Origin of the sequence: Variovorax sp. YR266, assembly GCF_900107295.1 — a bacterium.
In the GTDB taxonomy this organism is placed as follows: Bacteria; Pseudomonadota; Gammaproteobacteria; order Burkholderiales; family Burkholderiaceae_C; genus Variovorax.
On the sequence record NZ_FNPM01000009.1, the window covers coordinates 56,615 to 278,349 of the forward strand.

Here is a 221,735-nt window from a genome sequence, read left to right on the forward strand (position 1 = left end):
CGCGCACGAACCCATCGACAGCACCCAGCGCGGCTCGGGCATCTGGTCGTAGACCTTGCGCAAGGCCGGAGCCATCTTGTTGCACAGCGTGCCGGCCACGATCATCAGATCGGACTGACGTGGGCTGGGGCGAAACAGCATGCCGAAACGATCGATGTCGTAGCGGGCGGCACCCGCGTGCATCATTTCCACCGCACAGCATGCGAGGCCGAAGGTCATCGGCCAGAGAGATCCGGTCTTCGCCCAATTCACCACCGAGTCGTAGGTGGTGGTGACGAAACCTTCTTTGAGAACGCCTTCAATGGCCATCGTGATTCCTTGTCATTCCCAGTCGAGCGCGCCTTTTTTCCACTCGTAGGCGAAGCCCACGACGAGGATGGCGAGAAAGATCATCATGGCCCAGAAGCCGACAGCACCGATCTCCTTGAGCGCAATGGCCCACGGAAAGAGAAAGGCAATTTCGAGGTCGAACAGGATGAAGAGAATCGCAACGAGGTAGTAGCGCACGTCGAACTTCATGCGTGCGTCCTCGAAGGCTTCAAAGCCACACTCGTAGGGAGCGTTCTTTGCGGCGTCGGGCCTGTTGGGGCCGAGAATGTATCCGATGACCTGAGGGGCGACGCCTACGCCGACTCCGACCAGAATGAACAAAAGGACGGGGAGGTAGGAGTCGAGATTCATCGAGAGTTTTTCACCGCTTGCCACCGGCAAGAGAAGCCTCTGGATGAGGCTTTCTGCCGATGAGATTTGGTGCGGTCGGCGAGACTCGAACTCGCACAGCTTTCGCCACTACCCCCTCAAGATAGCGTGTCTACCAATTTCACCACGACCGCGGTTTTTGCTGTTCGGATGGCATGAGGTACCTGCAAGAGGCATTTGGCTTTCCGAACAGATTTAGAGTTTACCCTGAAATGAAGCCATTTCTCACAGGCAACTCATGAAAACGAGTTGATTACTTGCTCGGAATCTGACCCGCGCCCGAAACCGGGGCAGCAGGAGCCGAAGCAGGCGCACTGGGAGCCGCCGCACCAGGAATTTCACTCGCTGCACCAGAAGCCGGCGTGGCCGGTGCACCCACTGCAGCGCGCTCCAGAAGACTACCGCCACCTGCGGGACGTGCGTGGCTGAAATAGGCCAGCAGCAGCGTGCATGCGAAGAACACCGCCGCAAGCACGGCCGTGGTGCGCGAGAGGAAGTTGGCACTGCCGCTGGCACCGAACAGGCTGCCAGCACTTCCGCTGCCGAAGGCCGCACCCATGTCGGCGCCCTTGCCGTGCTGGATCAGGATCAGGCCGATCATTGCGAGGGCCGTCAGCATCTGCACACCGACCAGTAGATTGAGGACCAGGTTCATTCGTTCTTACTCCTAAGTGATACAGCCGTTGCGCGTTCAGCGCGCAGCGGCGGAAATGATCTGCAGAAAATCGGGCGCCTTGAGCGAAGCGCCACCGATGAGGCCGCCATCGATGTCGGCCTGCGCCAGCAGTTCTGCGGCGTTGGCGGCATTCATGCTGCCGCCATAAAGAATCTGGATGCCGGCAGCATGCTCGCTCGCTGCGTGATGCAACTGCGCGCGCAGCACCGCGTGCACCGCTTGCGCCTGCTCCGGCGTGGCCGTCTTGCCCGTACCGATGGCCCAGACAGGCTCGTACGCCACGACGATCTCGCTGATGCAATGGCCGTTCACATGAATGATCGCAGCCAACTGACGCTTGACGACTTCTTCGGTCTGCCCTGCTTCGCGCTGTGCCAGCGTTTCGCCGACACAGACGATCGGCGTGATTCCATTGGCCAGCGCTGCCGCCGTCTTGGCCGCGACCGCTTCATCGGTCTCGCCGTGGTATTGCCGACGCTCGGAGTGACCGACGATGGCATAGCGCACACCGAAGTCCTTCAGCATCGCCGCCGATTGCTCACCGGTGAAGGCGCCTTGCGGATGAGCCGAAATGTCCTGCGCGCCCAACGCCAGTGCCGGCGAACCCGCCAGCAGCGACTGCAGTTGCGCGAAGTACGGCGCGGGCGCGCACAGCGCCACATCGCAAGCCGCCGGACTTGCGGCCAGGCCTTGTTGCAAGGCCTTCACCAGCGCCTCGTTGGCAGCCAGGCTGCCGTTCATCTTCCAGTTGCCAGCGATCAGTTTCTTCTTGGTCGTCATCGCGTTCGTCTTCTCGTCACTCACCATGTCAGCACGATCTTGCCGATGTGCTGGTTCGATTCCATCAGCGCGTGAGCCTGGGCTGCGCCGCTGGGCTCGCCCACCGCCGCAAAGATGCTGTGGATCACGGGCTTGATTGCGCCGCTTTCCAGCAGCGGCCACACCTTCTCGCGCAGGGCCTTGGCAATGGCGCCCTTGAACGCCACTGGCCGCGGACGCAGCGTCGAGCCGGTGATCGTGAGCCGCCTGCGCAGCACGAGGCCCGCATTGATCTCGCTCTTCACGCCGCCCTGCACCGCGATGATCACGAGCCGGCCATCTTCGGCCAGGCACTCGATCTCGCGCGCCACGTAGTCGCCGGCAACCATGTCGAGCACCACGTCCACACCCTTGCCGCCGGTGAGCTTCTTCGCCTCTTCGACAAAATCGCTCGTGCGGTAGTTGATGGCATGGTCGGCGCCGAGCTTCAGGCAGGCTTCGCACTTGTCGTCGCTGCCGGCCGTGACGATCACGGTCGCACCGAGCGCCTTGGCGATCTGGATCGCCGTGACGCCGATGCCGCTCGAGCCGCCCTGGATCAGCAGCGTCTCGCCCTTTTGCAGGCGGCCGCGGTCAAACACATTGCTCCAGACGGTGAAGAAGGTTTCGGGCAGCGAAGCTGCATCGATATCGCTCCACCCCTTGGGCACCGGCAGGCATTGCGCCACGGGCGCCACGCACAGCTCGGCATAGCCGCCACCGGCGATCAGCGCACAGACACGGTCACCAACCTTGAAGCCCGCCTCGGCCAGCGCCGCAGCGTCACCCGAGACGATCTCGCCGGCCACTTCGAGGCCCGGCAGATCGGAAGCGCCCGGCGGCACGGGGTAGTGCCCCTTGCGCTGCAGCACGTCCGGGCGATTGACGCCACTTGCCGCCACACGGATCAGCAGTTCGCCCGCACCCGCTACCGGGTCGGGACGCTGCGCAACGCGCAGCACCTCGGGGGCACCGTACGAAGTGATTTCAATGGCTTTCATGGTCTTTCGGCCTCCAACGCCCGCAGATGGGGCGAAGCTTGATGTTCAAAAGATAGCAACGGCAGCCGGAGGACCGCCGTTGCGCCCTTCTTACTCCTGAGGCTCGCGCGGGGCTTGTTGCTGCTGCTCGCCGGCCGGAGCCTGCGGCTGCTCGTTGCGCGGCTGCTGTTGCTCGTTGTTGAAGCGCGGTGCGCGCTCGCCACGGTCACCACCGCGGTCGCCGCGATCGCCACGGTCACGGCGCTCGCCACGATCACCACGGTCTTCGCGCGGCGGGCGCTCGCTGTATTCCATGCCGGCCGGACGCTCGGTCAGGGCCTTCATGGACAGCTTGACGCGGCCCTTCTCGTCCGTTTCCAGAACCTTGACCTTGACGATCTGGCCTTCGCTCAGATAGTCGGTCACCTTCTCGACGCGTTCGTGCGCAATCTGGCTGATGTGCAGCAGGCCGTCCTTGCCGGGCAGCAGGTTGATGAGCGCGCCGAAGTCCAGGATCTTGGTGACCGGGCCTTCGTAGACCTTGCCGATTTCGACTTCGGCCGTGATCTGCTCGATGCGCTTCTTGGCCAGCTCGGCCTTTTCCGGATCGGTCGAAGCGATGGTGATGGTGCCGTCTTCGTCGATGTTGATCGTCGTGCCGGTTTCTTCCTGCAGGCCACGGATGACCGAGCCGCCCTTGCCGATCACGTCGCGGATCTTCTCGGGGTTGATCTTCAGCGTGGTCAGGCGCGGTGCGAAGCTGGAGACTTCGGCCTTGGCCTCGCCCATGGCTTCCTGCATCTTGCCCAGGATGTGCATGCGCGCTTCCTTGGCCTGTGCCAGTGCAACCTGCATGATTTCCTTGGTGATGCCCTGGATCTTGATGTCCATCTGCAGCGCGGTGATGCCGTTGGTGGTACCCGCAACCTTGAAGTCCATGTCGCCCAGGTGATCTTCGTCGCCCAGGATGTCGGTCAGCACCGCGAAGCGGTTGTCTTCCTTGATCAGGCCCATGGCGATGCCGGCCACGTGCGCCTTCATGGGCACGCCGGCGTCCATCATCGAGAGGCAGCCGCCGCAGACCGAAGCCATCGACGACGAGCCGTTCGACTCGGTGATTTCCGACACCACGCGAACCGTGTACGGGAATTCTTCCTTGTTCGGCAACACGGCGACGAGCGCGCGCTTGGCCAGGCGGCCGTGGCCGATTTCGCGGCGCTTGGTCGAGCCCATGCGGCCCACTTCGCCAGTGGCAAAGGGAGGCATGTTGTAGTGGAACAGGAAGCGGTCTTCGTATTCGCCGGCCAGCGCATCGATGCGCTGTGCGTCGCGTTCGGTGCCGAGCGTGGTGATGACCAGCGCCTGGGTTTCGCCGCGCGTGAACAGCGCCGAACCGTGGGTGCGGGGCAGCACCGAGTTGCGGATTTCGATGGGACGCACGGTGCGCGTGTCGCGGCCGTCGATGCGGGGCTCGCCCGACAGGATCTGGCTGCGCACGATCTTCGATTCGATGGCGAACAGCAGGTCACTGACCTTGCCGGAGTCGAACTCGGCGCCTTCGGCCTTCAGTGCCTCGAGCACGCTGGCGTTGGCTTCGCGCAGGGCTTGCGTACGGGCTTGCTTGCTGCGAATTTGATAGACGGCGCGCAGCTTGTCTTCGGCCAGGCCCTTGACCTTGGCGACGAAGGCTTCGTCTTCGGCGGGGGCCTTCCAGTCCCACACCGGCTTGCCGGCGTCGCGCACGAGTTCATGGATCGCGTTGATGGCGATATTGGCTTGCTCGTGGCCGAACACCACGCCGCCCAACATGATTTCTTCGCTGAGCTGCAGGGCTTCGGATTCGACCATCAGCACGGCGGATTGCGTGCCGGCAACGACGAGGTCCATCTGCGAATCCTTGCGAGCCGTCTGGCCCGGATTCAGCACGTACTGGCCGTTGATGTAGCCCACGCGGGCTGCACCGATCGGGCCGTTGAACGGCACGCCGGAGATCGACAGCGCAGCGCTCACGCCGATCATGGCGGCGATGTCGGCATCGACTTCGGGGTTGAGCGACACGGTGTGGATGACCACATGCACTTCGTTCAGGAAGCCTTCGGGGAACAGCGGGCGGATCGGGCGGTCGATCAGGCGGCTGGTCAGCGTTTCGTGTTCGCTGGGCTTGGCTTCGCGCTTGAAGAAGCTGCCGGGGATCTTGCCCGCGGCGTAGGTCTTCTCGATGTAGTCGACGGTCAGCGGGAAGAAGTCCTGGCCGGCCTTGGCCGACTTGGAGGCAACCACGGTCGCGAGGATGACGGTGCCGTCGATGTCGACGAGCACGGCACCGCTGGCCTGGCGGGCGATTTCACCCGTTTCCATGACGACGGTCTTGTCGCCCCATTGGAACGACTTGGTGACTTTGTTGAAGAGGCTCATGTTTTGCTCCTGTTTTGATAGCGGACTACACAGAGTCCGCAAGAGACGGAGGCTTCTCAGAACACGATGCCATTCCAGCGAAGCTCGGGGCGAACTTCATTGGAATGACACAGCTTCGCTCTGTTTGGGCACTCCGAAAGTGGATCGCGAAGTAAAAAACGCCTGAGCTAGCGGACTAACCCAGGCGTTTTTTCATGCGATTCGATTTACTTGCGCAGACCCAGCTTGGCGATCAGCGCGGTGTAACGGTCGGCGTCCTTGGACTTGAGGTAGTCGAGGAGCTTGCGGCGGCGGCTCACCATGCGCAGCAGGCCGCGACGGCCGTGGTGGTCCTTGGCGTGCGTCTTGAAGTGGGGGGTGAGCTCGTTGATGCGGGCGGTCAGCAGTGCGACTTGCACTTCGGGGCTGCCGGTGTCGTTGGCGGCGCGGGCGTTGTCCTTGACAACTTCTGCCTTGATGGAGGCTGCGATCATGTTGATTTCCTTGTTCCGGGATGTTTGACTTGCGGTGTGCGCTGGAACTGCACCCACCGTGCGCCTTGCGGCATGCAAAGCCTTGGAATTATAGCCCGACCGTCCTGATCGGGCTTTCAGGCCTTTTTTGGGGGCCTTCCATCGAGCGAAGCCAGCCCCACGGCGCCCAGCACGCAGGCTGCCCCGCCGATCTGCGCCAGGCTGATGCTTTCGCCCAGCCAGAGCGCGGCCAGCGCCAGCGCCGAGACCGGCAGAACGGCGGTAAAAAGCGCTGCTTCAGCCCCGCGCAGCCGGGAAGATCCGGCAAACCACAGCACGAAGCCCAGCACCGTTGGCACCAACGCGTAGTAGGCGACACCAGCCAGCGCCTCCGCCGGCAAGGGGTGCTCCCAGGCTCGCTCGAACAGCGCCGGCACCAACGACAGGAGCAACCCGAAGGCCGTCATCAGCGTCGACAGCGCCAGCGGACGCACCGGCACCCGCAGGCGCTTGTTGAGCAGGATGAACATCGCCTCGCAAACCACCGCGCCCAAAACCAGCAGGTTGCCGATCAGCGCCGCCGGGGATTTTGAGTCCCCCGCCGAAGCCTGGCCCGCCCCGGGCCAGCTGATCGCCAGCACCCCCGCCGTCGCCAGCACGATGCTGCCCACCAGAAACCGCCCCGGCCGCTCGCGCAGCGCAATCACCGCCACCAGCGCCGCCACAGCAGGCAGGGTGCCCGCCACCACGCCCGCACTGGCCGCCGGTGCCCAGCGCACGCCAAGGATCAGCAGCACGGTGTAGCCCACGCTCCCCAGCCCCGCCTGGCACACCAGCAGCGCCAGATCCCGCCGGCCGGGCCGCGGCCACGGCGTGCGGGTCAGCCGCAGCAGCACCAGGAACACCGGCAGCGCCATCGCGAACCGCAGCGCGGTCGCGGTGAACGGCGGCAGCCCGCCCGCGATGACCTTGCTGGCCACCACCGTGCTGCCGACCGTAACCATCGCCAGCGCGCACAGCGCCATCCCCTTCAACCGTTGCGACAACATGCCGGACCTTTCGCTTTCGAGAAAAGCCCGAGCTTCGCGGCCCCGGCGCGCCGCGTATTGAACGAAATTGCAGCCGGCTCAGCCCTTGCCGGGTTGTTGTTCCGCGAGCCAGTTGCGCAACCGCTCCACGCCCTTCACCAGCCGCTGCGGGTCTTTCGACGCAAAGCACCAGCGCAGCCAGCCCTGCGCTTCAGGTGCGAAGGCGTTGCCCGGCGCGAGCCCCAGGCCCGCCTCTGCCACCAGCCGCTTGGCCACTTCGAGCGAATCGCCGAAGCCTTCGAGCCGGAAGAAGGCGTACATGCCGCCCTTGGCCGAGGCCACCTGCACGCCCGGCAGCGCCGCCAGCAGCGGCACCAGCGTGTCGCGGCATTGCTTCAGGTGCACCACCACGCGCGGCGTGATCTCGCTCGTGTGCTCGATGGCGGTGATGGCGGCGCGCTGAGTGAACACGCTGGCGCATGAGGTGTTGAACTCGATCAGCTTGCCGATGCCGTCCACCATCGAAGGCGGCAGCACCAGCCAGCCGAGGCGCCAGCCCGTCATCAGGAAGCTCTTCGAGAAGCTGTGCGTGACGACGAGGCGGTCGTCAGGCTTCGAGATGTCGAGGAAGCTCGGCGCGCAGCCATTGGGCGTCGGCTCGTAGTACAGCCGCTCGTACACCTCGTCGGCAAGGATCCACGTGCCGGTCTTGCGGCAATGGTCGAGCACGGCCTGCTGCTCGTCGCGCGTCATGGTCCAGCCCGTGGGGTTGTTCGGCGCGTTGACGATCAGCAGCTTCGTCTTCGACGTGACCGCTGCGCGCAACGCGGGCAGGTCGAGCGTCCATTGGCCGTTCACCGGCACCAGCGGGAGCGTGCGCACGTGCGCGCCCATGATCGCGGGCTGCGCCGTCAGGTTGGGCCACACCGGCGTCACGGCGACCACTTCGTCGCCCGCGTCGACCAGCGCCTGCACCGCGAGCATCAGCGCGCTCACGCCGCCCGAGGTGACGGCGATGCGCGAGGCATCGACCGCCGGATGCAGCCCGCTGGTGTAGCGCGCGATGGCTTCGCGCAGTTCGGGCAGGCCGAGGTTGTGGGCGTAGAAGGTTTCGCCCCGCTGCAGCGACTCGATGGCCGACTGGCGGATCACCTCGGGTGTGACTTCGTCGCTTTCGCCGAACCAGAAGGCCAGCACGTCGTCGCGGCCCATGCCGGCATTGGCGACTTCGCGGATCTTCGACGCTTCGAGGTTGTGGATGGCTTCACGCATGTCTGGTTGTCCTGTTCATCATCGTCATCAAGGTCTCTTCATCTTGCACGAGGTCGGCAGCTCGGCGCGCTCGGGGGCGATGGTCTTGACCACCCGAAAGCCGTAGCCGGAGCCTTCGACGTCGAACTGCACGCCCGGCCTGCCCTGCCTGTCCATCACGCCGACCACGAGCTGCTGCTGGAACTGGTGGTCCGCAGCGCGCATGCGCCCGCGCTGGCCGTACAGGCTCACGTCGGCCTGCTCCAGCGCGCGTGCCACAGGCACCGCGTCGACACTGCCCGCGCGTTCGACGGCCTGTACGAGCGCTTCGATCATCAGCGCCAGCCGCATGTGCACATAGTCTTCGGCCGGCTTCGGAAAGCGCGCGCGGAAGGCGCGGTAGAAGGCTTCGGACTGCGTCGTCTGCACGTTGGGCAGCCAGTCGGCCACCGCGATCACGCGCCCGATGCCCGCATCGCCGATGGCTGCGGGCGCACCGAGCGCATTGCCGTAGAAGGTATAGAAGGTGCCGTTGAAGCCCGCTTCGCGGGTCGCCTTCACCAGCAGCGTGAGGTCGTTGCCCCAGTTGCCCGTGACCACGGCCTGCGCACCGCTCGCGATGATCTTGGTGGCATAGGGCGCAAAGTCTTTCACCTTGCCCATCGGGTGCAGTTCGTCGCCGACGATCTCCACGTCGGGCCGCTGTGCGCCAAGCTGCCGGCGCGCCTCGCGCAGCACGGCCTGGCCGAAGCTGTAGTCCTGTCCGATCAGGTAGACGCGCTTGAGCGCTGCGTCGTCCTTCACCACGTCCATCAGCGCTGCCACGCGCATGTCGGCATGGGCGTCGAAGCGAAAGTGCCAGAAGCTGCAGCGCTCGTTCGTGAGCACCGGGTCGACCGCCGCGTAGTTGAGGAAGATCACGCGCCGCGACGGGTCGCGCTCGTTGTTCTTGTCGATGGCATCGACCAGCGCCGCGGCCGTGGCCGACGAGTTGCCCTGCAGCACGATGCGCGCGCCGTCGTCCATCGCGGCGCGCAGCGCGGAGAGCGCTTCTTCGTTCTGTCCCTTGCTGTCGTAGCGGTCGAGCTGCAGGGGCCGCGCGCCGCCGGGCAGCTTGATGCCGCCACGCGCATTCACGCGCTCCACCGCCCACAACAGATTGCGGAACACGGCCTCGCCGGTGTTGGCGAAGGGGCCGCTCATGCTTTCGATGAGTGCCAGGCGAATGGGCGCAGGTGGCGATGAAACCGATGCTTGTGCCAGCGCGGCGAAGGGCCTCGCGCATAGCGCCAGCGCCGCGAATTTCAAGGCCTCGCGACGCCAAATAAAGGGGGGATTCATTGTCTTGAAACGCGTGCCGCGGGGCCTAGATGAGGTCTCAAGCGGCACTCACGATTGAACGGCCGCGCAGTGTAAGGGACACACATTCCTTGTCCCCATTGTGTTGATTCAGGAGTTCTTCATCATGTTTTTCGCCCCCACCCTTCGCACCGCCCGCTTCGCTCCCCGCGCCTATGACCGCTCGTTCGAACGCTTCGTGAACGATGCCTTCGCCGGTGCCCGCCACTCGCCGCTGGTCGAGCAGGACGACAAGAGCTGGACCCTCTCGCTCGACGTGCCGGGTTTCACGCGCGAAGACCTCGCGATCAGCATCGAAGGCGCCGTGCTGCGCATCGACAGCAAGGCCGAAGCCAAGCGCCAGTTCAAGGCGGCCTACGAGCTGCCGCAGGACATCGACGTGGCCACCAGCGAAGCAAAGCTCGAGAACGGCGTGCTCACGCTGAAGCTCGGCAAGCTGGTCCCCGTGAGCCAGGCCACTCAGTTACAAATCAACTAATTTGGCCTATGCCCACAAGAGGAAAATGTTAGTTAAGGCCTCGTTTTGACTTTAAACGAGCACCTTATTCACAATAGCGCTAGATAACGTCACATGATGTGACGTTTTCTTAGAACTTTCTTCTTCGTGGGCGTCTCGTAAACGCACCGAACTCGCTACGGTGCGGTTCGGGTGCCCCAAAGGCACCATGAAAACGCACCTTCAATCCGCCAACCCCAACGAACAATCCGACACGCTCCTGGTGTTCCTGCCCGGGGCGTACCTGAAGCCCGACGAGTTCGAGCGCGAAGGGTTCATCGCAGCCGTGCGCGAACGCCATCTGGCGGCCGACTCCCTGCTGGTGGACGCGGATGTTTCCTACTACTACGAACAGACGCTGAGCGATCGCCTCCACACCGAGGTCATCGAGCCGCAGCGCGCCAAGGGCTACAAGTCGATCTGGCTCGTGGGCATTTCCATCGGCGGCTTCGGCGCGCTCATTCACGAACTGGCGCGGCCGGGCTCGGTGGACGGCATCGTGGCGCTCGCGCCCTACCTGGGACGCCGGGTGCTCGGCGCGGAGATCAAGAAGGCCGGCGGCCTGCGCACCTGGCAGGCGCCTACCGGGCCGCAGCCCGACGAAGAGCCCGACCGCAAGCTCTGGCCCTTCTTCCAGCAGTACCTGGAAGCCCAGCCGTCGCAGAACCTGCCGCCGCTGTACCTGGGCTTCGGGCTCGACGACCGCTTTGCCAGCAACCACAAGCTGCTGGCCGACGCCCTGCCGCCGGGACGCGTCTTCACGACCGAGGGGGGCCACGACTGGCCGCAGTGGCGCCAGCTGTGGCGCAACGTGCTCGACGTGCTGCCGCTGCCGGCAATCGGCCGATCAAAGCAACTGCTTACGCAGTCTCCGGTAGCGAAGCCATGGGCCATCGCGGCCTGACGTCGAAGGCATAGCGCTCGCTCGCCTGCGACAGCCCTGACTGCAGCCGCATTGCCGCAGCCATGGCGATCATCGCGCCGTTGTCGGTGCACAGGTGCAGCTCCGGGTAGTGCACGCGCACCTTGCGCTTCGCGCACGCAGCGTTCAGCTGTTCGCGCAGATTCCTGTTGGCTCCCACTCCTCCCGCCACCACCAGGCGCTTGAGCCCGGTCTGGTCGAGCGCGGCAAGCGACTTCTTCAGCAGCACCTCGACGATGGCCGCCTGCGTGGACGCTGCCAAGTCGGCCTTGTTCGCTTCGAGCTGGTCGCCGAGCTTCTTGGCCTGCGTGAGCACGGCCGTCTTCAGGCCGGCAAATGAAAAATCGAGATCGCCGCTGTGCAGCAACGGTCGCGGCAGCTTGAAGGCCGTGGCATTGCCGCCTTCGGCCAGCTTCGCGAGCCACGGCCCGCCGGGATACGGCAGGCCCATGAGCTTGGCGCTCTTGTCGAAGGCCTCGCCGGCTGCGTCGTCGATGGTCTCGCCGAGCAGCTCGTAGCGGCCCACGCCGTCCACCCGCATCAGCTGGGTGTGGCCGCCCGACACGAGCAGCGCGACGAACGGAAACTCCGGCGGATCGGCGCTCAGGAACGGCGACAGCAGATGCCCTTCAAGGTGATGCACGCCCAGCACCGGCTTGCCCAGCGCCACGCCCAGCGCACAGGCCACGCCGGCGCCCACCAGCAGCGCACCCGCCAGGCCCGGCCCGCGCGTGTAGGCCACCACGTCGATCTCGCCCAGCGTGCGGCCGGCTTCGGCCATGACGGCTTCGGTCAGCGGCAGCACGCGGCGAATGTGGTCGCGGCTGGCCAGTTCGGGCACCACGCCGCCGTAGGCCTGGTGCATGGCGATCTGGCTGTGCAGCGCGTGCGAAAGCAGCAGCGGCAGCGCGTCGCCGTGCGACTCGACCAGCGCCACGCCGGTTTCATCGCAAGATGATTCGATTCCCAACAAGAGCATGCCGCCGAGTGTAGGCGGCGCCCTCCCCCGGCACCCGCGAAGGGGCAAACGGCGGCGCGCGCCACTCCCCGAGGCACGGATGTTGCGTTGACCATGCCAGAGCCCCGCGCCCTCCCACCATGAAATCCGGACTGAGTTTTCTGATCGCTGCCCGTCGCTGCGAAATCGACGAGCTGGATCAGCTCGCCCGCACCAGCGAACTGGTGAGCCTGATCGGCCGCCTCGTCCACGCGCTGCAGCGCGAGCGGGGCATGTCGAACATGTTCCTCACCTCTCGCGGCGCCCGCTTCGCCGACCAGCGCGGCCCGCAGATCGCCGAATGCATCGCGCTGGAGCAAGAGGTGCGCGCCGGCTTCGACCAGCTTGAGGCCGACAACCACCGAGGCGCGGGCACCGGCAACAGCGCGCGCCTGTTCAGCCGCATCGCATGGGTGCTCCCAGGGCTGGACGCGTTGCCCGGCCTGCGCCGCCGCATCGATGCGCTCGAGCTGAAGCCGGCGCAATCCACCGCCGCGTTCGCCAAGCTCGTCGCCGGCCTGCTGTCGGTGGTGTTCGAGGCGGCCGACGGCGCCACCGACCCCGAGATCTCGCGCCTGCTGGTCGCGATGTTCAACTTCATGCAGGGCAAGGAATTCGCCGGCCAGGAGCGCGCCTTCGGCTCCGCCGCGCTGGCGCTGGGCCGCAGCGACGAAGCGCAGCGCCTGCAGTGGCTGCACCTGATCGAATCGCAGGAACGCTGCTTCCAGGTGTTCACCGATTTCTCCGGTGAGGCGGTGCTCGCGCTGTGGCGCAACAGCCAGCCCGATGCCGAAGTGGCCGAGCTCGAACGCATCCGCCGGCGCGGCGCCGCCTCCACGCCGGCTGACGTGCCGCTCAGCCAGGCCTGGTTCGACTGCTGCACCCGCCGCATCGACGCCATGAAGATCGTCGAGGACCGCCTGGCCGCCGACCTGCGCGCGCTGTGCGAGCGAAAAACCGTGCAGGCGCGCAGCGAGCTGCAGGAATACCGGCAGCTGCTCGACACGCTGGCCCCGCAGGCTGGCGCCCTGTTCTTCGACGACGCCGACGCGCAGTCAGCCGCGCCCGCCCAGTTCGGCCGCCATCTCGAACGCTCGGTGCTCGACATGGTCCAGGAACAGTCGCACCGCCTGCAGGCCATGAGCGACGAGCTCGAAACCGTGCGCGCCTCGCTCAACGAACGCAAGATCGTCGAACGCGCCAAGGGCCTGCTGATGGCGCACCGCCGACTCAGCGAAGAAGACGCGCACAAGATGCTGCGCCAGACCGCCATGAACCAGAAACGGCGGCTGGTCGACGTGGCCGAGTCGATGCTGGCAATGGCCGACTACCTGCCCATGCTCGACCGCGCGCCGCCGCGTTGAAGCGGTCCGGACCGTTCAACTTGGTGCAGTGCACAACAACCGTGCCATCCGGCGCTTCCCGGCCTGATCGGGCCCTCTCCCATGCTGTGCGGCCGCACCCCGCTACTTTCTTGATAGCAGCTCATGGCACCCGAAGGCTGGCACACCGCTTGCAAGCAATAAGTTCGTAGGCCCCTCAATGGGTCTTCAGGCAGGCGGCACCCAACGGCGGGTGTCTCCCACCGAACCGGACAAAGGCGTCCCCATCCCGCAAGGGCTCGTTTTCGAGCAGCCCCTGCGCGGTGCGGACGCCTTTTCGTTTTTGTATTTCTTGTTTGTTGTTTGTCTTCAACCGGAGCCCCGCCCTATGACCGACCTGCTCAAAACCCGCCTCAGCCGACGCCGCGTATTGCAAGCCGCTGCCATCGGCGCCGTCGGCATCGACCCGGCGCTGCGCGCCGCCGTCTGGGCCCAGGGCTCGGACAAGCCCGAGAAGGAAGAAGTGAAGATCGGCTTCATCCCGCTGACCGACTGCGCCAGCGTGGTGATGGCCTCGGTGCTCGGCATCGACAAGAAGTACGGCGTGAAGATCGTCCCCAGCAAGGAAGCCAGCTGGGCCGGCGTGCGCGACAAGCTGGTCAACGGCGAGCTCGACATGGCGCACGTGCTCTACGGCCTCGTCTACGGCGTGCACCTCGGCGTGAGCGGCCCCAAGAAGGACATGGCCGTGCTCATGACCCTCAACAACAACGGCCAGGCCATCACGCTGTCGAAGAAGCTCTCGGACAAGGGCGCGGTCGATGCGGCCTCGCTCGCCAAGCTCATCGCCAGCGAGAAGCGCGAATACACCTTCGCGCAGACCTTCCCCACCGGCACGCACGCCATGTGGCTCTACTACTGGCTCGCCTCCGCCGGCATCGACCCGTTCAAGGACGTGAAGAACATCACCGTGCCGCCCCCGCAGATGGTGGCCAACATGCGCGTGGGCAACATGGACGGCTACTGCGTGGGCGAACCCTGGGGCCAGCGCGCGATCATGGACGGCATCGGCATCACGGCCATCACCACGCAGGACATCTGGAAGGACCACCCCGAGAAGGTGCTCGGCACCACGGCCGAGTTCACCAAGAAATACCCGAACACCGCGCGCGCCGTGACCGCCGCCATCCTCGAGGCCGGCAAGTGGATCGACACCGGCCTGCAGAACAAGAACAAGATGGCCGAGACCATCGCCGACAAGAGCTACGTCAACACCAGCGTGGACGCCATCAACCAGCGCATCCTGGGCCGCTACACCAACGGCCTGGGCAAGAGCTGGGACGACCCCAACCACATGAAGTTCTACAACGGCGGCGCCGTGAACTTCCCGTACCTGTCGGACGGCATGTGGTTCCTCACGCAGCACAAGCGCTGGGGCCTGCTGAAGGAACACCCCGACTACCTGAAGGTGGCCACCGAGATCAACCGCATCGACATCTACAAGCAGGCCGCCGCAGCCACGCAGACGCCAGTGCCCAAGGAAACGATGCGCACCAGCAAGCTGTTCGACGGCTCGGTCTGGGACGGCAAAGACCCGAAGAAATACGCCGAGTCCTTCAAGCTTCATGCATAGGGAGAACAACATGGTCAGCGCAGTCTTTCACTCGCCGCTCGAAGCGACCACCGCGCAGGTAACGCAAGTGGCCCCTTCCGTCGCCGCCAGGCCGGCAGCCCCCAAGCCCGCACCCGCCCCGGCGCCCGAGCCCCGGGTGCGCACGCCCATCGACCTGCGCGCCTTCTGGATGCGCGTGCTGCCGCCGCTGACGGGCTTCGGCCTGCTGCTGCTGATCTGGGAAGTGGTGGCCATGAAAAGCACCACCGGCTTCCCCACGCCCGCAGCCACCTGGCAGCAGGCCGTGACGGTGTTCAGCGATCCGTTCTACAGCAAGGGCCCGAACGACCAGGGCGTGGGCTGGAACGTGCTCTCGTCGCTGCAGCGCGTGGCGCTGGGCTTCGGGCTGGCGGCGCTGGTCGGCATTCCGGCGGGCTTTGCCATCGGGCGCTTCGAATTTCTCGCGCGCATGTTCAACCCGCTGATCAGCCTGCTGCGCCCGGTGTCGCCGCTGGCCTGGCTGCCCATCGGCCTCTTGGTGTTCAAGGGCGCCAACCCGGCGGCCATCTGGACCATCTTCATCTGCTCGATCTGGCCGATGGTCATCAACACGGCCGTGGGCGTGCAGCGCGTGCCGAGCGACTACATGAACGTGGCCAAGGTGCTGAACCTCAGCGAATGGAAGATCCTCACCAAGATCCTGTTCCCCGCCGTGCTGCCCTACATGCTGACCGGCGTGCGCCTGGCCGTGGGCACTGCGTGGCTGGTGATCGTGGCGGCCGAGATGCTCACCGGCGGCGTCGGCATCGGCTTCTGGGTGTGGGACGAGTGGAACAACCTCAACGTCGCCAACATCATCATCGCGATCTTCGTGATCGGCATCGTCGGCCTGGTGCTGGAGTTCGCGCTCATCAAGCTCGCAACGGCGTTCACGTTCGAAGAGGTGAAGTCATGATCGACGACAGCAAGTACATCGAGATCCACGGGGTCGAGCAGGCGTTCAAGGCGCCCAAGGGCCGCTTCGTCGCGCTGCGCGACGTGAACCTGAACGTGGCCAAGGGCGAGTTCATCACGCTCATCGGCCACTCGGGCTGCGGCAAGTCGACGCTGCTGAACCTGATTGCGGGGCTCACCACGCCCACCGAAGGCTCGCTGCTGTGCGCCAACAAGGAAATCAGGGGCCCCGGCCCCGAGCGCGCGGTGGTGTTCCAGAACCACTCTCTGCTGCCCTGGCTCACCTGCTTCGAGAACGTGTACCTCGCGGTCGAGCGCGTGTTCGCAGCCACCGAAAACAAGGCGCAGCTGCGCGCGCGCACCGATGCGGCGCTGGCGCTGGTGGGCCTCACGCCCGCCGCGCAGAAGCGGCCCGGCGAAATCTCCGGCGGCATGAAGCAGCGCGTGGGCATTGCGCGCGCTCTGTCGATGGAGCCCAAGGTGCTGCTGATGGACGAGCCCTTCGGCGCGCTCGACGCCCTCACCCGCGCCAAGCTGCAGGACGAGCTTCTGGCCATCGTGCAGAAGACGCACAGCACCGTCGTCATGGTGACGCACGACGTCGACGAGGCCGTGCTGCTGAGCGACCGCATCGTGATGCTGACCAACGGCCCTGCCGCCACCATCGGCGACGTACTCGCAGTGAACCTTCCGCGCCCGCGCAACCGCGTCGAACTGGCCGAAGACCCGGCCTATGTGCACGCGCGCAAGGCGGTGATCGATTTCCTCTACACGCGCCAGGCGCACGTGGAGAAGGTCGCGGCCTGACGCTGCGCCCGCGCCAGCACAACCGGCGTCAGGACATGATCACTTGCAGGCTGTGCTCGTACGACGCCGTGAGGCGCTCGAAGGTGTCGACCAGCGCGTCGCTGGAACGCACCAGCGTGGCGCGGCCGTCGGCGCTGTCGAGCGTGCGCACGCCGCCGACCAGCCGCAGCCATTCGTCGCGGGCGCTGGCCAGCGCGGCGCGGATCTCGGTGGTGCTGAGCGGCGCGTGCTCCAGCTCGAGCAATGCGGCCTCGAACTCGGCCATGGTCGGCACCAGCCGCGCGTTCGCGGCCTTCTCTTTCAGCGCGGCGGCCAGCAGCGCGTCCTTGGCCAGCCGCTGCGCACGCATGCGCTGCCGCCCGCAGATGTTGACGATGCGCAGCGCGCGCCGCGCGCCCGAGGTTTCGAGCGCCTCAGTCAAGGCCTCGGCGGCGCAGAGCAGCACTTCCGCGCGCTGGTCGATATCGGCCAGCCCCGCGGCCGTCGGCCGCGCGGTCAGGGCAGTGGTCAGCCCGCTCCACGCGGCTTGCGCATCCCCCAGCGCCTGCGCACCAGCCGCACCGAGCCCGAGGGCCGCCAGATGATCGAGGTTCTGCTGCACTCGCTCGGCCGACTGCGTGCGCAGCACCCGCGCCCGCTGGGCGTCGATGTTGCCCAGCAGCTGCGCCGCCACGCGTACCAGCCGCTGCGAAAGCATGCGCAGTTGCCCGGCGCGGTTGATCGCGTCGGCCCACTGCGCCGCCTCGATGACCGAGCGCGACACCTCGCCCAGACGCAGGTTGGCATGCATCGCAGCGCCGCGCAGCAGGCCGAAGGCCTCGTCCTCGCCGATGCCGCGCGCGGACATCAGCAGGCCCTTGGCACGGTCGACCCACTTGCGCTCGTCCATGCGGGTGCGCAGGCTCTCCAGTTCGGTGCGGAAAGTGGCCTCGCGCTGCCAGCGCGACTGGGCGCGGGCGGTCAATGCGGCGAGCGATTCGGCATCGACGGCATCGGCCTGCATCCACGCGTGCACGCCGAGTGCGACCAGTTCTTCATGCTGAGCACCGTTCAACGGCGCACTGACCAGGCTCAGCGCACACGGCGGCAGGCCGGCCCACATGCGCAATTCGTCGAGCAGCGCGGGCGTGGGCAAAGGCAGGCAGATCAAGGCCTGCCGGGGGGCCAGCGCCTCGACCTGCCGCGCGAAGCTGCCGCAATCCGCGCAGCCGAGCACGTCGAGACCGGCGCCGGACAGCGCCCGCGCAAGCGCCTCGGGCAACACGAGGCCGGCGGGTTCATCGGGCAGGACTACGAGAAGGGACATCTTGGGGAAGCGGTGTGGGAACGCACCGCGAGCATAGGCCACGCCCGCGCGAACTCGCAGGCACGCCTCTTGCATGAAACGGAGCGCGGTGTAACGACGCACCGCTTTGGTGATGAGGCTGCAGGCTCCTGCAGCCGGCCCGGCAATTCACACGCCGTGCACACCCCCACGCCGACAGCGTCCGCTGCCGGCACTCCGACCCCAACCCCGTCCGTCGACACGACCTCTCCAGGGTCGCGCCGCGGCTTTTCGCATCTTTGAACGCCATGTCCAGCTTCAGGAATTTCTTGCAATCAGGCCACAGCCCGACACTGTTCGCGGCCTTCCTGTACTTCTCGTTTTCCTGCTGCATCTGGGTGCTCAACGGCGCCATGGCGCCCTTCATCGGCGAAACCTTCAATCTCTCGCCCGCCCAGAAGGGCCTGATGCTGTCGGTGCCGATCATCGCCGGCGCGCTGATGCGCTTTCCGCTGGGCATCCTCTCGCAGTACATCGGCCGCAAGAAGGCAACGCTGGTCGAGATGGCGCTGATCGCGGTGGCGATGCTGTTCGGTTTCTTCTTCGTCAAGAGCTTCAACGACCTGCTCGCCATGGGTGTGCTGCTGGGCATTGCGGGTGCGAGCTTCGGCGTGGCGCTGTCGCTTGGCTCGGGCTGGTTCCCGCCGCAGCACAAGGGCCTGGCCATGGGCCTTGTGGGCGCGGGCAACGTGGGCACGGCGGTGTCGGTGCTGGTGGCGCCGCCCCTGGCGAACTGGCTGGGCTGGCAGGCGGTGTACGGCGTGGCCGCCGTCGCCATCCTCATTCCGATGGTCGTGATGGTGGTGTTCGCCAAGGAGCCGCCGGACGTGAACGCCCATTCGAGCTTCCGCGAGCACATTGCCTGCCTGTTCGAGAAAGACGGCTGGGTGTTCAGCCTGATCTACGGCGTGACCTTCGGCGGCTTCATCGGCCTCACGACCTTCCTGCCCTCGTACTACTACGACCAGTTCGGCGTGAGCAAGGTGCAGGCCGGCCAGCTGACCATGCTCGCGGCCTTCATGGGCGCGGCGGTGCGCGTCGTGGGCGGCTGGATCTCCGATCGTTGGGGCGGCGTGAACACGCTGACGGTGGTGCTGCTGGTGGTGGCCGTGAGCCTTGTGCTGGTGGGCTTCTCTTCAGGCTCGCTGGCTGTCACCACGCTGGTGCTGATCGTCTGCTTCGCCGCACTGGGCGCGGGCAACGGCGCGCTGTTCCAGCTGGTGCCGCTGCGCTGGCCTACGAGCACGGCGGTGGCCGGCTCGATGATCGGCGAGATCGGCGCACTGGGCGGTGGCCTCGTGCCCAACGCCATGGGCCTGTCGAAGCAATACCTGGGCAGCTATATCTGGGGCTTCGTGTTCTTCGCGGCGCTCTCGCTGGTGATGCTGGGCGTGATGCGCGTGATGCAGATCCGCTGGACGCGCACCTGGGCCGAAAAGGGGGGCCGTGCACGCGTCACGACGCCGCACGCAGCTGCCCCCCACATTCGAAAGACGGCACGCTCATGACACGCCCCGCCGTCTTCCGCTCAACGTGGCAAGAACAGCAGCCACACGATGAGCAGCACGTTGAACAGCACCGACACGCCGAGCGCGAGCTGGTAGAGCGCGAGCGGGTCGCGGCGGATCAGCGGCGTGGCGGCGGGCGCGTTCACGGGGCGCGAAGCGCCGCGCTCCAACGCGAGCAGCAGTTCCTCGGCGGTTTCGAAGCGCTCGCGCGGATCGCGGGCAACGGCCTTGCGCACCAGATGGTCGAGCCAGATCGGCACGTCGGGGCGGATGCGCGAGAGCGCGACCGGATCGCGCCGGTAGCGCGCCACCTGGTAGGGCTCGATTTCGCCGTAGGGCAGATGGCCGGTGAGCCACTGGTACAGCGTGACGCCGAGCGCGAACAGGTCGCTGGCCGCGTCGGCGGTGCCGCCCTCCTCCCACTGCTCGGGGTTGATGTAGCTGGGCGTGCCGGCATGCAGCTCGCGCTGGGCAGCGCCTTCTCTTCCGGACAGGGCTACGCCGAGGTCGAGGATGCGCCAGCGCCCGTCGTCGCCCAGGTGCAGGTTGCCGGGCTTGATATCGCGATGGATCACGCCCTGCCGGTGCAGCCGGCCGAGCGCGCGGCTCAGCTCGACGCCGGCGGCCACCACCTCGGCCACCGCGCCGCGCGCGTTCGCCTTGCGCAGCTGCTCCAGCGTGCGCCCGCCATGCCAGTCGAACACGATGTACAGCGCGCTCGCGTTCTCGGCGCGCTCGTGCACGCGGACGAAACCGCTGCCGCCAATACCTCCGACGCGCAGCCCCAGCCATGCCTCGTGCGCCAGCATCGCGCGTTCCTGCGGATCGCCGGCACGCGAGGGATGCAGCGTCTTCAGCGCGACCAGCTCGCGCGTCTGCGGATGCCGCGCCTGGTACAGCAGGTGCACGCCAGTGTCGGCCACCAGCGCGGTGATGGCGTAGCCATCGAGCACGTCGCCCACCTTCAGCGCGGGCGGCGGTGCGAGCCGGCGACCGTCGCCGAGCTCGTCGTCGAGCTGGCGCGCATCGAGCCCCACCACGCGGATGACCAGCGCGGTCGCGTTGTCGCGCGAGCCGGCGTCGAGCGCCGCATGCACCAGCGCCTCGCTGGCCGCTTCGGCATCGCCCTGCAGGGCCAGCGCGGCCACCTGCTGCGGCTTGAGCACGCCGTGGACGCCGTCGGAGCTCAGCACGAAGCAGTCGCCCACGCGCACGTCGCCCTGGGCGTAGTCGACGCGCACCTGGTCGTCGAGGCCGATGGCGCGCGTGAGCCGGCTGCGCATGTCGGGGTGATCGAAGGCGTGGTCCTGCGTGAGCGGCACGGCCGGCCCGCCGCCGGCGCGCACGCGCCAGGCGCGCGTATCGCCCACGTGCGCCAGCGTGTAGCTCTGGCCGTGCAGCACCAGTGCGGTGAGCGTGGTGAGCGCCGTGCCGCCGTCCTGCTTGCTCTGGCGCCGGCGGTTGTGGTCGGCCAGCCAGCCGTTCTGCGCGCCGATCAGGCGGTCGAGCGCGGCGGTCGGCTCCCAGGTGGCGGGCGTAGCGAAGTAGTCGGCCAGCAGGCCCATCACCGTGGTCTGCGCCGCTTCGCGGCCGTGCCCGCCGCTCGACACCCCATCGGCAATGGCCGCAATGAGGCCGCGGGCCTCGTCGCCCGGCGGCGCATGCACCGCACCGGCGAAGTCTTCGTTCAGCTCGCGCGGTCCGCGCTGGCTGCTGTAGCCGATGTCCACTTCAAAGCTCATGGCGCGATTCTGAACGCGCGCCGCGGGCGCTCCTTTGCTTGATTTCCCTGAAAGGCCCAGCCCCATGAAGAAAATGAAACTCGTGATGGTCGGCAACGGCATGGCCGGCGTGCGCACACTCGAAGAGCTGCTGAAGATCGCGCCCGAGCTGTACGACATCACCGTCTTCGGCGCGGAGCCGCATCCCAACTACAACCGCATCCTGCTGTCGCCGGTGCTGGCGGGCGAGCAGACGGTCGACGAGATCGTGCTCAACAGCTGGGAGTGGTACACGGACAACAACATCACGCTGCACGCCGGCAAGAAGGTGGTGGAAGTCGACCGCGTCAAGCGCGTCGTGCGCGCCGTGGATTCGCAAGGCGATGTCACCGAGGCCGCCTACGACCGCCTGCTGATGTGCACCGGCTCCAACCCCTTCATGCTGCCGGTGCCCGGCAAGGACCTGAAGGGCGTGATCGCCTACCGCGACATCGCCGACACCGACTACATGATCGAGACCGCGCGCACGCACAAGAACGCGGTGGTCATCGGCGGTGGCCTGCTGGGCCTGGAAGCCGCCAACGGCCTGATGCTGCGCGGCATGAACGTGACGGTGGTGCACGTGATGCCCTGGCTGATGGAGCGCCAGCTCGACGACGTGGCGGGCAAGCTGCTGCAGAAGTCGCTGGAAGACCGGGGCCTGAAGTTCCGGATCGGTGCGCAGACGCAAGACCTCGTCGGCGACAGCGACGACGGCAAGGGCGGCCGCGTCAAGACCATCCGCTTCAAGGACGGCACCGAGGTGGCGGCCGACCTGGTGGTGATGGCCGTGGGCATCCGCCCCAACGTGGAGCTGGCCGAGAAGATGCGCCTGCACTGCAACCGCGGCATCGTCGTCACCGACACCATGCAGACGGTGACTGACGCGCGCATCTACTCGGTCGGCGAATGCGCGGCTCACCGCGGCATTGCCTACGGCCTGGTCGCGCCGCTGTTCGAGCAGGCCAAGGTGGCGGCCAACCATCTGGCGCAGTTCGGCATCGGCCGCTACCTGGGCTCGCTCACCTCCACCAAGCTGAAGGTGACGGGTATCGACCTGTTCTCGGCCGGCGAGTTCATGGGCGGCGAAGGCACTGAAGAGATCGTCATGAGCGACCCCTTCGGTGGCGTCTACAAGAAGCTGGTGATCAAGGACGACAAGCTGGTGGGCGCCTGCCTCTACGGCGACACGGTGGACGGCAGCTGGTACTTCAAGCTGCTGCGCGACGGCCGCAGCGTGCACGACATCCGCGACAAGCTCATGTTCGGCGAATCGAACATCGGCGACACCGGCCACGAGGGCCACAACAAGGCCGCGACCATGCCCGACGACGCCGAGGTCTGCGGCTGCAACGGCGTGAGCAAGGGCACCATCTGCAAGGCCATCAAGGAAAAGGGCCTGTTCACGCTCGACGAGGTGAAGAAGCACACCAAGGCCAGTGCCAGCTGCGGCTCGTGCACCGGGCTGGTCGAGCAGATTTTGATGTTCACCGCCGGCGGCGACTACTCGGCCACGCCGAAGAAGAAGGCCGTGTGCGGCTGCACCGACGCGAGCCACCAGGACGTGCGCGACGCGATCCGCAAGGAGCACTACCTGACGCACGACGAGGTGTATCGCAACCTCGGCTGGCGCACGCCCAACGGCTGCGCCACCTGCCGCCCGGCCATCAACTACTACCTGATCAGCACCTGGCCGAAGGAGGCCAAGGACGATCCGCAGAGCCGCTTCATCAACGAGCGCAGCCACGCCAACATCCAGAAGGACGGCACCTACTCCGTCATTCCGCGCATGTGGGGCGGCCACACCACGCCCGACGAACTGCGCCGCATTGCCGACGCGGCCGACAAGTACAAGATTCCGACCGTCAAGGTCACGGGCGGCCAGCGCATCGACCTGCTGGGCGTGAAGAAGGAAGACCTGGAAAACGTCTGGAAAGACATCGGCATGCCCAGCGGCTTTGCCTATGCCAAGTCGCTGCGCACGGTGAAGACCTGCGTGGGCAGCGAGTGGTGCCGCTTCGGCACGCAAGACTCCACGCAGATGGGCAAGGACCTGGAGCGCGCGCTGTGGGCGATGTACTCGCCGCACAAGGTCAAGCTGGCGGTGTCGGGCTGCCCGCGCAACTGTGCGGAGGCCGGCATCAAGGACGTGGGCGTGATCGGCGTCGACTCGGGCTGGGAACTCTACGTGGGCGGCAACGGCGGCATCAAGACCGAGGTCGCGCAGTTCCTTGTGAAGGTGAAGACGGCCGAGGAAGTGATGGAGTACTCGGGCGCCTTCCTGCAGCTCTACCGCGAAGAGGGCTGGTACCTGGAGCGCACGGTGCACTACATCGGCCGCGTGGGCCTGGACTACGTGAAGAAGAAGATCCTCGACGACGCCGAAGGCCGCAAGGCGCTGTGGGAACGCCTGCAATTCGCGCTCGACGGCGAGCCCGATCCGTGGTTCGAATCGGCGCAGGCCTCGGTCGATGTGCGGCAGTTCACGCCGCTGACGGCGCCGATCGACACCCACCAGACCGCCTGAAAGGAGACACCATGAGCGATTGGAAAGTCATCTGCCGCATCGACGACATCCCCGTGCTCGGCGCCCGCCGCGTGGCGCGGCCTGCCGGCGTGGACGTTGCCGTGTTCCGCAACGCCGAGAACGAGGTGTTCGCGCTGCTCGACCGCTGCCCGCACAAGGGTGGCCCGCTGAGCCAGGGCATCGTGTTCGGCACCAGCGTGGCCTGCCCGCTGCACAACTGGGCCATCGGACTGGACGACGGCTGCGCCAGGTCGCCCGACGAAGGCTGTACGCCGAAGTTCGCCGTGAAGGTGGAAGACGGCGTGGTGCACCTGGACGCGGGCGAACTGGCCACGCACGCCATCGAACTGGAGCGCCCGGTCGCCGGCCCGAAGCCGTTCGCGGTGCTGACGGTTCTGCCGCTGGAATAACCCATGACGCTTGAGACCCGCTCCACCTGCCCCTACTGCGGCGTCGGTTGCGGCGTCATCATCGAATCGCAGGGCAGCGAAATCACCGGCGTGCGTGGCGACCCTGACCACCCGGCGAACTTCGGCCGGCTGTGCACCAAGGGCTCGACGCTGCACCTCACGGCCAGCGCCACGGTCACGCGGCAGACGCGGCTGCTGCAGCCCATGCAACGCCTCGTGCGCGCAGAAGCACCCACCGCGGTGACGTGGGACACCGCGCTCGACAACGCCGCCGGCAAGTTCGCGCAGGTGATCCGCGACCACGGCCCGGACTCGGTTGGCTTCTACGTGTCGGGCCAGTTGCTCACCGAGGACTACTACGTCTTCAACAAGCTCGCCAAGGGCCTGATCGGCACCAACAACGTCGACACCAACTCGCGCCTGTGCATGAGCAGCGCCGTGGCCGGCTACAAGCAGACGCTGGGCGCCGACGCGCCGCCGGCCTGCTACGACGACCTGAAGCACGCCGACTGCCTGTTCATCGTGGGCAGCAACACGGCGTGGGCGCACCCCATTCTTTTTCGCCGCATCGAGGACGCGAAGGCCGCGAACCCGGCGCTGAAGATCGTGGTGGCCGACCCGCGCCGCACCGACACGGTCGAGATCGCCGACCTGTTCCTGCCCATCCAGCCCGGCACCGACGTGATGCTGTTCAACGGCATGCTGCACCTGATGCTGTGGGAAGGCTGGATCGACGCGAAGTACATCGCGGCGCACACCAACGGCTTCGACGCATTGAAGGCAACGGTGCGCGAATGCACGCCGGACAAGGTCGCGCAGGTGTGCGGCATCCCGAAGGAAGACCTGCTCGAGGCGGCGCGGCTGTTCGCCACATCGCCCGCCACGCTGAGCCTGTACTGCCAGGGCCTGAACCAGTCGTCGAGCGGCACGGCGAAGAACGCGGCGCTCATCAACCTGCACCTGGCGACCGCGCAGATCGGCCGCGCCGGCGCGGGCCCGTTCTCGCTGACCGGCCAGCCCAATGCGATGGGCGGGCGCGAAGTCGGCGGCCTCGCCAACCTGCTGAGCGCGCACCGCGACCTGGCGAACCCCGATCACCGCGCCGAAGTGGCCGCGCTGTGGGGCGTGCCCTCGGTGCCCGAGAAGCCGGGCAAGACCGCCGTCGAGATGTTCCAGGCTGCGGCCGACGGCGAGATCCGTGCGCTGTGGATCGCCTGCACCAACCCGGCGCAGTCGATGCCCGACCAGGCCACGGTGCGCCGCGCGCTGGAACGCGCCGAGTTCGTCGTGGTGCAGGAAGCCTTTGCCACCACCGCCACCTGCGCCTTTGCCGACCTGCTGCTGCCCGCCACCACCTGGGGCGAGAAGGAAGGCACCGTGACCAACAGCGAGCGCCGCATCTCGCGCGTGCGCCCGGCCGTGCCGGCGCCCGGCGAGGCGCGCAACGACTGGTCGATAGCCGTGGCCTTCGCGCACCGGCTCGAAAGGCAGTTGGGCCGCGCGTTCACGCTGTTTCCGTACGAGACGGCCGAATCGGTCTGGAACGAGCATCGCGAGTCCACGCGCGGGCGCGACCTCGACATCACCGGCCTGAGCTACGCGATGCTGGAAACCGCCGGCCCGCAGCAATGGCCGCTGAAGGAAGGCGAAAGCACCGGCCGCGTGCGCCTCTACGAAGACGGCGTGTTCCCCACGCCCGATGGCCGCGCCCGCTTCGTCGACACGGTCTACAAGCCGGTGGCCGAAGCCCGCGAGGCCCGCTACCCTTTCTCGCTGAACACCGGCCGCCTGCGCGACCAGTGGCACGGCATGAGTCGCACCGGCACCGTCGGCCGCCTGTTCGGCCATGTGTCGGAGCCGGTGGTGCAGATGAACGCGCAGGACATGGCGCGCCGCCAGATCCGCGAAGGCGACCTGGTGCACCTGACGTCGAAGCGCGGCTCGATCATGCTGCCCGCGCGCGCCAGCGCCGAGGTGGGGCTGAGCCAAGCCTTTGTGGCCATGCACTGGGGCGAGGAGTACCTGAGCGGCTGCTCGTCGAACGGCACGCGGCTCGCGGGCATCAACGCGCTGACCACGCCGGCCTACTGCCCGACCTCGAAGCAGCCCGAGCTGAAGCACACGCCGGTGAAGATCCTCAAGGCCGAGCTGCCGTGGTCGCTGCTGGCCATGGCCTGGCTGCCCGATGGCGACGCGCTGGCCGCGCACCGCGCGCTGCAGCCGATGATGGCGCTGTTTCCTTTTGCGACCTGCGTGCCGTTTGCCGGCAACACGCAGGGCGCCGAACGCAGCGGCCTCCTCTTTCGCGCCGCTGCGCACGACGCGCCCGACGACGCGCTGGTCGAGAAGATCGAAGCCCTGCTCGGCCTGCAGACCGCCGACACCCTGCGCTACGCCGACCGCCGCCGGGGCCAGCGCCGCTCGGCCCGGCTGGTGCGCCGTGCCGACGGCAGCGCGGGCCTCGAAGCCTTCCTGCTGGGCGGCGACACCAGCGCCGAAACCTGGATCTCCACGCTGCTGCGCGAGGAACTACCGGCGCAGAGCTACGGCCGCCTGCTGCTGTCGCCGGGCTCGAAAGCGCCGGTGGCGGTGCAGTCGCGCGGCAAGACGGTGTGCACCTGCTTCAACGTGGCGGACGTGGCGATCCAGACCGAACTGGGCCGCTGCACCGGCACCGCCGACGAGCGGCTGGCCAAGCTGCAGGGCGCGCTGAAGTGCGGCACCAACTGCGGCTCGTGCATTCCGGAGCTCAGGCGCATGGTGCGGGCTACGCCAGCCGAAGCGATGGTGGAAGCCCCATGACAGCCCTGTGCATAAGCCGAATGACATTCCGGCATAAGCGTTGCAGGACAATCCGCCTACCCATGGGAATCAGCCAATACATCAAGGAAATCGGCCGCGGCGCGCGAGGCGCCAAGCCGCTCACGCGTGAACAGGCCACCGACCTGTTCGGCCAGGTGCTGGACGGCACCGTCACCGACCTCGAAATCGGCGGCTTCTGCCTGGCCATGCGCATCAAGGGCGAAACGCCCGAGGAAATGGCCGGCTTTCTCGATGCCACCCATGCGCGGCTGAACCGCATTCCGGCGGGCGACCGGGCGCTGGTCGTGCTGCCCAGCTACAACGGCGCGCGCAAGCTGCCGGTGCTCACGCCGCTGCTGGCGCTGCTGCTGGCGCGCGAAGGCCTGCCGGTGCTGGTGCACGGCAGTGCGAGCGAAACTTCGCGCGTGCTGGCGTCGAACGTGCTCTCGGCGCTCGATGTTCCGCCCATGACCGCCATCCGCCCCATCGCCAACGGCGAAGCGGCCTTTGCGCCCACCGAACTGCTGAACCCCGCGCTCAAGCGCCTGCTCGATGTGCGCCGCGTGGTCGGCCTGCGCAACCCGGGCCACAGCGTGGTGAAGCTGATGCAGCCCACCGCCGGCCCCTGCGTGGTGGTGGCCAGCTACACGCACCCCGAATACGCCCGCACCATGGGCGAGACCTTCGAACTCACGGGCATGACCGCCCTGCTCTCGCGCGGCCTCGAAGGCGAAGTGGTGTCCGACCCGCGCCGCACCGCGCAGATCGACGGCTTCGTGCGCGGCGTGCGCACCGAACTGCAGGCGCAGCAGGCCGGCACCACCGCCGAAGTGCCGGGCCTGCCGAAGGAAATCGACGTCGCCACCACCGCCGGCTACACGCGCCGCGTGCTGGCCGGCGAGCTTCCCGTGCCCGAAGCCATTGCGGCGCAAGTCAGGCACATCACGCAACTGGCATCCCACGCATGAACAACGACACCCCCACCTCCCTCATCACCGGCCGCTGCACGCTGGTGGGCGCCGGCCCCGGCGACCCGGAGCTGCTGACCGTCAAGGCCGTGAAGGCAATCCAGGCCGCGACGGTGCTGCTGGTCGACGACCTCGTGAACGACGAGATCGTGCAGGCCTACGCCCGCCCCGGAGCGCGCATCGTGCACGTGGGCAAGCGCGGCGGCTGCAAGAGCACGCCGCAGGCATTCATCGAGCGGCTGATGATCACCGCGGTGCGCGAAGGCGAGACGGTAGTGCGCCTCAAGGGCGGCGACCCGTTCATCTTCGGCCGCGGTGGCGAAGAAGTGGAGCACCTGCGCGAAGCCGGCATCGAATGCACCGTGGTCAACGGCATCACCGCCGGCCTGGCGGCCGTGACCGCGCTGGGCGTGCCGCTCACGCACCGCGACCATGCGCAGGGCGTGGTGTTCGTCACCGGCCATGCCAAGACAGGGGCCGGTGCAGCCGAGGACCCGACCGACTGGCGCGCGCTGGCCGCGACGGCGTACAACGCGCGGCTCACGCTCGTTATCTACATGGGCGTGTCGGGCGCCGGGCACATCGAACGCGAACTGCTGCAAGGCCTGCCGGGCGACACGCCGGTGGCCGTCATCCAGCATGCGAGCCTGCCGCACCAGCGGCACATCGCGACCACGCTGGGCAACCTGCAGAACGGCATCGCCGAGGCCGGCCTGGCCAGCCCGGCTGTGATCGTGGTGGGCGACGTGCTGCGCGGACTGGCAGCCGCCGAGGTACCGGTGGACGCGGACAAGTTCGGTACCTGATCGGCACCTGACCAGGGCGAGGACGGCACGAGCGGCACGGGCGCCGCGCACCACAACGTGGCATGGATCGTGCTGAGCCATCGGCAATGAATGCCGTCGCCACGCCCGAACCCGCCGCAGTCGAGATCGTCGCGCTCACCAAGCGCTATGCCCCCGGCACACCGGCTGCCGTCGACCAGATAGACCTGCGCATCGCCAGCGGCAGCTACTGCTGCCTGCTCGGCCCTTCGGGTTGCGGCAAGAGCACCACGCTGCGCATGATCGCGGGCCACGAGTCCGTCACCAGCGGCGACATCCTGCTGGACAACCGCAACATCACCGACCTGCCCGCGGCCGCGCGCGGCACGGCGATGATGTTCCAGAGCTTCGCCCTCTTCCCGCACCTCTCGGCCACCGACAACGTGGCCTTCAGCCTCAAGATGAAAGGCGTCGGCAAGGCCGAGCGCCACAAGCGTGCCAACGACCTGCTCGAACGCGTGGCGATGGGTCACCTGGCCAACCGCAAGCCCGGTGAGCTTTCCGGCGGCCAGCAGCAGCGCGTGGCGCTGGCGCGAGCACTCATCACCGAGCCGCGCGTGCTGCTGCTCGACGAGCCGCTGTCGGCGCTCGACCCCTTCCTGCGCATCCAGATGCGCGCCGAGTTGCGGCGCTGGCAGAAGGAACTGGGCCTGACCTTCGTGCACGTCACGCACTCGCAAGAAGAGGCAATGGCGCTGGCCGACACCATGGTGGTGATGAACCACGGAGTGATCGAGCAGGTCGGCTCGCCGCACGCGGTCTACAACCACCCGGCGAGCGAGTTCGTGGCGCGCTTCATGGGCGGCCACAACGTGTTCGACACGCCGGCCGGCCCGATCGCGGTGCGCAACGACCGCATGCGGATTGCCGCGGCTTCGGAGGGCGACGCGGCTGGCACTGCCCTTGCCGCCACCGTTACCGACGTCGAATACCAGGGCACCTACGTGCTGCTCGGCCTGGCGCTCGAAGGCGCTGCCGCCGGGCGCCAGAACGTCTCTGTGCTGCTCGGCGAAGCCGCTTTCCTCGCGCGCCCCTATGCGCACGGCGAGGCGGTGCGCCTCTCATGGGCCGAAGCCGACGCGCGCGTGCTCGGCCCCGGCGTCAAGCCACCGGGCGAGCGGGCTTCGGCGCCCGCCAACGCCGGGGCTCGCCAGCGCGACGACACGGCCGCGCTCGCCATGACCCTGTGAGCGCATCCGCAACCTGCTTCTCTTTTTCCTGCGTTCGTTTCTTTCCACTTTTTTCTCTGGAGACTCAGCCATGACCGATTCCATCGACTCGTCCAACGGCGTCAAGCGCCGCACCCTCCTGCAAGGCACGGCCGGCATCCTGGCCACGGGCATCGCGCCCTTCGTGCATGCGCAGGAAAAGATCGTGCTGCGCTACCTCGGCACCGCGGTGAACCAGGACAAGGCGATTGCCGAAAAATTCAAGGCCGACACCGGCATCGAGATCCAGTACGTGGCCGTGACCACCGACGACGTGACCAAGCGAGCCGTGACCGCGCCCAACAGCTTCGACCTGATCGACACCGAGTTCTTCTCGCTCAAGAAGATCGTGCCGACCGGCAACCTGAAGGGCATCGACACCAAGCGCGTGAAGAACGCCGACAAGATCACCTCGCTCTTCACCAAGGGCGAAGTTGCGGGCAAGAAGGTCGGCAGCCAGGGCACGGCGCCGGTCAAGGTGATCTATCTCGAAGGCGAGAAGAGCAAGGTCTTCGCGAAGTCGGCCACGCAGTTCATGTCGCTGATCCCGACCACCTACAACGCCGACACCCTGGGCATCCGGCCCGACCTGATCAAGCGCCCGATCTCTTCGTGGGCCGAGCTGCTGAACCCCGAGTTCAAGGGCAAGACCGCGATCCTGAACATTCCGTCGATCGGCATCATGGACGCCGCGATGGTGGTGGAGGCCAAGGGCATCCACAAGTACGCCGACAAGGGCAACATGACCAAGGCCGAGATCGACCTGACGATCAAGACCCTGATCGAAGCCAAGAAGGCCGGCCAGTTCCGCGCGCTGTGGAAAGACTTCAACGAGTCGGTGAACCTCATGGCCTCGGGCGAGGTTGTGATCCAGTCGATGTGGTCGCCCGCCGTCACGGCCGTGCGCAGCAAGGGCATCGACTGCACCTTCCAGCCGCTGAAGGAAGGCTATCGCGCCTGGGCCTCGGGCTTCGGCCTGCCGGCCACGCTCTCGGGCAAGAAGCTCGACGGCGCCTATGAGTTCATCAACTGGTTCCTCGACGGCTGGGCCGGTGCGTACCTCAACCGCCAGGGCTACTACAGCGCCGTGCTCGACACCGCCAAGACCAAGATGGAAGCCTACGAGTGGGCCTACTGGATGGAAGGCAAGCCCGCCGCGCAGGACATCAAGAGCCCGCAGGGCGACGTGATCGCCAAGGCAGGCTCGGTGCGCGACGGCGGCAGCTACGAACAGCGCATGGGCGGCATCGCCTGCTGGAACGCCGTGATGGACGAGAACGAGTACATGGTCCGCAAGTGGAACGAGTTCGTCGCGGCCTGACCTTCGACCTGAGCCTGTGAGCGCTCCTTCGACCAGCGCGTCCGTCGCCACCACGCCCATCCATGCTGTGAAAGCATGGTGGCAGGCGGCGCCGTTCGCGCTGGTGTTCCTGCTGTTCTTCCTGGTTCCGCTGGCGCTGGTCGCGATGGTCAGCCTGTGGAACTTCAACGAATACGAGCTGATCCCTGCGGTCACGCTGCGCAACTACCTGAGCCTGTTCGAGGGTTGCTCGCGCCTCACCGACAACGGCGACCTGTGCGTCACGCTCAACACCTACCTGAGCACGTTCAAGTTCTGCGTGCTGGTGTGGGGCATCACTCTGCTGATCGGTTTTTCGGTTGCGTACTTCCTGGCGTTCCACGTGCGCTCGTCGACCATGCAGACGGTGCTGTTCGTGCTGTGCACGGTGCCCTTCTGGACTTCGAACGTGATCCGCATGATCTCGTGGGTGCCGCTCTTGGGACGCAACGGGCTGGTCAACCAGGCGCTCATGGGCCTGGGCCTCGTGAACCAGCCTGTGGAGTGGCTGCTGTTCTCCGATTTCTCGGTGGTGCTGGCCTTCGTGCACCTCTATACGATGTTCATGATCGTGCCGATCTTCAACAGCATGATGCGCATCGACCGCTCGTTGCTCGAAGCAGCCAGCGATGCGGGCGCCTCGGGCTGGCAGACGCTGTGGAACGTGGTGGTGCCGCTGTCGCGCACGGGCATCCTGATCGGGTCGATCTTCGTCATCACCATCGTGATGGGCGACTTCGTCACCATCGGCGTGATGGGCGGCCAGCAGATCGCCTCTATCGGCAAGATCATCCAGGTGCAGACCTCGTACCTGCAGTTTCCGCTGGCTGCGGCCAACGCGATGATCCTGCTGGCTGTCGTGCTGATGATCATCTGGGGGCTGACGCGGCTGGTCGACATTCGAAAGGAGCTCTAGGGTGAACCTGGATTCTTCCGTTCTGTTTGGGGTGCGTCGTTCGGGGCGCGCTCACGCCCTGAAGGAAAAATACAAATGAGCCAACGCATAGGCGAACAACGCAGCCCCGGCTTCTGGCCTCTCGCCACGGTCTTCGCCCTGTTCGTGCTGTTCCTCTACGGCCCGATGATCACGATCTTCGTGCTCAGCTTCCAGGGCCCCGAGGGCGGTCTCACCTTCCCGTTGCGCGGCGTCTCGCTGCACTGGTTCTACAAGCTGGCTGAAGGGCTGGGCACAGTGGACATCGGCGCGGCCTTCAGGCGCTCGCTCGCGCTGGGCGCGGTGGTGATGGCCTTCACTGTCGTGCTGTCGGTGCTGGCAGGCCTGGCGTTCCGCAAGAAGCTCGCGGGCAGCAACGCCCTGTTCTTCGTCACGGTGGCCAGCCTCATCATGCCGTCGATCATCATCTCGCTCGGCATCGGCCTGCAGTTCCGGCTGATCGACACGGGCATCAAGAGCGTGCTGACGGCGATGGACGCGACCACGCTGCTCGAAGGCTACGGCACCGCGCTGGGCCTGTTCAGTTCCGCCCTCGGCGCGCACCTGACCTGGACGCTGCCCTTCGGCCTGCTCATCATGTTCGCGGTGTTCAATCGCTTCAACCCCGCCTACGAAGAAGCCGCGCGCGACCTCGGCGCCACGCCGTGGCAGACCTTTCGCTTCGTGGTGCTGCCGCTGATCGGCCCGTCGATCGTGGGCATCGGCATGTTCGGCTTCACGCTGTCGTGGGACGAGATCGCCCGCACCTCGCAGGCCATCGGCGACGTCAACACGCTGCCGCTCGAGCTGCAGGGCCTGACGTCGACCGTCACCACGCCGTCGATCTATGCGCTGGGCACGGTGACCACCGTCGTGTCGTTGCTCGTGATGGCCGTGGCGCTGGGCTCGGCCGCGCTGCTGCGCCGCAGGGCTGTGCGGCCCAGGTGAGATTTTTCCTACAGCCGCCTCTAAAATCGCGCTCCAACACAAAGTACAAGCGAGAGAGGCGGGCATGCTGGACATCGACAAACTCAACGAATTCACCCATAACCACGGCGAACTGCGCCGTGGCCAAGGGCTGGTCACAGGCACCATCGCGCTGAGCCTGGCCATCCTGTGCTTCCTCGGCGTACTGGCCTTCCACTTTCCGCAGTACCTCACCACGCCCGAACTGCGCAAGAGCTACAACGTCGACGTGATGCGCTACATCCTGCTGGCGGCGCTGGTCATCGCGGGTGGGCTGTCGCTGGTCAACATCATCTTCAACCGCTCGCGCTGGCTCTCGTCGGCGGCGTTCCTGCTGGTGGTGGCGTCGGCGCTGCTCGGCGGGCACAAGGTGCCGGTGCACGACTTCGCGGACAACACGCCGTACATCGGGCTCGACTGGTTCATCCTCGACCTGCTGGGCTCGTCGCTGATCTTCATCTTCATCGAGAAACTCTTTGCGCTGCGCAAAGACCAGCCCGTGTTCCGCGAAGAGTGGCAGACCGACTTCCATCACTTCGTGGTGAACCACATGATCGTGGGCTTCGTGCTGCTGGCCACCAACCTGATGGTGCACAAGCTCTTCGGCTGGGCCGCCAATGACGGCATTCGTGGCTGGGTGGGCAACCTGCCGTTCTGGGCGGGGCTGCTGCTGATCGTTCTGGTGGCCGACCTCGTGCAGTACTGGACGCATCGCGCCTACCACGAGGTGCCGGTGCTGTGGCGCCTGCACGCGGTGCACCACAGCGTGAAGAGCATGGACTGGATGGCGGGCTCGCGCCAGCACATCCTCGAACTGCTGATCACGCGCACGCTGGTGCTGGCGCCCATCTACGTACTGGGCTTCAGCAAGGACGTGATCGACGCCTACATCGTGGTGGTGGGCTTCCAGGCGGTGTTCAACCACTGCAACGTGAGCGTGCGGCTCGGTCCGCTGCGCTACCTGATCGTGACGCCCAACTTCCACCACTGGCACCACAGCCAGGACCAGGAAGCACTCGACAAGAACTACGCGGCGCACTACGCCTTTCTAGACTACATCTTCGGCACCGCGGTGAAGAGCACCAAGCTCTGGCCCGAAAAATACGGCGTGCTGGGCGACTACGTGCCCAACGGCTTCTTCAAGCAGCTGAAGTTTCCGTTCATCTGGAAGGGCTGATGCGCGCCGCGTTCAAGACCGCCGCGGTCGTCGTTGCCGCGGGCGCAGCCCTGCTGCTCACGGCCTGCGCCACTCGCATCGACCTGCCGACCAAGGATGCCGGCTTGCGTCTGCGGGTGCAGAGCTCGGTCATCGCGCCAGGCAACGGCGGCGAACTCATCGCGGCCGACGCGCTGGAGCCCGGCGACATCCTGCTGACCTCCATCGCCACGGTGAATTCCTTCGGCATCCGGCTGGGCACCTTCTCGCCGGTGAGCCACGCGGTGCTGTACCTCGGCGACGGCCAGATCGCCGAAGCCGTGGGCACCGGCGTGCGCGCGCGGCCACTGGCCGATCTGGTCGATGAAGAGCAGATGGTGGTGGCCTTTCGCGTGCCGGGCGTCGACGAAGCCGGCGCCGGGCGCATGCGCGAATGGGCGCTGTCGCAGGTCGGCGCGCGCTACAACACCGTGGGCGTGCTGCTGAACGCGCCTTTCGTGCTGAACCGGCGCCTGTGCGAACTGCCGCTGGTGCCAAGCGCGGTCAGCAACTACTGCGTGAGCGGCATGGCGATGGTGCAGCTGGGTGCGAGCCGCGACGACCAGTTCTTCTGCTCGCAGTTCGTGCTCGAGGCCTACAAACAGGCTGGCCTGCCGATCACCAGCGCCGACCCGCGCTGGGTGAGCCCGTCCGACCTGCTGCACATGCGCGAGGGCGACGTGCCCTCCATTGCCGCCACGCAGCCGCTGCGCTACGTGGGCCACCTGAAATACAACCCGCCGCCGCTGCTCGCGGCAGACGGCCCTTGAGCGCGGCAGCTTCATCGCGCTTCGACGTCGTCGTGATCGGCGCCGGGGCTGCCGGGCTGTTCTGCGCCGGCGTGGCGGGCCAGCGCGGGCTCAGGGTGCTGGTGGTGGACCACAGCGAAAAGGTGGGCGAGAAGATCCGCATCTCGGGCGGCGGGCGAGCCAATTTCACGAACCGCGATCTCGACGTGCGCGCACCGCAGCGCCACTTCATCGGCGACAACCCGAATTTCTGCCGCTCGGCGCTGTCGCGCTACGCGCCGCAGCAGTTCATCGAGCTGGTGCAGAAACACGGCATTGCCTTCCACGAGAAGCACAAGGGGCAGCTGTTCTGCGACGGCTCGTCGCAGCAGATCGTCGACATGCTGCTGGCGGAATGCGCGGCGGGTGGGGTCGAGCGATGGCAGCCGTGCAAGGTCGGGAAGATTGAGTTTTCTAGCGCTGATGCCGATGCATCGGGCGCTGGCAGCTATCAAATCGAGAGCGATCGCGGGCTGATCGAAGCGCCGAAGATCGTGGTGGCCACGGGCGGCCTGTCGATCCCGCAGATCGGCGCCAGCGACTTCGGCTACCGCCTTGCCGAGCAGTTCGGCCTGCGCCTCGTCACCCCCCGTCCGGCGCTGGTGCCGCTGACCTTCGGCGGCGAAGGCTGGGCGCCGTATGCCGAACTGGCCGGCCTGGCGCTGCCGGTGCGCATCGAGACCGGGGCGAAGAAGGAAAAGATGGCCTTCCTCGAGGACCTGCTCTTCACCCACCGAGGCCTGTCGGGCCCGGCGGTGCTGCAGATTTCGAGCTACTGGAAGCCCGGCACCCCGCTCACGCTGGATTTCGCGCCCGGCGTGAACGTGGCAGAGGCGCTGGGCGAAGCCAAGCTGCGCTCGAAGAAACGCATCGCCAACGAACTGGCCACGCTGGTGCCCTCCCGGCTGGCCGACGCCTGGGTCGGGCAGGATCCGGCGCTGCAGCGCCCCGTCAACGAAGCTGCGGACAAGGCGCTGGCCGCCCTGTCGGAGCGCATCGCCCGCTGGCAGATCACCCCCAGCGGCACCGAAGGTTACAAAAAAGCCGAGGTCACGGCCGGCGGTGTCGACACCCGCGACCTGTCGTCCCAGACCATGGAATCGAAGCAGCCGGGCCTGTATTTCATCGGCGAAGTGGTCGATGTGACCGGCTGGTTGGGCGGATACAACTTCCAATGGGCCTGGGCGAGCGCCCACGCGTGCGCAACCGCGCTATAATCGCGGGCTAACTCTTGGCCTCCCCTCAACGGCCGCAAAAAGTTTTCAGTTGAGGAACCCCGGCTTGGGGCCTCGATCTCTCCAGGCCAAATTCATTTCAACGATTCATCAATGACCACCATCCGCGTTAAAGAAAACGAGCCCTTCGACGTCGCACTGCGCCGTTTCAAGCGCACCATCGAAAAGCTCGGCCTGCTGACCGACCTGCGCGCCCGCGAGTTCTACGAAAAGCCGACCGCCGAGCGCAAGCGCAAGAAGGCCGCCGCGGTCAAGCGCCACTACAAGCGCGTGCGCAGCATGCAGCTGCCCAAGAAGCTGTACTAAGCAACACCCAGGGCGGCCGGCTCCAGACGAAAGTCAGCACCGCCGCCCCGTTGCCTCAGCCGCGCCAGGGAAACCTGCCGCGGCTTTTGTTTTTTCCGAAAGGTTGCCGAATGACTCTCAAAGAACAAATCACCGAAGACATGAAGACGGCGATGCGCGCCAAGGACTCCGAGCGCCTGGCCACCATCCGCCTGCTGCTCGCGGCCCTGAAGCAAAAGGAAGTCGACGAGCGCGTGGAACTCGACGACACCATGGTCGTCGCCATCGTCGACAAGATGGTCAAGCAGCGCAAGGACTCGATCGCGGCCTTCACCACCGGTGGCCGCCCCGATCTGGCCGACAAGGAAGCTGCCGAGATCAAGGTGCTGGAGGCCTACCTGCCCCAACGCATGAGCGCCGATGAAACGGTGGCCGCCGTGAAGGCCATCGTGGCCGAGCTGGGCGCCAGCGGCCCCGGCGACATGGGCAAGGTGATGGGCGTGGTCAAGACCCGCCTCGCCGGCAAGGCCGACATGGGCCAGGTCAGCGCAGCGGTCAAGGCCGCTCTGACGGGCGCCTGATGATGAACAACACCGGCAGCAGCCCCTCCGCCACGATCCCCAAGGCCTGCGCCTGCATGGTTGACGCGCGGGGCCGGCTGCTGGTGTTCCGCCATCCCGAGGATGGCAACATGCAGCTGCCCAAGGGCACCATCGAGCCCGGTGAATCGCCTGAAGTGGCGGTGCGCCGCGAACTGCTCGAGGAATCGGGCCTCGACTACACCGGCCCGCTGCAATCGCTGGGCACGCTGCACCGCGAATGCGAAGCCGGCGTCGAAGGCAACACGCACCGCCACCCGCAGCTGTGGCACCTGTTCCTGATGCGCGCCCAAGGCGCCCTGCCTGAAACCTTCACGCACATGGCCACGGGCAGCCCTGAAGAAGAAGGCTTGGTGTTCGCGTTTCGCTGGCTCGAAGCGGGCGATGCACTCGACGACTTCGCCCTGCCCTACCGCCAGACTATCGAGCGCGTTCGCGCTGCCCTGCTGCTGGCAGCCTGACTTCGGCTCACAGCCCGGCGCGCGCGGCCATGTATAGGCCCAGCAGCGCCAGCCCGATCAGGAAGCAGCGCTTGAACACCGCCACCGACAACCGCTGCCGTAGCCAGGTCCCGAGCACCATGCCGCCGATGGCCGGCACCAGCATGGCGATCGACCCGCCCATCGCCGACATCGGATAGCCCCCGTTCCCGACCAGCCCGATGGCCAGCACCACCGTCGAGGTGGTGAAAGAGATCCCCATCGCCTGGATCAGCGAATCGCGCTGGAACCCCAGCGCCTGCAGGTACGGCACCGCCGGCACCGCAAACACCCCGGTCACCGCCGTCACCAGCCCCGTGACGATGCCCACCAGAGGCCCCACCCAGCGCGCCTGCGCGTCTGTCACGTGAAGCTGCCGCCCGGTCAGTCCCCAGACCGCGTAGACGACCAGCGCCACCCCGAGCGCGAACGAAGCCCAGGCCCCCGCCGGCACGCCCAGCCACAGCGCCCCGCCCAGCGTGCCGATCACCACCCCCACCTGCATGCCGCCGATGCGCCGCAGCACCGGCATGAAGGTCGCGCGCGGCCCGGTCTGCCAGATGTTGGTGACGAGCGACGGCACGATCAGCAGCGCCGCGGCCTGTACCGGCGACATCCACAGCGCGAGCAGCGCCATCGACACCGTCGGCAGCCCGAGGCCGACCACGCCCTTGATCACCCCGGCCAGCAGGTACACCGCCGCGGCGGCGGCCCAGAAACTCGTTGTGTCGATCGAATGCGTCATCGGGACACGACTCTGCCGACGAAGCCGGCCTCTGGAAATCGGGCATTCGCAGAGGTAGCCTCAGGCTGCGGCTGAGGCTCCTGGTGCACACTCCGCCGAACCATGCGATTCGATCTCACCGACCTGCGGCTCTTCCTCAACGTCGTCGAAGCCGGCAGCCTCACCGGCGGCGCCGGGCGCTCGCACATGACGCTGGCCTCCGCCAGCCAGCGCGTGCGCGGCATGGAAGACACGCTCGGCTCCCCGCTGCTCACCCGCCACGCGCAGGGCGTACGCCCCACCGAGGCCGGCCGCACGCTGCTGCACCACGCGCGCGTCGTGCTGCAGCAGATGGAGCGGCTGCGCGGCGAACTCGGTGAATACGGCCAGGGCCTCAAGGGCCATGTGCGCTTCATGTGCGGCACCTCAGCGCTGACCGAGCACCTGCCCGAGGTGCTGAGCCGCTTTCTCGCCGAGCATCCACGCATCTCGGTCGACCTTGAGGAGCGCCCCAGCCCCGACACGGTGGACGCGTTGCGCGCCGGCCTGTGCGACATCGGCATCGTCTCGGACGCCATCGACAGCGAAGGCCTCGAATGCCATCCCTTCCGCCGCGACGACCTCGTGCTCGTGATGCCACGCGGCCACGCCCTTGCCGGACGCCGGCGCCTGCAGCTGGCCGACGTGGTCGACAGCGAATTCGTCGGCCTGCCCGCGGACAGCGCACTGCAGCTGCTGATCACCCAGCATGTGCGTGCGCTCGGCAAGCACCTGGCCTACCGGGTGCGCGTGCGCAACTTCGAGGCCGTGTGCCGCATGGTGGAGTACGGCATCGGCGTCGGCATCGTGCCGCAGACCGCGGCCGAACGTTGCGCCCGCTCGATGAAGATCGCGCGCGCCTCGCTCGCCGACAAATGGGCCGAGCGCACGCTGATGGCCTGCGTGCGCTCGTCGGAAGACCTGCCGCTCAATGCCCGGCGCATGCTCGAGCACCTGATCGCGCCTACGGAAGAAGCTACGAGGAAGTGACGGGCTCCCCAAACTCGATCTGGATCTTCACGTCGGTCGCGCGCCCCGCCGCGGCTTCCTCGAAGGCCTCGATGCCATCTTCGAACGCGAAGGTGCGCGAGATGAAGGGCTTCACGTCGACCTGGCCCGACGCGATCAGCGCCAGCGCGCGCGGGAAGATGTTGGCGTAGCGGAACACCGACTCGATGCGCACTTCCTTCGCCTGGATGGCGACGATGTCGAAGGCCACCTTGCCAGCGGGTATGCCCACCATCACGAGGCAGCCGCCGGGACACAGCAGCTCGAAGATGTCGTCGAAGGCGCGCGCGCTGCCGCTGGCTTCGAACACCACGTTGGCGCCCCAGCCGTCGGTCAGCGACTTCACGGTGTCGGCGAGCTTGGTGTTGCGCACATCGACCGTGGTGACGGCCGGGTTGTCCGCAAACAGCGCCAGCTTCTCCGGCACGAGGTCCGCGAGGATCACGCGTGCCGCGCCGCCCGCAAGTGCAGCCAGCGCCGTCATCGCGCCGATGGTGCCCGCGCCGATGACCACCGCCACGTCGCCCGGCTTCAGCGCCGCCTTCTTCGCGGCCTGCAGACCGATGGCCAGCGGCTCGACGATGGCGCCCTCGCCGAAGCTCACGTTGTCGGGCAGGCGGAAGGTGAAGGCCGCCGGGTGCACCACGAAGGGCGTAAGACAGCCGTGGATCGGCGGCGTCGCCCAGAAACGCACGGCAGGGTCGAGGTTGTAGATGCCTTCGAGCGTGGCGCGCGAGTCCATTTGCGGAATGCCGGGCTCCATGCATACGCGGTCGCCGGGCTTCAGGTGCGTGACTTCCGCCCCCACCTCGGCCACCACGCCCGAGGCCTCGTGGCCCAGGATCATTGGATCTTCCACCACATAGGGGCCGATGCCGCCGTGCTGGTAGTAGTGGACGTCGCTGCCGCACACGCCCACGGTGTGCATGCGGATCTTCACGTCGCGCGGCCCCATGTCCAGGGGAAGGTCTACGTCGCGCAGCTTGAGTTCATGCGCTTTTTCCAGAACCAGTGCTTTCATTTCTTTTCGTCCTTGAAGGGGTGTTTGGGTGTGTCAGTGCGTCAATGCAAAGGGGTGTCGGTGCGCAGCAGCGAGGCACCGGTGTCGATGTCGAACAGGTGCACCTGCAACGGGTCGGCCACGAAGCGCACCGCATCGCGCAGCCGCGGGCACTGGGCCGAGGGCATCAGCGCAGCGATTTCGCTCTCGCCCTGCCCGAAGCTCACCAGCACCTCGTTGCCGAGGTACTCGATGAGCTGCACCTCGCCGGCAAAGCCCCCTCCGCGACCGCCCTGCGTGTCGACCTGCAGGTGCGCGGGCCGCACGCCCAGCGTCACACGCTCGCGGCCTTCGAGTGCGAAGCGGCGCGCGTCCACGCGCACCGTGCCTTCGCGGCCCGCCAGCTCGAAGTAGCCATCGGCGTCACGCACCATCATCTCGACCAGGTTCATCGGCGGCGTGCCGATGAAGCCGGCCACGAAGGCCGAGCGCGGCCGCTCGAAGATCTCGCGCGGCGAGCCGACCTGCTCGATGCGCCCGTCGCGCAGCAGCACGATGCGGTCGGCCAGCGTCATCGCCTCGTGCTGGTCGTGCGTGACGTACACGGTGGTGGTCTTCAGCGCCTGGTGCAGCCGGGCTATCTCGATGCGCATGTGGTTGCGCAGCTTGGCGTCGAGGTTGGACAGCGGTTCGTCGAACAGGAACACCTTGGGCGTCTTGATCATGGCGCGCGCAATCGCCACGCGCTGCTGCTGGCCGCCCGACAGCTCGGTGGGCCTGCGCTGCAGGTACCGCTCCAGGCCCAGTGTGTCCGACACCTCCTTGATGCGCGCATCGATCTCGGCCTTGGGCACCTTCAGGCGCTTGAGGCCGAACGCGATGTTGTCGCGCACGCTCATGTGCGGATAGAGCGCGTAGTTCTGGAACACCATGGCAATGCCGCGCTCCTGCGGCGGCAAGTCGTTCACGCGCTGGCCGCCGATCAGCAGGTCGCCGTCGGATATATCTTCCAGCCCCGCGAGCATGCGCAGGATGGTCGACTTGCCGCAGCCCGAGGGGCCCAGGAACACGACAAACTCGTTGTCCGACACGTCGAGGTCGAACTGGTGCACGACCTGCGTTTCGCCGTAGCGCTTGATGATGTTGTGACAGCTGATTGCGGACATGTTGTTCTTCGAGGGAAAGGAAATGATCTGGCTCATGCTGCGTCGCGCTTGCGCTTGAAGGCAGCGTTGAGGAAGCCGCTGAGCACGCCGACCATCAAGAGCGGTGGCAGCGACAGCAGGATGACCGAGGCATTCAAGATGCCCCACGGCACGTCACGCCCCAGTTGGCTCAGCTCCGAGGCAACGATGGGCAGCGTCTTCGCGTCCGAAGTGGTGAGCATCAGCGCAATGAGAAACTCGTTCCACACCAGCACGAAGCCGAAGGCGATGGCGCCGACCAGCGAGCGCGCGGCAATCGGCAGCGCCACTTTGAAGAAGATCGCGTAGGGGCCGTAGCCGTCGACGCGGCCCGCTTCTTCCACCTCTTTCGGCACGGCCTTGAAGGCCGGTATGGCGAGCCAGATCACGGTCGAGAGCGTGAGCAGCGTATAGGTGACGATCAGCGCGAAGCGCGTGTCGTACAACTCCAGCTGCAGCCAGATCACCATGAGCGGAATGGCCACGGCCACGGGCGGCAGGAAGCGCATCGACAGCACGAAGAACTGGATGTCGTCAGCCCAGCGCAGCGGATAGCGGGCGAGCGCATAGGCAGCCGGCAGCCCGAGCACCGCGCCGGCGATCACCGCCGCGCCCACCACTACGATGGAATTGAGCAGCCCCTGCGCCACGGCCTCGCGGCTCAGCACGTAGACGTAGTTCTCCAGTGTCGGCGTAAAGAAGATCTTCGGCACTGCCGAGACGATGTCCACCCGGTTCTTGAACGAGTTGAGAAAGGTCCAGAACACCGGCACCAGTGCGGAGAGCCCTGCGGCGACCAGCACCAGCCGGGCTAGCAGCGTGCCTGGGGAGAACGGGGTTTTCTTTTTTGGCAAAGCGCTCATTTCGGTCGCGTCCATTTCCAGATGTAGGTGAACGCCACGGTCGACGCGACCATCATCAGCACCGCCATGCTCGACGCATACGAGATGCGCCCAGACTCGATGAAGCCCTGCGAGAAGGCGTACATGTCCAGCGTCTCGGTCGAGATGCCGGGCCCTCCACGCGTCATCACGTAGATCAGGTCGAAGGCGCGCAACGACTCGACCATCTTCACGAACGTCAGGCTGATGAGTGGCGCCTTCAGCATCGGCAGCGCGACGTACGCATACACCTCCCAGGTCTTCGCATGGTCCATGCGCGCGGCCTCGAAGGGCTGTGGCGGCAGCGTCTCGAGCAGCTTCAGCACGATGACCGCGAAGAACAGCCCCCACTGCCACACGTCCACGAACGCCACCGTCATCAGCGCCGTGAGCGGGCTGGCCAGAAGGTCCAGCGGCTCGCCGGTGATCGCCTTGTACGGATACGTCAGCAGTCCGAACAGCGGATGAAAGGCGAACTTCCACACGAAGGCGGCCGACACGCGCGGCAGCAGCACGGGCACGATGAACAGCATCGACAACACGTTGCGCCAGCGCGCGGTGGTGCACTGGAACAGCAGCACACCCAGCAGCACCGCGAGCCCCATGGTCGCGCTGACCGTCAACACCTCCCACACCAGCGACACCCGCACGGAGTTGAGAAAGCGCCGATCGGAAAACAGCTGGATGTAGTTCGACAGCCAGACCCAGCTGGAATCGGCCTGCCCGAGCTCGCGGTCTTGCAAGGAGATGCCGATCGCGAACAGCGTCGGCACCAGCGCCAGCACCGCGAGCACCAGCAGGCCCGGCCCGATGAAGACGACCGGCAGCCTTGTCTTTTTTCGTTTCTCCCTGGCGGCCATCACTTCTTGCGCCGTGCGATCAGTTGCTTCGCGTAGGCGTCGAGCTCGTCGAGGCCGGCCTTGATGTCGGTGCGCGAGCCGGTGATCAGCTCTTCGAGAATGATCCCCCAGCGGTCGCCGAGGTCGGGCCAGGCGGCGTCCTGCCAGAAGTTCACGGCCGTGAGCTTGCCGGTGTCGGCCAGCGCCTTGCCGAGGTCGGCGCCGTAGCGCTTGGCGAACTCGGGGCTGCCCAGCACGCTGGTGCGGTTGAGCTCGCCGAACTGGCCTTCGGCGAGGCGGCGCTGCTCCTGCTGCTTGGAAGTGGCCCAGGCGACGAACAGGCCCGCGCACTTCTTCGCCTCCTCGGTCTTGTTGGCCTTGGCACCGATGGCCAGCCCGTGGCCGTAGCCGCCGCCGGTCAGCGGCGTGGGCGGAGGCAGGTAGGCGACCTTGCCGATCACGGTCGACATCTTGGGGTCGAGCGCATTGCCCGCCAGCGGGGTCGACTCGATCAGCATCGCCACCTTGCCCGCAAGGAAGGCGCCGGTGGCCTCGTCCCAGCCGCCTGTCTTGGTGCCGGGCGCCGAGTACTTGAACAGGTCGAGGTAGGTCTGCGTGGCCTTCACCGCGGCGGGCGAATCGAACACGGGCTTGTCGCCGTCGAACCACTGGCCGCCGTAGCCGCGGAAGAACGGCATCCAGCGCCACACGTTGGCACCCGAACCGCGCTGGCCGCGCAGGGCCACGCCGTAGATGCCGTGGGCCGGGTCGTTGAGCTTCTTCGCGGCTTCGGCGAATTCCTCGAGCGTGGTGGGCGGCTTGATGCCGGCCTTCTCGAGCAGGTCCTTTCGGTAGACCAGCAAGTCGCCGCCACCGGTGAGCGGCGCAAACCAGGCCTGGCCGTCGAAGGTGGCGACCTTCTGGCGGCCGGGGTCGAAGTCGGCGTAGTCGTAGTCGGCCGGGTAGTACCTGGCAAGCGGCACGATCCACTTCGACTGGGCGAACAGCGGCACGTTGGCCTCGTCGACGTAGTACACGTTGTACTTGCCGACGGTCGAGGCGTCGGCGCGGGTCTTGGTGCGGCGGTCGTTCTCGTTGAGGTTGTCGATGCTGAACGACGCGCCGCTCAGCGCCTTGAACTCGTCCTTGTACTTTTCCAGCAGGGTCAGTCCGTCGCGCGGCTGGGACAGCACGCGCACATCGTCCTTGCAGGCCTGCTGCGCCTGCGCATGGCCCGCTGCGGCCAATGCCGCCAGCAACAGTGCGCCGGCCTTGATGCAGCGCGTGGCTCGGTTCGTCATCGTTCGTCTCCTGGTCTTGTTTGTGAAGGGCTTGCGAGAGGGACGAAGCGTATGCAGCCGTGGGCGGGCGCTGCGTACACGCGCGCCGGTGGACTGGTACTTCGATGACCAGCGGGCTTGGGGTTTTGCCGGGGGTGGCGTACGAATTCGCCAATCGGTTGCAATGTAAAACCAGATAGATAGAATTCGCGTGGTTTTGTTTTGAAACCGAGAACGCCGAAAGCAGAACGTGCAGCGACCGGCCGATCGCCAATCGCCCCCATCCACCCCTTTCCGGAATCCGCCATGACCCACTACCGCACCGCCGCCATCGACGGCCTGAACATCTTCTACCGCGAGGCGGGAGACCCGGCGCTGCCGCCCCTGCTCCTGCTGCATGGCTTTCCGGCCTCCTCCTTCATGTACCGGGAGCTGATCGAACGGCTGGCCCATCGCTTCCACGTCATCGCACCCGACTACCCCGGCTTCGGCCACAGCGATGCACCATCGGTCGTCGAGTTCAGCTACACCTTCGATCGCCTCGCCGACGTCGTCGAGAAGTTCACGGAACAACTCGGCCTGAAGCACTACGGCCTCTACATGCAGGACTTCGGCGGCCCGGTGGGATTCCGGCTGGCCAGCCGCCACCCCGAAAGAGTGAGCTTCCTGGTCGTGCAGAACGCCAACGCCTACGAAGAAGGCCTGCCGGACGATTTCTGGGGCCTGGCCCGCGAGCTGTGGAGGGACCCGTCGCCGGCCAACTACGCCAGGATCCGCGAAGCCGCCATGTCGGACGCAGCCCTGGAATGGAACTACACCCACGGCGTGAAAGACGCGGCGCGCATCAACCCCGACAGCTGGCTGCTGCAACGCGCCCTGCTGGCCCGTCCCGGCAACAAAGACGCAATGGCGGCCCTGCTGCACGACTACGGCCGCAATCTCTCGCATTACCCGGCTTGGCAGGCCTACTTCCGCCAGCACCAGCCGCCGACGCTGGTCGTATGGGGCGCCAACGACGTGATCTTTCCACCGTCGGGCGCGTATCCCTACCAGCGCGACCTACGGCAGATCGATTTCAAGCTGCTCGACACCGGCCATTTCGCGCTCGAAGAACTGGGCGAAACGATCGCCGCCCACATCGAGCGCTTCCACGACGCCCTGCGTGCCTGACGGCAGGGCATCGCCATGCAATTGAACATCGATGCGGCCGCGGCCCGTGATGCGCAGACACGGACTGCCACGCCACAGATAACAGCCGCGATGGCGCTGCTGTTCGCAGTCGCCTGCGGGCTGGCCGTGGCCAACGTCTACTACGCCCAGCCGCTGCTGGACACGCTGGCGGCCACCTTCGGCATCCGCCCCGCCACGGTCGGCATCGTGATCACCATCACCCAGGTCGGCTACGGCCTGGGGCTGCTGCTGGTCGTTCCGCTGGGCGACCTGATCGACCGGCGGCAGTTGATCGTGGGGCAATCGTTGCTGTCGGTGATCGCCCTGCTCTGCGTTGCGCTGGCGCCCAGCGCGGCGGTCCTGTTGCCGGCGATGGCCGCCGTGGGCCTGCTGGCCGTCGTGACGCAGGTGCTGGTCGCCTACGCCGCACTCATGGCCCCGCCGGGCGAGCGCGGCCGCGTGGTCGGCATCGTCACCAGCGGCATCATCGTCGGCATCCTGCTGGCGCGGGCGGTGTCGGGCACGCTGTCCGATCTTGTCGGCTGGCGCTCGGTGTATTTGGTGTCTGCCGCGGCTACCCTGATCGTCTCCGGCCTGTTGTGGAAGGCGCTTCCTCGGCGCGCACTGCCTTCGATGCGCATTTCGTACCTGCAGCTGATCCGGTCGGTGTTCACGCTCTTCGCCGAAGAGCCTGTGCTGCGCATCCGTGCGGTGCTCGCGATGCTGATCTTCATGGCCATCACGATGCTGCTGACGCCGATGGTGCTGCCGCTCACGGCGGCGCCGTTCTCGCTGTCGCACACGCAGGTGGGCCTGTTCGGCCTGGCTGGCGCGGCCGGTGCCATGGGCGCTGCGCGCGCGGGCCGCCAGGCGGACCGGGGCCGCGCACAGCGCACTACCGGCATCGGGCTGTCGGTGATGCTGCTGTCGTGGGCGCTCATCGCCATGCTGCCGTGGTCCATCTGGGCGATGGTGGTCGGCGTCGTCACGATCGACTTCGGCCTGCAGTCGGTGCATGTTGCCAACCAGAGCCTGATCTACCGCGTGCGCCCGGAAGCCCAGAGCCGCCTGACCGCCGGCTACATGATCTTCTATTCCATCGGCTCCGCCACCGGATCGATCGCCTCGACGATGCTGTATGCACACGGCGGCTGGAACATCGTCTGCCTGGCCGGGGCCCTCACCAGCGGCCTGGCACTGGCGTTCTGGGCCACAACCCGGCACCTGACGCCGCAGGATGCCAGCCCCTGATGAGCTTCAGCACCGGGAAGCTCAGGCCGTGGTGGCGAGCGGCGTGTTCTGCGCGGTGCGCAGGCCGAAGCGGTCCTGCGCCTGCTGGCGGTAGGCCGAGGGGGTCATGCCCTTGAGCTGCAGGAAGCGCCGGTTGAAGTTCGCGAGGTTCGCGAAGCCCACCTCGTAGCAGATATCGCTCACCAGCCGGTCGGAGGTCTGCAGCATCTCGCAGGCCTTGGCGATTCGCAGGCGAGTGACGAAGTCGGTGAAGGTGGCGCCCATGTGCTTGTGGAAATAGCGCGAGAAGCTGCTTTCGGCCATGTTGGCCACGGCGCACACGGCCGGCAGCGACAGCTCTTCGGTCAGGTGCTGGTCGAGGTAGTCGAGCACGCGGCGCATGCGGGTGTTGGCGCTCGGGTCTTCGCTCGCCGTGCCTGTGGTGTTCGAAATCTGGCGCCAGTCGGGCCAGCGGGCCAGCTCGTGCAGCAGGCCGATGAACTCCGCCAGCCGGGCCATGCCCTCCTGCGCCTGCACGCGCAGGAAGCGTTCGCGCACCAGCGCGTGGATGCCGAAGAACTCGATGCCCAGCCTGGCGCGGTCGAGCATCGGCAGCACCGCCTTCAGCTCCGGGAACAGGTCGGTGCCCTTGCGCAGCGGCTCGTCGCGAAAGTGGATGACCATGCTGCGCTCGGCAATGCCTTCGGGCGGCACGTCGTGCGAAATCCAGGTATGGGGCAGCCGAGCGCCCACCAGGGCCACGTAGCCGGGCTCGAAGCGGCCGATGTGGTCGCCGACGAAGGCGTCACCGCTGCTGCGGTTGATGCACTGCAGCTCGTATTCGTCGTGGTAGTGCCAGCAGTCGAAGGGCCAGGGCACGCCGTGCTGCAGGCAGCGCACCGAGCTGCCGCCCGCCGGCTCGAAGCCGAGCCTCGGGTCGCGCAGCAGTTCGTGCTCGAGTTCCGGCTTGCGCGCTGCGTTGTGTCTCATGGTTCTGTGAGCCTTCGCGCGGTGGCCGGCGGTGCTTTCTCAGCTGCCGGCGATCTTCATCCGGTTCACCAGGACCGATCCCGTGGTCTTGGCGCCGAAGGTGTAGGCATCGGCCCCGATGGCCTCGATGCCCATGAGCATGTCTTTGAGGTTGCCGGCGATGGTGATCTCCTGCACCGGGAAGGCGATCTTGCCCTTCTCGACCCAGAAGCCGCTGGCGCCGCGCGAGTAGTCGCCGGTCACGTAGTTCACGCCCTGGCCCATCAGCTCGATCACGAACAGGCCGGTGCCCAGCTTGGCGAGCATGGCGTCGAGGTCGTCGGCGTGCTTGGTCAGGCGCGAGCTCAGCGTCAGGTTGTGCGAGCCGCCGGCATTGCCGGTGGTCTTCATGCCCAGCTTGCGGGCCGAGTAGGTCGAGAGAAAGTAGCCTTCGAGGCGGCCGGCATCGACCACCTTGCGCGCCCGGGTGGTCACGCCTTCGTCGTCGAAGGGCGAGCTGCCCTTGCCGCGCAGCACGTGCGGGTCTTCGGCCACGTCGACGTGCTTGGGCAGCACGGGCTTGCCCAGCGAATCGAGCAGGAAAGTGCTCTTGCGGTACAGCGACCCGCCGCTCACGGCCTGCACCAGCCCGCCCAGCAGGCCCACGGCCAGCGGCGACTCGAACAGCACCGGGCATTCGGTGGTCTTGATCTTGCGCGACTTCAGGCGGCTGAGCGCCCGTTCGGCGGCGTAGCGGCCCACGGCCTGCGGGCTGGCCAGTTCATCGGCCGAGCGCATGGAGCTGTACCAGGCGTCGCGCTGCATGTCGTCGCCCTTGCCGGCGATGGGCGCCACCGAAATGGAATGCCGCGAGCTGGCGTAGCCGCCGCGAAAGCCGTGCGTATGGGCGCTGAAGAAGTGGCTCTGCTGGGCCGAGACGCCCGCGCCTTCACTGTTGGTGATGCGCTTGTCGGTCGACAGGGCCGCTTCTTCGCACTCCAGCGCCAGCTTGGCGGCCTGTTCGCTCGTCACGTCCCAGGGGTGGAACAGGTCGAGTTCGGGGTGCACCTTGGCGATGTCTTCCTCGTCCGGCAGGCCGCTGACGGGGTCTTCGGCCGTGAAGCGGGCGATGTCATAGGCCGCCTGAACGGTCTGCTTGATGGCCCCTTCGGAGAAGTCGGAAGTGCTGGCATTGCCGCGGCGGTGGCCCACGTAGACCGTGATGCCCAGCGACTTGTCGCGGTTGCGCTCGACGTTCTCGAGTTCGCCCTTGCGCACCGAGACACTCAGGCCGCAGCCCTCGGAGGCCTCGGCCCCGGCGTCGGTGGCACCGAGCTTTTTGGCATGCGCCAAGGCGGTGTCGACCAGGTTTTCGAAGAAGGAGCGGCTGTAGGCGAAGCCGGAATCGGCGCGCGAGGAGGATGTCGTCATGTGGTGGCTATGATACTTGCGCCCCCTGTTTCACGTTTTCTCCCCAGCTTCCCACCGCGTTGCAACGCCGCACGGTGCGGCCCAGAATCCACTCCATGTCCCGCAAACCCAAAAAAGGCTATTTCGTCCGTGGCCAGTTCGTTGCCGAAGGCAGCGAACTCGACCTTGAGCTCAAGCGCGAGCTCAAGGGCACCGACGAAGCCAGCCGTACCGACCTCAAGCGCGAAAGCGACGAGTTGCAGAAGCTAGGCACCGAGCTGCTCACGCTGCGCGCCGGCCTGTTCGATACGCTCCAGCTCGACGAAAAACTGGTCGACGCCATCGCCGAAGCCAAGCGCATCACCAATTTCGAGGGCAAGCGCCGCCAGATGCAGTTCATCGGCAAGCTCATGCGCAAGCTCGAGCCCGAGGTGCTGGAGGCCGTTAAACAAGCCCTGTCCGAGCAAAGCATCGCGCCGGCCGCCGAAACCGCCGCCCTGCACGAGGCCGAGCGCTGGCGCGACCGGCTGATTGCCGACGACGACGCCCTCGGCGGCTGGATAGAAACCCACCCCGCCACCGATTCCCAGCAGCTGCGCGCCCTGGTGCGCCAGGCCCGCAAGGACATGAAGACCGGCCCGGCCGGCGAAGCGCCGCGCCAGGGCAAGGCCTACCGCGAGATCTTCCAGCTGGTGCGTGCCCAACTGGCGGTGCACGGCGGAGCAGACCACGCGGCAGCGGCCGCCGCCCAAGACCGGGAAGAGGACGCATGAGTTCGTTCGACCCGGTCCGCATCGGCATCGTCTCGGTCAGCGACCGCGCCTCCAGCGGCACCTACGAAGACAAGGGCCTGCCCTCGCTGAAAGAGTGGCTTGGCAGGGCGCTGAAGAACCCCATCGAATTCGAACCCCGGCTGATCCCCGACGAGGCCGACCGCATCAGCGCCACGCTGATCGAACTGGTCGACGCCGGCTGCTCGCTGGTGCTGACCACCGGCGGCACAGGCCCCGCCCTGCGCGACGTGACGCCCGAGGCCACGCTGGCCGTGGCCCACAAGGAAATGCCCGGCTTCGGCGAGCAGATGCGCCAGATCAGCCTGCGCTTCGTGCCGACGGCGATCCTGTCGCGGCAGGTGGCGGTGATCCGCGACAAGAGCCTGATCATCAACCTGCCGGGCCAGCCGAAGTCGATTGCGGAAACGCTCGAAGGGCTGAAGGACACCGAGGGCGTGCAGGTCGTGCCGGGCATCTTCGCGGCGGTGCCCTACTGCATCGACCTGATCGGCGGGCCTTACCTGGAGACCGACGACACGGTCTGCAAGGCTTTCAGGCCCAAGTCGGCCATCCGGCCACCGCGCTGAGCGTCTACTTGACCAGCGTGAGCAACGGCACGCCCTTGTCCTTGACCATCGTCACGAGGAACTTTGCGGGCTTGGTGGCGCTGGCGTTGCGGCCGACCGTGTGGATGTCGGCCGGGCCCTCGTAGAAAGTCTGGCCGGGGGTCAGCGTGACCTCCTTGCTGCCTTTCACGCCCATCACGATCGATCCCTCGAGCACGTACACGAAGGCGTGGGCATCGTGGCGGTGGACGGGATCGACTGAGCCTGGCGGAAAGTCGACAACGAACGTGACTGCTTCCTTGCCGGGCATATCCGCCAAGTCCTTCGTCATGAGCATGGTCACGGCGGCTTCGGGGGCCGCCAGGGCGGGCATCGCGACGAAGGTGCCGAACGCGAGGCCGAGGGAAATGCAGGTTTTCTGAAAACGGGTCATGGGTTGCCTTTCAGGCCAGCGCACGCTGCGCAAGCCAGTCTTCGAAGCGGATCGTCCCGAGGCGCGGGGCGTTGCCGGGTGTCAGTGAGCGGTCGTCGAGTTGCACGCCGAAGTAGCTCGCCCCGGCATCGGTGACGACTGGCCGCTTGTCGCCGGTCGCCGCGAACAGGCGCCGAACCAGCGCGTCGAGCGGCAACGCCTGCGGGCCCGCGATCTCGATCCGGCCCCGCGCGGGCGGCTCGGCCACCACGGCAGCGAGCGCGGCGGCCACGTCATCCGCCGCCATCGGCTGTATCAACGCGTTCGACAGTCGGACTTCGCCGCCCCGCACGCTCCCGTCGGCGATGCCGGCCACGAATTCGAAGAACTGCGTGGCCTGCACGATGGTCCAGGGCACGGGCGAGGCCTCGATCAGCTCTTCCTGGCGCTGCTTGGCGCGGAAATAGCCACTGGCCAGCAGGCGATCGGTGCCGACCACCGACAGCGCTATGTGATGCGTCACGCCGGCTTCCGCCTCGGCGGCCAGCAGGTTGCGCCCAGCGGTGTCGAAGAACCGGAGCGCCGGCTCGTCCTCGAACGAGGGCGAATTTGCGACGTCGACGACCACATTGGCGCCCGCCAGCGCGGCCTTCAGGCCTTCGCCGGTGAGCGCGTTGACGCCCGTCGAGGGCGACGCGGCGTTGACCTCGTGGCCTGCATTGCGCAGGCGCGTGGCGAGCTTGGAGCCGATGAGGCCGGAGCCTCCGATGATGACGATCTTCATGGTTGATTCCTCGGTAAGGAGAGTCGGAGTCAAGAACGCCCCCCGTGGACGTCCATGCAGGCAAGACGTCCAGCGGGGGGCGTTTGTGACACCGGGACCGAAAAATCCCGGGAATCGACCGATCGAGCCAGCTAGGTGGCCGCGACCGCAGGCCCGAAACCATGGCTCTCGGCCGCCTGCTCGCAGGGCACGCGCTCGACCTGCACCGTCGAATGGTGGATGTCGAAGCGCTCGGCCAGCAGGGCGCGCAACCGCAGCATCAGCGGCGCCATGTCATCCACATCCGGCGTGCACACCACGTGCACGCTCAGGCTCACCTTGCCGCTCGAGAGTGCCCATACATGCAGGTCGTGCAGGCTGGCGACGCCTTCGCTGCCCAGCAGCGCACGCTCGACCTCGGGCAGGTCCACGTCGTCAGGCACGCCTTCGAGCAGCACGTTCAGGCTCTCGCGCAACAACCGCCAGGTACGCGGCAGCACCCACAGGCCGATGGCGACCGCGATCACCGAATCGACCCACGCCCAGCCGGTGAAGCGGATCACCAGAGCCCCGACGATCACGCCGATCGAGCCCAGCATGTCGGCCCACACCTCCAGGTACGCGCCCTTCACATTGAGGCTCTTGTCCTTGCCTGCCGCGAGCAGCCGCATGCCGATCAGGTTGACGACCAGCCCGCCCACGGCCACCAGCAGCATCATGGTCGACTGGATCTCGGCCGGCGTGGAGATGCGCCGCCAGGCCTCGTACAGCACGTAGATAGCCACGAAGAACAGCAGCACCGCATTCAGCACCGCCGCCAGGATCTCGAAGCGGTAGTAGCCGAAGGTGCGCCGCCTGTCCGCGGGACGCTTGCCGATCCAGATGGCGGCCAGCGAAATTGCCAGCGCCACCGTGTCGGTGAACATGTGGGCCGCATCGGACAGCAGCGCGAGGCTGCCCGACACCAGCCCGCCGACCACCTCGGCCACGAGGTAGACCGTGGTCAGCAGAAGCGCCCAGCGCAGTGCCTTCTCGTTGCCGCCTACAGCGTGTGAATGCTCATGTGCCATGGGAGCCTTGCAATGCAGGATCGAGTGGCGCGCCATGAACCTGCTCCTGCACTTCTTCCTCTTCTTCATCGCGCCGGTGCGCAATGCGGTAGAGCAGCGGAAGCACCAGCAGCGTCAGCGCGGTCGACGAAAGAATACCGCCGATCACCACCGTGGCCAGCGGCCGCTGCACTTCGGCGCCGGTGCCGGTGGCAATGGCCATCGGCACGAAGCCCAGCGAGGCGACCAGCGCCGTCATCAGCACCGGCCGCAGCCGCGTGAGCGCGCCTTCGCGTATGGCAGCGTCCAGCGGCAGGCCGCCTTCGCGCAGGTTGCGGATGAACGAGATCATCACCAGCCCGTTGAGCACCGCCACACCCGACAGCGCAATGAAGCCCACCGCCGCCGATATCGACAGTGGAATGCCGCGCATCCACAGCGCCACGATGCCGCCCGTGAGCGCGAACGGAATGCCGGTGAACACCAGCAGGCCGTCCTTGAGGTTGCCGAACATCGCGAACAGCAGCGTGAACACCAGCAGCAGCGACACCGGCACCACGATCTGCAGCCGCTGCGTGGCCGAGGCGAGGTTCTCGTACTGGCCGCCCCACACGGTCCAGTAGCCGGTGGGAATCTTCACGTTGCGCATGGCCTCCTCTGCCTCGGCCACGAAGGAGCCGAGGTCGCGGCCGCGCACATTGGCGCTCACCACGATGCGGCGCTTGCCGTCCTCGCGGCTCACCTGGTTGGGGCCGGGCGCGATGTCGAGCGTGGCCACCTCGCCCAGCGGGATGAAGCTGGTGCGCTGGCCTTCCGCGCCCGCGCCCTTGGGCAGGGCCACGGGCAGGCGCTTGATGGCTTCGAGGTCGGTGCGCAGGTTCTCGGGCAGGCGCACGATGATGTCGAAGCGACGGTCGCCGTCGAACAGCGTGCCCGCCTCGCGCCCGCCGACCGCAGTGGAGATCGCGTCCTGCACGTCGCCCACGTTGAGGCCGTAGCGCGCGGTCTTGTTGCGATCGATGTTCACGGTGAGCATCGGCAGGCCGGTGGTCTGCTCGACCTTCACCTCGGCCGCGCCGGCGATCTTGCCCAGCACGCCCGACACCTCGGCCGCCGTCTTGTTCAGCACGTCCATGTCGTCGCCGAAGATCTTCACGGCCACGTCGCTGCGCACGCCCGAGATCAGCTCGTTGAAGCGCAGCTGGATGGGCTGCGAGAACTCGTAGTTGTTGCCCGGCAGCTTCTCGACTTCTTCCTGCACAGCTGCAAGGAGTTCGTCTCGCGTGCGACGAGGCTTGGGCCACTCGCTCTCGGGCTTGAGCATGATGTAGCCGTCGGAGATGTTCGGCGGCATCGGGTCCGAAGCAATCTCCGCTGTGCCGGTGCGCGCAAACACGCGTTCGATCTCCGGAAACTTCGCCTTCAGCGTGCGTTCGAGTTGCTTTTGCATCTCGACCGACTGCGTGAGGCTGGTGCCCGGAATGCGCAGCGCCTGGATGGCGAAGTCGCCTTCGCTCAGGCTCGGCACGAACTCCGTGCCCAGGCGCGTGGCCAGCAGGCCCGACAGCACCACCGCCACGGCGGCCAGCGTAATGACCAGCGGCTTGGCCGCCATGACGCGCGCCAGCAGCGGCTCGTAGCCGCGCTTGGCCCACACCATCAGGCGGTTTTCCTTCTCGCTGACCTTGTTGCCGATGAATAGCGCCACTGCCGCGGGAATGAAGGTGATCGACAGGATCATCGCGCCCAGCAGCGCAATCACCACGGTGAAGGCCATCGGGTGGAACAGCTTGCCCTCGACGCCCGTGAGCGCAAAGATCGGCAGGTACACGATCATGATGATCAACTGGCCGAACAGCAGCGGCCGGCGCGCCTCCTGCGAGGCCGCGAACACTTCGTGGAAACGCTCGCTGCGCGTCAGCGGCCGCCCCTTGTGCGCCTGTGCATGGGCCAGCCTTCGCACGCAGTTCTCGACGATCACCACCGCGCCGTCGATGATGATGCCGAAGTCCAGCGCGCCCAGGCTCATGAGGTTGGCGCTGACCTTCTGGTTCACCATGCCGGTGAAGGTGAAGAGCATCGACAGCGGAATCACCAGTGCGGTGATCAGCGCTGCGCGGATGTTGCCGAGGAACAGGAACAGGATCGCAATGACCAGCACCGCGCCCTCGAACAGGTTCTTCTTCACCGTGGTGATGGCCTTGTCGACCAGCACGGTGCGGTCGTACACCGTCACCGCCTTCACGCCGGCGGGCAGCGTGCGGTTGATTTCCTGCATCTTCTTGTCGACCGCCTGCGACACGGTGCGGCTGTTCTCGCCGATCAGCATGAACACGGTGCCCAGCACCACCTCGCGGCCGTTGTCGGTGGCCGCGCCGGTGCGCAGTTCCTTGCCGATGCCGACCTCGGCCACGTCCTGCACGCGCAGCGGAATGCCGTTGGCGTTGCCCAGGATGACGTTGCCGATGTCTTCCGCCGACTTCACCTGCCCCGGCGCGCGAATGAGGTACTGCTCGCCTCGCTTCTCGATGTAGCCCGCGCCGACGTTGGCGTTGTTGCGTTCCAGCGCGGTGACGAGGTCGGTCATCGTGAGGCCGTGGGCCAGCAGCTTGGCCGGGTCGGGCGCGATGTGGAACTCCTTGGCATAGCCGCCGATGGAGTTGATCTCGGTCACGCCCGCAACGTTGCGAAGCTGCGGCTTGATGATCCAGTCCTGGATCTCGCGCAGGTCAGTGGGCGAGTAAGGCTTGCCGTCGGCCTTCTTCGCGCCCTCTTCCGCCTCGACGGTCCAGAGGTAGATTTCACCGAGGCCGGTCGAGATGGGCCCGATCACCGGCGAGATGCCGCTGGGCATGCTTTCCCTTGCGGACTGGATGCGCTCATTGACGAGCTGCCGCGCAAAGTAGATGTCGGTGCCGTCCTTGAAGATCACCGTGACCTGCGAAAGACCGTAGCGCGATAGCGAACGGGTCTGCTGCAGGCCCGGCAAGCCCGCCATGACGGTCTCGATGGGGTAGGTCACGCGCTGCTCGGTCTCCAGCGGGGAGTAGCCGGGCGCGGCGGTATTGATCTGCACCTGCACGTTGGTGATGTCGGGCACGGCGTCGATGGGCAGCTTCTGGTAGCTGAAGATGCCGAGTGCCGCCATGCCGAGCACGGCAAGCAGGATCAGCCAGCGCTGCTCGATGGAGAAGCGGATGATGCGTTCGAACATGCGGACTTCCTCAGTGGGTGTGCGTGGCCGAGCTCTTGCCCTGCTGCGACTTCACGACGAAGCTGCCGCTGGCCGCATAGGGCGCGCCGGGCTTCAGGCCGCTCACGATCTCGATGCGCTTGCCGTCGCTGCGCCCGGTCTGCACGTGCTGCGGCAGGAAGCCGCCGGGCACGCGCAGGAACACGGTGGGCTTGTCTTCCACCGTCTGCACCGCTTCGGCCGATACGGTCACGGGGGCATCCGTCTCTGAGGCCACGAGCTCGACGTTCACGAACAGGCCCGGGCGCCAGATGCGCTGCGGGTTCGTCAGCGTGACGCGTGCGGTGGCGGTGCGCGTCTGCGCGCCGATCAGCGAGCCCACGTACGACACCTTGCCGGTCGCGATCTGGTCGAAGGCGCTGGAGCGGATGCTCACCGGCTCGCCGATGCGCACCAGGTTCAGGTTGTTGGCGGCCACGCTGATCTCGGCCCACACGGTCGATAGATCAGAGATGGTGAAGACGTTGACGGCCTCGCCCACCGATTCGCCGAGCGAGATGTGCTTTTCGACCACCATGCCGTCGAAGGGCGCGCGCAGCTCGTAGCGGCCCAGCGCCGACGAGCCCGGCGTGGCACCGAGTGCCAGCAGCTTCTGGTTGGCATTGGCCACTGCGATCTGCGCTTCCTGCATGGCCTGCTGGGCCTGCAGGTAGTCCTGCTGCGGGGAGATCTTTTCTTCCCACAGCTTCTTCTCGCGCTCGTAGGTGGAGCGGGCCAGCTCCAGCCGGCGCTGTGCCGATTGCAACGCGCTGCGTTGCTCCGACAACGAAGGGCTCGAAAGCACCGCCAGCACCTGGCCGCGCTTGACCTCCTGGCCGAGGTCGGCCGATACGCTGTCGACCACGCCCGCCACGCGCGGCACCACGTGGGCCGTGCGGTCTTCGTTGAACTTGATTTCGCCGGGCAGTTGCAGCGACGACTTGATGCGCGCGGGGCCTGCGCTCTCGATGGTCATGTCGGCGGCCTTGACCTGCTCGTCGGTGAAGGCGATCTTCTCTTCGTCTTCCTTGTGCTCCGACGTTGCGGCTTTTTCCTTGCCTTCCTCGTGGTGCTCGTTGTCGGCATGGCCCTTGGCCTCGCCGTGATCGTGGTCGTGGTCCTTGCCCTCTTCCTTGGCTTGCTTGCCGCCTTCTTCGTGATGCTCGCCGTCGCCGTGCCCGGCAGCTTCCGAATGGCCGGCCGCTTCGGGCTTGGCGGGTGATGTGCGCAGGATCATCGCGCCCGCGCCGAGACCCAGCACCAGCACGACCGCGATGGCGATCCATTGCTTCTTGCCGACGCGCTCGGCGAAAGGTTTGCGTTCTTCGGTGTTCATGATGTGTGGAGTTCCTTGCTTGCTTGTCAGCGCGCGACGGGTGGTGTCGCGGCAGAGATGTCGTTGCCTTCGTTGCCCAGCAGTCGGTCGAGGTCACCGGCGGCGCGGTGCGCGTCGGCGAGTGCCAGCAGGTATTGCGCGCGCACCTGGAACAGCGTGCGCTGCGCGTCGAGTGCTTCCAGGAAGCTGAACTTCCCGAGCTCGAAGCCCTTGGTGGCGGCCTTGTAGGCGGTCTCGGCGCCGGGCAGCGCGTCGCGCTGCAGCGTTTCAGCGGTGGCGCGCGCGGAGCGCAGGCGCTCCGAAGCTTGCGCGACATCGGCGCCCAACTGCAGCTCGGCAGCGACGAGGTCGTCGCGCGCCTTCTCTTCGCGGCTCAGGGCCTCGGCCACGTTGCCGCGGTTGGTGTCGAAGATCGGCAATGGAATCGACAGGCCCACGACCACCTGGTTGCGCCGGCTGCTGCCGGTTTCGCCTTCGGATGCCGGCACACGCTTGGCGCCGAGCGACACGGTCACGTCGGGGATTCGCTTGGCCTGCTCCAGGTCGGACAGCGCCTTGCGCCGCTCGACTTCGAGCCGCGCCTGCTGCACCACGGGCGCCGCGCCCAGGCGGCTGGCCACGTCCTGCACCGGTGCCGGCAGCTGGTCGACAGCGCCATCCACCTGCGTGAAGCGCGGGTTCGGGTTGCCCCACAGCGCGGCCAGCTGCTGGCGCGACGAGCGCAGCGTGCCCTCAGCCTGCAGCAGCTCGACGCGGATGCCGGCCTCGGCCACACGCGCCCTGGTTTCTTCCAGCGGCGAGACCTTGCCGGCGGCCACGCGGTTGGCCGCTGCGCGGGTGGCTGTCTGTGCAAGGCTCACCGAGTCCTGCGCGAGCCGCAGGCGCTCCTGCGCGGTGAGCACGTCGAAAAAGGCGGTGACAGTCGCCGCGCGCACCTCGGCGCGGCGGCCTGCCAGCGCCGACGCGGCCTGGTCGCGCGCGCGTTCGGCCGCCGTCACGCGGGCCGCGCGCTTGCCACCCAGTTCGAGGGGCTGGCTCAGTTGCAGCGTGGTGGTGCGGTTGTCGCGGCGCAGGTCTTCCACCTGCGCGTCGAGCGTGGGGTTGGGCCAGGCGCCGGCCTGGACGATGGCGGCCTCGGTAGCCTCCTGCTCGCGGAACGCGGCAGACAGGCCGGGGTTGGCCTGCAACGCCATTGCAACGGCGTTGCGCAGGGTCAGCGGGCCCGCGGGCTCCAGAGTGCGGGCAGCCGCGTGGGCCTGCTGTGAATACGGGGTGCCGGCAGCGGCCGACACCGCGACCTGTTGTGAAAAAGCCGGGGGCGCCGCAAAGGCCAACATGGCCAGCGGCACGAAGAGCGTGCGCATCGAATTCTCCTGGGTTGCGAAACAACGGACGGACGAATTCGGCGAGAAGAGCTCAGCTGATGGTGAGTATCAGAGGGGGAATGTGTTCTCTCGCCGAATCAAAGGGCGAGAGACCAGTCGGGACGAACCGGAACGTCGGAGATGTGCGAGTCGAAGCGCTCGGCAGGCATTGCGCGCAGGGCCTGGGTCACGTGCACCGCGGCCAGCACGGGCTCCACCGAAGCATCTGCATGCTGGGCATAGCCTGCATGGCAGATCGCGCATTCGCCGACCACTGCATTGGGCTGGGTGCTGGAGTTTTTCTGCGCGCCCTCGCCGCTGTGGCTGCGGTCGGTACCGCGGGTTTCGCTTTCGTGGTGACCCCAGTGCTCGGGCTGCGTATCGCGCTCATGCTGGCAATACGCCGATGCCGACGCCCAGCTGAACTGGAACGGCAACAGGACGAGCAGGAAGATGAGGAGCCAGCGGCGCATGGAGGCAAAAAGTATATCGACGGCCTGCGGCGGGCATTCCGGCAATGGCCCTTCGAAATGCAGGCCCGGCGCAATGTATGACACGGGGGCAGGGTTTTGTCCGTCAATAGGATTACCGAAACGTAACCCGCTTATTGAAAGTGCTTCGATACCATGCGGCAATGAGAATACTTGTCATCGAAGACGAGCCCAAACTAGGCGACTACCTAAAAAAGGGGCTGGAGGAGAACGGTTACGTCGTGGACATCGCCCGCGACGGCATCGAGGGGAGATACCTCGCCACAGAGGGGGAATACGCATTGGTCCTGCTCGACGTGATGCTCCCCGGCATCGACGGCTTTGCCGTGCTGCAGGCCATCCGGCGCACGAAGAACGTGCCCGTGCTGGTGCTCACGGCGCGCGACAAGGTCGAAGACCGCGTGCAGGGGCTGCAACAGGGCGCGGACGACTACCTCGTCAAGCCCTTCTCCTTCTCCGAACTGCTGGCCCGTGTGCAGGCGCTGCTGCGCCGCGGCAAACCGCAGGAATCGACCGTGCTGCGGTTGGCCGACCTGGAGGTCGACCTCCTCAGCCGTAAGTGCGTGCGCAACCGCACGCGCCTCGACCTCACGGCCAAGGAGTTCACGCTGCTGCTGGTGCTGCTGCGCCGGCGCGGCCAGATCCTGTCGCGCACCACGCTTGCCGAGCAGGTGTGGGACATGAACTTCGACAGCGACACCAACGTGGTCGAAGTGGCCATCCGGCGCCTGCGCAGCAAGCTCGACGACCCGTTCGAGGTGAAGCTGCTGCACACCGTGCGCGGCATGGGCTACGTCCTCGAAGACCGCTCCTGGTCTTGACCGCCCGGCCGCACTCACTCCAGAGCCGCTTGTCGCTCTGGTTCGCCGCGCAGACCCTGTTCGGGCTCAGCGTGATCTGCTTCGCCATCTACCTCGTCACGGCCTGGAGCTTCGGACAGAAACAGGAAGAGGAGCTCAACCAGAAGGCAGTGCTGGTGGAGCACCTGCTGAAAGAGGCCGAGAAAGGCGGCGACCTCGTCTTCCTGCGGCACAAGCTCGACGACTTCTTCTCGATGCAGGACGACGTGAGCCTGTCGATCTCGCATGCGGGCAAGCAGCTTTTCCAGTCCAGTCCCACGCCCGGCGGCCGCTGGATGCGGCGCGACCTCGTGGTGCCCTGGCAGCAGAGTGGCCTGACAACGCAGCTGCAGGTGCAGCTCGGCGTGAACACGGCACAGGAAGCCCGCCTGCTCGAACGGCTCGCATGGACGCTGCTGGGCGCCGTCGTGCTGGGCACGGCGCTGGTCTCGCTCACGGGCATGTGGCTGGTGCGGCGCGGCCTGCGCCCGCTCAAGGCGCTGGCCCAGCGCACCGCTGCAATGGCGCCCGACAAGGCCAACCGCCCCATCGACGCGATGGACTTCGCCGAAGAGCTGCGCCCATGGATCACGCAGTTCAACGCGTTGCTGCTGCGGGTGCAACGCGCCTACGTGCAGCTCGAATCATTCAACGCCGACGTGGCGCACGAGCTGCGCACGCCGCTGGCCAACCTGATCGGCTCCACCGAACTCGCGCTCACACGCCCGCGCAGCAACGAGGAGCTGCAGACCGTGCTCGCCTCCAACCTCGAAGAGATCGGCCGGCTCTCGGGCATCGTCACCGACATGCTGTTTCTCTCGCAGGCCGAGCGCGGTGCGCCGATGCGCACGCGGGCCGTGACGAGCCTGGCGGTGCAGGCCGGCGACGTGATCGACTTCTACGACGCCATGCTGGAAGAAGCCGGCCTGCGTGCGGAAGTGAAGGGCGACGCCATGGCCGACGTGGACGCCGCGCTAGTGCGGCGCGCACTCTTCAACCTGCTGGGCAATGCGATCCGCTTCGCGGTGCCGGCTTCGACGATTCGCATCGAGATCGGGGTAGAGAACAACGATGAATTCGCAGTCGCGGTCGTCAACCGTGGCGAGCCGATCGACCCCGCCGCCCTGCCCCGCCTGTTCGAGCGCTTCTACCGCGCGGCGCAGGCGCGGGACGGTTCGACCCGGCACCACGGCCTGGGCCTGTCGATCGTGGAAGCCATCGCGCGCATGCACGGCGGGCGTGTGTTCGCCGCCAGCCAGGGCGGCGAGACGCGCATCGGATTTACTGTGCGGCGCGGCGGCAGCGACTAGGGCTTGGCGTGCGCGGCATCTGCCGCAACCGCTGCCTTGCGGCCGATGAACAGGTTGATCAGCGGCCCCGTCATCGCCGTGGTCACGAGCGCCATCACAAGCAGCATCGTGAAAAGCTCCGGGCCGATCAGCCCCGCGTCGAGGCCGATCTTCATCACGATGAGTTCCATCAACCCGCGCGCATTCATCAGCGAGCCGGTGGCCAGGCTGTCACGCCAGCCGTAGCCCGCCATGCGCGCGCCGGCTGCGCCGCCGGCGATCTTGCCGACGGTGGCAACGCCCACGATCAGCAGCATCGCGCCGAGGCTCGCGCCCGAGAAGGCGTTGGACGTGGTGCCCAGCCCCGCCAGCGCGAAGAACAGCGGCATCAGCACGACGATGGAGATCGGCTCGATGCGTTCGGTGAGCGACTTCAGCAGCCGGTCGTCGCGCGGCAGGCAGGCGCCGAACAGGAAGGCGCCGAACACCGCGTGCAGGTGCAGCCACTCGGTGACCAGCGCCGTCGCCAGCAGGCCGAGCATCAGCGCCGCCATCACGGTGGTCGATGGTTCGCCCTCGGGCGCCTTGGCGCGCAGCAGCCGTGCGAAGGCCGGCTTGAGCCCGAAGAACAGCGCCAGCAGCACCACCGCCATGCCCAGCGTGGTCTTGAGCAGGCCCTGGTAGCCCTCGCCTGCACCGACCATCGCGACCACGAAGGCCAGCAGGATCCAGGCGAACACGTCGACCACGGCCGCAGCGCCCAGCGACAACTGGCCGAAGGGCGTGCGCGTCATGCCGCGGTCTTTCAGGATGCGCGCCATCACGGGGAAGGCCGTGATCGACAGCGCCGCCGCGATGAACAGCGCAAACGGCCAGAAGCCGACACCGGCCGGCGCAAGCGTGGGATGCAGCGCCGGCGCAATCGCGATGCCCAGCGCCATTGGCACAACCACGCTCAGCACACCCACGTAACCCGCCGAGCGAAGCTGCTCACGCACGCCCTGCGACGCCCGCAGCTCCAGGCCGACCACGAACATGAACAGCACCAGCCCCAGCGTCGACAACGATGAGAGCCCCTGCAGCGACTCCTTGGAAAACAGCTGCGCATGCAGCGAAGGAAACAGCGCGCCCATCACCACCGGCCCGAGCATCAGCCCCGCCGCCATCTCGCCGACCACGCCGGGCTGCCCCACATGACGAAGCACCCACCCGCACAAACGCGCGGTGGCCAGGATGACGATGAGCTGCAGCAGGAGCGAAGTGACGGACATCGAGGGGTTGGAATCGGTGAAGAAATTCGGCCGATGTTAGTTCGAAGCCGCGTCGTCGAGCCAGCGGTTGGCCCACTGGTTCAGCGGCGTGAGGCGCTTGACGAGTTCGCCGCCCGACTCGGTGAGCACATAGCCCGCGTCGGCGAGCTCGACCACGCCGACGGCGCGCAGCTCCTTGAGCCGGTCATTCAGCACTGAGGGCGACATGTCGTCCGTGCTGACGCGCAGCGCCCTGAAACTCTGCGGCAGGCCGTCGCGCAGCTCCCACAGGATGCGCAGCGTGCCCTTGCGGCCGAGCTGCTCCAGCAGCCGCATGATGGGTCGGCGCGATGCCGTGGGTTGTGCGTCTTCCATGCCGAATCCTTCGAATGACTGATTGGCGAGTGTACGTCCTTGCGCTACGCATTTCGTAGCGATAGACTGCACCAGATCGCTACGCTTTCCGTAGCGACTTCATCCACTTCATCCACTTCATCGAAGGAATCACCCATGGCCGAGACAGCCGCGAACCGCGCGCCGAGGATCCCCCCACTCGAAGCCCCCTACCCCGAACCCATCGGCGAACTGCTCACGCGCATGACGCCGCCACAGGCGCCCGAAGTTCTCGCGCTGTTCCGCGTGATGGCCGTGAACCCCGCGCTGGCCGAGCGCACGCTCGACCTGGGTCGCTACCTGCTCGGCCGCAAGGCAGCCATCAGCCTGCGCGAACGCGAGATCGTGATCCTGCGGGTCTGCGCCCGCTGCGGCGCGGAGTACGAATGGGGTGTGCACTGGACCGGCTTTGCAGACGCGGCTGGCTTCAGCGAGACCGATCGGCGGGTGATGGCCTCGCCAGACGGAGATCTCTCATTGCTCGCGCCGCGCGACCGGCTGCTGGTGTCGATGGTCGACCAGCTGCATGACACCAGCGACGTGGACAATGCGCTCTGGGAAGCCTTGAACGCACACTGGAGCCACGCGCAGCTGGTCGAGCTGATGATGCTCGCGGGCTGGTACCACTCGGTGAGCTACGTGTGCAATGCAGCGCGCGTGCCGCTGGAGAAGTGGGCAGCGCGCTGGTAAGGCCGACAGCAACGACCTATTTCGGCACGCGCATCAACCGCAGCCCGTTCGCCACCACCAGCAGGCTCGCGCCCATATCGGCGAACACCGCCATCCACATCGTCGCGCTGCCGAACACCGCGAGCACGAAGAACACGCCCTTGATGCCCAGCGCGAGCGTGATGTTCTGCCACAGCACCGAGTGCGCGCGGCGCGAAAGGCGGATGGTCTCGGGGATGCGGCGCAGGTCGTCGTTCATGATGACCACGTCGGCCGCTTCCATCGCGGTGTCGGTGCCGGCCCCGCCCATCGCGAAGCCGATGTCGGCCTGCGCAAGCGCGGGGGCATCGTTGATGCCGTCGCCGGTCATCGCGGCCGCGCCGTAGCGCTGCTGCATGGCCTTGATGGCGTCGAGCTTTTCCTCGGGCAGCAGGTTGCCGCGCACGTCGTCGATGCCGGCGTGGGCGCCGATGGTCTTCGCGGTGGCGGTGTTGTCGCCGGTGAGCATCACGGGCACGACGCCAAGCGCGCGCAGCTCCGCAACCGCTGCCTGCGACGATTCCTTGATGGTGTCGGCCACGGCGAACAGCGCGAGCACGGCCTTGTCCGATGCGAGCAACGTGACAGTGCGGCCCGCTTCTTCATGGCGCTTCAGCTCGGCTTCGAGCGACGGCGTGCACAGGCCACGTTCCTCGATCAGGCGGTGGTTGCCGAGCATGTAGGCCTGCCCCGCGTGCGTGGCCTGCACGCCGCGGCCGGGCAGCGCGGTGAAGTCCCCGACCTCGTCTCGCTGCCCCTTCAAGCCTTCGGCAATGGCCTTCGACACGGGGTGGTCCGAGCGGCCCGCGATGCTGGCGGCAATGGCGAACACCGTTGCCTCGTTGCCCGATGCGTCGATCAGCACGGACTCCACAAGCTTCGGCTTGCCTTCAGTGATGGTGCCCGTCTTGTCGAGCGCCACAGCCTTGAGCTTGCGCGCTTCTTCGAGATACGTGCCGCCCTTGATGAGAATGCCGCGCCGCGCGGCCGATGCGAGCGCGCTCACCACCGTGACGGGCGTGGAGATGACCAGTGCGCACGGGCATGCGATGACCAGCAACACCAGCGCCTTGTAGATGGCCTGCAGCCACGTCCAGTCCATGAACAGCGGCGTGAGCGTCGCGACGGCCAGCGCCAGCACGAAGACGGTGGGCGTGTAGATGGCGGCAAACCTGTCGACGAAGCGTTGCGTCGGCGCGCGGGAGCCCTGCGCCTCTTCGACCGCGTGGATGATGCGCGCGAGCGTGGTGTTGGCCGCCACGGCCGTCACGCGGAATTCCAGCGCGGCGGTCTGGTTGATGGTGCCTGCGAACACGGCGTCGCCGATGGTCTTGTCGACCGGAATGCTCTCGCCCGTGACTGGTGCCTGGTCGATGGCGCTGATGCCGGCGGTGACAATGCCGTCGAGCGGCACGCGTTCGCCGGGGCGGATGCGCGCGATGGCGTCGAGTGCCACGGTGTCGGCCATCACAGTCTTCCAACTGCCGTCGGCCTGCTTCACCTCGGCCTGCTCGGGCGCGAGCGCCAGCAGGCTCTGGATGGCGTTGCGCGCGCGGTCCACGGCGCGGGCTTCGATGAGCTCGGCAATCGCATAGAGCGCCATCACCATCGCGGCTTCGGGCCACTGGCCGATGATGAAAGCGCCCGTCACGGCCACGGCCATCAGGGCATTGATGTTGAGGCGCCCGCGCACCAATGCGCCGAAGCCCTTCTTGTAGGTGTCGAGTCCGGCAAGGCCTATGGCGCCCAGCGCGAGCACCATCTCGGCGGCCATGAAGCCCTTGCCCTCGAGCCCCATGAAGGAGATCGACTCGGCCGCGATGGCCAGCACCAATGCGGCGACGAGGCGCGCGAGGCCCATGCTCATGCCCGCGATGCGCGCTGGTGCGACGGGTTTCGCGCCTGTCGCTTCGACTACAGGCTCGGGCTTGAAGCCGGCCTTGCGGATTGCATCGAGCGCCAGGGGCAAGGCAGCAGCGTCCGCCGTGATCGCCATCGTGCGTTCGCCGAGGCGAAAGCGCAGACCCTGGACACCGGCTACCGGCTCCAGCGCGCGGCGGATCTCGGACTCTTCGACGGCGCAATCCATCGTGGGAATGCGAAAGAGCAAGGCGCCCTTCGGGATGTCGGCCGTGTCGACGACGGCTGGCGACGAGCCGCAGACCGGGTTGCCGCAGCAGGAGGTTTCGGCCGGAGCATGCGCATGCGTGTGTCCGTGCGCATGGCTGTGACCATGGTCGTGATCGTGCGGGTGAAGGGCCGGAGTGACCGGGTTCAGAGTGGTCTGATTCGTCATGGAATCGATTGGAAACCCTGAAGCAGGTGTAGAGTCAACCGCTCATTTCCACTCGTACATTTGCCGCATCATGAAAATCGGTGAACTGGCCAAGGTCGCGAACACGCCGGTCGAAACCATCCGGTACTACGAGCGCGAGCAACTGCTGCCCGAGCCCGCGCGCACCGACGGCAACTACCGCATCTACGACGAAGACCACGCCCAGCGCCTGGGTTTCATCCGCCGTTGCCGCTCGCTGGACATGACCCTCGACGAAATCCGCAGCCTGCTGAAATTTCGCGACGCACCACAGGAAGACTGCGGCGAGGTCAACCAGCTGCTGGACGACCACATCGGCCACGTGGCCGCGCGCATCACCGAGCTCAAGACATTGGAAAAGCAGTTGAAGGCGCTGCGCCAACAGTGCTGCGGCCCCGAATCGGCAAGCGCCTGCGGCATCCTGCAGGAGCTGGACACCGCCGCGCTCGCACCCGAAACCTTCAGCCAGCACGCAGGCCACGTGCATGGGGCGCTGCACGCGCCCGCCAAGCGCGCCGGCTAGTCAGGCCGGCCGGCCGGGCTCGCTATTTGCCGATGAGCTGCGTGAGCTTGTCCGCCTCGAAGCTCTCGTCGCGCGCCGCGTCGCCGGGCACGCAGTCCTTGGTGCCGGGCTGCGCCGACAGCTTCTCGATGGCCTGCCACAGCAGCGCGATCTGGTGCTCCTGCCCCGATGCGCTGTCGACCAGCCCGCGCAGCGCCTGGCTCAGCGGATCGTCGTCCTGCGTGATGCCGTAGGCAGAGAATTTCTGCGGCTCGGCCACATCGGCGCTCTCGTCGGTCTTCGACGGGATGATGCGTGCGGGAATGCCCACCGCCGTCGCCCCTGCCGGCACCGGCTTGATGACCACCGCATTGCTGCCGATCTTGGCGCCGTCGCCGACGACGAACCCGCCCAGCACCTTGGCCCCCGCGCTCACCACCACATTGCGCCCCAGCGTCGGATGCCGCTTGGTGCCCTTGTAGAGCGAGGTGCCGCCCAGCGTCACGCCCTGGTAGATGGTGCAGCCGTCGCCAATCTCGGCCGTTTCGCCGACCACCACCCCCATGGCATGGTCGAAGAACACCCGCTCGCCGATCTTGGCCGCCGGGTGAATCTCGATGCCGGTCATCCAGCGAGCCCAGTGCGCAATGAAGCGGGCGGGCCACTTGAAGCCATGCGTCCAACAGGCGTGCGCCCAGCGATGCAGCACCACGGCATGGAAGCCGGGGTAGACCGTGATCACTTCCCAGGCGCTGCGGGCGGCCGGGTCGCGTTCGAGGATGCACCGGATGTCGGCGCGCAGTCGAGAGAACATCGCTGCCTTTTGTCGTTATATCGATATGGGGCGGGCAGTCTATAACCCGCCGTCATCGCTTACAGGCGATAAGGTTTTAAAAGGCTACGAGCCTCGCGGCGGGCGGGTGGCGTCGCTCATGGCCTTGGCGATGCCGCGCAGGATGTGGATCTCTTCCGGTGTGGGCTGGGCGCGGTTGAAGAGCTGCTGCAGCCTCGGCATCAGCTTCTTGGGCGCCTCTGGGTCGAGAAAGCCGATCTCCACGAGCGAACGCTCCCAATGGTCGAGCATGCCGGCCACCGCCTGCGCATCGGCCGCCTGCACCGGGTTGGTGGCCTCGCGCACCTCGTAGCCGCCGAGCGCCAGCCGCCATTCATAAGCAACCACCTGGATTGCCGCGCCCAGGTTGAGCGAGCCGAACTTCGGGTCGGTCGGGATGCTCAGCGCCACGTTGCAGCGGTAGACGTCTTCGTTCCGCATGCCGAAACGCTCGGAGCCGAACAGGAAAGCCACGTGCTGGTCGCCCTGCTTCGCCAGCGGCTCCAGGTGCTCCCGGGGCGTGCGGGTGGGCGGGCCGAAGTCGCGCGGGATCATGGCCGTGGCGCACAGGTGAGTCACGCCGTCCAGGGCTTCATCCAGGGTTTCGACGATGCGAGCGTTGGTCAGCACGTCGAGCGCACCGCTCGCGCGCTGGATGGTTTCCTCGCGCCGCAGCACGTTGGCCCAGCGGGGCGCCACCAGCACGAGGTCGTCGAAACCCATGGTTTTCATGGCGCGGGCGGCGGCGCCCACATTGCCGGCGTGACTGGTCTGGATCAGGATGAAACGGGTGCGCATGGCGGGTTTGGAGACACTAACGGGCGGAGCCGGTAAAATGCCCGATTCTCGCCGCCCGCATCGCCGGGTCGCCTCCGGGGGACCAACCCCACCGTTCTTCTCACAATCCAGAATGTCGTCCCCCAACCTGCATCCCATGCTCAACGTGGCCGTCAAGGCCGCACGCGCCGCCGGCGCGATCATCAACCGCGCCGCCCTCGACGTCGAGGCCGTGCGCATCTCCCAGAAGCAGGTCAACGACTTCGTCACCGAAGTCGATCACGCCAGCGAAAAAGCGATCATCGAGACGCTGCTTGGCGCATACCCGGGGCACGGCATCCTGGCCGAAGAATCGGGCACCGAATACGGCGCCAAAGACTCCGACTACGTCTGGATCATCGATCCGCTCGACGGCACCACCAATTTCATCCACGGCTTCCCGGTGTACTGCGTGTCCATCGCGCTGTCGGTGCGCGGCAAGATCGAGCAGGCCGTGGTCTACGACCCCACCCGCAACGACCTGTTCACCGCCACCAAGGGCCGCGGCGCCTACATGAACGAGCGCCGCATCCGCGTCTCGAAGCGCACCCGCCTCAACGAGTGCCTGATTTCCACCGGCTTCCCGTTCCGCACCGGCGACAACTTCAAGCAGTACCTGGCCATCATGGCGGACATGATGCCCCGCGCGGCCGGCCTGCGCCGCCCCGGCGCCGCTGCGCTCGACCTGGCCTACGTGGCCGCCGGCTTCACCGACGCATTCTTCGAAACCGGCCTGAACCCCTGGGACGTGGCCGCGGGTTCGCTGCTGGTCACCGAGGCCGGCGGCCTCATCGGCAACTTCACGGGCGAGCCCGAATTCCTCGAGCAGCGCGAATGCCTGGCCGGCGCCCCGCGCATCTATGGCCAGCTGGTGCCGCTGCTCGCCAAGTACTCCAAGTTCGCCAACGTCGACGACAAGCTGCGCGCCAGCGACCGCGTGCGCGCCGTGTCCGCCTCGACCAAGTCGAACGCGGACGATGCCTCGGTCGACCTCTACGCCCGCAGCACCGTGGTCGACTTTGCCGACGAAGCTGCCGAAGGCGCCACCCCGGCCGCTGCCGAAGCGAAGCCCGCTCCCCGCAAGCTCACGCGCGTGCGCCGTGACGCGCCCGCCAACGGTGCCTCTCCCCAGTCTTCCCAGCCTTCCCAGCCCCGCGAGGGCGACGCTTCCGCCAAGTGACGATGCTGGGGCCCAACGCCGCGCCCCGCGTTCGTGCCGCTCTGCGCATTGCGCTGAGCCACTACGTCGCGAGCGGGCTCACCGTTGCGCTGGGCCTGCTGTTCATCTCGGGCGGCATCCACTTCTGGCTCGGCACCATCGCGGCCTCGGCCGCCGCCACCGGCGTGATCGTCACCGCGCCGCCCGACCTGCCCGGCCCGCGCCGCGGCAAGTTCTTCCAGATGCTGCCGGCGCCGCTCATCGGCCTGCCGCTGTTCTTTGCCGTGCAGATGCTGCACACCGCGCCAATCCGCCTCGGGCTGCTGCTGGTGCCCGCCACCTTCATGGCCTTCCTGGCCATGGCCTGGGGCAAGCGGGGCATCCCGATCGCGATCGCGGTGATGTTCTCGATGGTGTTCTCCATGGCCACGCCGGCGCCCACCGGCATGCCCGACGCGCTGGAGCGCACCTGGCACTTCGGCCTGGGCGCGGGCCTGTACGTGATCTGGGCCACGCTCGCCAACCTGGCGCTCAACGGGCGCTTTCGCACCCAGTCGGTAGCCGACGTGCTGTATTCGCTGGCCGCGCTGATGCGCACCGAGGCCAGCCAGTTCCTGCCGCAGGACGAAACCCGCGACGTGCGCGACACCCCCGCGCCGGTGCTGGGCCAACTGCTTCGTGAACAGGCCGCGCTGGCCGACCAGCTGCAGGCCACGCGCGACATCGTGCTCGAATCGCCGCGCACCCCGCGCCGCCAGCGCCTGGCCGCCATGCTGGTGATCGTGCTCGAAATGCGCGACCAGCTGCTGGCCAGCGAACTCGACCTCGACACCCTGCGCGCACACCCCGCGCATGCCGAGGCGCTGATCGAAATGCGCTGCGTGCTCGAAGAACTCGCCGACGAAACCATCGCGCTGGCCGACGCCCTCATGATGGGCCGCCACCCCGAGGCCGTAGCCGACCGGCGCCCGCGCCTCGCGGCCATCCACGTTTCGGCCGACGACAGCGCAAACATGCACGGCGGAGGCGGCGGCCACATCGGTCCCACGGCCGCCATGCTCGCTCGCGGACTGGCCAGCCGCATCGGCCACATCAACGACGAAGTGCTGCGCCTGTCGGCCATGGCGCGCGGCGATGCCGAGCCCAACCTTGCCGTGGTGCGCGCCAACTGGCAGCTGTTCGTGAGCCCGACCGACTGGTCGCTGCGCCCCTTCCTCACGCTCTGGCGCTGGGACCAGCCGCCGCTGCGCCACGCCATCCGCGCCGCGCTGGCCATTGCCGCCGGCTACGCCATCGCCGTGTCGATGCCCTGGGGCTCTCACGACTACTGGATCCTGCTGACCATCGTGGTCGTGCTGCGCGGCAGCCTCTCGCAGACGCTGGAGCGGCGCAACGCGCGCGTGGCCGGCACGCTGCTGGGCTGCGTGCTCGCGGTGGGGTTGCTGTCGGCGCACCCGTCGGCGCTGATGCTGCTGGTGATCGTGACCGTGGCGCAGGCCATTGCGCACAGCTTCGCGGTGCGGCGCTACCTCATCACCGCCGTGGCGGCCACCGTGCTCGGCCTGGTGCAGGCCCACATGCTGAACGTGGGCGTGGCGCCCATCTTCGCGCTGTTCGAGCGCATCGCCGACACGCTCATCGGCGCAGCGCTGGCCTGGGGCTTCTGCTACGTGCTGCCCTCGTGGGAGCGCACGCAGATTCCGGCGCTGGTGTCGCGCGTGCTCACCGCGCAGGCCCGGCATGCGCGCCTGGCGCTCGGCCTGGGCCAGCTGCAGGCCATCGACAGCAGCCCCGAACTCGAATGGCGTCTCGCGCGCCGCGAGGCCTACGACAGCCTCTCGGCGCTGGTGCAGGCCACGCAGCGCTCGCTGTCGGAGCCGCGCGCGGTGCAACCGCCGCTGGAGCCGCTCGAACACCTGCAGGCGCACAGCTACCAGCTGCTCGCGCAACTGAGCGCGGTGAAGTCGATGCTCGTGCTGCGGCGCGACCGCCTCACGCCGGCAGAGGTCGAGGGCCCCATCAGCCGCACCGCGCAGCGCATCGAGGCGGCCATCGGAACCACTCCCACCACCGGCCCCTCTCACCCCGAGAGCGCCGGCTCGACCACCGTCGGTGGCCCGATCCCCCTGCCCGACCCGTTCGACAACGACATCAGCCCTTGGCTGCTGCGCCGGCTCGACCTGGCCACGGCCCTGGCCACGCAGCTGCGCGACGACGCGGCGCGAATTCTTCAACCACTGAACGAGACAACAGCAGCCACGACGACCACCGCCTGATGACCAAAGAGATACTTGCCCACCCCTGGTTCGGCACATGGATTGCCATCCTCGTCGCCATCCCGCTCGCTCTTCTGGTTCACCGCATCGGCGGCCTTGTCCTGAAGCGCATCACCCGCCCCGTACCCACGGTGCACGCGATGGTGATCAACTGCAACGCGCCGGCGCGGCTCGTGCTGCCGCTGGTTGCGCTGCTGCTCATCTTCCAGGCGGCGCCTGACGACCTGCGCTTCATCGGCAACGTTCGCCACCTCAACGGACTGCTGCTCATCGCCGCCGCCACCTGGCTCACGGTGAAAGCCATCAGCGGTTTCGCCGACGGCGTGCTGGCGCAGAACCCCTCCGACATCGCCGACAACCTGCAGGCCCGCCGCGTGCTCACGCAGACCCGCGTGCTCGCGCGCACCGCCATGACAGTGGTCGTGGTGGCCGGCGGCGCGATGATGCTCATGACCTTTCCCGGCGCGCGCCAGGTGGGCGCGAGCCTGCTGGCCTCGGCCGGCGTGATCGGCATCGTGGCCGGTCTTGCGGCCAAGCCGGTGTTCAGCAACCTCATCGCCGGCCTGCAGATTGCGCTGGCGCAGCCGATCCGCATCGACGACGTGCTGGTGGTCGAAGGCGAATGGGGCCGCGTCGAAGAAATCACCGGCACCTTCGTCGTCATCCGCATCTGGGACGACCGGCGCCTGATCCTGCCGCTGACCTACTTCATCGAGAAGCCGTTCCAGAACTGGACGCGTCACTCGGCCCAGTTGCTCGGCTCGGTCTTCATCTACGTCGACTACGGCATGCCGCTCGCGCCGCTGCGCGAAGAGGCAGAGCGCATCGTGAAGGCCGCGCCCGAGTGGGACGGCCGCTTCTTCAACCTGCGCGTGACCGACGCCACCGAGCGCACCATGCAGGTCCGCGTGCTCTGCACCGCCGCCACCTCGGGCCTGGCCTTCGACCTGCGCTGCAGCGTGCGCGAGGGGCTGATCGATTTCATGCAGCGCGAGTACCCGCAGTTCCTGCCGAAGACGCGCATCGCGAGCGAAGGCAGCCAGGAGCGCGAACACCAGCAGGCTGTGGCCTGATCCAGCCTTGAAGCCAGAGCCGCCGGCCCCCGAACGGAACTCCGCGCTCACGCGGGCCCTGCTGTACGGCTTTGCGCTGCTGTGCCTGGTGCTCGGCCTCATCGGCGTCGTCGTGCCCGGCATGCCGACGACGGTGTTCATCCTGATGGCCGCCTGGGCCGCCGCCCGCAGCTCGCCGCGGCTGCACGCCTGGCTGCTGAATCACCGCCTGTTCGGCCCGCTGCTGCACAACTGGGCCAACGGCCGTACCGTGAGCCGCCGCGCCAAGTGGAGCGCGACGGCAACGATGGCGGTGTGCGCGGTGATCGTTTCTTTCACCGCACACCGCACCTGGCTCGCCGTGCTGGCCATCGCGTGCATGGCGACGGTGCTGGCGTGGCTGTGGTCGCGGCCACTTCCGCCACCGTAAACGCTGCGATCAGGGATCAGCGCCTGCGACGCATCGCAGGAAGCGCGAGGTTCGTGAACGCGCGCAGCAGCCACTCCACCGGCCCGTAGACGAAGCGGCTCATCCACCAGCGGCTCAGCACCAACTGCGCCGCGAAGATCGCGAAGGCGATGGCCGTTGCCGCGAGCGGGCCGACCGTGCCGATCCAGCGCAGCCCGTACGCCAGGAAGAGCCATGCGCACACCAGCGACTGCATCAGGTAGTTGGTCAGCGCCATGCGCCCCGCCGGCGCCAGCAGGCCTTCGAGCACGTGACCGCGCGGCGTCTGCATCAGCAGCACCAGGCCTGAGGCATAGGCGGCGGCAAGAAAAGGCGCCGTCAGCAGCGTGGCCGCGAGGCCGTAGAGCTCGCGGACGGCGTTGTCCAGCCGTATCGACGGAAAGGCATACACCAGGGCCCCCGGCAGCCCGATGGCCAGCCCCCAGAACAGCAGTCGCCGGAACAGCGCGCGATGCGCATCGGCATTTGCGAAGAGTCCGCGCCGCCCGGCGATGAAGCCCGCGAAGAACATCGCCAGCGCCGTCGGCGCCTGCACAAGCCCCGTGACCCACCAGATCTGCGACAGCTCGCGCAGGTGCTGGACGATCACCGTGGCGGGCGTTCCGCGATAGGCCCCCAGTGCCGCAGCCGCCTCGCCGTAGGCATTGCGCATCGTGTCCTGCGGAATGCCGGCCAGCGCCCACAGATACCCCATGCCAGCCCAGAGCAGCGCCGTCGCCAGTACCAGCCCGACCGCGCAGCGCGCGAGGAACACATCGCTGCGCCGCCGCAGCATCAGCAGCACCGCGCCCAGCACCGCATAGGTGGTGAGGATGTCGCCGTGATACAGCACCACCGCATGCAACAGGCCGATAACCCACAGCGCCCCCAGGCGCCGCAGCAGGCTCGGCGCGAAGGGCTTGCCGTCGCGTTCGGCCGCGCGCATCTGCAAAGTGAAGCTGTAGCCGAAGAGAAAGGAGAACAGCAGGTAGAACTTGGTCTCGAACACCAGCGTCCTGACGAGCAGGGCCGCGCGCTCCAGTGCCGACTGCGCCATCGGGTCGGGCACGCCGACGCCGTAGTAGGTCGAGGAAAAGCTCGCGATGTTCACGACAAGAATGCCCAGCAGCGCGAAGCCGCGCAGGGCGTCGACCAGCGACTGGCGTTCGGGGTCGACTTTTCTCATGAGTCCACCATTAGACCAAGCGGCCGATCTGCGATTCAAAAGCCCCTTGATCTCGAACGCCCCACTCGGCTTGAGCACTGCGGCGCACCGTGGCACGATCCGCCGGATGACCAGCAGACCCACCGCCGCGCAGCAACTGCGCGACCTCGCACGGCTGCGCCGCGTTCGCGACCGGATCGACCGCGAATACGCGCAGCCACTGGACCTTGAAACGCTCGCCCGCGACGCGGGCATGTCGGCCGGGCACCTCAGCCGCCAGTTCCGCATCGCCTACGGCGAGCCGCCGTATGCCTACCTGATGACGCGGCGCATCGAGCGCGCAATGGCGCTGCTGCGCCGCGGCGACCTGAGCGTTACCGAGGTCTGCTTCGCGGTCGGCTGCGGATCGCTGGGCACCTTCACCACCCGCTTCACCGAACTCGTCGGCATGCCGCCCGGCAGCTACCGGCGCCAGGAAGCGAGCGCGACCGAGGGAATGCCTTCATGCGTGGCCAAGCAGGTGACACGACCGATCAGGAATCGAGAAGCGCCGGCCCCGGAGCCGCAGCTAGCATCGCCACCCCTGCCTACCTAGCACTATCGCCATGAACATCACCATTCACTCGACCTTCCTCCCGCACGACGACCCGGAAACCTCGCTCGCCTTCTACCGCGACACCCTCGGCTTCGAGATTCGCAACGACGTCGGATACGGCGGCATGCGCTGGATCACGATCGGCCCCGCCGGCCAGCCCGGCATTTCGATCGTGCTGTATCCGCCGGCCGCCACACCCGGCCTCACCGACGACGAGCGCCGCACCATCGCCGAGATGATGGCCAAGGGCACCTACGCCACGATCCTGTTTGCCACCAAGGACCTCGACGGCGCCTTCGCGCGGCTGCAGGCCGCCAAGGCCGAGATCGTCGAAGAGCCGACCGAGCAGCCCTACGGCGTTCGCGACTGCGCCGTGCGAGACCCGGCGGGCAACATGATCCGCATCCAGCAACTGCGCTGACCCATCACCCCAAAGACGGAGACACGGAGACACGATGAGCAAGGCCCCAAAGAAGGACTCGAAGGACACGCAGAAGAACGCACCGCACGCCGCCGACCACCACGACCTGATCCGCGTGCAGGGCGCGCGCGTGAACAACCTCAAGGACATCAGCGTCGAGCTGCCCAAACGGCGGCTGACGGTGTTCACCGGCGTCTCGGGCTCGGGCAAGAGTTCGCTGGTGTTCGGCACCATCGCCGCGGAATCGCAGCGGCTCATCAACGAAACCTACAGCGCCTTCGTGCAGGGCTTCATGCCAACGCTGGCGCGGCCCGAGGTCGACGTGCTCGACGGCCTGACGACCGCGATCATCGTGGACCAGGAGCGCATGGGCGGCGACCCGCGCTCCACCGTCGGCACCGCCACCGACGCCAACGCGATGCTGCGCATTCTCTTCAGCCGCCTCGGCAAGCCGCACATTGGCTCGCCCAGCGCCTTTGCCTTCAACGTGCCATCGGTCAAGGCAACCGGCGTCATCACCGTCGAACGCGGCGCCAGCAAGACCGTGAAGCAAAGCTTCAACCGCACCGGCGGCATGTGCCCGCGCTGCGAAGGCCGGGGCGCCGTTACCGACTTCGACCTGACGGCGTTCTACGACGACAGCAAGTCGCTCAACGAGGGCGCGCTCACCATTCCCGGCTTCAGCATGGAGGGCTGGTACGGCCGCATCTTCAACGGCTGCGGCTTCTTCGACCCCGACAAGCCGATCCGCAAGTTCACCAAGAAAGAGCTCGACGCCCTGCTCCACAAGGAGCCGACCAAGATCAAGGTCGATGGCATCAACCTCACCTACCAGGGGCTGATTCCGCAGGTGCAGAAGTCTTTCCTAGCCAAGGACGTCGATGCCATGCAGCCGCACATCCGCGCCTTCGTGGAGCGGGCAGTAACGTTCAGCACCTGCCCCGAGTGCGAAGGCACCCGCCTCAGCGAGGCGGCCCGGTCTTCGAAAATCAAGAAGATCAGCATTGCCGATGCCTGCACCATGCAGATCAGCGACCTGGCCGAATGGGTGCGCGGCCTCGACGAGCCTTCTGTGGCGCCGCTGCTCGCCAAGCTGGCGCACACGCTCGACTCGTTCGTGGAAATCGGGCTCGGCTACCTGAGCCTCGACCGGCCCTCGGGCACGCTCTCCGGCGGCGAGGCGCAGCGCACGAAGATGATTCGCCACCTCGGCTCCTCGCTCACCGACGTGACCTACGTCTTCGACGAGCCGACCATCGGGCTGCACCCCCACGACATCCAGCGCATGAATAGCCTGTTGCTGCGGCTGCGCGACAAGGGCAACACCGTGCTCGTGGTGGAGCACAAGCCGGAGGCCATCGCCATCGCCGACCACGTCGTCGACCTCGGCCCCGGTGCGGGCACTGCCGGTGGCACCGTCTGTTTCGAGGGCACCGTCGAAGCACTGCGGGCCAGCAACACTCTCACCGGCCGGCACCTCGACGACCGGGCCGCTCTCAAGAAGAAGGTGCGCAAGCCCACGGGCAAGCTGCCGATTCGCGGCGCGAAGACGCACAACCTGCGCAACGTGAGCGTCGATGTACCGCTCGGCGTGCTGGTCGTCGTGACGGGAGTGGCCGGCTCCGGCAAGAGCTCGCTCGTGCACGGGTCGATTCCTGCTGGCGCGGGCGTGGTGTCGGTAGACCAGGGCTCGATCCGCGGCTCGCGGCGCAGCAACCCTGCCACCTACACCGGGCTGCTCGACCCTATCCGCAATGCGTTCGCAAAGGCCAACGGCGTGAAGCCTGCGTTGTTCAGCGCCAACTCCGAGGGCGCCTGCCCCGCCTGCAACGGCGCGGGCGTCATCTACACCGACCTCGCGATGATGGCCGGCGTTGCCACCACCTGCGAGGAGTGCGAGGGCAAGCGCTTTCACGCCTCGGTGCTGGAGCATCACTTCGGCGGGCGCGACATCAGCGAAGTGCTCGCCATGTCGGTGACTGAAGCCAAAGAGTTCTTCGGCGCTGGCGATGCACGCACGCCGGCTGCGCACGCCATCCTCGACCGGCTGGCCGACGTCGGGCTCGGCTACCTCAGCCTGGGCCAGCCGCTCACCACGCTTTCAGGCGGCGAGCGGCAGCGGCTCAAGCTGGCAACTCACATGGCGGAAAAAGGCGGCGTGTACGTGCTCGACGAGCCGACAGCCGGCCTGCACCTTGCCGACGTCGAGCAACTGCTCGGCCTGCTCGACCGGCTGGTGGATGCAGGCAAGTCAGTCATCGTCGTCGAGCACCACCAGGCGGTAATGGCGCACGCCGACTGGATCATCGACCTCGGCCCCGGCGCTGGGCATGACGGCGGCCAGGTCGTGTTCGAAGGCACGCCCGCCGACCTCGTCGCCGCCAGCTCCACCCTCACGGGCGAGCATCTCGCGGCCTACGTCGGCGCCTGAGCGGGGCGCTTCTTGCGCGGCGCAGCAGGCTTAGGCCGCTGCGCGCCCACCGCGCTCGCATATGCCTTCACGGCCCATTCGCGCAGCACGTGCGGATCGTCCATCGCATCGACCGGCGCCTGGTAGTAGCTCGCCACCTTGACGTTCGAGACGCGCGTGGCATACGTGAAAGGCGTTGCTCCGATGCGTTCGAACTCCGGGTGAGTGGTGTCGTCCACTCGCAAGTAGAGCGTGCTCTTCATGACGAAGGCGAACTGCACACCCTGCATGACCAGACCGAAGCCGCCGAAGAAGCGCTTGACCTCGATCGGGCCCATCGCATGCAGCGACTCGGCCAGCTCGAGCGCACGCTCACGCGACGGTTCGGACTTTGTTGGTGCGGCTGTAGCTCCTTTTGCACGGCTCATGCGACGGCCTTGCGTCGCGGGTCCGTCACCGGGAAGCCGCCGTGCACTTCGAGCAGCCGCACTAGCGCTTCAGAGCTGTGCGCCCTGGCCCAGTCCTTTTCTGAATCGGTAATGCCCACGGCATGAAGAAAGTCGAATTGACCCGAGGCCAGCTGCCCCGTGGCGGGATAGTGCTTCGGCTCCGCCAGCACAACGCAGCGCAGGCCGATGGCGCCCTTCTCGCGGATCACATCGCCAATGGGGATGCGGCCGCCGTAGTCGAGCAACGGTTTGTCTTCACCGAATTGCCCGTGCGCGAGCAGCACGTTGTAGGCCAGCAGCCGGCGCAGCAGCTTGATCGGCCACTGGTCCTTGGGCTGCGAGGGCACTTCGATGACCAGCTCGGAGCCCAGCCATGAATATTCCTCGGGGTTGTAGTCGGCAGACTCCGTCTCCCAGGGCGTCGATCCGCCCGAAGTAACGTAGAGCCACGAGTTGCGCGCGGGCGTCGGCTCGAACTCGAACACGCCGAGGTGCAGCCAGCGCGGATCGACGTTTTCGGCGCCCAGCGACGTGAAGTCGTCGTGGTCCAGCACGAAGATGCCGTTGTGCTTTTCACCGAACAGCTGCGGGTAAAGGGTCTCCTCGCGGTAGGCCCAGACTTCTTCCAACGAACTCATCGGCTGCTCCTCCTCTGTATGTCCATGCCGGCGAGAGCATAAGCGTGAGACCGGACAGACGCCACCGGCATTAAGGACTAGAGTGCCCCACGCGGATGTCTTTCTGCGCATCACCGAAAGGACTCCCATGACACACACCAGGCCTTGCGATGGCTGACGCCCCCTTCTTTCACGACGCTTCGGGCACGGTGCGCTTTTCGGTGGCGGTGGAAGGCCACGACGTGAACGCGAGCATCGGAAGGGAAACCCTGCGCTATCACTACCGCACCGGCGAAGACGCCGACCCACTGAACACCTACGGCCTTCATGCCCAGGAAATCGACGCGGCCGTGCGGCGCCGGCTGGCACAGGGCTCGATGGAGCCCGTGATGCTGCGGGAAAACGACCTCAAGGCTCCCGCCTAGGGCCTCAACCCTTTCGCTTGAGCACGATCCCGCGGATCGTCGCGAGCAGCAGCCGCGCGCCCTCCCCCAGTTCGCCGCTGCGGCGCACCGTGAACCCGACCGGGCCTTCGGTGCTCGACGTGTCGATGGCCACGCGCTTCAACTCGCCGCGCGCGATGAAGCCTTCCACCGCTCCTTGCGGCGCGAACCATACTGCGTCGCAGCGCTGCAGCAGCCCCACCACGAAGCTCGTGTCGGTCGCCTCCACCAGCCGATTGGGCAGCGCCAGGCCTTGCGCGATCAGGAAGGCATCGGCCGTGTGCCTGATGAGCGTGCCCGACACCGGCAACACCAGCGGGTGCGCGGCCAGCGCGTCGAGCGTCGGCTTGCGCCGTGACGCGAGCGGATGGCCGGGGCGCACCACCAGCAGCAGGGGCTCGCTGAAGAGCTGCTCGAATGCCAGGTCAGCCATGGCCGAGGCTTGCGCGAGGCGACCGAGCACGACGTCGATTTCGCCCTGGCGCAGCTGCGTCATGAGCTGTGCGTTGGTGCCACTCATCACGCGCACACGCAGCGCGGGATGAGCGTCGTTCAGCAGGGCGACGGCTTCGGGCAGCAGGTTGGCCACCATGTTCGGCAAGGCGCCAACGGCCACGCGCAACTGGTCGGCCTCGGGCTGGTCCATGGCCAGGCCCATGCCTTCGCGCAGGCCGCGCAGGGCAGAGACGGCATGGCGCACCAGCACCTCGGCGGCCGGCGTGAGCTCCACGCCGCGGCGGCGGCGCAGCAGCAGCTGGCGGCCGACGATCTCTTCCAGCTCGGCAACGGTCTTGGACACCGCCGGCTGTGTAAGCGACAGCGCCTCGGCCGCGCGCACGAGGTTGCGCTCTTGCGCCACCATCACGAGGCATTGCAGATGGCGCAGCTTCAGGCGCGCAAAGTTCATGGCTGACATGGGGATTTCATTGTGCGAGCGGCCGTTTGAATATAACCATCGGGAATACCTGGCAGAAGAGCTTTCAGTTGTGCAGCCCGCGCCAGCCTCCTAGAGTTGCCTTCGATACAAAGACATAAGGAGACAACAGAGACATGACCACCGGTTCACCGAAAGCCTTCGGCGGCACACGCCGCCTTGCCATTGCCATCACTACCTGCGCGGCACTCGCCCTTGGCACCATCGCCCCCCACGCCACCGCAGCCGATGCGCCCTACCCCACCAAGGCGGTGAAGTTCCTCACCAACTTCCCGGCGGGCGGCCCCATCGACATCCTCGGCCGCGCGCTGGCCGATGCGCTGCAGAAAGACCTGAAGCAGCCCTTCATCGTCGACAACCGGCCCGGTGCCGGCGGCAACATCGGCGCCGACCTGGTCGCCAAGAGCCCGGCCGACGGCTACACGGTGCTGCTGGGCATCGACAGCACCTTCACCATCAACCCGCACCTGTACGCGTCGATGCCCTTCGCGGCCAAAGACCTGAAGCCGCTGATGATCTTCAGCTCTTCTGGCCTGAGCTTCGGCGTGGCCCCGGGCGTCAAGGCGAAGACGCTGCCCGAGTTCATTGCGCAGGCCAAGGCCGAGCCGGCCACTTTCAGCTCGGCAGGCAACGGCAGCCCCGGCCACATTGCCGCCGAGATCTTCGCCAGCGAAACGGGCGCGAAGATCACGCACGTGCCCTACAAGGGCAACTCGCCCGCCGTGCTGGCACTGATGGGTGACGAAGTACAGGCCGGCATCCTCGCCACACCAGGCCTGCTGCCGCAGGTGCAGTCGGGCAAGCTGCGCGCGCTGGCCGTTACCGGCAAACAACGCTCGCCGCTGCTGCCGCAGGTGCCCACCGTGGGCGAACTGGGCCTGAAGGGCCTGGAGTTCGAAGTGCTCTATATCTCGATGGTGCCCGCCGCCACGCCCGAGCCGGTCATGCAGACGCTGCGCGCCTCGCTGCAGAAGGCGATGGCCCTGCCCGAGGTCAAGGCCCGGCTGGCCTCGCTCGACATGGTGCCGCTGGGAGAAACCGGCAACGCAGCCAGCGAGCACCTGGCCGCCAGCCAGGCGCGCTACGGCCGCATCGTCAAGGCAACCGGCATGAAGGTGGACTGATGAGGCCGGTGTTGTCGCGGGGTAAACCCCGGCAATGGTTGATTTGATCAATCGAACGCAGCGTCTTCAGAATCGTCCGCAACCGCGAGCCTCGCGGTCACACTTACTGGTCACCGCCCGACCGAAGACGACGACAAGGACTTGCCCATCATGCTGCCGACCTCCCTTTTCACCCGCCGCGCCGCCGGCCTGCTGGCCATTGCCGGCTTTGCGGCGGCCTTCGCCACCCAGGCAAGCGCCCAGGCCAAGTTCGACACCCCCCTGCATATCGTGGTCGGCTACGCCCCCGGCGGCGCCACCGACCGCGTGGCGCGCATCGTGGGCGACAAGCTCGGCGCAAAGCTGGGCGTGGCGGTGGTGGTAGACAACAAGCCCGGCGCGGGCGGCCGCCTTGCGGCGCAGCAGGTGAAGATCACGCCCGCCAACCAGAACGTGCTGATGCTCGCCAACCCCGCCGTGATGATCGTCGCGCCGCTGGTCTTCAAGGACAACAACTACGACCCCGAGCGCGACTTCGTGCCCGTGTCGTACGTCAACGACTACAACTTTGCGCTGGCCGTCTCGCCCAGCCTGCCCGTGCGCGAACTGAACCACCTGCTCGCGTGGATGCGCGCCAACCCCACGCAGGCCAACGTGGGCGTGCCGGCCACCGGCAGCCTGCCGCACTTCTTCGGCCTCATGGTCGGAGAAAAGGCCAACGTGCAGACCCAGGTGATCGGCTACCGCGGCTCGGCCCCGCTGCTGAACGACCTGATCGGCGGGCAGGTGCCCATTGCGGTGGACACCGAAGACGTGGTGGTGCCCCAGCATGCTGCGGGCAAGCTGCGCATCCTGGCGCTGTCGGGCGCCAAGCGCTCGCCCTTTGCGCCGAACGTGCCCACCTTCAAGGAAGCCGGCCTCGATCTCTCCGCCACCGGCTGGAACACCTTCTTCGCGCCGAACAGCATGCCCAAGGACAAGGTCGAGCGCCTGTCCAACCTGATCCGCGAAGTCATGCAGGACCCGGACACGCAACGCAAGTTCAAGGACTCCGGCATGACGCCGGTGGTGAGCACCCAGGCGCAGACCGCCGCCATGCTCAAGGCCTACCGCGCGCAGTGGGCGCCGGTGGTGCAGAAGTCGGGCTACCAGCCCTGAACCCCTTCAAGAAGAACGTCAAAGAGACATGACCACAAGACCCAACATCATCTTCATCGTTGCCGACGACCTCGGCTATGCAGACCTCGGCTGCTACGGCGGCCGCGATGCCGTGTTCGGCCCCGTGTCGCCCGTGCTCGACGGCCTGGCCGCCAACGGCCTGAAGCTCACGCAGGGCTACGCGAACTCGCCCGTGTGCTCGCCTACCCGCTTCGGCATGATCACCGGCCGCTATCAGTACCGCCTGCGCGGCGCCGCCGAAGAGCCCATCAACAGCAAGAGCCGCGGCAGCACCACGCTAGGCCTGCCCACCGACCACCCCACCCTGCCTTCATTGCTGAAGGCCAGCGGCTACCAGACCGCGCTCATCGGTAAATGGCACCTGGGCTACCCGCCCACCTTCGGCCCACTGCGCTCGGGGTACGACGAATTCTTCGGGCCCATGTCGGGCGGTGTCGACTACTTCACGCATTGCGACTCCACCGGCCGCCACGACCTGTGGCTTGGCGAAGAAGACAAGCAAGAAGAGGGCTACCTCACCGACATCCTCTCCAAACGCGCGGTCGAGTATGTGGAGCGCATGGCAAAGCAGGAAGCGCCCTTCTTCCTGAGCCTGCACTACACCGCCCCCCACTGGCCATGGGAAACGCGTGACGACGCCGCCAAGGCGCCCGCCGTGAAGGACAACCTGTTCGACCTGGCCGGCGGCAACATTCATGTGTACCGCCGCATGATTCATCACATGGACGAAGGCATCGGCTGGATCATGGCCGCGCTGCAAAAGCACGGCATGGCCGACAACACGCTGGTGGTGTTCACCAGCGACAACGGCGGCGAACGCTTCTCGGACAACTGGCCACTGGTAGGCGGCAAGATGGACCTGACCGAAGGCGGCATCCGCGTGCCATGGATCGCGCACTGGCCCGCGGTGATCGGCAAGGGCGGCGAGAGCGCGCAGCTGTGCATGACCATGGATTGGTCGGCCACCATGCTCGACGCGGCCGGGGTTTCAGCGCACCCGGACTATCCGCTGGACGGCGTGTCGCTGATGCCTGTACTCAAGGATGCGTCGAAGAGCTTTCGCCGGCCGCTGCACTGGCGCATGAACCATCGCGGGCAGGAAGCGATGCGCGATGGGGACTGGAAGTATTTGAAGGTGGACGGGAACGAGTACCTGTTCAACATTCCTGCGGATGAGCGCGAGCGGGCTAATCTGGGGAAGAAGGAGCCGGGGAGGTTGGCTGCAATGCGGGCGGATTGGGCGGCTTGGAATGCGACGATGCCGGCTATTCCGGAGGATGCGACGGTTAGCCTCGGCTACTCGGTGAAGGATATGCCGCAGAGGTGATGCCGGTTGCGGTCAGCCCAGTCCCTGCGAACGGACTCATCGCTCTCGAAGCGATAGCGGAAGTAAAACCATAGATCGTTGCTACGTACCAGTGTCTCAGCGACAGTGCGTGTCGCTTCCTCTGATCAGCGACAGGCGTAGCGCTCAAGGCAACTCTCTAGAGCCAAGTCAGGTCAGCCCCAAAAGCTGATTTGTCCTCTATGTCGCAGTTGAGCATCCTGCGGTCTTACTGTTCGATATGGACCGTCAAAAAGCACATACGCCAGCCGACCGGTTTCAGCTAGTTGGCTGATGTAGATGACGAACCCGCCCTAGCTGATAGTGTTACCTCTCTCGAAGTGCACAATCAGCCATGGTCACACTTTCAGCCCCTAAATTTGACGCGAAAGCTCGCGCGCGTCGCGTGGAGATTCTTGGCGTATTCGGATCAGGAAAAACCACTTTGGCGAAGCGTTTAACGGCCGCTTCAGGACGACTCCTCCCTGAAGACCACGAGCGCAATCCATTCTGGGGTGACAGTACCTCGATTGCAGCGCTTGGGTATCTTGGCTATGACTTGTCTTTTCTGTTGCAGCATGCGCACCTCGTTTCGACAGTCCCTAGTGACACGATTGCTTTCTGCGACTGGTCGTTCGAAACGGACTGGCTTTGGGCCTCATTGAGGTTAGCTGATGATCTTCCAGCCTACGAGGCGATTCGTGCCCTCGTGCTGGAAAGGCTAGGCCCCCCAACCGGATACTTGTTTCTCAGACAAACTCCGGAAATCATCGTTGAGCGGATTGAGCGCAGGTCACGTCCCACCGAAGACTCGTTCCGGCAATATGTTCGAAGCGCATGCATGCATCTTGACGAACTCACGAATAAGCTGCCGCGCGAAAGACTTCTTGTGGTTGACGACCATGTTGACCCGACAGCGGTTCATCAATGGTTAGATAGCATGCCTGTGGAAGAAGCCCCATGACCGATGTCTCACGTGCGGCAGCCTTGGAGTTGCTAAAGACGTACCGTGTTGATGGCTCTTGCCTCTACATGGTTGGCACGTTTGACACAGGGGTTACGGTGTTTAGTCAGCAGGTTCGAGCTCTAAATCTCGCTTGGTCTGCGATTGAATCAGAGTTGCTGCCTGCGTCAATTTCCGCAGACAAAAACTCATCTACGAAGCGCAAGAAAATTGCGATCGTAGGGGCCGGTTTTGCTGGCTTGTCCGTTGCCGCAAGTTTGCTTGCAAAAGGTGTTCTAGCTGAACTCACCCTATTCGAACAGCGCGACGCTCTACTTCCACTACAGCAAGGAAGCGATTCACGGTGGCTTCACCCAAGGATCTACGACTGGCCGAAGACGGGTAGTCAAGCGAGCGTGGCGATGCTTCCAATCTTGAACTGGACAGCGGCGCGTGCTTCTGACGTGGTCGTTCAGGTGCTTGCTCAGTGGGGAAAGATAGTTCACGCGTCGAGCAACGATTCGGTAAGGCTCTATTGCAATGCGCGGCATTTGCAAATTCACGAGACACCTCGTCCCGGTAAGCGTTTACGCATTGAGTGGGTTGGTGAAGAACGCGATCCCGCTGACGGCGCCGCGCACAAAGGCAGAATCAGTTTAGCGACAGGGATGTCGGATGATTTCGACATGGTCATTCTTGCGGTTGGCTTCGGGCTTGAGCGCGATGGAGTTCTTTCTTATTGGCGCAACGAGACCGTTGGCCAGCCGAGCCTAGACGAGCCACGTCGGACTTATCTGGTTTCTGGACAGGGCGATGGAGCGATGATTGATCTTCTTCGGGTCAGGATCTCGCAGTACAGACAAGATCGCATTTTGGAAGAAGTTTTTGCAGGCCACGACCAACTCCTATTTGCCGTACAAGCGCTGCATCAAAAATTTGCCTACGACCTCCATAAAGCAGGCTTATTTGGTGCCTTTGAGGCTCTCGGCACAAAAAGCAAGACCAAGGTTGAGTTTGAGAGCGCATGCGAGCGACTCAGACGCAGATTGCGCCGAGATACGGACGTCATTCTCCGGCTGCAAGTCAAGAAGCTATCGCAGCTCTTTGACCCGAAAACTTCTCGCATCTCATTCCAGAACAAGTTGCTTGTATATATGCTGTACAAGTGCGGCGGCTTCGTGCCTTCTACATTCGATGAGAAAAAGCTAGTCCAGCAGCATGGGATCCCCGAAAGCCTGGTGATTCGGCGGCACGGTACCTATCGCGACGAGCAGCTGGAGGACATGCTTTCCGAGACGCTGTACCAAGCGATCCAGATGCGAAGGGGTACCGCTCGCCCTGATCCCTTCTCTCAGATTGACAGACCTTGCTGGCCGGGCGGCTACTTCGATACGCCTGGCCCGAGCAAAGAGATTGGCAAGATTGGTGACGATCAACGATCTCATTGGCGTAAAGAATATCTGCCTGGTCCAACTGAGATGCTCGCTACCGCTTTTTGCTCCGCAATTGCTGGAGCCATTCTCGTACGCCACTCAAAAGGCCGTTTGAGGGTGACAATTCATCGGGCAATGGTTTTTGGATCAGAGGAATTGCTTCAACAGGCCTGTGACTATCAAGGCACCAAAGATGCCCGGGCTCAACAATCAGCGGCTGGACGTACCTTCCCTGCCGAAAATGGCACTATTGGACAAGCCTACTGTTGCCGTCAAATAGTTCGTTCAATCCGCGACATCGACTCGACCAAGTTGAACGCGTCAATGGAACCACTCAAGCTGCATGAGGCCTCACGCCTTATGTCGAAGAAGGTTGGGTTTGTACTCGCGATTCCATTACTCGAACCAGAATCAAGGTCATCCCATACGGCTCCTTCACCGGTTCTTGGTGTGATTTACATCGACAGCACCGCACCGAAATTCTTTATCGATGACAAAGAACTGAAGCAGATCGTGGCAATGACTGAGTCATTTCTTGAGGCTCTTCAAAGGGCTGCCATTGCGCCTGTTGACAGAATTAGAAATATTCAACTTGCCGAGTTGGCCGACACCACAAAACCAGCGCAAAAACTTTCAAACAAAGTGAAGAACGTTTTAGAACTGGTCACGACAATAGATCCGCCGAGAGTTGATATTCCATTGCAATTGAACTTTGATCATTCCGACTTCATTCCGATTCACAGCACAGATACAAAATGAAGGCACATGTCTTAAAAAGCTGGCCGAAATTTTTTGGGCCGATCGCAGCGGGAATTCGTACGCACGAGCTGCGACGCCGAGACCGTGATTTTCATGTTGGAGATCAACTTGAACTACGGGAGTTTGATCCCGCCACGGGTGAATACACGGGCCGAGTTTGTTATGCCTTAGTTATGTCAATGACCTCGGCCGAAGAGCCATGTGCGGTCTCCGAAGAAGCACTTGATCCACACTTTTGCATTTTGAGTGTCCGGTTGATTGATCGGTGAAGTAGCGGCCTTGCGCGCTTCAGGCCATGTGTGAAATTTGCAGCGAAATACCGCGCAAATTCGATGAAACGGACCAAGACCTTGATGCAGATCGGAATCTAGATTGACGATGCATCCGACCCTGCTTAGATCGATATCTGAGCTTTGTATGGACACTCTGGCAAGATCAAAACCATTCTTAGAGGCAGGCGAATGTTCAAGCTTCCGAATTGAACAATGACCTTACCATCCGAAGAAATCTTCCAAATGAAATTCAAAGAGCTGAAAAATGCAAAACAAAATTCGATGCAATCATTTATCGCATTGACGCCGAAATGCAAGTTACAGCAAACTTTTAATTCCAGAATTCCTTAGATTATATGGAATTTCACGACATTTTACACGGCCACATTCACTTCAAAGCAGGCAATGAGCTCACCATCCTGCTTCATGATCTGATAAATAGCCCCGAGATTAATCGTCTGCGCAACATGCGCCAAATGAACTTCGATGTACCTTTAATACAGGAGTTAGGGCGCTCTCGTAGGCTGCCACACTCTATTGGAGTGGCGCATATTTCGATTGGACTCGCAAGGAAAAGCGGATTAAGTCAGCGGGAATCGAAAATCCTGTTGGCGGCATCAATTCTTCATGATGCGGCCATACCGCCGTATGGCCATTTAGTTGAATCTGAATTCAAAAATGTGACGCCTGACTTCAAGCACGAGAAGCGTGTTGAAGAGTTGATTAAAGGAACTATTAATGACGAAAACCGGTACATGTCAATTGTGCCAGGCAAAGCGCTGCAGGTTTCAAATATTCTAAACAAGCACGAGATAGATATTGATCAGGTTATCAAGGTCATATGTCCTGCAAAAGAAGGTAAGAGCCCGATATCAGCAGAAATAGATCTCGATAATATAGATAACGTGCACAGAATGGCAGCCATGCTTGGCTGGCCAGGTGCTCGCACTAACGCTAGAACGATCATAGATGGAGTGAGTCTTCGTGGACTCGGCCCCATGGCCTTTTCCAAAGACTCTCTATCCTCATTGGAAAAATGGCTAGATTATCGGCAGCGCATTTATACAATGATCATTGCGCATCCAGAGTGCATTCCATATAACGCGCTACAGACAGATCTTGTAAGAATCGCCATAAAAAATAAGATTATTTCCCCAAGCGACTGGTACTTAAGCGAACCCGTGTTTGAAGAAGCGCTTCGCAATCAGGAAAGCTCAAAAGCTCTGGCCGATCAATTGATTTCAGGTTGTGATTATCAGACAGTCGACTATGTGTGGGTTAAGAATTTTAGCACCGAGAAAAAGCTCAATAACACTCAGATCACAGAGCATCTGTCGCAGAGCACAGCCACATTTGCGGAACATGGATATTTCGTCTGGAATGAAAAGGGACTGATATCCCGAAAAGTCAATATTGATGGCACCAACTGGCAGGGCCAAGAATTGGGAATCAACTCAACGAGCTGCATGATTGCGCTCGTCAAAAAAACGGCTGGGAAGCCTAAATGGACGAAAGCCATGTCAAACAAATGGCGGAGAGACGTATTAGATGAATTCGCCAATCTATTCGGCGTTCGCGAATTCAAAGTCGACTTTCCGGAGACTTACACCGGTGAATTTTTTGACCACGAAAATAATGAAATACGAGCCGACTACTACTGACAACGAGTCCCTAGCAAAATTGAATGGCATAGACTGGTCATTCCCCAATCTTTCCAACTCCGGACTTCATTCGTTTCATTGGTATCCTGCGACATATTTGTCGGCAATCCCGGGGACAATAATCCCTCATTTAACGTCTGCCGGTGAAACCATCCTCGATCCATTTTGTGGCTCAGGAACGACGGGAGTCGAAGCGATTAGACTGGGGCGAAATTTTATTGGTATCGACACCAACCCCGTAGCCCTGCTAATGACGGAAGCAAAATTGAAGTTTGCGAGTCCAAAATCAATGAAGGAGGCCTTAGAGAAAGTGACAGAGAATTCTCAGAGCCTTTTTAGCAAGGCATCTCCGCGCAAGCATCCCAATCAAGTTGAATTATTGAGTTGGTACCATCCTCAAACGATGGATGCATTAAATAAGATATTAGATGCGATCCTTTCGATTGAAAATCGCCTTACCAAAAGGTCTTTGCTTTCCGTGTTTTCCTCAATTCTCAAGAATTGCTCATCTCAAGGAAAACACTGGGGCTGGGTTTGCGACAACGTCAAACCCAAGGCCACAGAAGTTATTTACAAGGATGCCATTTCCATATTCTCAAACTCCGTCAATGAGTTTGCGAAAGTGTCAGATATAGCGTTTAGAGCTTCTCAAATTCACACCCCAAAGATAACGCGAGAACGCATCAGAAAGCAATCCACTCTTATGAGTGGCGACTGCATTGAGCAACTGAAGAATCTTGAGCCAGAGTCAGTCGATTTAATCGTTACTTCGCCTCCGTATTATGGAGTTGCAGATTATGTGAAATCTCAGCGATTGACTTATCTCTGGCTCGACAGGGACGAGCTGGCCGATGACATGCTCGGATTTAGGGAGTTCGAAAGACTTAGATCAATAGAGGCCGGAGCTCGATCTAATCGACATAGGAGAAATAGCCATGAACTATATATGGCATTCATGGCCAATTTTTTTGAGGAATGCTTCCGCGTTCTGAAGAATGGTTCTGCCATGACCCTAGTTGTTGGCGAGTCTCCATCGCGCGCAGGGACAATTGAAGAACTAATTGCCTCAGCATCTGCAAAGGGATTCGTACTAAAGTCGCGACGCGGGCGTGATATAAGATCAAATCGCCGACGGCTAATGGCAAAAGTTAAAGGCGAAGATATTCTGGTATTTTCCAGCTGAGATTATTAATTATTAAATGATCGAGGCTTCGATGGTCAATATTGTGAACATCTGCGATGGAGTCTACCGAAACGATGGTGCATGTGGGCCGGAAGAAATAGACTACAAAGAAGATCGACTGTATCGCTTCATGGACAAGTTCTATATACGGTGCAGCACCGATGAACTTACTCCTGTTGAAGTCTCGGAGCTTTGCCGAGAACGAGCCTTACATCCCGAAGTCATTTCGAGCGCAAACGAAGATGTGCGAAACTTATTTAAGTCCTTGATCGATAAACTAGGACCGACAAGCTTTTTAGAGATCGGCGCCGGAAATAATCCGATTCTTCAAGAACACGAGTCAGCAGTACGTAATATTTCCTACGTTCGATCCGATGCCGATCCCGACCTCACGAATGGAAAGCATGTATTCTCTGGGCTGAGTTCAAAGCTGACACATCCAAGTGATCACTTTCAAATGGCCGCCGCAGTTTTTGTTTTACATTTCCATTTCTATGTCGATCAGATTGCCGAGCTATACAGATGCATTTCTCCTTCGGGGATTTTTATTGCTAACGTTTACCGACGTAGTCCAGAATCTCGAGAGGCACTGGCTAATGTTCTCAGAAAAACAGGATTCTTTTTATTAATCGAACCTGATCCTCGAAGTCTCTGTAGAGATCATCAATACTGGATTGCAGGCAAAGACTCGGGCAAAGTCCAAGAAGCCTCCATCGTTTTACTGGCCCTCATAAAGAGTCAAACCTCTGCCACTTAAGGAAAGTACGGTTTGATGAAATCGTCGATCCTCCTTTTTATTTCTTCGATTCCTTTGTCGTTGTTAATTACGTAGCTCGCGCTTTGAAGGAGGTTCGCGACGTTCTCTTCGCTTCGAGCCAGAGAGAGATTATTGAATTGACTCTGCGTAAGAAGGGCATCCTTTCCTTCATGAGCCAATGAAACGGCTCTAAGGTATCGGGCTTCATCGCTAGACTGCAATCCCAGCAATTTGAAAGAAGGTTCCTGAAAATATACGTCGAGCTCTTCTTTGTAACGGATGCCGTCTATTACGATCGGGGAATCGTATTCTTCTTTAATGCGAAAACGAGCAATCACCTCATTTCCGAGCGTGCTAAAGATCGCATCACCGAGCCTTTTTAGGTTATCTCTGCTTGGCTGAATAGCCAATTTTCCGGCAATATCTCGCAAGATGTCTGAATTTGAGGCGAATTTATATCCGTATCGCTCCGCCAGATAAGTACTTGCAGTAGTTTTACCTGAGCGAATGAAGCCGACGATGCCAATTATTTTTGGAAGCATGGGATTAAAATCGTTATTGCCAAAATACACGAAGAGTAAATTAGCAAAAGAAAAGCAATTAACACATTACCTCTAAGGGTCGGCATTCTCTTGGTGTTCTTTCGCGACTCTTCAGCAGGGAAAATTTTAAAGACATAGTGCTCCCAAGCTTTTGCGCGATTGAACAAAAGGATCATAGCCATCAATGCGATGTCGCCGGCGAATGCCTGTGTGGGATGTTCAGCAATAGGGGCCGCGCAATACACTAGGAGCGCGCCGACAGCGCAGAGCATCGAGATCGAACAGTAAGTCAATACACCGGTGACGTGGTCCCATATTTTCCCCCACCATCTATTAGGCTTTTCTTTCTGCGGACTTTTAATAACGTCAACAATATAGTCCCAAACCGCAAAGATAATGAATATCCAAAACAACTGCATTGCCTCAGGCTTCGCTGATGATGGAGTAAGATACGAGGCTATTGTTTTATCTTTTGCATAGGAAGCGAAATCCCCTTCGGCAGATTTTGAAAGGGAAAAATAGAGAGTGACTAAAAGAACTTCCATCAAGAATGTAATAAACTTGAGGGAGAAAATTTCATTTATATCCTCCAAATGGCCCGCCGCTTGCGATTTTGACCACATTACCCAACTAACTGAGAGCATTAGAAGTGCCAACAGGGAGTGCGTTGCTACTGAGAGCAATGCCCAAATGTGAGCCTGAGCATTTGTATATATCTGCCCCGGCCATAACGCAAATTTCCAATTGCTTGTTGCAACAATGAGTAGTTCGGAGATCTGCTGGGCAACTACTGAAACGGCAAATGCGAAGAGCATGGCGATGAACGTTTTCTGTAAATCGCCCTGCGACACTTTTTTCCTCTCCGGACTTGTTCCCTCGCCTATTGGTCCGCTCGTTTCAGACATCGTTTCCCTCCAGTTTTTGCGATTACTAAGCTTGCGCCACCAATGAAGCCAGTCGTGGCGCTTTCCCATTCATTTGCGGTGGGCTGACGTCATGTTACGCCCGCTGTCCGCCATGACCTTCAACGTGCCTGCGTTATGGAATGCAGATTCCTGATGGGTCGCCGCCTGTGTTGTCGTGGCTGAGGCCAGTTTTTCGCCTGTCGCAGGACTATTAGCTTGGGTTGATGCACTCAGCGTCAGTTGTAGCCAACCAGAGTTGGAAGGCGCCACTCGCCACAAGCGCAGCGGCAGCCTATCCCCCACGCTTCCGCCCTACCCCAACCCACTCTCCTGCAACAACATCTCCGCCTCCCGCGCCAGATCCGCAGCGATCCAGAGCATGCGGTCCCGGTGCATCTCCCCTGCTTCCTCGAACCACCCGTTGCCGTCGCCGTAGCAACACCACAGCAGCGAGTTCAGCTGCGCCAGTTTGATTTCAAGAAGTGCCCTTGCCTCGTCGCTTGTCCGCGTGGCGGGTTTCGACGGGCCGCGTGTGCGGCGACGGGAAGATTGGGGCGTAGAACGCCCGGCCATAATTCGCTCAGCCATGTGGTGTGCTCCTTGTAGAAGATTGGCACGTCATGTGGTCAGACGGCCAGGGTGTTCACGCACCCTGGCCGTCGCCATTTGTGCCTCACGTTCGCACCAATGCACGAGGGCATCGGCAACCCGCCGTGAGGCAAGGCGGTTCATTCACTCATTCAATCGGTCGTCTTGGGGTGTTCCTTTTGCGGTGGATCCTCGTCGCCCACAGGGAGGGGCGACTTGTCGATGGGGCATTCACTGTAGAGAAGCGAAGCCGCGCAAGGGAAAAGATTTCGTCGAGGATTTCTCGAATCGAAGAGATATCTGCCGGGGCGCTGCGGCGAGACACAAAGCAATGACAGTCGGGCGGCTGTCACTCGCCAAAGCGGCTCGGCACGGCGCAAAGGCAGCGTACTTTTCGTGCCGGGCACAATCTGCGGCATGTCGACCATCACTCTGCAGATTCAGGCGCCAGCACGGCTGGGCCGCTGACGTGCGCAAGAGTCCATTTGCCCCAGGCGGCAGTGCATGCGAATCCACGAACTGAAACAACGACTCCGCGAAGCCGGCGCGGGCCCCAGCCACGAGCAGCGCATCTTGCGGCTGTGGTCGCATGCGCTGCCCCGCAACAGCGGCAGGCGTCTGCCGGGCACCTTCTTTCCGTCGTCGCTGCTGGAGGCCCTGCCCGCCATCGAGGCCGAGCTTTCGGGGCTGGCGCGTATCCACGCGGTGCACCCCGGCGCCGATGGCTCGGAGCGGCTGCTCGTGGCCCTCGCGGACGGTCAGACGGTGGAGAGTGTGTTGCTGCCTCGCGATGGCCTGTGCGTGTCTTCGCAGGTCGGGTGTGCCGTGGGGTGCCAGTTCTGCATGACGGGCCGCGACGGCTTGCTGCGCCAGGTAGGAAGCGCCGAGATCATTGCCCAGGTCGCTCTCGCGCGCATGCGCCGGCCGGTGCGCAAGGTGGTGTTCATGGGCATGGGCGAGCCGGCCCACAACCTGGACAACGTGATGGAGGCCATCGACCTGCTCGGCACGGTGGGCAACATCGGCCACAAGAACATCGTGTTCTCCACCGTGGGCGATCCGCGCGCGTTCGAGAGGCTGTTGCAGCAACGCGTAAGGCCTGCACTGGCGCTCTCGCTGCACACGACCAAGGCTGAGTTGCGCAAGAGGCTCCTTCCGCGCGCGCCGGGCCTGACGCCCGAGGAAGTGGTCGATGCAGGCGAGCGCTATGCGCGAGCCACCGGCTACCCCATTCAGTACCAGTGGACGCTGCTGGAAGGCGTGAACGACGGGCAGGATGAAATCGACGGCATCGTGAAGCTGCTCTCCGGCAAATACGGCGTGCTGAACATGATTCCGTTCAACGCGGTGGATGGCGTGGCGTTCAGCCGCCCATCATGGGAGCGCTGCGAAGAGATTGCGCGCACGCTGCATCAGCGGGGCATTCTGACGAAGCTGCGCAATTCAGCCGGGCAGGATGTCGACGGTGGCTGCGGTCAGCTGAGGGCGCGTGCAGCCGAAGTGCGGGTAACGCTTCATCGAAGGGCTGAAGACTCTCGTTGAAGGCGGCCTGCGCCCTCATCTCAAGTGAGGGAGGCCACCCAATCCCAGACCTGCCCGGGCGCCTCGACCATCACGTTGTGGCCATGCGGGCCGAGGTCGCGCGCATCGGGGTCGAGGGAACGGGTTTGCTCCATCGTTACAAGCGCGTCGTTGCCTCCGCGGGCTAGATGGATGGGGCAGCGCGCAAGGGTCATCAGCTCGGACAGCGGTGGCTTGCCTACGGCGTTGGCTCCGGGGTCCATTGCGAGGCGCCAGCCGTCGTTGTTGTCGTTGTGTGCGATGCCGCGTGCGACGACGGGTGATGCTGTGGTGACGATTCCCGCGAGGCCGGAGACCTTCAGGTATCTGTCCCACGCTTCTGCTTCCGTGGGGAAGCTCTTGGCAGGCTGGGATGCCAGCGTCTCCATGCGGCGGAGCTCTTCGTCGCTCCACGCGATCTTGATGCCGGCTGCGAAGACGCGGTGCGGGGTGACGCCGAACCAGCCCGTTGCCAGGGCGAGACCTATCACTCCGCCGAGCGAGTGCCCGAGAACGACGAGGCGACCCTCTGGGTGGATGTGCGGCAGCAATGCACGCCCAACGCTTGCTGCATATTGGCCGATGGCATAGGAGTCTTGTCGATCAGATTGGCCGTGGCCGGGCAGGTCGAGAGCGAGCCAGCGGCCACGCCAGCGAGCACCAGCCTCTGCGCACATGGGCGACCACACGGCGCCTGTTGCGCCCATGCCGTGCAGCATGAGGAGGAGATCTGGGCCTTTGCCACCTTGTTCTGTGTACATGTGCGCTGTCTCCGTTGTGCTTTTGACGGCGCAAGAATACTCGGGGTGCCCCTCAGCGCAGACCTCGAATTTGAGCGAGTCGGGCGAATTGCCCTTGCGCAGACGTTCAGGTAGAAAGTGCGGACCATTGCCAGCTGCCGCAAAGCGCTGGATCGCCGCCTCTGCCATTGAAGCTGGATGCCCACACCATCGCGCAAAGCAGTGCTTTCATGACGCAATACGGTCCATCGCGCCGCGCGGTACTGCTTGGTTTAGCCGCGTGCTCGGCACTGCGGCCGACGACAAGCAGTGCCCGTTCGCTCTGTGACGAGCCTGCCAGTGACAACGGCCCCACCTTCTCGCAGACGGGGCCTCGTGCGGAAGCATTCGGTATCAAAGAAGGTTTCCCCGTCGCTGATCCCTTGCTGCGTGGTCAGCCAGGCGAACCTCTGGACATGAAGTACCGCGTCGGTGCCTTCAGTCACTTCGATGACCAGTACCGCACTCGCCGGGTTGCTCGCGCAGCAGCCCCATGGTGCTTTGCCTATGCGGTCACCGATGTTCGCTATCGCTACAAGGGTGCCGACCAAACCATCGAGGACTATCTGGCACGGCACCCGGTCACCGGTCTGCTGATCGCCAAGGATCAAACGATCCTGCAGGAGCGCTATCAGTACGGCCGGTCGGACCGCGATCGCCTGTTCTCGGGTTCGATGGCAAAGAGCATCACTGGCCTGCTGGTTGGCCTTGCCGTCGCGGACGGGTCGATCAGGTCGGCAGACGACGCAGTACAGGGCTATGTTCCGGAGCTCCAAGGCACGGAGTACGGCAAGACTGCTCTGCGCGACCTCCTGCACATGTCCTCTGGCGTGAAGTTCGGCGAAGAGGCCAACGGCGACCAGGATCTTGATCGATTGTGGGGCGGGATGGTCCTCGGCCACCGCTCCTGGATCGACAGGCTGCTCGGCCGTGGAGGAGCACAGCGCAGCACCATCGACACGATCTCTGCCTTCACCCAGCGCATTGCCCCGGCCGGGACTGAATTCCACTACTCCAGCATGGAGCCCGCGGTGCTCGGCCTCGTCGTGGAGCGTGCGACCGGTCGCACCCTGTCTGACTACCTGCACGAGAAAGTCTGGTCTCAGATAGGCACCGAGGCCGACGGCGCCTGGCTCGTGAACGCGCAAGGCAGCGAAGTCGCCTGGACGTTCTTCGGCGCGGCTCTGCGGGACTATGCACGTCTGGGACGGCTGCTCGCGCATGACGGAAAGTGGGAAGGCAGACAGATCATTCCGGCCCAATGGATGATCGAGGCAACGACAACGCGCCCGTCGGATCGCTACCTTTCCCCCGGAGTATCTGGCCCTCAAGCCCTTGGCTATGGCTACTTGATGTGGCTGCTTCCCGGTTCGGGGCGCCAGTTTGTCCTTCTTGGCGGGTACGGCCACCGCATCTTCATCGACCCGACTGCCAAGCTGATCATGGTGCAGACCGGTGTCGATGGCTCGATCGATCAGAGCGACGAGCCTGCTCGTCTTTGGGCGGCAGTGGTGAGCAAGTTCGGTCGCTGAAGCAAAGGATGGGATATGAGACGGCGCCAGGTTGCTTCATTTCTCGGCGGAACGGCACTTGCTTCGCTCGTTGGGTTACCAGCGTTCGCCGACCCGCCCAATGGCTGCGGTGCTCCAGGCGTGCGAGACGATGGGTGGCCTTGCGGGCGGTCGCTGGAATGACCGCCAAATCGTTTCCAAAGATTGGATCGAGACCTCGACGACATCAAAGATCAAGGCGACGGACGATCAACAACTGCAAAAGCAGGCGGCGATACAGCGGGCTAACCGTTGTGCCGCCAAACCCCTGGTGACACGCCGTATTCCCGCTTGAAGGCGCGGTTGAAGGCCGCTTCCGACTCGTAGCCGACGCCCTCGGCGATGCGCGCAAGGTTGACCTGGTCTCTGCGCAACATGCCTGCGGCCAGGATCATGCGCCAGTGCGCCAGGTAGTGCATGGGCGGCGCGCCCACCAGCTCTGTGAAGCGGTCCGCCAGCACGCTGCGCGAGATGTGGGATTCCTGCGCAAGTGCCTCCACCGTCCACGCGCGTGCGGGCTCGCCGTGCATCAGCGCCAGGCAGCGGCCCACGTGGGGGTCGCGCAGGCCGGCCAGCCAGCCGGGGTTGTTGGCGGGCATGGACTCGATATAGCCCCGCACCACTTCCGCGAACAGCAACTCGGCCACCTTGGCGACCAGCAACTCCGAGCCGGGCGCTCGCGCGGCTGCGTCGCCCAGCACAAAACTGACGGATTGCTCGATCCACGGCCCCGCCGGCCTGCTGCGCAGCGCCGTGATGAAGAGGCCCGGAAGGTTGGACATGACGGGGTTGGGCGCATCGCCTTCGTACGTGAGCCAACTGCACACGAGCACCGTGCGATCGCCATCGCCGCCGTAGCGAATGCGTTGTACCGCGGGCACCTGCGGGCGCACGACATGTTCGACGTCCACGGCTGCGTGGCGCAGGTGGCTCCCCAGGACATGCGGATCGCCGTGCGGCACGGCGATGACTTCGCCGGCGTTCACGCGAATCGGCTCTGCCCCCTGGAGTTGCGCCCAGCACTGCCCCTGCAGCACCAGATGGCAGATGGCAAGGCGTGGAGCGCCGGGCTTGAGCACCTGGGCCATGTCCGAGCCCTTGGGGACGTTGAAGCACCAGGGCGCGCGCATGTCTCCGTTCAGGAACAGGGCGCCCTCCAGCCGGATGGTCCGCAGCACGTCCGACAGCACGTCCATAGTCACCTCTCGAGCAGCAAGGCCGGGGTTTCGGTCAATAACTCCGGAGGGGCGGTCAAACCACGGGCCTATCGAGTCGGCACCATGGGGCCTGGTCGCTTTTGGCCGATTCTACAAACAGGAGTATTAATATGCCCAAGTTCGTAATCGAAAGAGACATCCCCGGCGCCGGCAAGCTCACGCCATCCGACCTGAAGGCCATCTCGCAAAAGTCCTGCGGCGTCCTAAGCAGCATGGGCACCGACATCCAATGGATCCACAGCTACGTGACGGGCGATCGGATCTATTGCGTCTACCAGGCGACCGACGAGGACCTCGTGCGCCGGCATGCCGAGCTCGGCGGCTTTCCGGCCAACCGGGTAGACCGGGTGTACAGCGTCATCGACCCGGCCACAGCCGAGTAAAGTTGAAGCCTCTGGTGGAGATCAAGCGGAACAAGCAGAATTCCGCCACGAATGACTACCCGGCAAGGTCGAATTTTCTTCTTTTCGTTTGGCGCAGTCCTGGCCATCGTCGGTGGCTTGATGTGGCATTGGGGCGAGCCGGCCGGCCTCTGGACACTTGGGCTGGCCGGCTGCGCGTGTATTGCCGTGAGCGCCGTGCTTTCGGATGCCCTCTTCGAAAAGACGATCAAATTCTTGAGCCTGTTCTGGTAGTGCCAATCGGCCAATACCCAACATTCATCTTGCCGGCCAGAAGAAGCATGTTTATGCGATTTCTCAAGCTGTTCCTTTGCGTCGCAGGTGCTCTCTTCACCGGAGCCTTCATGTTTCTCCATGGTTTCAATGCATGGCGCAATGGAGAGATCGTTGTCAGGCACAAGGGGAAAGAGCCGTTCACTGCAATGGCTGAAGGCCCCTTTCCCATCACCTTCGCGACAGAAGTTTGGGGGTGGATGACTATCGGGGCAGCACAAGAACCATCGGACCTCCGGTTCAGTAACGGAATTTCTGTGAGTCTCCGACGAACACGACCAGACACCTGGCGCACAACCTCAACGAGCCACCATGAAACGCATTGCCCTGGCTGCGATTGACGGATACCAACGGTTCATATCGCCATACAAGGGCTTCAGTTGCGCTCATCGGGTGCTGACGGGCGGAGCTTCGTGTTCGCAGTTCGCAAAGCGGGCCATTGCCCGTCTCGGGATGAGGGGCGGCGTTCTGGTCATCCTGCGCCGCTTCAGTGCCTGTGCTGCCTCGGCGCAGACCCTCTCGAACTCTCAAGTGCAGGCAGCCGCTACGCCGCCGGAAGCACCCGCGGAAGCCTGCCCGCTTTGGTCCCGTTGGGGTGCGAAGAAAATGTCGGGGTGCTGGGCATGCTGCGCGTGCTGGCCTGGCTAGACGAACTTGCAGCCAGAACCAGATAGGTGCAATGTGTTCGACGTTAAGTGCACTTCGATTCTGGCCTCCTCGATGCAGAGCTCGTCTCCGATCTGACCACCTGCTATTCGTGGCGAGCTTCGCACGCAACGAAGCCCTGTCTCACGCAATCGGCATCCGGGCGCGCATGAGTGGCCATTCCGGGGTGGAGCAAAATTTTCCCTGGCCGCCTGGCAGTAGACGCCCAAGGCAAACGCCGGGTGCCCTGCATAGACACTTGTGAGAATCCACATGATTCAAATGAGACAACCCGAAGACGCGCCCCACGCGTTTCAAGCCGCCTGGAACAACCACGACATGGAGTCCCTCGGAGCGCTGTTCCATGAGGACGCGACGTTCGTGAATCGGTTCGGGCACTACGTGCGCGGCGTCGAGGAAATCGTCAAGCTGCACGCGCCCATTCATGCAACCATCTACAGCGATTCCACGCTCGAGAACGAGCTGATCGACGTGGTCGCCATCAGCGACGGCGCGGCAATCATTCACTTCTGGAGCCGCCTCACGGCCGGTGCGGCTCACCCGGCGGGCCCGCACGCTGTCGACACGCTGATCCTTGCCGTGCTGACGCGGCAGGCTGGCGGGTGGCGAATCAAGGCGCTCGAGAACGTCACCCTGACGATTCCCCGCACGGGAGCAGCCGTGTTGAGGGACGAGCAGGGTTCCTGATCGAGCAGACAATCGAAGAAGCTCAATTCGACTTCACAGCCACACCATGCCCCGCCTCGACGACCCCCTCCACGACGCCGAAATCGGCTCCCGCGACAGCACGCTCGACACCACCCGGATCGACGACGTGCGCATCGGCGCAGTTCGTCCGCTCATAACCCCTGCCCTGCTGCAGGAGCGCGTGCCCGTGCGCGACAACACGCTGGCGCTGGTCGAAAGCAGCCGCAAGGCCATCGCCGACGTGCTGCACGATCGCGACGACCGGCTGGTGGTGGTGGTCGGTCCATGCTCCATCCATGACCACGACCAGGCCATCGAATACGCACAGCGTTTGAAGAAGGTCGCCGATTCCCTGCAGGACGACCTGCTGATCGTGATGCGTGCCTATTTCGAAAAGCCGCGCACCACCGTGGGCTGGAAGGGCTACATCAACGACCCGCACCTGGACGGCAGTTTCGCAATCAACGAAGGGCTGGAGCGCGCGCGGCGCCTGCTGCTCGAGCTGACGACCCTGGGCCTGCCGACCGGCACCGAGTTTCTCGACCTGCTGAGCCCGCAGTTCATTGCCGACCTGATCGCCTGGGGTGCCATTGGAGCGCGCACCACCGAGAGCCAGAGCCATCGGCAACTGGCGTCAGGCCTGAGCTGCCCGGTCGGCTTCAAGAACGGCACGGACGGCAGCGTGAAGGTCGCGGCCGACGCCATTCTTGCGGCGCGCGCGCCGCACGCCTTCATGGGCATGACCAAGATGGGCATGGCCGCGATCTTCGAGACGCGCGGCAACGACGACTGCCATGTGATCCTGCGCGGCGGCAAGGCTCCCAACTATTCGGCCGCGGATGTCGCGTCCAGTTGCGAAGCATTGCTGGCGAATGGCCTGCGGCCGCAGGTCATGATCGATGTCTCGCACGGCAACAGCAGCAAGCAGCATCAGCGGCAGATCGTGGTCGCCGAAGACGTGGCGGCGCAAATCGCGGCTGGCGAGCGGCGCATCACGGGCATCATGATCGAGAGCCATCTCGAGGAAGGACGGCAAGACCTGAAGCCCGGCGTCGCGCTGAAGCACGGCGTGTCGATCACCGATGCCTGCATCGGCTTTGCCCAGACGGTACCGGTGCTCGAGGGGCTGGCTTCGGCGGTGAAGGCTCGGCGGCGCCTGTCGAAGGCGTGAGGCTGCGGGGGTGTCCGCTTGCCTGCGGGCGCCTTGACCTCAGAAAAGTATCACCCACTCGCCGCGCAGATACCGATACGTGTAGCTGGGGCCCGAGAAGGTGGTGCTGCGGCTGTAGCCGGCGCCAAAGCGAAAGACCTGCGATCCTCTGACTGGGCTTTGCAGACTCAGGTCCAGCAGTCTTGTTGGCTGATTCAAGTCGTGATTGATCGTCTCGTTGCCGAGCCCTGCCGTCAGAGCGGCAGTCCATCCCTGGAAACGATGCCGCCAGCCGACCGCCAGCATCGACTCGCTGTAGTTCTTCGGATTGAAATAGGCCCTGTCCACGTCCTCATGACTGCTCCGGTACGTTCGATAGCGCGCTTGCAAGGTCAGCCCCAGATCGAGCGATGGTTGATAAATCAGCCGCAGGCGGGCGTGGTCACGTCGATTGCTGTCGGAAAAAAACTGCTGTCCCAGCAGCCCCACGAGGGTCACGTGGCTTCCAAGCCCTTGGTCCACGGCAACCCCGACAAACGAAAAATCGATTCCGCGGTCCAGTGATTTCGGGGTTTCCACCCAGTCACGCGTCACAAGAAACTCCACTGCCGTGCTCTTTGTCGGCGACATGCGGTAGCTGCCGTCGAGCGTCAGCAGCGTGTGCCCTCCCTGCTCGAACAGGCCGGCCTCCATTGCCCCTCCATCGCCGGTTCTGGTTTCGATCGAGCGGGCCAGAAATGAGATTTTCTTTCCGGCTCTTTGCCAGTTATTTTGACGGTATTGATAATCGCCGAGCCGGAATCCGAGAAAGCGATCGGCATTTTCAAAAGCAGGAAAAAACTCGACCGACACTCGCCGCGATTGAAAGTTATCGCTGTCGTTGGTCAGATAGAAATCCGTGCCGAAAGCCATGTTTGTTGTTTCTTCTTTGCTTTTTTCCTCCGCCCCTTCGCAGGGAGAGGCCAGAAAAACAAATCCCGAAGCAACGGCGGCAAAATATTTCAGCGCGTCGATCATTTTGTCCCCCAGGATTTAGGCCTTCTGAACAGTTCATCCAGATATCCGAGAACACTGGCCGGCTGCAGCAACAGGCTATATAGCAATACGTAGAAAAAGAAACCCTGAACATTCTTGCGCACGACCAGCCCCGTTTTCTTGAACGTCCGGCGCTCGATCAAGAACATCAGGAGGCTCAATGCAAATGCAGCCGGTATCAGCGCGAGAGTCATCGGACCCACAATCCAGTAGTAGCCGAAAAGGGCCATTGCCAGCCCTGGTATGAATCCGATGGTGAACGCCAGGTCCAGCCACGGAAAGAGCAGGTTCCAGTAAATGAAGAATGTCGACAAGCGGGGCTTCAGGAGAATTCCCGGGTGCTTGATAAAGGCTTCCGTCATGCCGCGCGCCCATCGCTGGCGTTGCTTGACCAGTTGCTTGAGGGTGCTGGGCACATTGGTGAACAGGCACGCGTCCTCGCAGTGGCCAACCCTATAGCCGGCTTTCAGCAGGGCCCACGTGAGCACGATGTCTTCTCCCACGCACTCAGGCCACCCGCCAACCTCCACCAGCGCGGCCCGGTCGTAGACAGAAAATGCACCTTGCGCAACCAAGGTGCCCTGGAACAGCGATTGCACCCGCTTGATTGCAGCAATGCCGTGGAAATAGTCCCACTCCTGGCAACGGGTAATCCAGTTCTGCCGCGAGTTTCGAACCAGGATTTTTCCCGCGACGGCCCTCGTATTGGGCGGGTCAGCCAGATAGCGCTCGACAATACTGGCCAGCGCGCCTCGATACAGGAAAGAATCGGCATCAACCGTGACGACCAGATTGTGCAGAACTTCCTTGAACCCGATGTTGAGGGCGCGGGCCTTGCCTCCGTTCTTTTTCAGATCGACGAAGGTAAGCCATGGATATCGATTCTGGACGCGCTGGACAACAAGAGAAGTGCCGTCGGTGGAGCCGTCATTGATCACGATGACCTGCAGCGGGCCAGGGTAATTTTGCCGGTCGATGCTGATAAGAGTTTCCTCGATGGAGGCTTCCTCGTTGTACGCGGCGACCAGCATGGATATCGCAGGATAAGCGGACAAAGAAGGATGCGACGGCCTCTTGTCCAAAAGCAGGCTTATGGCCATGAATGCATTCATGAAGCCCGGAATAATGGCAATGCCATAGACCAGAAAAATGGCCAGCGCGGCGCCGACGTGGTATTTCAAATCGGCCAGCCAGAGTTCGGCGGCCCATATTGAAAACCCCATCCAGGCAATTGCGCCAATCAATGCAATAAGGAATTTCCCCGATACCGGTAGATAAATCCTTGATCGCGGCGCTTTTTGGCCATCTTCGTTCATATCACCCTCGATAGTTTCGGGAAACGTAACACTGATGAAACGCTCCGAACAGTCTGTTTACACCTTTTGATGCACTCCAACAACCATTAGTCAAGAAACCATGCCCGCCCGGCTCCGATGAAGGCTTCTATTTGTATCTGAGGTAGGCTGCGGAGACCTTGCGCGATGTCAATCGATCGCACGCAAACGCGTCGCAGCGCTGGGGGGTCATCGGATCGCACCGCTTCGACAACCGCTCGTTGCATGGTGATGCATCAGACCAATGCGAGCGGTTGACGCCTGCATTCGCCCATGGCTACATTTCCCTCAAAAGCTCTTGGGGAGGCCACGTTGCCCAGACATGTCTACTTCGTACTCGCCTTCATGGCCATCGCAGTGCTCGCAGGCAACCTGACCGCAACGGTCGTCGTGTTGCGCAGCGACTTTTATTCGCCACTGCAACGACGACTTCAGTTGGCTCTGGTGTGGTTGATTCCTGTGATCGGGGCGGCCTGCTGCGCAAGTTTCGCATCCATTCACAGGCGCGCAGTTCCCAAGCCCGACAAGAGATTCCCGGGACCCGACTCCTTCGATCTTCCCGGTGGCGAGGCCAACGGTCTTTGAGACTGGCGGTGCCTTCCTGCCAGCACTGGCGATCCAGCGCGCAAGGAGCGAATGAAGATGGGTAGTTTTTCGATGGAGCACTGTGCTCTGGCGGCTTGCGTACAGCAAGTGGCCCAGCATGCCCGAGCAGTCCTGATGCATGCCCGTGTTTGCTGATACCCAGGCCCTGCGCGAATCGCTGCGCAAGGCCGGGCTGAGCGACTACGCCCGGCGCATCGGGGCCTCGGTGCGGCCCGTGGTGATGTTCGTTCGCCGCCAGGAGAAGGACGACACGCTGCCCGTCGGCACCAGCAAGATGGCCGGCAACCCCGACCTTCCACCCGATGCGCCGTGGCCCATGCGCCCCGCGCTGGCCGCGCCCGAGCGGCATCTGGCGCAGCTTCGCAAGCAGATCGAGGACATCCGGCACCCCAAGCCGTCGATGTCCGCAAGCGATGTCGAAGGGCTGCTGCAAGCGATGCGCGCCAGCGGCGCCACCGAGAAAGACCTGGCGCTCATGCGCGACGCACTGCGAGGCACCAAGCGGCGCGACCCGAAGGTCGATGCGAGCCGCATCGCGTGGCTGCAGGCTCGCATGGCCGCACTGCAGACCGAATTTCCACTAGCCTTCATCGCGCAGCTCGACCTGGGCCAACTGTCCGCGCTCCCCGGCTTCGATCCGAAGCTGCCGCGCAGCGGCGTGCTCTTCATCTTCATGGACGCGATGCGCGACGACGATGTCAAGACGCCGCTTCACCACGTGTACTGGCACGACGCACGGCCGGCCGCGCTGCGGCGCCGCGAATGGCCCGTCGAGCTCCAGCGCTGGAACGACCGCTGGTCTTCCTACGGCCATCCTGCAAGCCCCGAAGAAGCCTGGTCCCGTCTGCCGATGGCCGACCGGCTGCTGCCGCATTCCGGCCTCAGCGTGCCGCATCACTGGAAGACGGCCCTGCCGCAGCACAGCAGCAAGGCGATCTGGGCCTGGTTCCAGGGGGCAGACCCGCTGCAGCTGTCGCCCCACCTGCCTCCAGGCGACACCGCGCACGGCGGCAACTTCGGCGATCGGCTAGGCGGCTGGCCCGACGACATCCAGGGCCACGCCGAAGATGACGTGGACCCGGCGGGCGGGCACATCGCAGTGCCCGGCCAGACGCCATGGCGGCATCTGTTTTCGTACGGCGGTGAATACCATGCCGGCGCCCGCCGATCGGATTCCGTAGCCAGTGGCGACGGCAACCATTTCCTCATGATCCGCGACGAAGACCTCGCGCAACGCCGGTTCGATCGTGTGCGCGATACCTACCAGTCGACCTGAGCACCACGGAGGCAGGATGGCTGACAGCAAGAAACGCCTGTTCTTGAGACTCATGGCAATGCCTCTCGCCATGCTTGGGCTGTCCCCGCCGGCACCCGCAAAGCCCGTGTCGGAAAACATGCAACTGATGGGCACCAGCTACGGCCCAAGCTCGGATCAGCAAGCGGCAAATGACGCAGTCATGTTGTGGAAACGCCGTGACCGAGCGACCTGATCTCCGAATAGGCGACGGCACCGTGTCGAAGACGCGGAACCCGCCTGAAGAGTGCCAGGCCGGAAAACTTCCGCGACCTGGGCCACGGCTATGCGACCGACGGCACGACTGTGTGGTTTCTTGACGAGAAAAAGGTGCTCGAAGGCGCGGATGCGGCCACCTTCACCGCTCCCGGCCCTGGCGAGCCGCATGTGCCCGGCCGCTGGTGGTGGCACCAGCTTGCGGGCGAAGCGGCGGGCAACAAAGGCCCGTCGCCCTAGGAGGCCGTCTTGCTCGCTGTTTACGACGGGTCGTAACCCGGCGCCGAGCTGATCTCGGTCGGCTTGTAGATCTTGTGCTGCGCTACCCCGCTGCCCGCATCCGTCACCACCAGCAGCCGCCACAGCGGCTCGCGCACCGAACACGCGCTCTCTTCGCTGCTGAGCTTGAAGCTGGGCACCCCGGGCGCCGTGCCCTTCACCACGACGCGCAGGAGCGTCTGCCCCTTGGCGTTCGAGACTTCGAGGTCGAAGCCGATGTTCTGGGCGATCACGCTCTCGGCCTTGTAGCCGTAGCCGGTGAAGTGCTTCGTCACGTACTCGATGGCGGCTGCGTGCACTTCCTCGGGCGAAGCCTGGCCGGTTGCGACCGCTGCCGCGGGCTCGGCCACCTTCGGCACGCTGCCGCGCGCCTTCGCGGCTTGCAGGTCGGCCTCGGTCGGAACCCAGCCGCGCGGGCCACGCACCAGCACCGCAAGCTTTTTCTCGGGCTCCCAGGTGGCGACGTGCCATTCGTCGTCGTCACGCACGCGGGTGGAAACCTTGGCGTCCTTGTTGCTCTCCAGCTCGGCGATGGCGATGCGGTTGGTCTGCAGCACGGCGCGGAAGCCCTGGCCTGCATCGAAGGTGCGCTTGAGCAATGCAAGCCGGTCCTTGGCACGCTGCACCTGCTGCGCGTTGCGCGGGCCGCCGCCAACGCGATGCTGCGTATCGAGCGACTCGATGCAGAACCAGCGCCCGCCCGAACCGACACTCACGAACTCGCCCCAGATGGTGGCGATGACGTTGTCGCCGGTCGCCAGCCAAGCGTGGTCGAATGGCTTGTCCCGCGCGTCGAACACACCCATCTTGGCGACGATCTCGACCGGCGTGAGCCGTGGTCCTTTGAGCCGCATTTCGTCGATGACGGCGAGTACGTGGGGTTCGACTTCCTTGTCCATTCAGTGGAATTCTGGTGAGTTTGAGGGGGGTGGGAGTATGCCGCATCGCTTGCCGCGCCCACCGGGACAGGCGCGATCGTATGGCAGGATCAAAGGATGAACGAGCCCTCACGCCGAATACCGTATCGCACCTGGCCGGGCGCGCTCGCGGTGCTTCTCGCCATTGCCGTCTACGTGGGCGGCCTGACATTCTGGGACCGCCATACCTCGGGCAGCAGACCGTTGCCCGTGGGGGAGACGATAGATGTCGGCCAGGCCCGGTTCATTCCCGCCGACGGATGGGAGATGGATGTGTCGCGCTCGAAGGCAGGCAAGTCGCTGATGCTGTTCAAGGGCGGCCACAAGTTCCTGGTGACCACGGGCCGGTGGGTGGGCGGACCCGACGGCCCCCTGATACGGCAGCAGCGGCTGATGGAGCGCGGCCAGCGCCTGAGCATCGAGGGCGACGTGTCCGACTTCGTCACCTCCTGGGGCCTGCAGGGCAAGACTTTCGCTTACTACGGCTCAAAGCTGGCCGGCCGGTTCTGGCAGGTGGTCGACCTGCGGCGCAAGTCGCTGGTGCAGATCGACTTCTACGGCTCCAACGACGGCATGGACGATGCGCTGACGGAAGCGCGGCGCATGCTGGACTCGATGGACCTGGAGGCGCCGCAATGAGTTCGCCCGCCTTCGAGCAGGGCGACGCAGGCTGGCCGGTTGGCACCGATTCATTCTTCCAGCCGCAGCGCGCCGCGTTCTGGGTGCTGACGGCGCTGATCGTCAACGGCCTGTTCTACACGGTCAGCATGTTCTCGATGGGGTTCCGCGTGGTGCCCGTTACCGCGTTTCTGGGGCTGCTGGTGTGGGGGCTCTACTCCCTGGCTTTCTTCCAGGCGTTTCGCACGCTGGACTTGCTCGAGCAGCATCCGCCAGAGGCTTATGTGCTGGCCTTTGCGTGGGGCGGCATGGGCGCTGTCTACTTCGCCGCGCCGGCCAACATCGCGATTCAGAGCCTGTGCGCGAAGCTGGTGTCGCCGGAGTTCGTCGCGGTCTGGGGGGCGGCGATTGCGGGGCCGATCACGGAAGAATTCCTGAAGCTTGCCGGCGTCATCCTGCTGGTGCTGGTCGCGCGCAACCAGTTTCAGACTTATCTCTCGGTGCTGATCGTCGGTGCGATGACGGGGCTGGGTTTTCAGGTGATCGAGAACCTGAGCTACACCGTCAATTCGTCCATGCACTTTCCGCTCGAAAACCAGGTGTATCCGGTACTTCTGAACCTGCTGACGCGCGGGCTGCTGAGCGGGCTGTGGAGCCACGCGGCCTACACGACGATCGCGTCCTTCGGCGTTGCATGGTTCCTGCTCCACCCGGAGCGGCCGATGGTGATGCGGATTGCCTGCGCGCTGCTGTGCTTCGGCCTTGCGTGGGCCATGCACTTCGTGTGGAACGCGCCGTTTCTGGAAGACCTCTTCGATGGTGGATACGGCGAGATGGCCGTACTGCTGATCGTCAAGGGCATTCCCGTTGTCATCGCGGCAGGGCTCTTCTGGCGGGTTGCCGCTCGCGAGAACGGCACATACCTGCATGCCCTCGCAGCCTGGTTCGTGCCGGAGCGCGAGTTGATCCGTGACGACGAATGGGTTCGCCTGGGCGCGCCCATGCAGCGCTACAAGGTCCGCAGGGAGATGGGGTGGACCTTCGGCTGGAAAGCAAGGCGCCTGAAGACGCAGCTGCAGCGCGAGCAACTACGGCTGATCCGCAAGGCCGGCACCTACGGGCGCGGAGCGCAAACGCTGCGGCATGAAGTGGCCATCAGGCGGCTGCGCGCGGAGCTGGATCCGCTCATCGGGGCGAAAGCATGAGGGCGCTGCTGTTGCTGGTGCTCGCGGTGCTGGGAGCCGGATGGAGCGCTCCTTCGCGGGCAGTCACGCTCATCGAGCAGGCGCAGCTCACGCTGGCCTTGCGCGGTCAGGCTCCACCGCAGCCGCAGACCGTCGCACTGCCCTATGACTGGGATCAGCGGCAGGGCGCAGTCGACGGCGAGGCACGGTTCGCGTTCGACATACCGGTGGCCGACCCTGCCGCGCCGCTGGCGCTGTTCGTGCCGCGCCTGGGCAACAGCTTTCGTGTGCTGGTGAACGGCCAGGAACTGGCCCGATTCGGCGCCTTCCCGCCAGGCCCCTACGACGATGCCTCCGTTGCGCCGCAGTACTTCGTGCTGCCGGCCTCGGGCTCGACGGCGCCGCATCGCGTTGAAGTCGTCATCGCGGCGCAGGCTGCGAGGCAGGGAGGGCTGTCGCCGGTGGTGGTCGGCAGCAAGGCCGAGGTTCTTCCGTTGTACGAAGACGCCCTGTTCTGGCATGTCAGCGGCGGACGCTTCATTGCCATCGTGAGTGGCGTGCTGGGAGCGCTGTCGCTGCTGGTGTGGCTGCGACAGCGCGAACCGATCTACCTCTACTACGGCCTGGGAGAGTTGTTGTGGTCCGTGCAGACGGCGCGCGTGCTGTTCACGCATGTGCCTCTGCCCTGGCCCTGGTGGGGTGTGCTGCCGCTGGCTGCGTTCCAGGCGGCGGTGCCGCTGCTATGCCGCTTCGCCCTGGCCGTGGTGGGACGCGACGACACCCGCCTGGCACGCCTGCTGGGCCTGATGGCCTGGCTGGCACCAGTTGCGGCCGTGCTGGGCATCATGGTGCCTTTGCTGTGGCTGATGCCGCTGTGGCGGTCGCTGGGCCTGCTGGCCGCGCTGGCAATGATGGTCGTCGTGGTGCGCGTGGCGCTGCGCAGTGCCGTGCTGGAACACCGCGTGCTGGGCGTGGCCGTGGTGCTGGTCGTGCTGTGCGGCGCGCGCGACGTCTGGGTGATGCGCACATCGCCGGAGGCCTACGCGATGGTGCCGTGGATCCGCTTCGCCTGGGTTGGCTTCGCCATCACGCTGGCATGGGTCATCGCCGAGCGCATGCGCAAGGACGCCCGGGCGATGGCGGCAATGAACGCCTCGCTGGAAGCGGAACTCGCAGAGCGCAACGCTGCCCTGGAAGCCTCCTTCGCCCGCGAGCGGGAAGGAGAAAAAGCGCGCGGCGCGCTGGAAGAACGCCAGCGCCTGACGCAGGACCTGCACGATGGTCTCGGTGGGCAGCTGGTCGGGCTGCTGCAGATGACCCAGCAACCAGGAACGGCCCTCGGCGATGTGGCGCTGCACCTGCGCGACGCGGTGGACCAGCTCAAGCTCACGGTGGACGCCATGCATGGCTGCGAGGGCGACGTTGCCTCGGCCCTGGGCAGCGTGCGCTACCGCCTGGGGCCGCGCCTGCAGGCTGCCGGCATCGAACTGCACTGGGACGTGGGCCCCCTGCCGCTGATGACGGGCTGGAGCGTGCGCGAGTCTCATCAGACGCAGATGCTGCTGTTCGAGGCGTTCGCCAACCTGATGGCGCACGCGCAGGCGACGCGGGCCAGCCTCGGCGCGAGACTGGTGCCCACCAGCACCGGCGAAATCATCGAGATCGAGTTGCGCGACAACGGCCGCGGCTTCGATGCAGAAGCCAAGTTCGCGGGCAAGGGACTGACGAACATGCACACGCGCGCCGCCGCGCTGGGTGGCGCACTCACGGTGCGCTCTAAGCCCGGAGAGACCAGCCTGCGCCTGCGACTGCCCGTGCCGGCGGCGACAGCAGTCGGCAAATAAAAAAGAGGAGGGCTTCAGGGAGAAATTCAGGGAGAAATCGAGCGCTGCGTCGCGCTCGACAAGGCCCGTGGCATCCATGCCGGGTATCCCGGTGCGTATCGATTTGACTTTATTTTAGATATATCTAAAATAATTCAGATACACATCACAAAGGATACCCACCATGAGGCATTTCCATCTCAACCATCACCACTGCCACACCGCCCGCGGCGAACATGAAGACGGCCTTTCCGGCGGCCGCGGACACCGTGGCGGCCGCGGCGGCGGCGGACGCGTGTTCGGCCATGGCGGCCTGCGCTTCGTGCTGCTGCAACTCATCGCCGACAAGCCGGCCCACGGCTACGAACTGATCAAGGCCATCGAAGACCGCCTCGGCGGCAGCTATGCGCCGAGCCCCGGCGTGGTCTACCCCACCCTCACGCTGCTCGAGGAAATGGGCTACCTCAGCGTGGAAACCGCCGACGGCAGCGGCCGCAAGCGCTACAGCATCACGGCCAGCGGCCAGGAATTCCTCACGGCCAATCGCGAGATGGCCGACGCCATGATGTCCCGCATGAGCGGCGGCGTCGACGGCGCCGGCCCGCGCGGCGGACGCCCGCCGCAGGTCACGCGCGCCATCGAGAACCTCAAGCTCGCAATGCGCATGCGCCTGTCGGGCGTGCTGACCGAGCAGCAGGCCCACGACTTCGCCGCGGTGCTCGACAGCGCCGCGCAGCAGATCGAAAAGATCTGAACCCCATCTCAACCCGCCCTGCTCACCCAGGACTTCTGCAATGACTGACTTCAGTACTTCATCTGCTTCCACCGCCCCCGACCGCACGCCGCGCCGGGTGCGCCACGACCTGCGCTTTCGCCAGCTCACGGTGAAAACCGCGCAGCGCGTGACGCCGCACCTGATCCGCATCACCCTCACGGGCGACGACCTCGCGGGCTTCACCAGCCCCGGCTTCGACGACCACGCGAAGATCTTCTTTCCCGATGCCACCACCGGCAAGCTCACGCTGCCCACGGCCGGCCCCGAAGGCCCGGTATGGCCCGCAAGCGGCCGCCCCACCATGCGCGACTACACGCCGCGCCGCCACGACGCCAAGGCCGGCACGCTCGAAATCGACTTCGCGCTGCACGAAGCCGGCCCCGCCACGCAGTGGGCCGAGCAGGCCAAGCCCGGCGACGTCGTCGGCGTGGGCGGCCCGCGCGGCTCGTTCATCGTGCCGACCGAGTTCGACTGGCACCTGCTGATCGGCGACGACACCGCCCTGCCCGCCATCTCGCGTCGCCTGGCCGAACTGCCGGCCGGCTCTCGCGCGGTAGTGCTGGCGGAAGTCGATAGCGAAGCCGACGAGACTCCGTTCGACACGCAGGCCGAACTCACGTTGAAGTGGGTGCACCGCCGCGGCACCGAGCCGGGCCTGAGCCCCGTGCTGCTCGACGCGCTGAAGGCCATGCAACTGCCAGTCGGCGATTTTCATGCGTGGGTAGGCTGCGAATCGGCCATCGCCAAGGCGCTGCGTGCGCATCTGGTGGGCGAGCGCGGCGCGAATCCGAAGTGGACGCGGGCCTCGGGCTACTGGCGTCGCGGTGCGGTGGCAACGCACGACACGCACGACGAGTGATGCGGGTCTTTCAGTGCGGCACTTCGGCCGGGCCTGAGGCGGCCGCACTGCGCCTCGGGCTTTTGATCAGCAACAGCAGCGGAATCGCCAGCACCGTGATGATCATCATGATCGCGAAGTCGTCCAGGTAGCCGATCAGCGCGCCCTGCCGCGTCACCTCCGCATTCAGCAGCGCCAGCCCCGTCATCGTGTCGGGCGACATCATCTGCGGCAGCGTCGACAGCGCGGTGTTGCCCGGCGCCACGGTCGACGCGATCTGCGCATGCGCCTTGCTCGAGCCTTCGGTCAGCAGCGCCTGCACGATCGAGATGCCTACGCTGCTGCCGATGTTGCGCAGCAGGCTGAAGATCGGTGTGCCCTGGTTGCGCAGCCGCGGCGCGAGCGTGGCGAAAGTCGCGGTCGACAGCGGCACGAAGGTGAAGCCGATGCCCAGGCCCTGGATGAAGCCCGAGACGATGATCAGCGTGCTGTCCATCTGCAGCGTGAGCCGCGTCATCTGGTAGAGCGAGAACGCCGTGAGGCCGAAGCCCACGGCCATGATCGCGCGCACATCCACCTTCTGCACCAGCCGCCCCACGATGATCATCGCGATCATCGTGCCGACGCCGCGCGGCGCCGTCACCTCGCCCGTGTAGACCACCGGATAACCCATCAGCCCCTGCAGGAAGTTGGGCAGCAGCGCCATCGTCGCGAACAAGATCATGCCGACGATGAACGCGAACAACAGGCCGGTGACGAAGTTGCGGTCTTTCAGCAGGTCGCGGTCGAAGAAAGACACGCCCTGCACCGTCCACGTGTGGACCACGAAGAAGCCGAAGGCCACCAGCGCGGCGGCGGCTTCGAGCTTGATCTCCCACGAATCGAACCAGTCGAGCTGTTCGCCACGGTCGAGAAACAGCTGCAGCATGCCGATGGCCAGGCTCAGCGTGACAAAGCCGAAGATGTCGAGCTTCTCGCCCTGCGGCCGGCTCTCGGGCAGGTAGCGCGCGATGCCCCAGAAGGCGAAGATGCCCACCGGCAGGTTGATGAAGAACACCCAGCGCCAGTCGAAGTTCTCGGTGAGCCAGCCGCCCAGCAGCGGCCCGAGGATGGGCCCGACCATGATGCCCGCGCCCCAGATCGCCATTGCCTGGCCGACCTTCTCGCGCGGGTTGATGTCGAGCAGCACCGCCTGCGACAGCGGCACCAGCGCCGCGCCGAAGATGCCCTGCAGCAGCCGCGCGGCCACGATGCCGACCAGCGAGGTCGCAAGCCCGCACAGCGCCGAGGCCACCGTGAAGCCGATCACCGAGATGATGAACACGCGCCGCCGCCCCCAGTGGCCGCACAGCCAGCCGGTCAGCGGCAGCGCGATGGCCGAGGCCACGATGTACGAGGTGAGCACCCAGGTGATCTGGTCCTGCGAGGCCTGCAGGCTGCCCTGCATGTGGGGCAGTGCGACGTTGGCGATCGTGGTGTCCAGCGCCTGCATGATGGTCGCCAGCATGATCGAGATGGTGATCATGCCGCGGTGCGGCACCTTGGTTCCGGGCGCGACGCTCATGGCTTCTTGCCCTCGCCCGAGGTGATTTCCACGAGGCTGCCTTGCACCTTGGCGAGCAGGCTCAGCAGTTGCGCGCGCTCGGGCTGCGACAGCACCGCCATCACGCGGGCATTGAGCCCGTCGCTGAGGCTGAGCGCGCTGTCGAGCGCTTTCTCGGCGCTGGGCTCCAGATGAATCTTGTTGACGCGGCGGTCCGTGGCGCTGGGCTCGCGGCGGATCCAGCCGGCTGCGGCCATCCGGTCGCACAGGCCGGCCACGGCCATCGGGGTCAGGTCGAGTCGCTGCGCGAGCTCGGCCTGTGATAGCGGTTCTTCATCGCCGTGCATGGCCAGCGCGCCGAGCAGGCGGCACTGGGCGCTGGTGAGGCCGATGCGTTCGCGCGCGAGGCGGTCGAACTCTTCGCTGTAGAGCTTGCCCACGCTCTTGACGAGGAAGCCGAAGCGCTGGGTGAAGTCCCTTTTCATAAGGGACTTGATTATCTACATGTTTATTAGTTGGGGCTTAGCAAGCCTCCCTCGCACTCACACACTCACAGTCAAAGCCAGCCGGCGCGCCTGAACCGGTAGTAGAGATAGCCGCAGGTGCTGACGATCAACCCCAGCGCCACCGCATAGCCGTAGCGGAATTTCAGCTCCGGCATGTTCTCGAAGTTCATGCCCCAGATGCCGGCAAAGGCGGTGCACACCGCGAAGATGCTGGCCCAGGCCGCGAGCCGCTTGGTGACTTCGCTCTCCTCGATGGTGACCATCGACAGGTTCACCTGGATCGCCGTGCCGATGGTGTCGCGCATCGCGTCGATCGAGCCGTTGATGCGCCCCAGATGGTCGCCCACGTCGCGAAAGTACTCCTGCGAGCTCATGCAGATCTGCGGCACGCGCCCTCCGTGCATCTTGCCCGATGCCTCCAGCAGCGGTGCCACCGCACGCTTGAGGATCATGCTGCGCCGCTTCAGGTCGTAGAGCTGCTTGATCTTGTCGCGCGCCGCGCCGCCCTGGCCGAAAAGCTGCTGCTCGATGGCTTCGAGCTCGTCCTCCAGCGCGTCGATCACCGGAAAGTAGCGGTCGACCACCGCGTCCATCAACGCATACAGCACGAAGCCCGCGCCGTTGCGCAGCAGATCCGGCTCGCGCTCGCAGCGCTCGCGCACGCCAAGAAAGCCCTGCTTGCTGCGGTTGCGCACCGACAGCACGTAGTTGCTGCCGACGAACACGTCGACCTCGCCCACGTTCGTGCAGTGCTCGCCCTCGGGCGATGGCTCGACCATGTGCATGACGACGAAGAGCGAGTCGCCGTATTCCTCCATCTTCGGCCGCTGGTGGCCGTTGCGGGCATCTTCCACCGCGAGTGGATGCAGGCCGAATTCGTGCTGCATCACGCTCAGTTCTTCCGGTGAGGCGTCGCTCAGCGCTACCCAGACGAAGCAGCCCGGCCGGCTGATGTAGTCGCTGATGGCCTCGACCGAGATGTCGGCGAGCTTGGCGCCGTTTTCATAAGCGACGCAATTGATCAGCATCGGTACTCTTCCATATTCAATCTGGACGTTGATCAGGTCGTCGCGTTGGAATTCGAAGTTGCGGCCAGTTGGGCGGTGGCCGCCAGCGAAGCCTCGATGGCTTGCGTTTCGCTCCTGAGCAGCGCGAGCCCCTTTTCAGCCAGCGCGGAATGGCTCGCAACATCGGCCCACAGGCTGGCCGCGGCTTCGGAGCATGTCAGCGATGCGAATCGGATGCGGCCTTTCGCGAGATCGACGAAGCGCGCCTCGCGCAGGGGGTCGGTCCGGTCCCAGGCACCGCCGATGATCACGCGCTTGCCGCGCTTGATGCGGGGTTCGAGTTCCGCGAAGAAAGGCAGCTTCGCCGACACCCAACCCAGCATGCCGGCGCTGGCCGCGGTGTCGAAGGCGGATGGAGCGGCGTGCGCTTTCGCAAAGTCGCGCAAGGCACCCAAGTTGTAGAGCACCGGGTCCTTGGGCCCCGCTGCGCCGCCTTCCACCGGCCTGATGACAGACGGGCTATGGCCCGCGCGCCCCTCGGGCCGTTTCGACTTTCGCAGCTCCACAAGCTGGGCCGGTGTTATGCACAGATACAGCGCGGCAAGCTCTGCGGGCAAGGTGGCGCTGCCGGGCAGCGCAGCCGCGTTCGCTTCAAGGCCTTTGAAATCATCCAGCTGGGCCATGGGCGCCTTGTTTGTTCTTCACGCGGGGGTCGCGTCGGGGGATTTTAGAGTGGTGGGTGCAGGCCCGGCCGGCGCCTTGCGGATGTCCCATACAAGATAATCCAAGCCAAGGCTCGCTCGGATACCCCGACACAGACACAAGGCGAAATCATTGAATTCGAAGGATAAATCGACGGCATCCCCTGGCGGGGCAGAAGCAACGCTCGGGCACACCCCGATGATGGCCCAATATCTAGGCCTCAAGGCGGACCATCCGGACACCCTGCTGTTCTACCGGATGGGCGATTTCTACGAACTCTTCTGGGCCGACGCCGAAAAGGCCGCGCGCCTGCTCGACATCACGCTCACCCAGCGCGGCCAGTCGGCCGGCCAGCCGGTGGTGATGTGCGGCGTGCCCTTCCACGCGGTCGATACCTACCTGGGCCGCCTCATCAAGCTGGGCGAATCGGTCGCCATCTGCGAGCAGGTGGGCGAAGTCGGCGCCAGCAAGGGCCCGGTCGAACGCAAGGTGGTTCGCGTGGTTACGCCCGGCACGCTGACCGACTCCGAACTGCTCAACGACAAGAGCGAGTCGCTGCTGCTCGCGGTGCACGCGGGTTCGCGCAATTTCTGCGGGCTGGCATGGCTCAGCGTGACCGGTGCCGAACTGCGGCTGGCTGAATGCCCAGCCGACGCGCTCGAAGCCTGGATCGCTCGCATCGCGCCCAGCGAGCTGCTGTACAGCGCCGAAGTAACGCCGGCTTTCGAGCAGCGCCTGAAAGCCGCGCGCAGTGCCACGCCCTTCACGCTGTCGATTCGCCCAGCGTGGCAATTCGACGGCGGCCTGGGCGAGCGCAAGCTGGCCGAGCAGATGGGCAGCAACAGCCTCGCCGCCTGGAACGCCGAATCGCTGACCAACGCGCATGCCGCAGCCGCCGCGCTGCTGGGCTATGCCGAGCACACCCAGGGCCGCGCGCTCTCGCACGTGCAGCGCCTGTCGGTCGAGCGCGACGGCGACCTGATCGAGCTGCCGCCCACTACGCGCCGCAACCTCGAACTGGTGCAGACGCTGCGTGGCGAAGACTCGCCCACGATGTTCTCGCTGCTCGACACCTGCATGACGGGCATGGGCAGCCGCCTGCTGAAGCGCTGGCTGCTCTCGCCCCGGCGCGACCGCTCCGAAGCGCAGGCCCGGCTCGAAGCCATCGGCGCCCTGCAGTCGACCATGCTCGGTGGCACTGCCGCGCCGTGGCGCACGCTGCGGGAGCAGCTCAAGAACACGAGCGACGTGGAACGCATCGCCGCCCGCATCGCGCTGCGGCAGGTGCGCCCGCGCGAACTGCTGGCGCTGCGGCTGGCGCTATCGAAAGCGGAGCAGCTTGCGCCCTTGCTGCCTGCGTCTGCAAACCTCCTGGCCCAGATCACCGAACGCCTGGCCCCGCCGCCCGGCTGCGCCGACCTGCTGACCAGCGCCATCAAGCCCGACCCGTCCGCGCTGGTGCGCGACGGCGGGGTGATCGCTACCGGCCACGACGCCGAACTCGACGAGCTGCGCGCCATCAGCGAGAACTGCGACGACTTTTTGCTGAAGCTCGAAATCAGCGAACGCGAGCGCACCGGCATCAGCAACCTGCGGGTGCAGTTCAACCGCGTGCACGGCTTCTACATCGAGGTGACGCAAAGCGCGCTCTCGAAGGTGCCCGACAACTACCGCCGCCGCCAGACGCTGAAGAACGCCGAGCGCTTCATCACGCCCGAGCTGAAAGCCTTCGAGGACAAGGCCCTGAGCGCGCAAGACCGCGCGCTGGCCCGCGAGAAGTGGCTGTACGAGCAGCTGCTCGACGCGCTGCAGCCCTCGGTGCCCGCGCTCACGCAGCTGGCCGGCGGCATCGCCACGCTCGACGCGCTGTGCGCGCTGGCCGAGCGCTCGCACACGCTGCACTGGCGCGCGCCGAGCTTCGTGGCGCACCCCTGCATCGAGATCCAGCAGGGCCGCCACCCGGTGGTGGAAGCGCGGCTGGCCGAGAAGTCGTCGGGCGGATTCATCGCCAACGACACTCAACTCGGGCCGCAGCAGCGCATGCAGGTCATTACCGGTCCCAACATGGGCGGTAAGTCGACGTACATGCGGCAGGTGGCCATCATCGTGCTGCTGGCCTCCATCGGCTCGCACGTGCCGGCGGCAGCCTGCCGGCTCGGGCCCATCGACGCCATACACACCCGCATCGGCGCGGCGGACGACCTGGCCAATGCGCAGTCGACCTTCATGCTCGAAATGACCGAGGCCGCGCAAATCCTGCACAGCGCCACGGCGCAGTCGCTGGTGCTGATGGACGAGATCGGCCGCGGCACCAGCACCTTCGACGGGCTGGCGCTGGCCGCCGGCATTGCGGCCCAGCTGCACGACCGCAGCAAGGCCTTCACGCTGTTCGCCACGCACTATTTCGAGCTGACCGAGTTCCCGGCCACGCACCATGGCGCGGTGAACATGCACGTGAGCGCGACCGAGGCGGGCCGCGACATCGTGTTCCTGCACGAAATGCAGCCCGGCCCGGCCAGCAAGAGCTACGGCATCCAGGTGGCGCGGCTCGCGGGCATGCCCGCGGCGGTGGTCAACCATGCGCGGCAGGCGCTGGAGGCGCTTGAATCGCAGCATGCGCAAACTCGTGCACAGGTCGACCTGTTTGCACCGCCTCCGGTGGCCGAGACACCGCTGGCCAGCGCCGTAGAATCCGCGCTGGCCGCGCTCGACCCCGACACCATGAGCCCGCGCGAGGCCCTCGATGCCTTGTATGCCCTTCAAAAACTGAATAGACGTGAACTCGGTGCCGCATGATCCGGCGCCGGTCATGCCAGACGAACCCATGACTTACTGCGTAGGCATCAAACTCAACGCCGGCCTGGTGTTTCTCTCCGACTCGCGCACCAACGCGGGCGTGGACCACATCAGCACCTTCCGCAAGATGATCGTCTACGAGCAGCCGGGCGACCGCGTCATGGTGCTGCTGTCGTCGGGCAACCTGAGCATCTCGCAGTCGGTGCGAGAAATCCTCCAGATCGAGGAGCTGCGCGAAACCCGCGAAGACGGCACGCAGGGCGAGCCCATCACCATCTGGAACGCGAAGAGCATGTTCGATGCCGCGCGCGTGCTCGGCTCGGCGGTGCGCCACGTGTACGACCGCGATGCCGAGGCACTCAAGCATGCGGGGCTGGACTTCAACGTGTCCTTCATCTTCGGCGGGCAGGTCAAGGGCGAAGGCATGCGCCTGTTCCTGGTCTACGCGGCCGGCAACTTCATCGAAGCCACCACCGAGACGCCCTACTTCCAGGTCGGCGAATCGAAGTACGGCAAGCCCGTGCTCGACCGCGTGCTCACGCCCGAGACGCCGCTCGACGAGGCAGCCAAGTGCGCGCTGGTGTCGATGGACTCGACCATGAAGTCGAACCTGTCGGTCGGCCTGCCGCTCGACCTGGTGGTGTACGAGGCCAACAAGCTCGAAACCGACCGCGTGATCTGCATCGACGCCGACAACCCCTACTACCGCATGGTGCACAGCAGCTGGGGCCAGAAGCTGCGCGAGGTGTTCGACAGCATCGAAGACCCGGTGTGGGACGACAGCCAGACCGAGCATCCGCTGAAGATGCCGGCCACGCGGCACAGCCCGCTGCGCAAGATTTCCACGCCAGACGAAAAGCTGATCTGACCCCCGTGCCCCCGGTCGTCTTCTCGCACGGCAACAGCTTTCCCGCGAGCACCTACCGCGTCGTCCTCGACAGCCTGCGCAACCGCGGCTTCGAGGTCGACGCCATCGAGAAATTCGGGCACGACCCGAAGTACCCCGTCACCGACAACTGGCCGCACCTGGTGCAGCAGCTGGCCGACTTTGCGAAGCTGCGTGCCGACCGCGCGGGCGGACCGGTGTTCCTGATCGGCCATTCGCTTGGCGGATTCCTGAGCCTGATGTGCGCGGCGCTGCACCCGGAGCTGGCGCGCGGCGTGGTGCTGATCGACTCGCCCATCCTCGGCGGCTGGCGCGCGAACACGCTCAACGTGGTCAAGCGCACACCGCTCATGAAGAGCATTTCGCCCGGCGCCATCAGCCGCAAGCGCAAGAACAGCTGGGAGCATCGCGAGGCGGTGTTCGAGCATTTCCGCAGCAAGAAGGCGTTCGCGAAGTGGGACGAGCAGGTGCTGCACGACTACATCGACCACGGCACCTTCGATGCCGACAAAGCTGGCGAGGACGGCCGGTCACTGAGCTTCGACCGCGACGTCGAGACCGCCATCTACAACACCCTGCCCCACAACCTCGGCGCGCTTCTGCGCGCGCACCCGCTCAAGTGCAAGGCCGCCTTCATCGGCGGGCGCCAGTCGGCCGAGATGAAGCGGGTGGGCATGGCGATGACCGAGCAGGTCACCAGGGGCCGCATCGCCATGATGGACGGCACGCACCTGTTCCCGATGGAAAAGCCGCTGGCAACAGCCGCGGCCATCGAAGCCGCGCTGCGCAACCTGCTCTGAGCGACCGCGCCGTCACCCCTGGGTGACGTGCACTCCCGGCCGCCGGCCTGCATTCCACTTGCCATCTAGCGCCCGCTCGATCTGCGCGGCCAGCTGCAGCAGCAGCCCGTCGTTCGCCTGCGCCGCCTGTGCCTGGATGCCCAGCGGCATGCCGTTTTCCTGTGAGGCCACCGGCAACGAAATGCCCGGCATGCCGCACAGATTGGCCAGCGGCGTGTACGCGAAGTTCTTCCAGAGGTTGGCGAACCAGTCGTAGACGGACGGGTTTGTGCTCGTCGTCAGGTACTCGCTGGTGCCGACCTTGGGCGTGGGCAGCGCGGTGATCGGCGTCAGGATGATGTCCCAGCGCTGGAAGAAGTCGCCGAAGGCGCGCGAGGTGGTGTTGAACACCGCCTGCATCTTCGAGCGCTCGGTGTACGAGGTGTGCAGCCCGGCTTCCCAGATCTCGATGTTGATCGGCTCCAGCAGCTCGGCCGGAGGGCGCTCCAGCCCCAGCCGGTGCAGGTGGCCGTCGATGACCTGCGCGAAGTTGCTGATGTAGCAGGTGGTCTGCGCGGCAAAGGCGGCTTTGAAGTCGACCTCGGGCAGCACCCATTCGACATGATGGCCCAGCCCTTCGAGAAACTTGCCGACGCGCTCCAGCTCGGCCACGAAATGCGGCGTTGCACGGAAGTCGCCCCACTCGTGCGACAGCGCGATGCGCAGGCGGCCCGGGTCGCGCCGGATGAGTTCGCTGTACGGCTCTGCTGGCGACCAGAAGGGCATGAACTCGCCGGGCGCGCCGCCGCGGCAGTGGTCGACGAAGGCCGCCGTGTCGCGCACGGTGCGGCTGTGGCAGCCCTGGATCGACACCAGCCCCGAGAGGTCCGACAGGCCCGGCGCCAGCGAGAACACGCCACGCGACACCTTCAGGCCAATGTTGCCGTTCACGCCCGCCGGAATGCGGATGGAGCCGCCGCCGTCGGTGGCATGCGAGAGCGGCAGCACACCGGCGGCAACGGCGGCGGCCGTACCGGCCGACGAGCCGCAGGTGGTGTATTCGAGGTCCCAGGGGTTGCGCGTGGTGTGCAGCGCGTTCTCCGCCGAGCTGCACACGCCGAACTCCGGCGTCGTGCTGCGGCCCACGATGTTGAGGCCCGCCTTGCGTAGCTGCTGCGTAAGAAAGCTGTCGGCCGCCGGGCGATGGCCCTGCATCATCATCGAGCCGAATTCCTGCAGCCGGCCTTTCAGCGTCGGCCCGAGATCCTTCATCAGGTAGGGCAGGCCCGCGAACACGCCATCGGGGTTCATGCCGTCCTTCAGCGGATCGGCCACCACGTCGTCGAACACCTCGACCACCGCATCGAGTTGCGGGTTGAGCTTCGCGATGCCCGCCGCGGCCTGGGCCGCCAGCTCCGCCGCCGTCACGTCGCCCTTGCGGACCCTCTCGGCCAACCCGATGCCGTCGTGATCGGCCCATTCGTTCCAGCTCATTGCCAGCGTCATCCGCGGTGCTCCATTCTTTCGAGATTTCGTTTCAAGGACTGAGCGCCCGATTTTGCCGAGCGTGTCGGCGCGACGCATACTCGCTCGTCCTTGGGTGAGCAGGAACGAGGGACAACGAGCGCATCGCATGACCGACACCGCCTGGATCGCCACCACGCTGACCGCCTCGCGCCCGCGCGCGGTGGCGGCGCTGCTGCGCTACTTCCGCGAGCTGGACACGGCCGAGGAAGCCTTCCAGGAAGCCAGCCTGCGCGCCCTGCAGCACTGGCCCGCAAGCGGCCCTCCCAGCGATCCGCTGGCCTGGTTGATCTTCGTCGGGCGCAATGCGGCGCTCGACGAGGTGCGCCGGCGCAACCGGCACGACGCGCTGCCCGAGGACGACGCACTCATCTCCGATCTCGAAGACTCCGAGGCCCGGCTCGTCGAACAGCTTGACCACGCCCACTACCGCGACGACGTGCTGCGCCTGCTGTTCGTCTGCTGCCACCCCGAGCTGCCGCTCACGCAGCAGATCGCGCTGGCGCTGCGCATCGTCTCAGGCCTTTCGGTGCAGGAGATCGCGCGTGCCTTCCTCGTCGGCGAAAGCGCGATGGAGCAGCGCATCACGCGCGCCAAGAAGCGCGTGGCCTCGGTCGGCATTCCCTTCGACACGCCGGGCCGGCGCGAGCGCGGCGAGCGGCTGGCCGCCGTGTGCACCACGGTCTACCTGCTTTTCAACGAGGGCTACTCGGCCAGCGGCGGCGCCGAGCACGTGCGCGCCGCGCTGTGCGAAGAGGCGATACGCCTCGCGCGGCTGCTGCTCGCGATCTTTCCCGACGAGCCCGAGCTGATGGGCCTTGCTGCCCTGCTCCTGCTGCAGCATGCGCGCGCCGATGCGCGGCTCGATGCCGGCGGCATGCTCGTGCTGCTCGAAGACCAGGACCGCGCGCGCTGGAACCGCACGCTGATCGGCGAGGGCCTTCCGCTGGTCGAAGGCGCGCTGCGGCAACGCCGGCCCGGCCCCTACCAGCTGCAGGCGGCCATCGCAGCCACCCACGCGCAGGCCGCGCGCGCCGAAGACACGAACTGGGCCGAGATCGACCGTCTCTACGTAGCGCTCGAAACCCTTCAGCCCTCGCCGGTCGTCACGCTGAACCGCGCAGTGGCCGTGCACAAGCTGCACGGGCCGCAGGTGGCACTGGCGCTGACGAAACCGCTGGCCGGTGCACTGGCCGACTACTTCCACTTCCACGGCCTGCAGGGCACGCTGCTGATGCAGCTCGGCCAAGACGAGGAAGCCCATGCCGCCTTCGCGCGCGCCCTCGGCTTGGCCCGCACGGCGGCGGAAGCGGCGCACATCCGAACGATGCTCGACCGCCTCGGCGCGCCGCACTGATCGATCCTCCCGAACCACGAACCACAGCCAGAAAAAGGAAGACCATGCTCTATTCCATCCTCATCTACGGTTCCGAATCCGCGGTGGCCGCCTGGGAGCCCGGCGTCGAAGAGGAGATGCTCGATCGCCACACCGACCTGCGCGACGACCTGCAGGCGCAGGGCCGGCTCGGCACGGTGCTGCGGCTGATGCCGAACGTGGCCACCACGGTGCGCCGCGCGGGCGACATGCACCCGCTGGTCACCGACGGCCCCTTTGCCGAGACAAAAGAACAGCTGATGGGCATCTACATCGTGGAGTGCGAAACCGTCGAGGAGGCCACGCATGCCGCGCACCGGTTGGCCTTCGAGACTGGCGTGTTCGAGATCAGGCCGATCACCTGGTACGACCCGGGCGTGATTCCGGCGCGGATTCCGCAGGTCTGAAACGACGGAAGATTTTTTCGGCAGCGTTGTCGGATCGCGCCGCCGCCGTCCGTCCTTGGCTGGAACGCCCGCATGTCGCGGGCGGCAACCCAAGGAGAAGACGATGTCCCAGACATTCAAGGACCGGCGCGTGGTGGTTCATGGCGGCAGCGGCGCCATCGGCGGCGCGGTGGCCCGCGCCTTTGCCCGCGAAGGCGCCCGGGTGTTCATCACGGGGCGCAACCGCGCCAGGCTCGATGCGGCGGTGCAGGCCATCGTGGCCGAGGGCGGCCGCGCCGAGGCGGCGGTGGTCGACGCGCTCGACGAGCAGGCCATGGTCCGTCACGCCGGCGAGGTGGCCGAACGCGCCGGCGGCATCGACATCGCGCTCAACGCCATCGGTATCCTGCACGTGCAGGGCACGCCGCTGTCGGCGCTGTCGCTGGAAGACTTCTTCGTGCCCGTGCACGCCTACACCCGCAGCCCCTTTCTCACGGCCAAGGCCGTCGCGCCGCACATGGCAAAGCGCGGCGGCGGCGTGATCCTCTCGGTATCGACACCGGCTTCGCGCCTGCCCGGCCCGGGCTATCTGGGCCACGCGGTGGCCTGCGCGGGCGTGGAGGCGTTGTCGCGCCACATGGCCGGCGAGCTGGCAGCCTTCAACATCCGCACGGTGTGCATCCGCTCGCACGCCATTCCCGAAGCGGCGTTCGGCGGCTCGCATTCCTACGAAGTGTTCCGCCCGGCCGCGGAGAGCATGGGGATCACGGTCGAGCAGATGCTCGCGGACAAGCCACCCGGCCTCCTCGTGAAGCGGCTTCCCTCGCTCGACCAGATGGCGGCCGCCGCGCTGTTCGCCGCATCGGAAGGCGCTGGCGCGATGACAGGCGCGGTGCTGAACCTCAGCGGCGGCGTCACGCTGGACTGAGGGCGGCTCCCTAGAATCGCGCAGGTCATCCTGAACCTCGCCGACCTCCGCATGTCTCTCGAACTCCCGTCAGCGCCCGCATTGGCCGACGCACTCATCGTCGATCCGTTCTATCTCGCAATCTCCGTCGACTTCGAGCACGACATGCCGACCCGCAAGGCGGTGCTCGCCAGGTACTTCGCCTACTCGCTGGGCGAGGCCGCGCGAACCGGGCGCTTCCTGGCGACGGAAGACGGCAAGCTCGGCGCGGCGGCCTGGCTGCTGCCGCGCACGAATGACGTCGACGCAGCCGAGTCGGCGGCAAAGAACGAATTCCTCGCGAGCACACTGGGCCCGCGCGGCTACGACAACTACCACCGCATCGTCGAATTCATGGCCGCGCGTGCGCCGGCCGTGGTGCCGGCGGGGGCCTGGTACCTGTCGATCCTCGGCATCTCGCCCGCCGCACAGGGGCGCGGGCTGGGTGCGCAGCTGCTGGCGCCAACGCTGGTCGAAGCCGACGCGGCAGGCGCGCCGTGCTTCCTGGAAACCTTCACGCCGCGCAGCGTGGCGTTCTACGAGCGACTGGGCTTTCGCAGCGCGGCGGAACACCTGGAGCCGGTCACGAACTCGGCGTACGCGATCATGTGCCGGCCCGCCGCGGACATACTTCGCAACAACCACGGAAAATAAGCAAATACCGTTACCCATCGCGCCGCGCTGGCCGAAGAATCCGCCGAATGTCCCCTCTCCCGATCGAAGACGCCGAACCCGTCTCGCTGAGCCCCGCCCTCATCGTCGAGGACGACCCCGCCATGCAGGCACGCCTGCGCTACGTGCTGTCCACGCTCGGCTGCAATGAGGAGCGCATTGCGGTGACCGACAGCGTCGCCGGGGCGCAGCAACTGCTCGGCGAGCATGGCTACGGCGTTGTGCTGGTGGACATCGGTCTGCCCGACGGCAGCGGCGTGGAGCTCATCGACTGGCTGCAGGCGCACCACCCGGGCATTCCGGCGGTGGTGATATCGGCCTGGCGCACCGAGGAAATCATCTTCGCGGCACTGCGCGCGGGCGCCATCGGCTATCTGCTGAAAGAGCGTGACGACGTCGAACTCGGCATTGCGCTGCGCAGCATCGAACAGGGCGGTGCGCCCATCGACCCCAGCATCGCGCGCCACATCCTCGCGTGGCTCGCAACGCACCAGCCGACGGCCGACGCGCAGGTGCAAGCCTCCGGCGCCGCACCCGCCGCCGATGGACTGGCCCCGCTGACGCGCCGCGAGCGCAAGATCCTCGAGCTCGTGTCGCAAGGCCTGAGCAATCGCGACATGGCCGAGTCGCTGTCGATCTCCAGACTGACCGTGGAATGCCACACCAAGAACATCTACCGCAAGCTGGCCGTCAATTCGCGCACCGAAGCCGTCTTTCAGGCGCGAAGGCATGGCTTGCTGCGCTGACGGGCGCACTGCTCCTCCTGCTTCTTGCGGCCAGCCCGGCCTTCGCCCAGGCAACCGCCGCGCCCGCGCTGCACGTCGAAGCCGTGCGCGGCACCGGCTGGAACGACGCGGCCCCGCCCGCTGAAGGCTGGGCACCCGTCACCCTGCCCGACAGCTGGGCCACGCGCTGGCCCGGCTTCGACGGCGTGGTCTGGTACCGGCTGACGTGGCAGGAGCCGGAGCAGGTGCGCGAAACCGGCCTGCTGCTGCACTACCTCAACATGGCCGGCGAGGTGTCGCTCAACGGCACGCCGATTTCGCGCGACGACAGCCTGGTCGAGCCGCTCACGCGCGCCTGGAACACACCGCGCCACTGGCTGCTGGCGCCGCCGCTGCTCAGGCCCGGCACCAACACGCTGCTGGTGCGCGTATCGGGCCTGTTCGCCTATCAGGCGGGGCTGGGGCCGGTGAGCCTGGGCGCGCCGGCTGCGATGCAGGCAGAGTTCGAGCAGGAGCGCCTCGTGCGCCGCGACCTGCAGGTGCTGGGCCTCGCGGTGAGCGCGGCGGCCTCGGCCTTCTTCGCCGCCCTGTGGCTGCTGCGTCGGCGCGAGACGGCCTACGGATGGTTCGCGCTGATGTCCGTGCTGTGGCTGCTGTTCGGCTACAACCAGATCGCAACCAGCCCCTGGCCTTTTGCCAGCAACCACAGCTGGCAGGCGCTGAACATCTCGACGCTGCTGGTCTTCGGCGTTTCCTACGTCGTCTTCGCGCTGCGCTTCTGCGGGCGGCGCATGCCCCGGCTGGAGGGCGCGGCGCTGCTGGTCGCGGTGGTCGGCGTGCTCGACCTGTGGCTGGCGCCCCACGCAGACCTGATCGCGCACCGCGCCATCTGGACGCTGGTGGGCGGCTTCACCGTCATCGCGGTGAACGGCACCTCGATCGTCCACGCCCTGCGCCACCGAAACAGCCCGATGCGCTCGCTCGCGCCGTTCATGGCGGTGTCGGCGCTGACGGACGCGCACGACCTGCTGGTGTTCACACAGGTGATCGACAGCAACACCTACTACACGACGATGTCCTCGTACATCCTGCTGCTGGGCATGGCGCTGACGCTGGCCGCGCAGTTCGTGAAGAGCCTCAAGCGCATCGAGAACTTCAACACCGAGCTGATCGAGGAAGTGAACGCGGCCAAGGCCGACCTCGCCGCCACGCTGGCGCAGCAGCACGCGCTGGAGCTGACGCATGCGCGCATCGGCGAACGCGTGAACCTGGTGAGCGACCTGCACGACGGCCTCGGCGGCATGCTGGTGGGCAGCATCGCCACGCTGGAGCGCACGCCCGAGAACCTCAGCGCGCCCGAGCTGCTCGCCATGCTCAAGCGCCTGCGCGACGACCTGCGGCTGATCATCGACGCCACCGGCCGCGACGACGGCGCCCGCGCGCTGGGCGAACTGCTGGCGCCGCTGCGCCACCGCAGCGCGCAGCTGCTCGACGCCAACGGCATCGACTGCCGCTGGCAGGTGTCGGGCATCGACACACTCGAACTGCCGCCTTCGCAGAGCCTCGACCTGATGCGCTTCCTGCAGGAGGCGCTGACCAATGTGCTCAAGCACAGCGCGAGCCGGCGCGTGGACGTGACCGTGGCGCGCGCGGGCGCCGAGCTCCGGCTCAGCGTGCGCGATGACGGGCGCGGCTTTGCGGTCGAAGGCACTGGCGAAGCCGGCGGCGCAGGGTTGCGCAGCCTGCGCACGCGGGCGCGCCGCCTCGGCGCCGAGCTGCAGTTGCAGTCGCGCCCCGGCGAGACGCAGGTTGCACTGCGAATGCCACTCGCGAGCTGACTAGAGTTCGAGCACCAGGCGCCCTTCGCAGGCACGCGAGCAGCAGGCCATCATCTTCGTGTTGGCGTCACGCTCCGTACGCGTGAGCACCACGTCGCGGTGATCGACCTTGCCGGAGAGCACGCGCACTTCGCACGAGCCACACAGGCCTTCTTCGCAATCGCTCTGCACGTCGACGTTCGCGGCGCGCAGCGCGGTCAGCAGGGTCTGGTCGGGCGGCACGGTGAGGACGAGGCCGGAGTCCTTCAGCTCGACCTCGAAGGCGTGCTCCTTCGACGGATCGAGCGTGGCGAGCGTCGACTCGAAATGCTCCACACGCAGCGCGCCTTCGGGCCACGCGGCGCAGCAGCTTTCCAGCGCTTCGAGCATTCGCAGCGGGCCGCAGGCATAGACCTGTGCGCCGGGCACGGGTTGCGCGAGCAAGGCCTGCAGATCGTTGCGGCGCCCTTCGTCGGCAGCGTGCACGTGCAGGCGTTCGCCATGCAGCGCGGCCAGCTCGTCGACGAAGGCCATGCTCGCACGGCTGCGGCCGCTGTAGTGCAGTTCGTAGTCCATGCCCAGCGCCTTCGCGCGCCGCGCCATCGCGCTGACTGGCGTGATGCCGATGCCGCCGGCAATGAAGATCGCCTTCTTCAGCGACTCGTCGAGGCGAAAGTGGTTGCGCGGACCGCGAATGCGCAGCCGGTCGCCCGGCTTCACGTTCGCATGCACCCATGCCGAGCCTCCGCGCCCATCGGGCTCGTGCAGCACGGCGATTTCCAGCACGCCCGCCTCGTCGGGGTCGCCGCACAGCGAGTACTGGCGCGACAGCTCGGGCGTGCCGCATTCGACGTCGATGTGCGAGCCAGGCGTCCAGCGCGGCAGCGCCTTGCCGTCGGGCGAGACGAGGCGCAGCTTGACGATGCCATCGGCCGCCGGCGTCACGCGCTCGACCACCACGGGCCTCGCGATCGAATGCGCCGAAGGTTCGCCGATGCGCACGGGCACCTGCGCATCGCGCAGGCCCTTGTTCGCGCGCTCGGGGTTGGCCGCCGGGTCCCATTCCACCCACAGGTGCTCGGGCCCGCGGAACGAAGTGTTCGGCACGTAGGTGAAGCGCTGCTCCGACAGCCGCATGTGCGGCAGCCGGCGCGTGAACTCCTCCAGGAAGATCTGCATTTCCATGCGTGCCAGGTTCTTGCCCATGCACTGATGCGAGCCGTAGCCGAAGGTCAGATGGTCGCTGGCGTTGTCGCGGCGGATGTCGAACAGGCCGGCATCGGCGAAGTGCCCTTCGTCGTGGTTGGCCGACGAGGTGACGATCAGCAGGCGCGAGCCCGCCGGCAGGTCGACGCCGTCGATCTGCGTGTCTTTCGTGACGAGCCGGCGCCATGCGGCCACCGAGCCGTTGTGGCGCAGGCACTCTTCCACCGCGTTGGGAATGAGCCCCGGGTCTTCGCACAGCTCGCGCCACACGTGGGGGTGCTGCAGCAGCAGCTTCATCGCGTTGGCCGTGGCGTTGGCGGTGGTCTCGTGCGCGGCGACGATGCCGGCCATCATCATCGAGTGCAGGTACGAGTCGGTCACCACCTCGGGGTGCAGCATCTGCTTGCGGATGCCGTACTGCATCCAGCCGGGTGCGTCGGGGTCTTGCCGCATCTTCTCGAGCACCTTGCCGGCGTACTGCCAGAAGTTGCCGACCGCGTGCGCCACGGCCACCTGCTCCTCGGGCTTCGGGCGGCCCCAGGTGTTGACGGTGTGCGCGATGGAATATGTGCGCAGCGTGTCCATGTCTTCCTCGGGCACGCCAAGGAAGTGCAGCGCCACGGTGAGCGGAATTTCCCACAGCATCTGGTCGACGAGGTCGGCCTTGCCGTCGTCGATGAAGCGGTCGACATACGTGCGGGCCAGCTCGCGCACCATCGGCTCGTGGTGCTTCAGCGCCTCGGGCGTGAACGGGTCCATCAACGCGCGGCGGCGCGGCATGTGGGCGGGCTCGTCTTCGTTGACCAGCGTGCGGTTCAGCGCGAAGCCGTACGAGGCGAGCACCGCGTTGGCTTCCTCGCCGGTGGGCGTGATCTTTTCCAGCGCGTTCGACGGGCTGAAGGTGATGTTGTCGCGGAACACCGCCTTGATGTCCGCATAGCGCGTGAGCACCCAGTAGCCCAGCTTGGGGCTGTAGAAGATGGGCTCCTGCTCGCGCGCCCACCGCACGTACTCGGGCGGGTCCTGCTGGTAGCCGTCTTCGAAGGGGTCGAAGCCGGCGGCGCGCTGGCTCACGGGGCAGCCCGTGGGCGTGCGCTCGGAAGACAGCGGCCCGTGCGCAACGGGACAGCCGGAAGCGCGTGGTGGCAAGGCGGTGTCGGGCATGGCGGCAGACTCAGTCGAGGGTGATCTTCAGGTCGCGGATCAGCTTGTGCCAGCGCACGGTTTCGTTCTTCAGCAGCTCGGTGTACTGGGCTGGCGTGTTGCCCACCGGCTCCACGCCGAAATCGACCATGCGCGTGCGCACCGAGGGCTCGTTGATGGCCGCGACGATCTGGCGGTTGAGCGTGTTCACCACCTCGCTGGGCGTGGCCGAAGGCACCACCACGCCGACCAGCGCGGCAGCCTCGACGTTCTTGTAGCCGAGCTCGGCGAAGGTGGGCACGTCGGGCAGCTGCGGCAGGCGGGTGGGGTTGGCCACGGCCAGCGCGCGCACCTTGCCGCCCTTGATGAAGCCGGAGCCCGCGGCCAGGTCGACCATCATGGCCGGCAGTTGCCCGCCGACCACGTCGGCCAGTGCCGGCGCCGCGCCGCGGTACGGCACGTGAACCATGAAGAGCTTCGCCTCCACCTTCAGCAGCTCCATCGCGAGGTGGTGCGGGCTGCCCGCGCCGGCCGAGGCGTAGTTGATGCCGCCGGGCTTGGCCCTGGCCTGGGCGATGAAGTCCTTGGCCGAGGCGAAGCCCGAGTTCGCGCCAACCACCAGGATCATCGGGAACTTGCCCATCAGCGTGACGGGCGCGAGGTCTTTCGTCGGGCTGTAGCTCAGCGACTTGTAGAGCGCGGGGTTGAAGACCAGCGTGCCGTTGTCGGCCGAGAGGATGGTGTAGCCGTCGGCCGGGGCACGCGCGGTTTCGGCGGCGGCCAGCGCGGTGTTGCCGCCGGGCTTGTTGTCCACCAGCACCGGCTGCGCGACCTGGGTGGACAGCGTCTGGGCGACCGTGCGCGCGAGAAAGTCGGAACCGCCGCCGGCCGCGTACGGAACGATCCAGCGGAGCGGCTTGGCGGGAAATGTCTGGGCGCTTGCGCTGGCAGCAGCTACCAGCGAAAGGATCACGGCAATGCACTTCTTCATGGGGTGTCTCCTGATTGGATATTGTGTATTGCGTAATTATCATACGCATAGCGTAATCACAAAATCGCGGGTTTACCCGGCCATGCGGGCCGAGCACCTAACATGAAGGCGACATGACCTCATCTCCGGAACCCAGCCCTTCCTCCCCCGCCTCCCCTGCCCGCGAGCGCCGCCAGCGCGTGCAATCCGCCGAAACCGGCATGGCCGTGCTCAAGGGGCTGGCGCACCTGGGCGGCCGCAGCAGCCTCACGGCGTTGTCGACGCACGTCGCCGAGAGCCCGGCCAAGGTGCACCGCTACCTCGCCAGCCTGATGGAAGCGGGCCTCGTGCTGCAGGACGCCGCTTCGCAGCACTACTACCTGGGCACCGAAGCCATCCAGATCGGCCTGGCTGCCATGCGGCAGGCTGACCCGATCCGCGCGGCCGAGCCCTGCCTGATCCGCCTGCGCGAGTCGCTGGAGGTGACGTGCTTCGTCGCGGTCATGGGCAACAAGGGCCCGACCATCGTGCGTTTCGAGGAGCCGGGCCTGCCGGTGACGGTGAACGTGCGCGCCGGCTCGGTGATGTCGATGCTGTGGTCGGCCACCGGCCGCGCCTTCCTGGGTCTGCTCGACGAATCGCGCGTGCTGGCGCTGGCCGAGCAGGAACTTGGCGAGGCCACGCCCGAAATGCGGGCGCAGCTCGACGCGAAAGACCCGATCGGGCATCTGCGCCGCGAGGTGCGGCAGGCGCACTGCGCCAGCGTAAAAGACACCTACCTGCGCGGCATCAGCGCCGTGGCGGCGCCGGTGTACGACTATGCGGGCCGGGTGTGCGCCGTGATCACCGCACTGGGCGCCACGGGGGGCTTCGATCCGGCCATCGACGGGCCCATTGCCACGGCGGTGCGGCAGGAGGCCCGGGCCGCCAGCGCCCTGCTGGGCGCTGCGGCCTAAAGTTTCAGGGCTGGATCAATCGGCCCAGACCACCGTGCCGGTCCACGCCGTGGCCAGCACCAGGATGCCGAAGGCAATGCGGTACCAGGCGAACGGAATGAAGTTGTGGGTGCTGATGAACTTCAGCAGCCAGCGCACGCACAGCCAGGCGCTGATGAACGAGAACACCAGCCCCACGGCGAACAGCGGGATGTCGGCCATCGACAGCGCCGCGCGCTCCTTGTAGATGCTGTAGAGCCCTGCGCCGATCAGCGTAGGAATAGCGAGGAAGAACGAGAAATCGGTCGCCGCCTGGCGCGACAGGCCCAACAGCATGCCGCCGATGATGGTCGAGCCGCTGCGGCTGGTGCCCGGGATCATCGCGAAGCACTGCACCAGGCCGACCTTCAGCGCATCCCACGGCGTCAGGTCGTCCACGTGCTCGACGCGCACCGAGCCCGGCGGCCGCTTCTCTGCCCACAAGATGATGAAGCCGCCGATGATGAAGGTGCTCGCCACCACGGTCGGAATGAACAGGTGCTCCTTGATGACCTTGCCGAACAGCAGGCCCAGCACCACCGCGGGAAGAAAGCCGATGAAGATGTTCAGCGCCAGTCGCTGTGCCTTCGGTTGCCGCGGCAATGCGACAACGGTCGATTTGATCTTCTGCCAATAGACCAGGATCACCGCGAAGATCGCGCCGGTCTGGATGGCGATCTCGAAAACCTTGCCCCGGTTGTCGCCGAAGCCGCCGAGCAGCGAGCCCGCAAGAATCAGATGGCCGGTCGATGAGATCGGAAGGAATTCGGTCAGCCCCTCGACGATGCCCATGACGGCGGCCTTGGCCAGCAAAACAATATCCACGCGTACTCCTTTTAAGAGCAGCCATTATCACGATGGGTCGGTCAGGAGGAATTCAGGATCCCCAGTTCCGGTGATGTTCAGATGCAGTGCGTTAACACAAAGTAGTGCATTACCGGGCATGTGTGATGTCCGAAGGAGCTTGCGCCAAATGCGAACGCCAATGCCCGCCAACGGGCACGAAGAACATACCTCGACCGTCGACGACCACGGCGAAGACCGTCGCAAGAATGCACAGGACCTCGAGCGCGAGCAGTGCGCCTCGATGCGGCGCGTTACCGAGGCCACCGGCGCGTCGACCCACGAACTGCAGCAGCTGATGCAGCGGCTGCTCGACATCGACCGCTCGGGCTCGAGCGCCGGCATCGTCGCGCAGGGCCACATCGCGGCCGACCGCATGCAGTCGGGCATGCAGGCACTCGACCTCGGCGACGGCCACCTGGCCGAGCAGCACGGCGATGCCGCGCAGAGCATCGACTTCTGGCTGCTCGAGCCGCTCGACCCGGCGCACGACAAGAAGTGGTACGCCCGCTGGAAGTTCTGGAGCTTCATCCTCGGCGTGTCCGGTTCCGAAGCCGCACTCACCCTGCAGGGCCTGGCGCTGCGCCCCACCGAGCCCGGCGACACGCACGCGGACCTGGTGGCCAAGGCGCGCAAGGTGCTGGAGGCCTGGCGCCGCACTTCGGAGCCGCTCTTCTGGGCGGCCGTGGAATGCTACGTGCGGCAACAGTCGTTCTCGCTCGAAACACAGGCCTACCTGATGCACTGCATCGCCGCCATGTTCGCGGGCGACCCGATGAAGCTGTCGAACGCGCAGAGCGAACAGCTCGCGGGCGTTCTCACCGACACCTACTGCGACGCGCTGGGCACCTCGGCGAGCATGCCCTCGGCGGACATCTACCGACGCCTGTCGCAGGGCCTGGAAGCAACCGACCGCGAAACCGGCCTCACCCGCAACCTGGGGCGCAGCGACGCGGCCCAGATCGCGATCACGGCGCTGTTCTCGGTCATCGAAGGCTCGCGCTCACGCTACTGAGCCGTGCGCCGGCGCAGCGCGCGAACCGCGCTGTCGACCGTGGTCAGCACCGGCAGGCCGCTGGCGGCCTCGCAGGCAGCCCGTGCCCTGGCCATGCTGAACTGCGCCAGTGCAATGCGCGTGCAGCCGCGCTCTCGCAGCGCCACAGCCTGCGCGGCGATCAAGGCATCGTGTCGCTGCACATCGCCGGCATTCAGGGCGTCGAGTGCACCCTCGGCCAGCGCGGTTTCGAGTGCTGTGCCTTGCGGAAACTCCGGCGGCATCGAGGTCAGCGTGGGCGCAAAGGTCGCGATCAACCCGAGCCGCCCCTGCCCTTGCGCCGTCTCGTCGATCATGGCCTCGTTGGGTTTGAGCACCGGAATGCCCGCATGCCGCCGCGCCACCGCCTCGATGCACGGCCCGAAGGCCGAGCAGGTGAAGAGAATGCCCTGCGCGCCCGTATCGACCGCGTACTGCGCCAGGCGCTGGAAGCGCTCGTGCATCGCGGCGTCGAGCCCCCTGCCGTTGCGCGCCAGATCGGCCGAGAGGCTGTCGTCGAGCAGGTTCATGCGCACGGCCTCGGGCCAGTCGCGCGCAAAGGCTTCGTTGATGGGCGCGACGGAGTGCGAGAGCGCGTGGATCAGGGCAATGCGGGTCATGGAATTCAGAGGCTCTTCAAAAGCTCAGATGCCCTTCGAAGAAGGATTGGCGAACGCTTCCTTCGTCTCGGCATTCAGCGGGTAGTTGATGTTGATGCCCTTCGGCGGAATCGGCGACATGAACCACTTGGCATAGAGCTTCTCCATCTCGCCCGACTTCATCATGCCCGACACCACGCGGTCGACCAGCGCCTTGAAGGCCGGGTCGTCCTTGCGGAACATCAGCGACTGGTTCTCGGTGCGCAGGCTCTCGCCGGTGATGATGAAGTCCTTCGGGTTGCGCGCATTCGCGATCTGCCCGGCCAGCAGGATGTCGTCGAGCACGAAGGCCTGGGCACGGCCGCTTTCCACCAGCAGGAAGGAGTCGCTGTGGTCCTTGCCCGCGAGGTTGTTCACTTCGAGGCTGCGGCCGCGGTCGGCCTCGCGCAGCAGGCGGAACGAGGTGGTGCCGCTGGTGGTGGCCACCGTCTTGCCCTGCAGGTCGGCAATGCTCTTGATGCCCGAATCGGCCTTCACCAGCATGCGCACGTTGTAGCGAAAGATGTCCGGCGAAAACGCCACCTGCTTCTGCCGCTCGACCAGGTTGGTGGTGGAGCCGCATTCGATGTCGACCGTGCCGTTCTGCACCAGCGGAATGCGATTGGCCGAGGTGACGGCCTGGTACTTGATCTCGATGGCCGGCATCTTCAGCTCGCTCTTCACCGCCTCGACGATGCGGTTGCAGATCTCGATGCTGTAGCCCACGGGCTTGAGGTTGCCGTCGAGGTACGAGAAGCCGAAGGACGACTCCCGGTAGCCGAAGGTGATGGCGCCGCTGGCCTTGATCTTGGCGAGCGTGTCGCTTTCCTGGGCCTGCGCGGCCGTGAGCGGCATGAAGGCCGCAAAAATCACCGCGAGCGCGGCACCAAAGGGAAACGGCAGACGAAGCTTGGGCATGGAACGCTCCTCGGAACGATGGTTGAAGAAAAAAGCGGACGGGAAAGTGGTAGCGCTCAGCGCGCGGCGGCGCGTGTGACCGCATCGATGGAGGCCGCGAGCCGCGCGGCGATCTCCTGCAGGTCTTGCCGCGTGGCAATGAAGGGCGGCGCGAGCAGCACGTGGTCGCCCAGCCGGCCATCGACCGTGCCGCCGAAGGGGTAGCACAGCAGGCCGCGCGCCATGGCATCCTTCTTGACGGTGGCGTTGACCTTCAACGCCGGATCGAAGGGCGTCTTGCTCGCGCGGTCGGCCACCAGCTCGATACCCCAGAAGAAGCCGCGGCCGCGGATGTCACCCACGTGCGGGTGCGCGCCCAGCGCCTCGGCCAGCATCGCGCCGAAGGCAACGCCGTCTTCGCGCACCTTGGCGACCAGCCCGTCGCGCCGGATCACCTGCTGCACCGCGAGCGCAGCAGCGCAAGCCATCGGGTGGCCGAGGTAGGTGTGGCCGTGCTGGAAGAAGCCGCTGCCGCTGGACATGGCCTCGACGATGCGGCGCTGCGCCAGCACCGCGCCTACCGGCTGGTAGCCGCCGCCCAGGCCCTTGGCGACGGTCATGAGATCGGGCACCACGCCCTCCTGCTCGCAGGCGTGCAGCGAGCCGGTGCGGCCCATGCCGCACATCACCTCGTCGAGGATCAGCAGCACGCCGTATTTGTCGCACACCGCGCGCACCGCCTTGAAGTAACCCGGCACCGGCGTGAGCACGCCGGCCGTGGCGCCGCCAACGGTCTCTGCCACGAAGGCGATCACGCGATCGGCGCCCTGCGCGAGGATGGCCGCTTCGAGCTCTGCCGCCAGGCGCAGGCCGTACTGCCCGGCGCTTTCGTCATCGCGTTGCTCGCGGTACGGGTAGCAAGGCGACACGTGCGTGGCCGGCACGAGGATGGGTGCGAAGGGCTCGCGACGCCATGCGTTGCCGCCCACGGCCAGCGCGCCCAGCGTGTTGCCGTGATAGCTCTGGCGACGCGCAATGAAGTGCGTGCGCTGCGGCTGGCCGATTTCGACGAAGTATTGGCGCGCCATCTTCAGCGCCGACTCCACCGCTTCCGAGCCACCGCTCACCAGGTAGACGTGGCTCATGCCCTCGGGGGCGGAGCTGATCATTTCGTCGGCCAGCTGCTCGGCCACTTCGCTCGTGAAGAAGCTGGTGTGCGCGTAGGCGAGCTTGTCGATCTGCGCGTGCATGGCGGCCAGCACCTCGGGATGCGCATGGCCGAGCGACGACACCGCCGCACCGCCAGAGGCGTCGAGGTATTCGCGGCCTTCGGCGTCGCGGATGAACATGCCGTGGGAGCCGGCGGCAACGGGCGGGGTCTGGCGAAGGTGGCGGTGGAAGACGTGCGTCATGGGGGCTGGCAACTGGACTCTCGGGTTGGAACTAACGTTTCCGCCGGATTATTGTTTGGAACATTTGTTCCGTCAACTGCCACCATTCGAACCCTCCGGTACATTTGTTCCAACGACAGCCGAAGAGAGACACCGCCATGGGCGCCCGAGAGCAGATCCGCCAGCGTTTCAACGAACTGAGCCCCGCCCTGCAGCAGGTGGCGCGCTACGTGCTCGACCATCCGAACGAGGTGGTCACGGGCTCGATGCGCAACGTCGGCACGCGCTCGCAGAGCACGCCCGCCACCCTCGTGCGTTTCGCGCAGCATCTGGGCTTCGAAGGCTGGCCGCAGCTCAAGGAAGCCTTCGCCGCCGACATGGGCCTGGGCTCCGCCGAAACCTACGGCGGTCGCGCCAAGCAGCTCGTCGGCCGCGCCAAGGACCAGACGCTGACCGGCGAAATGTTCGAGGTGCAGCGCCGCAATCTCGAAGCCACGCACCAGCAGAGCGAGCAGGCGCTGCAAAAGGCCTGCGCGCTGATCGAGAAGGCCCCGGCAGTGCACGCCGCGGGGTTCAGGGCGTGCTTTCCGATCGCTTTTTCATTCGTCTACGTGTACCGGCTCTTCCGCGCCAGCGTGCACCTTGTCGATGGCCAGGGCGGCTCGCTGGAAATGCAGCAACGAGCCTTCGCCAAGGGCGACGCGCTGGTGGTGGCGAGCTTCGTGCCCTACTCGCGCGAGGCGCTGCAGGTGGCGCAGGCGGCCAAGGCGGCGGGTTGCCGCATCGTCGCCATTACCGACAGCGTGACCTCGCCGCTGTCGCTGCTGGCGGACGAGACGCTGCTCTTCACGATCAACAGCCCTTCGTTCTTCCCGTCGGTCGCGGCCGGGGTGGCTGTGACGGAAGCGCTGGTCGAGCTGCTGGCCAGCCGCGCGGGCAAGCCGGTGATCCGGCGCATCGACCAGGCCGAGGCGCAGCTGTTCGAATCGGGGGCCTACCTCACGCCGCCGGCGGCGCGCGGCAGCTAGGGCCAGGAACTCAGATCAGCGCCCGGGTGCGGCCGGCGGCCTGCTGGCTCAGGTGAAGCACCAGCAGGTCGCGGTTGGCGATGATGTGGTCGCGCATGGCGGTTTCGGCGCCGGAGGCTTCCTGCCGGCCCAGCGCCTCGACGATGCGGCAATGCTCTTCCAGCGCCTGCAGAGCCTGCTCGTGGCGGTACAGCTGCATGGACGCATCGCGGTTGTGCGGACGCAGCTTGCTGTCGAAGATGATCGGCAACTGGCTGGCTCGCTGCACCGCCTCGGTCAGCCAGCGGTTGTCCGCCAGTGTCAGCAGCTTGCGGTGAAAGGCCTGGTTCAGGTCCTGCCAGCACTCGGCCCGGGCGTCGGTCCATTCGCCCCTGCCGTGCAGCACTTCGTACTGCTCGTCGAGCATGGCCGTCAGTTGCGCCAGGGCTCCGCCTTCAAGACCGCGCTCGCTGATCAGGCGGCAGCACATGCCCTCCAGCGTGGCACGCACGCTGAAGGCGTCGAACACGTCCTTGGCGTTGAAGCGGCGCACCTGGAAGCCCTTGTTGGGCAGATACAACAGCAGCCCCTCGTCGGCCAGCCGCGCCATGGCGCCGCGCACAGGAGTGCGCGACACGCCAAGCTCGTTGGCGAGCGAGATCTCCATCAAATGGGAGCCAGGGGCAATCACACCATCGAAGATGCGATTGCGCAGCGTGTCGGCCACGGACAACGCTCGTGTCCGAGAGGGGTCTGGGGGGGTCATCGAAAGTCGGGAACTAGGGGGCGCCGGAAGCGGGTCGCGCGGATGGTACGGCCGCGTACAAAAGCTTCATATCCCCGATTTCCGTAAAAATTTTATTCCGGGACTTTTTCGATGATTACTTCAAATTTATTAACTTTTGTAAACTTCTCTTCAGCTGTACGCGTTAACCCGCCCCCGGTAGCCCTTTCGGACAGCCTGCCTATCTGGCAATGATCCAGTCGGCGATCTGCGGGACAACTTCGCGATCGAGCCCGTTGAAGCCGTGATACGCCATGGCCTCGCACGGGTCGCCCCTGTTCTCCCCGCCCTTGAAGCTCAGCAGCGCCTTCCTCGGCGAGTTCTCGAGCTTTCCCATGAGGACGGGCACGTTGGCAAACGCACAGAGCGCGCAACCATCCTGCTCGTGATGGACGACGAGAACGGGAACCCGGATCTTTTCCAGCGGCATTGCCGGAACGGGCCGTCCCCTGTCGTCGGTGAGGATGGTCGAGCTCAGCACGATGCCGTCCGGCCCTTCAGGGCCTGCGAGCTCGGTCGCGACGTATGCCGCGGACTGCGTACCCCGGCTGGTGCCCACAAGCCACACAGGCACCTTGGATTGCTCTCGCATCCACGCAATGACCGCCTTGAGGTCGGCCGCATGCTCCGGCTTCTGGCGAAAACCGCTGAGGTAGGGTGGACTCAGCCGGTCGGACGGAGCATCGACGACGGCGACCATGAGCCCCTGGTCTGCAAACAGCTGCCGCGTGCGAACGAGAAAATTCCCGGCGCCCCAGTTGAACGAACCATTGGGAAAGATCTGCAGCCCGCCGTGCCCGCCTGCGAGCAGGATCACGGCAGCCCTTGGCGCTGGCGGCGACAGCACGAGCATCCGCTGCGTTACGCCTGGCCGGGTGGGAATGTCGACCACCTTCTGCGTGGTCTGCGCCTGGACTGGCGAAACCAGCGCAATCAGGAAGAGAAAGCCCGCGATCCAGTACCTGGCAATGTTGCGCATCGACGATCTCCTGGGGGTACAGCTTTGAGTCCGTTTGCCGGCCGACCTGCATAATCGCGCCCTTTTTCCCTAGGGACGCCAGATGAATCTGGAAATCGCGCAATCCACGCCGACGGCGGCAAGCATTGCGAAGCTCGTTCAGGCGCACTACGGCCTGGGCGAAGTGGTCGAGAGCGAGTTCCTGCGGCGCAGCTTCAATCAAGTCTATCGGCTGGGCTTTGCCAGCGGGCGACGTGCCGTGGCGCGGCTCTGCGCCGAGCGGCCCCGAGGCGGCCCCAACATGCTGTTCGAATCAGCCGCGCTGCAGCATTGGGCGCAGGCCGGATGCCCCGTATCCCGTTGCCTGCCCACCGCGGACGGTGAAGTCGCCATCCACGTGTCGCTACCCGAGGGCTCCCGGGCGCTGATGCTGTTCGAGTATCTGGACGGAGAGTTCACCGGCGATTCGGCCGATGACATCGAAGCCTTTGCGCACGGGCTGGCCGCCCTGCACGTCGCGGGCGAAAGCTACCAGGGGCCGGCCAGCAGCTATCACCTGGACCTGGACTACCTGCTGCTGCGCCCGCTGCAGGGCCTGTTGCACGCTCCGACCATGACCGCCGAGTTGCGCCCGCAATTCGAGAGGCTGGGCCAGCGGCTGCACAGCGACGTCCTGGCATTGGGCGAGCTCAGCCGCGTGCTGTGCCACGGCGACGCGCACGGCAGCAACAACTTCATCGTGCGCGGTGCGCAGGAGCAGCACGAGGCAGTGTTCTTCGACTTCGACGAGGCAGGCCCCGGCTACCTGGCCTATGAACTGGCGGTCTATCCGTGGAGCCTGCATCCGCGCACGCCCGATGGCGTGCTGAGCGACAAGGCAACGGGGCAGTGGCGGAACTTCATATCCGCCTATCGCGAGGCCCGGCCTGTCGCCGATGCCGACCTCGCCGCCATCGCACGCTTCATGGCGGTGCGGCAGATCTGGCTGCTGGGAGAGTGCGCAGGACGGGTTCCTGTCTGGGGCTCCCAGACCATACCGACCGACTACCTCCGCCGGCAGGTGACCATGCTGCGCAAGTGGGAAACATTGGAGTTGCCACTCTAGTAGGGCCCGGAACCCTCCCCTGCCAGCGCAAGTCAAACCGCTTGTCGCGGCGCCTTGTCGCGACAGGAGGTAATGACCATGAAGCAAGTGAAGCATTGGCAAGACCCCGTCAACGCCGTCGCCGGCGCCTGGCTGATCGTCTCGCCCTGGGTCCTGGGCTTTTCGGACTTGACGCCCGCCATGTGGACGATGGTGGCGACCGGCATCGTGCTCGGCGCGGTGGCGCTCGGTGCGACCTTCGTGCCCCGACAGTGGGAAGAATGGACCGAGGTCGCGCTGGCGGCCTGGCTCGCGATATCGCCCTGGGCGGTCGGCTTCCGTGGCGTCGAGACGGCGATGGTCAATGCGGTGCTCGTCGCCGCGGTGATCCTCGTGCTGGCGCTCTGGGTGCTGGTGACCGACAAGGACTACCTGGGCAACATCAGCGACCGTCCAGCGCATTGACCTGAGCGCCGGGCCTGAGGATGGGCCCAGTGCCCATCCTTCATATCGATCAGCCGCTTACTGCGTGCGCGAAGCGGCGGGTTGCGGTGCTGCCGCGTCCGCTTTGGCGTTGTTGCCATCGCCCATCCACCCAGCCTGCCAGCCCCCGCCCATCGCCTGGATCAGCGCGATGGCCGTGGTCTGGCGACTGACCTGCAACTGCACAAGCGTGCGCCGCGCGCTCAGCGCGGCGGCCTGTGCGGTAACCACGTCGGTGTAGCTCACCTGCGCGGCGCGATAGCGGTTCAGCAACTGCTGCTCGGTCTTGTCTGCCGCAGCCGAGGCTTCGCGACGGAAGCCCTCCTGCTCGGCGAGCGTCGCGCTCGCGGTGAGCTGGTCTTCCACGGCCTGGAAAGCCGTGAGCACGGTCTGCCGATAGCGCGCCACGCTCGACTCGTAGGAGGCCTTGGCCGAATCGACGTTGGCCGCGATGGCGCCCGCGTCGAACACCACCTGCGCCACCGAGAAGCCCAGCGACCACAGCGAGTTGGCCGAGCTGAACAGGTCCTTCACGCGGCTGGCGCTGCTGCCGACCGAGGCAGTGAGGCCGATGTTCGGAAAGTAGGCTGCGCGCGCAATGCCGATCTGCGAATTGGCCGCCGCCACGGTCCGCTCGGCGGCCGCGATGTCGGGCCGGCGCTGCAGCAGCGTCGAGGGCACGCCGAGCGGCACGCCAGGCACCACGGGCGTCCATTGCGCGGCCGGCAGGCTGAAGTCGGCTGGTGCCACGCCCAGCAACGCGGCAATCGCGTGCTCGTAGGTGGCGCGCGTGCGCTGCAGGCCCACGCGTTCGGCCTTGGCGTTGACGAGTTGCGTCTGCGCCTGCAGCACATCGGTCTGCGCGGCAATGCCGGCCTGATAGCGGTTGCTCGTGATCTCGAAGGCGCGCTGGTAGCCCTGGATGGTTTCGTCGAGCAGCACGATCTCCGTGTCGGCCTCGCGCAGCGAAAAGTAGTTGGTGGCCAGGTCGCCGATGGCCGACAGGCGCGCCGCGGCCAAGTCGGCCTCGCTCGCCTGTGCATTGGCCTGCGCGCTGCTCACGGCTTCGCGCAAGCGGCCCCACACGTCGGGCGTCCAGCTGGCGCCCAGCGTGGCCGAGAAGGCATTCGACGGACTCGACGTGCTGCTGCCGCCCACCGTGCCCGAGCGCTTGCCGCTGCCATCGAGCGACACCGACGGGAACAGCGCCGCCCGCTCGCCGCGCACCAGCGCCTGGGCCTGCGAATAGTTGGCCACCGCCGCAGCGATGTTCTGGTTCGACACCTGCACGCGGCCGGCCAGTTCGTCGAGCGTGGCGTCGCCGAACAGCTTCCACCATTCGCCGCGGTCGAGCGCATCGGCCGGCGCGGCGGGCAGCCAGCCTTCGGCGGTCTTCTGCTCCTTCCAGTTGACGGAAGCTGCGGTGGTGGGCTGCTCGTAGCGCGGGCCGACGGAGCAGCCGGCGAGCACAGCAGCCAGAGCGAGCGCCGAGAGCGGGAAGCGGCTCGCGCGGAAGGAGGAAAAGGAAAGCAGTGCGTTCATGGCGGTGTTGTTCTCAAGCTGGCGCGACCCGGCTCAGTTCGTGTTCGTTCTTGCCGCGGCGGCGCAATTTGTCGAGCAGCAGATAGACGACCGGCGTCGTCAGCAGGGTCAGCAGCTGGCTGGCGATCAGCCCGCCGATGATGGCCACGCCCAGCGGCCGGCGCAGCTCGGCACCCTCCCCGAAGCCGATGGCCAGCGGCAGCGCGCCCAGTGCGGCCGCCAGCGTGGTCATCAGGATCGGGCGGAAGCGCAGCAGGCAGGCCTCGCGCACCGCCTCCAGCGGCGAGAGCCCGCGCGAGCGCTCGGCCTCCAGCGCGAAGTCGATGATCAGGATGGCATTCTTCTTCACGATGCCGATCAGCAGGAACACGCCGATCAGCGCAATGATCGAGAACTCCATGCGGAACATCAGCAGCGCCAGCACCGCGCCCACGCCAGCCGACGGCAGCGTCGACAGCACGGTGATCGGATGCACCAGGCTCTCGTACAGGATGCCCAGCACGATGTAGATCACGATCAGCGCGGCCAGGATCAAGATGGCCTGCTGGCCCTGCGACTGCTGCGCGCTGGCCGCCGTGCCGGCGAAGGCGCCGCGCACGTTGGTGGGCATCGCGATGTTGGCCTCGGCCTTGGCAATGGCCTCGCGCGCATCGCCGAGGTTCGCGCCTTCGGCGAGGTTGAACGAGATGGTGGTCGCCAGTTCGCCATCTTCATGGCTCACCGAGGTGGCGACGGATTGCTCTTCGAACTTCGCCACCGCCGACAGCGGCACGAGCGCAGTGGCCGTGTTGCTCAGCACGTTGCCGGTCGATGCGCTGCGCAGGCCCGCGTTGGCCGACACCGGCACGGAGGTGCTGCTGCTGGCCGTGCTCGAGGACGACGAACTTGAACTCGTCGACGTCGTGGTGCTCGCCGCCACCTGCGTGGTCACGGTCTGCCCCGCCACCACCGTTGTCTTCGTGGCCGGCACGTACACGTCGCTCAAGGCATTGGGACTGCGCGAGTAGCGCGGCGCCCACTCCATCACCACGTGGTACTGGTTCAGCTCGGTGTAGATGGTCGCCACCTGCCGCTGCCCGAAGGCGTTGTAGAGCGCGTTGTCGACGGCTGTGGACGTAAGGCCCAGCCGGCGCGCGCTGTCGGGGTCGACCTTGGCCACCGTCTCCACGCCGTTCTCGTCCTGGTCGGTGTCGATGTCGGTCAGCACCGGCTGCATCTTCAGCTCGTCAGACAGCTTCAGGGCCCAGGTGCGCAGATCGGCGAGGGAATCGCTCTTGAGCGTGTACTGGTAGGTGGAATTGCTGGCGCGGCCGCCCGAGCGCACGTCCTGCACCGTACCCAGGAACACGCGCAGGCCGGTCACTTCGTTGAGCTGTGGCCGCAGCCGCGCGATCACGGCCAGGCCGCTGTCCTTGCGCTGGTTGGCCGGCTTCAGGTTGACGAACATGAAGCCGCCCCCTGCCCGGCCCGCGCCGGTAAAGCCGACCACGGTGTCGACCGCCTCGTCCTTGCGGATGATGTCGACCACCTGCCGCAGCTTGGCGGCCAGCGCCTGCGACGAAATGCTCTGGTCGGCGCGCAGGCCGCCGTTGAGCTGCCCGCTGTCCTGCTGCGGGAAGAAGCCCTTGGGTGCGGCGCTGAAGAGATACACATTGAGCCCGACCACCGCCACCAGGATCAGCATGACCAACGCCTTGCTGTCGAGCGCCCAGTCGAGGCTGGTCTCGTAGCGCTTGAGCACCCAGTCGTAGCTACTCGCAGCCATGCGACCGAAGCGGCCCTGCGGCTTGCTCTTGTCATGCTCGCCACCGGGCTTGAGGAGCCACGCGCACATCATGGGCGTGGTGGTCAGCGAGATGACGAGCGAGATCATCACCGCCGCCGACAGCGTCACCGCGAACTCGCGGAACAGCCGGCCCACCTGTCCGCCCATGAACAGCAGCGGAATGAACACCGCCACCAGCGACACGCTGATCGACAGCACGGTGAAGCCCACTTCCTTGGCGCCCAGCAGCGCCGCCTTCATGCGCGTCATGCCCGACTCGATGTGCCGGCTGGTGTTTTCGAGCACCACGATCGCGTCGTCCACCACGAAGCCGGTGGCCACCGTGAGCGCCATCAGGCTCAGGTTGTTCAGGCTGAAGCCCAGCAGGTACATGACCCCGAAAGTGCCCAGCAGCGCCGCCACCGTGGCCACCGCAGGCACGATGGTCGCGCGCACGCTGCGCAGGAACAGGCTGACCACCAGCACCACCAGGATGACGGAGATGACCAGCGTGAGCTCGACCTCGCGCAGCGAGCCGCGGATGGAGTTGGTGCTGTCCGACGCCACCTGCAGCGTGACGTCGGGCGGCAGCTGAGCCTGCAGCTCGGGCAGCAGCGCGCGCACGCTGTCGACGGTCTCGATGATGTTGGCCGAGGGCTGCCGCGTGATCAGCACGATGATCGCGGGCTCGCCGTTGAACAGGCCGAGCGTGCGCGTGTCTTCCACGCCATCGACCACCTCGGCCACGTCCTGCAGGCGCACGGCCGCGCCGTTGCGCCAGGCGATGACCATCGGCGCGTAGTCGCTGGCGCGCAGGGCCGGTGTCTGCGTGTAGATCTGCAGCTTGCGGCCCTCGCCCTGGACCATGCCCTTGGGGCGGTTGGCGTTGGAGGCCTGGATGGCGGCGCGCACGTCTTCGGTGCTGATGCCGTAGCGGCTGAGCGCGAACGGCAGCAGTTCGATGCGCACGGCCGGGAGCGAGCCGCCGCCGATTTCCACGTCGCCCACGCCATCTACCTGGGACAGGCGCTGGCTGACGATGTTCGAGACGGCGTCGTAGATCTGGCCCGGGGTCTTGGTCTTGGACGTGAGGGCCAGGATGATGACCGGCGAGGCGGCGGGGTTGGCCTTGCGGTAGGTCGGGTTGCTTCTCAGTGTGGCGGGCAGGTCGACGCGGCTGGCGTTGATGGCGGCCTGCACTTCTCTGGCTGCGCCGTCGATGTTGCGGCTCAGGTCGAATTGCAGGGTGACGCGGGCGGAGCCTACCGAGCTGGTGGACGTCATTTCGTTGACGCCTGCGATGGTGCCCAGGTGGCGCTCCAGCGGGGTTGCTACGCTGGTTGCCATCGTTTCAGGGCTTGCACCTGGGATCGATGCGCGTACTGAGATGACTGGATAGTCGACCTGGGGTAGTGGCGAGACTGGGAGGACGAAGAATGCGGCTATGCCTGCCAGTGCTATTCCGATGGTCAGGAGGACTGTGCCTATGGGGCGGCGGACGAAAGGCAATGAGAGATTCATCGCGGCTCTCCTTGCGGAGGGCGGAGGCCGGGTCTCGCCCCGGCGAGCGAGCTACTTTCTTTTGCTTCGCCAAAAGAAAGTAGCCAAAGAAAAGGCGACCCCACTGTCTGCGCCCCCTTCGCTGCGCTACGGGGCAACCTGCGGTGCTCGCGTTTCGCGGGGTCCGCAGAACTCGCTTCGCTCAAACAGCTGCGGCCCTGATCCGCGAAACGCTCCGCTCCTCGGCGCAGCCAGAGGGGAGGTGGAGACAACACGGGCCTTTGCTTCGCTCGGCCCCCATGCGGCTGCAGGCGCGCAGCGCCTGCAGCCGCACCGCGCCGAGCGCAGCGATGGCCCGCCCGGTTCCCCAATCCCTTCTGGCTGCGCCGAGGAGCGCAGACGTAGGAGGGATCAGGGCCGCAGCTGTTTGAGCGCAACGCAGTGGAGCGAGTTCTGCGGACCCCCTCCGGAGTCGAGCACCGCAGGTTGCCCGTAGCGAAGCGAAGGGACGCAGACAGTAGGGTCGCCTTTCTTTTGCCTACTTTTCTTTGGCGAAGCAAAGAAAAGTAGGTCGCCCGCCGGGGCGAGACCCGGCCCCGGAAAGCAAACAAGCAGCAAGAGAAAAACCGGCTCAAACCGCTTCCTCCTCAACCGCAGCCCGCCGAGAACTCCCCCCACCCAACCGATCAAACGCCAGATAGATAACAGGCGTAGTGAACAGGGTAAGCAGCTGACTAACGATCAACCCCCCAAAAATCGCCAACCCCAACGGACGCCGCAATTCAGCGCCTTCGCCGAAGCTCAGCATCAGGGGAACGGCCGCAAACAAGGCAGCCAGCGTAGTCATCAAGATAGGCCGAAACCGCAACAAAGCAGCCTGATGAATAGCCTCCCGAGGAGACTTACCCTGCGTCCGCTCAGCATCGATAGCGAAGTCGATCATCATGATCGCGTTCTTCTTCACGATGCCGATCAGCAGAATGATCCCGATGATCCCGATCACCCCCAGGTCGTTGCCGGTGATCATCAAGGCCAGCAAGGCCCCGACCCCGGCAGAAGGCAGCGTAGACAAGATAGTCAGCGGATGCACGTAGCTCTCGTACAGCACCCCCAGCACGATGTACACGCAAACCACCGCCGCCAGAATCAGCCACAACTGGTTAGACAGCGACTTCTCGTACGCCCCTGAAGCCCCCAGGAAGGTCATCGTCACGCTGCTGGGCAGCCCGATCTCCTTCGCAGCCGCCCTGATCGCATCGACCGAAGACCCAAGCGAAACCCCGGGCGCCGTATCGAAGTTCAGCGTGCTCGCCGGGTACTGCGCCACATGCGTGATCTGCAGCGGCGCCTGCTGCTCGGTGATGTCCGCAATCGCGGACAGCGGCGTCGCGGTGCCGGAGCCGGCGATCAGGCTCAGCTGCCCCAGCGTCTGCGGCGTATTCACCATGCCGGGACGCGCTTCGAGAATCACCCGGTACTGGTTTGTCTCGGTGAAGATCGTCGACACGATGCGCTGGCCGAACGCGCTGTACAGCGCATCGTCCACCGTGCTCGCCGTGATCGACAGCCGCGCCGCGGTGTCGCGGTTCACGTTGACGAACGCCGCCAGACCCTGCGCGCCGGCATCGCTGCTCACGTTGCGCACCTTGTCCGATGTCTGCAGCTTCGCCACGAGCTTCTTCATCCACTCGGTGATCGCGGCGCTGTCCACGCCCTCCAGCGACACGCGGTACTCGGTCGGGCCGGTCTCGGCGTCGATGGTCAGGTCTTGCGTGGGCTGCAGGTACAGCGTGACGCCGGCCACCTGCCGCACGCGCTCGCGCAGCCTGTCCATCACGTCCTGCTGGTTGCCGCGGCTCTTCGTCAGGTTGATGAGCATGCTGCCGGTGTGCAGCATGGTGTTGTTGGCCGCGTCCACACCAACGAAGGAGCTGAGGTTCTCGACCTCGGGGTCATCGAGAATGGCCTGCGCCGCCTGCAACTGCAGCTGCGACATGCGGTCGAAGGACACGTCCTGCGCGGCCTGCACGCGGGCCTGCAGCTGGCCGGTGTCCTGCGTGGGGAACAGGCCCTTCGGGATCGTGAGGTACAGCACCACCGTCAGCACCATGGTCAGCAGCGCGACCAGCAGCGTGAGCGGCTGGTGCTCGATCACCCAGTGCAGCGAGCGGTCGTAACGCTCCATCACGCCGCTGAAGAAACGCTGCGCGCGCGCGCCGAAGCCATGGCCGGCCGGGTCTTTCTTTTCTTCGTGCTTGAGCCAGCGCGCCGACATCATCGGCACCAGCGTGAGCGACACCACGGCCGAGATCAGGATGGTGATGGCCAGCGTCACCGCGAACTCACGGAACAGGCGGCCCACCACGTCACCCATGAAGAGCAGCGGAATCAGCACCGCGATGAGCGACACGGTCAGCGAGATGATGGTGAAGCCGATCTGCGTCGCGCCCTTGAACGCGGCCTGCAGCGGTTTTTCGCCCTCTTCGATGTAGCGCGCGATGTTCTCGATCATCACGATCGCGTCGTCCACCACGAAGCCGGTGGCAATGGTCAGCGCCATCAGGCTCAGGTTGTTCAGGCTGTAGCCCAGCAGGTACATCAGCCCGAAGGTGCCGATGAGCGAGATGGGCACCGCAATGCTTGCGATGACGGTGGCGCGCAGGCTGCCCAGGAAGGCGAAGATCACCAGCACCACCAGCACCACGGCCAGCACCAGTTCCATCTCGACGTGCTGGACCGACGCGCGGATGCCGGCCGTGCGATCGCTGAGCACCTCGATCTTCAGTCCGGCGGGCAAGCCGGTCTGCAGCTCGGGCAACTGCTTCTTGATGGCATCGACGGTGGCGATCACGTTGGCGCCGGGCTGGCGCTGCACGTTCATGATGATCGCGGGCGACAGCTTGTTGGTGCCGTCGGCCTTGTTGCCGGCCCAGGCGCTCAGCTGGTTGTTCTCGGCGCTGTTGACCACCTGCGCCACGTCGACCATGCGGATCGGCGCGCCGTTCTTGTACGTGACGATGAGGTTCTTGTAGTCGTCGACCGTGAGCAGCTGGTCATTCGAGTTGATGGTGTAGGCGCGCTTGGGGCCGTCGAAGCTGCCCTTGGCGCCGTTGGAGTTGGCTGCCGAGATGGCCGTGCGCAGTGTGTCGAGCCCGATGCCGTTGGCAGCGAGGGCCTGCGTGTTGGCCTGGATGCGCACCGCCGGGCGCTGCCCGCCGCTGAGCGAGACCAGCCCCACGCCCGAGACCTGGCTGATCTTCTGCGCGAGCCGGGTGTTGACGAGGTTCTGCACCTCGGTGAGCGGCAGCGTGTCGGACGTGATCGAAAGCGTGAGCACCGGCGCGTCGGCCGGATTGACCTTGGCGTACACAGGCGGCGCCGGCAGGTCGGCCGGCAGCAGCGAGCCGCCGGCGTTGATGGCGGCCTGCACTTCCTGCTCGGCCACGTCGAGCGTCTGGCCCAGCGAGAACTGCAGCGTGATGATCGACACGCCCGCGGCGCTGGTCGAGCTCATGCGGTCGAGCCCCGACATCTGGCCGAACTGGCGTTCCAGCGGCGCGGTGACGGTGTTGCTCATGACCTCGGGGCTGCCCCCGGGGTAGAGCGTCTGCACCTGGATGGTCGGGTAGTCGACCTGCGGCAATGCCGACAGCGGCAGGAAGCGGAACGCCACCAGGCCGGCCAGCACGATGGCGACCATCAGCAGCGAGGTCGCCACCGGCCGCAGGATGAACGGACGTGACGGGTTCACCGGACGGCCTCCGCGCTACGGCTGCAGCTGCGACCGCTCATGGGCGACGCCCGCCCTGGCCACCTTCGCCACCGCCTTCGGACATGCGCTGCCAGCGCTCCAGTGCCGCCGGGTCGCCACGGTCCAGTGCTTCGAGGAAGCGCTTGCGGCGCTCCAGTTGCTGCGGGTCGTCCTTGGCGGCGTCGAGCATGCGCTGGCGCTGCTCGGCGGTCGGGAGCTTGGCGGGTGTTGCGGGTTCCGCTGCGGGAGCGGCAGCAGCCGGGCCCGATGCACCTGACGCACCTGATGCGCCGCCCTTCGGTGCCGCCGCGCCGCCTTGACGGTGTTGTCCACGGCGCGAACCGCTCGCGGGCGCCGACGCCGCACCGGCCGGGCGTTCGACCTGGGTCTGCACGCGCGCGCCGTCCTTCAGCCGGTCGCCGCCTTCGGTCACGACCTGCTCGCCGGCCTTCAGGCCCGACATGATCGCGACGTTGTCCACGCTCGATTCGCCACGCGTCACCGGGCGCTGCGACACCGTGCTGTCGTCGTTCAGCACATACACGTAGTCGCCGTTGGGGCCGTGGCGCAGCGCCGTGACCGGCACCACCACCGCACTGGCCACGGTGCGCAGCAGCAGCCGCAGGTTGACGAACTGGTTCGGGAACAGCGCGCTGTCGGCATTGGCGAATCGGGCCTTGGCCTTGACGGTGCCGGTGGCGGTGTCGACCAGGTTGTCGAGCGTGGAGAAGGCTCCGTTCGCAAGCTGGCGCGTGCGCGTGCGGTCGAAGGCGGTGGCGTCGAGCTTGGCGCCCTGGGCGAGGCGCTCCTGCACTTCGGGCACGCGGTCTTGCGGAATGGCGAATTCGACGTCGATGGGCGCGATCTGCGTGATGGTCGCAATGCCGTTGGTGGTGCCGGTGGAGATGTAGTTGCCCCCGTCCACCGGCCGCAGGCCGATGCGCCCGCTCACCGGCGCGGTGATGCGGCTCCAGGCCAGGTTGAGCTTGGCCGTGTTCTCGTTGGCGCGGTCGATGGCTACGGTGCCTTCGAGCTGCTTGACCAGCGCGGCCTGCGTGTCGACGTCTTGCCGGGCGATGGAGTCCTGCCCCAGCAGGGTCTGGTAGCGCTGCAGCGTGACGCGCGCCGCCGCCAGCTGCGCCTCGTCGCGCTGCCGCGCCCCGCTGGCCTGCCCCAGCGCGTTCTGGAACGGCTGCGGGTCGATAGTGGCGAGCACGTCGCCCTTCTTGACCATCTGCCCTTCCTGGAACAGCACGGCCGTGAGCACGCCCGACACCTGCGGCTGCACGATCACGTTGGCCAGCGGCGTGACGGTGCCCAGCGCCTCGAGTTGCACCGGGATGTCGGCCTGCCTGGCCGTGGCAACGCCGACCGTGCTGGAGGCCCCGCCGCCGCGCCCACCCGGGCCGCCCGGCCCACCGGGCCCACCACCCTGCCGGCCGGCGCCAGGAGCGCCACCAGGGCCGGCCGCGGGCGTCTTCGACCGCTGGATCAGATACCAGGCGCCGGCACCCAGCGCCACGAGCAGCAGCAGGGTCAGCAGCCCGCCCACCCACCGGCGTCTGCGCACCGTCGGATGTGTTGGCGAGACGGTGGAAGGCAGAGGCTCGGGTGGTTTTTCTTGTTCCATGGGCGGTGCGTGCGAAAGATGCAGGGGTGCGGACCGGGGTAGTACAGCGCGGAATGGTAGTCCCGCTCTTTGCTGCGCCGTAAAGCGACGGTAAAGCTGCCCGCACGGCATCCGCAATTCACGCCGCCCGGCTGCAATTCACGCCGCATGCATGCATTCCGTCGCAAGCCGGTGGCTGGGGCGGGCGGGGGCCGGCACAGTCCACTCCATCGATTCCCTTCCGCCCTTCTTCTTCAAGATTTCTTCCACTTCCAACGGAGCGCCACCATGCTGATGCAAATCATCCTTCACACGCCCAAGTGGGTGTTCGCCGTGTTCTTCCTGCTGCTGTGGCTCGGTGCCAAGCAGCTGCTCACCAACGAAGTGAGCCTGAGCCGCGTCACGCTGATGCCGGTGGCCATGGGCGCCCTGTCGATCTACGGCGTGGTCTCCGTCTTCGGCGATTCCTTCGGCGCCCTGCTGGGCTGGGCCGCTGCCGCGGTGGTGATGCTGGCTCTGGTGCTGCAACGCCCGCTGCCCGCCACCACCCGCTACGACGCGGCCGAACGCCGCTTCCACGTGGCCGGCAGCCCCGTGCCGCTGATGCTCATGATGGGCATCTTCCTGACCAAGTACGTGGTGGGCGTGGCCCTGGCCATGCACCCCGAGGTGCGCCAGCAAGCCGCCTTCGGCCTCGTGATCCCGGTGCTGTACGGCGCCTTCAGCGGTGTCTTCGCGGCCCGTGCGGTGCGCCTGTGGAAGCTGGCCATCCGCACTGACGCTATGTCGGCCACGGCCCGCGCGGCCTAAGATTCCCTAGGCCACGACTTTCATCCAGGACCCGCCACCATGAACGCGCTCTTGCTGATCCTCAAGATCTCCGTCACGGTGGTGCTCGTCGCCTCCATTGCCGAGGCGCTCGTGCTGTCCTGGCGCAACGGCTGGCGCAGCTACGACTGGAAGGCGGCCGGCGTCTCGGTGGTCGACTTTCTTGTGCGCGAGTACCCGTTGCGCTGGCTGCTGCCGCTGGCCTTCTGGACCGGCGCGATGAACTGGTTCTATGACCACCGCCTCTTCACCCTGCCGATGGACCACTGGAGCGGCTGGGCCGCCTGCTTCATCGGCCAGGAGTTCTGCTACTACTGGTACCACCGCGCGGCGCACCGGGTGCGCTGGTTCTGGTGCACCCACTCCATCCACCATTCACCGAACCAGCTGAACCTGTCGGCCGCCTACCGCTTCGGCTGGACCGGCCGCCTCACCGGCACGCTGGCCTTCTTCATGCTGGCGCCGCTGCTGGGCATGCCGCCGCGGGTGATCCTGCTGATGCTCACGCTGAACCTGCTGTACCAGTTCTGGATTCACGCAACCTGGATCCCGCGCCTCGGGCCGCTCGAATGGGTGCTGAACACGCCCTCGGCCCACCGCGTGCACCACGCCTCGAACCTGGAATACCTGGACGGCAACTACGGCGGCGTGCTCATCGTGTTCGACCGCCTGTTCGGCACCTACATCCCGGAGCGCGCCGACCTTCCCTGCCGCTACGGGCTGGTGAACCCGATTACTTCGCACAACCTCTTCGAGATCGAGTTCAGCCAGTGGCGCGCGCTGTTGCGCGACCTGGCCTCGGCCCGCTCGGTGCGCGCCTTCGTCGGCTACCTCGTGAAGCCGCCGGGCTGGAAGCCCGACGGGCCTGGCGACACCACCGAGGAACTGCGGCAGCGCGCGGCATTGCAGGCGGCACCGCCGCCACAGTCGCCGCAGCCCGCCTCTTCCGATTTCATTCCTGTCCAATACAAGGAGCTGTCATGACCTCTCTTGCCTCGAACTCTTCCCGCTCCGACGTCGAGCGCCTCGCACGCCGCCGCGCCGGCGCCAAGATGGGCTGGTACATCCACGCCTTCGTCTACGTGGTGGTCAACCTCGGCCTCGTCACGATCTCGGCTGCAAACGGCCGCACCTGGGCGATGTACCCGCTCATGGGCTGGGGGCTGGGCCTGCTGATCCACGGCGCCGTCGTCTGGTTCGTGGCGCCGGGCGGCGGCTTCTACGACAGGCTGGTGGAGCGCGAACGCCGCGCGCTGGGCGGCGGGGACCGCGGGTGAGCCTGGACCAGGCTGCCACCAACCAAAGGTTCAGGGCTGAAAACCTGAAGTCCATGCTGCGGCATGGCCTGATCACCGCTGTCTTCTGCTGCCTCATTGCCACCGTGATGACCATCACCGGCGGCGGCAACTGGGCCGGCCACCTGGTCTATTCGCTGTCGATCGGCACCGTGAGCTGGCTGTTCATCGACGGCGGCCGGCTCCTGATCAGCGGGCACCGTGAAAACCTCTGGCCCGGATGGCCGGGGGGCTTTCTCCTGATCGCGGCGGGCGCGGCCGTCGGCTTCTTTGTCGGCAACCTCATCGGCGACGCCTTGTTCGGCGCACCCGCATTCGACTTTCTCGAATTCAAGGGCCACAAGCTGGCCACCGGCGTCACGATCACCATCATCGCGACGGTCGGCATGTGCTTCTTCTTCTACAGCCTCGGCAAGAGCAAGCACATGCAGGGCCAGATCGAGCTGGCGCAGCGCAACGCCACCGAGGCGCGGCTCAAGCTGCTCGAAACGCAGCTGGAGCCGCACATGCTCTTCAACACGCTGGCCAACCTGCGCGTGCTGATCACTGTCGACCCGCCGCGCGCCGTGGCCATGCTCGACCGGCTCAACAGCTACCTGCGCATGACGCTCAGCGGCTCGCGCGCGCTGTCGCATCCGCTGTCGGCCGAGTTCGAGCGGCTGGGCGACTACCTGGAACTGATGTCGGTGCGCATGGGCGAACGCCTGCACTACACGCTCGACCTGCCGGAAGACCTGCGCGATGCGCCCGTACCGCCGCTGCTGTTGCAGCCGCTGGTGGAAAACAGCATCCGCCACGGGCTGGAGCCGAAGGTGGAAGGCGGCGAGATCGTCGTACGCGCCCGCAGGGAAGCGGGCCAGCTGGTGATCGAGGTGAGCGACACCGGCGTGGGCCTTGATGCTGCGCCGCCTTCGGAAGGCAGCAGTTTCGGGCTGGAGCAGGTGCGCGACCGGCTGGCCACCATGTACGGCGACCGGGGGCACATGAAGCTAGCGCCCTCGCCCACCGGCGGCACCAGCGCCACGCTGAGCTTCCCTACGCCTGCCTGAACACGACACAACAACAGCGACAAGATGAATCCCACCGCCCTCATCGCCGAAGACGAGCCCCTGCTCGCGCAGGCCCTCAAGGCCGAACTTGCAGTCGCCTGGCCCGAACTGCAGATCGTCGCCACCGCCGGCGACGGCCGCAGCGCCGTGCGCGAGGCGCTGCGCCTGCTGCCGCAGGTGCTGTTCTTCGACATCCGCATGCCCGGTCTCGACGGCCTCGGCGCCGCCGCCGAACTGGCCGATTGCTGGCCCACCGACGAGGCGCCCATGCCGCAGTTGGTGTTCGTGACGGCTTATGACGAATACGCCACCCGCGCCTTCGATGCGCAGGCCATCGACTACGTGCTCAAGCCCCTGCAGCCCGAGCGCCTGCGCAAGACCGTGAGCCGGCTGCAGCAGGCGCTGTCCGCGCGACAACCGGAGCCCACGCCCGCCCTGGCCGACGCGGCGCTCGAACAGACGCTCGCCCAATGGCGCCAGGTGCTGACGGCCGCCGGTGCCGGAACTGCGGCCGCCCCCGCCCCGCTGCGCATGATCGCCGCCAGCGACGCCGGCGGCAGCACAGTGCGCATGGTGCCCATCGACGAGGTGCTGTACTTCGAGGCCGCTGACAAATACCTGCGCGTGCTGACCGCCACGCACGAATACCTGATCCGCACGCCGCTCAAGCAGTTGCTGCCCCAGCTCGATGCCGACACCTTCTGGCAGGTGCACCGGGCGGTGGTGGTGCGCAGCGCAGCCATCGAATCGGTGCATCGCGACGAGGCCGGCAAGCTTCATCTGATGCTGCGCGGGCGGGCGGAGAAGATTCCGGTCAGCCGCCTGTACGCCCATCTCTTTCGCGCCATGTGAAATCGGCCAAGGCGCACCCAAAGAAAAAGCCGGCCCTTTCGGGGCCGGCTTTTTTCATTCAGTCACGAATGCCGTGGCGTTTTAGCGCCAGTGGCCATGGCCGCGGTAGTAGCCACGACCGTAGTAGCGCGGGCCGTAATACGCCGGCGGAGCGTAGTAGACCGGGGCCGGACGGTAGTACACCGGCGGCGGCGCGTAGTAGGCGGGCGCTGGCGGGGCGTAATAGACAGGGGCCGGCGGCGCGTAGACCGGGGCCGGGTAGTAGGCCGGACCGCCCACGCCCACAGCCACGCCGGGAACGCCGACACCGATGGACCAACTGACGTCGCTGCGGGCACTGGCCGAAGTGGCGGCAAACAATGCACCGGCTGCCACGACGCCTGCGGCGGCCCATTTGAAGAAGGTTGAACGTGTGAGGCTCATGATTCGGACTCCTTGTTACGGTGGGCTGCGTTCGGGTGTGAACCGCCCATGTGTGTATTGAACGCGGCAATTGCAAAGGGGGTGCACCGGGCAATGTGAAGAACGTTGCCAAAGGTAACTCATAGGGGGTGACCCCTAAAATGCAACGATGACCTCCCCGACCGACAAAAACGGCGCCAAAACGACCGCTGCTCCGAGCAATTTCCTGCGCCACGTGATCGAGAACGACCTCGCACAGGGTGCCTATTCTGGCCGCAAATGGGGCGGTTCGCCCGGCAACGCCGCCCATCATGCCCAGGGCATGGTCGATCCGGCCAAGGTGCGCATGCGCTTTCCGCCCGAGCCCAACGGCTACCTGCACATCGGCCACGCCAAGAGCATCTGGCTCAATTTCGAGCTGGCCAAGGAATACGGCGGCGTGAGCCACCTGCGCTTCGACGACACCAACCCCGAGAAGGAAGACCAGGAATACGTCGACTCCATCCGCGACGCGGTGAAGTGGCTCGGCTACGAAACCTACTTGGCCGACCGCCCCAGCGCCCCCGGCACGCTGCAGCCGCACGAATACTTCGCGAGCGACTACTTCGACTTCATGTACGAGGCCGCCGAATACCTCATCGGCGCCGGCCTCGCCTACGTCGACGAGCAAACCGCCGACGAAGTGCGCGCGAACCGCGGCGACTTCAACACGCCCGGCACCGACAGCCCCTTCCGCACCCGCACGCCCGAAGAAAACCTGGCGCGCTTCCGCGCCATGCGCGACGGCCAGGTGGTCGACGGCGCCGCCATCCTGCGCGCCAGGATCGACATGGCCAGCACCAACATCAACATGCGCGACCCCGCGCTGTACCGCGTGCGCCGGGCCACCCACCACAACACCGGCGACAAGTGGTGCATCTACCCGATGTACACCTACGCGCACCCCATCGAAGATGCGCTGGAGCAGATCACCCACTCCATCTGCACCCTGGAATTCGAAGACCAGCGCCCCTTCTACGACTGGCTGCTCGACCGCCTCGCCGAAGGCGGCCTCGTCGCCAGCCCGCATCCGCGCCAGTACGAATTCGCGCGCCTTAACGTGACCCACGTGCTCACCAGCAAGCGCAAGCTGCGCCAGCTGGTCGAAGAAAAATACGTCGACGGCTGGGACGATCCCCGCATGCCCACCATTGCAGGCCTGCGTCGCCGCGGCTACACGCCCGAGGCGCTGCGCCTGTTCTGCGAGCGCAGCGGCACCACCAAGTCGGGCGGCTGGATCGACTACGCCAGCCTCGAAGCCGCGCTGCGCGACACCCTCGACCCCGTCGCCCCGCGCGCCATGGCCGTGCTCGACCCGGTGAAGCTCGTCATCACCAACTGGGGCGAGCTGATGGGCGGCGACGACGTGCTCGACGACTGCTCGGCGCCCGTGCACCCGCACCACCCCGAAATGGGCAAGCGCGACTTCAAGCTCGGCCGCGAGGTGTGGATCGAACGCACCGACTACGAAGAAGTGCAGCCCAAGGGCTTCTTCCGACTGTTCCCCGGCAACAAGGTGCGGCTGAAGTACGGCCACGTCATCGAATGCACCGGCGGCACCAAGGATGCGAGCGGCAAGCTCGTCGAAGTGCAGGCCACGCTGGTGCCCGACACCAAGAGCGGCACGCCGGGCGCGGACGCGATCAAGGTGAAGGGCAACATCACCTGGGTGGCGGCTGCGGATGCAGTGCAGGCAGAAGTGCGGCTGTACGAGCGGCTGTTCGCGGCAGCGAACCCGGGCAGCGGCGAGTTGCTGGACGAGCTGAACAAGCAGAGCCTTGAAGTCTGCTCGGCGTTCGTCGAACCTTCGCTGGCCAAGGCCGAGCCGGGCGTCGGGATCCAGTTCGAGCGGCACGGGTACTTCGTGCGCGATTCGAAGGGCGGCGCGGACGGCAAGCTGGTGTTCAACCGCGCCGCCGGCATGCGGGACAGCTGGGGCAAGTAACCCGGTCGTTCCTGGCTATTTATTCGGGCCGCTTGTAGATCACGCCGATCACCGCGCTGTTCTCATCGGTGGTGCACACGGCGGAGCGGCCCTGCGGCCCGACCTTCAGGTTGATCGTGTAGACGCCGTCGCGCGGCGTCGTCCCCTTGTCCGCGACGATGCTGCCCGGCGGCACCCTGAGTTCGCGCGCAGCCGCAGCCACACAGTTCTTGACGCTCGCCTCGGGCGCGCCGCCCACGCGGATGCCTGGGCTGTTGCACGCCGCCAGCAGAAGGCCTGCAATCGCGGCGCAGGCAAGATGGATGGAGCTTCGCATCGTCATTCCAGGTTCTCCTGTGTGATGAACCGATTGGAGCCACCAGGGCCATCGAATGTTGCAGGACAGACCCGGGCTATCCTGTCGGCCAATGAATTTTCCGAGCCCTTCTTCCCGCCTGATCCGCTTCAACAAGCCTTACGGCGTACTCAGCCAGTTCACGCCCGAGGGCCGCTGGCGTGGCCTGAAAGACTTCATCGACATTCCCGATGTCTACGTCGCCGGCCGGCTCGATGCCGACAGCGAGGGCCTGCTGCTGCTCACCGACGACGGCAAGCTCCAGGCACGCATTGCCGATCCGCGCTTCAAGATGGAGAAGACCTACTGGGTGCAGGTGGAGGGCGTGCCGACCGAGGCGGCACTCACCTCCTTGCGCAGCGGCGTGCAGCTCAACGACGGCCTCACACGCCCCGCGAGGGCACGCCTGCTCGACCCACCGCCCGAAGTGTGGGAGCGACAGCCGCCCATCCGCGAGCGCAAGAGCATTCCCACCGCATGGCTGGAGCTGGCGATCAGCGAAGGCCGCAACCGCCAGGTGCGGCGCATGACGGCGGCCGTGGGGCTGCCGACACTGCGCCTGATCCGCGCCGCCATCGGGCCTCATACGCTCGACGGACTGGCGCCCGGCACCTGGCGCGAATAGACAACCGGCGCGGCGACGCACGAACAGCCGTACAACCTTCATTCATTCTTCAAGCCTCTTCCATGCACATCCCCGATCTCGCTCCCGTCGTCCTGAATCGCCGCAGCACCCTGCTCGGCGTCATCGGCTTGCTTGCATTGCCCGCAACGCACGCCAACGCCGCGACACCGGCCAAGACGAAGAAACAACCGGCGCAGCCCGGCGTGTGGCCACACGCGTCCCAGGTTCCGGGCGGCGTGGCCCGCTTGTCGCTCGGCCCATCGGCGAAGCGGCCTCAGGCCTTCGCGGGCGACGTGCCCCTGCTCGTGCTGGGCGACGCCATCGAATGGACCGCACTGGTCGGCATCCCGCTCGCAGCCGAACCCGGCGAGGCCAGCATCGCGATGCGCGCCGAAGGCAAGCCCGAGCGCCAGATCGCCTACACGGTGGCCCCGAAGCAGTACCGCGAACAACGCCTGACGGTGGCGCCCCGCACGGTCGACCTGTCGCCCGAGGACCAGGCCCGCTACGAGCGCGAACGCGACCACCAGGCCACCGTGATGGCCACGCTCACGGACATGCGGGCGGATGCGTCACTGCAGATGCGCGTGCCCGTGCCGGGCCGCCGCTCAAGTTCGTTCGGCCTGCGCCGGGTGTTCAACGGCCAGTCGCGCAATCCGCACAGCGGGATGGACATCGCGGCGGGCACAGGCACGCCGGTGCTGGCGCCGCTACCCGGCAAGGTGATCGACACAGGGGACTATTTCTTCAACGGCGGCACCGTGTGGCTCGACCACGGTGGCGGCTTGCTCACGATGTACTGCCATCTGAGCCGGGTCGATGTGAAAGTCGGCGACATGCTGAAGACAGGCGAGCCGCTGGCTGCCGTGGGTGCGACCGGCCGGGTGACTGGGCCGCACCTGCATTGGTCCGTGATGCTGAACCGGGCGATGGTGGACCCGGCGTTGTTCATCTCGGCCTGAGGCAGACAGGAGACCGGCTCAGCCTCAAATCGGCTTGGTCAGATACACCGCCTCGCGCCCCACGATCGCGCGCTGCGCCGGCATGAAGATCGTGCAGTCGTCGCACAGCGCGCGGATTTCCTCGTCGCCGTTTGTCGCGATCAACTCGCCCTTCGCAAAGGTCTCGAAGCCGATCAGCGGCCGCACGAACGCAAAGTCCGCCGACTTGATGACATACGTCTGCAGCAGCTGAAAGCGCCGCTGCGGTTCGGGCGGCGGCGTGGCCGGGTCCTTGTCGACAAGGCCGAAGTACGCAAGGAAGTCGTAGGTGACGGCTGTGGCCAGTTCCGACGCGGAGCGCAAGAAGTGCTGGCCGCACTCGACCACCATCGCCACGCCCTTGCCGTCCGGGCCGCCGTGGCTGCCGTACTGGATCAGCGGCGTGCCCGAGCCCAGGCCGTCGGGCATCACGAGGTGCACCGACGGGCGGCCGATGGCCAGTGCGACCCTGGCATTGCGCTCGAACGCCGGGTACACCCAGAACGGCACGACGGGCTGGCTGGTCGAATGGATGTCGAGGATGTGGTCGGCCGCGTCCACCACCGGGCGCAGGATGCGCGCACGGCTCAGTTCGGGGCTGTCTTCGGTGCCATCGAGCCACTCGGGCGACCAGATGCGGTTGAGGTTGTGCACGAGCTGGCGGCTGTCGAAGGGCAGAGCTTCGTTGAAGGACTCGTACGCTGCCACGTTGGCAAAGCTCACGGTGAGCGTGCCGACCTTCGGGCGCACGTCGTTGTCGAGCAGGTGCGTGGCCGCCGTCATGCCGCAGATCTCGTTGCCGTGCGTCAGCGCGTTGATCAGCACGTGCGGGCCGGGCTTGCCGGACTCGAAGCGGTGCACGTAGTCGACGCCGGTGTTGCCCTTGCGGTAGGCGGAGAGGTCGCGGGGGAGGACTTCGAGGGCGGGGGGAGATTGGGTCATGGGCGTCAGAAAATGGAACGAAGCGGTCCGGCAAGTTTGCTACAGGGCGCGCGTTCGTGCTGAGCGGCCCTGCGCGAAGCAAACACAGACCCGCCCTGCCGCACTGGTGACTACCAGTTGACCTCACGCTCCGGCGTAGCCGAGATGTGGTGAATCGACAGATCGGCGCCGTCGTATTCCTCCTCCTGCGACAACCGCAGCCCCAGCGAGGCCTTCAGCGCGCCGTACACCGCCGCGCCCGCCAGCCCCGCCCATGCCACGCCAATGACGGTGCCGATGAGCTGCGCCCACACGTTCACACCGCCAATGCCGCCCAGCGCCTGCGTGCCGAAGATGCCCGCTGCGATACCGCCCCAGGTGCCGCACAGGCCGTGCAGCGGCCACACGCCGAGCACGTCGTCGATCTTCCATTTGTTCTGCGTGAGCGTGAACATCTTGACGAAGATGGCGCCCGCCACGCCGCCCACCACCAGCGCGCCCAGCGGGTGCATCAGGTCGGAGCCGGCGCACACGGCCACGAGCCCCGCGAGCGGGCCGTTGTAGACGAAGCCCGGGTCGTTCTTGCCCATTGCCAGCGCCACCAGCGTGCCGCCGACCATTGCCATCAGCGAGTTGACGGCCACCAGGCCCGAAATCTTGTCGATGCTCTGCGCGCTCATCACGTTGAAGCCGAACCAGCCTACGCACAGCACCCACGCGCCCAGCGCCAGGAACGGAATGTTCGACGGCGGATGCGCGCTCAGCGAGCCGTCGCCCCGGTAGCGGTTGCGCCGCGCGCCCAGCAGCAGCACCGCCGGCAACGCGAGCCAGCCGCCCACCGCGTGCACCACCACCGAACCCGCGAAGTCATGGAACTCATGGCCGGTGAGCGAGGCAATCCAGCCCTGGATGCCGAAGTGCTTGTTCCAGGCGATGCCCTCGTACAGCGGGTAGACGAAGCCGACGATCACTGCCGTGGCGATCAGCTGCGGCCAGAACTTGGCGCGCTCGGCAATGCCGCCCGAAATGATGGCCGGGATGGCCGCCGCGAAAGTGAGCAAAAAGAAGAATTTCACCAGCTCGTAGCCGCTTCTTGCCGACAGTTCGGTGGCGCTCACGAAGAAATGCGTGCCGTAGGCCACGCCGTAGCCCACCAGGAAATACACGATGGTCGAGACCGAGAAGTCGACCAGGATCTTCACCAGCGCATTGACCTGGTTCTTCTTGCGCACTGTCCCCAGTTCGAGAAAAGCAAAACCGGCGTGCATGGCCAGGACCATGATGGCGCCGAGAAGGATGAACAGCGCGTCTGCGCCCTGTTTGAGTGCGTCCATTGGAGCTTCTTGCTGATTTTTGGTTTGAATTGGTGCGCCGCACCCGAATAACCCGAAGCGGCGGGCCAATGAAGCAAAAATGGTGCCCAAAGCTCTTCTATGGTGCGCTGCGAACCAATAGTGGGCTTTACTTAGCCCGCGATGCACCGGATCAGCCCGCCCCGGCGCGCAGCGCGTCCCGGTAGCGGCGGCTGCAGGGCACGGTGGTGCCGTCGTGCATGTGCAGCCGGGCGTCGCCACCGTCCAGCGGCTCGATTTCCTTGATACGCCCCAGGTTCACGGCGTGGCTGCGGTGCACGCGCACGAAGCGGGCGGGGTCGAGCTGGGTCAGGAAGTCGGTGAGCGTGGCGCGCAGCAGGTAGTCGTGGCCGTTGACGTGCAGGCCGACGTAGTTGCCCTCGGCCTGGAGCCAGTCGATGTCGGTAGCCGCGATGAGGAATTCGCGACGCAGCTTGCGCACCAGAAAGCGCTCGGGGCGCGCAGGCTGCGGGGTTTCGGGTTCGACGGGCTCCGGCTCCGCCGGTGCTTCGGGCGCATCGAGCACCCGCGCCTCGCCCTGCAGCCGCAACATGAACAGCCGGTATGCCCAGATGCCGAAGACGATGCTCGCGTACACCCGCACGTCCTTCAGGTACTCGTAGCCCCACTGGCTGACCCAGCCGCCGAAGTCGTAGCGCTCGCCGGCCATGGCATAGACCAGCGCCCGCAGCCCGAACATGCCCACCACGTGGATCACGCTGAAGACCACGCTCGCCACCGCATGCCAGGCCACGAAGCGCAGCACGTGGGTGCGCACCAGCGGCGACAACCGGCGCTCGACGGCAACCAGCGCCGGAACCAGCAGCAACAGCACCAGGTGGCTCGAACCCTCCCAGGTCGCGACCTCCCAGTTGGCCCGCGGCACGGCGCGCGTGCGCACGTCGACGATCGCCACCATCGTGCTGAACACGGCCTGCAGCGTCATCAGAACGATCCAGAACGCCACCTCCACGTAGCGGCGGACTGGTTCGTAGCGCTCGTACAGGTTCTTGCGGGGGTCTCCCATGGCCGGGATTCTCCCGAAAACGGGCCTTGGGGCGGCGAATTTCGTCCAGTTTCGTCCCTCAGGGCCACCGCTCGTCACAAAGCGCGGGCGATCCGTCCCCCGGGCGTGCCACGCGGGGAGCACGGGGCCGAGCATCGCGGCCTCCAGCTTCAAGGAGCCCCCGATGACCACCCAAAACCTCCCGCCCGACCATCGCCGCCACGACATCGACGCCCTGCGCGCGCTGGCCTTCCTCTTCGTCATCCTCTATCACGTGGGCATGTACTACGTGGCCGACTGGCCGTGGCACCTCAAGAGCCCGCATGCGGCCGAATGGCTGCAGTGGCCGATGCGCATCCTGAACCTCTGGCGCATGGATCTCGTCTTCCTGATCTCCGGCGTATCGCTCGGCTTCCTCAGCCGGGGCCAGGGCACCTGGGGCCTGTTGCGCAGCCGGGGCCTTCGGCTGATGCTGCCGCTGGCCTTCGGCATGGCGGTGATCGTGCCCTACCAGGCCTATGCGCAGGGCGTGGCCAACGGCCTGGTGGCGCCGGGCTTCGGCGCCTTTCTGCTGCGCTACCTGTCGATGGCCGAGCCGTGGCCGAAGCGGGCCTTCGATGGCGCGGAGTTCGGCATCACCTGGAACCATCTCTGGTACCTGCCCTACCTCTTTACCTACACCGCGCTGATCGCGCTGACGCTGCCGCTGTGGAACTCCGCCGCCGGCCAGTGGCTGCGCCGCGGCTTCAACGGCCTGCGCGGCTGGAAGCTGCTGTTGCTGCCGGTGGTGCCGCTGCTCGTCTTCACGATGCTGCTGGCCTCGCGCTTTCCGGCCACGCACAACCTGGTGCGCGACTTCCACCTGCACAGCCTTTACTTCACGATGTTTCTCTACGGCTACTGGATGGGCGTGGACACCGGGGTATGGAAAGAGCTGGAGCGGCTGCGCCGCGTGTCGCTCGCGCTGGCAGTCGCGGTGATCGCCATCTTCATCGCGCTGCGCACAGGCGCGAAGGGCCCGGCCTCCGGCCCGCTGATGGACACCCTGCGCATGCTCTACCTGTGGCTGGCCGTCGCCACCATCCTCGGCCATGGCCACCGCCACCTGAACCGCCCGTGGCCCTGGCTGCGCTGGGCCAACGAATCGGTGTACCCGTGGTACGTGCTGCACCAGACGCTGATCATCGTCGGCGTGACCGCGCTGGCTCCGCTCGCGCTCGGCCCGGTGATCGAGCCCGCGCTGCTGGTGGCGTTGACGCTTTTCGGCTGCTGGGCGCTGACGGATGGGCTGATCCGCCGCTTCAACGTGCTGCGGCCGCTGTTCGGGCTGAAGCTCAGGCGCGCGGCTTCAGCTGAAGCTCGTCCACGGGAACGAGGATTGCGTTCCCCGTCGCCACGAGCTTGAGTGCATCGTCGCTCTTGCCTTCGAGCTGCGCATAGAGCTCGGACGCGACAAACACCTGCTTACGCCCGGCCTTCGCCACGCGCCCGCGCGCCACGAAGGCACTGCCCACCGCGGGCGACATGAAGTTGACCGAGAAGTGCGAAGTCATCACGCGGCCCGCCAGCGTGCCGGCCGCGTAGCCGCTCACGGTGTCGAGCAACGCGGAGATCATTCCCGCATGAAGGAAGCCGGCGAACTGCCCCATGTCTTCCGCGCGCCAGTTCATGCGCAGTTCAGCCTCGCCGTTGCCGGCCTGGGTGGCCTCGATGCCGGCCCAGCGATTGAAGGAAGCGGCCGCGTTGGTAGCCTTGACGATCTCGAGCATGGCGTGTCCTTTGCGAGTGGGTGAGAAGTGGTTCGATCCACTCTACGAACCGCTCATGGCAAACGCCGTCACACGCGTGACGAAAGGGGTCGTGCTCAGTTGCATTGGCGACAGCGGAGCCATCGCGCCGACCGGCAATCAGCCGACGGTGCGCACCACATTTCCCTGCGGATCCCTGATCGTCGTCCTCTGGACCTTCCAGCGCACGGCGCCGAAACCGGGCACCTCGTACGTGCCCGCGACCGGCTTCAGCGTGCGGGCCAGTTCGCGCACGGTGGCGTCGCTCAGGTGCAATGTCAGCTTGCCGTCTTCTTCGGCCACGCGGTCGGCATCACCGTGCTCGAAGACCAGCGCGCGCTCGCGGCTCGCAAAATGAAACCCGCGGCCGAAGGGCAGCCGCAACGGCAGCAGCGCGACCAGTTCGTCGACCTGGCGTGCGCCAACCGTGATCTCGGTGACCGGCGCGCGCAGCAGCCGCTTGCTCGTCTCCCAGCCGAGCACGTCGGTGAAGAGAAAACCGCTGGACGAACCGTCGCGCGCCGAGCCATCCTCCACGCGCCGGCGCACATCGGGGTCGTCGAGCAGCGAAGGCCGCGCGAGGTCGGTCACCCACAGCGGCATCGCGAGCAGCAGCGCATCAAGCAGCTTGCGCGTGTCCCAGCGCTTGCATGCCCGTTCCTCGTCTTCCGTCAGCCCGACGATCTGGAGAAAGCGCATGCGCCCGTTCGGCGTATCGATGGCCGGCAGCTCAGGGTCGAACACGAAGCCCATCGAGCAGATCAGCGTCTCCCGCTCCAGCGCGATGGGGCCGTTGGCGGTCATCCAGTGGCCGTCGTCGAATACGTTGCCGCTCTTGAACACGTAGCGCGCGAGGTTCTGCAGGAAGTTGATGGCCCACGCGGGCGGTTCGGCCTCGTCGGGCTCGCAGGCCAGGCGAAAAGTCAGCTCGAAACCGTAGCCGCTGGTGTCGGCATCGCCCGATTCCTTGGCGTACAGCTCGCTGAGCCCATAGCTGAGGTAGTGCCAGTGCGGCACCGGCTCCATGCGCTTCCACACGCTCACGCCGTCGAGCGGATCGGGCCCGCCGAACATCCACTTGAGGACGGTGGCGTAGTGCTTCGGCTCCTGGCCCGGATAGAGGCGCTCCAGTGCGGCGGTGATGGCGTCCCAGCCCGGCGAGAGGTTTTCGTCGTCGCCAGCGTTGTCGTCCTGGCCCTGCGCTGCTTGCGTCATGTCGCTCCTTGCGATGTCGATGACCGGCAAGCCTACACCGGGCCATCCTCAGGCCCGTGTCAGGCCGGCGTGGCATCCTCGGGCGTCGAATTGCTTTTTTCGGGAGACAGCAACGTGAGATGGATCCATCGGCGGGATGCATTGGCCCTGTCGGCCGCCTGCGCCGCGTCCGCCCTGCTCGCCGCAACGGGCTGCGAGCAGAAAAACGTGCCCGCCGCATCCGCACCGACCCAGCCTTCACCCGGCAGCATCGAGATCACGCAGGCGGACATCGACTGGTTCCGCCGCAGCCGGGCCGAGTGGATCGACTGCGAATCGGGCGCGCCGGGCATGGTGCCGCCCGACATGTCGCTCGAACAGTACGAAGACCTGCTCGACGGCGGCAGCTCGCCGGCCTTCGACCGCTTCGTGACCGTGACCAGCGCCTTCTTCCTGCATGCGAGCTTCGTCGCCGGGCACTACACATTCGAGCCGCCCTTCGCGCAGCGCACGGCCTTCGACGTGACGGACGAGCACATCCGCCTGCTGCGGCGCGCGAACTGGCTCAGCTTCCTCATCGACTGCAAGCGCCCCTACGGCGACTTCACGCATTTCGAGATCGACATGGCCGACATCCTCGGCCTGCCGGTGACGAAGGACGCAAAGGGCTACGCGCAGATCGGCAAGGAGGCGGAAAAGCGGATGGACGCGCTGCATGCCGACATGCTCCCGACGCTGCAGGCGTACATCCGCTTCGCGCGGCTCAACCCCGGTCGCTACGTGGTGCCCGGGCGCGGCGTGGCGCAAACAGCGGGGCGGCCGCTGTGCCGGCCGGTGTCGGCCACGCGCCTTGCGATGTATCAGCGCGCGCTGGCGGCCGCCGGCCCGCGCTCCGATTCGCACCGCGTCGCCGCGCTCGACGAGGCCGCCAGAGCGCTGTTTGCGCTGGACTGAGCTGCTGTCACAGCACGCGCGCAAAGGGCTGCGAGCGCCAGCCCGAACGCCAGCGCGGCCGCCACGGTGCGCCAGAGATTCGCGGCGTTCCAGCGCAGGCGCGTCTGCGCCCAGTCGGATGGCAGCGCTTGCGGGCTCCATGACTCGGTGTAGGCATTGAGCGGCAGGTTGACCTGCGCCGTGAACACCACGATCCCCAGGCCGTAGAGCACACCGGCCAGCAGCAGGCACCACCACCAGCCCTCGCGGCGCGCGGTCCATGCCGTGCCCACGGCCAGCGCGCACAGCAGCGGCGGGCCGAAGAAGAAGCCGAAGAACATCGCGTGCCGCACGTTGCGGTTCAGGCTCGACTGCACCAACGCGTAAGTGGCGCCGTCCATCTGCAGGGTGGCGAAGTTGACGTTAGCGCTGTAGGTCCAGAAGAACCCGGCCATCACGCCCAGCCAGAAGATGGCGAGCGCATGGCACGCGAGCGACAACCGGATCGTCGACGGGTGAAAGAACATGGCGGGGCTCCTCCTGCACAGCAAGGCCCTCACTGTCGGGCCGCTGGCGGCCCGGCGCCTTAACCGTCGATAAGCCCCATCTCGGCACGCAGCCGCGACAGCGACACGTCGGTCATGCCCAGGTACGACGCCAGATGGCGCAGCGGAATGCGGCCGGTCCATTCGGGGCGCTCGCGCAGCAGGGCCTCGTAGCGCTGGCGCGCCGTGCACTGCAGGAAGACCTGCTCGCGCCGCATCTTGTCGTCGAGCAGCCCGGCCAGTGCGTGCAACTGCAGCGCGGTCCACGAAGGCAGCGCACCCACCGAAGCCTGCAGCGCGCCATACGGAAGGCGCCAGACCGTGGCCGGCGTCAGCGCCGCGATGAAGAAGGCTGCTGGTTCGCGCCGCATCATCTCGGTCACGGGCCAGATGAACGCGTCCTCGGCGTGGAAGTTCTTGTTCGACTCGCGCCCCTCGCTGTCGATGTAGAAGAGCCGCAGCAGGCCGCGCTCGACCCAGAATGCATGCTGCCAGGCGCTGCCGGCCGCCAGCAGGGTCTGGTGCGCGTCCAGCGGCTCGCTGCGCGCCTGGGCGACGAGTGCTGCCAGCGATGCCGGCGCCAGTTCGGGAAAGCGCCGCGCCAGCGCCTGCTGCCAATCGGACACGGCAGGCATCGCGGCAGCCTCAGGCGTCCTGTTCGGGCGCAGTCTCGGGCTTCGGCTTGCCCTTTTGCTTGCGCGCCGCCTTCTTTGCAGCACGCTCGGCGTCGGCACGCTGGCCATCGGCCAGCCACAGCGCGAACTCGTCGGGCGTTTCGAGCGTGACGCGCCCGAGGTTGCCTGCGCGGAACTCGTGCATCACGATCTCCGCCGCCTTCTGCAGGTTGACCTTGCCCTTGCCCAGCAGCGCGCCGCGCTTGCGGCCGATGGTGTCGAGCAGCGACTCGTCCTTCATGCTGGCCATGGTCTCGGCGTCGAGCTCCACGAGCTTGAAGCGCGCGGCCACGCCGGCGGCGTAGTGCATCTTGAGATAGTTGAGCAGTTCCAGCGCCACCTCTTCCTCGTCGAAGGCGTTGCGCCCCACCGCACCGCTGGCCGCGAGGTTGTAGCCGCTCTTGGGCACGATGATGCGCGGCCACAGCATGCCGGGCGTGTCCCAAAGATAGAAGTCGTCGGCCAGCGTGATGCGCTGTTCGAGCTTGGTGATGCCGGCCTCGTCGCCGGTCTTGGCCTTGCGCCCGCCGGTGAGCGTGTTGATGAGGGTGGACTTGCCCACGTTGGGAATGCCGCAGATCAGCACGCGCATCGGCTTGGCCATGCCGCCGCGGTTGGGCGACAGCTCGTGGCAGGCCTTCACGAGCTGTTGCGCGGGCGTGGTCTGGCTCGCGTCCAGGCCGATGGCGCGCGTGGCGGGCAGCGCGTTGTAGTGCGCCAGCCAGAGCACGGTGCGCGCGGGGTCGGCCAGGTCCTGCTTGTTGAGCACCTTGAGCGTGGGCCGGCCGGCCGTGAGTTCGGCCAGCATCGGGTTGGCGCTGGAGCCGGGCAGGCGCGCGTCGAGCAGCTCGATGACCACGTCGATGTCCTTCACCCGTTCGGTGATGGCCTTCTGGGTCGAATACATGTGACCGGGGAACCACTGGATCGCCATCGATGGGCTCTTTCTTTCGCGCTGTCTGGCTGTCTGGGAATGGGGGCCGCCGAGGGGGCCGGGTGCGCATTGTGAACCGGGAACCTGAACGGGAGCTTGTTGCTACGCTTTCGATAGCTGCAACCGGGCATTGTGCCTTCGCCTTCGGCTTGTTCGACCCTAGAATCCGCGCGCTGCCCCCGCAGCAATACCAACAACTCCGAGGGAAATCCATGCTCAAGCGCCTTGCCGCTGCCGCCCTGCTGGCAGCCACCGTCGTGCCCGTGTCCGTCGTTCATGCCCAGCGGCCCTCCCCGCCGCCCGGCCCGCTGGTCAGCGGCTTCCTGTGCTGCAACATGCGCACCTACGGCGACTCGATCAGCGACATCAACTACGACGAGCAGGGCACGCGCATCGTCGCCGTGGGCACGCCGGCGCGCATCACGGCCTACGACTTCCGCTGGTTCAGCCTGGACCTCGCCGGCAAGCCGCAGCGCATCAAGAACGACTACAGCCGCAACATCCCGCTGCCCGCGTTCGCGCAGCGCTACGTGGTGACCGAAGACCCGAAGCAGAAGATGGCGGCCTTCCCGCCCGCAGTCCGCGACGCCATCCTCGCCGGCAAGGTGATGCCCGGCATGACGCGCGAGCAGGTGCTGATGGCCATCGCCTACCCGGTGGCCAGCGAGAACCCGAGCCTCGATGCACCCGTGTGGCGCTACTGGCGCGACAGCTGGTCGGAGTTCCAGGTGCAGTTCGACGAGAAGGGCCTCGTGAAGGCGGTGGTGGGCGACCCTGTGGCGCTGAGCCGCGTGCTGGCGGCAGCGCCTGCGCAACAACCTTAAGTTCTCTCGCATTGCGCGTGCCTTGCACACACGCGCAATCCCTTAGAGGGTTTTGCATCGCGGGGGCAGTTATCGCCCCTATGATTTGACCGAGTGCGGCGCCCGAGCGTCGGTCGAATCGAAAACCCTTTGATGGAGTTACCCGCGATGAAACCCGTCTCCGAACTGCTCAAGCGCCATGATTCCGCAGCATGGCGCACCTCCCCCGACACTAGCGTGTTCGACGCGCTGGCCACCCTGGCCCGCTTCGAGGTGGGCGCGCTGATGGTGATGGAAGGCGAGAAGCTGGTGGGCTTTCTCTCCGAACGCGACTACACCCGCAAGGTTGCGCTGCAGGGCAAGAACTCGAAGGAAGTGAAGGTCCGCGAGATCATGACGCCCGACGTGATGACCGTCACCCCGCAGACCCGCACGCGCGCCTGCATGACGCTGATGAGCCAGCGCAAGTTTCGCCACCTGCCGGTGGTCGACGGCGACAAGGTGGTCGGCATGATCTCCATTCAAGACCTGATGGACGACATCATCTCGGACCACGAGGCCACCATCGAGCAGCTGACCACGTACATCCAGAGCTGACCCGGCTCGCCGCATTGCGGACCCTGCCCGGCACATGGGTAGGGAACAGACCTACGTGCACCGCGGCGCTTCGGCGCGCAAAGTGGGCTTTCGTTCATCCATCCAGCAGGGACATTGCATGCAGATTCAGGTCAACACGAGCAACGGCATCACCAACAAGGACGCGCTGGAGCGTTGGGCCGACACCGAGATCAAGCAGCACCTGAGCCGTTTCGTCGAAGACGTGACGCGCGTCGAGGTGCATCTGAGCGACGAGAACCACGACAAGACCGGCGGCGGCGACAAGTGCTGCGTGATGGAAGCGCGCCTGGCGCACCACCAGCCGCTGGCGGTAACACAGCACGCGGCCAGCCTCGACGAGGCCTTCCGCGGCGCGGCCGACAAGCTCAAGCGTTTGCTGGACAACACGCTGGGCCGCCTTCACAACCACCGCGACCGCGGCTCGATCCGCACCGACCCGAGCTTTATCGCGGAGTAGCAGCAGCAGCGCTGCGCCTGCCGCGTTTCGGCGGCTTCAGGCTGGGCGTCTCGGCAGGAACGAGCGGCGGGCGGTGGCCGCTGGCCATCCACTCGTCGTAGAAGTCGATCTTGCGGTCGACCAGCGACAGCGCCCGCTTCCACTCGGCGATGGTCTCGGTCACGCGCTCGCGGTGGGCCGCGAGCATGTCGCGCCGCTGGCGCAGCGTGACCTTGCCCTGCACCGCCAGCGCGGTGTATTCGCGCATCTCGGCAATCGACATGCCGGTGCGGCGCAGGCGCTCCATCAGGTCGAGCCAGCCGACGTGCAGCTCGACGTACAGGCGCCGGCCGCCCTCGTCGCGCGCCACGCCGGGCACGAGGCCCTGCGTTTCATACCAGCGGATGGCGTGCACCGTGCGGCCGGTGCGCGTGGCCAGCTCGCCGATGTGAAAAGGCGTGCCCGTGTCAGCCGGCATGGGCGGCCACCGTGGCAGAAGGAGCCTGCAGCGCCTCCTGGACCAGTGCGGTGTCGAAGTACTCGGTCAGCTCTTTCACCTTGCCTCCTTCGAGTCGGTAGACGTAGCAGTAGCGGTTGTTGTAGCGCTTGCCGGCCTTGGTGGGCACGTCGCCGCTGAACAGCACCACCACCCGGTCGCCCTCGGCAATGATGCGCTCGGTCTTGCTCACGTAAGGCCCCGCGAACTGCGCGAAGAGCGGGTTCAGCAGCTCTTCGCGAATCGCCTTCTTGCCCCGGTAGGTGCGCGACCACGCGGTGGAGCCTTCGAGCTTCCAGCTGGCGTCGTCGGCAAGGCTGTCGACGAAGACCTGGCCGTTGCCCTTGTCCAGCTCGTCGTGGATGCGCTGGACCAGGGCCTTGTTGTCGATCGTGTTCATGGCTTCATTTCCTTGTCTTCGATGAATGAACCGGACATCCGGTGAATTCATTGGAAATGCTCGAGTGCACTCGAGGTCAAGCGCGCCATGAACACGCGGGCCGGTCAGCCCCTCTTCGCGTTCGCCATGCCCTTGGCGACTTCGTTCGCGCCCTGCGCCGCGCCGCTTTGCGGCACGGCCTCGCCTTCGCGCTCGGTCACTTCCGACAGGCGCGCCGCCAGTTGCTCGGGTGTGTCGGCGGCAATGCCCAGCCAGGCGCCCTGCGTCAGCGTGATGTGCGCGGCTTCGAAGGTGCCTGCGCCGGCGCAGAGGATGGTGCGGTTGGGCGCGTCCTGCGCGGCCAGCACCAGCATCGCGGGCACCACGGCCTCGGGGCGGAAGGCTTCGAGCATTTCCTTGGGGAACAGGTCCTCCGTCATGCGGGTGGCGGCGGTGGGCGCCAGGCAGTTCACGCGGATGTCGTTCTTCGCGCCTTCGATGCTCAGCGTTTGCATGAGGCCCACCAGCGCGAGCTTGGCTGCGCCGTAGTTGCTCTGGCCGAAGTTGCCGTACAGGCCGGTGGACGAGGTGGTCATCACGATGCGGCCGTACTTCTGCTCGTTCATGAGCGCCCAGACGGCCTTGGTGCAGTTCACGGCGCCCATCAGGTGCACGTCGACCACGAGTTTGAAATCGGCCAGTTCCATCTTGGCGAAGCTCTTGTCGCGCAGGATGCCGGCGTTGTTGACGAGGATGTCGACGCGGCCCCAGGCATCGACTGCCTGCTTGACCATGGCCTGCACCGCCTCGAAGTCGGTGACGGATGCGCCGTTGGCAATGGCCTCGCCGCCGGCTGCCTTGATCTCGTCGACCACCGCCTGCGCGGCGCTTACCGAGCCGCCGGAGCCGTCGCGCGCGCCGCCCAGGTCGTTGACCACCACCTTGGCGCCGCGCGCCGCAAGTGCCAGCGCATGCTGGCGGCCCAGGCCGCCGCCCGCGCCGGTCACGATGGCCACGCGGCCCTTGAAGTCGATGTTGCTGCTGTTGCTGTTGCTCATGTCTCTCTGTCGCTTTCCTGGGGAGTTGCCGTTGTCCGGTTGCCGCTAGAGCGGCAGCGTGGCGTTTTACCCCAGAAAGACGCACGACCCAGTCATGCGCGCGTCAGCCGAAGTCACCCGGGGAGCGACGCGCGCACCTGCGCACAAAAGTCCACCAGTTGGTCGAGCTCGGCCGACTTGTCGAAGAAGGCATCGGCGCCCAGCTGCCGCGAACGCTCGCGCATGGCGGCGTTGGCGTAGTTGCTCAGCACGATCACCTTCTGGTGCGGCGCCCGGTGGCGGCAGGCGCGGATCACGCCCAGCCCGTTGCCGCGCCGCAGGAACAGGTCGACGATGGTCAGGTCCCAGTCGCCGGTGTGCTGGTGCAGCCAGGCCACGGCCTCCTCCTCGGTACTGGCAGAGGCCACCACCTTGGCGTCAGTTACGTCTTCCAGGAATCCGACGAGGTTCTCGCGAATCACGGGGCTGTCCTCGACTAGATAGGCCTTGAAAGTCATGGGGAGGTCGCGAGGTCGGTGCTTGCGCGGTGCATGGAGGCATCCTCGCAGCCCAACGGCCGCGCGCGGTGAGCCATGCAGGCCAATGCCTGTAGGCCATCGGCCAGCGCCACTGTCGGTCATCCCGTGCCTATGGGCGTCTGCCGAGCCCTGTTCCGGGCGTCGGCAACTGCTGAATGCCCTGCCGGGCGGCCTCAGCGTCCTGCACCGCCATCGCGCGCTCGAAGCCTGCGCGCGAGCTCAGGCGCTTCCAATACTGCTGTACCGCGGGGCCGAAGCGCTCGTGATGGCCCAGCACCCTGGCCAGCAGCAGCGCGTAGCCGATCGAGATGTCAGCCGCCGTGAACCGGCCGGCGCATGCGAAGTCTTGCGCCTCCAGCAACCTCTCGAGCGCCCGCAGGCGCACGAAAAAGAACTGGGCGTAGTCCTCCGCGGCCTGGGGCTGGCGGCGGTCCTCCGGCTCCAGCAGCGTGTAACGAAGCACCAGGGTCTGCGGAAAGGTCAGCGAGGCCTCGCCGAAGTGAAGCCAGTTCAGGTAGTCCCCATAACCGGCCTCCTCGCGCTCCACATTCAGCGAGGTGGGGGCGTTGACGCTGGCCAGGTACTGGCAGATGGCCGCCGACTCGGTCATGCGCGTTTCGCCATCGACCAGCAGAGGCACCGTGCCTTGCGGGTTGATCTTGAGGTACTCGCGGTGCAGCACCCGCGGCGGAAACGGCAGCATCTCCAGCCGGTAGGGAGCGCCGAGCTCTTCCAACATCCAGAGAACGCGGAACGAACGTGCATTCGCGCAGTGGTAGAGCGTGATCATCGGATGGAGGGCTCGACGCCGGAAGTTGCCGCGCCGATGGTCGCACGCACATTCCGCGGCGCCTTGCGTCGATTGGCTGCGGCGCGCGCAGCCAGTCGGCGCAAGTTTTCTTCCGCGCCGGCGAATAGCCTGCGGACTCTTGCGATAGCCGATCGCGATTGCGGAGTGTCCATGCCGTCCCTGAAATCGAAAACCCTCTTCATCACCGGTGCCAGCCGTGGCATCGGCAAGGCCATTGCCCTGAGGGCCGCGCGCGATGGCGCCAACATCGTGGTTGCGGCCAAGACGGCAACGGCCGACCCCCGCCTGCCCGGCACGATCCACAGCGCAGCCGAAGAAATCGTCGCCGCCGGCGGACAGGCCCTCGCGGTGGTGGTCGACGTGCGTGACGAAGCCCAGGTCCGCAGCGCCGTCGACGCTGCGGTGGAGCGCTTCGGCGGCATCGACATCCTGGTCAACAACGCCAGCGCGATCCACCTCGAAACCGTCGAGCGCACGCCGATGAAGCGCTACGACCTGATGTTCGAGATCAACGCACGGGGCAGCTACCTGTGCGCGCAGGCCTGCCTGCCGTATCTCGAGAAGGCGGCCAACCCGCACATCCTGACCCTGTCGCCGCCGCTGGACATGAACCCCAAGTGGTTCGCGCGCCATGCGGCCTACACCACCTCGAAGTACGCGATGAGCATGCTCAGCCGAGGCCTCGCCGAAGAGCTGCGCGGGCGCGGCATTGCGAGCAACTCGCTGTGGCCGCGCACCGTCATCGCCACCAGCGCCCTGCGCATCGCGGCGCCCGACGTGGCGGGACAGGCCCGCCTGCCGACCATCATGGCGGACGCCGCGTGGCACATCCTGACCCGGCCGAGCCGCGAGCTCACCGGCCAGTTGCTGATCGACGAGCAGGTGCTGCGCGATGCCGGCCTCACCGACTTCGAGCCCTACCTGGTAACGCCGGGCGTCGAGCCGCTGATCGACTTTTTCGTGGAACCGTGACCAGGCCGCCGTGCCGCCCCAAGGAGACCAACGCATGCAAGCAGCCGACGCCGAACGCGCAAGCATCGCCCGTATTTCGCTCGCAGACGTCGTGCGGCGCAGCGCGAGGCGAGATCCGGACAAGATCGCAGTCATCCAGGGTGATCGGCGGGTCACGTTCTCGGCGCTCGATGCCGCGAGCGAGCGCGTGGGCGAGGCACTGCGCGACCATGAACTCGCCGATCGCCGCATCGCGACGATGTGCGTCAATTCGATCGAGCACCTCGCGGCCATCCAGGCCATCCACAAGTCGGGCAACGTCTGGGTGCCGGTCAATGTGCAGCTCGATGCGGCCTCCATCGAGCATGTGCTGAGTCACGCCGAAGCCAGCGCGGTCTTCATCGATGCAGCGCTGTTCGAAGTGGCGCCACTGCGCACGCTGGTCGAGCGCCTGGGCCTGCTGACGGTTGTGATCGGCGCACAACACCAGGCCACCGCCGGCACGCTGCATTTCGACGCGCTGGCATCGCGCCCGCCAGCGCAGCCGCTGGCCACTGCCCGAGGCGACGATGACCTCGCGCTCATCATGTACACCAGCGGCACCACGGGAAAGCAGAAGGGCGTGATGCATTCCCACCGCTCGGTCCATGGTGCGCTGCTGAGCTGCGCGCAAAGCTTCGAGGCCAACGAGCGCGATGTGGTCGTCTCGGTGCTGCCACTTTTCCACTGCGCCCAGCACGCCATCAGCACCGGCGCATTGATGGTCGGCGCAACGCTGTGGCTCGCCAGCGGCTTCGATCCCGCGGCCATGCTGGCGGCCATCGGGCGCGAACGCATCACCTGGCTGTCGTGCCTGCCGATGATGTTCGATGCGCTGATGAAGCACCCCCAGCGCCCGCAAACCGACTTCTCTTCGCTGCGCCTGTGCATGTACGGCCTGGCGCCGATGCCGAAGAACCTGCTCGCGGACATCCGGCGCGACATGTGCCCCGACGTGCGCCTGGGCACGGGCCAGACCGAGATGTACCCGCCGACCATGGTCTACCGCGCGAGCGACCACCCGGACAAGGACGGCAACTGCTGGGGCGTATCGGTGGCGGGGGTGGAGACCGCCGTCATGGACGACGACGGCCGGCTGCTCGGGCCGGGCCAGGTCGGCGAGATCGTCCATCGCGGGCCCAACGTCTTTCTCGGCTACCTCAAGGACCCGGAGGCCACCGCCGCGGCGCGCCGCTTCGGGTGGCACCACACCGGCGACATCGGCATGCTCGACGCCGACGGGCACATGCTGTTTCTCGACCGCAAGAAGGACATGATCAAGACCGGCGGGGAGAACGTTTCCAGCGTCAAGCTGGAGGCCGTGCTGCTCGCCCACCCCGCCGTCGGCGCCGCGGCCGTGGTGGGCCTGCCGCATCCACATTGGGGCGAGGCGGTCGCCGCGTTCGTGGTCTTGCGCCGCAATGACGGCTCGTGCGGTGAAGATGAACTGCTGGCGTTCTGCAAGGAGCGCCTCGGCCGGTTCGAGGTGCCCAAGTCGATCCGCTTCGTCGACGGGATGCCGATGACGCCGACGGGCAAGATCCAGAAATTTCAGCTGCGCACTGCCCACCTGGCGCTCTTCGAGTCCGCGCAAGGATAGGCGCGGTGCGCAGCGGGTTCAGGACCCGCTAGGCAGCGACCGCCATGCGGCCGCGCGCCATGCCCAGCCGCGCGGGCGAGACGTACTGCTCGCGGTAGATCTCGAAGGGCATGGTGTCGGCCGCCTCGATGCGCTTCTGCTCCTGGATCGACTCGGCAGTCATCTGCTCGAACTCGGCCTGTTGCGCTGCCGAGAACGGCAGGCCCAGCAGTGCGGCGCGGGTCTGCTCCGACTGGGCACGCACGAAGCCGATGAAGGAGTTGCCGTGGTCTTTCTCGATGGCCGCGAGCACGCGGGCCGAGGGCAGGCTGTCGGGGTTCTGCAGCGCGGCCCTGGCGGCGCGCACTGCGTCGGCATGCGCCGTGCCACCCTGCGCCGCGTCGAGCGCGGCGGCAATGGGCAGGCACTGCTCAACCAGCTCCAGGCCCCAGTCGGCCAGCGCCACTTCGCGTCCGTCGCGCTGCAGCTTCAGGCCCGGCTCGCGGCCGCGCGCGGCCGTGAGGTGCTGGTTGTGCGCGAGGTCGGCTATTTCCTGCGGCGTGTCGTCGGGGCTGTCGCTCAGCAGGCAGTGCAGCAGGAACACGTCGATGAAGCGCATGGTCTGCGCGTTGATGCCGACGGTCTCGAAGGGGTCGAGGTCCATCAGGCGCACTTCGACGTATTCCACGCCGCGTTCGCGCAGCGCGTGCAGCGGGCGCTCGCCGGGGTTGATGACGCGCTTGGGGCGGATGGTGCCGTAGAACTCGTTCTCGATCTGCAGCAGGCTGGTGCCCAGCTGGTTGTAGTCGCCGCCGAGGTTGCGGATGCCGATGGATTCGTAGGCCGGCCACGGGCGCGTGAGCGCGTCCTGCAGCGAAGCGCCGTAGCCGTCGAGGCTGTTGTAGCTCACGGCCAGCGAGGCCTGCGCGTCGCTCTGGTAGCCCAGGCGGCCCATGCGCAGCGAGGTGCCGTGCGGCATGAACATGCTGCCGTCGCCCAGCGGCTGCAGCTCGTGCGGGCGGCCCGCCACGAAGCTCGAACACAGGGCCGGCGAGGCGCCGAACAGGTACAGCAGCAGGAAGGCCTGGCGGCGGAAATTGCGAATCAGCGCGAAATACTGTTCGCTCGACACGTCGGGCAGCGACCAGTTGTAGTGAATGCCCGAGATGGTCTGCATGCGGCGGCCATAGCGGTGGCTCAGGCCCATGCGGTAGACGCTCTTGGCGCGGCCCACGTTCGACGAGCCGTAGCGGCCGATCGGAATGGTCTCGTCGGTCGGCAGGCCGCAGGGCATGCTCGACACCCACAGGCGCTCGTCGCCCAGGCCGTCGAGCACGCGGTAGGTGAACTGGTGCACCCGCGTGAGCTCTTCGAGCGCCGATTCGACGTTCGCGTGCACGCCCGTGATGAGTTCGAGCTGCGATTCGCTGAAGTCGGTCGTGATGTGCGGATGCGTGAGCGCGGAGCCCAGGGCCACGGGATGCGGCGTCAGCGCGAGCTTGCCGTCCGGCAGAGCGCGCAGGCTTTCCTTCTCGATGCCACGTCGCATGCCCTGGAGGCGTGCGGCTGAAAGTGCACCCAACCTCTCCAGCAATCTGTTGCTCATATTGTTATGACCCATCAATCTTCTGAGGGGCTGGAAGGTAGCACGGGCACGCGGGCATTGCTCGTGCAGGGAATCCCGAGGCAGGCTACCCTGTGGTTCGCTATGTTTTTGATAGCTACCTGCATAGACGACGCGCCAGTGAACGGCCCCGATGGCTGATGAATTTCAGGCCTTGGCGCGCCCGGCCGACAGGTCGATCTCGTCCGACTGGTAGACGTGTATCTCCGGCGTGCCGTCGGCCATGGCCGCCAGCGCCTTGCCGAAGGCGCGCGAGGCGTCCACGCGAAAGTGCGTCTGCAGCGCGGCCATGTCGCTCCAGCGCTCCACGAAGGTCAGTCGCAGCGGGTCCTGCACGTCGGTCGTGACTTCATGCGAAATGCAGCCGGCTTCGGTGCGCGAGCGCAGCACGTGCTCGGTGCTGATGGCGAGCATGGCCTGCAGGGTGTCGGGCTTTGCCAGGGCGTGTCCGATGACCAGGATCATTTTCTTGTCTCCTTCGACGAAGTTCAGCCGAGCACCCGCAGCAGGAAGCGGTTGAGGTCGGCGATTTCTTCCATGCACACCGAGTGCGCCATCGTGTATTCGTGCCACTCGACGGTATAGCCCAAGGCGGCCAGCGCGTCGCGGGAGCGCATCGCCGCGGCAAGGGGCACCACGGGGTCTTGCCGGCCATGGGCGAGGAACACGGGCGTTTCGTGGTTGGCCGCGTGGCGTTCGGCCGCCGTGGTGGCCGCGATCGGCAGGTAGCCGGAGAGGCCGACGATGCCGGCAAGGCGTTCGGTGTGGCGCAGGCCCGTCATCAGCGCCATCGCGCAGCCCTGCGAGAAGCCGGCCACCACGATGCGGCTGGCGGCGATGCCGCGGGCTTTTTCACTGGCGATGATCGCCTCGATGGTCGCCTGCGAGCGGCGCAGTCCGGCCTCGTCTTCCTGCGCTGCCAGGTCGGGCAAGGCGATGTCGTACCAGGCCGGCATCTGGTAGCCGCCGTTGATGGTCACGGGCATGACCGGCGCATTGGGGAACACGAAGCGCACCGGGCCCACGGCAGAGAGCTCGAGCTCGTTGGCAATGGGCACGAAGTCGTTGCCGTCGGCGCCGAGGCCGTGCATCACGATCACCGTGGCGGTGGGGTTGGGGGCGGTTTCGATCTCGATGGGAGGACGGGACATGGTCGGGCAAAGGTATTCAGGAACGCGGATGACCGCACCTTAGCGCATCCGGGGCCCGCCCAAGGCACGGAAACGGCCGGTTGGCTGACTTGCACATCGTTGCGATGTGCCACCGTGCGGTTGCCCGGGCAGGCGACTGTCTGACTGTCTGTTACTCGGCCTTGATGCCCACGGCCTTCACGATCTGCGCATAGCGCTCGTATTCGGCCGCCACTTGCGTCTGGAACTGCCGTTGCGGATGGCCCGTGGCCTCGATGCCCTGCACCGCGAGTTCTGCACGGGCGGCCGGAGCCTGCACGATGCGCCCCGCCTCCGCCGCGATGGCGTCGAGCACCGGCTGCGGCGTTCGCGCCGGCGCGAACAACCCGAACCACGTGCCCGAGCGGTAGCCCGCATAGCTTTCGCCCACAGTCGGCACTTCGGGCAGCAGCGCATGGCGCTTCTCGCCGCTGGTGCCCAGCGCCACCAGCCGGCCGCTGCGGATGTGCGGCAGCGCGGGGCCGACCGCGATGAACATCACGTCGACCTGCCCCGCGATCACGTCCTGCATGCCCAGCGGGCCGCCACGGTACGGGATGTGCGTGACGTAGATGCCGGCCTTCTGCTTCAGCAGCTCCATGCTCAACTGCTGCGGGCTGCCGTTGCCGGCCGAGGCGTAGTTGATGTGCCCAGGATGCGCCTTGGCCGCGCGAACGAAGTCGGCCACCGTGCGGAAGCCGGTCTTCGGGTTGGCGACCAGCACGAAGTCGATCTGCCCGAGCGACACCACCGGCACCAGGTCGCGCCGGGCGTCATAGGGCAATCCGGCCTGGATGTTGGGGAGGATGGTGATGGGCCCGTCTGCGCCCACCAGCAGCGAGTAGCCGTCGGGCTGCGCCTTGGCCAGCCCATCGGCGGCCAGGATGCCGGCCGCGCCCGCGCGGTTGTCGACCACCACCGGCTGCTTCCATTGCTCCGACAGGCGCTGCGCCAGGTAGCGCGCCAGCACGTCGGGCGAACTGCCGGGCGTATTCGCGACCGTGATGTGCACGGGCTTCGACGGGTAGGCCGCCGCCGGTTGCGCCTGCGCGGCCACGGTCAACGAAGCGCAGGCCCACAGGGCAAGGACCGGCTTGAGCAGCTTCGACAGGAAATGGGCACGCATGGCGAACTTTCGGTTGCAGGAGGCAAAGCGCGCGATTCTGTCGCGCCCTCGCCCGCAAGCGAACGACCCATTTGTCAGATGCTTAGGCTGGTTCCGGCATATGCAGCGAGCCGAACTCTCCCAGCTGCCGATAGAAGGCATCGACCTGCTGCTGCGCCCCCTCGCGCATCGCCGCATTGCGCCGTGCGCAGCTCTCGGCATCTTCCATCGCCCCCGCCTCGCCCACCTTGCGCGAGGCGTCCTGCACGAAGCGGCACATCGGGTAGCGGCGTTCGCCGAAGGCGTGCAGCGTGGCGTCGGCGATGCCGTGCCGCGCGAGCATGTCGGCCAGCACCACCGCGTCTTCCACCGCCATAGCCCCGCCCTGCCCCATGAAGGGCGTCGAGGCATGCGCCGCATCGCCTATCAGCAGCACGCGGCTCGCGTGCCAGGGCAGCGGCGTGTGCACCTCCTCGACGGCCGTGTAGAGCACTTCGGAATCCGCGCCTAACTGGTCCAGAAACTGCCGCGCCGGGCCGCCGAACTCGGCGAAGCGCTCGCGCATCTGCCCTGGCCAGGTCTCCTTCGGATACCAGCGGCCGGCGAGCTCGCTGACCGTGCCGAAGATGTAGAGCCTGTCGTCGCTAATCGGCATGATGCCCAACCGCTTGCCGACGCCCATCATCATGATCTTGGCGTCCAGCGCACGCGGCCGCTCGTGCACGCTGCGCCAGACGCCGAAGCCGGTGTAGCGCGGTGCGACGGGGCCGGCGACGGCCTCACGCACCTGCGAGCGGATGCCGTCTGCGCCAATGACGAGGTCGAAGCGCTGTACCGTGCCGTCCGAGAACACGACCTCCGCGCGATCGCTGCCGCCGGGCGAATCGATCTCCGCGACCGTCGTCGCCAGCCGTATCTCCACGCCCAACGCATCGAGCCGCGCGGCCAGGATGCGGTGCATCTCCGCGCGCCTGATGCCCACGATAGGCGCCGAGCCGCCGCTGGAGCGCGGATAGAACACATCGACGATGGGCTCGCCGTGGTGGTCGAGGTAGACATTGCGGCCGTCCTCTATGGCAAAGCCCGCGTCGAGGATGCCGGGCAGAACACCGACCTTGCGCAGCGCCTCGAGCCCGTTGCCGTAGATGAAGATGCCCGAGCTCTGGAAGCGCCACTCGGCCTGCTTCTCGACCAGCGTGACGCGAAAGCCCTTGCCGGCCAACGAGATGGCGGCCGAGCAGCCCGCGATGCCCGCGCCGACGATCAATACCCTTGCTGCCTGTGTCATGCCGTGCTCACAGCTGCGTCCGCACGGACCACAGCTCGGGAAAGAATCGGTGATCGACCACGCTGCGCAGCCACCCCACGCCAGCCGAGCCGCCCGTGCCCGGCTTGAAGCCCAGGATGCGCTCGACCGACACGAAATGCCGCCAGCGGTACTGCGAGAACACGTCGGCGATGTCCATCAGCGCCTCGCCCAGCCTGTACAGGTCGTTCTCGGGCGTCGGATCGCCATACACCCACAGCCACGCCGCCTCGACGCCCGGGTTCGGCACATAGGGCTCTGACCAGTCGCGCGCCAGCGCCCCGGGCGGCACGGCGATGTCGCGGCGGTGCAGCAGCGCCAGCACGTCGTCGTACAGGCTCGGTGAATTCAGCGCGCGCTCCATGTAGGGCCACACGTCGGGGTTGTTCGCATGCGCGCGCGCCAGCGGAATCGACTTGTTGCCGAGGATGAATTCAACGTGCCGGTACATGTACGACTGCTGCCCCGAGGCAATGCCCAGCGTGTTGCGGAACTGGTTGAACTCGTGCGGCGTGATGGTCGAGAGCACGTCCCAGGTCTTGCCAAGGAATTCGAGCAGCGCGCGCACGCGCGGCACCAGTTGCAGCGCACCGGCCACGTCGTCGCCCCGGATGCGTGCCTGCGTGTTGGCCAGCTCGTAGTGGATGGCCTTGAAGCTCAGCTCCTTGCAGTGCGTGATGCACATGAAGACCATCTCGTCGTGGCCTTCGCTGCGCATGTGCTGCAGGCTCAGCAGCAGGTCGTTGCGCTGGTGCTCCAGGTAGGGGTTGCTGCTGCCTTCGAAGGCCACCAGTGGCTCACCATCGGTGTTTTGCACGGTGGCTGCGCGCTGCTGGTTGTCGCCGGTGGCGATGGGCTTCACCAGCGACAGCTCGAGCGCGGGGTTGCGCACTTCGGGAATGACTCTTTTGCGTGGGGTTGCCATGCGCCGATTGTTCGACCCGCACGCCACCGCCTCAACCTCCGGCACGCCGGATTTGGGCACCGACCGTCCGGGACGGCGGATTCAGTCGGATTCGGGTCCGCCCTGCTGGCGGGCGTACGCGCTCGGGGTCATGCCCGTCCAGCGCTGGAAGGCGCGCGAGAACGCCTTCTCCGACGCATAGCCGACCGCCTCGGCCACCTGGTGCAGGCTCAGCTGCCGGTTCTTGAGTTTCTCGGCCGCCAGCGTCATGCGGTACGAGCCCAGGTAATGCATGGGCGTGACGCCCACGAGCGCGCGAAAGCGCTCGCTGAAGATGGTGCGCGACAGGTAGCTGGCCTGCGCCAGCGTGGCAACCGACCACGGATGCTCGGGCCGCTCGTGCATCAGCGACATCGCACGGGCAATGCTTTCGTCGTCCAGCCCGCGCAGCCTGCCGACCTGCCCCGTCTGGCTCTGCGCCTGCGGCTGGGCATAGAGGTGCTCGCACAGGATGTGCACCAGCAGCAGGTCGGCCATGCGCGCCGCCGACAGCTGCCAGCCCGGGCGCTGGGCCACGGTTTCATTCACCAGCGATTCCATGGCCTGCGCCAGCGAGGCGGTGGTGGGAATCTGCGCCTGCCGAAGCACGATCAGCGACGGCAGGCTGCCGATGATCGAGCCCAGGCCCTGTGCGGGCATCCACAGGTGCAACGAGAACAGCTCGGTGACCGGGCCGCCGCCGCCATGCGAGAACACGATGGGGTGGTCGCCGTGCCGGCCGATCGAATGCGCCTCGATCAGCTCGCGGAAAGGCATCGCATCGAGCCCCGGCACGGACGACACGGTGTGCGCCCCGCCCTGCGGCAGCATCGCGATGTCGTGCGGCGCCACCTGCACCGGCTCGGCGCCGTCCACTGCAATCCAGTAGGGTGCGCCGGTGCACATGCGGATCAGCGGACCGGCCACGCCGGTCGAATGCAGCGCCCAGGGAGCAGAGAGCGAAAACCGCGCAGTCACCGCCCTTTCTGACTTGTACATCGCAAGCACATGGCTGAGTACGTCGCCGCCCCGCTCTGTGTCCATGCTGTTCGTGCCGCCCGGTGGTGTGTCTCGATGGCGGCGATTATCTGGCATGCCAGGCGGGCGATTGCGCCCCGCGCTACCCAAGGCGCCCCGGGATGCAACACAATGGCGTTTCGCAAGAAGACCGCATGAAGACAACGACATCGCACCCGAAGCCCCCTCGCGCCGCCCCGTTCGACAGCGAAACGCTGCTTCGCGACAACGGCCTGCGCGTCACGCGCGCCGCGCAGACCGTGCTCGAGCTGATCGAACACAGCTCGCAACCCCTGACGCACGAGGAGGTGGCCTCGGCCTACACCGCCGCCACCGGCGAAACGCCCGACCGCGTGACGGTCTACCGCGTGCTCGACCGGCTCGTCGAGGCCGGCCTGTGCGACCGCCGCGTGGGCCCCGACCGCGTCAACCGCTTCTCGCGCCATGTGGAGGCAGAGTCGGGCAACACCTTCGAGTGCGACCAGTGCCACAAGGTGCTGGCGCTGCCTTCGGACCCGGAGCTGCCGAAGGTGATGGGCCGTCTTGGCCGTGCGCTGCGCAAGCAGGGCATCGACACCCGCCACACTGCGCTGACCCTCCACGGCACCTGCGGCGACTGCGCCCGCTAGGCTTTTCTCACACGTTCCACGAAGGGAACGGATCCGGAAAGTTCTGCCACCACGAGGCGCCGAAGCGCATCTCGTTTTCCGTGAGCAGGCACTCGTCGAGCCGGGCGCGCAACGCGTCTTCGTCCATGCCGATGCCGATCAGCACCAGCTCCTGCCGCGCGTCACCCGTGGCCGGGTCCCAGTTCTTGTGGATCAGCTCCAGCGCATCCGGCTCGGTCGGCCAGTGCTCGCGCGGCACCGCGGCCCACCAGAAGCCTGCCGCACCATAGCGGCAGGCACCGCCGGCCTGCGACCACGAGCCCGCACGCGTGGCGCGACTTGCAAGCCAGAAGAAGCCCTTGGAGCGCACCACTCCTTCCCATTCGCTTTGCACCAGCTTCCAGAACCGCATCGGGTGAAACGGAATGCGCGAACGGTAGACAAAGCTGCGAATGCCGTATTCCTCCGATTCGGGCACGTGCTCACCACGCAGCTCGGCCAGCCAGCCGGGTGCCTGCTCTGCCTGCTCGAAGTCGAACAGGCCGGTGTCGAGCACGCGGTCGAGCGCCACGCGGCCGAACTCCGACACCTCGATGCGGGCACGCGGGTTCAGGCTGCGCAAGATGGCCATGAGCCGTTCGCGCTCCTCGAGCGTGACGAGGTCGGTCTTGTTGACCACCAGCACGTCGCAGAACTCGATCTGCTCGATCAGCAGGTCGACCACCGTGCGCGTGTCCTCGTCGCCGAGCGACTGGCCGCGCTGGCCGAGGCTGTCGGGCGAGCCGTAGTCGCGCAGGAAGTTGAAGGCGTCGACCACCGTCACCATGGTGTCGAGCCGGGCCACGTCGGCAAGGCTCTTGCCGTCTTCGCCGGCGAAGGTGAAGGTTTCGGCCACGGGCAGCGGCTCTGAAATGCCTGTGGACTCGATCACCAGTTGGTCGAAGCGCCCCTCCTTCGCAAGCCGGTTGACTTCGATCAGCAGGTCTTCGCGCAGCGTGCAGCAGATGCAGCCGTTGCTCATCTCGACCAGCTTCTCGTCGGTGCGAGAAAGCTCGGCGCCGCCGTCGCGCACGAGGGCGGCGTCGATGTTGACCTCGCTCATGTCGTTGACGATGACCGCCACACGGCGGCCCTCGCGGTTGTGGAGGATGTGGTTCAGCAGCGTGGTCTTGCCGGCGCCAAGAAAGCCGGAGAGCACGGTAACGGGGAGGCGGTCAGCCATGGGGCAGGCTCCATATATGCAACAGGATTGCATTATATGGATCAACGCAACCTTGTTGCGTTTTACTGCCGAGCCCCGGTCGCCATCGACCGTTCGCCTACCATCCGGAAAATGACCTCCGAACCCCGCACGCCCTTGCAACTCGTCTGGCCTTCGCACGAACACCTCGCCGGCTACATCGCCGCGCTGGAACGCGGCTGGTCGCCCAACAACCTGCGGCCCGAAGCCGGCCAGGAAGAACTGGCGCAGATCCACGCCGACCCCGAACGCTTTCTGACCAGCCTCGTCGACCCCGAAGCCAAGGGCCCGCCAGTCGCGCTGCCCGGCGGAGGCACCGTGCCCCGCCTGCCAGGCTACCGGCGCTGGATGTGGGACGGCGAGTTCTGCGGCAGCATTCAGCTACGCTGGCAGCCTGGCACCAACGCCCTGCCCATCTACTGCCTTGGCCACATCGGCTACGGCGTGGTCCCGTGGAAGGGCAACCGAGGCTACGCCAAGGCTGGGCTGCGCTGCGCGCGCTGCTGCCCGAGGCGCGCACCAGGGGCCTCGATCACGTCGACATCACGACCAGCCCCGAAAACCTCGCCTCGCAGCAGGTGATCCGCGCCAACGGCGGCGTGCTGGTGGAAGAGTTCGTCAAGCTACCCGAGCTCGGCGGCACGCCTGAACTGCGCTTTCGCATCGACGTGCGGGAGCTCCGGTAGCGCTACATCTCGAAGGCCTCGACCTGCCTGCCGTCGATGTCGGTAAAGCCGTATTCGCGCGCCAGGTCGGCCACGCGCAGTACCTCGCCGCTCTTGTCCATCACCCGCGCATCGCCGGCCAGCGCCGCGATCGCCCGTCCCAGGTAGCGCGGCGACTCGGTGCGCGCCAGCGCGGGCCGCTCATGCCAGTGCGCCTCATCGGTCTTGTGGCCGGCCAGCACGAACTCCGTGCGCATCCAGCCGGGCGACACGGCAATGGAGGCGACGTTGTGCGACCGCAGGTCTTGCGCCATGCCGAAAGCCAGCCGGGTCATCGAAGCCTTCGCCAGGTCGTAGAAGAGGCTGCCGCGCAGATAGTGGTCGCGGTCCCAGAAGGTGGTGGTGAGGATCAGCCCCTTTTTCTGTCGCACCATCAGCGGCGCGGCACAGCGGCTGGCCACGAGGTGGTTGCGCACGCCGCGGTCGAACATCGAATCCCAGTTCGACAGCGGGTGCTCCCAGAAAGGTGCTTCGAACACGCCATTGAAGGTCTCGTGGCCACCCCAGGCGTTGTTCACCAGCAGGTCGATGCGGCCTGCCTCGCGCTCCACGCGGGCGATGAGCGCCGCCACTTCTTCTTCGCGGGTGTGGTCGCACTGCACGGCGATGCCGTGTCCGCCCATGCGGGTGAGTTCGTCTGCGGTGTCGTCGATGCTGCCGGGCACGGCCTGCATATCAGACAGGGCCAGCAACTGGCCGTAGGTTTGCGCGGGCCGTTCGCGTGTGCTGCGCCCGGTGACGTACACCGTGGCTCCGGCGGCGCCCAGTTCCAGCGCGATGCCGCGCCCTGCTCCTCGACTCGCGCCAGTCACCACTGCCACGCAATCCTTCAACGGGCGACGGGTGTTTTCGTTCTGCATGTTCGGTTGCTCCTTCGATCTGCCTGTGCAAGAGCGGACGAAGATAGTGCGCGCTCAACGCGCCGTCTTGGAAGAACCCGAAACGGCGTGCCCCATGAACTCCGTCGGCGTAACGCCGCAGAGCGCGCGGAACTCGTTGACCATGTGCGACTGGTCGTAGAAGCCGCTGTCGAGCGCTACGTCAGCCCACGCGGGCGACGACTGCAGCCGCAGCGCGCGCAGACAACCATGCATGCGCGCGAGCCGGCTCCAGGCGCGCGGCGAAAGGCCCACATGGGCATGAAAGAGCTGCTGCAGTCGCCGTTCGCCAACGCCGACGGTCGTTGCCACCTCGCGCAAGGAGCGACGCCCATCGGATGCGGCGATGAGCTGCGCGGCATGCATGGCAGCGGCTGTGTTGCCTGCGGCGGCGCTGCTGTCGCGAAGCCGGCGTTGCAGAACGGCGTGCAGCAGCGTCACTCGCGCCGCGTCGTCCGGCGCCTCGGCCATGCGCCCCAGCAGCTCGGTGCCTTCACCCTGCCACAGCGCATCGAGGTGCACGGCGCTGCCGCCGATCTCGCCCACTGGCAACCCCAGCAGCGCAGCGGCGGCACCAGGGCGCAGGGTGACGGAGAGCCCCTCCACCTTTCGCCGCATGCGCACCACCACAGGCGCGGCCGAAGCGCCAATGGCTTCCACCGCCAGCCCCTCGCCTTCACCGGCGGACGGTGCATCGCCGAGGTTGAACACCAGCCGCACCGCGCCGTCTGGCAGCACGCGTTCGCGCACCTCGTGCCCTTCGGCGAAGGTCTCGCGGTACAGCATGATGTGCGAGACGTGGCCGCGCAGCGCAGCCCCAACCGGGAACGCGCGCAACGTACCCGCAGGCACGCCAGATTCCGGCCCGTGCAAGGGGTCGTCGTCGAGGCGAAGGAAGAGGCGTTCGGCCATGGCAGTCCATTGTGATGAAAACCCCGTCCGGGTGCGAGCCAGCCGCGGTCGCCGAAAATCGACCGCTTCGCCCACGCACACGAATGCCCGCCACCGCCCTCCCCGTCCTCTATTCATTCCGCCGTTGCCCCTATGCGATGCGGGCCCGGCTCGCGCTGATTGCGAGCGGCCAGCGCTGCGAGCTGCGCGAGGTGGTGCTGAAGAACAAGCCGACCGAGATGCTCGCGGCCTCGCCAAAGGGCACGGTGCCTGTGCTGTTGACTGAAGACGGCACGGTGCTGGAGCAGAGCCTCGACGTGATGCTGTGGGCCCTGCGGCGCAACGATCCGCTGCGCTGGCTGCAGCCCGGAACCGGCACGCTGCAGGACATGCTCGCGCTGGTCGCCGCCTGCGACGACGGCTTCAAGCCCCAGCTCGACCGCTACAAGTACCCCGACCGGCATGCGGATGGCGGCGAACCCGCGCGCGAGCGCGGCGCTCAGTTCCTGCGCGACCTCGAAACCCGGCTGTCGACTTCGCCCCACCTGACCGGCGCGCACGCCACGCTGGCCGATGCCGCCGTCATGCCCTTCGTGCGCCAGTTCGCAATGGTCGAGCCCGCGTGGTTCGATGCACAGCCTTGGCCCCGCCTGCAAGCGTGGCTGTCCGGCTGGACCGCCTCGGACCTGTTCGAGCGCGCCATGCACAAGTACGCGCCCTGGAAGACCGGCGACGCCGGCGTCAGCTTTCCGCCGCTCTAGCTAGCCGCCCATCGCCGCCGCCGAGGCCCGCTGGATGCATTCGACGAAATGCTGCGCGGCCGGCGTCAGCAGTTGCCCGCGGCGCTTGATGACGCTGACGCTCAGCATGGGCAGTTCTTCCTCGATCTCCACGCGCCGGATGCCGTGGCGCTTGAAGGTCAGCGTTGCCAGCGGCTCCACGAACAGGCCGACCAGGTCCATCTGCCCGACCAGCGCCAGCGCCACCGTGACCGATTGCCCCTGGATCACCCGCGCCGGCGGCGGCAGGCCCAGTGGCAGCAGCGGCGACACGGCCTCGCGGCCGCTGAAATGGTCGTCGCCCGGAAGAATCCACTCGGCCTTGTAGAGCTCGCGGATCGAGCGGCTCGCGCGCAGCGGATGACGCTCGCGCAGACCCACCACCAGCCTCACCGGAAAGAGCTCCATCGCCTCGAACTGCGGATCGAGCCGGCCCGGCACCACATGCGCCACCGCAAAGTCGAGCGAGCCCTCTCGCAGGCGCCCCAGCATCCAGGGCAGCACCGTTTCGCTGAACTGCACGTCGACCGCCGGCAGCCGCGCGTGAAAGTCCTTGAATGCAGCCGGCAGCACCGTGAGCGCGAACGAAGTGCTGACAGCCAGCGAGACCTTGCCCGTGAGCCCGTCGCGGATCTGCGCGATCTCGTCGCGTGCGCGCTGCATGTCGGCCAGCAGCAGCCGGGCACGTGGCGCAAAGGCCTTGCCGAACTCGGTGAGCCGCACGCCCTTGACGCTGCGCTCCACCAGCGGCGCCCCGACTTCGCGCTCCAGCTCGCGCACGATCTTCGTCACGGCCGGCTGGGAAATGCCCAGCACGCGGGCTGCGGCGCGAATGCTCATCTGCTCGACCACCGCCACGAAGGCGTGCAACTGATTGGGTTTCATGACAACCAAAAGTTATCTTTGACGCCCAATTATTGTCTTTTCATGACAGCAGCGAGTCTCTAGCATCCGGCGCGGTCAGTGCGTAGATACCTTCGACCGACATCCTCGAAAAGCAAAGCCAACACTGGAGAGCCATGAGCAACCCAAGCAAGCAGCCCGCGCCGTCCTCGTCCCCCGCTCGCCCCGCACGCAGGCGCCAGACCATCGTGGCCACCACCATCGGCAACGGGCTGGAGTTCTTCGACTTCACCGTCTACGGCTTCCTGGCACTGGTGATCGGCAAACTGTTTTTCCCGACCTTCAATTCGTACGGACAGCTGCTGCTGACGGTGGCCAGCTTCGGCGTGGGCTTCATCATGCGGCCGCTGGGCGGCATCGTGATCGGCGCATACGCCGACCGCGCGGGCCGCAAGAAGGCCATGACGCTCACCATTTTCCTGATGGCGCTGGGCTGCGCGCTGATTGCCTTCACGCCCACGTACGCGGCCATCGGCGTAGCGGCGCCAGTCGTCATCGTGCTGGCGCGGCTCATCCAGGGCTTCTCGGCCGGCGGCGAAGTCGGCGCCTCGACCACGCTGCTGGTCGAGCACGCCACGCCGTCCAACCGCGGCTACATGGCGAGCTGGCAGTTCGCGAGCCAGGGCCTGGGCGTGATGCTCGGCGCTGTCGTGGTGGGCCTGCTGACCTTCACACTGTCGACGGAATCGATGCAGAGCTGGGGCTGGCGCGTGCCCTTCATCATCGGCATGCTGATCGCGCCGGTGGGCATGTACATCCGCCGCCACCTGGAAGAGTCGCTGCACATCTCGCCGGAAGAAGCCGCCGCGCCGCGCGAGAGCAGCCTGAAGATCGTCTGCACGCAGCACGGCAAGACGGTGTTGGCAGCGATTCTTTCGCTGGTGGGCGGCACCACGGCCGCATATGTCGTCACGTTCTACATGCCGACGTACGCCGTGCGCGAGCTCGGCTTCACGCCGTCGGTGGCGCTGTTCGGCGCCGCGCTCACCGGGCTGATCTCGTTCGCCTTCGCGCCCTTCGTCGGCAAGCTGTCGGACGTGGTGGGCCGCAAGCCGCTCATCGTCTGGAGCCGCATCGCACTGGCGATCCTGATCTACCCGGGCTTCCTGTGGCTCAACGCCTCGCCCACGCCGACGGTGCTGTTCGTCGTGCTCGGCGTGTTCAGCTTCGGCCTGGTGGTGCAGACGGTGCCCGGCATCACGATGCTGCCGGAGATGTTCCCGAAGGCGGTGCGCGCCAGCGGCATGTCGCTGGTGTACAGCGTGGGCGTGGCGCTGTTCGGCGGCTTCGCGCCCTTCATCAGCACCTGGCTGCTCAACGCCACGGGCAGCAAGCTCGCGCCGGCCTGGTACCTTGTGGCGATGACGGTGGTTTCGCTGATCGGCCTGCTCTGGCTGCGCGACCATACGGGCCGCGACATCGATGCCGCGGGCGCCCACGCAACGGCCTGACGACTTTCTTCACCATTCCACGCACAGGAGTCCCCACCTCATGCCAACAACACAACGCTCCGCCGCCACGCGTTATTTCTCGGGCACGTACGTCGAAGCCCGCGCCAAGTTTCTCGAGGCCGCAGCGCAGCGCGGCGCGGCTGTCGAGTCGTTCGTGCTCGAAGCGCACCGCGGCGCGCTCGGCGAAGAGCTCGCCACCGACGTGGCGTTGATCGGCGCGATCGACGCGAACAAGCTGCTGCTCGTGACCTCGGGCACGCACGGCCCTGAAGGCTTCTGCGGCTCGGGCACGCAGATCGCCACGCTCAACGATGCCGACCTGCTTTCGCGGCTGGAGAAGGCCGGAGTCGCGCTGCTGCTGGTGCATGCGGTCAACCCGCATGGCTTTTCGCACCTGCACCGCACGAACGAAGACAACATCGACCTGAACCGCAACCACATCGACTTCAATGCGCCCCTGCCGGTGAACGCCGAGTACGCGGATGTCGAACCGCTGGTGCTGCCCGCGACCTGGCCACCGACACCCGCCGACGAAGCTGCCGTGGCCGCCTACGTCCAGCAGCACGGCATGACCGCCTTCCGCGCAGCCGTGACCAAGGGCCAGTACACCTCGCCCGACGGCCTGTTCTACGGCGGCACTGCTCCCTCGTGGAGCAACGGAACCATCCGCAAGATCCTGCGCAAGTACGCTGCATCGGCCACCCACATCGGCTGGATCGACGTGCACACCGGTCTCGGCCCCTACGGCCATGGCGAGAAGATCTACCCGGGCCGCAATACGCCCGAAGACCTTGCGATGGCCCACGCCTGGTGGGGCGCGGACGTGTTCGCGCCCTTTGCCGGCGACTCGGCCTCGGCCGACGTGTCGGGCCCGGTGATCTCGACCGCGTACGACGAATGCCCGAACGCGAAGATCGCGCCGATGGGCCTGGAGTTCGGTACGTTGCCCGACCTCGAAGTACTGACCCGCCTGCGCGCCGACACCTGGCTGCGCCGCCACCCCGAGGCACCGGAAGCGCAGAAGCGCGAGATCCGCGCAGAACTGCGCGACGCGTTCTACTGCGACAACGAGGAGTGGAAGGGAATGATCCTCGGGCAGACCCGCGTCGTGCTGCTGCAGACGCTGCAGGGCCTTCGCAAGGCCTGATCGATCAGCTGAAGTTCGGCGCGCGCCGTTCGCGCAGCGAGGCAATGCCCTCGCGCACGTCGGCGCCCGCAAAGCCCATGAATTCGAGCGCCAGCGAGGCGTCGAAGGTCGGGCCGGCCTGGCGCAGCCAGTTGTTCAGCGCGTACTTGGTGAGGCGAATGGCGCTCTGGCTGCCGGCCGCCAGCCGGTCGGCCACTTCGTAGGCACGCGGCAGCAGGTCGGCCTCTTCCACCGCGAGCGACACGAGGCCGATGCGCTCGGCCTCCTCGCCGCTCACCGGCTCGCACAGCAGCAGGTGGTACTTGGCCTTGGCCATGCCGCACAACAGCGGCCAGACGATGGCCGCGTGGTCGCCCGCCGCCACGCCCAGTCGCGTATGGCCGTCGACGATCTTCGCGTTCTTCGTGGCGATGGAGATGTCGGCCAGCAGCCCCGCCACCAGCCCCGCGCCCACGGCCGGGCCGTGCATGGCGCTCACGATGGGCTTGTCGCAGTTGATGATGTTGTAGACGAGGTCGCGCGCCTCGCGCCACACGCGCTGGCGCACCGCGTCGTCGGTGGTCATGTCCTGCACCATCGCGAGGTCGCCGCCGCCCGAGAAGCCCTGGCCTTCGCCCCGCAGCACGGCGCAGCGCACCGTGTCGTCGGCGGACACGTCGCGCCAGATTTCGGCGAGTTCGCGGTGGCCGTCATGGCCCGCCGTGGGCAGCTTGCCGTTGGCCGCCCGCATCTGGATGTCGAGCACCGCGCCATTCGCACCACGGCGCGCGATGGCGAGGGTCTGGTAGCGGGCGTAGTCCATGGCGGGTGTCTCTTTCTGTGGCTTGTCTGCCGTCTATTTTTTCGCGGCCACTTCGCGGCAGCGCTGCACGTTGGTGTCGAAACGCGAGGCCAGTCCGGGCTCGCACTCGTCAGACGGCGTGAGCTTGCACATGCCGACGACCACGTAGTCCATGACCGCCGACGTGCACATCGGGTAGGCCGCCAGATCGGGGTTGGCCTTGACCTTGAAGCCCCAGCGTTCGGAGAACTGCACCGTGCGGATCATCGCGCCATGGAAGAAGCTGCGGTCCTTGGCGGCGATGGCGGCTTCCATGCGGGGCAGTTCCTCGTTCAGATAGCCGACCGAATCCAGCGGGAAGCCGGACGGGTCCTGCTGCGCGGTGGCCATCGATGCGGCGACGACCAATGGCAAGGCAGCCAGGATGCGCAGGACGGGAGAAAGCGAGGGGCGAAGGGGCGTGCGTGGAAGGTGCATGGCTTCGAATTCTGCAACGTTTTGAAGCACTTTTGAAATTGCCGCGGTGCGCCCGCGCCACACCTACTTGCCCTTCTTCTGCTTGTCGAACTTGCGCCAGTACTGGAATTCGTCCTCGTGCACCTCGAGATCGACCTCCGAAATGCGCGACTGCAGGCGCTCCTGCACCTCGGCCACGGCCTTGTTGTAGACCAGCGGGCCGATTTCCTCCAGGAAGAAACCGAGCAGCGCCCCCGCCGCGATGTTGCCGATCGGCTCTTCCATGTTCTCGCGGAAATAGCGTTCGATGGACGTGATGGCCTGCTGGCGTGCTTCCTTCGGTATCTCGATGGTCATGGCGGGGTCTCGGGGGTTGGGTCGATCGATTGTGCCGGGCACGGGGCCTGGCGACGAAGCTGCCGCTACCATGCGCGCACACAACTACACCGGAGACACACACCATGCAGTTCCGCCCCGCCGCACTCGCGGCCCTGGCCCTGGCAGCCCTTGCCGCTCTCCCCGGCTGCACGAACCTGACCCCCACCGTGCCGCAGCGCCAGCTGATGCTGGTCGCCAACGACGAGAAGCAGTCGTGGAACGACGCCGGCGTCGTGAGCCTCGGCCCGATGGGGCGCGACACCGTGCAGGTGCTCGACATCGGTACCGACCCGCTGGCGCCCAAGGTGGTCGGCACGCTGCAGCTGGACAACACCATCGCCGGCCCGCCGACCAACCTCGCGATCACGCCCGGCGAAACGCTGGCGCTGGTCGCCAACTCGCTCAACGTGGTCGAGGAGAACGGCGCGCGCAAGCAAGTGCCCGACAACCGCCTCTTCGTGATCGACCTGACGACCACGCCGCCCAAGCTGCTCGACACCCTGCAGGTCGGCAAGCAGCCCTCGGGCCTGTCGATCAACCGCACGGGCGACCTCGCGCTGGTGGCCAACCGCGCCGACAATTCGGTGAGCGTGCTGCGCATCTCGGGCAAGAAGGTGACGCTGATCGACACCGTGGCCATGGGCGATTCGGTGGCGCACGTGCGCTTCACGCCCGACGGCAAGCGCGCATTGGCGGCCAAGTTTCCGAGCCACAAGATCGCGCTGCTCGACGTGAACGGAGAGAAGGTCAGCTACAACAAGGTCGACCTCGCGGCGGGCCTGTGGCCCTACAACGTCGACGTGACGCCAGACGGCAAGCTCGCGCTCACGGCCGATAACGGCAACTCGGGCGCGTCCGACGGCCAGGTCGACACCGTGAGCGTGATCGACCTCGAAGCCGCGCCGCCGCGCGTGGTCGACAAGGTGGTGGTCGGCGACGGCCCCGAAGGCCTGGCCGTGAGCCCGACCGGCAGGCACGCGGTGGCTGTGATCCTGCGCGGCAGCAACTCGTCGAAAAGCGCCTACTTCTACAACCGCAACGGCTCTGTGGTGCTGCTGAAGATCGACGGCAAGAAGGTCACGCGCGCCAACGAGGTGGTGGTGCGCGGCCTGCCTGAAGGCGCGGTGTGGAGCGCTGATGGCAAGTACCTGTACGTGGGCAACTTCATCGACCAGGATGTCACGATCCTGCGGCTCGATGGCGATACGCTGGTGCCGACGGGCAAGTCGCTCCCGCTGCAAGGGCATCCGGCTGCCATGCGAGGCGCCATGACGCACTGAAGAGGTAGGGACTGCCCCGCACAGATGAATCGGCTTTTCTTCGAGCCGTCAATCGAAGACTAAAAACGAAACTGAGGAAGAGGGAATTCATGTTGCTTGATTCATTGAAGCGTCTTTTGACAGCGTTCGGCGGCCTTTTACTTTTTGGCATTGCGGTTTCCGGTCACGCGGGGCCTCTCGGCAATCCGATCGTGGTCAACACCAATACAGCGGGCACGCAGGAACTCTCGGGCCAATTCGCGCTAACCGCAGGAGGAAATGGGGAAAAGCTGGTCATGTGGCGGGACTCGCCCACGAACATGACTTATGTTCAGCGGATCAACTCCTCGGGTGTGCTTTCTCCCATCAAATTTCCAGTCGCCAACGGGAACTGCATCTCGACAGATCGCATTGGAAATTTCGCGATCATCGGCAGCCTTGCGGCGATCACGCTCTACGACCGAAACGGGAACATCAGGACGAATGCGTTCCGCCCAAATCCAGGCGCTGAAGGTGGCTGCGTCAGCCTTGATACGGATGGCAATCTCTCGGCCTTCTACTCTGTCTATTCCGGTGGCAACCGCTCGCTTGCGCTGAGGCGGTTCACCGTCGCCGGAGTGGCGCTGGGCAACGAGATCCAGATTACCCCTCCGTCTACAGCCGTCGTGGTTGCCAACAGCATCGCCTCCGACGCGTCAGGAAACATCACTGTTGCCTGGACGATCAACAACCCCACGACCGCCGGCGATGTATGGATGCAGCGCTTCAACAGCGCCGGGGTTCCGCTCATCGGAGCAACACCAGTGGTCACGGCGCCTTCCACCCAGGACGGCGCATCGCTTGCCGTCAGCCCGCTTGGCAACTTCCTGATTGCATGGAATTCGTACGAGACCAACAACCTCCAGAATGCGTACGTTCAACGGTTCAACTCGGCGGGAGCGGCAATCGGATCACCGATTCGGATCACGAAAACTGCGTCTTCGGTCTTCTCCCTGCTGAACGTGAGCATGATGGAAAATGGCAGCTTCTTCGCCGCCTGGAACATCGACAACCCGACGCCCGGGACATGGCCTCTCGTCGTGGCGCAGCAATTCGCCAGCGATGGTGCGCCCATCGGCAGCGAGTTCCAGGTCGATCTGCCAGGCGTCGCCGGTCGCTATGCCAATATCGCGAGCGATCTCGCCGGCAACTTCACCGTCGCCTGGAATGCCTTCGACCCCGTGTCCGGCTTCGATGTGAAGATCCGTTCGTACAGGATCGATACGCAGCCCGCGATCACCACTCTCAATAGCGGCCAACCGGCACAAGGCCTGACCGGCGCCGCAGGAAGCTGGAAGTACTTCAAGGTCACCGTGCCCGCCGGCACCACTCAAATGAACGTCAGCATGGCTGGACCGGCCGGCGGCGACGGTGACATGTACATCCGCTTTGGCGGCCTGCCGAGCGCAACTGCCTGGGACATTCGTCCCTACGTCAATGGCAGCAACGAAGTGGCGAACATCAGCAACCCTCCACCTGGCGACTTCTACATCGCAATCTACGGGTACATCGCCTATTCGGGGGTCAGCCTGAACGTCAGCTATTGACGCTCCGCCCGGTACACTCCCGCTCCCATGACACGACCATCCCGCCCTCTCCGCACGCTCGAACGCGGCATCCTCTGCCTCGTGATCGGGGCCGCCGTTCTGCTGGGGCCGCGCTTTCTACAGGGCACGCGCTGGTTCGAGATGGTCGCCGGTGCCTATCTGGTCGGCTGGTTCGCGCTGGTACTGGGCGTGGCGCTGATCGTGGTCGAGTTGGTGAAGCGCGGCAAGATGCGTCAATAAAAAAGAAACCCGCCTCGCGGCGGGTTTCAGCAGGAAGAGCAGCCGACCGGCAGCAGGCTCAGGCCTTCTTTCCGCGGAGCTTTCCGACCAGCTCCACCACGACCAGCACGATGGCGCCGGCCACGATGCCCACGCCGGCATTCACGCCCATCGAGCCCAGCGTGCCGAACACGCCGCCCGTGGCCGCGGCCCAACCCTCGACCGCATGGCCCAGCGCCGGCACGCCGTGCACCAGGATGCCGCCGCCCACAAGGAACATCGCGGCCGTGCCGGCCACCGACAGCGCCTTCATGAGCCACGGCGCCGTGGCCAGGATGCCGCGGCCCAGGGCCTGCGCGCCTGCGCTGGCGCGCTGGCTCAGATAGAGGCCCGCGTCGTCGAGCTTCACGATGCCGGCCACGAGGCCGTACACGCCGATGGTCATGATCAGCGCGATGCCGACCAGCACGCTCAGCTGCGTCGTGAAAGGCTGGCCCTGCACGGTGCCCAGCGTGATGGCGATGATTTCTGCCGAGAGGATGAAGTCGGTGCGCACGGCGCCCTTGATCTTGTCCTTCTCCATGGCAACCACGTCGACCGATTCGTCGGCCACGGCCTTCTCGTGGCGCTCGGTGTCGGCGTCGTGCTCTTTCTTGTGCAGGAACTTGTGCGCGAGTTTCTCGGCGCCTTCGAAGCAGAGAAAAGCGCCGCCGACCATCAGCAGCGGCGTCACCAGCCAGGGCAGCCAGGTGCCGATGGCCAGCGCCGCGGGCACGAGAATGGCCTTGTTGACGAACGAGCCCTTGCACACGGCCCACACCACCGGGATCTCGCGATCGGCCTTGACGCCGGACACCTGCTGCGCATTGAGGGCAAGGTCGTCGCCCAGCACTCCGGCCGTCTTCTTGGCGGCCACTTTGGTGAGGATCGACACGTCGTCGAGAACGGTCGCGATGTCGTCGAGCAGCAGGAGCAGGCTGGTGGCCATGGGCAGGATTCGGGCTGAAAAAGAAGCGGCGAGCTTATCCGCTGCCGCCAACCGCCCTTGCAATAACCGTACGAATCACAGAGCGCTGAGCGCAATGGCCAGCACCGCGGCGAGCGACGCGCCAAACAGCGCCAGCCCCACGCGGCGGCGGCGGTGCGTGAGCATCCACAGCGCCATGCCCGACATCGACAGGAAAATCAGGCTGCCGGCCAGCGTGTCGACCAGCAGGATCCACGGCAGCGGCATGCCGCCACCCTTGTGCATGCTGGTGAGCGTGGCGACAAAGCCGTTGTGCGTGGTGGTGACGCCGACCGAGCGGTTGCCCTGCCAGTACTCGACCTGCACGATCTCGTTGGGGCCGCCGAAGTTGAACACCCAGCGCGCAGGCTGCGTGAGCACGGGGGCGCTCTTGTCGCTCTTGTCGGCCCAGGCGACGGGCTTGGCGGGCTCGATGCGGCGGGAATTGGGCGGGCCGCTCATGCGCAGCGCACCCTGCAGCCACTGGCTCATGGCCTCGGGCGTTTCCGGCGCAGGGTCGGGCAGTACCAGCTGGGCGCGCGTGCGCTCCTGGGCCTGCGGCAGCTTCAGCACGTCGCGGTGGTTGAGCCAGATACCGCTGAAACCGAACAGCAGCCCCAGCACTGCGCCCCAGAGGCCGAACCAGCCGTGGGTGCGGCGGATCCACTGCACGGCGGTCGTGCGGCGCTGGTGCGCGCGCACGCGCGCAGCGTGGCCGAGGGCGGTGCTGCCGGAGTCCATGTCAGGAAACGTCGCGCTTCAGGCGGATTTCCTCGACGCGCACGGTGCCGAAGGCGGTGGTCTTGGCGGTCTTCATCTCGCGCTTGAAACCGGCGAGTTCGTGGAAGCGCATGGCGCGGTCGTTGCGGATCGGCACCCAGATGGTGACCGTGGTGCAGCCCTCTTCTTCCAGGCCTTCGCGCGCGGCGTCCCAGAGGGCCACGCCCACGCCCTTGTCCCAGTGCTCGGGCTTGACGTAGATGGCCCAGATTTCGCCGGTGGTGGGCGGGGTCTTGGGGTCGCGCGAACGGTCGAAGCCGACAAAGCCGACGATTTCGCTGCCCAGCACGGCCACACGCACCTGCGGCTCGCTGTATTCGATGGCTTCGCGCCACTTGGCTTCGCGGGTGGCCGGGGCCAGGGCGCGCAGCTCTTCCTCGGGAAGGATGCCTTCGTAGGCGGCCTTGGCGGCGAGGGAATGGATTTCGGCGACGGCCTTGGCGTCGCGCAGGGTGGCGGGGCGAACTTCGTAATCTGACATGAATGCGGGGAAATCAATGGAACCGCGTATTGTCGCCGCACCGCTAAACTGCTTGCCGCATCCGTCGTAACAACAGGAGAAATCGACATGGCCAAGAGTCAGCAACGCAGCACCAAGGAAGCGAAGAAACCGAAGAAGGACACCTCGCCGCCCAAGCCTGTGGGCACTGGCGGCATCGAGCCCGTTCGCACGATCACGACGGCGGTCATTCCCCGCGGCAAGCTCAAGAACAAGTGACGAACGACGCTCCAGCACCTGCCCCAGCGGCCCCCGCGGCCGCAAAGGCCCAGCCGCGCAACCCGCTGCATGGGGTCACGCTGGAGGCCATCGTCACCGCGCTGGTCGACTACTACGGGTGGGAGCACCTGAGCGAGCTCGTTCCCATCCGTTGCTTCACGCTCGACCCGAGCGTGAGTTCGAGCCTCAAGTTCCTGCGCAAGACGCCGTGGGCGCGCGAGAAGGTCGAGAGCCTTTACCTCTTCATGCTGCGCGAGCAACGCCGCGAACAGCAGCAACAACAGCAAAGCCAGCCGCCGCAGCCATGAAGGTCCGACTCGAGCCCTCGGGCCTCGACTTCGAGACCGACGCCGGCACCACGCTCCTGAAAGCCGCCGAGGCCGCCGGCATCGAGCTGCCGAGCTCGTGCCGCAACGGCACCTGCCGCACCTGCATCTGCCAGCGACTGTCCGGCGAAACCCGCCACATCATCGAATGGCCCGGCCTGAGCGCCGAGGAAAAAGCCGAAGGCTGGATCCTGCCCTGCGTAGCGCAGGCGCTGGGCGACATCACGCTCGACGCGCCGGGCGCGCGCGCCCTGTTCGCAGACTAGGACTTGACCAGCGGCCTGACCGAAGGCGCCGCCACCACCAGCCGGTCCCGCTGGGCCAGCGACGGGAAAAGCCTGAACCAGGTCAGCGCAACCAGCATCGTCCCCACGCCGCCCACCACCACCGAGCCGACCGGCCCCAGCAGCGCCGCCGTGGCGCCCGACTCGAACTCGCCGAGCTGGTTGCTCGCGCCGATGAAGATCGAATTGACCGCACTCACCCGCCCGCGCATGGCATCGGGCGTTTCGAGCTGCACCAACGTCTGGCGGATCACCACGTTGACCATGTCGGCGCCGCCCGAGACCGCCAGCGCGATCAGCGAGACGACGAAGCTCTTCGAAATGCCGAACACCACCATGCACAGCCCGAAGAGCCCGATGGCCAGCAGCAGCGTGCGCCCCACGCGGCGCTCGACCGGCCGGCGCGTGAGCAGGATCGACATCACCAGCGCCCCCACCGCCGGTGCGCCGCGCAGCAGGCCGAGCCCCCAGGGCCCGGTGTGCAGGATGTCCTTGGCGTAAATCGGCAGCAGCGCCACCGCGCCGCCCAGCAGCACCGCGAACAGATCGAGCGAGACCGCGCCGAGCACGGGCTTGCGCTTCCAGATGAAATCGACGCCCGCGAACACGGTGGCCAGCGTCACCGGCTCGCGCGCGGCCGGCGTGTAGGCATAGCGGAGCCGCAGCACCAGCGCGCAGGCGACGACAAAGAAGGCCACGCTGGCGCCGTAGACCACCGCCATGCCCGCCACGAACAGCAGCCCGCCGAGGGCCGGCCCGCCGATGATCGCCCCCTGCATGCCCGCCGAGCTGAAGGCCATCGCGCGCGACAGCATGGTGGGCGGCACCAGCAGCGGCGTCAGCGCCTGCTGCGCCGGCATCTGGAAGGCCCGCACGGCGCCCAGCACCAGGGACAGGCCCAGCAGCAGGCCGCGCGAATCATGCTTTTCCAGCACCGCCAGCAGCAGCACGAGCGCCACCAGCCCCTGTACCGCGAAACAGGCCGCCACGATGCGCCCGCGGTGGTGGCGGTCGACGACGTGGCCGGCCAGCAGCGCCAGCAGCAGCGCGGGCACGAACTGGTAGAGGCCGACGAGGCCCAGGTCCCAGGCACTGCTGGTGAGCTCGTACATGTGCCAGCCGATGGCTACCAGCAGCATCTGCGAGGCGGCGGTGCCGAACAGGCGCGCCGTCCACATCTGCATGAACGGGCGTTCGCGCGTCAGGTCGGAAAAGCTGGGGGGAGAAGAGGAAACGGAGGCTGGGGCGGGGCCGGACATCCGCTCAAGGATAGCCGAGGCCGGATGAGCGGGGCATGAGGGGCCGGGAACGCGGGAGCAGGCCGCCATCGTGCTCTCTACACTCTGCGGCATCCATGACGACCGCGCCGCCGCTCCTGCAACCCGTTCACGAAGACCCGCACCTGCTGGTGCTCGACAAGCCCGCCGGCCTGCTCTGCGTGCCCGGCCGTGGCGAGGACAAGCAGGATTGCCTGAGCGCACGCGCCGTGCGGCAATGGCCCGATGCGCTGATCGTGCACCGGCTCGACATGGCCACGAGCGGGCTGGTGGTGATGGCGCGCGGCATCGAAATGCAGCGTGCGCTGAGCGCGGCCTTTGCCGAGCGCCGGGTACACAAGCGCTATGAAGCCATCGTCGATGGCGCGATGCCGCTGCTGGAAGACTGGTCGCTGATCGACGCACCGCTGATGGCCGACTGGCCGCGCAGGCCGCTGCAGAAGACCGACCCGGCGGGCAAGCCCAGCGTCACGCGATGGAAGGCGATTTCATTGCTGCCCGGCGAGCCTGCCGCGACCCATGTGCTGCTGGAGCCGCTGACGGGCCGTTCGCATCAGCTGCGCGTGCACCTGCTGTCGATCGGGCACCCGATTCTTGGCGATGCGCTGTACGGTGATGCTGCCCTGCAGGCACGCGCGCCGCGCCTGCTGTTGCATGCGAGCGAGCTGGGGTTCGTGCACCCGGTGACGCAGCAGGAGCTTTACTTCAAACGGTCGCCCGATTTCGTCGTCGTTTCCTGACCAATCAGTCAGCCGCCCTTGACGACCAGCACCGGCATGTTGGCGTCCTGCAGCACGCGCTGCGTCACGCTGCCAAGCAGCAGTTTTTCGATGCCGCTGCGGCCATGCGAGCCCATCACGATCAGGTCGGCCGCGATGGCGATGGCCGTATCGACGATGCCTTCGTGCACCACGTGGCCGTCGATCACGCGCTGGTCGCTGTGCAGGCCTTCGGCCGCCAGGGCAGCCACGCCGCGTGCGAGCGCCGCGTTGGCGCTGGCCGTGGCTGCTGCGAGGTATTCGTTCTGGCCGAGCGCATAGTCCGCGCCCACGCCGATGAAGGGGTAGTTGTCGATCACGTGAATGAGCGTGATACGGCTACCGAAAGCCAGCGCGAGGCCGCTGGCCTTGCTGACGGCGAGCATGGAAGTTTCGGAGCCGTCGATCGGAACCAGGATGTGATTGAACATGGCGGGACCTCGCTTTCGTTCGCAGACAGACACGGCCCACATGGAGCCGGGCCCCGAATTTAACCGCTGTTCCGCGGACGGACTGTAGGACTCGTGCCAGCGACGGCGCACTGCACCGCCGCGCGGCTTCAGTCCCCCTGGAAACCCTTGGCGCGGCAGGTGATCACGAGCGTGTCGCGCCAGCCTTCGCCGCTCTCTTCCAGCGGCTGGATCGGCGTCGATTCGTGGATCACGCGCGCATCGTCGAGCACCAGCAGGGTCCATGGCTCGGTCATGGTGAAGCGCTCGCCGCGGCGGCCGTTGGCTTCGAACACACGCGTCTCGCCGCCCTTGATGCCATGCCGGCCGACCAGTGCCACGGCCACGAGATCCACACCGTCGCGGTGCGCGCCCTCGGGCGTAGGTCGGCCGATGCCGCCGGCGGTGTCGATGCGGAACTGGTGCGCTTCCACGTACCAGCGCTGCGGCGCACCACGCATGTCGCTGCTGGCCTTGCCGAGCTGCTGCAGCAGCCGCTGCCACACGGGTTGCGCCACGGTGGCCTCGAGCATCGGCGCGAACCAGCGCTGCATGCCCCCGTGCAGGGCGTTGTATTCGACCGGCTGCCAGTGCGCGCGATGCGGCACCTGTGCCAGCGTGGCATGGTCGTCGGCTTCGACGGTGAAGCAGGCATGGCGCCGCGTGCGGTAGCGGCCGCCGTCCTTCAGGTATTCGTCGGGCGGGAGATCGTTCCAGTCCGCGTGCAGTGCATTCAACTGCGCGAGCGGAACGCCGAGCCATTCGCCGACGCCCTGCGGGCTGAGCACCGCATAGCCTTGATCGCGCAATGCGGCAGGCAGCTCGGCGGGGGCGATGAACGGGGGAGTGAAAGCGGCCGTGGTCACTGCGCGCTGACCTTCACGTCCTTCCAGAACGCGACGCGGTCGCGGATCTCTTCGGCTTCGGGCTTCGGGTCGGCGTAGTACCAGGCGGCGTCGGTGTTGAGTTCGCCGTTGACCAGCAGCGAGTAGTAGCTTGCGGTGCCCTTCCAGGGGCAGGTGGTCTTGTGGTTGCTGAAGGTGACTGCGTCGCGATTGAGCGAACTCATCGGGAAATAGTGGTTGCCTTCGACGAGCACGGTGTCGTCGCTTTCGGCGATGGTGACGCCGTTCCAGGTTGCTTTCATGGTCTTGGTCTCCAGGGGGAGGGTTGCGGGCGCTGGCCGTTGCGCTGCCGCACGGGGCTTGGGTATTGTGCCGTTGCTTGGCACTGCCGCTTTCTTCGCTGCTGTATCTACCCTGTTGGGGGGTTTGTTTTCTGGGGCCGGGTCTCGGCCCGGCGGCCGACTCACTTTCTTTTGCTTCGCCAAAAGAAAGTAAGCAAAGAAAAGGCGACCCTGCTGTCTGCGGCCCTTCGCTTCGCTACGGGCAACCTGCGGTGCTCGACTCCGGAGGGGGTCCGCAGAACTCGCTGCACTTCGTTCCGCTCAGACAGCTGCGGCCCTGATCCCTCCTACGTCTGCGCTCCTCGGCGCAGCCAGAAGGGATTGGGGAGCCCAACAGGCCTTCGCTGCGCTCGGCCTCTGAACAGCCGATACCAAGCCGAGCGAAGCAAAGGCCCGTTCCGTCTCCCCTCCCCTCTGGCTGCGCCGAGGAGCGCAGCGTTTCGCGGATCAGGGCTCGCCCTTGTCTGAGCGAAGCGAGTTTGGGCGAGACCCCGCGAAACGCGAGCACCACAGGTTGCCCCTTCGCAAAGCGAAGGGGACGCAGACAGTGGGGTCGCCTTTCTTTTGCCTACTTTTCTTTGGCGAAGCAAAGAAAAGTAGGTCGCCCGCCGGGGCGAGTCCCGGCCCCGGAACAAAAACTAGGCAGCCAACCAGTGAACGCTAAAGAGCTTCTCAGGATCCGTCCAAACCGCACCAGGCCGAAACCCAGCCCGAGCAGCCAAAGCCCGAAGCCCTTCAACAGTGAACTTATGCGAGTACTCAGTATGAATAGTCTCGCCCTCCTCAAACCCAAACCGCTCCCCATTCAACGAAACGCTCTGAGCCCGCCGGCTAACAAGATGCATCTCGATCCGCTGCCGAGGCGCGTTGTAGAACGCCGCATGCGCAAACCCATCGACATCGAAGTCCGCATCCAGCTCGGCATTCGCCCGACGCAGCAGATTGAGATTGAACTCCCCCGTAACCCCTTGCGCATCGTTGTAGGCCGCATGCAAGCGCCCCGGATCCTTCACCAGATCCACGCCAATCAGCAGCCCACCCCCACGCAACATCCGCGCAGCCAGCTGCAAAAAGGCCAGCGCCTCCTCAGGCTCGAAGTTCCCAATAGTCGACCCCGGAAAAAATCCGACTCGCCGCCCAGACCCGGCCATAGGCGCAGGCAGCACCAGAGGCATCGTGTAGTCCGCAGCAATAGGCTGCACCACCAGCTTCGGATAGTCCGCCTTCAGCCGCTCGGCCGCAGCCTCCAGGTGCTCCCCTGAGATATCGATGGGCAGATAGCGCTTCGGCGCCTGCAGCGCATCGAGCAGCAGCCGCACCTTCGTGAGCGACCCCGCCCCGAACTCCACGATCTCCGCATTCGGCCCGATCTGTTCGGCGATCTCCCCGGCGCATTCGCCAAGAATGCGCAGCTCGGTGCGCGTCGGGTAGTACTCCGGCAGCTCGCAGATGCGGTCGAACAGCTGTGAGCCTGCTGCGTCATAAAAAAACTTCGGCGAGATGCTGCGTGGCGAGCGCGCAAGTCCTGCCTGCATCTCCCGCCCGAACTCGGACAACGGCGTCGCGGCCGTGGAAGAAGAAGAAACACGCGGCTTCGCAGCAGGCGCGAACGACAGCGACGAGGAAGAAGTTGGATTGCGCATGATCAAAGGTCTTTCGCGAGCCGCAGCCCCGAGAACTGCCAGCGCGCCGCCGGCGGAAAGAAGTTGCGATAGCTGGGCCGCGTGTGCCCTGCCGGCGTGGCCACGCTGCTGCCTCGCAGCACCAGTTGCCCCACCATGAACTTGCCGTTGTATTCGGCCGCGATACCGGGCATCGGACGGAAGCCGGGATACGGGTCGTACGACGAACGCGTCCACTGCCAGACATGCCCCGTCATCTGCGAGATGCCCGGCGCATCGAACGCGGCTTCCCATTCGAATTCGGTCGGCAGTCGCGCGCCGGCCCATTCGGCGTACGCGGCGGCTTCATAGAAACTGAGCTGCGATACGGGTGCATCGGCCTCCATCGGCCGCACGCCGTGCAGGCCGAACACCTGCCAGCCTGCGTTGCCCTGCTGTTGCTGTGCGCCAAGGCCAAGGCGTGGATCGTCCGGCTCGAGCCAGTACGCCGGATGCCTCCAACCGTTCGCCTGCACGGCGGCCCAGCCATCGGACAGCCAGAGCTCGGCCCGCTGATAGCCGCCGTCCGCGATGAACTGCGCGTAGTCGCCGCAGTTCACCAGCCGGTCGGCAATCGCATAGGGCTGCAGCAGGGCCTTGTGGCGCGGGGTCTCGTTGTCGAAGGAAAAGCCCTGCCCCGGGAACCCCACGTCGAGTACGCCGCCGGCTTGCTCGATCCAGCGCACCGCAGGCGGCACGGCAGCCAGCCGCAGCGCGGGCCCGCTCGCGGGCTTGTAGGCCGGCAGCAGCGGGTTGCACGACAGCGCGTGCAGGATGTCGGTGAGCAGCAGTTCCTGGTGCTGCTGCTCGTGGTTCAGCCCGAGCGTGACGATGGGCTCGACAGTGGCCCAGTCGAGCCCGCCCTCTTCGAGCAGCGCGACCACGGCCTCGTCAACGTGCCGGCGGTAGGCATGCACCTCGTCTACCGAAGGCCGCGTGAGCAGTCCGCGCTGCGGCCTCGGATGCCGCGGCCCGAGTGCCTCGTAATACGAGTTGAAGAGGTAATGAAAACGCGCGTCGAAGGGCTGGTAGCCGCTGGAACGCGGCTGCAGCAGCACGGTCTCGAAGAACCACGTGGTGTGCGCGAGGTGCCACTTGGTCGGGCTCGCATCGGGCATCGACTGGATGCACTGGTCTTCGGCGGAAAGCGGAGCGGCAAGCGCCAGGCTCGTGGCGCGCACCTCGCGAAACCTGTCGCGCAGTGTGCTCGCCGCCTGTGTGATCGGCCGGGAAAGCGTCATGGGGTCTCCAGTCGGGTCAGCCGCAAGTTTTAGCCCATCCGGGCTGCGGCGGCGCGTAGGACAAAACGCCGCCGCCCTGCCGCCGGCACTTCGGCAAAGGGCAGCCACTGTGGCACAAGATTCGAGGCCTTGCAGGCGGCTGCGTATCATCCGTGCGATGCAAACGACCAACCCCTCGGGCAGGCCCAAAGTCGTCATCGTCGGCTGCGGATTCGGCGGACTCGAAGCGGCACGCAAGCTGCAGAGCGCCGACGTGGACGTGACGGTGATCGACAAGACCAACCACCACCTGTTCCAGCCGCTGCTGTACCAGGTGGCAACCGCCGGGCTCGCCGCGCCGTCGATCGCGGCGCCGGTGCGCGCGCTGTTCCGCAAGCAGCCGAACATCACGACGCTGCTGGGCGAGGTGGGCGGCATCGATCCGGCCACGCGATCGGTGCAACTGGCCAATGGGGACCGCGTGCCGTACGACCACCTGATCGTCGCGGCCGGTGCCACGCACAGCTATTTCGGGCACGACGAATGGGCGCCCATGGCCCCGGGCCTGAAGACGCTGGCCGATGCCTTCGAGATCCGCCGCCGCGTGCTGCTGTCGTTCGAGAGCGCCGAGGTCGCGGCCGACCTGGAGCGCCGCCGCGCCCTGCTCACCTTCGTGGTGATCGGTGCCGGCCCCACGGGCGTCGAGATGGCCGGAACGCTGGCCGAGATCGCCAAGCACACGCTGTCGGGCGAGTTCCGCCACATCGACCCCGCCAGCGCGCAGGTGCTGCTGGTCGAAGGCGGCCCGCGCGTGCTGCAGGCCATGCCCGAGTCGCTGAGCCAGAAGGCGCTCGAACAGCTGGAGAAACTGGGCGTCGAAGTGCGGCTCAACGCGCGCGTGACGTCCATCGATGCCACCGGGCTCGAAGTGCAGACCGGCGGCGGCGCAGACGGTGCACCGGTCGCCAGCTACCGAATCGATAGCAGCTGCGTGGTGTGGGCGGCGGGTGTGGCGGCCTCGCCGCTGGGCCGCATGCTGGGCACGGCCACCGGCGTCGAATGCGACCGCGCGGGCCGCATCAAGGTCGAGCCCGACCTGAGCCTGGCGGGCCATCCCGAGATCAGCGTGGTCGGCGACCTCGCCGCCGCCATGAGCCATGCGCCCGGCAAGCCGCCCAAGCCCGTGCCCGGCGTATCGCCCGGCGCCAAGCAGATGGGACGCGCAGCGGCCGCCAACATCCTGCGCCGCATTGCGGGCCAGCCGACGGTGCCGTTCCGCTATGCGGACTACGGCAACCTCGCGACCATCGGCCGCAATTCGGCGGTGGTCGACCTGGGCACGCCCTTCGGCCCGCTGCGTTTCAGTGGTCGGCTTGCGTGGCTGTTCTGGCTGTTCGCGCACGCGTATTTCCTGATCGGCTTTCGCAACCGCATCGTCGTGATGATGGACTGGGCAGGCGCCTACTGGAGCTTCCAGCGCAATGCGCGCGTGGTGGCCGATGTGCAGGGCAAGAGCGAGTCCTGAAGAAGGAGATCACGCGAAATGTCGCTGGCCTTGTGGATCGCGGTGCATGCCGCCGAAGCGCTCTTCTGCCTCTGGGTGCTGCGCTGGGGCGGTGCCGAACGGCTCGAAGGCAGCTTCGCCTCTGGCCTAATCAGCAACTTCGCGCCGCGCTGGAGCGCCGAGGGGCTGCGCATGGCGGCGCTGATCCTGCTGGTCTTCTGCGCCATCACTTTCGTCGTGGGCCTGTTCGTGCCCTCGCTGCGCTGCTGGGTCGGCGGCTCCTGCTGAGCACCGCCAACCCACCCTACTCCATCAGGTCCCGATCACGCCGCCATCGTTCTTCGTGATGGCGATGGTCGCCGAGCGCGGACGGCCCGCGCCGTCGGGCCACTTCGACACGGCGAGCGGACGATCCGGGTCGCTGCGCTCGTTGGCCGGCTCGCCCGGGTGCTGGATGTTGATGAACAGCGTGCGCAAATCTGGCGTGGCCGTGAGCCCGGTGATCTCGCAGCCGGCCGGGCCGAGCAGGAAGCGGCGGATTTCGCCCTTGGTCGGGTCGCAGGCCAGCATCTGGTTGTTGGGCAGGTTGCTGTACTCGCCCTTGCCCAGCGTGGAAGTCGACACGTCGGTCTCGATCCACAGCACGCCGCGCGCATCGACCATCAGGCCGTCGGGGCTGCCGAAGGTGTCGCCCTTGATGTTGCCCTGTGCTTCATGGCGCGTCTGCTTCGGGTCACCCGCGAGCACGAGGTGGTTCCAGGCGAACTTGGTTGCGTCGAGGTCGCCGGTTTCCTTCCAGCGGATGATCTGGCCCATCGTGTTGTTGGAGCGCGGATTGGCCGCGTCCATGAAGGGCTGGCCGGCGCCGCCGCGGTTGCTGTTGTTGGTCAGCGTGCAGTAGACCTCCTTGGTGAGCGGGTCTACGGTGGTCCACTCGGGGCGGTCCATCTTGGTGGCGCCAAGCAGGTCGCTGGCCTGGCGTGCCTTGATGAGCACGTCGCCTTGCGTGGTGAAGCCCTTGTCGGCCACCAGGCCGTTCTTGCCCTGCACCAGTGGCAGCCATTCGCCGGTGCCGTCCACGTCGAAGCGGCCGACGTACAGCGTGCCGTGGTCGAGCAGGTCTCGGTTGGCCGCGGCGCCGCCGGGCTTGACGCTGTCGCGGCTCACGAACTTGTAGATGTACTCGAAGCGCGAGTCTTCGCCCATGTAGATGACGGCGCGGCCGTCGTTGGTGAGCGCGGTGGCGGCGCCTTCGTGGGCGGCGCGGCCGAGCGCGGTGCGCTTGCGCGGCGTCGAGGTGGGGTCTTGCGGATCGATCTCGACCACCCAGCCGTAGCGGTTCGATTCGTTCGGGTTCTTCGACACGTCGAAGCGCGCTTCATGCTCGTGCCAGCGGTACTTCGCGCCATTGCCCTTCCTGATGCCCCAGCGCTTCTGGTGAGCGTCGGGCGTGTCGGTGCCTTCGAAGTAGTCGGCGAAGTTTTCTTCGCAGGTCAGGTACGTGCCCCACGGCGTGTGGCCGTTCGAGCAGTTGTTGAAGGTACCCAGCACCTGCGTGCCCGACGGGTCGGCGGCGGTGCGCAGCATGGCGTGGCCGGCTGCGGGGCCGGTGAGCGTCATCGGCGTCAGGGCGGTGATGCGGCGCGCAAAGCGCGAGGGTGCAAGCTGCGTCCACTTGCCGCCGTCGCGCTGCAGCTCGATGACCGACACGCCGTGCGCATTCATCGACTTGCGCACCTTCTCGGGCGTCCAGGTCTTCATGCCGTCGGTGTGCAGCAGGCCGTCGTCGACGTATTCGTGGTTCAGCACCAGCAGGCCGCGGTTGGAGCCATCGATCGGAAAGAAGGCCATGCCGTCGTGGTGCATGCCGGCCTGCAGCGCCTGCTCTTCAGCGGTGTTGGAGCCGTCGGTCTTGAAGGCGGGCATGGCGCCCGCGATGCCGGTGGCGTCGCCCCAGCGGTAGAGCACCTGGGTGCCGTAGCCCTCGGGCACGACCACGGTGTCGACGGCGGCCATCGGCACGCTCTTGAAACCGATGGCACGGCCCAGCGAACCCGCCGTGCCGCCTGTTGCCGCACACCCGGCCAGCGGGCCGAACAGCCCCGCAATCGCGGCAGCGAGGCCGCCTTGCACGAGCATGCGACGCTTCGGGTCGGACACTTCGTGGATCGTGGGGTTGGCGGACGGGTTGGAGTCCTCCATGCGGGCGAAGTCTTTGGCCATGCTCTTGTCGTCGTGGGGTTACGGAGCCGGGCATAGTGTCGCCGCCTCGTGAATTCCGCATGACACGGGCCTGTAACAGGAACTCAGAAGAAGCCGCCCCAATGCGGCTGCTCGCCGCGCTGGCGCTTGCGCCAGTCCCAGGGCGGCGTCGGCTTCGAGTCGGCCCACAGGCCGGCGTGCCGGGCACGCGCGCTGTCCTGCAGCTTGAACAGCCCGCCGCCGCGTTTGGTGGCCAGGTGGTTGTAGTCGTACACCCAGGCCCAGCCTTCGGACACCATGCGGCTGCCGGCGTCCTCGCCGTTGCAGCGCACGTCGGCCACCGTGCGGCCATAGCGGTCGGTGTCGATCTCGGTGATGAGCGCCTGCTCGCGAAAGCAGATGTTGCTCAGCGCCTGCTTGCTGCGCTGGCCGTAGGGCTGGGCTTTTTCGGGCGCGTCGATGGCGGCGATGCGCACCTTCACGCGCTCGTAGGCGCCGATGCGGCCGCAGCGGGCGGTGAGCGTGTCGCCGTCGCTGATGCCCACGACGAGGCAGGTGCGGGGAGCGGCTTGGCTCAGGAAGGGAGAAAAGGCAAGAAGGCAGGAAAGCAGCAGCGCGCGTGAATGCATGAAGAAGCGGGGAGATAGGCAGAATGGCAGGACCGATCGAGGCTAAGTGATCCACCCGGCGGAACCGATCGGTACACAGACTTTTTCTTTTGAACCACGCTTCGAAGGAGAGCACGCACCATGCAAGAACCTACCCAGGACGACTGGTTCCTTGCGGCCAACGACGCATGGGACGCTGGCGCGCACAAGAAGGCCCTCTCGCTGTTCCTCAAGGCCGCGGCCGCGGGCGAGACCCACGCGCTCAACAGCGTCGGCTATTTCCTCGACCACGGCATCGGCGTGAAGAAGAACCCCGCGGCCGCGCGCGACTGGTACCGCAAGGCCGCCAAGGCGGGCGACGTGGCGGGGTGCGCCAACCTCGCCATCTGCTACCGCGACGAGGGCAATTTCCGCTGGGCGCGCTTCTGGTTCGAGAAGGCCTATGCGCAGGGCGACGGCGATGCAGCGCTGGAGCTGGGACGGCTCTTCCTGTGGGAAGGGCCGAACCAGAATCGGCACAAGGTGGTGGACTACCTGGGCAAGGCGGTGGCCTCGCAGTCCATCACTCCGAACGGACGCACGGAGGCGGGGGCGTTGCTGAAGTCGCTAGGCCTCATCAAGTGAAGCGCGCTCACTTCGCCGCGTTCTCGTCCTCCTGCAGCAACCGCCACATCACCTTCCCGCTGCCGCTCTTCGGCAGCGTATCGACGAACTGCACCTTGCGCGGAATCTTGTAGACAGCCATGTTCTCGCGGCACCAGTCGATGATCTGCTGCTCGGTCGTGTCCTTGTGCGTGGCGCGCAGCACCACGACGGCCTTGACCGACTCGCCGCGGTAGTCGTCCTTGGTCGAGATGACGCAGGCCTCCTGGATCGCGGGGTGGCGGAACATCAGCAGCTCGACCTCGGCCGGCCACACCTTGAAGCCGCTCGCATTGATCATCCGCTTGAGACGGTCGGTGATGAAGAAGTAGCCGTCCTCGTCCATGCGGCCCATGTCGCCCGAACGGAAGAAGCGCTTGCCCTCGAACTCGACGAATGCGGCGGCCGTGGCATCGGGGCGCTTCCAGTAGCCCTGGAACACCTCGGGGCCGTGGATGATGATCTCGCCTGATTCGCCGATGGGCATCTCCTTCAGCGTGTCGGGGTCGACCACGCGCGCGTCGGTGCTCATGAACGGAATGCCCAGGCATTGCTGCTTGGGATGGTCCGACGGGTTCGTGTGCGAGGGCGCGGCGGTTTCAGTGAGGCCGTAGCCCTCCTGGTACTTCAACCCGTACTGCTCGAGCAGGCGCTGCGCCACGGCCTGCGGCATCGCCGCGCCACCACCGCCGATGTAGGTCATGCTCGACAGGTCATAGCTCGCGAAGTTGGGGCTGGCCATGAGGTCGATGACCATGGTCGGGATGTTGGTCCAGGCCGTTACCTTCCAGCGCGAGATCAGCCGGCCGGCCACGTCGCGGTCCCAGCGCGGCATGATGATCAGCGTGGCCGCGGCGAGGATGGCCGTGTGCATCATGCTCACCACGCCGGTGATGTGGAACATGGGCACCACGGCCAGCACCACCGTCTCCGAGGTCGACCCGCCCCACATCTGGCCGGAGACCGCGTTGTGCATCAGGCTCGAATGGTGGTGGATGCAGCCCTTGGGCAGGCCGGTGGTGCCGCTGGTGTAGGGCAGCAGCGCCATGTCGTCGGCGCCCACCACGTGCTCGGGCGGTGGATGGCCGGCCTCGAGCGCGTCGGTCCAGGCGATGACCTTGCCGCCGTCTAGCGCGGGCAGCGGATGGCGGGTGGTGAGCCAGTCTTTCCAGGCGGGGGCCGGGGCGTCGTCGCCCGACGCGTCGGCGTCGAAGGCGTCGGTGAACTGGGTCACGATCATGTGGGCGAGCCGATGCTCGGGTGGCAGCGCATTGCTGGCCTTGGCCAATTCGGGCGCCAGGTCGCCGGTGATGATGGCCACCTTGGCGTCGGGATCGGTGATGTAGTGCTTGAGCTCCTCGGCCCGGTTCATCGGGTTGACCGGCACCACGACAGCATTGGCGCGCAGGATCGCGAAATGCGCGATCACCAGCTGCGGGCAGTTCTGCATGTCCAGGATCACGCGATCGCCGCGCTTCACGCCCAGCGCATGCAGCGCGCCGGCCAGGCGCTCGGCCTGGGCGGCGAACTCGCGGTAGCTGATCACGCGGCCGAAGAACACGAGCGCGGGCTTGTCGGGATAGCGTGCGGCCGAGGTGGCCAGGTTGTGCCAGAGGGAGGTGGCGGGGACGGTAATCGAATGCGGGAGGCGTTTGGGCCAGAACTTGTAATGCGGGCGTTGTTGCATGGTGAGTACAGGCGGGACAAAGAAAAGCGCGACAGCCCGCCAGCCTAAGCCGCCAAGGCCGCCGCTCCCATCGGGGAAGCCCCCGGAGCGTCGCCTAGGTGACGCCATTTCTTCTCACATGCGCAACCTTCTGCTCTCGCGCCTTGCGACTACAGACACGGGCCGCCTTCCGCGCGATACCTGTCAGCCCCCACCCACCGAATGAAGGAACTCACATGGCAGCAGAAAAGCACGCAAGCGTTCACTGGGAAGGCGCCGGCAAGACCGGCAAGGGCCAAGTCAGCACCGAGACCGGCGCCCTGAAAAACTACCCCTACGGCTTCGCCAGCCGCTTCGAGGACGACAAGCGCGGCACCAACCCCGAGGAAATCGTCGGCGCGGCGCACGCCGCCTGCTTCACGATGGCCTTCGCCTTCGCGCTCGAAAGAGAAGGCCTGGCCGCCACGAAGATCGACACCAGGGCGGCCGTGCGGCTGGCCAAGGACGGCGATGGCTTCAAGATCGACCGTATTGCGCTCGAACTCGACGCCTCCGTGCCGAACCTCGACGAAGCCAGGTTCCAGCAGATCGCGGCCGCCGCCAAGGCCGGCTGCCCGCTGTCGAAGGCGCTGGCGAGCGTGCCCGAGATCTCGCTGAAGGCCACGCTGGCCAGCTGAGTGCGCTGCTTATGATCGTCTCCCAATAAAAAGGAGACGGATCATGAACAAGCCTGCCCGGACCGCGCTCGCGGTCCTTTCTTTCGCCCTCGGCACGGCCGCGATGGCGGCCTACCCCGACAAGCCGATCAAGGTCGTCATCGGCTTTCCGGCCGGCGGCCCGCTCGACCAGCACGCGCGCCTGCTCACCGACAAGCTGCAGGCCGTGCTCGGCCAGCCGCTGATCGTCGACTACAAGCCCGGCGCGGGCGGCTCGGTAGGCGCCGACGCGGTCGCCAAGAGCCCGGCCGACGGCTACACGCTGATGCTGGCCAACACCGGCGTGGCCGTGATCAACGGCGCGCTCTACAGCAAGCTGCCCTACAACACGCAGCGCGACTTCGTGCCCATCGCGCGCACCGCCATGCAGCCGCTGGCGCTGCTGGTCACGCCCAAGCTGCCGGTGCAGAACCTCAAGCAGTTCGTCGACTACGCCAAGGCGCGGCCGGGCCAGGTCAACTACGGCTCGGCCGGCAACGGCGGCATCAGCCACCTCGTGCCCGAGATGTTCAAGACCGCGACGGGCATCTTCATGGTGCACATCCCCTACCGCGGCAGTGCGCCGGCCTTCACCGACCTGATGGGCGGGCAGGTGCAGTTCATGGCCGAGTCGATTCCGCAAGCTGCCAACTATCACAAGCAGGGCAAGGTGCGCGCACTGGCCGTGACCAGCCGCGAGCGCAACCCCGCCCTGCCCGACGTACCGACCGTGATCGAGTCGGGCGTCAAGGGCTTCGAGGTAGTGGGCTTCTATGGCTTCTTCGCGCCGAAGGACACGCCGAAAGACGTGGTCGCCAAACTCAGCGACGCATTCAGGCAGGTGCTGAACAACCCCGAGGTGCGCGACCGCATGGTGAGCCAGGGCGCAGACCCGGCCTTCCTGGGCAGCGAGGATTTCGCGCGCTTCCTGGCGACGGAAACGCCGCGCTGGGAAAAAGCGGTGAAGGCGTCGGGCGCGCGGATGGACTGATTCGGCACGCCTTCAGCGCGGCTCAGCGCGGGGTGGCCGCGTGCCGCTCCAGCTGCCCGCGGTCCAGCAGCTCGATGCTGCGGTAGCGCACGCGCAGCGTGCCGTCTTCTTCCCACAGCTTCAATTGCCGGTTCACGCTCTGGCGCGACACGCCGAGCATGAACGACAGGTCTTCCTGCGACACGCCCAGCAGCGTGCCGCCGCCCTCGCCCGGGCTTTGGGCGCGCGCGTCCAGCGTGAGCAGCCGGTGAGCGAGCCGCACCTGCAGCGGCATCAGGATCACGTCGTCGATCCACGCCAGCGCCTGGCGCAGCCTCAGGCAGACCAGCCGGGTGAAGGCCATGTGCACGTCGGGGTGCTCGGCCACCAGCCGGTGGAAGTCGGCCGCCGCGACCACCGCCATCTCGGTCGTGTCGGCCGCGCAGGTGTCGTAGACGCGCTCGCGCCCGACCAGCAGCGACACCTCGCCGAACCAGTGACCGGGTTCGAGCATCGCGATCACCGCCTCGCGCCCGCCCGGCGCGACCACGCTCACGCGCAACGAACCGCTGACCACGCCGAACAGCGCATCGGGCGACGACCCCTTGTGAAAGAGCGACTCGCCGCGCGCCAGCATGCGCCGGTGCGCCACGGCGAGCAGCCGCTGCTGCACGTCCCCGGCCAGCCGCATGTCGCTGTTGTGCACCGGTGACGGCTGCGCGTCCGGCGCGGCGCTGGTGGCGTTGGATGAAGGGGGCGTGCGTGGCATCGCGGGTTTGTCCCGAGCGGCGATTGCCAACACCGGACAGTCTTGTTGCAGGAGCGTGCCGATAGTAAGCAGCGAGCCCGGACCTGCGCATTCGCAGCAACCCGATGTCACCTGTCATCCCTGTCACATGGAGCACACCCCGATGAACGACAACAACACCCCACGCACCGAACTTCAAGCCCGCCGCGAGCGCCTCGTGCTCGACCACTTCGCCGACGAGACCCGGCAGGACTTCGACGCCGTGCTCGGCACCTTCCCGCATCCGCACTACGAGCTGATTCCCAGCGGCGAAGTGCACGACGGCATTGCCGACGTGCGCCAGTACTACGCCGACACGCGCCGCGCCTTTCCCGACCAGCGGCACGAGATCATCCAGTTGCGGCACGCCGACGATTCGGTGGTCGTCGAGTTCTGGCTGCTGGGCACGCACCGCGGTCCGCTCAAAGGCCTGCCGCCGACAGGCAACAGCTTTCGCTGCCGCATGAACGCGTTCTTCATCTTCGAAGGCGACCGGCTGGTGTGCGAGCGCGTGTACTTCGACACGCTGACGATGCTTCGGCAGCTGCTGGCCGGTGTGCCCGCGGAGCATGTCGCCGCGCTGGTAGGCGGGTTGCTGGGGCAGCCAGCCGCAACTCGCGCACCCGAGGCGGCGGCTGCATGACTGCGCTGCGCAACGATGCGCTCGCAGGCCGCCACGCCATCGTGACGGGCGGCGCGCGCGGCATCGGCCTTGCAATAGCGCGGCGCTATCTGGCAGCCGGCGCCAGCGTCGCGCTGTGGGACCTCGATGCGTCAGTACTGGCAAATGCGCTGCGAACGCTCGCGCCGCTCGGCACCGCCACCTCGGCAGTCGTCGACGTGCGCGACGAAGACCAGGTCGCCCGTGCTGCCGCCCAGTCGCAGGAGCGCTTCGGCGGCATTGACATCCTCGTGAACAACGCGGGAGTGCTCGGGCCGACCGTGCCTGCCTGGGAGCACACGCCCGCGCAGTGGCGCAACGTGCTCGACATCAACCTGACGGGCGCGTGGCTGTGCTGCCGCGCGGTCGCACCGGTGATGCTCGCCCGCCGGCGTGGCCGCATCGTCAACATCGCCTCGGTTGCCGGCAAGGAGGGCAACGGCTTCAACGCCGCCTACTCGGCCTCCAAGGCCGGGCTCATTTCGCTGACCAAGTCGCTCGGCAAGGAGCTGGCTGCATCGGGCGTGCTGGTGAACTGCATCACGCCCTCGGCGGCCGACACCGAAGTGTTCGCGACCGTGCCCTCCGAGCACCGCGAGCAACTGCGCACCGCCCTGCTCTCGCGCGTGCCGATGGGGCGCTTCGTCGAGGTCGACGAGGTGGCGGCCATGGCCGCATGGCTGGCGTCGGACGACTGCTCTTTCAGCACCGGCGCGGTGTTCGACATTTCGGGCGGCCGCTCGATGTACTGAGAGCCTGCGCGCCAAAAGCCAAGGAGAACTTCCCATGACCCGAGACCCCGACCCAACCGGCTTCGCACACCTGGCGGATTTCGACGGCACCCGCGACGCCGCCATGCCGCAAGACCGCCTGCGCGCCATCCGCAGCTCAGCCGAAGGCCTGCGCGAACGCCTGCTCGATGCGCCGCCGGTGCGCTTCGCGCGCAGCTTCAACCTGCTGCGCATTCCGTACCCCGCGTGGTTCGCCTTCACCGGCGTGTATTCGCAGCAGCTGCTCAAGCCGCACATGGTCCACCTGCTGGCGCGCACCGTGCTGATCCAGTACGACGACTTCGAAGGCCGCCTGCGCACACTGCTGTTCACGCCGGCCGACTTCGAGGCCGGCAACGAAACGCCCTACTTCAAGCGCCTGGGCGAGCAAACGCCGAAATTTCTGCACAAGGCCATCGCACCGGTCTACCAGACTGTCCTGCAGGCGTTGGCAAGCTGCGGCGTCGCGCCGGAGCAAGTCGACTTCATCACCTACGACCACCTGCACACGCAGGACGTACGCCGCTGGCTCGGCAGCGCCGCCATGCCGGGCCTGCTGCCGAACGCCAGGCTGCTGGTGCACCGCCAGGAACTCGCCAGCGTGCAAGGCTTGCTGCCGGTGCAGGCCGAGTGGTACTGCCCGCACGGGCTCGAAGGCGTGCCGGCCGAGCGCATCGTGCCCTTCGACGGCAGCATCCAGCTGGGCCGCGGCCTTGCGCTGGTGCATACGCCGGGCCACACAGAGGGCAACCATTCGCTGGTCTATCGCACCGCCGACGGCCTGCGCGTGAGCAGCGAGAACGGCGTGGCGGCCGACAGCTGGGCGCCGCTGCAGTCGCGGCACAACGGCATCCGCCGCTACGCGCAGGCTACCGGCGCGGAGGTGATCCTCAACGGCAACACGCAGGAAAGCAGCAACGACCAGTACCTGTCGATGGTGCTGGAGAAGACTCTCGCCGGCACCTCGTCCTCGCACGGGTTCAGCAACGTGGTGCCGTCGGCTGAATGCTCGCCGCACTGGCTGTTTCCGGGCGCGCCGGCCAGCCACCTGTGGGGCGAGACCTGCTTCGGCACGCCCACCGTCGCCTGAAACGCCGCCGCCGCAGGAACAACACAGAAGGAGACACAGACGATGAACACCGCCACCCTCGATGCCGCGGACGCACGCACGCCGGCCGACACCACCGACGCCGCGCTCTTCCGCAAGATCACCTGGCGCCTGATGCCGCTGCTGTGCGCCTGCTACGTGCTGAACTATCTCGACCGCACCAATGTCGGCTATGCACAGCTGCAGATGAAGGACCAGCTGGGCTTCAGCGACGCGGTGTTCGGCCTGGGCGCGGGCATCTTCTTTATCGGCTATGCGGTGTTCGAGATTCCGAGCAACCTGATGCTCGCGAAGATCGGCGTGCGCGCGACGCTGCTGCGCATCATGGGCCTGTGGGGGCTGGCATCGGCGGCGATGATGTTCGCAACCACGCCCACGCAGTTCTACGTGCTGCGCTTTCTCATCGGCGTGTTCGAGGCCGGCTTCGCGCCGGGCGTGCTGTTCTACCTGACGCTGTGGTTCCCGTCGCACCGCCGCGCACAGGCCACCGCGCTGTTCTTCATGGCTTTCGGCGCGGCGCCCATCGTGGCAGGGCCGATCGCCGGGCTCACCATGACCTACCTGGACGGCGTGCTGTCGCTGCGCGGCTGGCAGTGGCTGTTCCTGCTCGAAGGCATTCCGAGCGTGCTGCTGGGCGTGGCGGCGTTCCGCTGGCTGTCGAACAGTCCGTCGCAGGCGGCCTGGCTGTCCGCAGCCGAGAAGCAGCGCGTGACGCGCCTGCTGGCCGAAGACCAGGCCGCGAACGGCGCCACCGGGCGCCACACCTTCGGCGCGGCCATGCGCGACGCCCGGGTCTGGCTGATCGGCTTCATGTCGTTCCTGATCATCCTGGGCATCTACGCCATGTCGTTCTGGCAGCCCACGATCCTGAAGTCGATGGGGCTCAGCGTGCTGCAGATCGGCTTCTATTCGGTCATTCCGGCGGTGGCGGGCATTGCGGCCAACATCGTCGTGGGGCGGCATTCGGACCGGTGCAAGGAGCGTCGCTGGCACTTTGCGCTGAGCGCAGTGGTAGGCGCCGCCGGGCTGGCGCTGACCACGCTCTTCATGCACAACGCCTTTGCCGCCGTGCTGTGCCTGGCACTGGCGGCCATGGGCATTTCCGCCGCGTTCACGGTGCTCTGGTCGGTGCCCGGCAATTTCATGTCGAAGAGCGCCGCGGCCGCGGGCATCGCGCTCATCAGCACCATCGGCGGGAGCGCAGGGCTGGTGGCGCCGATGACGGTCGGCGCGCTGAAGACGCTGACGGGCGGCTTCACCCTCAGCCTCTACGTGCTGAGCGGGGCCCTGGTGCTGTCGGCATTGCTCATGCTTGTGGCCCTGCCGGCGAGCGCACTGGGCCGGGGACAAGCCCGGCGCTGAGCCCGCGCGCCCCTTTCGGGGTCATGTTCCATTTAGGTGCACAGATCTTGCATACCAGTTGGCACAGAAGCTGCTGGTATGCAGGCCTATGGCCATCTCCGCATCCGAAATCAGTGCACGCATCGTCGAAGCGGTGATGGCGCAGAAGCTCGCGCCGGGTTCGCGCCTGGGCGAGCAGCAGCTGGCGATGCTGTTCGACTGCAGCCGCACCATCGTGCGCGAGGCCCTCACGCGGCTGGCGGCGCGCGGCATCGTCACGGTGAGCGCGCGGCGCGGCTGGTTCGTCATCGAGCCCTCGCAGGACGAGGCGCGCGAGGCCTTCGAGGCGCGGCGCGTCATTGAGCTGGGCCTCATCCGCAGTGCGGGCAGCACCGGAAAGATCGAGAAGACCGCTCTGCGCCAATTGAAGGCGCACCTCCAGCGTGAAAAGGCCGCACTGAAAGAAAGCGACGTCGGCAACCGCAGCTTCCTGCTGGGCGACTTCCATGTGTGCCTGGCCGAATGCCTGGGCAACACGCTGCTGGCCGACACGCTGCGCGACTACACGGCGCGCACCACGCTGATCGCCATGCTCTACCAGTCCACGCACGACGCGGTGCAGTCGTGCGAAGACCACGTGCAGATCGTCGCGGCGCTGGAGCGCGGCGACCACGCCGCCGCCGAAGCATTGATGGCCGCGCACATCGGCACGGTGCAGTCGGCACTGCGCGTGCAGGCGCCCACCGATCCGCTGGCGCAGCTGCGCGATGCGCTGGCGCCGCTGCACAACACCAATGCCGCCCCGGCGCCCAAGGCCAAAAAGCGCCGCAAGGCTGCCGACGCCGCGTCCCCCGATTCAGATTCTTCGACTTACCTAGGAGCCTTGCTATGACCTTCTCTGCATCCAAACGCCACCTCGCCCTTGCGCTTGCTTCAGTCGCCATGCTGGCTTCGGCCGGCGGCGCGTACGCCCAGAACGCGCTCGACAACGTGCTCAAGGCCAAGACGATCAAGATCGCCGTGCCCACCGACTACCCGCCCTACGGCTCGGTCGACAAGAACATGAAGCCGCAGGGCCTCGACGTTGAAATGGCCGAGCTCATCGCCGCCAAGCTCGGCGTGAAGGTCGAGCTGGTGCCCGTGACCAGCGCCAACCGCATTCCGTACCTGCAGACCAGGAAGGCCGACCTGGTGATCTCCACGCTCGGCAAGAACCCGGAGCGCGAGAAGGTGATCGAATTCACGTCGGCTTATGCGCCCTTCTTCCAGGCCGTGTACGCCGCCAAGAGCATGAAGCTCACCAGCTTCGCCGACATGGCCGGCAAGACCGTCGCCGTGACGCGCGGCGCGATGGAAGACCAGGAGCTGAACAAGGTGGCGCCGCCGAACGTCGACTACCGCCGCTTCGAGGACAACAACGCGACCATCGCCGCCTTCGTGGCCGGCCAGACGCAAACCCTCGCGACCAGCGCGGCGGTTGCTGGCGACATGCTCGCCAAGAATCCGAAGGTGAGCGCCGAGTTCAAGCTGCTGCTGAAAGACAGCCCCTGCTTCGTCGGCGTTGCCAAGGGCGAAACCTCGCTGAAGACCAAGGTCAACGAAATCATTGCCGCCGCCAAGAAGG

220 protein-coding genes and 1 tRNA gene (2 of these 221 running past the window's edge) are annotated in these 221,735 nt (G+C 66.1%); 116 read left to right on the top strand and 105 right to left on the bottom strand.

All coding sequences use genetic code 11. From position 1 onward, the window contains the following. The 11 genes from BLW48_RS22835 to BLW48_RS22885 all read right to left on the bottom strand — a co-directional run. Positions 1-309: the 5' portion of a NuoB/complex I 20 kDa subunit family protein gene (locus tag BLW48_RS22835; protein ID WP_007837763.1), read on the bottom strand. It extends 171 nt beyond the left edge of the window; the window shows 309 of its 480 coding nt (coding positions 1-309); its start codon is at positions 307-309; its stop codon lies off the left edge, out of view. Between the two features lie 12 nt (positions 310-321). After that, positions 322-681, bottom strand: coding sequence for an NADH-quinone oxidoreductase subunit A (locus tag BLW48_RS22840; RefSeq protein ID WP_012748607.1), 360 nt, complete (start codon positions 679-681; stop codon positions 322-324). Positions 682-748: 67 nt separating this feature from the next. Then, a tRNA-Leu gene (locus BLW48_RS22845) sits at positions 749-833 on the bottom strand. A gap of 119 nt (positions 834-952) precedes the next feature. After that, a complete protein-coding gene (gene secG, locus BLW48_RS22850) occupies positions 953-1,354 on the bottom strand; it encodes a preprotein translocase subunit SecG (RefSeq protein WP_093057851.1) in 402 nt (133 codons plus the stop codon). A gap of 36 nt (positions 1,355-1,390) precedes the next feature. Continuing rightward, positions 1,391-2,155 (bottom strand): triose-phosphate isomerase, encoded by a 765-nt coding sequence (gene tpiA / locus BLW48_RS22855; RefSeq protein WP_371127564.1) that lies wholly within the window; start codon positions 2,153-2,155, stop codon positions 1,391-1,393. Between the two features lie 20 nt (positions 2,156-2,175). Then, the gene (locus BLW48_RS22860) at positions 2,176-3,174 is read right to left on the bottom strand and encodes an NAD(P)H-quinone oxidoreductase (RefSeq protein WP_093177644.1); all 999 of its coding nucleotides are present in this window, start codon (positions 3,172-3,174) and stop codon (positions 2,176-2,178) included. 90 nt (positions 3,175-3,264) lie between these two features. Beyond that, positions 3,265-5,568 (bottom strand): polyribonucleotide nucleotidyltransferase, encoded by a 2,304-nt coding sequence (pnp, locus tag BLW48_RS22865; RefSeq protein WP_093057854.1) that lies wholly within the window; start codon positions 5,566-5,568, stop codon positions 3,265-3,267. 206 nt (positions 5,569-5,774) lie between these two features. Next, complete coding sequence (gene rpsO, locus BLW48_RS22870; RefSeq protein ID WP_007837783.1) at positions 5,775-6,041, bottom strand: 30S ribosomal protein S15; 267 nt, start codon at positions 6,039-6,041, stop codon at positions 5,775-5,777. A gap of 116 nt (positions 6,042-6,157) precedes the next feature. After that, on the bottom strand, positions 6,158-7,066 hold the full coding sequence (locus tag BLW48_RS22875) for a DMT family transporter (protein WP_371127566.1): 909 nt from the start codon (positions 7,064-7,066) through the stop codon (positions 6,158-6,160). A gap of 81 nt (positions 7,067-7,147) precedes the next feature. Beyond that, complete coding sequence (locus tag BLW48_RS22880) at positions 7,148-8,320, bottom strand: pyridoxal phosphate-dependent aminotransferase (RefSeq protein WP_093177647.1); 1,173 nt, start codon at positions 8,318-8,320, stop codon at positions 7,148-7,150. A 27-nt stretch (positions 8,321-8,347) separates the two neighbouring features. Then, positions 8,348-9,640: a branched-chain amino acid ABC transporter substrate-binding protein gene (locus BLW48_RS22885; protein ID WP_093177648.1), complete on the bottom strand. Its 1,293-nt coding sequence runs from the start codon at positions 9,638-9,640 to the stop codon at positions 8,348-8,350. A gap of 124 nt (positions 9,641-9,764) precedes the next feature. Between BLW48_RS22885 and BLW48_RS22890 the strand changes: the two genes are divergently transcribed. Both BLW48_RS22890 and BLW48_RS22895 read left to right on the top strand, forming a co-directional pair. Then, entirely contained in the window at positions 9,765-10,136 is a 372-nt protein-coding gene (locus BLW48_RS22890; protein WP_093177650.1) for an Hsp20/alpha crystallin family protein, read from the top strand. A 187-nt stretch (positions 10,137-10,323) separates the two neighbouring features. Beyond that, positions 10,324-11,058 carry an alpha/beta hydrolase-fold protein gene (locus BLW48_RS22895; protein WP_093057858.1) on the top strand — a complete coding sequence of 245 codons (735 nt, stop codon included), beginning with the start codon at positions 10,324-10,326 and terminating at the stop codon, positions 11,056-11,058. Here BLW48_RS22895 and tsaD read toward each other — a convergent pair. After that, positions 11,015-12,055, bottom strand: a complete 1,041-nt coding sequence (gene tsaD, locus BLW48_RS22900; RefSeq protein ID WP_093177651.1) for a tRNA (adenosine(37)-N6)-threonylcarbamoyltransferase complex transferase subunit TsaD — start codon at positions 12,053-12,055, stop codon at positions 11,015-11,017. The two genes, BLW48_RS22895 and tsaD, sit on opposite strands and share 44 nt — an antisense overlap. Positions 12,056-12,174: 119 nt before the next feature. Here tsaD and BLW48_RS22905 point away from each other — a divergent pair, with 119 nt between their 5' ends. From BLW48_RS22905 to BLW48_RS22920, 4 genes are all read left to right on the top strand, one after another. Next, entirely contained in the window at positions 12,175-13,437 is a 1,263-nt protein-coding gene (locus BLW48_RS22905; protein WP_093057860.1) for a nitrate regulatory protein, read from the top strand. Between the two features lie 346 nt (positions 13,438-13,783). Next, on the top strand, positions 13,784-15,028 hold the full coding sequence (locus BLW48_RS22910; RefSeq protein ID WP_093079892.1) for a CmpA/NrtA family ABC transporter substrate-binding protein: 1,245 nt from the start codon (positions 13,784-13,786) through the stop codon (positions 15,026-15,028). 10 nt (positions 15,029-15,038) lie between these two features. Beyond that, on the top strand, positions 15,039-15,962 hold the full coding sequence (ntrB, locus tag BLW48_RS22915; RefSeq protein WP_093177653.1) for a nitrate ABC transporter permease: 924 nt from the start codon (positions 15,039-15,041) through the stop codon (positions 15,960-15,962). Continuing rightward, entirely contained in the window at positions 15,959-16,768 is an 810-nt protein-coding gene (locus BLW48_RS22920) for an ABC transporter ATP-binding protein (RefSeq protein ID WP_093177654.1), read from the top strand. The genes ntrB and BLW48_RS22920 overlap by 4 nt, the downstream gene beginning before the upstream one ends. Positions 16,769-16,796: 28 nt before the next feature. Here the strand turns inward: BLW48_RS22920 and BLW48_RS22925 are convergent, their stop codons facing one another. Beyond that, entirely contained in the window at positions 16,797-18,074 is a 1,278-nt protein-coding gene (locus tag BLW48_RS22925) for an ANTAR domain-containing protein (RefSeq protein ID WP_256330878.1), read from the bottom strand. Between the two features lie 266 nt (positions 18,075-18,340). Between BLW48_RS22925 and BLW48_RS22930 the strand changes: the two genes are divergently transcribed. After that, a complete protein-coding gene (locus tag BLW48_RS22930) occupies positions 18,341-19,600 on the top strand; it encodes an MFS transporter (protein ID WP_093057865.1) in 1,260 nt (419 codons plus the stop codon). Between the two features lie 20 nt (positions 19,601-19,620). Here the strand turns inward: BLW48_RS22930 and BLW48_RS22935 are convergent, their stop codons facing one another. Further along, positions 19,621-21,342 carry a bifunctional protein-serine/threonine kinase/phosphatase gene (locus BLW48_RS22935; RefSeq protein ID WP_093177658.1) on the bottom strand — a complete coding sequence of 574 codons (1,722 nt, stop codon included), beginning with the start codon at positions 21,340-21,342 and terminating at the stop codon, positions 19,621-19,623. 64 nt (positions 21,343-21,406) lie between these two features. Here BLW48_RS22935 and nirB point away from each other — a divergent pair, with 64 nt between their 5' ends. The 15 genes from nirB (at position 21,407) to BLW48_RS23010 (ending at position 37,901) form a co-directional block, all read left to right on the top strand. Further along, positions 21,407-23,887 carry a nitrite reductase large subunit NirB gene (gene nirB, locus BLW48_RS22940; RefSeq protein ID WP_093057867.1) on the top strand — a complete coding sequence of 827 codons (2,481 nt, stop codon included), beginning with the start codon at positions 21,407-21,409 and terminating at the stop codon, positions 23,885-23,887. A gap of 11 nt (positions 23,888-23,898) precedes the next feature. Beyond that, a complete protein-coding gene (gene nirD / locus BLW48_RS22945) occupies positions 23,899-24,297 on the top strand; it encodes a nitrite reductase small subunit NirD (RefSeq protein ID WP_093177659.1) in 399 nt (132 codons plus the stop codon). A gap of 3 nt (positions 24,298-24,300) precedes the next feature. Next, the gene (locus BLW48_RS22950) at positions 24,301-27,099 is read left to right on the top strand and encodes a nitrate reductase (protein WP_093177661.1); all 2,799 of its coding nucleotides are present in this window, start codon (positions 24,301-24,303) and stop codon (positions 27,097-27,099) included. 62 nt (positions 27,100-27,161) lie between these two features. After that, positions 27,162-28,067 carry a DNA-binding protein YbiB gene (gene ybiB / locus BLW48_RS22955; RefSeq protein ID WP_093057870.1) on the top strand — a complete coding sequence of 302 codons (906 nt, stop codon included), beginning with the start codon at positions 27,162-27,164 and terminating at the stop codon, positions 28,065-28,067. Then, entirely contained in the window at positions 28,064-28,873 is an 810-nt protein-coding gene (cobA, locus tag BLW48_RS22960) for a uroporphyrinogen-III C-methyltransferase (protein WP_093079878.1), read from the top strand. Before ybiB ends, cobA begins: the two co-directional genes overlap by 4 nt. 86 nt (positions 28,874-28,959) lie before the next feature. Continuing rightward, positions 28,960-30,081: an ABC transporter ATP-binding protein gene (locus BLW48_RS22965; protein WP_093057872.1), complete on the top strand. Its 1,122-nt coding sequence runs from the start codon at positions 28,960-28,962 to the stop codon at positions 30,079-30,081. 70 nt (positions 30,082-30,151) lie between these two features. Further along, the gene (locus BLW48_RS22970) at positions 30,152-31,420 is read left to right on the top strand and encodes an ABC transporter substrate-binding protein (protein ID WP_093057873.1); all 1,269 of its coding nucleotides are present in this window, start codon (positions 30,152-30,154) and stop codon (positions 31,418-31,420) included. A gap of 16 nt (positions 31,421-31,436) precedes the next feature. Beyond that, positions 31,437-32,354 carry an ABC transporter permease gene (locus tag BLW48_RS22975; RefSeq protein WP_093057874.1) on the top strand — a complete coding sequence of 306 codons (918 nt, stop codon included), beginning with the start codon at positions 31,437-31,439 and terminating at the stop codon, positions 32,352-32,354. A gap of 75 nt (positions 32,355-32,429) precedes the next feature. Then, entirely contained in the window at positions 32,430-33,320 is an 891-nt protein-coding gene (locus tag BLW48_RS22980) for an ABC transporter permease (protein ID WP_093057875.1), read from the top strand. Between the two features lie 64 nt (positions 33,321-33,384). Next, positions 33,385-34,515, top strand: a complete 1,131-nt coding sequence (locus tag BLW48_RS22985; RefSeq protein WP_093177663.1) for a sterol desaturase family protein — start codon at positions 33,385-33,387, stop codon at positions 34,513-34,515. Beyond that, entirely contained in the window at positions 34,515-35,303 is a 789-nt protein-coding gene (locus BLW48_RS22990; protein ID WP_093177664.1) for a YaeF family permuted papain-like enzyme, read from the top strand. Before BLW48_RS22985 ends, BLW48_RS22990 begins: the two co-directional genes overlap by 1 nt. Beyond that, complete coding sequence (locus BLW48_RS22995; protein WP_093177666.1) at positions 35,300-36,538, top strand: BaiN/RdsA family NAD(P)/FAD-dependent oxidoreductase; 1,239 nt, start codon at positions 35,300-35,302, stop codon at positions 36,536-36,538. Before BLW48_RS22990 ends, BLW48_RS22995 begins: the two co-directional genes overlap by 4 nt. A gap of 111 nt (positions 36,539-36,649) precedes the next feature. Beyond that, positions 36,650-36,862, top strand: a complete 213-nt coding sequence (gene rpsU / locus BLW48_RS23000; RefSeq protein ID WP_007833691.1) for a 30S ribosomal protein S21 — start codon at positions 36,650-36,652, stop codon at positions 36,860-36,862. Positions 36,863-36,972: 110 nt separating this feature from the next. Continuing rightward, a complete protein-coding gene (locus BLW48_RS23005; protein ID WP_093057879.1) occupies positions 36,973-37,422 on the top strand; it encodes a GatB/YqeY domain-containing protein in 450 nt (149 codons plus the stop codon). Continuing rightward, positions 37,422-37,901 (top strand): NUDIX domain-containing protein, encoded by a 480-nt coding sequence (locus BLW48_RS23010; protein WP_256330879.1) that lies wholly within the window; start codon positions 37,422-37,424, stop codon positions 37,899-37,901. The genes BLW48_RS23005 and BLW48_RS23010 overlap by 1 nt, the downstream gene beginning before the upstream one ends. 7 nt (positions 37,902-37,908) lie before the next feature. Here the strand turns inward: BLW48_RS23010 and BLW48_RS23015 are convergent, their stop codons facing one another. Next, entirely contained in the window at positions 37,909-38,664 is a 756-nt protein-coding gene (locus BLW48_RS23015; RefSeq protein WP_093177667.1) for a sulfite exporter TauE/SafE family protein, read from the bottom strand. Between the two features lie 102 nt (positions 38,665-38,766). On the opposite strand from BLW48_RS23015, the gene BLW48_RS23020 reads away from it, so the two are divergent. Further along, positions 38,767-39,672, top strand: a complete 906-nt coding sequence (locus tag BLW48_RS23020; protein WP_093177669.1) for a LysR family transcriptional regulator — start codon at positions 38,767-38,769, stop codon at positions 39,670-39,672. Here the strand turns inward: BLW48_RS23020 and BLW48_RS23025 are convergent. Genes BLW48_RS23025 through BLW48_RS23045 form a run of 5 tightly spaced genes read right to left on the bottom strand, consistent with a single transcriptional unit; the run spans position 39,659 to position 44,895 of the window. Next, on the bottom strand, positions 39,659-40,711 hold the full coding sequence (locus BLW48_RS23025) for an NAD(P)-dependent alcohol dehydrogenase (protein ID WP_093177670.1): 1,053 nt from the start codon (positions 40,709-40,711) through the stop codon (positions 39,659-39,661). The genes BLW48_RS23020 and BLW48_RS23025 overlap by 14 nt on opposite strands. Before the next feature lie 41 nt (positions 40,712-40,752). Further along, positions 40,753-41,856, bottom strand: a complete 1,104-nt coding sequence (locus BLW48_RS23030; RefSeq protein WP_093057927.1) for an ABC transporter ATP-binding protein — start codon at positions 41,854-41,856, stop codon at positions 40,753-40,755. 32 nt (positions 41,857-41,888) lie between these two features. Further along, positions 41,889-42,737, bottom strand: coding sequence for a carbohydrate ABC transporter permease (locus tag BLW48_RS23035; protein ID WP_093057928.1), 849 nt, complete (start codon positions 42,735-42,737; stop codon positions 41,889-41,891). Then, complete coding sequence (locus tag BLW48_RS23040) at positions 42,734-43,615, bottom strand: carbohydrate ABC transporter permease (RefSeq protein ID WP_093057883.1); 882 nt, start codon at positions 43,613-43,615, stop codon at positions 42,734-42,736. The genes BLW48_RS23035 and BLW48_RS23040 overlap by 4 nt, the downstream gene beginning before the upstream one ends. After that, a complete protein-coding gene (locus BLW48_RS23045) occupies positions 43,615-44,895 on the bottom strand; it encodes an ABC transporter substrate-binding protein (protein ID WP_093177672.1) in 1,281 nt (426 codons plus the stop codon). Before BLW48_RS23045 ends, BLW48_RS23040 begins: the two co-directional genes overlap by 1 nt. 285 nt (positions 44,896-45,180) lie before the next feature. Between BLW48_RS23045 and BLW48_RS23050 the strand changes: the two genes are divergently transcribed. Together BLW48_RS23050 and BLW48_RS23055 are read left to right on the top strand one after the other, a co-directional pair. Beyond that, positions 45,181-46,044: an alpha/beta fold hydrolase gene (locus tag BLW48_RS23050; RefSeq protein ID WP_093177674.1), complete on the top strand. Its 864-nt coding sequence runs from the start codon at positions 45,181-45,183 to the stop codon at positions 46,042-46,044. Positions 46,045-46,059: 15 nt separating this feature from the next. Further along, the gene (locus BLW48_RS23055) at positions 46,060-47,295 is read left to right on the top strand and encodes an MFS transporter (RefSeq protein ID WP_093177675.1); all 1,236 of its coding nucleotides are present in this window, start codon (positions 46,060-46,062) and stop codon (positions 47,293-47,295) included. Positions 47,296-47,316: 21 nt separating this feature from the next. Here BLW48_RS23055 and BLW48_RS23060 read toward each other — a convergent pair whose 3' ends face one another. Then, positions 47,317-48,264: a helix-turn-helix domain-containing protein gene (locus tag BLW48_RS23060; RefSeq protein WP_093057885.1), complete on the bottom strand. Its 948-nt coding sequence runs from the start codon at positions 48,262-48,264 to the stop codon at positions 47,317-47,319. Between the two features lie 39 nt (positions 48,265-48,303). Next, a complete protein-coding gene (gene pmbA, locus BLW48_RS23065; RefSeq protein WP_093177677.1) occupies positions 48,304-49,674 on the bottom strand; it encodes a metalloprotease PmbA in 1,371 nt (456 codons plus the stop codon). A 95-nt stretch (positions 49,675-49,769) separates the two neighbouring features. On the opposite strand from pmbA, the gene yjgA reads away from it, so the two are divergent. Together yjgA and mog are read left to right on the top strand one after the other, a co-directional pair. Next, positions 49,770-50,426 carry a ribosome biogenesis factor YjgA gene (gene yjgA / locus BLW48_RS23070; protein ID WP_093057887.1) on the top strand — a complete coding sequence of 219 codons (657 nt, stop codon included), beginning with the start codon at positions 49,770-49,772 and terminating at the stop codon, positions 50,424-50,426. Next, the gene (mog, locus tag BLW48_RS23075; RefSeq protein ID WP_093177678.1) at positions 50,423-51,013 is read left to right on the top strand and encodes a molybdopterin adenylyltransferase; all 591 of its coding nucleotides are present in this window, start codon (positions 50,423-50,425) and stop codon (positions 51,011-51,013) included. Before yjgA ends, mog begins: the two co-directional genes overlap by 4 nt. Before the next feature lie 4 nt (positions 51,014-51,017). On the opposite strand, the gene BLW48_RS23080 is transcribed toward mog, so the two are convergent. From BLW48_RS23080 to czcI, 7 genes are all read right to left on the bottom strand, one after another. Next, entirely contained in the window at positions 51,018-51,425 is a 408-nt protein-coding gene (locus BLW48_RS23080) for a cupin domain-containing protein (protein WP_093177680.1), read from the bottom strand. A 10-nt stretch (positions 51,426-51,435) separates the two neighbouring features. Beyond that, positions 51,436-52,188, bottom strand: coding sequence for an SDR family oxidoreductase (locus BLW48_RS23085; RefSeq protein ID WP_093177682.1), 753 nt, complete (start codon positions 52,186-52,188; stop codon positions 51,436-51,438). Positions 52,189-52,319: 131 nt separating this feature from the next. Beyond that, complete coding sequence (locus tag BLW48_RS23090) at positions 52,320-53,237, bottom strand: cation diffusion facilitator family transporter (RefSeq protein WP_093177983.1); 918 nt, start codon at positions 53,235-53,237, stop codon at positions 52,320-52,322. Continuing rightward, positions 53,227-56,430, bottom strand: a complete 3,204-nt coding sequence (locus BLW48_RS23095) for a CusA/CzcA family heavy metal efflux RND transporter (protein ID WP_093177683.1) — start codon at positions 56,428-56,430, stop codon at positions 53,227-53,229. Before BLW48_RS23095 ends, BLW48_RS23090 begins: the two co-directional genes overlap by 11 nt. A gap of 10 nt (positions 56,431-56,440) precedes the next feature. Then, the gene (locus BLW48_RS23100; RefSeq protein WP_093177685.1) at positions 56,441-57,784 is read right to left on the bottom strand and encodes an efflux RND transporter periplasmic adaptor subunit; all 1,344 of its coding nucleotides are present in this window, start codon (positions 57,782-57,784) and stop codon (positions 56,441-56,443) included. Positions 57,785-57,810: 26 nt separating this feature from the next. Next, positions 57,811-59,148, bottom strand: a complete 1,338-nt coding sequence (locus tag BLW48_RS23105; protein WP_093177686.1) for a TolC family protein — start codon at positions 59,146-59,148, stop codon at positions 57,811-57,813. A 98-nt stretch (positions 59,149-59,246) separates the two neighbouring features. Next, on the bottom strand, positions 59,247-59,621 hold the full coding sequence (gene czcI / locus BLW48_RS23110; RefSeq protein WP_093177688.1) for a cation efflux protein, CzcI family: 375 nt from the start codon (positions 59,619-59,621) through the stop codon (positions 59,247-59,249). Positions 59,622-59,782: 161 nt separating this feature from the next. Here czcI and BLW48_RS23115 point away from each other — a divergent pair, with 161 nt between their 5' ends. Then, positions 59,783-60,460, top strand: coding sequence for a heavy metal response regulator transcription factor (locus BLW48_RS23115; RefSeq protein ID WP_093057895.1), 678 nt, complete (start codon positions 59,783-59,785; stop codon positions 60,458-60,460). Next, on the top strand, positions 60,457-61,788 hold the full coding sequence (locus tag BLW48_RS23120; RefSeq protein ID WP_093177689.1) for a heavy metal sensor histidine kinase: 1,332 nt from the start codon (positions 60,457-60,459) through the stop codon (positions 61,786-61,788). The genes BLW48_RS23115 and BLW48_RS23120 overlap by 4 nt, the downstream gene beginning before the upstream one ends. Here BLW48_RS23120 and BLW48_RS23125 read toward each other — a convergent pair. Together BLW48_RS23125 and BLW48_RS23130 are read right to left on the bottom strand one after the other, a co-directional pair. Then, positions 61,785-63,038 carry a cation:proton antiporter gene (locus BLW48_RS23125; RefSeq protein ID WP_093057897.1) on the bottom strand — a complete coding sequence of 418 codons (1,254 nt, stop codon included), beginning with the start codon at positions 63,036-63,038 and terminating at the stop codon, positions 61,785-61,787. The two genes, BLW48_RS23120 and BLW48_RS23125, sit on opposite strands and share 4 nt — an antisense overlap. 36 nt (positions 63,039-63,074) lie before the next feature. Further along, positions 63,075-63,392 (bottom strand): winged helix-turn-helix transcriptional regulator, encoded by a 318-nt coding sequence (locus tag BLW48_RS23130; protein WP_093177691.1) that lies wholly within the window; start codon positions 63,390-63,392, stop codon positions 63,075-63,077. A 135-nt stretch (positions 63,393-63,527) separates the two neighbouring features. On the opposite strand from BLW48_RS23130, the gene BLW48_RS23135 reads away from it, so the two are divergent. Then, positions 63,528-64,100: a carboxymuconolactone decarboxylase family protein gene (locus tag BLW48_RS23135; protein WP_093177692.1), complete on the top strand. Its 573-nt coding sequence runs from the start codon at positions 63,528-63,530 to the stop codon at positions 64,098-64,100. A 16-nt stretch (positions 64,101-64,116) separates the two neighbouring features. On the opposite strand, the gene BLW48_RS23140 is transcribed toward BLW48_RS23135, so the two are convergent. After that, positions 64,117-66,414 carry a heavy metal translocating P-type ATPase gene (locus tag BLW48_RS23140; RefSeq protein ID WP_093177694.1) on the bottom strand — a complete coding sequence of 766 codons (2,298 nt, stop codon included), beginning with the start codon at positions 66,412-66,414 and terminating at the stop codon, positions 64,117-64,119. Between the two features lie 70 nt (positions 66,415-66,484). Here BLW48_RS23140 and cadR point away from each other — a divergent pair, with 70 nt between their 5' ends. Then, entirely contained in the window at positions 66,485-66,955 is a 471-nt protein-coding gene (gene cadR, locus BLW48_RS23145; protein WP_093177695.1) for a Cd(II)/Pb(II)-responsive transcriptional regulator, read from the top strand. 22 nt (positions 66,956-66,977) lie between these two features. Here cadR and cysE read toward each other — a convergent pair whose 3' ends face one another. Together cysE and BLW48_RS23155 are read right to left on the bottom strand one after the other, a co-directional pair. After that, the gene (cysE, locus tag BLW48_RS23150; protein ID WP_093177697.1) at positions 66,978-67,748 is read right to left on the bottom strand and encodes a serine O-acetyltransferase; all 771 of its coding nucleotides are present in this window, start codon (positions 67,746-67,748) and stop codon (positions 66,978-66,980) included. Positions 67,749-67,832: 84 nt separating this feature from the next. Next, on the bottom strand, positions 67,833-68,564 hold the full coding sequence (locus BLW48_RS23155) for an RNA methyltransferase (RefSeq protein ID WP_093079822.1): 732 nt from the start codon (positions 68,562-68,564) through the stop codon (positions 67,833-67,835). 112 nt (positions 68,565-68,676) lie between these two features. Here BLW48_RS23155 and BLW48_RS23160 point away from each other — a divergent pair, with 112 nt between their 5' ends. From BLW48_RS23160 to BLW48_RS23175, 4 genes are read left to right on the top strand one after another with little or no spacing between them, the layout of a single operon-like run. Further along, a complete protein-coding gene (locus tag BLW48_RS23160; protein ID WP_093079819.1) occupies positions 68,677-69,762 on the top strand; it encodes an inositol monophosphatase family protein in 1,086 nt (361 codons plus the stop codon). Between the two features lie 2 nt (positions 69,763-69,764). Then, positions 69,765-72,017 (top strand): FUSC family protein, encoded by a 2,253-nt coding sequence (locus BLW48_RS23165; protein ID WP_093177698.1) that lies wholly within the window; start codon positions 69,765-69,767, stop codon positions 72,015-72,017. After that, positions 72,017-73,090, top strand: a complete 1,074-nt coding sequence (locus BLW48_RS23170; protein ID WP_093177700.1) for a mechanosensitive ion channel family protein — start codon at positions 72,017-72,019, stop codon at positions 73,088-73,090. Before BLW48_RS23165 ends, BLW48_RS23170 begins: the two co-directional genes overlap by 1 nt. A 7-nt stretch (positions 73,091-73,097) precedes the next feature. Then, positions 73,098-73,499, top strand: a complete 402-nt coding sequence (locus BLW48_RS23175) for a YbaN family protein (RefSeq protein ID WP_256330881.1) — start codon at positions 73,098-73,100, stop codon at positions 73,497-73,499. Between the two features lie 16 nt (positions 73,500-73,515). Here the strand turns inward: BLW48_RS23175 and BLW48_RS23180 are convergent, their stop codons facing one another. Next, positions 73,516-74,703: a DUF418 domain-containing protein gene (locus tag BLW48_RS23180; RefSeq protein ID WP_093177703.1), complete on the bottom strand. Its 1,188-nt coding sequence runs from the start codon at positions 74,701-74,703 to the stop codon at positions 73,516-73,518. Between the two features lie 106 nt (positions 74,704-74,809). Between BLW48_RS23180 and BLW48_RS23185 the strand changes: the two genes are divergently transcribed. From BLW48_RS23185 to BLW48_RS23195, 3 genes are read left to right on the top strand one after another with little or no spacing between them, the layout of a single operon-like run. Next, positions 74,810-75,277 carry a helix-turn-helix transcriptional regulator gene (locus BLW48_RS23185; protein ID WP_093079809.1) on the top strand — a complete coding sequence of 156 codons (468 nt, stop codon included), beginning with the start codon at positions 74,810-74,812 and terminating at the stop codon, positions 75,275-75,277. Positions 75,278-75,287: 10 nt separating this feature from the next. Beyond that, entirely contained in the window at positions 75,288-75,698 is a 411-nt protein-coding gene (locus BLW48_RS23190) for a VOC family protein (RefSeq protein ID WP_093079807.1), read from the top strand. A 34-nt stretch (positions 75,699-75,732) separates the two neighbouring features. After that, positions 75,733-78,129 carry an ATP-binding cassette domain-containing protein gene (locus BLW48_RS23195; protein WP_093177704.1) on the top strand — a complete coding sequence of 799 codons (2,397 nt, stop codon included), beginning with the start codon at positions 75,733-75,735 and terminating at the stop codon, positions 78,127-78,129. Here the strand turns inward: BLW48_RS23195 and BLW48_RS23200 are convergent. Together BLW48_RS23200 and BLW48_RS23205 are read right to left on the bottom strand one after the other, a co-directional pair. Then, positions 78,114-78,536 carry a TfoX/Sxy family protein gene (locus BLW48_RS23200; RefSeq protein WP_218137516.1) on the bottom strand — a complete coding sequence of 141 codons (423 nt, stop codon included), beginning with the start codon at positions 78,534-78,536 and terminating at the stop codon, positions 78,114-78,116. The genes BLW48_RS23195 and BLW48_RS23200 overlap by 16 nt on opposite strands. Beyond that, positions 78,533-79,195, bottom strand: coding sequence for a suppressor of fused domain protein (locus tag BLW48_RS23205; RefSeq protein ID WP_177142387.1), 663 nt, complete (start codon positions 79,193-79,195; stop codon positions 78,533-78,535). The genes BLW48_RS23200 and BLW48_RS23205 overlap by 4 nt, the downstream gene beginning before the upstream one ends. A 149-nt stretch (positions 79,196-79,344) precedes the next feature. Between BLW48_RS23205 and BLW48_RS23210 the strand changes: the two genes are divergently transcribed. Beyond that, complete coding sequence (locus BLW48_RS23210) at positions 79,345-79,599, top strand: DUF1488 family protein (RefSeq protein WP_093079799.1); 255 nt, start codon at positions 79,345-79,347, stop codon at positions 79,597-79,599. Between the two features lie 4 nt (positions 79,600-79,603). On the opposite strand, the gene BLW48_RS23215 is transcribed toward BLW48_RS23210, so the two are convergent. Beyond that, the gene (locus BLW48_RS23215) at positions 79,604-80,533 is read right to left on the bottom strand and encodes a LysR substrate-binding domain-containing protein (RefSeq protein ID WP_093177709.1); all 930 of its coding nucleotides are present in this window, start codon (positions 80,531-80,533) and stop codon (positions 79,604-79,606) included. A gap of 134 nt (positions 80,534-80,667) precedes the next feature. Here BLW48_RS23215 and BLW48_RS23220 point away from each other — a divergent pair, with 134 nt between their 5' ends. The 9 genes from BLW48_RS23220 to BLW48_RS35050 all read left to right on the top strand — a co-directional run bounded on the left by BLW48_RS23220 (position 80,668) and on the right by BLW48_RS35050 (position 91,165). Next, entirely contained in the window at positions 80,668-81,675 is a 1,008-nt protein-coding gene (locus BLW48_RS23220; RefSeq protein WP_093177710.1) for a Bug family tripartite tricarboxylate transporter substrate binding protein, read from the top strand. Positions 81,676-81,825: 150 nt separating this feature from the next. Further along, positions 81,826-82,812 (top strand): Bug family tripartite tricarboxylate transporter substrate binding protein, encoded by a 987-nt coding sequence (locus BLW48_RS23225; protein WP_093177712.1) that lies wholly within the window; start codon positions 81,826-81,828, stop codon positions 82,810-82,812. Positions 82,813-82,840: 28 nt separating this feature from the next. Next, on the top strand, positions 82,841-84,160 hold the full coding sequence (locus BLW48_RS23230; RefSeq protein WP_093177713.1) for a sulfatase family protein: 1,320 nt from the start codon (positions 82,841-82,843) through the stop codon (positions 84,158-84,160). Between the two features lie 352 nt (positions 84,161-84,512). Then, the gene (locus BLW48_RS35045) at positions 84,513-85,121 is read left to right on the top strand and encodes a nucleoside/nucleotide kinase family protein (protein ID WP_143047767.1); all 609 of its coding nucleotides are present in this window, start codon (positions 84,513-84,515) and stop codon (positions 85,119-85,121) included. Beyond that, a complete protein-coding gene (locus BLW48_RS23235) occupies positions 85,118-87,292 on the top strand; it encodes a Rossmann-fold NAD(P)-binding domain-containing protein (protein ID WP_143047768.1) in 2,175 nt (724 codons plus the stop codon). The genes BLW48_RS35045 and BLW48_RS23235 overlap by 4 nt, the downstream gene beginning before the upstream one ends. Beyond that, positions 87,289-87,561: a DUF3850 domain-containing protein gene (locus BLW48_RS36080; protein WP_093177717.1), complete on the top strand. Its 273-nt coding sequence runs from the start codon at positions 87,289-87,291 to the stop codon at positions 87,559-87,561. The genes BLW48_RS23235 and BLW48_RS36080 overlap by 4 nt, the downstream gene beginning before the upstream one ends. 359 nt (positions 87,562-87,920) lie before the next feature. Then, on the top strand, positions 87,921-89,225 hold the full coding sequence (locus tag BLW48_RS23245; protein WP_093177718.1) for an HD domain-containing protein: 1,305 nt from the start codon (positions 87,921-87,923) through the stop codon (positions 89,223-89,225). Further along, the gene (locus BLW48_RS23250) at positions 89,176-90,408 is read left to right on the top strand and encodes a DNA methyltransferase (protein WP_177142388.1); all 1,233 of its coding nucleotides are present in this window, start codon (positions 89,176-89,178) and stop codon (positions 90,406-90,408) included. Before BLW48_RS23245 ends, BLW48_RS23250 begins: the two co-directional genes overlap by 50 nt. A gap of 16 nt (positions 90,409-90,424) precedes the next feature. Beyond that, the gene (locus tag BLW48_RS35050; RefSeq protein WP_143047769.1) at positions 90,425-91,165 is read left to right on the top strand and encodes a hypothetical protein; all 741 of its coding nucleotides are present in this window, start codon (positions 90,425-90,427) and stop codon (positions 91,163-91,165) included. Here BLW48_RS35050 and BLW48_RS23255 read toward each other — a convergent pair. The 3 genes from BLW48_RS23255 to BLW48_RS23260 form a co-directional block, all read right to left on the bottom strand. Further along, on the bottom strand, positions 91,162-91,707 hold the full coding sequence (locus tag BLW48_RS23255) for an AAA family ATPase (protein ID WP_093177721.1): 546 nt from the start codon (positions 91,705-91,707) through the stop codon (positions 91,162-91,164). The two genes, BLW48_RS35050 and BLW48_RS23255, sit on opposite strands and share 4 nt — an antisense overlap. Beyond that, positions 91,692-92,612 carry a hypothetical protein gene (locus BLW48_RS35055; protein ID WP_143047770.1) on the bottom strand — a complete coding sequence of 307 codons (921 nt, stop codon included), beginning with the start codon at positions 92,610-92,612 and terminating at the stop codon, positions 91,692-91,694. Before BLW48_RS35055 ends, BLW48_RS23255 begins: the two co-directional genes overlap by 16 nt. A 312-nt stretch (positions 92,613-92,924) precedes the next feature. Beyond that, positions 92,925-93,200: a hypothetical protein gene (locus BLW48_RS23260; RefSeq protein WP_093177723.1), complete on the bottom strand. Its 276-nt coding sequence runs from the start codon at positions 93,198-93,200 to the stop codon at positions 92,925-92,927. A 504-nt stretch (positions 93,201-93,704) separates the two neighbouring features. Here BLW48_RS23260 and BLW48_RS23265 point away from each other — a divergent pair. Next, a complete protein-coding gene (locus tag BLW48_RS23265; protein WP_093177724.1) occupies positions 93,705-94,742 on the top strand; it encodes an RNA methyltransferase in 1,038 nt (345 codons plus the stop codon). Between the two features lie 20 nt (positions 94,743-94,762). Here the strand turns inward: BLW48_RS23265 and BLW48_RS23270 are convergent, their stop codons facing one another. Continuing rightward, positions 94,763-95,521 carry an alpha/beta fold hydrolase gene (locus BLW48_RS23270; RefSeq protein WP_093177985.1) on the bottom strand — a complete coding sequence of 253 codons (759 nt, stop codon included), beginning with the start codon at positions 95,519-95,521 and terminating at the stop codon, positions 94,763-94,765. A 167-nt stretch (positions 95,522-95,688) separates the two neighbouring features. Between BLW48_RS23270 and BLW48_RS23275 the strand changes: the two genes are divergently transcribed. Beyond that, the gene (locus BLW48_RS23275) at positions 95,689-97,071 is read left to right on the top strand and encodes a serine hydrolase domain-containing protein (protein WP_093177726.1); all 1,383 of its coding nucleotides are present in this window, start codon (positions 95,689-95,691) and stop codon (positions 97,069-97,071) included. Positions 97,072-97,334: 263 nt separating this feature from the next. On the opposite strand, the gene BLW48_RS23280 is transcribed toward BLW48_RS23275, so the two are convergent. After that, positions 97,335-98,285 (bottom strand): AraC family transcriptional regulator, encoded by a 951-nt coding sequence (locus BLW48_RS23280; protein WP_093177727.1) that lies wholly within the window; start codon positions 98,283-98,285, stop codon positions 97,335-97,337. A 131-nt stretch (positions 98,286-98,416) separates the two neighbouring features. Here BLW48_RS23280 and BLW48_RS23285 point away from each other — a divergent pair, with 131 nt between their 5' ends. The 5 genes from BLW48_RS23285 to BLW48_RS23305 all read left to right on the top strand — a co-directional run bounded on the left by BLW48_RS23285 (position 98,417) and on the right by BLW48_RS23305 (position 101,504). Then, a complete protein-coding gene (locus BLW48_RS23285) occupies positions 98,417-98,689 on the top strand; it encodes a DUF4242 domain-containing protein (protein WP_093059083.1) in 273 nt (90 codons plus the stop codon). Positions 98,690-98,740: 51 nt separating this feature from the next. After that, the gene (locus BLW48_RS23290; protein WP_093082438.1) at positions 98,741-98,941 is read left to right on the top strand and encodes a hypothetical protein; all 201 of its coding nucleotides are present in this window, start codon (positions 98,741-98,743) and stop codon (positions 98,939-98,941) included. A 351-nt stretch (positions 98,942-99,292) separates the two neighbouring features. Beyond that, a complete protein-coding gene (gene yidD, locus BLW48_RS36085; RefSeq protein WP_093059081.1) occupies positions 99,293-99,628 on the top strand; it encodes a membrane protein insertion efficiency factor YidD in 336 nt (111 codons plus the stop codon). Positions 99,629-99,907: 279 nt separating this feature from the next. Further along, on the top strand, positions 99,908-100,333 hold the full coding sequence (locus BLW48_RS23300) for an SgcJ/EcaC family oxidoreductase (RefSeq protein WP_256330884.1): 426 nt from the start codon (positions 99,908-99,910) through the stop codon (positions 100,331-100,333). A 46-nt stretch (positions 100,334-100,379) separates the two neighbouring features. Further along, complete coding sequence (locus BLW48_RS23305) at positions 100,380-101,504, top strand: 3-deoxy-7-phosphoheptulonate synthase (protein WP_093177729.1); 1,125 nt, start codon at positions 100,380-100,382, stop codon at positions 101,502-101,504. Between the two features lie 39 nt (positions 101,505-101,543). Here the strand turns inward: BLW48_RS23305 and BLW48_RS23310 are convergent, their stop codons facing one another. Together BLW48_RS23310 and BLW48_RS23315 are read right to left on the bottom strand one after the other, a co-directional pair. After that, positions 101,544-102,500, bottom strand: a complete 957-nt coding sequence (locus tag BLW48_RS23310) for a porin family protein (RefSeq protein WP_093177730.1) — start codon at positions 102,498-102,500, stop codon at positions 101,544-101,546. Further along, positions 102,497-103,834 (bottom strand): glycosyltransferase family 2 protein, encoded by a 1,338-nt coding sequence (locus BLW48_RS23315; protein WP_093082430.1) that lies wholly within the window; start codon positions 103,832-103,834, stop codon positions 102,497-102,499. Before BLW48_RS23315 ends, BLW48_RS23310 begins: the two co-directional genes overlap by 4 nt. A gap of 291 nt (positions 103,835-104,125) precedes the next feature. On the opposite strand from BLW48_RS23315, the gene BLW48_RS35060 reads away from it, so the two are divergent. The 4 genes from BLW48_RS35060 (at position 104,126) to BLW48_RS35460 (ending at position 106,208) form a co-directional block, all read left to right on the top strand. Further along, the gene (locus tag BLW48_RS35060) at positions 104,126-104,437 is read left to right on the top strand and encodes a hypothetical protein (protein ID WP_143047771.1); all 312 of its coding nucleotides are present in this window, start codon (positions 104,126-104,128) and stop codon (positions 104,435-104,437) included. Between the two features lie 139 nt (positions 104,438-104,576). Next, positions 104,577-105,734 carry a DUF1963 domain-containing protein gene (locus BLW48_RS23320; protein WP_093177732.1) on the top strand — a complete coding sequence of 386 codons (1,158 nt, stop codon included), beginning with the start codon at positions 104,577-104,579 and terminating at the stop codon, positions 105,732-105,734. Between the two features lie 16 nt (positions 105,735-105,750). After that, positions 105,751-105,948, top strand: coding sequence for a hypothetical protein (locus BLW48_RS35455; protein ID WP_093177733.1), 198 nt, complete (start codon positions 105,751-105,753; stop codon positions 105,946-105,948). A 110-nt stretch (positions 105,949-106,058) separates the two neighbouring features. After that, positions 106,059-106,208, top strand: a complete 150-nt coding sequence (locus BLW48_RS35460; RefSeq protein ID WP_177142389.1) for a hypothetical protein — start codon at positions 106,059-106,061, stop codon at positions 106,206-106,208. Positions 106,209-106,228: 20 nt separating this feature from the next. Here BLW48_RS35460 and BLW48_RS23330 read toward each other — a convergent pair whose 3' ends face one another. Further along, a complete protein-coding gene (locus BLW48_RS23330) occupies positions 106,229-107,146 on the bottom strand; it encodes a DUF3883 domain-containing protein (protein WP_093082420.1) in 918 nt (305 codons plus the stop codon). A gap of 96 nt (positions 107,147-107,242) precedes the next feature. Between BLW48_RS23330 and BLW48_RS23335 the strand changes: the two genes are divergently transcribed. The 5 genes from BLW48_RS23335 (at position 107,243) to BLW48_RS23355 (ending at position 112,423) form a co-directional block, all read left to right on the top strand. Next, positions 107,243-107,803 carry a hypothetical protein gene (locus BLW48_RS23335; RefSeq protein WP_093082416.1) on the top strand — a complete coding sequence of 187 codons (561 nt, stop codon included), beginning with the start codon at positions 107,243-107,245 and terminating at the stop codon, positions 107,801-107,803. After that, positions 107,800-108,987, top strand: coding sequence for a PrsW family intramembrane metalloprotease (locus BLW48_RS23340; protein ID WP_093177735.1), 1,188 nt, complete (start codon positions 107,800-107,802; stop codon positions 108,985-108,987). The genes BLW48_RS23335 and BLW48_RS23340 overlap by 4 nt, the downstream gene beginning before the upstream one ends. Continuing rightward, positions 108,984-110,810, top strand: a complete 1,827-nt coding sequence (locus tag BLW48_RS23345; RefSeq protein ID WP_093177736.1) for a sensor histidine kinase — start codon at positions 108,984-108,986, stop codon at positions 110,808-110,810. The genes BLW48_RS23340 and BLW48_RS23345 overlap by 4 nt, the downstream gene beginning before the upstream one ends. A gap of 163 nt (positions 110,811-110,973) precedes the next feature. Further along, positions 110,974-111,543 carry a PadR family transcriptional regulator gene (locus BLW48_RS23350; protein WP_093177738.1) on the top strand — a complete coding sequence of 190 codons (570 nt, stop codon included), beginning with the start codon at positions 110,974-110,976 and terminating at the stop codon, positions 111,541-111,543. Positions 111,544-111,583: 40 nt separating this feature from the next. Further along, a complete protein-coding gene (locus BLW48_RS23355; protein WP_093177740.1) occupies positions 111,584-112,423 on the top strand; it encodes a siderophore-interacting protein in 840 nt (279 codons plus the stop codon). Positions 112,424-112,433: 10 nt separating this feature from the next. Here BLW48_RS23355 and BLW48_RS23360 read toward each other — a convergent pair whose 3' ends face one another. The 4 genes from BLW48_RS23360 to BLW48_RS23375 form a co-directional block, all read right to left on the bottom strand. Then, positions 112,434-113,966, bottom strand: coding sequence for a DHA2 family efflux MFS transporter permease subunit (locus BLW48_RS23360; RefSeq protein WP_093059063.1), 1,533 nt, complete (start codon positions 113,964-113,966; stop codon positions 112,434-112,436). Then, positions 113,963-114,430 carry a MarR family winged helix-turn-helix transcriptional regulator gene (locus BLW48_RS23365; RefSeq protein ID WP_093082406.1) on the bottom strand — a complete coding sequence of 156 codons (468 nt, stop codon included), beginning with the start codon at positions 114,428-114,430 and terminating at the stop codon, positions 113,963-113,965. Before BLW48_RS23365 ends, BLW48_RS23360 begins: the two co-directional genes overlap by 4 nt. A gap of 71 nt (positions 114,431-114,501) precedes the next feature. Then, complete coding sequence (locus BLW48_RS23370; protein ID WP_093082404.1) at positions 114,502-115,479, bottom strand: magnesium and cobalt transport protein CorA; 978 nt, start codon at positions 115,477-115,479, stop codon at positions 114,502-114,504. 32 nt (positions 115,480-115,511) lie between these two features. Further along, positions 115,512-116,141, bottom strand: coding sequence for a hypothetical protein (locus BLW48_RS23375; protein WP_093177741.1), 630 nt, complete (start codon positions 116,139-116,141; stop codon positions 115,512-115,514). Positions 116,142-116,358: 217 nt separating this feature from the next. On the opposite strand from BLW48_RS23375, the gene mutS reads away from it, so the two are divergent. From mutS to BLW48_RS23390, 3 genes are read left to right on the top strand one after another with little or no spacing between them, the layout of a single operon-like run. Beyond that, entirely contained in the window at positions 116,359-118,956 is a 2,598-nt protein-coding gene (gene mutS / locus BLW48_RS23380; RefSeq protein ID WP_093177743.1) for a DNA mismatch repair protein MutS, read from the top strand. Between the two features lie 28 nt (positions 118,957-118,984). Beyond that, the gene (locus BLW48_RS23385; RefSeq protein ID WP_093059103.1) at positions 118,985-119,824 is read left to right on the top strand and encodes a proteasome-type protease; all 840 of its coding nucleotides are present in this window, start codon (positions 118,985-118,987) and stop codon (positions 119,822-119,824) included. Positions 119,825-119,829: 5 nt separating this feature from the next. Then, complete coding sequence (locus BLW48_RS23390) at positions 119,830-120,642, top strand: alpha/beta fold hydrolase (RefSeq protein ID WP_093082398.1); 813 nt, start codon at positions 119,830-119,832, stop codon at positions 120,640-120,642. A gap of 12 nt (positions 120,643-120,654) precedes the next feature. Here BLW48_RS23390 and BLW48_RS23395 read toward each other — a convergent pair whose 3' ends face one another. Continuing rightward, entirely contained in the window at positions 120,655-122,127 is a 1,473-nt protein-coding gene (locus BLW48_RS23395; protein ID WP_093177745.1) for an amidase, read from the bottom strand. A 127-nt stretch (positions 122,128-122,254) separates the two neighbouring features. Here BLW48_RS23395 and BLW48_RS23400 point away from each other — a divergent pair, with 127 nt between their 5' ends. The 6 genes from BLW48_RS23400 to BLW48_RS23425 all read left to right on the top strand — a co-directional run bounded on the left by BLW48_RS23400 (position 122,255) and on the right by BLW48_RS23425 (position 128,087). Next, positions 122,255-123,502, top strand: a complete 1,248-nt coding sequence (locus BLW48_RS23400) for an RNA polymerase sigma factor (protein ID WP_093177746.1) — start codon at positions 122,255-122,257, stop codon at positions 123,500-123,502. Between the two features lie 44 nt (positions 123,503-123,546). Further along, positions 123,547-123,927 (top strand): YciI family protein, encoded by a 381-nt coding sequence (locus BLW48_RS23405; protein ID WP_093177748.1) that lies wholly within the window; start codon positions 123,547-123,549, stop codon positions 123,925-123,927. Positions 123,928-124,030: 103 nt separating this feature from the next. Continuing rightward, positions 124,031-124,834, top strand: a complete 804-nt coding sequence (locus tag BLW48_RS23410; protein WP_093177750.1) for an SDR family NAD(P)-dependent oxidoreductase — start codon at positions 124,031-124,033, stop codon at positions 124,832-124,834. 51 nt (positions 124,835-124,885) lie between these two features. Further along, a complete protein-coding gene (locus BLW48_RS23415) occupies positions 124,886-125,506 on the top strand; it encodes a GNAT family N-acetyltransferase (protein WP_093059053.1) in 621 nt (206 codons plus the stop codon). 47 nt (positions 125,507-125,553) lie between these two features. Next, the gene (locus BLW48_RS23420; protein ID WP_093177752.1) at positions 125,554-126,270 is read left to right on the top strand and encodes a response regulator transcription factor; all 717 of its coding nucleotides are present in this window, start codon (positions 125,554-125,556) and stop codon (positions 126,268-126,270) included. Continuing rightward, positions 126,180-128,087: a sensor histidine kinase gene (locus BLW48_RS23425; RefSeq protein WP_093177754.1), complete on the top strand. Its 1,908-nt coding sequence runs from the start codon at positions 126,180-126,182 to the stop codon at positions 128,085-128,087. Before BLW48_RS23420 ends, BLW48_RS23425 begins: the two co-directional genes overlap by 91 nt. On the opposite strand, the gene BLW48_RS23430 is transcribed toward BLW48_RS23425, so the two are convergent. Together BLW48_RS23430 and BLW48_RS23435 are read right to left on the bottom strand one after the other, a co-directional pair. Further along, positions 128,088-130,436: a cytochrome P450/oxidoreductase gene (locus BLW48_RS23430; RefSeq protein ID WP_093177755.1), complete on the bottom strand. Its 2,349-nt coding sequence runs from the start codon at positions 130,434-130,436 to the stop codon at positions 128,088-128,090. It lies immediately after the preceding gene. Positions 130,437-130,446: 10 nt separating this feature from the next. Next, a complete protein-coding gene (locus BLW48_RS23435; protein ID WP_093177757.1) occupies positions 130,447-131,406 on the bottom strand; it encodes a Bug family tripartite tricarboxylate transporter substrate binding protein in 960 nt (319 codons plus the stop codon). 113 nt (positions 131,407-131,519) lie between these two features. Between BLW48_RS23435 and BLW48_RS23440 the strand changes: the two genes are divergently transcribed. After that, positions 131,520-132,341 (top strand): IclR family transcriptional regulator, encoded by an 822-nt coding sequence (locus tag BLW48_RS23440; protein ID WP_093177758.1) that lies wholly within the window; start codon positions 131,520-131,522, stop codon positions 132,339-132,341. 15 nt (positions 132,342-132,356) lie between these two features. Here the strand turns inward: BLW48_RS23440 and BLW48_RS23445 are convergent, their stop codons facing one another. After that, positions 132,357-133,184: an undecaprenyl-diphosphate phosphatase gene (locus BLW48_RS23445; protein WP_093059047.1), complete on the bottom strand. Its 828-nt coding sequence runs from the start codon at positions 133,182-133,184 to the stop codon at positions 132,357-132,359. Between the two features lie 148 nt (positions 133,185-133,332). On the opposite strand from BLW48_RS23445, the gene BLW48_RS23450 reads away from it, so the two are divergent. Beyond that, positions 133,333-134,217 (top strand): hypothetical protein, encoded by an 885-nt coding sequence (locus tag BLW48_RS23450; RefSeq protein WP_093177760.1) that lies wholly within the window; start codon positions 133,333-133,335, stop codon positions 134,215-134,217. Here BLW48_RS23450 and BLW48_RS23455 read toward each other — a convergent pair. From BLW48_RS23455 to BLW48_RS23465, 3 genes are read right to left on the bottom strand one after another with little or no spacing between them, the layout of a single operon-like run. Continuing rightward, positions 134,211-134,855: an aspartate/glutamate racemase family protein gene (locus tag BLW48_RS23455; protein ID WP_093177761.1), complete on the bottom strand. Its 645-nt coding sequence runs from the start codon at positions 134,853-134,855 to the stop codon at positions 134,211-134,213. The genes BLW48_RS23450 and BLW48_RS23455 overlap by 7 nt on opposite strands. Before the next feature lie 24 nt (positions 134,856-134,879). After that, the gene (locus BLW48_RS23460; RefSeq protein ID WP_093082453.1) at positions 134,880-135,791 is read right to left on the bottom strand and encodes a transporter substrate-binding domain-containing protein; all 912 of its coding nucleotides are present in this window, start codon (positions 135,789-135,791) and stop codon (positions 134,880-134,882) included. Positions 135,792-135,847: 56 nt separating this feature from the next. Beyond that, complete coding sequence (locus BLW48_RS23465; RefSeq protein ID WP_093177763.1) at positions 135,848-137,182, bottom strand: aspartate aminotransferase family protein; 1,335 nt, start codon at positions 137,180-137,182, stop codon at positions 135,848-135,850. Between the two features lie 137 nt (positions 137,183-137,319). On the opposite strand from BLW48_RS23465, the gene BLW48_RS23470 reads away from it, so the two are divergent. Continuing rightward, the gene (locus BLW48_RS23470) at positions 137,320-138,189 is read left to right on the top strand and encodes a MurR/RpiR family transcriptional regulator (protein ID WP_093082365.1); all 870 of its coding nucleotides are present in this window, start codon (positions 137,320-137,322) and stop codon (positions 138,187-138,189) included. Between the two features lie 10 nt (positions 138,190-138,199). On the opposite strand, the gene BLW48_RS23475 is transcribed toward BLW48_RS23470, so the two are convergent. Together BLW48_RS23475 and BLW48_RS23480 are read right to left on the bottom strand one after the other, a co-directional pair. Further along, positions 138,200-138,895 (bottom strand): GntR family transcriptional regulator, encoded by a 696-nt coding sequence (locus tag BLW48_RS23475; RefSeq protein ID WP_176929013.1) that lies wholly within the window; start codon positions 138,893-138,895, stop codon positions 138,200-138,202. Between the two features lie 238 nt (positions 138,896-139,133). After that, a complete protein-coding gene (locus BLW48_RS23480) occupies positions 139,134-139,931 on the bottom strand; it encodes an alpha/beta hydrolase (protein ID WP_093177764.1) in 798 nt (265 codons plus the stop codon). Between the two features lie 82 nt (positions 139,932-140,013). On the opposite strand from BLW48_RS23480, the gene BLW48_RS23485 reads away from it, so the two are divergent. Both BLW48_RS23485 and BLW48_RS23490 read left to right on the top strand, forming a co-directional pair. Then, on the top strand, positions 140,014-141,015 hold the full coding sequence (locus tag BLW48_RS23485; RefSeq protein WP_093177766.1) for a phosphotransferase enzyme family protein: 1,002 nt from the start codon (positions 140,014-140,016) through the stop codon (positions 141,013-141,015). A 78-nt stretch (positions 141,016-141,093) separates the two neighbouring features. Next, on the top strand, positions 141,094-141,459 hold the full coding sequence (locus tag BLW48_RS23490) for an SPW repeat protein (RefSeq protein WP_093177988.1): 366 nt from the start codon (positions 141,094-141,096) through the stop codon (positions 141,457-141,459). Positions 141,460-141,516: 57 nt separating this feature from the next. Here the strand turns inward: BLW48_RS23490 and BLW48_RS23495 are convergent, their stop codons facing one another. The 4 genes from BLW48_RS23495 to BLW48_RS23515 all read right to left on the bottom strand — a co-directional run bounded on the left by BLW48_RS23495 (position 141,517) and on the right by BLW48_RS23515 (position 151,665). Next, complete coding sequence (locus BLW48_RS23495; protein WP_093082355.1) at positions 141,517-143,019, bottom strand: efflux transporter outer membrane subunit; 1,503 nt, start codon at positions 143,017-143,019, stop codon at positions 141,517-141,519. A gap of 13 nt (positions 143,020-143,032) precedes the next feature. Beyond that, entirely contained in the window at positions 143,033-146,305 is a 3,273-nt protein-coding gene (locus BLW48_RS23500) for an efflux RND transporter permease subunit (protein WP_093177768.1), read from the bottom strand. A 610-nt stretch (positions 146,306-146,915) separates the two neighbouring features. Beyond that, on the bottom strand, positions 146,916-150,035 hold the full coding sequence (locus tag BLW48_RS23510; RefSeq protein WP_093078705.1) for an efflux RND transporter permease subunit: 3,120 nt from the start codon (positions 150,033-150,035) through the stop codon (positions 146,916-146,918). Positions 150,036-150,072: 37 nt separating this feature from the next. Further along, on the bottom strand, positions 150,073-151,665 hold the full coding sequence (locus BLW48_RS23515) for an efflux RND transporter periplasmic adaptor subunit (RefSeq protein ID WP_093177769.1): 1,593 nt from the start codon (positions 151,663-151,665) through the stop codon (positions 150,073-150,075). Positions 151,666-151,932: 267 nt separating this feature from the next. On the opposite strand from BLW48_RS23515, the gene BLW48_RS23520 reads away from it, so the two are divergent. The 5 genes from BLW48_RS23520 to BLW48_RS23540 are packed head-to-tail and all read left to right on the top strand — an operon-like array spanning position 151,933 to position 155,668. Next, the gene (locus BLW48_RS23520) at positions 151,933-152,454 is read left to right on the top strand and encodes a DUF6622 family protein (RefSeq protein ID WP_093059199.1); all 522 of its coding nucleotides are present in this window, start codon (positions 151,933-151,935) and stop codon (positions 152,452-152,454) included. 39 nt (positions 152,455-152,493) lie between these two features. Beyond that, the gene (locus tag BLW48_RS23525; RefSeq protein ID WP_093177771.1) at positions 152,494-153,456 is read left to right on the top strand and encodes a sterol desaturase family protein; all 963 of its coding nucleotides are present in this window, start codon (positions 152,494-152,496) and stop codon (positions 153,454-153,456) included. Continuing rightward, positions 153,453-153,749: a 2TM domain-containing protein gene (locus tag BLW48_RS23530; RefSeq protein WP_093177773.1), complete on the top strand. Its 297-nt coding sequence runs from the start codon at positions 153,453-153,455 to the stop codon at positions 153,747-153,749. The genes BLW48_RS23525 and BLW48_RS23530 overlap by 4 nt, the downstream gene beginning before the upstream one ends. A 53-nt stretch (positions 153,750-153,802) precedes the next feature. After that, the gene (locus BLW48_RS23535; RefSeq protein ID WP_093177775.1) at positions 153,803-154,816 is read left to right on the top strand and encodes a sensor histidine kinase; all 1,014 of its coding nucleotides are present in this window, start codon (positions 153,803-153,805) and stop codon (positions 154,814-154,816) included. Positions 154,817-154,840: 24 nt separating this feature from the next. Continuing rightward, a complete protein-coding gene (locus tag BLW48_RS23540) occupies positions 154,841-155,668 on the top strand; it encodes a LytR/AlgR family response regulator transcription factor (protein ID WP_093177777.1) in 828 nt (275 codons plus the stop codon). A gap of 81 nt (positions 155,669-155,749) precedes the next feature. Here the strand turns inward: BLW48_RS23540 and BLW48_RS23545 are convergent, their stop codons facing one another. Next, positions 155,750-156,091 (bottom strand): hypothetical protein, encoded by a 342-nt coding sequence (locus BLW48_RS23545; protein ID WP_093059189.1) that lies wholly within the window; start codon positions 156,089-156,091, stop codon positions 155,750-155,752. Positions 156,092-156,239: 148 nt separating this feature from the next. Here BLW48_RS23545 and BLW48_RS23550 point away from each other — a divergent pair, with 148 nt between their 5' ends. Beyond that, the gene (locus BLW48_RS23550; RefSeq protein ID WP_093177779.1) at positions 156,240-158,054 is read left to right on the top strand and encodes a glutamine--tRNA ligase/YqeY domain fusion protein; all 1,815 of its coding nucleotides are present in this window, start codon (positions 156,240-156,242) and stop codon (positions 158,052-158,054) included. 19 nt (positions 158,055-158,073) lie between these two features. Here BLW48_RS23550 and BLW48_RS23555 read toward each other — a convergent pair whose 3' ends face one another. Beyond that, complete coding sequence (locus BLW48_RS23555) at positions 158,074-158,376, bottom strand: hypothetical protein (RefSeq protein WP_177142390.1); 303 nt, start codon at positions 158,374-158,376, stop codon at positions 158,074-158,076. A gap of 85 nt (positions 158,377-158,461) precedes the next feature. Between BLW48_RS23555 and BLW48_RS23560 the strand changes: the two genes are divergently transcribed. After that, positions 158,462-159,013 (top strand): rRNA large subunit pseudouridine synthase E, encoded by a 552-nt coding sequence (locus tag BLW48_RS23560; protein WP_093177780.1) that lies wholly within the window; start codon positions 158,462-158,464, stop codon positions 159,011-159,013. Between the two features lie 62 nt (positions 159,014-159,075). Then, on the top strand, positions 159,076-159,975 hold the full coding sequence (locus tag BLW48_RS23565) for a M23 family metallopeptidase (RefSeq protein WP_093177782.1): 900 nt from the start codon (positions 159,076-159,078) through the stop codon (positions 159,973-159,975). A 24-nt stretch (positions 159,976-159,999) separates the two neighbouring features. Here BLW48_RS23565 and BLW48_RS23570 read toward each other — a convergent pair whose 3' ends face one another. The 3 genes from BLW48_RS23570 to BLW48_RS23580 all read right to left on the bottom strand — a co-directional run bounded on the left by BLW48_RS23570 (position 160,000) and on the right by BLW48_RS23580 (position 163,293). Continuing rightward, positions 160,000-160,935: a M14 family metallopeptidase gene (locus tag BLW48_RS23570; protein WP_093177783.1), complete on the bottom strand. Its 936-nt coding sequence runs from the start codon at positions 160,933-160,935 to the stop codon at positions 160,000-160,002. 110 nt (positions 160,936-161,045) lie between these two features. Then, positions 161,046-162,248, bottom strand: a complete 1,203-nt coding sequence (locus BLW48_RS23575) for an ammonium transporter (RefSeq protein WP_093059179.1) — start codon at positions 162,246-162,248, stop codon at positions 161,046-161,048. A gap of 151 nt (positions 162,249-162,399) precedes the next feature. Further along, entirely contained in the window at positions 162,400-163,293 is an 894-nt protein-coding gene (locus BLW48_RS23580; RefSeq protein WP_093177785.1) for a LytTR family DNA-binding domain-containing protein, read from the bottom strand. Positions 163,294-163,456: 163 nt separating this feature from the next. On the opposite strand from BLW48_RS23580, the gene BLW48_RS23585 reads away from it, so the two are divergent. Beyond that, complete coding sequence (locus tag BLW48_RS23585; RefSeq protein WP_093177786.1) at positions 163,457-164,677, top strand: acyltransferase family protein; 1,221 nt, start codon at positions 163,457-163,459, stop codon at positions 164,675-164,677. Here BLW48_RS23585 and BLW48_RS23590 read toward each other — a convergent pair. Together BLW48_RS23590 and BLW48_RS23595 are read right to left on the bottom strand one after the other, a co-directional pair. Continuing rightward, the gene (locus BLW48_RS23590; protein WP_093177787.1) at positions 164,607-165,041 is read right to left on the bottom strand and encodes a PaaI family thioesterase; all 435 of its coding nucleotides are present in this window, start codon (positions 165,039-165,041) and stop codon (positions 164,607-164,609) included. The two genes, BLW48_RS23585 and BLW48_RS23590, sit on opposite strands and share 71 nt — an antisense overlap. A 138-nt stretch (positions 165,042-165,179) precedes the next feature. Further along, positions 165,180-166,274, bottom strand: a complete 1,095-nt coding sequence (locus BLW48_RS23595) for a suppressor of fused domain protein (protein WP_093177788.1) — start codon at positions 166,272-166,274, stop codon at positions 165,180-165,182. A gap of 114 nt (positions 166,275-166,388) precedes the next feature. On the opposite strand from BLW48_RS23595, the gene BLW48_RS23600 reads away from it, so the two are divergent. Next, positions 166,389-167,207: a hypothetical protein gene (locus BLW48_RS23600; RefSeq protein WP_143047774.1), complete on the top strand. Its 819-nt coding sequence runs from the start codon at positions 166,389-166,391 to the stop codon at positions 167,205-167,207. Here the strand turns inward: BLW48_RS23600 and BLW48_RS23605 are convergent. Genes BLW48_RS23605 through ylqF form a run of 3 tightly spaced genes read right to left on the bottom strand, consistent with a single transcriptional unit; the run spans position 167,114 to position 169,339 of the window. Beyond that, positions 167,114-167,713, bottom strand: coding sequence for an anthrone oxygenase family protein (locus tag BLW48_RS23605; protein WP_093177791.1), 600 nt, complete (start codon positions 167,711-167,713; stop codon positions 167,114-167,116). The two genes, BLW48_RS23600 and BLW48_RS23605, sit on opposite strands and share 94 nt — an antisense overlap. Before the next feature lie 59 nt (positions 167,714-167,772). After that, positions 167,773-168,366: a Crp/Fnr family transcriptional regulator gene (locus BLW48_RS23610; RefSeq protein WP_093177792.1), complete on the bottom strand. Its 594-nt coding sequence runs from the start codon at positions 168,364-168,366 to the stop codon at positions 167,773-167,775. 10 nt (positions 168,367-168,376) lie between these two features. Further along, entirely contained in the window at positions 168,377-169,339 is a 963-nt protein-coding gene (ylqF, locus tag BLW48_RS23615) for a ribosome biogenesis GTPase YlqF (protein WP_093059163.1), read from the bottom strand. Positions 169,340-169,551: 212 nt separating this feature from the next. On the opposite strand from ylqF, the gene BLW48_RS23620 reads away from it, so the two are divergent. The 3 genes from BLW48_RS23620 to BLW48_RS23630 all read left to right on the top strand — a co-directional run bounded on the left by BLW48_RS23620 (position 169,552) and on the right by BLW48_RS23630 (position 171,217). Further along, positions 169,552-170,163: a cell envelope protein SmpA gene (locus tag BLW48_RS23620; RefSeq protein ID WP_093177794.1), complete on the top strand. Its 612-nt coding sequence runs from the start codon at positions 169,552-169,554 to the stop codon at positions 170,161-170,163. A gap of 147 nt (positions 170,164-170,310) precedes the next feature. Further along, positions 170,311-170,739, top strand: a complete 429-nt coding sequence (locus BLW48_RS23625; protein WP_093059159.1) for a CBS domain-containing protein — start codon at positions 170,311-170,313, stop codon at positions 170,737-170,739. Positions 170,740-170,857: 118 nt separating this feature from the next. After that, positions 170,858-171,217, top strand: coding sequence for an HPF/RaiA family ribosome-associated protein (locus tag BLW48_RS23630; RefSeq protein ID WP_093059157.1), 360 nt, complete (start codon positions 170,858-170,860; stop codon positions 171,215-171,217). Here BLW48_RS23630 and BLW48_RS23635 read toward each other — a convergent pair. The 5 genes from BLW48_RS23635 to BLW48_RS23655 all read right to left on the bottom strand — a co-directional run bounded on the left by BLW48_RS23635 (position 171,204) and on the right by BLW48_RS23655 (position 174,437). Beyond that, positions 171,204-171,674 (bottom strand): MerR family transcriptional regulator, encoded by a 471-nt coding sequence (locus tag BLW48_RS23635; RefSeq protein WP_093177795.1) that lies wholly within the window; start codon positions 171,672-171,674, stop codon positions 171,204-171,206. The genes BLW48_RS23630 and BLW48_RS23635 overlap by 14 nt on opposite strands. After that, positions 171,664-172,092 (bottom strand): nuclear transport factor 2 family protein, encoded by a 429-nt coding sequence (locus BLW48_RS23640; protein WP_093177797.1) that lies wholly within the window; start codon positions 172,090-172,092, stop codon positions 171,664-171,666. Before BLW48_RS23640 ends, BLW48_RS23635 begins: the two co-directional genes overlap by 11 nt. 104 nt (positions 172,093-172,196) lie before the next feature. After that, on the bottom strand, positions 172,197-173,129 hold the full coding sequence (locus tag BLW48_RS23645) for an SDR family NAD(P)-dependent oxidoreductase (protein ID WP_093059151.1): 933 nt from the start codon (positions 173,127-173,129) through the stop codon (positions 172,197-172,199). Positions 173,130-173,242: 113 nt separating this feature from the next. Continuing rightward, positions 173,243-173,626 carry a response regulator gene (locus tag BLW48_RS23650; RefSeq protein ID WP_093059150.1) on the bottom strand — a complete coding sequence of 128 codons (384 nt, stop codon included), beginning with the start codon at positions 173,624-173,626 and terminating at the stop codon, positions 173,243-173,245. 130 nt (positions 173,627-173,756) lie between these two features. Beyond that, the gene (locus BLW48_RS23655) at positions 173,757-174,437 is read right to left on the bottom strand and encodes a glutathione S-transferase family protein (protein WP_093177798.1); all 681 of its coding nucleotides are present in this window, start codon (positions 174,435-174,437) and stop codon (positions 173,757-173,759) included. A gap of 171 nt (positions 174,438-174,608) precedes the next feature. On the opposite strand from BLW48_RS23655, the gene BLW48_RS23660 reads away from it, so the two are divergent. Together BLW48_RS23660 and BLW48_RS23665 are read left to right on the top strand one after the other, a co-directional pair. Beyond that, on the top strand, positions 174,609-175,430 hold the full coding sequence (locus BLW48_RS23660; RefSeq protein ID WP_093177800.1) for an SDR family oxidoreductase: 822 nt from the start codon (positions 174,609-174,611) through the stop codon (positions 175,428-175,430). 34 nt (positions 175,431-175,464) lie between these two features. Next, on the top strand, positions 175,465-177,048 hold the full coding sequence (locus tag BLW48_RS23665) for a class I adenylate-forming enzyme family protein (protein WP_093177801.1): 1,584 nt from the start codon (positions 175,465-175,467) through the stop codon (positions 177,046-177,048). A 28-nt stretch (positions 177,049-177,076) separates the two neighbouring features. On the opposite strand, the gene gshA is transcribed toward BLW48_RS23665, so the two are convergent. The 7 genes from gshA to BLW48_RS23700 all read right to left on the bottom strand — a co-directional run bounded on the left by gshA (position 177,077) and on the right by BLW48_RS23700 (position 184,218). Then, a complete protein-coding gene (gene gshA / locus BLW48_RS23670; protein WP_093177803.1) occupies positions 177,077-178,633 on the bottom strand; it encodes a glutamate--cysteine ligase in 1,557 nt (518 codons plus the stop codon). A gap of 165 nt (positions 178,634-178,798) precedes the next feature. Beyond that, positions 178,799-179,116, bottom strand: a complete 318-nt coding sequence (locus tag BLW48_RS23675) for a putative quinol monooxygenase (RefSeq protein ID WP_093059133.1) — start codon at positions 179,114-179,116, stop codon at positions 178,799-178,801. A 23-nt stretch (positions 179,117-179,139) separates the two neighbouring features. After that, positions 179,140-179,802 carry an alpha/beta hydrolase gene (locus BLW48_RS23680; protein WP_093177804.1) on the bottom strand — a complete coding sequence of 221 codons (663 nt, stop codon included), beginning with the start codon at positions 179,800-179,802 and terminating at the stop codon, positions 179,140-179,142. Between the two features lie 151 nt (positions 179,803-179,953). Beyond that, positions 179,954-180,946 carry a Bug family tripartite tricarboxylate transporter substrate binding protein gene (locus tag BLW48_RS23685; protein WP_093177806.1) on the bottom strand — a complete coding sequence of 331 codons (993 nt, stop codon included), beginning with the start codon at positions 180,944-180,946 and terminating at the stop codon, positions 179,954-179,956. Between the two features lie 82 nt (positions 180,947-181,028). Then, complete coding sequence (locus BLW48_RS23690) at positions 181,029-182,213, bottom strand: FAD-dependent oxidoreductase (RefSeq protein WP_093177807.1); 1,185 nt, start codon at positions 182,211-182,213, stop codon at positions 181,029-181,031. A 7-nt stretch (positions 182,214-182,220) separates the two neighbouring features. Continuing rightward, a complete protein-coding gene (locus BLW48_RS23695; RefSeq protein ID WP_093177809.1) occupies positions 182,221-183,156 on the bottom strand; it encodes a tryptophan 2,3-dioxygenase in 936 nt (311 codons plus the stop codon). An 81-nt stretch (positions 183,157-183,237) separates the two neighbouring features. Then, positions 183,238-184,218: an AraC family transcriptional regulator gene (locus tag BLW48_RS23700; RefSeq protein WP_093177810.1), complete on the bottom strand. Its 981-nt coding sequence runs from the start codon at positions 184,216-184,218 to the stop codon at positions 183,238-183,240. A gap of 128 nt (positions 184,219-184,346) precedes the next feature. Between BLW48_RS23700 and BLW48_RS23705 the strand changes: the two genes are divergently transcribed. Next, positions 184,347-184,820, top strand: a complete 474-nt coding sequence (locus BLW48_RS23705; protein ID WP_093177992.1) for a Fur family transcriptional regulator — start codon at positions 184,347-184,349, stop codon at positions 184,818-184,820. Positions 184,821-184,827: 7 nt separating this feature from the next. Here BLW48_RS23705 and zigA read toward each other — a convergent pair whose 3' ends face one another. Next, positions 184,828-186,021, bottom strand: coding sequence for a zinc metallochaperone GTPase ZigA (zigA, locus tag BLW48_RS23710; protein ID WP_093177812.1), 1,194 nt, complete (start codon positions 186,019-186,021; stop codon positions 184,828-184,830). A 111-nt stretch (positions 186,022-186,132) separates the two neighbouring features. Here zigA and BLW48_RS23715 point away from each other — a divergent pair, with 111 nt between their 5' ends. Further along, positions 186,133-186,621, top strand: a complete 489-nt coding sequence (locus BLW48_RS23715; RefSeq protein ID WP_256330888.1) for a GNAT family N-acetyltransferase — start codon at positions 186,133-186,135, stop codon at positions 186,619-186,621. 106 nt (positions 186,622-186,727) lie between these two features. On the opposite strand, the gene BLW48_RS23720 is transcribed toward BLW48_RS23715, so the two are convergent. Together BLW48_RS23720 and BLW48_RS23725 are read right to left on the bottom strand one after the other, a co-directional pair. Then, positions 186,728-187,624 (bottom strand): SDR family NAD(P)-dependent oxidoreductase, encoded by an 897-nt coding sequence (locus tag BLW48_RS23720; RefSeq protein ID WP_093177813.1) that lies wholly within the window; start codon positions 187,622-187,624, stop codon positions 186,728-186,730. 54 nt (positions 187,625-187,678) lie between these two features. After that, on the bottom strand, positions 187,679-188,554 hold the full coding sequence (locus tag BLW48_RS23725) for a helix-turn-helix transcriptional regulator (RefSeq protein WP_093177815.1): 876 nt from the start codon (positions 188,552-188,554) through the stop codon (positions 187,679-187,681). An 83-nt stretch (positions 188,555-188,637) separates the two neighbouring features. Here BLW48_RS23725 and BLW48_RS23730 point away from each other — a divergent pair, with 83 nt between their 5' ends. Beyond that, positions 188,638-189,294 carry a glutathione S-transferase gene (locus tag BLW48_RS23730; protein WP_093177816.1) on the top strand — a complete coding sequence of 219 codons (657 nt, stop codon included), beginning with the start codon at positions 188,638-188,640 and terminating at the stop codon, positions 189,292-189,294. Here BLW48_RS23730 and BLW48_RS23735 read toward each other — a convergent pair whose 3' ends face one another. Then, positions 189,295-190,197, bottom strand: a complete 903-nt coding sequence (locus BLW48_RS23735; RefSeq protein ID WP_093177818.1) for a LysR family transcriptional regulator — start codon at positions 190,195-190,197, stop codon at positions 189,295-189,297. Between the two features lie 134 nt (positions 190,198-190,331). Between BLW48_RS23735 and BLW48_RS23740 the strand changes: the two genes are divergently transcribed. Together BLW48_RS23740 and BLW48_RS23745 are read left to right on the top strand one after the other, a co-directional pair. Then, positions 190,332-191,666 carry an MFS transporter gene (locus BLW48_RS23740; protein WP_093177819.1) on the top strand — a complete coding sequence of 445 codons (1,335 nt, stop codon included), beginning with the start codon at positions 190,332-190,334 and terminating at the stop codon, positions 191,664-191,666. A 40-nt stretch (positions 191,667-191,706) separates the two neighbouring features. Then, a complete protein-coding gene (locus BLW48_RS23745) occupies positions 191,707-192,813 on the top strand; it encodes a M14 family metallopeptidase (RefSeq protein WP_093177821.1) in 1,107 nt (368 codons plus the stop codon). 4 nt (positions 192,814-192,817) lie between these two features. On the opposite strand, the gene BLW48_RS23750 is transcribed toward BLW48_RS23745, so the two are convergent. The 3 genes from BLW48_RS23750 to BLW48_RS23760 form a co-directional block, all read right to left on the bottom strand. Continuing rightward, positions 192,818-193,615, bottom strand: coding sequence for an enoyl-CoA hydratase/isomerase family protein (locus tag BLW48_RS23750; protein ID WP_093078754.1), 798 nt, complete (start codon positions 193,613-193,615; stop codon positions 192,818-192,820). Between the two features lie 33 nt (positions 193,616-193,648). After that, positions 193,649-194,071, bottom strand: a complete 423-nt coding sequence (locus tag BLW48_RS23755) for a hypothetical protein (RefSeq protein WP_093078907.1) — start codon at positions 194,069-194,071, stop codon at positions 193,649-193,651. A gap of 63 nt (positions 194,072-194,134) precedes the next feature. Next, positions 194,135-194,407, bottom strand: a complete 273-nt coding sequence (locus BLW48_RS23760; protein WP_093177823.1) for a DUF2164 domain-containing protein — start codon at positions 194,405-194,407, stop codon at positions 194,135-194,137. Positions 194,408-194,511: 104 nt separating this feature from the next. Between BLW48_RS23760 and BLW48_RS23765 the strand changes: the two genes are divergently transcribed. From BLW48_RS23765 to BLW48_RS23775, 3 genes are all read left to right on the top strand, one after another. Further along, positions 194,512-195,708, top strand: coding sequence for a YncE family protein (locus BLW48_RS23765; protein WP_093177824.1), 1,197 nt, complete (start codon positions 194,512-194,514; stop codon positions 195,706-195,708). Positions 195,709-195,797: 89 nt separating this feature from the next. Then, a complete protein-coding gene (locus tag BLW48_RS23770) occupies positions 195,798-197,273 on the top strand; it encodes a PPC domain-containing protein (protein WP_093177826.1) in 1,476 nt (491 codons plus the stop codon). A gap of 27 nt (positions 197,274-197,300) precedes the next feature. After that, positions 197,301-197,513, top strand: a complete 213-nt coding sequence (locus tag BLW48_RS23775; protein WP_093177828.1) for a hypothetical protein — start codon at positions 197,301-197,303, stop codon at positions 197,511-197,513. 58 nt (positions 197,514-197,571) lie between these two features. Here the strand turns inward: BLW48_RS23775 and BLW48_RS23780 are convergent, their stop codons facing one another. The 3 genes from BLW48_RS23780 to BLW48_RS23790 form a co-directional block, all read right to left on the bottom strand. Then, positions 197,572-198,480, bottom strand: coding sequence for a DUF808 domain-containing protein (locus tag BLW48_RS23780; RefSeq protein WP_093177829.1), 909 nt, complete (start codon positions 198,478-198,480; stop codon positions 197,572-197,574). A gap of 75 nt (positions 198,481-198,555) precedes the next feature. Further along, positions 198,556-199,239, bottom strand: coding sequence for a PepSY-associated TM helix domain-containing protein (locus tag BLW48_RS23785; protein WP_093177831.1), 684 nt, complete (start codon positions 199,237-199,239; stop codon positions 198,556-198,558). Between the two features lies 1 nt (position 199,240). Further along, complete coding sequence (locus tag BLW48_RS23790) at positions 199,241-199,759, bottom strand: GNAT family N-acetyltransferase (protein ID WP_093059111.1); 519 nt, start codon at positions 199,757-199,759, stop codon at positions 199,241-199,243. 87 nt (positions 199,760-199,846) lie between these two features. Between BLW48_RS23790 and BLW48_RS35465 the strand changes: the two genes are divergently transcribed. From BLW48_RS35465 to BLW48_RS23800, 3 genes are read left to right on the top strand one after another with little or no spacing between them, the layout of a single operon-like run. After that, on the top strand, positions 199,847-199,996 hold the full coding sequence (locus BLW48_RS35465) for a hypothetical protein (RefSeq protein WP_013542593.1): 150 nt from the start codon (positions 199,847-199,849) through the stop codon (positions 199,994-199,996). After that, positions 199,993-200,304, top strand: a complete 312-nt coding sequence (locus BLW48_RS23795) for a VF530 family protein (RefSeq protein ID WP_093059110.1) — start codon at positions 199,993-199,995, stop codon at positions 200,302-200,304. The genes BLW48_RS35465 and BLW48_RS23795 overlap by 4 nt, the downstream gene beginning before the upstream one ends. Then, entirely contained in the window at positions 200,301-200,588 is a 288-nt protein-coding gene (locus BLW48_RS23800) for a 2Fe-2S iron-sulfur cluster-binding protein (RefSeq protein ID WP_093059109.1), read from the top strand. Before BLW48_RS23795 ends, BLW48_RS23800 begins: the two co-directional genes overlap by 4 nt. Here BLW48_RS23800 and BLW48_RS23805 read toward each other — a convergent pair. After that, complete coding sequence (locus BLW48_RS23805; RefSeq protein ID WP_256216870.1) at positions 200,585-201,865, bottom strand: MFS transporter; 1,281 nt, start codon at positions 201,863-201,865, stop codon at positions 200,585-200,587. The genes BLW48_RS23800 and BLW48_RS23805 overlap by 4 nt on opposite strands. A gap of 95 nt (positions 201,866-201,960) precedes the next feature. Here BLW48_RS23805 and BLW48_RS23810 point away from each other — a divergent pair, with 95 nt between their 5' ends. Beyond that, positions 201,961-202,623, top strand: a complete 663-nt coding sequence (locus tag BLW48_RS23810; RefSeq protein ID WP_093177832.1) for an RluA family pseudouridine synthase — start codon at positions 201,961-201,963, stop codon at positions 202,621-202,623. Positions 202,624-202,631: 8 nt separating this feature from the next. Here the strand turns inward: BLW48_RS23810 and BLW48_RS23815 are convergent, their stop codons facing one another. From BLW48_RS23815 to egtB, 5 genes are all read right to left on the bottom strand, one after another. Next, a complete protein-coding gene (locus tag BLW48_RS23815; protein WP_007833935.1) occupies positions 202,632-203,072 on the bottom strand; it encodes a universal stress protein in 441 nt (146 codons plus the stop codon). Between the two features lie 128 nt (positions 203,073-203,200). After that, on the bottom strand, positions 203,201-203,956 hold the full coding sequence (locus BLW48_RS23820; protein WP_093177834.1) for a 2OG-Fe dioxygenase family protein: 756 nt from the start codon (positions 203,954-203,956) through the stop codon (positions 203,201-203,203). Beyond that, complete coding sequence (locus tag BLW48_RS23825) at positions 203,953-204,237, bottom strand: DUF427 domain-containing protein (protein WP_093059105.1); 285 nt, start codon at positions 204,235-204,237, stop codon at positions 203,953-203,955. Before BLW48_RS23825 ends, BLW48_RS23820 begins: the two co-directional genes overlap by 4 nt. A gap of 677 nt (positions 204,238-204,914) precedes the next feature. Continuing rightward, positions 204,915-205,919 (bottom strand): L-histidine N(alpha)-methyltransferase, encoded by a 1,005-nt coding sequence (gene egtD / locus BLW48_RS23830; RefSeq protein ID WP_093078764.1) that lies wholly within the window; start codon positions 205,917-205,919, stop codon positions 204,915-204,917. Positions 205,920-205,921: 2 nt separating this feature from the next. Next, positions 205,922-207,178 (bottom strand): ergothioneine biosynthesis protein EgtB, encoded by a 1,257-nt coding sequence (gene egtB, locus BLW48_RS23835; RefSeq protein ID WP_093177836.1) that lies wholly within the window; start codon positions 207,176-207,178, stop codon positions 205,922-205,924. A gap of 157 nt (positions 207,179-207,335) precedes the next feature. Between egtB and BLW48_RS23840 the strand changes: the two genes are divergently transcribed. Then, positions 207,336-208,682 (top strand): NAD(P)/FAD-dependent oxidoreductase, encoded by a 1,347-nt coding sequence (locus tag BLW48_RS23840; protein ID WP_093058314.1) that lies wholly within the window; start codon positions 207,336-207,338, stop codon positions 208,680-208,682. Positions 208,683-208,700: 18 nt separating this feature from the next. Then, entirely contained in the window at positions 208,701-208,949 is a 249-nt protein-coding gene (locus tag BLW48_RS23845; RefSeq protein ID WP_093177838.1) for a hypothetical protein, read from the top strand. A gap of 24 nt (positions 208,950-208,973) precedes the next feature. Here BLW48_RS23845 and BLW48_RS23850 read toward each other — a convergent pair whose 3' ends face one another. Both BLW48_RS23850 and BLW48_RS23855 read right to left on the bottom strand, forming a co-directional pair. Then, positions 208,974-210,884: a PhoX family protein gene (locus tag BLW48_RS23850; RefSeq protein ID WP_093177840.1), complete on the bottom strand. Its 1,911-nt coding sequence runs from the start codon at positions 210,882-210,884 to the stop codon at positions 208,974-208,976. 83 nt (positions 210,885-210,967) lie between these two features. Next, complete coding sequence (locus tag BLW48_RS23855) at positions 210,968-211,492, bottom strand: thermonuclease family protein (protein ID WP_093078768.1); 525 nt, start codon at positions 211,490-211,492, stop codon at positions 210,968-210,970. 120 nt (positions 211,493-211,612) lie between these two features. Here BLW48_RS23855 and BLW48_RS23860 point away from each other — a divergent pair, with 120 nt between their 5' ends. Beyond that, positions 211,613-212,095 carry a tetratricopeptide repeat protein gene (locus tag BLW48_RS23860; protein ID WP_093058310.1) on the top strand — a complete coding sequence of 161 codons (483 nt, stop codon included), beginning with the start codon at positions 211,613-211,615 and terminating at the stop codon, positions 212,093-212,095. A 7-nt stretch (positions 212,096-212,102) separates the two neighbouring features. On the opposite strand, the gene BLW48_RS23865 is transcribed toward BLW48_RS23860, so the two are convergent. Continuing rightward, entirely contained in the window at positions 212,103-213,800 is a 1,698-nt protein-coding gene (locus tag BLW48_RS23865) for a long-chain fatty acid--CoA ligase (RefSeq protein WP_093177841.1), read from the bottom strand. 215 nt (positions 213,801-214,015) lie between these two features. Here BLW48_RS23865 and BLW48_RS23870 point away from each other — a divergent pair, with 215 nt between their 5' ends. Together BLW48_RS23870 and BLW48_RS23875 are read left to right on the top strand one after the other, a co-directional pair. Then, positions 214,016-214,456 (top strand): OsmC family protein, encoded by a 441-nt coding sequence (locus tag BLW48_RS23870; protein WP_093177843.1) that lies wholly within the window; start codon positions 214,016-214,018, stop codon positions 214,454-214,456. A 43-nt stretch (positions 214,457-214,499) separates the two neighbouring features. Next, positions 214,500-215,465: a Bug family tripartite tricarboxylate transporter substrate binding protein gene (locus BLW48_RS23875; protein WP_093177845.1), complete on the top strand. Its 966-nt coding sequence runs from the start codon at positions 214,500-214,502 to the stop codon at positions 215,463-215,465. Positions 215,466-215,487: 22 nt separating this feature from the next. Here BLW48_RS23875 and BLW48_RS23880 read toward each other — a convergent pair whose 3' ends face one another. Continuing rightward, on the bottom strand, positions 215,488-216,213 hold the full coding sequence (locus BLW48_RS23880; protein WP_093177846.1) for a Crp/Fnr family transcriptional regulator: 726 nt from the start codon (positions 216,211-216,213) through the stop codon (positions 215,488-215,490). Between the two features lie 142 nt (positions 216,214-216,355). On the opposite strand from BLW48_RS23880, the gene BLW48_RS23885 reads away from it, so the two are divergent. The 6 genes from BLW48_RS23885 to BLW48_RS23910 all read left to right on the top strand — a co-directional run. Continuing rightward, on the top strand, positions 216,356-216,874 hold the full coding sequence (locus tag BLW48_RS23885) for an ester cyclase (RefSeq protein WP_093058326.1): 519 nt from the start codon (positions 216,356-216,358) through the stop codon (positions 216,872-216,874). Beyond that, positions 216,871-217,644 (top strand): SDR family NAD(P)-dependent oxidoreductase, encoded by a 774-nt coding sequence (locus BLW48_RS23890; RefSeq protein WP_093177848.1) that lies wholly within the window; start codon positions 216,871-216,873, stop codon positions 217,642-217,644. The genes BLW48_RS23885 and BLW48_RS23890 overlap by 4 nt, the downstream gene beginning before the upstream one ends. Positions 217,645-217,678: 34 nt before the next feature. Then, positions 217,679-218,752: an MBL fold metallo-hydrolase gene (locus tag BLW48_RS23895; protein WP_093177849.1), complete on the top strand. Its 1,074-nt coding sequence runs from the start codon at positions 217,679-217,681 to the stop codon at positions 218,750-218,752. A 42-nt stretch (positions 218,753-218,794) separates the two neighbouring features. Continuing rightward, positions 218,795-220,132: an MFS transporter gene (locus tag BLW48_RS23900; RefSeq protein WP_093177851.1), complete on the top strand. Its 1,338-nt coding sequence runs from the start codon at positions 218,795-218,797 to the stop codon at positions 220,130-220,132. An 88-nt stretch (positions 220,133-220,220) separates the two neighbouring features. Next, positions 220,221-221,003 (top strand): GntR family transcriptional regulator, encoded by a 783-nt coding sequence (locus tag BLW48_RS23905; protein ID WP_093177852.1) that lies wholly within the window; start codon positions 220,221-220,223, stop codon positions 221,001-221,003. Continuing rightward, positions 221,000-221,735 carry the 5' portion of a transporter substrate-binding domain-containing protein gene (locus BLW48_RS23910; protein ID WP_093177854.1) on the top strand. 65 nt of this gene lie beyond the right edge of the window, so the window shows 736 of its 801 coding nt (coding positions 1-736); the start codon lies at positions 221,000-221,002; its stop codon lies beyond the right edge, outside the window. Before BLW48_RS23905 ends, BLW48_RS23910 begins: the two co-directional genes overlap by 4 nt.

Bases quoted from the DNA above. Each gene is read 5' to 3' on its own strand.
- BLW48_RS22840 (WP_012748607.1), bottom strand. From the start codon at position 681: ATGAATCTCGACTCCTACCTCCCCGTCCTTTTGTTCATTCTGGTCGGA.
- secG (WP_093057851.1), bottom strand. From the start codon at position 1,354: ATGAACCTGGTCCTCAATCTACTGGTCGGTGTGCAGATGCTGACGGCC.
- tpiA (WP_371127564.1), bottom strand. From the start codon at position 2,155: ATGACGACCAAGAAGAAACTGATCGCTGGCAACTGGAAGATGAACGGC.
- BLW48_RS22860 (WP_093177644.1), bottom strand. From the start codon at position 3,174: ATGAAAGCCATTGAAATCACTTCGTACGGTGCCCCCGAGGTGCTGCGC.
- pnp (WP_093057854.1), bottom strand. From the start codon at position 5,568: ATGAGCCTCTTCAACAAAGTCACCAAGTCGTTCCAATGGGGCGACAAG.
- rpsO (WP_007837783.1), bottom strand. From the start codon at position 6,041: ATGATCGCAGCCTCCATCAAGGCAGAAGTTGTCAAGGACAACGCCCGC.
- BLW48_RS22880 (WP_093177647.1), bottom strand. From the start codon at position 8,320: ATGCGTGAAGCCATCCACAACCTCGAAGCGTCGAAGATCCGCGAAGTC.
- BLW48_RS22885 (WP_093177648.1), bottom strand. From the start codon at position 9,640: ATGAATCCCCCCTTTATTTGGCGTCGCGAGGCCTTGAAATTCGCGGCG.
- BLW48_RS22890 (WP_093177650.1), top strand. From the start codon at position 9,765: ATGTTTTTCGCCCCCACCCTTCGCACCGCCCGCTTCGCTCCCCGCGCC.
- BLW48_RS22895 (WP_093057858.1), top strand. From the start codon at position 10,324: ATGAAAACGCACCTTCAATCCGCCAACCCCAACGAACAATCCGACACG.
- tsaD (WP_093177651.1), bottom strand. From the start codon at position 12,055: ATGCTCTTGTTGGGAATCGAATCATCTTGCGATGAAACCGGCGTGGCG.
- BLW48_RS22905 (WP_093057860.1), top strand. From the start codon at position 12,175: ATGAAATCCGGACTGAGTTTTCTGATCGCTGCCCGTCGCTGCGAAATC.
- BLW48_RS22910 (WP_093079892.1), top strand. From the start codon at position 13,784: ATGACCGACCTGCTCAAAACCCGCCTCAGCCGACGCCGCGTATTGCAA.
- ntrB (WP_093177653.1), top strand. From the start codon at position 15,039: ATGGTCAGCGCAGTCTTTCACTCGCCGCTCGAAGCGACCACCGCGCAG.
- BLW48_RS22920 (WP_093177654.1), top strand. From the start codon at position 15,959: ATGATCGACGACAGCAAGTACATCGAGATCCACGGGGTCGAGCAGGCG.
- BLW48_RS22925 (WP_256330878.1), bottom strand. From the start codon at position 18,074: ATGTCCCTTCTCGTAGTCCTGCCCGATGAACCCGCCGGCCTCGTGTTG.
- BLW48_RS22930 (WP_093057865.1), top strand. From the start codon at position 18,341: ATGTCCAGCTTCAGGAATTTCTTGCAATCAGGCCACAGCCCGACACTG.
- BLW48_RS22935 (WP_093177658.1), bottom strand. From the start codon at position 21,342: ATGAGCTTTGAAGTGGACATCGGCTACAGCAGCCAGCGCGGACCGCGC.
- nirB (WP_093057867.1), top strand. From the start codon at position 21,407: ATGAAGAAAATGAAACTCGTGATGGTCGGCAACGGCATGGCCGGCGTG.
- nirD (WP_093177659.1), top strand. From the start codon at position 23,899: ATGAGCGATTGGAAAGTCATCTGCCGCATCGACGACATCCCCGTGCTC.
- BLW48_RS22950 (WP_093177661.1), top strand. From the start codon at position 24,301: ATGACGCTTGAGACCCGCTCCACCTGCCCCTACTGCGGCGTCGGTTGC.
- ybiB (WP_093057870.1), top strand. From the start codon at position 27,162: ATGGGAATCAGCCAATACATCAAGGAAATCGGCCGCGGCGCGCGAGGC.
- cobA (WP_093079878.1), top strand. From the start codon at position 28,064: ATGAACAACGACACCCCCACCTCCCTCATCACCGGCCGCTGCACGCTG.
- BLW48_RS22965 (WP_093057872.1), top strand. From the start codon at position 28,960: ATGAATGCCGTCGCCACGCCCGAACCCGCCGCAGTCGAGATCGTCGCG.
- BLW48_RS22970 (WP_093057873.1), top strand. From the start codon at position 30,152: ATGACCGATTCCATCGACTCGTCCAACGGCGTCAAGCGCCGCACCCTC.
- BLW48_RS22980 (WP_093057875.1), top strand. From the start codon at position 32,430: ATGAGCCAACGCATAGGCGAACAACGCAGCCCCGGCTTCTGGCCTCTC.
- BLW48_RS22985 (WP_093177663.1), top strand. From the start codon at position 33,385: ATGCTGGACATCGACAAACTCAACGAATTCACCCATAACCACGGCGAA.
- BLW48_RS22990 (WP_093177664.1), top strand. From the start codon at position 34,515: ATGCGCGCCGCGTTCAAGACCGCCGCGGTCGTCGTTGCCGCGGGCGCA.
- rpsU (WP_007833691.1), top strand. From the start codon at position 36,650: ATGACCACCATCCGCGTTAAAGAAAACGAGCCCTTCGACGTCGCACTG.
- BLW48_RS23005 (WP_093057879.1), top strand. From the start codon at position 36,973: ATGACTCTCAAAGAACAAATCACCGAAGACATGAAGACGGCGATGCGC.
- BLW48_RS23010 (WP_256330879.1), top strand. From the start codon at position 37,422: ATGATGAACAACACCGGCAGCAGCCCCTCCGCCACGATCCCCAAGGCC.
- BLW48_RS23015 (WP_093177667.1), bottom strand. From the start codon at position 38,664: ATGACGCATTCGATCGACACAACGAGTTTCTGGGCCGCCGCCGCGGCG.
- BLW48_RS23020 (WP_093177669.1), top strand. From the start codon at position 38,767: ATGCGATTCGATCTCACCGACCTGCGGCTCTTCCTCAACGTCGTCGAA.
- BLW48_RS23025 (WP_093177670.1), bottom strand. From the start codon at position 40,711: ATGAAAGCACTGGTTCTGGAAAAAGCGCATGAACTCAAGCTGCGCGAC.
- BLW48_RS23030 (WP_093057927.1), bottom strand. From the start codon at position 41,856: ATGTCCGCAATCAGCTGTCACAACATCATCAAGCGCTACGGCGAAACG.
- BLW48_RS23035 (WP_093057928.1), bottom strand. From the start codon at position 42,737: ATGAGCGCTTTGCCAAAAAAGAAAACCCCGTTCTCCCCAGGCACGCTG.
- BLW48_RS23040 (WP_093057883.1), bottom strand. From the start codon at position 43,615: ATGGCCGCCAGGGAGAAACGAAAAAAGACAAGGCTGCCGGTCGTCTTC.
- BLW48_RS23045 (WP_093177672.1), bottom strand. From the start codon at position 44,895: ATGACGAACCGAGCCACGCGCTGCATCAAGGCCGGCGCACTGTTGCTG.
- BLW48_RS23050 (WP_093177674.1), top strand. From the start codon at position 45,181: ATGACCCACTACCGCACCGCCGCCATCGACGGCCTGAACATCTTCTAC.
- BLW48_RS23055 (WP_093177675.1), top strand. From the start codon at position 46,060: ATGCAATTGAACATCGATGCGGCCGCGGCCCGTGATGCGCAGACACGG.
- BLW48_RS23060 (WP_093057885.1), bottom strand. From the start codon at position 48,264: ATGAGACACAACGCAGCGCGCAAGCCGGAACTCGAGCACGAACTGCTG.
- pmbA (WP_093177677.1), bottom strand. From the start codon at position 49,674: ATGACGACATCCTCCTCGCGCGCCGATTCCGGCTTCGCCTACAGCCGC.
- yjgA (WP_093057887.1), top strand. From the start codon at position 49,770: ATGTCCCGCAAACCCAAAAAAGGCTATTTCGTCCGTGGCCAGTTCGTT.
- mog (WP_093177678.1), top strand. From the start codon at position 50,423: ATGAGTTCGTTCGACCCGGTCCGCATCGGCATCGTCTCGGTCAGCGAC.
- BLW48_RS23080 (WP_093177680.1), bottom strand. From the start codon at position 51,425: ATGACCCGTTTTCAGAAAACCTGCATTTCCCTCGGCCTCGCGTTCGGC.
- BLW48_RS23085 (WP_093177682.1), bottom strand. From the start codon at position 52,188: ATGAAGATCGTCATCATCGGAGGCTCCGGCCTCATCGGCTCCAAGCTC.
- BLW48_RS23090 (WP_093177983.1), bottom strand. From the start codon at position 53,237: ATGGCACATGAGCATTCACACGCTGTAGGCGGCAACGAGAAGGCACTG.
- BLW48_RS23095 (WP_093177683.1), bottom strand. From the start codon at position 56,430: ATGTTCGAACGCATCATCCGCTTCTCCATCGAGCAGCGCTGGCTGATC.
- BLW48_RS23100 (WP_093177685.1), bottom strand. From the start codon at position 57,784: ATGAACACCGAAGAACGCAAACCTTTCGCCGAGCGCGTCGGCAAGAAG.
- BLW48_RS23105 (WP_093177686.1), bottom strand. From the start codon at position 59,148: ATGCGCACGCTCTTCGTGCCGCTGGCCATGTTGGCCTTTGCGGCGCCC.
- czcI (WP_093177688.1), bottom strand. From the start codon at position 59,621: ATGCGCCGCTGGCTCCTCATCTTCCTGCTCGTCCTGTTGCCGTTCCAG.
- BLW48_RS23115 (WP_093057895.1), top strand. From the start codon at position 59,783: ATGAGAATACTTGTCATCGAAGACGAGCCCAAACTAGGCGACTACCTA.
- BLW48_RS23125 (WP_093057897.1), bottom strand. From the start codon at position 63,038: ATGTCCGTCACTTCGCTCCTGCTGCAGCTCATCGTCATCCTGGCCACC.
- BLW48_RS23130 (WP_093177691.1), bottom strand. From the start codon at position 63,392: ATGGAAGACGCACAACCCACGGCATCGCGCCGACCCATCATGCGGCTG.
- BLW48_RS23135 (WP_093177692.1), top strand. From the start codon at position 63,528: ATGGCCGAGACAGCCGCGAACCGCGCGCCGAGGATCCCCCCACTCGAA.
- BLW48_RS23140 (WP_093177694.1), bottom strand. From the start codon at position 66,414: ATGACGAATCAGACCACTCTGAACCCGGTCACTCCGGCCCTTCACCCG.
- cadR (WP_093177695.1), top strand. From the start codon at position 66,485: ATGAAAATCGGTGAACTGGCCAAGGTCGCGAACACGCCGGTCGAAACC.
- cysE (WP_093177697.1), bottom strand. From the start codon at position 67,748: ATGTTCTCTCGACTGCGCGCCGACATCCGGTGCATCCTCGAACGCGAC.
- BLW48_RS23155 (WP_093079822.1), bottom strand. From the start codon at position 68,564: ATGCGCACCCGTTTCATCCTGATCCAGACCAGTCACGCCGGCAATGTG.
- BLW48_RS23160 (WP_093079819.1), top strand. From the start codon at position 68,677: ATGTCGTCCCCCAACCTGCATCCCATGCTCAACGTGGCCGTCAAGGCC.
- BLW48_RS23165 (WP_093177698.1), top strand. From the start codon at position 69,765: ATGCTGGGGCCCAACGCCGCGCCCCGCGTTCGTGCCGCTCTGCGCATT.
- BLW48_RS23170 (WP_093177700.1), top strand. From the start codon at position 72,017: ATGACCAAAGAGATACTTGCCCACCCCTGGTTCGGCACATGGATTGCC.
- BLW48_RS23180 (WP_093177703.1), bottom strand. From the start codon at position 74,703: ATGAGAAAAGTCGACCCCGAACGCCAGTCGCTGGTCGACGCCCTGCGC.
- BLW48_RS23185 (WP_093079809.1), top strand. From the start codon at position 74,810: ATGACCAGCAGACCCACCGCCGCGCAGCAACTGCGCGACCTCGCACGG.
- BLW48_RS23190 (WP_093079807.1), top strand. From the start codon at position 75,288: ATGAACATCACCATTCACTCGACCTTCCTCCCGCACGACGACCCGGAA.
- BLW48_RS23195 (WP_093177704.1), top strand. From the start codon at position 75,733: ATGAGCAAGGCCCCAAAGAAGGACTCGAAGGACACGCAGAAGAACGCA.
- BLW48_RS23200 (WP_218137516.1), bottom strand. From the start codon at position 78,536: ATGAGCCGTGCAAAAGGAGCTACAGCCGCACCAACAAAGTCCGAACCG.
- BLW48_RS23205 (WP_177142387.1), bottom strand. From the start codon at position 79,195: ATGAGTTCGTTGGAAGAAGTCTGGGCCTACCGCGAGGAGACCCTTTAC.
- BLW48_RS23210 (WP_093079799.1), top strand. From the start codon at position 79,345: ATGGCTGACGCCCCCTTCTTTCACGACGCTTCGGGCACGGTGCGCTTT.
- BLW48_RS23215 (WP_093177709.1), bottom strand. From the start codon at position 80,533: ATGTCAGCCATGAACTTTGCGCGCCTGAAGCTGCGCCATCTGCAATGC.
- BLW48_RS23220 (WP_093177710.1), top strand. From the start codon at position 80,668: ATGACCACCGGTTCACCGAAAGCCTTCGGCGGCACACGCCGCCTTGCC.
- BLW48_RS23225 (WP_093177712.1), top strand. From the start codon at position 81,826: ATGCTGCCGACCTCCCTTTTCACCCGCCGCGCCGCCGGCCTGCTGGCC.
- BLW48_RS23230 (WP_093177713.1), top strand. From the start codon at position 82,841: ATGACCACAAGACCCAACATCATCTTCATCGTTGCCGACGACCTCGGC.
- BLW48_RS35045 (WP_143047767.1), top strand. From the start codon at position 84,513: ATGGTCACACTTTCAGCCCCTAAATTTGACGCGAAAGCTCGCGCGCGT.
- BLW48_RS23235 (WP_143047768.1), top strand. From the start codon at position 85,118: ATGACCGATGTCTCACGTGCGGCAGCCTTGGAGTTGCTAAAGACGTAC.
- BLW48_RS36080 (WP_093177717.1), top strand. From the start codon at position 87,289: ATGAAGGCACATGTCTTAAAAAGCTGGCCGAAATTTTTTGGGCCGATC.
- BLW48_RS23245 (WP_093177718.1), top strand. From the start codon at position 87,921: ATGGAATTTCACGACATTTTACACGGCCACATTCACTTCAAAGCAGGC.
- BLW48_RS35050 (WP_143047769.1), top strand. From the start codon at position 90,425: ATGATCGAGGCTTCGATGGTCAATATTGTGAACATCTGCGATGGAGTC.
- BLW48_RS23255 (WP_093177721.1), bottom strand. From the start codon at position 91,707: ATGCTTCCAAAAATAATTGGCATCGTCGGCTTCATTCGCTCAGGTAAA.
- BLW48_RS35055 (WP_143047770.1), bottom strand. From the start codon at position 92,612: ATGTCTGAAACGAGCGGACCAATAGGCGAGGGAACAAGTCCGGAGAGG.
- BLW48_RS23260 (WP_093177723.1), bottom strand. From the start codon at position 93,200: ATGGCTGAGCGAATTATGGCCGGGCGTTCTACGCCCCAATCTTCCCGT.
- BLW48_RS23265 (WP_093177724.1), top strand. From the start codon at position 93,705: ATGCGAATCCACGAACTGAAACAACGACTCCGCGAAGCCGGCGCGGGC.
- BLW48_RS23270 (WP_093177985.1), bottom strand. From the start codon at position 95,521: ATGTACACAGAACAAGGTGGCAAAGGCCCAGATCTCCTCCTCATGCTG.
- BLW48_RS23280 (WP_093177727.1), bottom strand. From the start codon at position 98,285: ATGGACGTGCTGTCGGACGTGCTGCGGACCATCCGGCTGGAGGGCGCC.
- BLW48_RS23285 (WP_093059083.1), top strand. From the start codon at position 98,417: ATGCCCAAGTTCGTAATCGAAAGAGACATCCCCGGCGCCGGCAAGCTC.
- BLW48_RS23290 (WP_093082438.1), top strand. From the start codon at position 98,741: ATGACTACCCGGCAAGGTCGAATTTTCTTCTTTTCGTTTGGCGCAGTC.
- yidD (WP_093059081.1), top strand. From the start codon at position 99,293: ATGAAACGCATTGCCCTGGCTGCGATTGACGGATACCAACGGTTCATA.
- BLW48_RS23300 (WP_256330884.1), top strand. From the start codon at position 99,908: ATGAGACAACCCGAAGACGCGCCCCACGCGTTTCAAGCCGCCTGGAAC.
- BLW48_RS23305 (WP_093177729.1), top strand. From the start codon at position 100,380: ATGCCCCGCCTCGACGACCCCCTCCACGACGCCGAAATCGGCTCCCGC.
- BLW48_RS23310 (WP_093177730.1), bottom strand. From the start codon at position 102,500: ATGATCGACGCGCTGAAATATTTTGCCGCCGTTGCTTCGGGATTTGTT.
- BLW48_RS23315 (WP_093082430.1), bottom strand. From the start codon at position 103,834: ATGAACGAAGATGGCCAAAAAGCGCCGCGATCAAGGATTTATCTACCG.
- BLW48_RS35060 (WP_143047771.1), top strand. From the start codon at position 104,126: ATGGCTACATTTCCCTCAAAAGCTCTTGGGGAGGCCACGTTGCCCAGA.
- BLW48_RS23320 (WP_093177732.1), top strand. From the start codon at position 104,577: ATGCCCGTGTTTGCTGATACCCAGGCCCTGCGCGAATCGCTGCGCAAG.
- BLW48_RS35455 (WP_093177733.1), top strand. From the start codon at position 105,751: ATGGCTGACAGCAAGAAACGCCTGTTCTTGAGACTCATGGCAATGCCT.
- BLW48_RS23330 (WP_093082420.1), bottom strand. From the start codon at position 107,146: ATGGACAAGGAAGTCGAACCCCACGTACTCGCCGTCATCGACGAAATG.
- BLW48_RS23335 (WP_093082416.1), top strand. From the start codon at position 107,243: ATGAACGAGCCCTCACGCCGAATACCGTATCGCACCTGGCCGGGCGCG.
- BLW48_RS23340 (WP_093177735.1), top strand. From the start codon at position 107,800: ATGAGTTCGCCCGCCTTCGAGCAGGGCGACGCAGGCTGGCCGGTTGGC.
- BLW48_RS23345 (WP_093177736.1), top strand. From the start codon at position 108,984: ATGAGGGCGCTGCTGTTGCTGGTGCTCGCGGTGCTGGGAGCCGGATGG.
- BLW48_RS23350 (WP_093177738.1), top strand. From the start codon at position 110,974: ATGAGGCATTTCCATCTCAACCATCACCACTGCCACACCGCCCGCGGC.
- BLW48_RS23355 (WP_093177740.1), top strand. From the start codon at position 111,584: ATGACTGACTTCAGTACTTCATCTGCTTCCACCGCCCCCGACCGCACG.
- BLW48_RS23360 (WP_093059063.1), bottom strand. From the start codon at position 113,966: ATGAGCGTCGCGCCCGGAACCAAGGTGCCGCACCGCGGCATGATCACC.
- BLW48_RS23365 (WP_093082406.1), bottom strand. From the start codon at position 114,430: ATGAAAAGGGACTTCACCCAGCGCTTCGGCTTCCTCGTCAAGAGCGTG.
- BLW48_RS23370 (WP_093082404.1), bottom strand. From the start codon at position 115,479: ATGCTGATCAATTGCGTCGCTTATGAAAACGGCGCCAAGCTCGCCGAC.
- BLW48_RS23375 (WP_093177741.1), bottom strand. From the start codon at position 116,141: ATGGCCCAGCTGGATGATTTCAAAGGCCTTGAAGCGAACGCGGCTGCG.
- mutS (WP_093177743.1), top strand. From the start codon at position 116,359: ATGATGGCCCAATATCTAGGCCTCAAGGCGGACCATCCGGACACCCTG.
- BLW48_RS23385 (WP_093059103.1), top strand. From the start codon at position 118,985: ATGACTTACTGCGTAGGCATCAAACTCAACGCCGGCCTGGTGTTTCTC.
- BLW48_RS23395 (WP_093177745.1), bottom strand. From the start codon at position 122,127: ATGACGCTGGCAATGAGCTGGAACGAATGGGCCGATCACGACGGCATC.
- BLW48_RS23400 (WP_093177746.1), top strand. From the start codon at position 122,255: ATGACCGACACCGCCTGGATCGCCACCACGCTGACCGCCTCGCGCCCG.
- BLW48_RS23405 (WP_093177748.1), top strand. From the start codon at position 123,547: ATGCTCTATTCCATCCTCATCTACGGTTCCGAATCCGCGGTGGCCGCC.
- BLW48_RS23410 (WP_093177750.1), top strand. From the start codon at position 124,031: ATGTCCCAGACATTCAAGGACCGGCGCGTGGTGGTTCATGGCGGCAGC.
- BLW48_RS23415 (WP_093059053.1), top strand. From the start codon at position 124,886: ATGTCTCTCGAACTCCCGTCAGCGCCCGCATTGGCCGACGCACTCATC.
- BLW48_RS23420 (WP_093177752.1), top strand. From the start codon at position 125,554: ATGTCCCCTCTCCCGATCGAAGACGCCGAACCCGTCTCGCTGAGCCCC.
- BLW48_RS23425 (WP_093177754.1), top strand. From the start codon at position 126,180: ATGCCACACCAAGAACATCTACCGCAAGCTGGCCGTCAATTCGCGCAC.
- BLW48_RS23430 (WP_093177755.1), bottom strand. From the start codon at position 130,436: ATGCCCGACACCGCCTTGCCACCACGCGCTTCCGGCTGTCCCGTTGCG.
- BLW48_RS23435 (WP_093177757.1), bottom strand. From the start codon at position 131,406: ATGAAGAAGTGCATTGCCGTGATCCTTTCGCTGGTAGCTGCTGCCAGC.
- BLW48_RS23440 (WP_093177758.1), top strand. From the start codon at position 131,520: ATGACCTCATCTCCGGAACCCAGCCCTTCCTCCCCCGCCTCCCCTGCC.
- BLW48_RS23450 (WP_093177760.1), top strand. From the start codon at position 133,333: ATGCGAACGCCAATGCCCGCCAACGGGCACGAAGAACATACCTCGACC.
- BLW48_RS23455 (WP_093177761.1), bottom strand. From the start codon at position 134,855: ATGACCCGCATTGCCCTGATCCACGCGCTCTCGCACTCCGTCGCGCCC.
- BLW48_RS23460 (WP_093082453.1), bottom strand. From the start codon at position 135,791: ATGCCCAAGCTTCGTCTGCCGTTTCCCTTTGGTGCCGCGCTCGCGGTG.
- BLW48_RS23465 (WP_093177763.1), bottom strand. From the start codon at position 137,182: ATGACGCACGTCTTCCACCGCCACCTTCGCCAGACCCCGCCCGTTGCC.
- BLW48_RS23470 (WP_093082365.1), top strand. From the start codon at position 137,320: ATGGGCGCCCGAGAGCAGATCCGCCAGCGTTTCAACGAACTGAGCCCC.
- BLW48_RS23480 (WP_093177764.1), bottom strand. From the start codon at position 139,931: ATGCGCAACATTGCCAGGTACTGGATCGCGGGCTTTCTCTTCCTGATT.
- BLW48_RS23485 (WP_093177766.1), top strand. From the start codon at position 140,014: ATGAATCTGGAAATCGCGCAATCCACGCCGACGGCGGCAAGCATTGCG.
- BLW48_RS23490 (WP_093177988.1), top strand. From the start codon at position 141,094: ATGAAGCAAGTGAAGCATTGGCAAGACCCCGTCAACGCCGTCGCCGGC.
- BLW48_RS23495 (WP_093082355.1), bottom strand. From the start codon at position 143,019: ATGAACGCACTGCTTTCCTTTTCCTCCTTCCGCGCGAGCCGCTTCCCG.
- BLW48_RS23500 (WP_093177768.1), bottom strand. From the start codon at position 146,305: ATGAATCTCTCATTGCCTTTCGTCCGCCGCCCCATAGGCACAGTCCTC.
- BLW48_RS23515 (WP_093177769.1), bottom strand. From the start codon at position 151,665: ATGGAACAAGAAAAACCACCCGAGCCTCTGCCTTCCACCGTCTCGCCA.
- BLW48_RS23520 (WP_093059199.1), top strand. From the start codon at position 151,933: ATGCTGATGCAAATCATCCTTCACACGCCCAAGTGGGTGTTCGCCGTG.
- BLW48_RS23525 (WP_093177771.1), top strand. From the start codon at position 152,494: ATGAACGCGCTCTTGCTGATCCTCAAGATCTCCGTCACGGTGGTGCTC.
- BLW48_RS23530 (WP_093177773.1), top strand. From the start codon at position 153,453: ATGACCTCTCTTGCCTCGAACTCTTCCCGCTCCGACGTCGAGCGCCTC.
- BLW48_RS23535 (WP_093177775.1), top strand. From the start codon at position 153,803: ATGCTGCGGCATGGCCTGATCACCGCTGTCTTCTGCTGCCTCATTGCC.
- BLW48_RS23540 (WP_093177777.1), top strand. From the start codon at position 154,841: ATGAATCCCACCGCCCTCATCGCCGAAGACGAGCCCCTGCTCGCGCAG.
- BLW48_RS23545 (WP_093059189.1), bottom strand. From the start codon at position 156,091: ATGAGCCTCACACGTTCAACCTTCTTCAAATGGGCCGCCGCAGGCGTC.
- BLW48_RS23550 (WP_093177779.1), top strand. From the start codon at position 156,240: ATGACCTCCCCGACCGACAAAAACGGCGCCAAAACGACCGCTGCTCCG.
- BLW48_RS23555 (WP_177142390.1), bottom strand. From the start codon at position 158,376: ATGACGATGCGAAGCTCCATCCATCTTGCCTGCGCCGCGATTGCAGGC.
- BLW48_RS23560 (WP_093177780.1), top strand. From the start codon at position 158,462: ATGAATTTTCCGAGCCCTTCTTCCCGCCTGATCCGCTTCAACAAGCCT.
- BLW48_RS23565 (WP_093177782.1), top strand. From the start codon at position 159,076: ATGCACATCCCCGATCTCGCTCCCGTCGTCCTGAATCGCCGCAGCACC.
- BLW48_RS23570 (WP_093177783.1), bottom strand. From the start codon at position 160,935: ATGACCCAATCTCCCCCCGCCCTCGAAGTCCTCCCCCGCGACCTCTCC.
- BLW48_RS23575 (WP_093059179.1), bottom strand. From the start codon at position 162,248: ATGGACGCACTCAAACAGGGCGCAGACGCGCTGTTCATCCTTCTCGGC.
- BLW48_RS23580 (WP_093177785.1), bottom strand. From the start codon at position 163,293: ATGGGAGACCCCCGCAAGAACCTGTACGAGCGCTACGAACCAGTCCGC.
- BLW48_RS23585 (WP_093177786.1), top strand. From the start codon at position 163,457: ATGACCACCCAAAACCTCCCGCCCGACCATCGCCGCCACGACATCGAC.
- BLW48_RS23590 (WP_093177787.1), bottom strand. From the start codon at position 165,041: ATGCTCGAGATCGTCAAGGCTACCAACGCGGCCGCTTCCTTCAATCGC.
- BLW48_RS23595 (WP_093177788.1), bottom strand. From the start codon at position 166,274: ATGACGCAAGCAGCGCAGGGCCAGGACGACAACGCTGGCGACGACGAA.
- BLW48_RS23605 (WP_093177791.1), bottom strand. From the start codon at position 167,713: ATGTTCTTTCACCCGTCGACGATCCGGTTGTCGCTCGCGTGCCATGCG.
- BLW48_RS23610 (WP_093177792.1), bottom strand. From the start codon at position 168,366: ATGCCTGCCGTGTCCGATTGGCAGCAGGCGCTGGCGCGGCGCTTTCCC.
- ylqF (WP_093059163.1), bottom strand. From the start codon at position 169,339: ATGGCGATCCAGTGGTTCCCCGGTCACATGTATTCGACCCAGAAGGCC.
- BLW48_RS23620 (WP_093177794.1), top strand. From the start codon at position 169,552: ATGCTCAAGCGCCTTGCCGCTGCCGCCCTGCTGGCAGCCACCGTCGTG.
- BLW48_RS23625 (WP_093059159.1), top strand. From the start codon at position 170,311: ATGAAACCCGTCTCCGAACTGCTCAAGCGCCATGATTCCGCAGCATGG.
- BLW48_RS23630 (WP_093059157.1), top strand. From the start codon at position 170,858: ATGCAGATTCAGGTCAACACGAGCAACGGCATCACCAACAAGGACGCG.
- BLW48_RS23635 (WP_093177795.1), bottom strand. From the start codon at position 171,674: ATGCCGGCTGACACGGGCACGCCTTTTCACATCGGCGAGCTGGCCACG.
- BLW48_RS23640 (WP_093177797.1), bottom strand. From the start codon at position 172,092: ATGAACACGATCGACAACAAGGCCCTGGTCCAGCGCATCCACGACGAG.
- BLW48_RS23645 (WP_093059151.1), bottom strand. From the start codon at position 173,129: ATGAGCAACAGCAACAGCAGCAACATCGACTTCAAGGGCCGCGTGGCC.
- BLW48_RS23650 (WP_093059150.1), bottom strand. From the start codon at position 173,626: ATGACTTTCAAGGCCTATCTAGTCGAGGACAGCCCCGTGATTCGCGAG.
- BLW48_RS23655 (WP_093177798.1), bottom strand. From the start codon at position 174,437: ATGATCACGCTCTACCACTGCGCGAATGCACGTTCGTTCCGCGTTCTC.
- BLW48_RS23660 (WP_093177800.1), top strand. From the start codon at position 174,609: ATGCCGTCCCTGAAATCGAAAACCCTCTTCATCACCGGTGCCAGCCGT.
- BLW48_RS23665 (WP_093177801.1), top strand. From the start codon at position 175,465: ATGCAAGCAGCCGACGCCGAACGCGCAAGCATCGCCCGTATTTCGCTC.
- gshA (WP_093177803.1), bottom strand. From the start codon at position 178,633: ATGAGCAACAGATTGCTGGAGAGGTTGGGTGCACTTTCAGCCGCACGC.
- BLW48_RS23675 (WP_093059133.1), bottom strand. From the start codon at position 179,116: ATGATCCTGGTCATCGGACACGCCCTGGCAAAGCCCGACACCCTGCAG.
- BLW48_RS23680 (WP_093177804.1), bottom strand. From the start codon at position 179,802: ATGTCCCGTCCTCCCATCGAGATCGAAACCGCCCCCAACCCCACCGCC.
- BLW48_RS23685 (WP_093177806.1), bottom strand. From the start codon at position 180,946: ATGCGTGCCCATTTCCTGTCGAAGCTGCTCAAGCCGGTCCTTGCCCTG.
- BLW48_RS23690 (WP_093177807.1), bottom strand. From the start codon at position 182,213: ATGACACAGGCAGCAAGGGTATTGATCGTCGGCGCGGGCATCGCGGGC.
- BLW48_RS23695 (WP_093177809.1), bottom strand. From the start codon at position 183,156: ATGGCAACCCCACGCAAAAGAGTCATTCCCGAAGTGCGCAACCCCGCG.
- BLW48_RS23700 (WP_093177810.1), bottom strand. From the start codon at position 184,218: ATGGACACAGAGCGGGGCGGCGACGTACTCAGCCATGTGCTTGCGATG.
- BLW48_RS23705 (WP_093177992.1), top strand. From the start codon at position 184,347: ATGAAGACAACGACATCGCACCCGAAGCCCCCTCGCGCCGCCCCGTTC.
- zigA (WP_093177812.1), bottom strand. From the start codon at position 186,021: ATGGCTGACCGCCTCCCCGTTACCGTGCTCTCCGGCTTTCTTGGCGCC.
- BLW48_RS23715 (WP_256330888.1), top strand. From the start codon at position 186,133: ATGACCTCCGAACCCCGCACGCCCTTGCAACTCGTCTGGCCTTCGCAC.
- BLW48_RS23720 (WP_093177813.1), bottom strand. From the start codon at position 187,624: ATGCAGAACGAAAACACCCGTCGCCCGTTGAAGGATTGCGTGGCAGTG.
- BLW48_RS23725 (WP_093177815.1), bottom strand. From the start codon at position 188,554: ATGGCCGAACGCCTCTTCCTTCGCCTCGACGACGACCCCTTGCACGGG.
- BLW48_RS23730 (WP_093177816.1), top strand. From the start codon at position 188,638: ATGCCCGCCACCGCCCTCCCCGTCCTCTATTCATTCCGCCGTTGCCCC.
- BLW48_RS23735 (WP_093177818.1), bottom strand. From the start codon at position 190,197: ATGAAACCCAATCAGTTGCACGCCTTCGTGGCGGTGGTCGAGCAGATG.
- BLW48_RS23740 (WP_093177819.1), top strand. From the start codon at position 190,332: ATGAGCAACCCAAGCAAGCAGCCCGCGCCGTCCTCGTCCCCCGCTCGC.
- BLW48_RS23745 (WP_093177821.1), top strand. From the start codon at position 191,707: ATGCCAACAACACAACGCTCCGCCGCCACGCGTTATTTCTCGGGCACG.
- BLW48_RS23750 (WP_093078754.1), bottom strand. From the start codon at position 193,615: ATGGACTACGCCCGCTACCAGACCCTCGCCATCGCGCGCCGTGGTGCG.
- BLW48_RS23755 (WP_093078907.1), bottom strand. From the start codon at position 194,071: ATGCACCTTCCACGCACGCCCCTTCGCCCCTCGCTTTCTCCCGTCCTG.
- BLW48_RS23760 (WP_093177823.1), bottom strand. From the start codon at position 194,407: ATGACCATCGAGATACCGAAGGAAGCACGCCAGCAGGCCATCACGTCC.
- BLW48_RS23765 (WP_093177824.1), top strand. From the start codon at position 194,512: ATGCAGTTCCGCCCCGCCGCACTCGCGGCCCTGGCCCTGGCAGCCCTT.
- BLW48_RS23770 (WP_093177826.1), top strand. From the start codon at position 195,798: ATGTTGCTTGATTCATTGAAGCGTCTTTTGACAGCGTTCGGCGGCCTT.
- BLW48_RS23775 (WP_093177828.1), top strand. From the start codon at position 197,301: ATGACACGACCATCCCGCCCTCTCCGCACGCTCGAACGCGGCATCCTC.
- BLW48_RS23780 (WP_093177829.1), bottom strand. From the start codon at position 198,480: ATGGCCACCAGCCTGCTCCTGCTGCTCGACGACATCGCGACCGTTCTC.
- BLW48_RS23785 (WP_093177831.1), bottom strand. From the start codon at position 199,239: ATGGACTCCGGCAGCACCGCCCTCGGCCACGCTGCGCGCGTGCGCGCG.
- BLW48_RS23790 (WP_093059111.1), bottom strand. From the start codon at position 199,759: ATGTCAGATTACGAAGTTCGCCCCGCCACCCTGCGCGACGCCAAGGCC.
- BLW48_RS35465 (WP_013542593.1), top strand. From the start codon at position 199,847: ATGGCCAAGAGTCAGCAACGCAGCACCAAGGAAGCGAAGAAACCGAAG.
- BLW48_RS23800 (WP_093059109.1), top strand. From the start codon at position 200,301: ATGAAGGTCCGACTCGAGCCCTCGGGCCTCGACTTCGAGACCGACGCC.
- BLW48_RS23805 (WP_256216870.1), bottom strand. From the start codon at position 201,865: ATGTCCGGCCCCGCCCCAGCCTCCGTTTCCTCTTCTCCCCCCAGCTTT.
- BLW48_RS23810 (WP_093177832.1), top strand. From the start codon at position 201,961: ATGACGACCGCGCCGCCGCTCCTGCAACCCGTTCACGAAGACCCGCAC.
- BLW48_RS23815 (WP_007833935.1), bottom strand. From the start codon at position 203,072: ATGTTCAATCACATCCTGGTTCCGATCGACGGCTCCGAAACTTCCATG.
- BLW48_RS23825 (WP_093059105.1), bottom strand. From the start codon at position 204,237: ATGAAAGCAACCTGGAACGGCGTCACCATCGCCGAAAGCGACGACACC.
- egtD (WP_093078764.1), bottom strand. From the start codon at position 205,919: ATGCGCAATCCAACTTCTTCCTCGTCGCTGTCGTTCGCGCCTGCTGCG.
- egtB (WP_093177836.1), bottom strand. From the start codon at position 207,178: ATGACGCTTTCCCGGCCGATCACACAGGCGGCGAGCACACTGCGCGAC.
- BLW48_RS23840 (WP_093058314.1), top strand. From the start codon at position 207,336: ATGCAAACGACCAACCCCTCGGGCAGGCCCAAAGTCGTCATCGTCGGC.
- BLW48_RS23845 (WP_093177838.1), top strand. From the start codon at position 208,701: ATGTCGCTGGCCTTGTGGATCGCGGTGCATGCCGCCGAAGCGCTCTTC.
- BLW48_RS23850 (WP_093177840.1), bottom strand. From the start codon at position 210,884: ATGGCCAAAGACTTCGCCCGCATGGAGGACTCCAACCCGTCCGCCAAC.
- BLW48_RS23855 (WP_093078768.1), bottom strand. From the start codon at position 211,492: ATGCATTCACGCGCGCTGCTGCTTTCCTGCCTTCTTGCCTTTTCTCCC.
- BLW48_RS23860 (WP_093058310.1), top strand. From the start codon at position 211,613: ATGCAAGAACCTACCCAGGACGACTGGTTCCTTGCGGCCAACGACGCA.
- BLW48_RS23865 (WP_093177841.1), bottom strand. From the start codon at position 213,800: ATGCAACAACGCCCGCATTACAAGTTCTGGCCCAAACGCCTCCCGCAT.
- BLW48_RS23870 (WP_093177843.1), top strand. From the start codon at position 214,016: ATGGCAGCAGAAAAGCACGCAAGCGTTCACTGGGAAGGCGCCGGCAAG.
- BLW48_RS23875 (WP_093177845.1), top strand. From the start codon at position 214,500: ATGAACAAGCCTGCCCGGACCGCGCTCGCGGTCCTTTCTTTCGCCCTC.
- BLW48_RS23880 (WP_093177846.1), bottom strand. From the start codon at position 216,213: ATGCCACGCACGCCCCCTTCATCCAACGCCACCAGCGCCGCGCCGGAC.
- BLW48_RS23885 (WP_093058326.1), top strand. From the start codon at position 216,356: ATGAACGACAACAACACCCCACGCACCGAACTTCAAGCCCGCCGCGAG.
- BLW48_RS23890 (WP_093177848.1), top strand. From the start codon at position 216,871: ATGACTGCGCTGCGCAACGATGCGCTCGCAGGCCGCCACGCCATCGTG.
- BLW48_RS23895 (WP_093177849.1), top strand. From the start codon at position 217,679: ATGACCCGAGACCCCGACCCAACCGGCTTCGCACACCTGGCGGATTTC.
- BLW48_RS23900 (WP_093177851.1), top strand. From the start codon at position 218,795: ATGAACACCGCCACCCTCGATGCCGCGGACGCACGCACGCCGGCCGAC.
- BLW48_RS23905 (WP_093177852.1), top strand. From the start codon at position 220,221: ATGGCCATCTCCGCATCCGAAATCAGTGCACGCATCGTCGAAGCGGTG.